Annotated in this window: 145 protein-coding genes, 2 tRNA genes and 2 pseudogenes (2 of these 149 cut by a window edge); 71 read left to right on the top strand and 78 right to left on the bottom strand. The window is 41.9% G+C overall.

Annotation, left to right across the window (positions count from 1 at the left end; translation table 11 throughout):
* On the top strand, window positions 1-430 hold the 3' portion of the coding sequence (locus tag RB604_RS09145; RefSeq protein WP_005925219.1) for a porin family protein. The gene continues 218 nt to the left of window position 1, outside the view; 430 of the gene's 648 nt are visible here — the last part of the coding sequence; its start codon lies beyond the left edge, outside the window; its stop codon occupies window positions 428-430.
* 215 nt (window positions 431-645) lie between these two features.
* Here RB604_RS09145 and RB604_RS09140 read toward each other — a convergent pair whose 3' ends face one another.
* Window positions 646-1,446: a hypothetical protein gene (locus RB604_RS09140; protein WP_129648636.1), complete on the bottom strand. Its 801-nt coding sequence runs from the start codon at window positions 1,444-1,446 to the stop codon at window positions 646-648.
* A gap of 432 nt (window positions 1,447-1,878) precedes the next feature.
* Window positions 1,879-2,211, bottom strand: a complete 333-nt coding sequence (locus RB604_RS09135; protein WP_007478564.1) for an NUMOD3 domain-containing DNA-binding protein — start codon at window positions 2,209-2,211, stop codon at window positions 1,879-1,881.
* 201 nt (window positions 2,212-2,412) lie between these two features.
* Here RB604_RS09135 and RB604_RS09130 point away from each other — a divergent pair, with 201 nt between their 5' ends.
* Window positions 2,413-3,888, top strand: coding sequence for a hypothetical protein (locus RB604_RS09130; protein WP_007478566.1), 1,476 nt, complete (start codon window positions 2,413-2,415; stop codon window positions 3,886-3,888).
* Between the two features lie 102 nt (window positions 3,889-3,990).
* On the opposite strand, the gene RB604_RS09125 is transcribed toward RB604_RS09130, so the two are convergent.
* Window positions 3,991-5,355: a tyrosine-type recombinase/integrase gene (locus RB604_RS09125; protein WP_007478567.1), complete on the bottom strand. Its 1,365-nt coding sequence runs from the start codon at window positions 5,353-5,355 to the stop codon at window positions 3,991-3,993.
* Window positions 5,356-5,578: 223 nt separating this feature from the next.
* Window positions 5,579-7,102 (bottom strand): glutamine-hydrolyzing GMP synthase, encoded by a 1,524-nt coding sequence (guaA, locus tag RB604_RS09120; RefSeq protein WP_005925221.1) that lies wholly within the window; start codon window positions 7,100-7,102, stop codon window positions 5,579-5,581.
* Between the two features lie 122 nt (window positions 7,103-7,224).
* Between guaA and RB604_RS09115 the strand changes: the two genes are divergently transcribed.
* Window positions 7,225-7,974 (top strand): DUF5039 family protein, encoded by a 750-nt coding sequence (locus tag RB604_RS09115; protein ID WP_224203889.1) that lies wholly within the window; start codon window positions 7,225-7,227, stop codon window positions 7,972-7,974.
* Between the two features lie 16 nt (window positions 7,975-7,990).
* Here the strand turns inward: RB604_RS09115 and mscL are convergent, their stop codons facing one another.
* Window positions 7,991-8,434, bottom strand: coding sequence for a large-conductance mechanosensitive channel protein MscL (mscL, locus tag RB604_RS09110; protein WP_007478569.1), 444 nt, complete (start codon window positions 8,432-8,434; stop codon window positions 7,991-7,993).
* Window positions 8,435-8,575: 141 nt separating this feature from the next.
* Between mscL and gap the strand changes: the two genes are divergently transcribed.
* The 15 genes from gap to RB604_RS09035 all read left to right on the top strand — a co-directional run bounded on the left by gap (window position 8,576) and on the right by RB604_RS09035 (window position 37,318).
* Entirely contained in the window at window positions 8,576-9,577 is a 1,002-nt protein-coding gene (gene gap / locus RB604_RS09105; protein WP_005925227.1) for a type I glyceraldehyde-3-phosphate dehydrogenase, read from the top strand.
* 220 nt (window positions 9,578-9,797) lie between these two features.
* A complete protein-coding gene (locus RB604_RS09100; protein WP_122282002.1) occupies window positions 9,798-11,858 on the top strand; it encodes a M3 family metallopeptidase in 2,061 nt (686 codons plus the stop codon).
* 16 nt (window positions 11,859-11,874) lie between these two features.
* Window positions 11,875-12,393 carry a DUF4847 family protein gene (locus RB604_RS09095; RefSeq protein WP_005925231.1) on the top strand — a complete coding sequence of 173 codons (519 nt, stop codon included), beginning with the start codon at window positions 11,875-11,877 and terminating at the stop codon, window positions 12,391-12,393.
* A 12-nt stretch (window positions 12,394-12,405) separates the two neighbouring features.
* Window positions 12,406-12,825, top strand: coding sequence for a dCMP deaminase family protein (locus RB604_RS09090; RefSeq protein ID WP_055295084.1), 420 nt, complete (start codon window positions 12,406-12,408; stop codon window positions 12,823-12,825).
* A gap of 61 nt (window positions 12,826-12,886) precedes the next feature.
* Window positions 12,887-14,632, top strand: coding sequence for a S41 family peptidase (locus RB604_RS09085; protein WP_005925235.1), 1,746 nt, complete (start codon window positions 12,887-12,889; stop codon window positions 14,630-14,632).
* Complete coding sequence (locus RB604_RS09080; protein WP_025819104.1) at window positions 14,544-15,077, top strand: 5-formyltetrahydrofolate cyclo-ligase; 534 nt, start codon at window positions 14,544-14,546, stop codon at window positions 15,075-15,077. Before RB604_RS09085 ends, RB604_RS09080 begins: the two co-directional genes overlap by 89 nt.
* Window positions 15,074-15,862, top strand: a complete 789-nt coding sequence (locus RB604_RS09075) for a histidinol-phosphatase (protein WP_007478571.1) — start codon at window positions 15,074-15,076, stop codon at window positions 15,860-15,862. Before RB604_RS09080 ends, RB604_RS09075 begins: the two co-directional genes overlap by 4 nt.
* A 274-nt stretch (window positions 15,863-16,136) precedes the next feature.
* Window positions 16,137-16,700, top strand: a complete 564-nt coding sequence (locus RB604_RS09070; protein ID WP_005925241.1) for an RNA polymerase sigma-70 factor — start codon at window positions 16,137-16,139, stop codon at window positions 16,698-16,700.
* Between the two features lie 90 nt (window positions 16,701-16,790).
* A complete protein-coding gene (locus RB604_RS09065; RefSeq protein ID WP_309009516.1) occupies window positions 16,791-17,726 on the top strand; it encodes a FecR family protein in 936 nt (311 codons plus the stop codon).
* A gap of 201 nt (window positions 17,727-17,927) precedes the next feature.
* Complete coding sequence (locus tag RB604_RS09060) at window positions 17,928-21,443, top strand: SusC/RagA family TonB-linked outer membrane protein (RefSeq protein WP_229103561.1); 3,516 nt, start codon at window positions 17,928-17,930, stop codon at window positions 21,441-21,443.
* A gap of 12 nt (window positions 21,444-21,455) precedes the next feature.
* A complete protein-coding gene (locus RB604_RS09055; RefSeq protein ID WP_005925248.1) occupies window positions 21,456-23,309 on the top strand; it encodes a SusD/RagB family nutrient-binding outer membrane lipoprotein in 1,854 nt (617 codons plus the stop codon).
* 21 nt (window positions 23,310-23,330) lie between these two features.
* Window positions 23,331-27,170, top strand: a complete 3,840-nt coding sequence (locus tag RB604_RS09050) for an endo-beta-N-acetylglucosaminidase (RefSeq protein WP_007478573.1) — start codon at window positions 23,331-23,333, stop codon at window positions 27,168-27,170.
* Window positions 27,171-27,245: 75 nt separating this feature from the next.
* Window positions 27,246-28,283 carry a hypothetical protein gene (locus RB604_RS09045; RefSeq protein ID WP_005925253.1) on the top strand — a complete coding sequence of 346 codons (1,038 nt, stop codon included), beginning with the start codon at window positions 27,246-27,248 and terminating at the stop codon, window positions 28,281-28,283.
* A gap of 329 nt (window positions 28,284-28,612) precedes the next feature.
* A complete protein-coding gene (locus RB604_RS09040) occupies window positions 28,613-32,632 on the top strand; it encodes a LamG-like jellyroll fold domain-containing protein (RefSeq protein WP_122281993.1) in 4,020 nt (1,339 codons plus the stop codon).
* A gap of 99 nt (window positions 32,633-32,731) precedes the next feature.
* Complete coding sequence (locus tag RB604_RS09035; RefSeq protein WP_055293611.1) at window positions 32,732-37,318, top strand: beta-N-acetylglucosaminidase domain-containing protein; 4,587 nt, start codon at window positions 32,732-32,734, stop codon at window positions 37,316-37,318.
* A 117-nt stretch (window positions 37,319-37,435) separates the two neighbouring features.
* On the opposite strand, the gene RB604_RS09030 is transcribed toward RB604_RS09035, so the two are convergent.
* Window positions 37,436-37,726, bottom strand: coding sequence for a DciA family protein (locus RB604_RS09030; RefSeq protein WP_005925266.1), 291 nt, complete (start codon window positions 37,724-37,726; stop codon window positions 37,436-37,438).
* Window positions 37,723-38,835, bottom strand: coding sequence for a DNA replication/repair protein RecF (gene recF, locus RB604_RS09025; RefSeq protein WP_055293609.1), 1,113 nt, complete (start codon window positions 38,833-38,835; stop codon window positions 37,723-37,725). The genes RB604_RS09030 and recF overlap by 4 nt, the downstream gene beginning before the upstream one ends.
* A gap of 162 nt (window positions 38,836-38,997) precedes the next feature.
* Between recF and RB604_RS09020 the strand changes: the two genes are divergently transcribed.
* The 6 genes from RB604_RS09020 to RB604_RS08995 all read left to right on the top strand — a co-directional run bounded on the left by RB604_RS09020 (window position 38,998) and on the right by RB604_RS08995 (window position 45,489).
* Window positions 38,998-39,681 carry a tetratricopeptide repeat protein gene (locus tag RB604_RS09020; protein WP_005925272.1) on the top strand — a complete coding sequence of 228 codons (684 nt, stop codon included), beginning with the start codon at window positions 38,998-39,000 and terminating at the stop codon, window positions 39,679-39,681.
* 138 nt (window positions 39,682-39,819) lie between these two features.
* Window positions 39,820-40,314 carry a 6,7-dimethyl-8-ribityllumazine synthase gene (gene ribH, locus RB604_RS09015; protein WP_005925274.1) on the top strand — a complete coding sequence of 165 codons (495 nt, stop codon included), beginning with the start codon at window positions 39,820-39,822 and terminating at the stop codon, window positions 40,312-40,314.
* A 72-nt stretch (window positions 40,315-40,386) separates the two neighbouring features.
* A tRNA-Tyr gene (locus RB604_RS09010) sits at window positions 40,387-40,469 on the top strand.
* Window positions 40,470-40,477: 8 nt separating this feature from the next.
* Window positions 40,478-40,550: transfer RNA gene (locus tag RB604_RS09005), tRNA-Gly, on the top strand.
* Window positions 40,551-40,834: 284 nt separating this feature from the next.
* Window positions 40,835-44,173, top strand: a complete 3,339-nt coding sequence (locus tag RB604_RS09000) for a glycoside hydrolase family 2 TIM barrel-domain containing protein (RefSeq protein WP_055293607.1) — start codon at window positions 40,835-40,837, stop codon at window positions 44,171-44,173.
* Between the two features lie 230 nt (window positions 44,174-44,403).
* Window positions 44,404-45,489, top strand: coding sequence for a phosphotransferase enzyme family protein (locus RB604_RS08995; RefSeq protein ID WP_005925280.1), 1,086 nt, complete (start codon window positions 44,404-44,406; stop codon window positions 45,487-45,489).
* A 111-nt stretch (window positions 45,490-45,600) separates the two neighbouring features.
* Here the strand turns inward: RB604_RS08995 and RB604_RS08990 are convergent, their stop codons facing one another.
* From RB604_RS08990 to RB604_RS08975, 4 genes are all read right to left on the bottom strand, one after another.
* On the bottom strand, window positions 45,601-46,302 hold the full coding sequence (locus tag RB604_RS08990) for a DUF3256 family protein (protein ID WP_373133286.1): 702 nt from the start codon (window positions 46,300-46,302) through the stop codon (window positions 45,601-45,603).
* A 609-nt stretch (window positions 46,303-46,911) separates the two neighbouring features.
* A complete protein-coding gene (locus RB604_RS08985; RefSeq protein WP_005925285.1) occupies window positions 46,912-47,811 on the bottom strand; it encodes a DMT family transporter in 900 nt (299 codons plus the stop codon).
* A gap of 116 nt (window positions 47,812-47,927) precedes the next feature.
* Entirely contained in the window at window positions 47,928-48,683 is a 756-nt protein-coding gene (truA, locus tag RB604_RS08980; RefSeq protein ID WP_055293605.1) for a tRNA pseudouridine(38-40) synthase TruA, read from the bottom strand.
* A gap of 55 nt (window positions 48,684-48,738) precedes the next feature.
* Window positions 48,739-48,987 carry a helix-turn-helix domain-containing protein gene (locus RB604_RS08975; protein WP_262482971.1) on the bottom strand — a complete coding sequence of 83 codons (249 nt, stop codon included), beginning with the start codon at window positions 48,985-48,987 and terminating at the stop codon, window positions 48,739-48,741.
* A gap of 183 nt (window positions 48,988-49,170) precedes the next feature.
* Here RB604_RS08975 and RB604_RS08970 point away from each other — a divergent pair, with 183 nt between their 5' ends.
* The 20 genes from RB604_RS08970 to miaA all read left to right on the top strand — a co-directional run bounded on the left by RB604_RS08970 (window position 49,171) and on the right by miaA (window position 69,062).
* Window positions 49,171-49,371: a hypothetical protein gene (locus tag RB604_RS08970; protein ID WP_005925294.1), complete on the top strand. Its 201-nt coding sequence runs from the start codon at window positions 49,171-49,173 to the stop codon at window positions 49,369-49,371.
* Window positions 49,372-49,660: 289 nt separating this feature from the next.
* Window positions 49,661-50,158: a hypothetical protein gene (locus RB604_RS08965; RefSeq protein ID WP_044093771.1), complete on the top strand. Its 498-nt coding sequence runs from the start codon at window positions 49,661-49,663 to the stop codon at window positions 50,156-50,158.
* A 140-nt stretch (window positions 50,159-50,298) separates the two neighbouring features.
* The gene (locus tag RB604_RS08960) at window positions 50,299-51,942 is read left to right on the top strand and encodes a flotillin family protein (protein ID WP_007478583.1); all 1,644 of its coding nucleotides are present in this window, start codon (window positions 50,299-50,301) and stop codon (window positions 51,940-51,942) included.
* A 155-nt stretch (window positions 51,943-52,097) separates the two neighbouring features.
* On the top strand, window positions 52,098-52,769 hold the full coding sequence (locus tag RB604_RS08955; protein WP_007478584.1) for a DUF5715 family protein: 672 nt from the start codon (window positions 52,098-52,100) through the stop codon (window positions 52,767-52,769).
* A 108-nt stretch (window positions 52,770-52,877) separates the two neighbouring features.
* A complete protein-coding gene (locus tag RB604_RS08950) occupies window positions 52,878-53,885 on the top strand; it encodes a PhoH family protein (RefSeq protein ID WP_005925306.1) in 1,008 nt (335 codons plus the stop codon).
* Between the two features lie 84 nt (window positions 53,886-53,969).
* A complete protein-coding gene (locus RB604_RS08945; protein WP_044093773.1) occupies window positions 53,970-54,914 on the top strand; it encodes a phosphoribosylaminoimidazolesuccinocarboxamide synthase in 945 nt (314 codons plus the stop codon).
* Window positions 54,914-55,651 (top strand): bifunctional demethylmenaquinone methyltransferase/2-methoxy-6-polyprenyl-1,4-benzoquinol methylase UbiE, encoded by a 738-nt coding sequence (ubiE, locus tag RB604_RS08940; protein WP_007478586.1) that lies wholly within the window; start codon window positions 54,914-54,916, stop codon window positions 55,649-55,651. The genes RB604_RS08945 and ubiE overlap by 1 nt, the downstream gene beginning before the upstream one ends.
* A gap of 120 nt (window positions 55,652-55,771) precedes the next feature.
* Entirely contained in the window at window positions 55,772-56,515 is a 744-nt protein-coding gene (locus RB604_RS08935) for a shikimate dehydrogenase family protein (RefSeq protein ID WP_005925314.1), read from the top strand.
* Window positions 56,516-56,523: 8 nt separating this feature from the next.
* On the top strand, window positions 56,524-57,486 hold the full coding sequence (locus tag RB604_RS08930; protein WP_007478587.1) for an alpha/beta hydrolase: 963 nt from the start codon (window positions 56,524-56,526) through the stop codon (window positions 57,484-57,486).
* A gap of 43 nt (window positions 57,487-57,529) precedes the next feature.
* Window positions 57,530-58,450, top strand: a complete 921-nt coding sequence (locus RB604_RS08925; protein ID WP_044093540.1) for a TPM domain-containing protein — start codon at window positions 57,530-57,532, stop codon at window positions 58,448-58,450.
* 91 nt (window positions 58,451-58,541) lie between these two features.
* A complete protein-coding gene (locus tag RB604_RS08920) occupies window positions 58,542-59,123 on the top strand; it encodes a LemA family protein (RefSeq protein WP_005925330.1) in 582 nt (193 codons plus the stop codon).
* A gap of 91 nt (window positions 59,124-59,214) precedes the next feature.
* Window positions 59,215-60,381, top strand: coding sequence for an AIR synthase-related protein (locus RB604_RS08915; RefSeq protein WP_007478589.1), 1,167 nt, complete (start codon window positions 59,215-59,217; stop codon window positions 60,379-60,381).
* 200 nt (window positions 60,382-60,581) lie between these two features.
* On the top strand, window positions 60,582-61,694 hold the full coding sequence (gene prfA / locus RB604_RS08910; RefSeq protein WP_005925335.1) for a peptide chain release factor 1: 1,113 nt from the start codon (window positions 60,582-60,584) through the stop codon (window positions 61,692-61,694).
* A 116-nt stretch (window positions 61,695-61,810) separates the two neighbouring features.
* Window positions 61,811-62,641, top strand: coding sequence for an orotidine-5'-phosphate decarboxylase (gene pyrF, locus RB604_RS08905; RefSeq protein WP_007478590.1), 831 nt, complete (start codon window positions 61,811-61,813; stop codon window positions 62,639-62,641).
* A gap of 96 nt (window positions 62,642-62,737) precedes the next feature.
* Window positions 62,738-63,973, top strand: coding sequence for an HD domain-containing protein (locus RB604_RS08900; RefSeq protein ID WP_007478591.1), 1,236 nt, complete (start codon window positions 62,738-62,740; stop codon window positions 63,971-63,973).
* 134 nt (window positions 63,974-64,107) lie between these two features.
* Window positions 64,108-65,151: a UDP-3-O-(3-hydroxymyristoyl)glucosamine N-acyltransferase gene (gene lpxD / locus RB604_RS08895; RefSeq protein WP_007478592.1), complete on the top strand. Its 1,044-nt coding sequence runs from the start codon at window positions 64,108-64,110 to the stop codon at window positions 65,149-65,151.
* A gap of 3 nt (window positions 65,152-65,154) precedes the next feature.
* Entirely contained in the window at window positions 65,155-66,540 is a 1,386-nt protein-coding gene (locus tag RB604_RS08890; RefSeq protein ID WP_005925347.1) for a bifunctional UDP-3-O-[3-hydroxymyristoyl] N-acetylglucosamine deacetylase/3-hydroxyacyl-ACP dehydratase, read from the top strand.
* Between the two features lie 3 nt (window positions 66,541-66,543).
* Window positions 66,544-67,311 (top strand): acyl-ACP--UDP-N-acetylglucosamine O-acyltransferase, encoded by a 768-nt coding sequence (lpxA, locus tag RB604_RS08885; RefSeq protein WP_005925350.1) that lies wholly within the window; start codon window positions 66,544-66,546, stop codon window positions 67,309-67,311.
* Between the two features lie 53 nt (window positions 67,312-67,364).
* Window positions 67,365-67,925, top strand: coding sequence for an IS1096 element passenger TnpR family protein (locus tag RB604_RS08880; RefSeq protein ID WP_005925353.1), 561 nt, complete (start codon window positions 67,365-67,367; stop codon window positions 67,923-67,925).
* Between the two features lie 228 nt (window positions 67,926-68,153).
* The gene (gene miaA, locus RB604_RS08875; protein WP_055293603.1) at window positions 68,154-69,062 is read left to right on the top strand and encodes a tRNA (adenosine(37)-N6)-dimethylallyltransferase MiaA; all 909 of its coding nucleotides are present in this window, start codon (window positions 68,154-68,156) and stop codon (window positions 69,060-69,062) included.
* 24 nt (window positions 69,063-69,086) lie between these two features.
* On the opposite strand, the gene RB604_RS08870 is transcribed toward miaA, so the two are convergent.
* The 9 genes and pseudogenes from RB604_RS08870 to RB604_RS08835 all read right to left on the bottom strand — a co-directional run bounded on the left by RB604_RS08870 (window position 69,087) and on the right by RB604_RS08835 (window position 80,884).
* On the bottom strand, window positions 69,087-71,123 hold the full coding sequence (locus RB604_RS08870; protein WP_055293601.1) for a tetratricopeptide repeat-containing sensor histidine kinase: 2,037 nt from the start codon (window positions 71,121-71,123) through the stop codon (window positions 69,087-69,089).
* A 247-nt stretch (window positions 71,124-71,370) separates the two neighbouring features.
* A complete protein-coding gene (locus tag RB604_RS08865) occupies window positions 71,371-73,518 on the bottom strand; it encodes a M56 family metallopeptidase (protein ID WP_055293599.1) in 2,148 nt (715 codons plus the stop codon).
* Between the two features lie 24 nt (window positions 73,519-73,542).
* Complete coding sequence (locus RB604_RS08860; protein ID WP_005925365.1) at window positions 73,543-73,911, bottom strand: BlaI/MecI/CopY family transcriptional regulator; 369 nt, start codon at window positions 73,909-73,911, stop codon at window positions 73,543-73,545.
* A 198-nt stretch (window positions 73,912-74,109) separates the two neighbouring features.
* Window positions 74,110-74,307: a type II toxin-antitoxin system antitoxin gene (locus tag RB604_RS08855; RefSeq protein ID WP_025819216.1), complete on the bottom strand. Its 198-nt coding sequence runs from the start codon at window positions 74,305-74,307 to the stop codon at window positions 74,110-74,112.
* Between the two features lie 80 nt (window positions 74,308-74,387).
* Window positions 74,388-75,665, bottom strand: a complete 1,278-nt coding sequence (locus RB604_RS08850) for an alpha/beta hydrolase (protein WP_373133290.1) — start codon at window positions 75,663-75,665, stop codon at window positions 74,388-74,390.
* A gap of 21 nt (window positions 75,666-75,686) precedes the next feature.
* Window positions 75,687-75,818 (bottom strand): annotated as a pseudogene (locus RB604_RS21435) (SPFH domain-containing protein); the annotation flags it as partial.
* Window positions 75,819-76,275: 457 nt separating this feature from the next.
* Window positions 76,276-77,877 carry a sensor histidine kinase gene (locus RB604_RS08845; protein ID WP_007478596.1) on the bottom strand — a complete coding sequence of 534 codons (1,602 nt, stop codon included), beginning with the start codon at window positions 77,875-77,877 and terminating at the stop codon, window positions 76,276-76,278.
* Window positions 77,878-78,441: 564 nt separating this feature from the next.
* On the bottom strand, window positions 78,442-79,680 hold the full coding sequence (locus tag RB604_RS08840; RefSeq protein WP_055293597.1) for a PLP-dependent transferase: 1,239 nt from the start codon (window positions 79,678-79,680) through the stop codon (window positions 78,442-78,444).
* 37 nt (window positions 79,681-79,717) lie between these two features.
* The gene (locus RB604_RS08835; RefSeq protein ID WP_055293669.1) at window positions 79,718-80,884 is read right to left on the bottom strand and encodes a MalY/PatB family protein; all 1,167 of its coding nucleotides are present in this window, start codon (window positions 80,882-80,884) and stop codon (window positions 79,718-79,720) included.
* A 185-nt stretch (window positions 80,885-81,069) separates the two neighbouring features.
* On the opposite strand from RB604_RS08835, the gene RB604_RS08830 reads away from it, so the two are divergent.
* From RB604_RS08830 to RB604_RS08815, 4 genes are all read left to right on the top strand, one after another.
* The gene (locus RB604_RS08830; RefSeq protein WP_005925382.1) at window positions 81,070-81,855 is read left to right on the top strand and encodes a Cof-type HAD-IIB family hydrolase; all 786 of its coding nucleotides are present in this window, start codon (window positions 81,070-81,072) and stop codon (window positions 81,853-81,855) included.
* Window positions 81,856-81,876: 21 nt separating this feature from the next.
* Window positions 81,877-83,919, top strand: coding sequence for an AAA family ATPase (locus tag RB604_RS08825; protein ID WP_007478599.1), 2,043 nt, complete (start codon window positions 81,877-81,879; stop codon window positions 83,917-83,919).
* A 149-nt stretch (window positions 83,920-84,068) separates the two neighbouring features.
* Window positions 84,069-86,582, top strand: coding sequence for an AsmA family protein (locus tag RB604_RS08820; protein WP_055293596.1), 2,514 nt, complete (start codon window positions 84,069-84,071; stop codon window positions 86,580-86,582).
* Between the two features lie 28 nt (window positions 86,583-86,610).
* Complete coding sequence (locus tag RB604_RS08815) at window positions 86,611-87,225, top strand: L-threonylcarbamoyladenylate synthase (RefSeq protein WP_044093541.1); 615 nt, start codon at window positions 86,611-86,613, stop codon at window positions 87,223-87,225.
* A gap of 134 nt (window positions 87,226-87,359) precedes the next feature.
* Here the strand turns inward: RB604_RS08815 and nagB are convergent, their stop codons facing one another.
* The 5 genes from nagB to RB604_RS08790 all read right to left on the bottom strand — a co-directional run bounded on the left by nagB (window position 87,360) and on the right by RB604_RS08790 (window position 92,172).
* The gene (nagB, locus tag RB604_RS08810) at window positions 87,360-88,169 is read right to left on the bottom strand and encodes a glucosamine-6-phosphate deaminase (protein ID WP_005925393.1); all 810 of its coding nucleotides are present in this window, start codon (window positions 88,167-88,169) and stop codon (window positions 87,360-87,362) included.
* Between the two features lie 65 nt (window positions 88,170-88,234).
* Entirely contained in the window at window positions 88,235-89,440 is a 1,206-nt protein-coding gene (locus RB604_RS08805; RefSeq protein ID WP_005925397.1) for an FprA family A-type flavoprotein, read from the bottom strand.
* A gap of 119 nt (window positions 89,441-89,559) precedes the next feature.
* Window positions 89,560-90,519 carry a tRNA modification radical SAM protein MnmL/YtqA gene (gene mnmL / locus RB604_RS08800; RefSeq protein ID WP_007478602.1) on the bottom strand — a complete coding sequence of 320 codons (960 nt, stop codon included), beginning with the start codon at window positions 90,517-90,519 and terminating at the stop codon, window positions 89,560-89,562.
* Between the two features lie 75 nt (window positions 90,520-90,594).
* Window positions 90,595-91,422 carry a LytTR family DNA-binding domain-containing protein gene (locus tag RB604_RS08795; protein WP_007478604.1) on the bottom strand — a complete coding sequence of 276 codons (828 nt, stop codon included), beginning with the start codon at window positions 91,420-91,422 and terminating at the stop codon, window positions 90,595-90,597.
* A gap of 9 nt (window positions 91,423-91,431) precedes the next feature.
* Complete coding sequence (locus RB604_RS08790) at window positions 91,432-92,172, bottom strand: LiaF transmembrane domain-containing protein (protein WP_007478605.1); 741 nt, start codon at window positions 92,170-92,172, stop codon at window positions 91,432-91,434.
* A gap of 508 nt (window positions 92,173-92,680) precedes the next feature.
* Between RB604_RS08790 and RB604_RS08785 the strand changes: the two genes are divergently transcribed.
* The 3 genes from RB604_RS08785 to RB604_RS08775 all read left to right on the top strand — a co-directional run bounded on the left by RB604_RS08785 (window position 92,681) and on the right by RB604_RS08775 (window position 97,003).
* Window positions 92,681-94,891, top strand: coding sequence for a S9 family peptidase (locus tag RB604_RS08785; protein ID WP_007478606.1), 2,211 nt, complete (start codon window positions 92,681-92,683; stop codon window positions 94,889-94,891).
* 95 nt (window positions 94,892-94,986) lie between these two features.
* A complete protein-coding gene (gene lipA / locus RB604_RS08780; RefSeq protein WP_007478607.1) occupies window positions 94,987-95,826 on the top strand; it encodes a lipoyl synthase in 840 nt (279 codons plus the stop codon).
* 58 nt (window positions 95,827-95,884) lie between these two features.
* Window positions 95,885-97,003, top strand: coding sequence for a hypothetical protein (locus tag RB604_RS08775; protein ID WP_005925415.1), 1,119 nt, complete (start codon window positions 95,885-95,887; stop codon window positions 97,001-97,003).
* Here the strand turns inward: RB604_RS08775 and RB604_RS08770 are convergent.
* The 3 genes from RB604_RS08770 to RB604_RS08760 form a co-directional block, all read right to left on the bottom strand.
* Window positions 96,969-97,673, bottom strand: coding sequence for an SAM-dependent methyltransferase (locus RB604_RS08770; protein ID WP_005925418.1), 705 nt, complete (start codon window positions 97,671-97,673; stop codon window positions 96,969-96,971). The genes RB604_RS08775 and RB604_RS08770 overlap by 35 nt on opposite strands.
* A gap of 207 nt (window positions 97,674-97,880) precedes the next feature.
* Entirely contained in the window at window positions 97,881-98,888 is a 1,008-nt protein-coding gene (gldB, locus tag RB604_RS08765) for a gliding motility lipoprotein GldB (protein WP_007478611.1), read from the bottom strand.
* Window positions 98,889-98,893: 5 nt separating this feature from the next.
* Window positions 98,894-99,751, bottom strand: coding sequence for an enoyl-ACP reductase FabI (locus RB604_RS08760; protein ID WP_005925424.1), 858 nt, complete (start codon window positions 99,749-99,751; stop codon window positions 98,894-98,896).
* Between the two features lie 332 nt (window positions 99,752-100,083).
* On the opposite strand from RB604_RS08760, the gene RB604_RS08755 reads away from it, so the two are divergent.
* From RB604_RS08755 to RB604_RS08735, 5 genes are all read left to right on the top strand, one after another.
* The gene (locus RB604_RS08755; RefSeq protein WP_005925427.1) at window positions 100,084-101,697 is read left to right on the top strand and encodes a glycoside hydrolase family 28 protein; all 1,614 of its coding nucleotides are present in this window, start codon (window positions 100,084-100,086) and stop codon (window positions 101,695-101,697) included.
* A 139-nt stretch (window positions 101,698-101,836) separates the two neighbouring features.
* A complete protein-coding gene (locus RB604_RS08750; RefSeq protein WP_055293594.1) occupies window positions 101,837-103,057 on the top strand; it encodes a DUF4861 domain-containing protein in 1,221 nt (406 codons plus the stop codon).
* A 113-nt stretch (window positions 103,058-103,170) separates the two neighbouring features.
* Complete coding sequence (locus RB604_RS08745; protein ID WP_055293592.1) at window positions 103,171-103,848, top strand: hypothetical protein; 678 nt, start codon at window positions 103,171-103,173, stop codon at window positions 103,846-103,848.
* 194 nt (window positions 103,849-104,042) lie between these two features.
* Window positions 104,043-105,719 (top strand): glycoside hydrolase family 43 protein, encoded by a 1,677-nt coding sequence (locus RB604_RS08740; RefSeq protein WP_007478618.1) that lies wholly within the window; start codon window positions 104,043-104,045, stop codon window positions 105,717-105,719.
* A gap of 131 nt (window positions 105,720-105,850) precedes the next feature.
* Entirely contained in the window at window positions 105,851-106,501 is a 651-nt protein-coding gene (locus RB604_RS08735) for an HAD family hydrolase (protein ID WP_005925439.1), read from the top strand.
* Window positions 106,502-106,629: 128 nt separating this feature from the next.
* Here RB604_RS08735 and RB604_RS08730 read toward each other — a convergent pair whose 3' ends face one another.
* Complete coding sequence (locus RB604_RS08730) at window positions 106,630-107,544, bottom strand: alpha/beta hydrolase (RefSeq protein ID WP_021937350.1); 915 nt, start codon at window positions 107,542-107,544, stop codon at window positions 106,630-106,632.
* A 167-nt stretch (window positions 107,545-107,711) separates the two neighbouring features.
* On the opposite strand from RB604_RS08730, the gene RB604_RS08725 reads away from it, so the two are divergent.
* From RB604_RS08725 to RB604_RS08695, 7 genes are all read left to right on the top strand, one after another.
* Window positions 107,712-109,019, top strand: a complete 1,308-nt coding sequence (locus RB604_RS08725; RefSeq protein ID WP_007478622.1) for an acetylxylan esterase — start codon at window positions 107,712-107,714, stop codon at window positions 109,017-109,019.
* A gap of 150 nt (window positions 109,020-109,169) precedes the next feature.
* On the top strand, window positions 109,170-112,430 hold the full coding sequence (locus RB604_RS08720; RefSeq protein WP_005925448.1) for a SusC/RagA family TonB-linked outer membrane protein: 3,261 nt from the start codon (window positions 109,170-109,172) through the stop codon (window positions 112,428-112,430).
* Between the two features lie 20 nt (window positions 112,431-112,450).
* Window positions 112,451-114,373 carry a RagB/SusD family nutrient uptake outer membrane protein gene (locus tag RB604_RS08715; protein WP_005925451.1) on the top strand — a complete coding sequence of 641 codons (1,923 nt, stop codon included), beginning with the start codon at window positions 112,451-112,453 and terminating at the stop codon, window positions 114,371-114,373.
* Window positions 114,374-114,396: 23 nt separating this feature from the next.
* Entirely contained in the window at window positions 114,397-116,070 is a 1,674-nt protein-coding gene (locus RB604_RS08710; RefSeq protein ID WP_055293590.1) for a DUF5123 domain-containing protein, read from the top strand.
* Between the two features lie 136 nt (window positions 116,071-116,206).
* Window positions 116,207-118,693, top strand: coding sequence for a tetratricopeptide repeat protein (locus RB604_RS08705; RefSeq protein ID WP_055293588.1), 2,487 nt, complete (start codon window positions 116,207-116,209; stop codon window positions 118,691-118,693).
* A 17-nt stretch (window positions 118,694-118,710) separates the two neighbouring features.
* Entirely contained in the window at window positions 118,711-120,474 is a 1,764-nt protein-coding gene (locus RB604_RS08700; protein WP_021937346.1) for an HSP90 family protein, read from the top strand.
* Window positions 120,475-120,483: 9 nt separating this feature from the next.
* The gene (locus RB604_RS08695) at window positions 120,484-121,566 is read left to right on the top strand and encodes a hypothetical protein (RefSeq protein WP_007478631.1); all 1,083 of its coding nucleotides are present in this window, start codon (window positions 120,484-120,486) and stop codon (window positions 121,564-121,566) included.
* A gap of 83 nt (window positions 121,567-121,649) precedes the next feature.
* Here the strand turns inward: RB604_RS08695 and RB604_RS08690 are convergent, their stop codons facing one another.
* A complete protein-coding gene (locus RB604_RS08690; protein ID WP_172680655.1) occupies window positions 121,650-123,149 on the bottom strand; it encodes a glycoside hydrolase family 28 protein in 1,500 nt (499 codons plus the stop codon).
* Window positions 123,150-123,351: 202 nt separating this feature from the next.
* Here RB604_RS08690 and RB604_RS08685 point away from each other — a divergent pair, with 202 nt between their 5' ends.
* From RB604_RS08685 to RB604_RS08665, 5 genes and pseudogenes are all read left to right on the top strand, one after another.
* Window positions 123,352-127,707: a hybrid sensor histidine kinase/response regulator transcription factor gene (locus tag RB604_RS08685; RefSeq protein ID WP_122281991.1), complete on the top strand. Its 4,356-nt coding sequence runs from the start codon at window positions 123,352-123,354 to the stop codon at window positions 127,705-127,707.
* Window positions 127,708-127,858: 151 nt separating this feature from the next.
* Entirely contained in the window at window positions 127,859-130,411 is a 2,553-nt protein-coding gene (xyl3A, locus tag RB604_RS08680; protein ID WP_122281990.1) for a xylan 1,4-beta-xylosidase, read from the top strand.
* A 4-nt stretch (window positions 130,412-130,415) separates the two neighbouring features.
* The gene (locus RB604_RS08675; RefSeq protein WP_007478638.1) at window positions 130,416-132,881 is read left to right on the top strand and encodes a glycoside hydrolase family 95 protein; all 2,466 of its coding nucleotides are present in this window, start codon (window positions 130,416-130,418) and stop codon (window positions 132,879-132,881) included.
* 789 nt (window positions 132,882-133,670) lie between these two features.
* Entirely contained in the window at window positions 133,671-133,943 is a 273-nt protein-coding gene (locus RB604_RS08670) for a DUF4372 domain-containing protein (RefSeq protein ID WP_005925476.1), read from the top strand.
* Between the two features lie 177 nt (window positions 133,944-134,120).
* Window positions 134,121-134,600: pseudogene (locus RB604_RS08665) on the top strand (IS4 family transposase).
* A gap of 258 nt (window positions 134,601-134,858) precedes the next feature.
* On the opposite strand, the gene RB604_RS08660 reads toward RB604_RS08665, so the two are convergent.
* From RB604_RS08660 to RB604_RS08565, 20 genes are all read right to left on the bottom strand, one after another.
* The gene (locus RB604_RS08660) at window positions 134,859-135,539 is read right to left on the bottom strand and encodes a ubiquitin family protein (protein WP_005925479.1); all 681 of its coding nucleotides are present in this window, start codon (window positions 135,537-135,539) and stop codon (window positions 134,859-134,861) included.
* A gap of 1 nt (window position 135,540) precedes the next feature.
* Window positions 135,541-136,272, bottom strand: coding sequence for an RHS repeat-associated core domain-containing protein (locus RB604_RS08655; protein ID WP_229103558.1), 732 nt, complete (start codon window positions 136,270-136,272; stop codon window positions 135,541-135,543).
* A gap of 9 nt (window positions 136,273-136,281) precedes the next feature.
* Window positions 136,282-138,879 carry a DUF6443 domain-containing protein gene (locus RB604_RS08650; protein ID WP_229103557.1) on the bottom strand — a complete coding sequence of 866 codons (2,598 nt, stop codon included), beginning with the start codon at window positions 138,877-138,879 and terminating at the stop codon, window positions 136,282-136,284.
* Entirely contained in the window at window positions 138,863-142,243 is a 3,381-nt protein-coding gene (locus tag RB604_RS08645) for an RHS repeat domain-containing protein (RefSeq protein WP_007478642.1), read from the bottom strand. The genes RB604_RS08650 and RB604_RS08645 overlap by 17 nt, the downstream gene beginning before the upstream one ends.
* 14 nt (window positions 142,244-142,257) lie before the next feature.
* On the bottom strand, window positions 142,258-143,421 hold the full coding sequence (locus tag RB604_RS08640) for a hypothetical protein (protein WP_055293667.1): 1,164 nt from the start codon (window positions 143,419-143,421) through the stop codon (window positions 142,258-142,260).
* Between the two features lie 582 nt (window positions 143,422-144,003).
* Window positions 144,004-147,792: a pectinesterase family protein gene (locus RB604_RS08635; RefSeq protein WP_055293580.1), complete on the bottom strand. Its 3,789-nt coding sequence runs from the start codon at window positions 147,790-147,792 to the stop codon at window positions 144,004-144,006.
* 264 nt (window positions 147,793-148,056) lie between these two features.
* A complete protein-coding gene (locus tag RB604_RS08630) occupies window positions 148,057-149,637 on the bottom strand; it encodes a pectate lyase (protein ID WP_082430597.1) in 1,581 nt (526 codons plus the stop codon).
* Between the two features lie 28 nt (window positions 149,638-149,665).
* Window positions 149,666-151,276, bottom strand: a complete 1,611-nt coding sequence (locus RB604_RS08625) for a DUF5123 domain-containing protein (protein ID WP_005925496.1) — start codon at window positions 151,274-151,276, stop codon at window positions 149,666-149,668.
* 21 nt (window positions 151,277-151,297) lie between these two features.
* Entirely contained in the window at window positions 151,298-153,313 is a 2,016-nt protein-coding gene (locus RB604_RS08620; protein ID WP_055293578.1) for a RagB/SusD family nutrient uptake outer membrane protein, read from the bottom strand.
* A gap of 12 nt (window positions 153,314-153,325) precedes the next feature.
* On the bottom strand, window positions 153,326-156,535 hold the full coding sequence (locus RB604_RS08615) for a SusC/RagA family TonB-linked outer membrane protein (protein WP_007478646.1): 3,210 nt from the start codon (window positions 156,533-156,535) through the stop codon (window positions 153,326-153,328).
* A gap of 250 nt (window positions 156,536-156,785) precedes the next feature.
* Window positions 156,786-157,802, bottom strand: a complete 1,017-nt coding sequence (locus RB604_RS08610) for a zinc-binding alcohol dehydrogenase family protein (protein ID WP_055293576.1) — start codon at window positions 157,800-157,802, stop codon at window positions 156,786-156,788.
* Window positions 157,803-157,849: 47 nt separating this feature from the next.
* Window positions 157,850-158,776 carry an amidohydrolase family protein gene (locus tag RB604_RS08605; protein WP_055293574.1) on the bottom strand — a complete coding sequence of 309 codons (927 nt, stop codon included), beginning with the start codon at window positions 158,774-158,776 and terminating at the stop codon, window positions 157,850-157,852.
* Between the two features lie 36 nt (window positions 158,777-158,812).
* Window positions 158,813-159,745: an aldo/keto reductase gene (locus RB604_RS08600; protein ID WP_021935378.1), complete on the bottom strand. Its 933-nt coding sequence runs from the start codon at window positions 159,743-159,745 to the stop codon at window positions 158,813-158,815.
* Window positions 159,746-159,771: 26 nt separating this feature from the next.
* Window positions 159,772-161,955, bottom strand: a complete 2,184-nt coding sequence (locus RB604_RS08595; RefSeq protein WP_007478649.1) for an alpha-L-rhamnosidase-related protein — start codon at window positions 161,953-161,955, stop codon at window positions 159,772-159,774.
* Entirely contained in the window at window positions 161,952-163,814 is a 1,863-nt protein-coding gene (locus tag RB604_RS08590; RefSeq protein ID WP_055293663.1) for a right-handed parallel beta-helix repeat-containing protein, read from the bottom strand. The genes RB604_RS08595 and RB604_RS08590 overlap by 4 nt, the downstream gene beginning before the upstream one ends.
* A 341-nt stretch (window positions 163,815-164,155) precedes the next feature.
* Window positions 164,156-166,246 (bottom strand): aceric acid hydrolase, encoded by a 2,091-nt coding sequence (locus RB604_RS08585; protein WP_055293572.1) that lies wholly within the window; start codon window positions 166,244-166,246, stop codon window positions 164,156-164,158.
* A gap of 136 nt (window positions 166,247-166,382) precedes the next feature.
* Window positions 166,383-170,186, bottom strand: a complete 3,804-nt coding sequence (locus tag RB604_RS08580; RefSeq protein WP_055293570.1) for a family 78 glycoside hydrolase catalytic domain — start codon at window positions 170,184-170,186, stop codon at window positions 166,383-166,385.
* Window positions 170,187-170,466: 280 nt separating this feature from the next.
* On the bottom strand, window positions 170,467-171,924 hold the full coding sequence (locus tag RB604_RS08575) for a glycoside hydrolase family 140 protein (RefSeq protein WP_007478653.1): 1,458 nt from the start codon (window positions 171,922-171,924) through the stop codon (window positions 170,467-170,469).
* Window positions 171,925-171,943: 19 nt separating this feature from the next.
* Window positions 171,944-173,146 (bottom strand): glycoside hydrolase family 88/105 protein, encoded by a 1,203-nt coding sequence (locus RB604_RS08570; RefSeq protein ID WP_021936489.1) that lies wholly within the window; start codon window positions 173,144-173,146, stop codon window positions 171,944-171,946.
* A gap of 14 nt (window positions 173,147-173,160) precedes the next feature.
* Window positions 173,161-175,605, bottom strand: a complete 2,445-nt coding sequence (locus tag RB604_RS08565) for a glycoside hydrolase family 95 protein (protein WP_055293568.1) — start codon at window positions 175,603-175,605, stop codon at window positions 173,161-173,163.
* 138 nt (window positions 175,606-175,743) lie between these two features.
* Between RB604_RS08565 and RB604_RS08560 the strand changes: the two genes are divergently transcribed.
* Together RB604_RS08560 and RB604_RS08555 are read left to right on the top strand one after the other, a co-directional pair.
* Window positions 175,744-176,757 carry a uroporphyrinogen decarboxylase family protein gene (locus RB604_RS08560; RefSeq protein WP_055293661.1) on the top strand — a complete coding sequence of 338 codons (1,014 nt, stop codon included), beginning with the start codon at window positions 175,744-175,746 and terminating at the stop codon, window positions 176,755-176,757.
* A gap of 8 nt (window positions 176,758-176,765) precedes the next feature.
* Window positions 176,766-177,452 (top strand): vitamin B12 dependent-methionine synthase activation domain-containing protein, encoded by a 687-nt coding sequence (locus tag RB604_RS08555; protein ID WP_007478660.1) that lies wholly within the window; start codon window positions 176,766-176,768, stop codon window positions 177,450-177,452.
* Window positions 177,453-177,461: 9 nt separating this feature from the next.
* On the opposite strand, the gene RB604_RS08550 is transcribed toward RB604_RS08555, so the two are convergent.
* From RB604_RS08550 to RB604_RS08505, 10 genes are all read right to left on the bottom strand, one after another.
* Entirely contained in the window at window positions 177,462-179,036 is a 1,575-nt protein-coding gene (locus tag RB604_RS08550; protein WP_044093783.1) for a sodium:solute symporter, read from the bottom strand.
* Window positions 179,037-179,077: 41 nt separating this feature from the next.
* On the bottom strand, window positions 179,078-180,889 hold the full coding sequence (locus RB604_RS08545; protein WP_055293659.1) for a cobalamin B12-binding domain-containing protein: 1,812 nt from the start codon (window positions 180,887-180,889) through the stop codon (window positions 179,078-179,080).
* Between the two features lie 25 nt (window positions 180,890-180,914).
* Entirely contained in the window at window positions 180,915-183,164 is a 2,250-nt protein-coding gene (locus RB604_RS08540; RefSeq protein WP_055293566.1) for a glycoside hydrolase family 31 protein, read from the bottom strand.
* On the bottom strand, window positions 183,151-185,034 hold the full coding sequence (locus RB604_RS08535) for a right-handed parallel beta-helix repeat-containing protein (RefSeq protein WP_007478671.1): 1,884 nt from the start codon (window positions 185,032-185,034) through the stop codon (window positions 183,151-183,153). Before RB604_RS08535 ends, RB604_RS08540 begins: the two co-directional genes overlap by 14 nt.
* 35 nt (window positions 185,035-185,069) lie before the next feature.
* Window positions 185,070-187,844: a T9SS type A sorting domain-containing protein gene (locus tag RB604_RS08530; protein ID WP_007478672.1), complete on the bottom strand. Its 2,775-nt coding sequence runs from the start codon at window positions 187,842-187,844 to the stop codon at window positions 185,070-185,072.
* 564 nt (window positions 187,845-188,408) lie between these two features.
* Window positions 188,409-188,963 (bottom strand): toxin-antitoxin system YwqK family antitoxin, encoded by a 555-nt coding sequence (locus RB604_RS08525; RefSeq protein ID WP_055293564.1) that lies wholly within the window; start codon window positions 188,961-188,963, stop codon window positions 188,409-188,411.
* 180 nt (window positions 188,964-189,143) lie between these two features.
* A complete protein-coding gene (locus RB604_RS08520; RefSeq protein ID WP_122281989.1) occupies window positions 189,144-189,698 on the bottom strand; it encodes a toxin-antitoxin system YwqK family antitoxin in 555 nt (184 codons plus the stop codon).
* Window positions 189,699-189,702: 4 nt separating this feature from the next.
* Entirely contained in the window at window positions 189,703-192,975 is a 3,273-nt protein-coding gene (locus RB604_RS08515; protein ID WP_147398871.1) for a DUF6443 domain-containing protein, read from the bottom strand.
* A gap of 100 nt (window positions 192,976-193,075) precedes the next feature.
* The gene (locus tag RB604_RS08510; protein WP_055293558.1) at window positions 193,076-196,159 is read right to left on the bottom strand and encodes a hypothetical protein; all 3,084 of its coding nucleotides are present in this window, start codon (window positions 196,157-196,159) and stop codon (window positions 193,076-193,078) included.
* Between the two features lie 7 nt (window positions 196,160-196,166).
* Window positions 196,167-197,318 (bottom strand): T9SS type A sorting domain-containing protein, encoded by a 1,152-nt coding sequence (locus RB604_RS08505; protein ID WP_055293555.1) that lies wholly within the window; start codon window positions 197,316-197,318, stop codon window positions 196,167-196,169.
* A 186-nt stretch (window positions 197,319-197,504) separates the two neighbouring features.
* Here RB604_RS08505 and RB604_RS08500 point away from each other — a divergent pair, with 186 nt between their 5' ends.
* Entirely contained in the window at window positions 197,505-198,329 is an 825-nt protein-coding gene (locus RB604_RS08500) for a tetratricopeptide repeat protein (RefSeq protein ID WP_055293553.1), read from the top strand.
* Between the two features lie 152 nt (window positions 198,330-198,481).
* On the opposite strand, the gene RB604_RS08495 is transcribed toward RB604_RS08500, so the two are convergent.
* The 18 genes from RB604_RS08495 to RB604_RS08410 form a co-directional block, all read right to left on the bottom strand.
* The gene (locus RB604_RS08495; protein ID WP_044093787.1) at window positions 198,482-200,446 is read right to left on the bottom strand and encodes a 6-O-methylesterase; all 1,965 of its coding nucleotides are present in this window, start codon (window positions 200,444-200,446) and stop codon (window positions 198,482-198,484) included.
* A gap of 7 nt (window positions 200,447-200,453) precedes the next feature.
* Window positions 200,454-201,797 (bottom strand): glycoside hydrolase family 28 protein, encoded by a 1,344-nt coding sequence (locus RB604_RS08490; RefSeq protein WP_055293551.1) that lies wholly within the window; start codon window positions 201,795-201,797, stop codon window positions 200,454-200,456.
* 67 nt (window positions 201,798-201,864) lie between these two features.
* Window positions 201,865-204,762, bottom strand: a complete 2,898-nt coding sequence (locus RB604_RS08485; protein ID WP_373133292.1) for a glycoside hydrolase family 78 protein — start codon at window positions 204,760-204,762, stop codon at window positions 201,865-201,867.
* 20 nt (window positions 204,763-204,782) lie between these two features.
* Complete coding sequence (locus RB604_RS08480; protein ID WP_055293547.1) at window positions 204,783-208,106, bottom strand: MGH1-like glycoside hydrolase domain-containing protein; 3,324 nt, start codon at window positions 208,104-208,106, stop codon at window positions 204,783-204,785.
* A 136-nt stretch (window positions 208,107-208,242) separates the two neighbouring features.
* A complete protein-coding gene (locus RB604_RS08475) occupies window positions 208,243-209,202 on the bottom strand; it encodes a glycoside hydrolase family 43 protein (protein WP_005925560.1) in 960 nt (319 codons plus the stop codon).
* A 736-nt stretch (window positions 209,203-209,938) separates the two neighbouring features.
* On the bottom strand, window positions 209,939-210,595 hold the full coding sequence (locus RB604_RS08470; RefSeq protein WP_005925562.1) for a DUF3826 domain-containing protein: 657 nt from the start codon (window positions 210,593-210,595) through the stop codon (window positions 209,939-209,941).
* 39 nt (window positions 210,596-210,634) lie between these two features.
* A complete protein-coding gene (locus RB604_RS08465) occupies window positions 210,635-212,362 on the bottom strand; it encodes a thrombospondin type 3 repeat-containing protein (RefSeq protein WP_007478686.1) in 1,728 nt (575 codons plus the stop codon).
* 193 nt (window positions 212,363-212,555) lie between these two features.
* Window positions 212,556-214,187 carry a hypothetical protein gene (locus RB604_RS08460; protein WP_007478687.1) on the bottom strand — a complete coding sequence of 544 codons (1,632 nt, stop codon included), beginning with the start codon at window positions 214,185-214,187 and terminating at the stop codon, window positions 212,556-212,558.
* A gap of 47 nt (window positions 214,188-214,234) precedes the next feature.
* Complete coding sequence (locus RB604_RS08455) at window positions 214,235-215,734, bottom strand: hypothetical protein (protein ID WP_224203843.1); 1,500 nt, start codon at window positions 215,732-215,734, stop codon at window positions 214,235-214,237.
* 10 nt (window positions 215,735-215,744) lie between these two features.
* Window positions 215,745-218,555: a T9SS type A sorting domain-containing protein gene (locus tag RB604_RS08450; protein WP_005925574.1), complete on the bottom strand. Its 2,811-nt coding sequence runs from the start codon at window positions 218,553-218,555 to the stop codon at window positions 215,745-215,747.
* 143 nt (window positions 218,556-218,698) lie between these two features.
* Window positions 218,699-219,898 carry a T9SS type A sorting domain-containing protein gene (locus tag RB604_RS08445; RefSeq protein ID WP_005925577.1) on the bottom strand — a complete coding sequence of 400 codons (1,200 nt, stop codon included), beginning with the start codon at window positions 219,896-219,898 and terminating at the stop codon, window positions 218,699-218,701.
* Window positions 219,899-219,998: 100 nt separating this feature from the next.
* Complete coding sequence (locus RB604_RS08440; RefSeq protein WP_224206892.1) at window positions 219,999-222,881, bottom strand: pectinesterase family protein; 2,883 nt, start codon at window positions 222,879-222,881, stop codon at window positions 219,999-220,001.
* Between the two features lie 232 nt (window positions 222,882-223,113).
* The gene (locus RB604_RS08435; protein ID WP_005925583.1) at window positions 223,114-224,970 is read right to left on the bottom strand and encodes a RagB/SusD family nutrient uptake outer membrane protein; all 1,857 of its coding nucleotides are present in this window, start codon (window positions 224,968-224,970) and stop codon (window positions 223,114-223,116) included.
* A gap of 14 nt (window positions 224,971-224,984) precedes the next feature.
* The gene (locus RB604_RS08430) at window positions 224,985-228,323 is read right to left on the bottom strand and encodes a SusC/RagA family TonB-linked outer membrane protein (RefSeq protein ID WP_005925586.1); all 3,339 of its coding nucleotides are present in this window, start codon (window positions 228,321-228,323) and stop codon (window positions 224,985-224,987) included.
* Window positions 228,324-228,345: 22 nt separating this feature from the next.
* A complete protein-coding gene (locus RB604_RS08425; protein ID WP_224204013.1) occupies window positions 228,346-229,197 on the bottom strand; it encodes a sugar phosphate isomerase/epimerase family protein in 852 nt (283 codons plus the stop codon).
* A gap of 64 nt (window positions 229,198-229,261) precedes the next feature.
* Window positions 229,262-229,510, bottom strand: coding sequence for a hypothetical protein (locus RB604_RS08420; RefSeq protein ID WP_055293545.1), 249 nt, complete (start codon window positions 229,508-229,510; stop codon window positions 229,262-229,264).
* A gap of 121 nt (window positions 229,511-229,631) precedes the next feature.
* Window positions 229,632-230,183 carry an RNA polymerase sigma factor gene (locus RB604_RS08415; protein ID WP_025818949.1) on the bottom strand — a complete coding sequence of 184 codons (552 nt, stop codon included), beginning with the start codon at window positions 230,181-230,183 and terminating at the stop codon, window positions 229,632-229,634.
* A gap of 214 nt (window positions 230,184-230,397) precedes the next feature.
* Window positions 230,398-230,686, bottom strand: the final stretch of a protein-coding gene (locus tag RB604_RS08410; RefSeq protein WP_055293542.1) for a DUF6298 domain-containing protein. 2,825 nt of this gene lie beyond the right edge of the window; only the last 289 of its 3,114 coding nucleotides appear in the window; its start codon lies beyond the right edge, outside the window — the gene reads right to left on this strand; it ends in the stop codon at window positions 230,398-230,400.

Raw genomic sequence — 230,686 nt, 5'->3', positions numbered from 1 at the left:
ACAAAAAGGCTATAAATGGAGCATCGACTACACAACCTTCCCTAATGATATTTCCAAAAAGATAAGAATAAATTTCAAATACAATTTCATTGAAATTCCTGCATTATTCAAATTCTTCATCGGTCAGAATTTTAATATCAGTATAGGCCCCCAGTTAGACTTGTGTTTAAATAGAAAGATTGCAGTAAAAGAAGGAGAAGAAGTTGTCAATGAAGGTCAGAATGGCAAAGGGTATTATCCTGGCTATCATCGTATCAGTCTTTCATTAACCGGAGGTATAGGATATGATTTCAAAAATGGAATCATGTTATCTGCCAGATACAGCAACGGGCTTACTTCAATAGACAAAGATAACATGTCGTCCAGAACAAGCAGAAACTTTCTGTTCGCCATAGGATATAAAATATTTAAGTTACCATCCAAAAAATAAAATCAGTTATACAAAAAAATCAGCTATTCACTTTTGCAAACAGCTGATTTTTCATGCTCTGAAGAGAGATTATATTGATAATCAAAAGTTTTCTTATTCCCACTCAATTATTTAGAGTATATCATTCATCCTTTATATGAGACAAATATACACATTTAAAATAAATTGGTGTCAAAAATTGGTGTCAAAAGTTCAAATTTAACAGAAAACACTCATTAATCTGGAAATATAGAAAAATAGAAATCTCCATTTATGTATAATCTAATCCGTTCGTTACGAGTTTCCAACAAGTAAGGTGTTTTAATCGGTTCAGAAGGCTTATGGTCAAAAGTTATTATTATTTCATTTTCATTTATCACCCACGAAAAAGGATAATCTTTATACATCCACATATCAGAACCACCAACATATCCCCCAAATCCACAACAAAACTCAATACCTCGACCATCCTTTGAAAAATAAAAAACTCCCCCTTCGTAATCTTTACGTGGTTTAGGGTTAGTATTATCTACACGACTTATTGACAATTCATTTTTATAATCTGTTTTAGTACTAGTAGACAAATTCCAATAACCCACAGTTAAGAATCTTTTTGCATCAGTAACATCTAAATTTCCACTTTTCCTAAAAGTGCATATAACATCTCCCATATTCATTTTTAAAGTACTATCACTTAGAAGCAATATATTAAAAACGGTATCAAAAGAAGTCAAAGTAACAGCACTACCTACAATATTCCATTGACAGTCCCCACCTGATGGCCCCCCAATGCCAGAATATGAACATTTATCTGAACCAAAAGTTATAAACCCTCCTATCATATCATATTCATTAACTATCTTTGCTGTATTACTCTCCCAATCTACAAGAACCCATTCCCCCATTATTTTTTGAGGATAATCATTCTCTGAATAAGGCCCTTCATTTTTCTCACCCTCGTCATCTTTGGAACAAGATACAACAACAAATCCCAATAATACTAACAACAGATAAACTGGAAACTTTATTTTTTTCATAAATAACATAAAGTTGTGCCTTCCAAGTTCTATAAAGGCGGTTAGAAAAAAAGAAGCGTGAACTTGCTAGATTATTTGTCAATGAGGTCTTCGACTACCTGTGGCGCAAACAAAATAGCAGTCCACGCCTTTTTATGTATATAATAGAGATATACACAAAAGGAGGACGTTCTATTTTATCCCTGCGCCATTGAAAGTGTCGAAGTTTCATTGACAGAAATAAGCTAAACGCTCTTATTTATATAACATTGCAAAAGCAATGGCGCAAAAATAAGAAAAATTTAGCAAAAACCTCCATTCGTGGACTGTTTATCGCAACAAAAATAGTTTCAAAAATAATTAGCACAATAGAAAAGTTTCAAAAATAATAATCATAAATACAACACACAGTTATTATTTCAATTATCTCATTGATAATTAAAAGAATAATATTTATGACACATTTACGGAACGTGTTTCTTCCTCTATCATACACTTTAATAACTTCTCAAAACCTCTTTCACAAACTATTATCGTTTTTATGCCTTTATCTGATAATAGCTTTATAGCAGAAGATATATCATTATCAACGTCTAAATATATCCACTCCTCTATTCCTTCTAAATTTGGTATAGTTTTTAACTTAGCCCACCTCTTTTTCATACTTTGAGCTATCTTTGCTTTCGTTTCTTCCGTATGCCTTTTATTAAACATACCGTTTCTTCCTCCTTGGTGACTAAGGCTCTGACGATATTTAGTAGCCTCTGCAGAATTATACTGTTCCATTTCTTAAAAAATTGCAATATTATTATTAAACTAATTGAACTTAGTCCATAATTATAATTATCTTATTCTTTGGTTTTCTTACTTATTTTGTATACATTTGTTAAAAAGCTGATTTCTTACCATTTCCTTACAGCTTCAATTAAGGTAAAACCGTATTAACGTGGAAATGGCTAAATAATCCTGTTACAAAAAACTATTAACATGATTTCAGATGAAGAAAAAGAAGTATATGACTTCCGTATTAATCTAAGTGTCTCTAAAGAGAATTATATGGAAAAACCAAATTTTAAAGCTGTTCGATACCAAAAGAAAACAAATTTGTCTATCCATGACTATGCTTCACTTATTCTAAAAGGATATTGCTTTTGCCATCTCTATAACACCTCACTTGCAGAATTTGGACAAAGAGAAAAAACTATAAGCAACTTCCAACAGACAAACTTTCTCTGGTTAGATGTGGATAATGCAACTTTAAAAATGGATGAGGCATTAAGCCTTTTAACTTACAAGCCTAATCTTGCATATACAACTATGAGTAATAATATTGAGGGCAAAGGTTATCGTTTTAGATTCATATATTTGACCAATTTCACAATACAATCAAATGATGAATATATATTTTTTCTAAATTTGTTAATAAATAGTATTACAAATGATATTGGACAATCTATTTTATCAAATTTAGATAATAAATGCTGGAATACGAGTCAGCAAATGTTAGGAGGCAAATCAAATTCTCTGATTCGCTTAAACAAAGCCTATTTGTTTTCTAGAAATATATTTGATAATATTCAATCTAATATAGAAGTAAAAGATTATATCTCTAATAAGTGTACTCATTCCTCTAAATTGAAGAATAAAAGAAGAGAGAAGGCAGTTACCCAAAATATAGAAATGAGCACACTACGTAAAAATGTTCTTGAACTTTACAAAAGCAACTTTCATATTGACTTATCTAATGTAAATACAGCAACATTAGACCCTCAAATGATATACAGTGATATTAGTGAACAAGATATATATGAGTTAAAATTTTTATTAGACAAAAACAAACAAGAAAAGAAAATAACAAAAGGACATCGCAATAAAACATTGTTCTACCATGCTATCGTATTGAGAAATATAAAGCCAGATATTAGCGTTGAAGAACTTGCGTGTACGTTATATTGGATATACCAACATAAATACGAAGTATCAACTGATTTATCAATAACTAATATCTGTAAAACAGCTCTAAATGTCATGAAGCTTGATAGCTCTACAGAATCATTCAAAAAAGCTGGAAAGCGTAAATATCTTATAAATCCCATATATAAAGCTTTACCAATTGAACTAAAGCGAAAGGAATTAGGAAAAGCTAGACGTAAAAAAAGAAACGAATATATATTATCAAATTTTGATTGTAACAAAACAATAGAAGAAAATGCTAAAGAGCTTAATATTGCAGCATCTACCATTTATGCCGCCTTTAAAGAGAATAAGATAGAAAAAAGAAACGATACAAAATTTCAAAATTTCCTAGAAGCCTACTGGAATAATCATGGCGCAAGTATACGAGAACTAGCTAAATTAACTAAATTAGCCACATCCACAATTCAAAGATACTTGCAACGTATTCACTCCTCAACAACAGAGAAACATTCCAAATCACACAATAATATGAAAATGAGGGCCTAAAATTGCCCTCATTTTTTTACTGGAAAATTTTTCTATAGAAGATTCACACAGCAAACCGATAGCTCATATATTGAAGTAGTCTCAATTTAAAAGAAAAGTAGTTCAATCCGACGTTTTAGTCCAGTTTTTTGCCATAATTTTAGCATGTTCCTCTCTACTAACCTTAATATACTTCATGAAATTATCTTCGGTTCTATGACCTGTAATCGCCATAATCGTAAGAGTAGGTATTCCTCTCAAAAATTGATTAGTCGCAAAACTACGACGCCCCGTATGATTCATGATAAATCGATATTTTGGTTCTCTATAAATAACACTTTTTCCCCTCTTAATTCTTCTAATAACTGTAGGAGTATCTATTTTTGCAAGTTCCCCACATTTACGAATATGAGAAAGACTGTGTGATTTATCTATAGAATGAGGTAATACTCCTTTATACTTCTCTATGATTTTTTTAACTATAGGATGCATAGGAATCGCAACAAGGCTATCGGTTTTAGATGTTGGAACTTTTAAAATGCCCTCATCTATTAGAATAGCAGCTTTATGCAAATTAGTTAGGTCACCAAAACGTAACCCTGTCCAACATGCAATTACAAATAAATCTCGAGATATTTCTATTTTACTTTTAGAGTCTATTTGAGCCTTGATTTCTTCACTATTAAAATCTAAATTATAAATTCGTTCTATCTCTTCCTCATTTAAATAGATATTATCAACATCATAAGTTTTGGTTGGCCAATGGTTAACGGACGTATTTTCTATCAATTTATCTTCTTTTGCAACTTTCAGCCAAACTTTCATGATTGAAAATTGAGAAGCAAGCGTATTAGCTGCATATCCTTTTTCAATCACAAACCATTCTTCAAAATCATCTTCAAAGAATTTATCAAATAGCTCCCATTTCAAATTTTTCTTCCTATCAGTACAATATTGTAAAAGCCGTTTTAGAGCATTATTATGATTATAAACAGTCCCCTTATCTATTTGTAACCCTGTAGTACGATTTATAGAAGTCTTTTTCTTCTCTATATAATGCCTAATAAATTCTTCTGGTTTTTTTTCAAAAGTAGACTCAATACCATGAATCTTATTTTTCATAAACTCTTCAAAAGTCTGTTTTGTAAATTCAATAGGTTTACTATTAAAATTCTCAACCGTTATCAACTTTGCATACTCCCGACAATAATCAAGTATAGCATCCAACCGCTTATTTATTCTTCTATTTTCATCTAGTACAACCCTTCCCCATTGACTATTCTCAATGGCTCGTTCACCTAATTCAGTACGATTAGATTTTTGCCAATATTGCTCTTCTATCCGTTCACCTGTAAATACACGGCATCGGTCACCCTTAATAGTAGCTGTCAGCCATATTTGTCTCTTTTCACTACCATGTTTTTTTACTAAATTAAAATTCACCTTCATTTTGAAGTGTTTTCCAACCATAATTTCATTCGTAATCATGCTTTATTGCTTTTAGTGGTTAAACTTTGGATGAGCAATACAACTCAAAGATAATAATTTGGTGTCAAAAGTTGGTGTCAAAAATTGGTGCTACTTTAAATTACATAACTTTTTAACTTTTCTCAAATCTTCTTTCATAGCACATATACGCCACATATTACTAATAAAATAGCCTCATCGAAAGGATGAGGCTACTTATGTTTTAGTGACGAAAACCACTTTTTTATTCCCACTCAATAGTTGCAGGCGGTTTGGAACTGATATCATAGGTTACACGATTCACCCCTTTTACCTTATTTATTATATCGTTGGAAACTTTACCCAAAAAGTCGTAAGGTAAATGTGCCCAATCGGCAGTCATCGCATCGGTAGATGTCACGGCACGCAAAGCAACAGCTCTTTCATAAGTACGCTCATCTCCCATCACACCCACAGACTGAACCGGCAGCAAGATTACACCTGCCTGCCATACCTGGTCATACAATCCCCAATCTCTCAATCCCTGAATAAAAATATCATCGGCATCTTGCAGGATACGTACTTTTTCCGGAGTAATATCCCCCAAAATACGTACTGCCAATCCTGGACCCGGGAACGGATGACGCGTAATCAAATGTTCGGGCATCCCCAACTCACGACCTACACGGCGAACTTCATCCTTAAACAACAAGCGAAGCGGTTCGCACAGTTTAAGATGCATCTTTTCGGGCAATCCGCCTACATTGTGATGACTCTTGATCACCGTACCCGTGATAGACAACGACTCGATGCAATCGGGATAAATAGTTCCTTGTGCCAACCATTTCACATCTTTCAATTTATGAGCTTCCGCATCAAATACATCGATAAAACCTTTACCTATTATCTTGCGTTTACGTTCCGGCTCGGTAATACCTTCCAATTCCGCAAAAAACTTAGCACTGGCATCCACACCGATTACATTCAAACCGAGACACTCATAATCGTGCATCACATTCTTGAACTCGTTTTTACGAAGCATACCGTGATCCACAAAGATACAAGTCAGATTCTTACCGATCGCCTTATTCAGCAAAACAGCAGCTACCGAAGAATCCACTCCGCCGCTCAAACCCAACACAACCTTGTCATCACCCAACTGTGCCTTCAGCTCGGCAACCGTACTTTCGATGAACGAAGCCGGAGACCAGTCCTGTTTGCAACCGCAAACATCCACTACGAAATTTTTCAGAATCTGCGTACCGTCTTCACTGTGGTATACCTCCGGATGGAACTGCACGCCCCACACCTGTTCACCCTCAATCTGATAAGCAGCAATTTCCACTTTGTCGGTAGAAGCGATCTTCTTGAAGTTTGAAGGAATAGCCGTAATCGTATCTCCATGGCTCATCCACACCTGAGTATTTTCTTTCACCCCTTTGAACAAAACATTGTCCTTACAGAAAGAAGTCAGATGTGCACGACCATACTCACGCGTACCAGCCGGTTCTACTTTCCCGCCATTGGTATAGGCCATAAACTGCGCACCGTAGCAAATACCCAAAATAGGATATTTACCCCGTATCTCGCTCAAATCTACCTTGAACGCGCTTTCATCATATACCGAGAAAGGACTTCCGGAAAGAATCACACCTTTTACACTTTCATCTCCTTTGGGAAATTTGTTGTAGGGAACAATTTCACAATACGTATCCAGCTCGCGTACACGACGACCGATAAGCTGCGTAGTCTGCGACCCGAAATCAAGGATTATTATTTTTTCCTGCATATAAATGGTTGGATTTTGAATAAATTATCTGCAAAAGTATAAAAAACTATGCAATCTACTTGAACAAATAGTAAGAATTTCTATTCTTGCAGATAAAACAAGCCACAAAAAGTACTAATACCATGAAGAACTCCACCATTATACTATTGTTTACAGCCTGTATCGGATGCTCCGAACTCTTCCCGCTTTCTGCTCAGGAAACCAAGAAAGGAACAATACCTGCAAAATGTATCACTTCTGAAAAGCAAATGCAACAATTAGAAGAATCGTTGAACAACATCAGTGCCGATTTACAAAAAAAAGAATTGGAGTTCAGTTGGTTACTTACTGAAAGATACCTGAATTATTGTGATAAAACCAACAAACACATTAATATTACCAAAGATGACTATCTGAAGATTCTGACTTTTGAAAGAAAGCCGGAAGATTTGAAAGTGTTAGAAGACACTTACGAAAATGCTAAAAAGGAACTGCAAGAACTCCTGAATTCAGATAAAGAATATACCAGATTATATACCTCACTCAAAGAGAGCGTCAACGAAGAAGCACGCAAACAAGCCAGTGCCGCTCTAAGCAATTATTACTCACGCCGTTGGAGTGACAATGAGACATACAAAAACTTACGGAACAAAGAACAAAAAACTCTCAGACAATATCGTATTGAAACAGTGCGTTATGCACTCAATGAATGCAAAGCCCAACAACAAGTCATGTCTACCCGATTCATTGATTACGGCGACCGGGAAAATATTCTGTCATCAGACTCTGCACTTAGACAACTGTCTGTAGAAATCAGATTACTAAAAGACCTGCAACAAGAAACCATCCGGAAATACCAACAACTGAAATATAAAGTCAGCATTCCGGAGTAACCGTTTCGGTTTATACTCATTTCTTATTTTGTTCTTTCAGCAGGTCACGTATCTCGGTCAACAGCACTTCTTCTTTCGTCGGAGCCGGTGGTGCGGGAGGGGTTACAGGCGCAGCAGCTTCTTTCTTTGTGGTCAGTTTTGTCAGCAAACGTATAAATAAGAATATGGAAAAGGCAATGATCAAGAAATCAAAAGTAGCCTGCAAGAAGTTACCATAATTCAAGGTTACGGCAGCGATTTCTTTTCCATCCACCACTTCGGCCGGCTTCATCACCCATTTCAAATCCGTAAAGTTCACTCCGCCCACCAATAGACCGAGAGGAGGCATTATCACATCGGCAACCACCGATGATACTATTTTACCAAACGCGCCGCCAATGATAACACCGACAGCCATATCGATTACATTTCCCTTCATGGCAAAAGCCTTAAAGTCCTGTAAAAAAGTACTCTTTCCCATCTTTTTTTATATTTAATATTAATTTAATGTGCGAATATAAAAACATTTTCTTACTTTTGCACCGCATTTAAAAGATAAAACAAATGCAAGTTCGAAATATATTTGGACAATATAATAAAAACCCTTAAAAGTTTAAACAAAATGATTAAAGTAGGTATTAACGGTTTCGGCCGTATCGGACGTATGGTGTTCCGTGCTGCAGTAAAAAACTTTGGTAACGATATTCAGATCGTAGGTATCAATGACTTGTTGGATGCTGACTACTTGGCATATATGCTGAAGTATGACTCAGTACACGGTCGTTTTGATGGTGAAGTTGCTGTAGAAGACGGCGCTTTGATTGTAAACGGTAATAAAATCCGTCTGACTGCAGAGATGGATCCTGCTAATTTGAAATGGAACGAAGTTGACGCTGACGTTGTTGTTGAATCAACTGGTTTCTTCCTGACAGACGAAACAGCTCGCAAACATATCCAGGCTGGTGCAAAGAAAGTAATCATGTCTGCTCCTTCTAAGGATGCTACTCCTATGTTCGTATATGGCGTTAACAGCGACACTTACGCAGGTCAGGACATCATCTCTAACGCTTCTTGTACTACTAACTGCTTGGCTCCTATCGCTAAAGTATTGAACGACAAGTTCGGTATCGTTAAAGGTTTGATGACTACAGTTCACGCTGCTACTGCAACTCAGAAAACAGTAGACGGTCCTTCTAAGAAAGACTGGAGAGGTGGTCGTGGTATCCTTGAAAACATCATCCCTTCTTCAACAGGTGCTGCTAAAGCCGTAGGTAAAGTATTGCCGGTATTGAACGGTAAACTGACTGGTATGGCATTCCGTGTTCCGACTTCTGACGTTTCTGTAGTTGACTTGACAGTAGTTCTGGAAAAACCGGCTACAATGGCAGAAATCAACGCTGCTATGAAAGAAGCTTCTGAAGGCGAATTGAAAGGTATTTTGGGTTACACTGAAGATGCAGTTGTTTCAACTGACTTCCGTGGTTGCGCTAATACTTCAATCTACGATGCTAAAGCCGGTATTTCTTTGGATTCTAACTTCGCTAAAGTTGTTTCTTGGTATGACAACGAATGGGGTTATTCAAACAAAGTTTGTGAAATGGCTCGCGTTATCGCTAAAAAATAATCATTTACAATATGATTTTTCAAGAAGCTGCTTCGGGAGACCGGAGCAGCTTTTTTTTATCCGGAAGCGAAATAAAATCAATACTTTGTTAAAAAGGGAACCATTCCTATCCTAAGTATCTACTATTTTAGTAATTTTGTAGTTCATAAGCCATTAGTCGGCTTATTCTTATCAGATTCACATGAGAAGATTAAATGTCACATTCGTTTTAATTTGCATAATTACTAATATGATAGACGCTCAAAATCCTTTTTTCGAAAAGTATAACACCCCGCATGGAACTGTCCCATTCGATAAAATAAAAACAGAACATTATGAACCCGCCATCCGTGAAGGTATACGCCAACACATCGCGGAAATAAATGCCATCACCGATAACCCGGAAGTACCTACTTTCGACAACACTCTATTGGCTTATGAAAAATCAGGAGACTTATTAAACCGTGTCGTCACCGTATTCAGCAACTTGCGCAGCGCAGAGACCAATGATGATCTGCAAATATTGGCTCAGAAAATGATGCCGCTTTTAAGCGAACACGATAATGATATCAGTCTGAACGAAAAGCTGTTTGAGCGCATAAAAACGGTCTATGACCGGAAAGAACAATTAAACCTCACGGCGGAGCAGATGAAACTGCTCGAAAACGTTTATGATGGCTTCATTCGCCAAGGAGCCAATCTGAAAGGGGAAGCAAAAGAGGAATATCGCCGTCTAACCAAAGAACTGAGCAGCCTGACACTGGAATTTAGCGAAAACAACCTAAAAGAGACCAACAATTATCAGTTGATACTGACTGACAAGGCACAACTTGCCGGACTGCCGGAAAGCGCCGTAGAAGCAGCTGCCGAAACTGCCAAAGAGAAAGGACTGACAGGCTGGGTATTTACACTGCAAGCTCCCAGCTATATCCCTTTCATGACATATGCCGGCAACCGCGACTTACGCAAAGAGCTCTACTTGGCTTACAACACAAAGTGTACGCATGACAATGAATACAACAACATAGATATTGTCAGAAAAATAGCCAACACCCGAATGAGCATTGCACAATTATTAGGATATGACAACTTTGCGCAATATACATTAGAAAAACGAATGGCACAAAACAGCGAAGCTGTCTACAACCTGCTGAACCAATTATTGGAAGCATACACTCCTACTGCGCAAAACGAATATAAAGAGGTACAGGAACTTGCACACCGGGAACAAGGAGCCGATTTCACGGTTATGCCATGGGATTGGAGTTACTACTCCAATAAACTGAAAGATCAAAAGTTCAATATCAATGAAGAAATGCTTCGCCCCTACTTTGAACTGGAAAAGGTGAAAGAAGGAGTATTCGGGCTGGCAACACGCTTATACGGCATCACTTTCAATAAGAATACCGATATTCCGGTATACCATAAAGAGGTGGATGCTTACGAAGTATTTGATAAAGACGGTCAGTTTTTAGCAGTACTTTACACCGATTTTCATCCGCGCGAGGGAAAACGTGCAGGAGCATGGATGACGGAATACAAAGGCCAGTGGATCGATAGTGAAACAGGTGAAAACAGCCGTCCGCACGTTTCTGTGGTAATGAACTTTACGAAACCGACTGAGAATAAACCCGCACTGCTGACTTTCAACGAAGTAGAAACATTTCTACATGAATTTGGCCATAGCCTGCACGGCATGTTTGCCAACTCCACTTATGAAAGCCTGAGCGGTACCAACGTATACTGGGACTTCGTGGAGTTACCCTCACAAATCATGGAAAACTTTGCCATTGAAAAGGATTTTCTGAATACATTTGCCAGACATTACCAGACAGGCGAAAACCTACCGGAAGAATTAATGAAACGCATGGTGGATGCAGCAAATTTCAATGCAGCCTATGCCTGTTTGCGACAGGTAAGCTTCGGTTTACTGGATATGGCTTGGTACACCCGTCATACCCCATTTGAAGGAGATGTTAAAGAATACGAACAGAAAGCATGGGCAAAGGCACAAATACTGCCGGTTGTAAAAGATGCTTGCATGAGCACTCAGTTTTCACATATTTTCTCCGGAGGATACTCTGCGGGATATTATAGTTATAAGTGGGCGGAAGTATTGGATGCCGATGCATTTTCATTATTCAAACAAAAAGGAATATTCAATCGTGACGTAGCCGGCTCTTTCCGCCAGAACATTCTTTCCAAAGGAGGTACCGAACATCCGATGACACTTTATAAACGTTTCCGTGGACAGGAGCCGACCATTGATGCATTGCTGATCAGAAACGGTATTAAAAACTAAAGATGAAATAAGTCAAATGAGAAGAGATACAGTGAAATATATCGCATTATTATTCTGCCTAACACTTGTCATCCCCTTTCTGAGCGGATGCAATGATACGGACGATGTACAAAAAATATTCACGGGAAAAACGTGGAAAATGACATATATCACCAAAAAGAATGAACATAGCTGGTATAAATTTACAGATGTCAGTGAAGCCATATACAAATCTTACGACCCGATAAACGGTACAAAAGCATTCAAAATAGCTTTTACCGGAAGTACGGAAGACAACATTATTCGCGGAGAATTCAGTGGAAGCGGTTCTGTGACTTTCACTGGCACTTGGCAAGCGGACGGCAAAAGCAACGAGTTCAGGATAACAGGTATCAAAAACCAACCTTCTTACGGTGACTCTAAAGATACACTGGCCAAACACATTGTTGAAGGACTCGAAAATGCGACCTCTTATGAAGGGGATGAAAGAAATCTATACCTCTATTTCGAATATGAAAAAGAGACACTCTGCATTGCATTCACACCCGAAAGATAAAACAATACGACAATGAATAAACAATCAGAATTAGACAAGCGTTATATACGCATGGCCAGCATTTGGGCAGAAAATTCATATTGTCAGCGACGTAAAGTCGGTGCCCTTATCGTGAAGGACAAAATGATTATTTCTGACGGTTACAATGGAACCCCTTCCGGTTTCGAGAACATTTGTGAAGACGAAAACAATGTCACAAAGCCATACGTGCTCCATGCAGAAGCAAACGCCATAACCAAAATAGCACGCTCTAACAACAGCAGCGACGGTGCTACCATGTATGTCACCGCTTCTCCCTGCATAGAATGTGCCAAATTAATCATTCAGTCCGGTATCAAGCGAGTGGTTTATTCCGAAAAGTATCGCCTGGAAGACGGTATCGAACTACTGAGACGAGCCGGTATCGATGTAGTATATGTCGGTGAAGAATAATCAGTAATCCTCCGGCACAGCTAAATTATAAATTGTAAATGATTAAATCGTAAATAAACTCATGAGTACAAAAAACTCTTCCCGTTTTACCCCTGTCATCATTGCTATCAGCGTAGTAATAGGAATCCTTATCGGTACATTCTATGCCAAGCATTTTGCGGGCAACCGCCTGGGTATTATCAATGGCTCATCCAACAAACTAAACGCCTTATTACGTATTGTCGATGATCAGTATGTAGATACGGTAAACATGACAGATCTCGTAGAGAAAGCAATGCCCCAGATTCTGGCAGAACTCGATCCGCACTCTACCTATATCCCGGCGCAGAACCTGGAAGAGGTTAATTCCGAACTGGAAGGCAGTTTCAGTGGTATCGGCATTCAGTTCACGATACAAAACGACACCATCCATGTTAACGCAATCGTTTCCGGTGGTCCTTCCGAGAAAGTGGGCTTAATGCCGGGCGACCGTATCGTCACTGTAGACGACAGCCTGTTTGTCGGAAAACAGGTTACGAACGAACGTGCCATGAAAAAATTAAAAGGTCCGAAAGGAAGTCAGGTAAAATTAGGCATCAAACGTGCTACGGAAAAGGAATTGCTGAACTTCACCATCACCCGTGGCGATATTCCTCAAAATACGATAGACGCCGCATACATGCTGAATGACGATTTCGGATATATCCAGATCAGTAAATTCGGACGTACTACCCATGTAGAACTCTTGAATGCCCTCGCACAACTGAATCATCAAAAATGCAAAGGACTCATCATTGACCTGCGTGGAAATACCGGTGGCTATATGGATGCCGCAACCCGTATGGTAAACGAGTTCCTGCCACAAGGAAAATTAATCGTTTACGCCCAGGGACGTAAATACAAACGTTTAGACGAAGTTGCCAACGGGACAGGAAGCTGTCAAGACATTCCGCTAATCGTCCTTGTAGATGAAGGGTCGGCTTCCGCCAGCGAAATTTTCTCGGGTGCCATACAAGACAACGATCGGGGTACCATCGTAGGTCGCCGGTCATTCGGTAAAGGATTAGTGCAGCAGCCGATCGATTTCAGTGACGGTTCTGCCATCCGTCTGACGATTGCCCGCTACTACACCCCCTCCGGACGCTGCATACAACGCCCCTATGAGAACGGAAAAGACCGTAATTATGAAATGGATCTGTACAATCGTTATACGCATGGAGAGTTCTTCTCTAAAGACAGTATCAAGCTCGATGAATCACAACGTTACTCTACAGGCCTTGGTCGCCCGGTATACGGTGGCGGCGGCATTATGCCCGACGTATTTGTTCCGCAAGATACTACCGGAGTAACCTCCTACCTGTCGACAGTATTAAACAAAGGGCTGACCATTCAATTCACTTTCCAATATACGGATAATAACCGCGAAAAGATGAGTCAATACGATACGGAAGAGGCATTGGTAAATTATCTTCGTCAGCAAGGATTAGTCGAAAAATTCATCCGCTACGCAGAAACCAAAGGGGTAAAGAGAAGAAATATCCTGATCCAGAAATCATACAAATTGCTGGAGAAAAACATTCTCGGAAATATCGTCTATAACATGTTAGGGAAAGAGGCTTACATCAAATACTCCAACCAGACAGACCCTACCGTAAAGAAAGGGCTGGAATTACTTGAAAAAGGAGAAGCTTTCCCCAAAGCACCGGTTATTACCGAAGAACCGGAAACCCAAAATAAAAATGAAAGAAAGGAAAAGAAAACTGCGAAAGTGGATAGCACAGGAGAAAACCCGGTATTGCGACTCTACGCTGAAAGATCTTTCTGCTGATATACTTGCCAACCTCGAAAAGCATCCGGCTTTCGAGGCGGCAACTACGCTATTACTTTATCACTCATTGAAGGACGAGGTGCAAACCCACTCCTTCATTGAGAAATGGAGTAAAAAAAAGACCATTATTTTACCTGTCGTCGTCGGAGAGGAACTGGAACTGCGGCTCTATACCGGTCCTCAGGATTTAGCTATCGGCGCCTATGGAATTGCCGAACCTACCGGAAAGGTATTTACCGATTATAAAGCCATCGATCTGGCCGTTATTCCGGGAATGGCTTTTGACAAGGATGGCCATCGCTTAGGAAGAGGCAAAGGTTATTATGATAAACTCCTCCCCTACATTCCGGCAGTCAAGATCGGAATATGTTTCCCGTTTCAGTTGATCGAAGAGGTGCCTGCCGAACCGTTCGACATCTGCATGAATACAATTATAACAAAATGAAAACTAATTATCACACCCACACCACCCGCTGCCACCATGCGACAGGGAGTGACGAAGATTATGTTTTAAGCGCCATCAAAGGCGGCTATCAAGAACTCGGTTTTTCCGATCATACTCCATGGAAATATCGAACCGGCTATCTATCCGGTATCCGCATGACTCCCGAAGAATTTCCCGAATACGTACAAAGTATCCGCACATTACAAGAAAAGTACAAAAACCGTATCAGCATAAAATTAGGATTGGAGTGTGAATATTTCCCCGAATATATTCATTGGTTGAAGGAGTTGGTTCGTGAGTACAAACTGGACTATATCATTTTCGGCAATCATCATTTTCACACAGATGAGAAGTTTCCCTATTTCGGACATGGCACTACCACACAAGACATGCTCGACCTTTATGAAGAAAGTTCCATTGAAGGAATGGAAAGTGGATTATTTGCCTATTTTGCCCATCCGGATCTCTTTATGCGCTCTTACCCGGAATTCGACCGGCATTGTAAACTGGTGAGCCGCCATATCTGCCGCACGGCAGCACGATTAAACATCCCGTTAGAATATAATATAGGTATGATGGATTATAATCAGGCTTTTGGCGAGTTGACCTACCCCCATCCCGAATTCTGGCATATTGCAGCCAACGAGGGATGTACTGCCATTATTGGAGTAGACGCCCACGACACTAAAGCATTAGAATATTCCGGATATTATGACCAAGCATATGAAACACTAAAAGAACTCAAAATAAAGACAATCGACCGGATAGAATTCTTAAAATACTGATATCATAAAACGGGATATTTATTTTTTCCTATTTCACTGAAAATCAAGGCATATAAAAGTATATACTATTACACAGCAAAAGTATATATCTTTATAGCGTAAAAGTATACACTTTTACACTGTAAATATATATATTCTTACATTAAGTTATATCAGCCTCACAGTAAAACCCACCATTAAAAGGATTTATAAAACACATAGCTGAAAAAAAACTTAAGATTATTTATCTTACATTGGCAATTTTGCTATCTTTGTATTAAATAATAGCAGCATAATGAGCAATACTCCTGAACCAATAACTTTTAATCAACTGTTTACCGACTACAAAGGGCGATTTACCCGTTTCGCGCAGACCTATGTACGGAATACGGCAGTTGCAGAAGATATTGTCATAGATTCATTGGTTTATTATTGGGAAAATCGACAGCGGTTAGATGAAAACACCAATATACCTGCCTATGTGCTCACTGTTATAAAGCATAAATGCCTAAACCACCTCCAACAGCAACAAATACATAAAGATATTGAAGAAAACATTCAGTCTCATGCCGAATGGGAGCTCAGTACCCGTATTGCAACTCTTGAAGCATGTAACCCCAACGAACTTTTCAATGCAGAAGCGATGGAGATCGTTAACCGTACCTTAGCCAAACTGCCAGCACGTACCCGAGAAATCTTCATAATGAGCCGTATGAAAAATATGTCTCATAAAGAAATTGCAGCAAAACTGGACATTACGACTAAAGGTGTTGAATTTCATATTAGTAAAGCACTTAAAGAACTGAGAATAAGCTTAAAAGACTATCTCCCTGTATTTCTATACTTATTTTTTTATTAAAAAAATCAATTTTCCACTAGGGATATATCTTTTTTATCTGCTTAACAAATAAGAAGATAAAAAAGGCGTATGCATTTTTAATTATTGATTATGAATAAAGAACTATTATATAACTTTTTTCAAGGAAAAACTTCCATGCAGGAAGAAATCCAAATAAGAAACTGGATGGAAGCATCACCGGAAAACCGGAAACTCTTTCTGGAAGAACGGCAATTATTTGATGCGATGATCTTATTAGCTGATGAGGATAAGATCCGCTCTTATCAAAAGAAGAATATCTTTATCGGTAACTATTGGATAAAAGAAGTAATGAAAATTGCTGCTGTAATTGCAATGACTCTGATAGGAGCATATGCATACGACAGATATACCCCCAAAGAAGAACTATTAGCTATGCAAAAAATAACGGTTCCCGCCGGACAAAGAATTAATCTTGAGCTTTCAGACGGAACAGTAATTTGGCTTAATTCACGTTCAACGATCCAATATCCGGCCTCATTCTCAGGAAAAAACCGTACCGTCCAATTGAATGGAGAAGCTTATTTTGAAGTAGCTCATAACGCACAAAAACCTTTTATAGTAGAAACAGCAAAAGGAAATGTGGAAGTCTTAGGCACAAAATTCAATTTGGAAGCCTATGCTGACAATAATTCTTTTGTGACTTCTCTAATGGAAGGTTCCGTAAAGGTAACATCCGGAACCAAAGAACGCCTTATAAAACCGGATGAAATGGTCGTATTAGACCATGGCGACTTAAAGGTTACTCCTATAGAAGATTATAATGTATATCGATGGAAAGAAGGTCTTATCTGTTTTAAAGATGAAACTTTCGTAAACATCATGAGCAAATTTGAAACTTGTTATGGAGTAACTATAAAAATTGAAAACCAAAAAGTTATAAATTCCCGTTACACTGGAAAATTCCGTCAATCAGACAGCATCTCTTATGCTTTAAGGGTATTGCAAAAAGACGTCAAGTTTACATTTGAAAGAAATGAAGAAAATCAAATAATTTATATTAAATAAGATATGGCCTATGGAATAGAATGAAAAAAAAATCTCCAAACAGAATTAAAAAAAGAGTGCCAATACCTTGACCCGCATCGACACTCTGAATAATATCAATTATCTAATAACTATATTAAACATAGCAAAGATATGAATAAAAAATCTTTGTGTGGTAGATTATACCCGCAAAAATTACGAACCAATCATCTTTTTAAGATCATGAGAATTACATTCTTGTTAGCCTTTATTTCTGTTTTCAGTTTGAATGCAAAAGACGTACACTCTCAAAATGCACGTGTCACTTTGTCTCAAACGAACAGTCCGTTAGAAGTTATTATCAATGAAATCGAAACTCAGACCGATTATCTTTTCATTGTTAATTCCAGTATCGATACCAATAAAAGAGTATCGATAAAAGTAAAAAACGCTCCAGTGCACAATGTATTAAACCAACTGCTTAAAGGAACTAATATAAGCTATTCCACTGAGGGTTCTTACATCATCCTTTCCCAAAATAAGTCTCAAACAGACAAAGACGAACCCATGCAGGAGGTTAAAGAAGTCATCATCACAGGTAAAATCATTGATGCACTCGGAGAACCTCTAATAGGAGTCAACGTTGTATTAAAAGGAAGCACAGCAGGAACAATTTCTGATATTGACGGAAATTACTCTTTAAAAGTACCCGAAGGAAAAGGAGAAATCCAATTCTCATACATAGGATACCGAAATGTCGTTTTACCCATTGGAAACAAAACTGTTATTAATGTAACGATGGAAGAAGATTCTAAAGTATTGGGAGAAGTGGTTGTTACTGCCTTAGGTATCGAGAAAAAAGCCGAATCTTTAACGTATGCTACTCAAAAAGTAGGAGGAGATGAATTGACAAGAGCCAAAGACGCCAACTTTATCAATGCATTGCAAGGTAAAACAGCCGGATTAGTCATTACTCCTAACTCGACAGGTGCCGGTGGTTCTTCTAAGTTACTACTTCGCGGAAACGCATCTGTCTTAGGAGAAAACTCTCCGTTAATAGTTATGGACGGTGTTCCGATGGCCAGTCCTGCTTCTACACAAATCACGGACGCTCTATTATCTGGTGGTAATACAACTGACGGCGGAGATATTTTATCGAATATCAACCCGGATGATATTGAAAACATAACCGTTTTGAAAGGTGCCAACGCCGCCGCGCTGTATGGTAGTGCTGCTGCTAATGGAGTACTTATGATCACTACTAAAAAAGGAAAAGAAGGAAAAGCAAGTATCAGCGTATCGAGCAGTACTCTTTTTGAAACTCCTTTGGTTACGCCCAAATTCCAAAATATTTTCGGTGCAGATGTTGAAAGCTACAATGATACTTCTTTAAATCCGAATCAGGTAATTGCCAAAAGACGATTAGGAAACTACTCATGGGGAAGCCGGATTGGACGCTTGTCAGGAACGACATTAGCAGAAATTCCTTATGCGAGAAATTCCGCTGTGGATAATGTTAGCAGTTTCCTTGAAACAGGTACAAACTTTAATAACTCAATATCAGCCTCTTTCGGATCGGAAAAAGTCAACAATTATATTTCTTACGGAAATACGACTTCTAAAGGTATGATTCCTAATAATAAATTTAATCGCCACAACCTGACTTTCAGACAGGGAATGAAACTTTTCAAGGATCGTGTGGAGATTAATTTGTCTGTCAGCTATGTTTATCAGGAATCTAAAAACAGACCGGGATCAGGTATTTACGGTAATCCACTGTACGACCTATACTTATTGCCCCGTAATGCCGATATCTCTTATTTTAAAGATAATTCTGAAGTATATGGACAATTGTACTATATACAAGGTATTTATGACGAAAATAACAAAATCGTATATCCTAAAGCGAGTACCAGCGGCCCTATTCAACAGTGGCCATGGATCAACGAAGAAAATCGTAACTCACCTTATTGGTACATGAACCGATTGCAAAAGAACTCAATACGCGAACGTATTTATGGTACTTTGGGATTAAAGGTCAATATCCTTGAAGGTTTGAGTGCACAAGCACGTTTCAGAGCGGATCGTATCAGAGATACAAACGAAACAAAAACCTACCAAGGTACAAAAGCGAAAACGCTCTATAATTCGATTTACGAATACTCCAGAAATAATGTTGATATGATGTATGCCGACTTTTTGATTTCATACAATAAGCGAGTGAATAATTTAGATCTATCAGCCAATTTCGGAGGTTCTACTGAAAAAGAAGATTTAAATGATGTAGGATGGAATTATTGGATGAGAGACTCTACAAGTATCCCAAACGTATTCGACCCATCCAACATAATAACCAATAAAAAAGATGGTACCAGTCTGCCCGTAACCAAATCAAAAGATCAGAACTGGACCAACTCAATATACGGTACATTCTCCTTAGGTTATAAGGAAATGATCTATCTTGATGCGTCTTTCCGCACAGACTGGTCGCGTGTGTATACTCAGTTTGAAATGTTTGATGCCCCCAGTCATTACACTTATTACAGTGTAGGTGGTAATGCGATATTAAACAGATTATTCAAGCTTGAAAGTGATGTATTAAACCACTCCAAATTACGTATCTCTTATAGTGAAGTAGGTAACTCTATTCCAAACTATGTATATGGAGCTGTAAAGCAGAACATTAGTTCGGGAACGATAGAAGCATCCCAATACCGTACATTCCGCAACCCAAAACCGGAAACGGTACGTTCGACAGAAGCGGGAATCGACCTCCGTTTATTTAGAAATATGATCGATTTCGATTTCACTTTCTATAACTCCAAGATGTTGAATCAATGGTTACCTAAACCGGCGGCAACAGGTGGAACTTTACCATTAAATTCCGGATTGATCAGAAATCGTGGTATTGAAACAACATTAGCCTACAACTTCACAACCCCGGACAACAAGTTCACCTGGCGCACTGCATTCAACTACTCTTTCAATCAAAACAAGATTTTAGAAACATATGGAGACAACAAGAATGAAATGATAGAACAAGATCCTGTGTATAACGGTGGTCTGAAATTACGCTACGAAGTAGGAAAACCTTATGGTGAATTATATGGTAAGACATTCCAATACGGTGCTGACGGTAAAATTAAAACAGACAGCCAGGGTATCCCAATGTTAACCAAAGACTATAACTGTTATTTAGGAAATGCAAACTCCCCCCACCATCTTGGATGGAGCAATACGTTTACTTATAAAAATTTCTCTCTCTTTTTCCTGATTGACGGTAAAATAGGAGGTAATGTTATATCGTATACGGAAGCATTGCTTGATGCATACGGGGTATCGGAACGAAGCGGAGAAGCACGTCTGACAGGGATAACCTATCAGCAAAGATCGGCAGTAGGCGGTGTAGAAGTTATGCTACCTGTACCGGGAATTGTTATGCCGGACGGCGAAATCACTTCTGTTCAAGGATATTACCAAAGGATAGGATTGGGACAACCGGCATTAAGTGAATATACATATTCGGCAACCAATTTCCGCTTACGTGAAGCATCCGTGGGATACACTTTCCGTAATCTTTTCGGAAGTGGAAACCATTTAAATGTTTCATTCGTTGCCCGCAACTTATTCTTCCTGCTTAAAAAGTCTCCTGTAGATCCGGATGTGTCTGTCTCTACAGCCAATAGCTATGGAGGTATTGAAGCATTCTCTTTACCGACAACCCGCAGTTTTGGTTTGAATCTTAAAGCAACATTTTAATTGTATATAGATATGAAATTTAATAATATTTTTTTAGTAAGCGCTATCGTATCTTTGTCCGTTGCCCTGAGTTCATGTTATGAATCGGCATTGGAGTATGAAGGCGATGTGAACAGTATCAATTCTGATGACGGAACAGGATCTGATGAAGGGTTCCTGGCCAGCCCTGATCTTGCAGTGGGTTTTTTACGGACGGCACAGCTTCGCGTTATTGATGCCAAAGAACATCCATACCAATACCAATATACATTTATCGGAGATGATCCGGTCGGATATATGTCTTCTCCCCACAATTTTGATGGACGTATGACATCGAGTCTGGCATTTTACAGTGATTTTGCAAGTGGTCCTGCTGCCAATCTTCAATGGGTGGCTCAACAAGCGGTCCCCGTTATGCGTTCGGCCGACACATTGAAAATAGCTCCTTTAGGTGCCTTTGCCTCCATCCTGTTCTCAGACGTTTCTCTACAATACACCAATGTACATGGTCCGATGCCCTTATCTGATTATAAGGTATTAAAAGAAGAACGCCCGTTAACATATGAAAAACAGAGCGTAGTGTATACCCAATTGTTTCAAGATCTGGTCAGAGCTGATTCCATATTGGCAGAATATGAAAAGCAACCGGTTGAAAGTATTGACGATCTTATTAAAGAGACCGATATGCTGACAGAACAAAGTACAGCCGCCAATATTGTAACAATGTGGAGAAAATATGCAAACTCATTAATTTTACGTATGGCAATGACGGCAGTTGATGTAGAAGGATATACATGTAACATCAACGGTGAAGAGAAAACGGTACGGCAATTAGGAGAAGAGGCTGTTCGTCGCGGAGTTTTACAGGCCGGTGACAAAACAATCGGATTACTCTGTGGAAACGGAACAGAGGTTGGTAATCATCCTCTCTATAAAATTGCAAATACTTGGGTGGATTCTCGTTTGAATGCTTCCTATCACAACTATTTAATCCGTACCCAACATCCTATTTTAGAATTCTGGTTTGCAAAAAATGAAGGAGCTATAACCAACCGGAATCAGTCTACAATAAAAAAAGAAGAAAAATTCTTAAGTATCCGTTCCGGTATGGAGCTATCTACTCAAGCTCTTACAACGCAGACTTATCAATACTATTCAAAGTTTAACTTAAACTTTTCCGGTGAGAAATTGGCATTTTTTAAAGTAGAGGAAGTTTTATTCTTATTGGCGGAAGCTGACTTACGCGGATGGAATGTAGGCGGAACGGCAGAAGATTTTTACAATGCCGGTATAAAAGAATTCTTCACTAAACACGCCTTTTCTGACGCTTCTTATAATGAATACATGTCTTGGAAAGGTATGGGAAATTTAGGTGTATCCCCACAAATAAAAGAAGAAGCCATCTACAAGGATTTCTTGGACAGTGATAATAATCTTCCATTATGGGGCGGATATTATATGCTTAACAATAGCTATGATAAACCTGAAAACGCAGATACCAATCCTTATATCAATGATTCAAAAGAGCAAAAACTTCAGAAAATCATTACTCAAAAATGGATTACTTTATTCCCGCTTTCCACAGTTGCCTGGACAGACTATCGCCGTACTGGTTATCCAATACTTCTGCCATACTGTCCATTTGCCTATGGAAATTCAGATGGTTCATTGGAAGAGCCGCGTTTTAACTGGGAAACCGGTGAAATGCTTACCACAGGAGTAACGATACGTCGTATACCTTATAATACCGGTAGCCTTGAAATAGCTAATGAAGTTGCTTTAACCGCTACTTCTGCCTTGAATGAAGAGACAACCGGAACGGCCAAGGGGGATACGCAAGGAACCCGTTTATGGTGGGATATCGCAGAAAAAAAGACACTTGATTAATATTTACTTAAAATTAGTATTATGAAGCTAAAACAATTTTTATTTTCAGCAGCCTTATTAGCATCCATGAATGCAATAGGGCAGAGTGTACCGACACACGAGATGTACGTGGACTTTGGTATAACGGAGAGGACAGATATTGTATCTGCATTGGATAAATGGCAACCGGGAGATAATTTCAGTAATGATCCTGATTATCAAGATGAAAATTTCTTCATCTCTCGCGTACCACTAAAATCACGTTTCATCAATCAAAATACGCAGGCCAATAAGAATCTGAATGAAGAAAATAATAAGAATCTCTGCTGGTGTTCTCCTATTGGTGAAATGACAAAGAAATGGGGACCAATGCCACGTTACAATTTCGATGGTGACAATTTTAATATGTGGCAATACATTAACATCCATGCAAACTGGTCTAACACGTGGTTCCGTGTACCTGGAACATTTAACGATGTAGCTCATAAAAATGGTGTCCGTACCGGATGTCTTTATTTTATCGATTGGGCAGAACAGGTTAGTGCAACCAGTAGTGCTGGAAAAATGTTAGCTGAGCTATGCGCAAAAGACGGTTCTGGAAATTTCAAATATGCCCGTAAATTAATTCAGTTCTTGAAATATTATGGCATTGATGGTTTAGGACTAAATCCTGAAGGTTACTGGTCGACACAACTGAATGAGGACTTTTCTTCTTTCCTGGCTGAATGCCATAAGGTAGCCAAGGAAATGAATCATCCGTTCCATGTAGAATGGTATGCATTTGTTTCTAATACAGGTGGCTTAAATGATAATGGATGTAAACTGGAAATAGGTGCCAACGACAAATGGTTCCATAAAAACGGCAATCCTGTTACCGACGTATTTTTCTTAAACTATAACTGGAGTGAAAGCGGTTTACAAACATCTGCTGAAGCTGCCAAATCTTTAGGACGCAGCACATACGATGTATATGCAGGCTTCGACCAGCAAGGACGCGGATATGGTAAATATGGAAATGCAGGATGGACAGCATTAATGAGACAACCGGTATCTATCGTTGTATGGGGAGCTCATGACCGTAGCCAACTGTATGCAGGTTCAACAGAAGGTGGAAACTCCGATCTCAGCGTTCAAAATGAATACCAAAAGAAACAAGAACTCTTATTCACCGGTGGTTCAAGAAATGTCCTTCGTACCCCAGATATTACAGACGATGCAATTACCAGTTCTTATTCTGACTTGGCTAAATGGCATGGTTATTCAAAAGCTGTAATTGAAGAAAGTGCTTTGACGGAACTTCCTTTTGTCACTCGTTTTAATTTGGGTAACGGCCTTTCATTTAGCAAGGACGGAGTAGTTACATTCGAACACAAATGGTATAACCTTGGCTTACAGGATTTATTACCGACATGGCGTTGGTGGATTGACAACGGAGACGGAACTACAATACCGGCAGATCCTATCAACTGCGACTTTACATTTGATGATGCTTGGTTCGGCGGCTCATGCTTAAAATTACACGGAGCTACTTCTAAATCTAATATCCGTTTATTCAGTACTAAATTTAATGTAGCAAGTGCATCCGATGAATTCACCATTGTACTCAAAACACTCAACGGAACGGATCCGAAAATGAAACTGAACGTTTCAAAAGTTGGAACAGAGAATACTTTCACATCTTATACCTTATCTGCCGATGGTATTGTGCAAGGAAAGTGGAGTACAGTAAAAATCAAGGCATCCGAATTGGGATTAAAAGCCGGAGATGTTATCGGCTGTATCGGTTTGTCTGTTGAAGGTACGGATAAAGACTACGCTGTCCTATTGGGTGAAATGTCATTCATACCAAAACTGTATAAGAAAACTCCGGTTACTCCGGTCATTACCCACACCAATGTAATGAAGCGCGTATACAACCGTGCCGACTTTAAGGTTATTTTTGACGTTCCATTCAGTGGTACAAGAAAAGACGAATATCAGGATTGTCCGATTTATAACGAAGAAGTTAATTCTTGGTATTACGAAGTATACGTAAAACAGGGTGAAAAGGAAACACTGGTTACAGCTACTACTTCATGGGCTGCTTATGTAGTAGATGCTCCGCTAAATGGTGTAGATCAGACATTCCAAATCGGAGTCCGTTCTGTGGGATTAGATGGAAAAACTGTTTCTCCGATCGTTTGGTCTGAAGAAATCGAAAGTGAACTTTCAACAATCGAAACACTTACGATCGATAAAGAAATCATTAAACCGAAGGAAGAAGTAACCATCGGATTTGAAGATCCTAATCATGCAACAGCTACGATCGAAGTTTTGGATGCTTTAACCGGAAACGTAATTGACAGCAAAAAAGATATCTTGAAATTCACAACTTCATTACCTTCTGTTGGGACTTATGATGTGAGGGTTTCTACAAAAATGAATGTAAACGGAACATTAAAAGATACCGTAATCATAAACAGAGCCTTACTTTTAGTTACTCCCGAATCAACCGGACGTTTGCCGATAATTACTAACATCGCAGCAGATAAAACAGAAGTGACTACCGAAGAACAAGTAAATCTTACTGCAGATATTACCAAAGGTGATACTTATCTGTTAAACGGTAGAGAACGTGACTGCTCCGTATCCCAATCTTTGTATATGAAAGAACCTTATCAATTGACCATTGATGGTAAAATCATGTCAGAATATACAAACACCTCATTTGCTTTGTGGTTTAAAGTAGAAAAATTCGAGCATGCTTCTTTGGGAACATTGTTGATGACTAAGGTCAACCGCAATTATGGAGGTAGTTGGACAGAGTCTGTCTGGGGTGAAATGTGGACCGCTATCCGTCCTAAAAATTATAGTGAAAACAAATATAAGAACGGAGAAGATGAATTGTCTGTATCCGTAGATGCCCCTCCTGCAGGAACTGGTGGGTATGAACATAATGCTGATGTAGACGGTATGTCAAACGGTTATACACTATCGCCCAACACATGGTATCATGTCTGTGTTGTGAAATCCGGTAGAAATGTAAAACTTTACTTGAACGGAAAGAAAATTATCGATGCACAATCAAGAGGTGCAGGTCCTAAAGATTGGAGAGGTGCCAATTTCTATGTAGGTGGTAGTATGACTAATCTGGCAAGTTTCACTGGCTGGGTAGATGAAGTACAAATTTGGAGCAAGGCTTTGACCGAAGAAGAGGTACAAGAATCTATGGGTGGTTACCTAATTCCTCCTACCGGGCTGGAAGGCTACTTTACTTTCGAAAATACCGTAACAGATACAGACAACAACATTTATTTCCCTAATGAAGGAAATAACAGCACAGCTGTACCTGGAGCATACATGACAATCGGTACAAGCGAAAATGATAAAAATGTTGATGTGAAACAAAATCAATTAACCCCTGCTTTAGGAGTACCTTATATTACAGGTGTTCGTCCTATCAAGTTTGAATCAGCTAAATGGATACTCGACGGAGCTAACTTCTCACAAGAAGGAGATGACAAAGCTACTGCAACTTATGCACAAGACGGTCAATATCCGGTTACATTGACATTAACCAATTCTTGGGGTAGTACAACAAAAACAATCGCAGATTATATTGTTGTGAAAAAAGGTGTCGGTATGGAAGAAAACAGAGCAGATAATTTCTTAATCTATCCGAATCCGTTCAAAGAACAAGCTAATATATTATTTGCAGATGCAGGCGCATATAATGTACTTGTATTCGATATGCAAGGAAAGCAAATCTCCGCATACAATTATAACGCTGCCGCCGGAGAAGTTTGCCAATTGTCATTCGATGCTCCGCAAGGCATGTATTATGTAGTTGTAATGCAAAATGATAAATGCGTTCAATCTTTCAAGGTAATAAAAGAACGCTAATTTACAAAAAGGGGTGCGCAAGCCGACTGCGCTTTGCGCACTCTCCTTTTCTATTTACATTATTAAATGATATATATGAATTATCTAAGATTATTTATTCTGTTAAGCCCCATCGCTCTGTTCCTCACCGGCTGTGAGAATGATGATGACAATAACGGAACCTTGAATCAAGTCGAAAACATTATCAATTATAATCCGGCTGAAAATTACAAGGGCACTTATGACATCACCCTTCAAAAAAATATAGCACTCGAATTTTGCAAGGTCGAGGGAGTCATGGGAACAGATGAATTTATCGTCAGAAGTCAAGATTCAGGCGAATATACATATGTAAATTGGGGCTATAAATATGCCGGTGTCCAAGGAGACGAATATGGGTATTACGATCGTGTTTCGTATAACGATACGATTTTGATCGGACTGGGTTTCTCTGATACATGGCAAGTAGGTAAGTATGATCTTCTGTTAGTCAGAGATAACAACTATCAGGTGATAGATCAATTCAACTTTATGGTACTTAAAGATATCGAAGTTGATATAACACAAGCGAAAGGAGGAGTTCTGAAAGTAAAAGCAAACGGTTGGGACGTAGCAACTGACGCTGTTATCGATTCACTTGAATTCATAGATAAATCGACACAAACAGTCGTAGAAAAAATTGCTTCTGCATACAAAGGCGGAAATGACTATGAAAGTATTGTTTTTACAAAAGATAAGTATCAATCGGGAGATTATGAATTATGGATAGCAAGATGGAACTATGGATTCCGACAAAAAATCTGTGATTTCAGCTACTTCAGATATGAATTTGTTAATTCCGATCCGATGCAGAAAGATGCAAATGGCAACTATTATCTCCAATTCTATTTGGACGAAATCAATGAAGGAGACAGCTATATCGTAACAACCGAATCTCCATATATCGGTGCTTACATTGATAGGAATAAAAAACTCGATCCGGCCAATTGGGATCCTGAAACTAAAATTTATACTTATACATTGGACGAAGATTGCTGGATGGCAGACATGGAAGACGGAATGACTTTCGCTGTTCGTTTAACATTATCCAAGATCAGTATAAATGTAGCTGGGTCTAACAAATTGAAATTATAGAATCAATAGGTATCAAAATAAAATAGTCGCCATAGATAATCAATAAAACTGACACAGAACCAAGAAGATGTGTCAAGAGCTTAATTTCTAAAAAAAGTACTATAACAGCTTGTTGTAGACAACGGTTTAATAGAAAAATAGGCTTTTGATATGTCTTCTTTATCTATTTTGCTATTCGTATTATGAGAACAAACAGTTCTATATAAAAGCTTGGCACTATATCTTAATTATAATTATACTATAAAAAATGTATTTCTTACTAGGGATGTCTATTTCTTATCTGCTTTATAAAAACAAGCGATAATTTGTTTAATTAAAATTCAATTATTATGAAAAAACATTTTCTATTACTAGTTATTCTAACTCTATTTCCGTTTATTGCAAGCAATGCAGTAGGAAATAGGGCACTCAAACTGCAAACAAACAGTCTATTGAGTGAAGACGAACTCTCTTATTGTATCCCTGATGCAAACTCACGCACCAGTTCAACAGAACGACGGTTAGAAACAATCACGATTTCAGGTGCTACATCAAAAGGGGTATCCAGTCCTTTTTCAAACACTTTAAACAACAATCCACAACCGGAAGTATATCTGGATGTGACAGATGCAACCATCACTGCGACAAAAGGAGACGAATTAACTATATCATGGACTTTCCGCAATCAAATTTCATGGATGCATTATTATGTATACATCGATTACGATCAAGATGGTATCTTCAATGAAGAAAATGAATTAGTGTCGTATACATACTATAATGCAACCGGAGAAGGTCCGTCTACCAATAGTATCGGAGAAACAGTAGAGGCAGGTGAAGGTAAAACCGGGGCACCTGTATTTACAATTCCGGAAGATGTTCTAACCGGTAAAACCCGATTGAGACTAAAAATAGACTGGAATAGTAAAAATCCTTGTGGAAATCCGAGTCCTACAAACCCAATAGGAGGAAACAATGGAACAATAATTGACTATAGTATTGATATTCAAGCTAAATCTACAGCTACCACTTCTACTATCAACTTTCCCGAATCAATAGTAAACGGAGCTTTGACAGTTAAAGCCGGTGATAAAGATATTACCAACGGAGAAGAAGTAGCTAACGGAACAGAACTGACAATCATAGCTACTCCGGCAGAAGGATACATACTGGATTACTTGGAAGTAAATAATGTAACATTAACCGGAAACACTTATACCGTGACAGAAGATGCAGTTATTACAGTTGGTTTTGCAAAGAAAGCTGTAGGAGAAGAAAACAAGGCGGTAACGATTCCCAAATCACAAATAGGTAACTACTCTGGAACAGCTTATCGCTTGGAATTTCCTGAAATACTTTTAGGAGATCGTGATGGCGGAGATACTGATCGTAAAGGTAAATCATTTACTATTTCAACATGGGTGAATTTTGCAGAATTAACCGGTAGTAAAAATGAAGGAACAGGAGATGGTACTGTAATCATGGGACACGGTGCCCAAGCACATATGAACCACAATGGAAGCGTATTTTTGTGTGCCAAGCCAAACGGAAAATTATATCTGGGAGGTGGAGAAAACAACATAACCGGCAGAGATTTGAATGCAGACATTACAATTGATACCTGGATGTATCTGACAATCGTATATGACAACGATGCTCAATCTGTAAGCGTTTACAAAGATGGTATGATATTGGAAACAGTGGAAATGGGCCATCAGCTAAATCTTTTTAATGATGATCCTGCTATTTTCTACGTTGGTGGAGTAATGTTCTCCGGAATGTGCGATGAATTCCAGTATTTCAATAAGGCTTTAACATCTGACGACGTATTAACGGCATACAATGATCCTAAAGGAATAGACGGATTAACAGCCTTATATGATTTCAATTCTATTGCCGAAGGAACGACAGGACAGTTTGAAAACAAAATAAAATCAAGTGATAAAGCTGATATTAAAGCAACTTTCAATAAATATACTACAAGTACTGTTTGGACTGGCAATGAATTAGTTTCCGGTAAAGTTACTGAATTCGCTCCAACCTTCGCCGACGGACGTAATATGACGGTTCTTCCAACATACTATACAGTCACACTACCTATGGAAGTTGCTAATGGTATATTAACAGTTATGAATGGAAATACTTCACTTACAGCCGGAGACAACCAAGTCGAAAAAGATGCAGAATTAACGATTACAGCCACTCCAGCAGAAGGATACATTTTAGATTATCTGAAAATAAATGATACACCACTGACAGAAAGTACTTATACCGTAACAGAAGATGTTGCCATCACAGTTGCATTTTCAAAAGAACCTGCAAAGGCTACAGCCAAAGCAATACATATTCCAACAAATAGTGGTAACACACAATATCAATTCCGGTTTGATGATCTCGTTTTAGGAGAACATAAGAATGGAACAAATAATAACTGGAGTAATGGTATCGTAGATAAAGGCGATTATCGTGCCCGTAATTTCACGATGTCAGCATGGGTTAGACCTCTGAATAGTACAGGCGACCTCTTTGGTCATGCACAAAAATCATTCTATGGTGCCGAAGGAACATTCGCAGTCCGCATCAACGCTAACAACCAATTAGTACTAAAAGCCAGAGCTTGGGTTAACGGATCTCAATGTGACGGAATACAAGAAATTGTATCTGACGTAACTTTGGATATTAATGAATGGGCTTTCTTAACAGTAGCTGTAGATGATGATGCACGTTCAATCAAATTGTACAAAAATGGTGTGTTATTATCCACAGGAGATTTAAGTGCAACTAAAAATGGAACAGAAGCTCATGGTATCGGTTTATTAGCAGACGAATGTATTTTCTTTGCAGGTAACGGTTCATCATCTTGTGACGTGGATGAAATACAAGTATGGAGTAAAACACTGAACACAGAAGAAATCGCAACCTCTATGAACGGTTATATCAATGCACCGGAAAATTTGGTTGCGTTCTATAAGTTTGATGAAAACTCTATCGAAAATATACCGAATCAAGGTACCGGAGGTACGTGTGATGCCAATTTGGTTTCCGGAACAAGTGCATATGACCCTTCTGTATGGGGAGATGTATATACTTGCTCTCCTATCCAAGCAACTTTGGTTGATGGCCATATTCTTCCCAAATTCGCAATAAATTATGTATCAGAAACAGAACACGGTTCATTTGTTATCAAGAACGGTAATAATGTAATCACTCCGGGTAGTGAAGTTGCACAATACACCATGTTAACTGTTGAAGCAACTCCTGCTGAAGGTTATCAAGTGAAAAGTATTAAAGTAAATGATACAGAAATTGAAGGTAATACATTCATTGTAAATGGAGAATCAACTGTTAGCGTTGAATTTACTGACAAACTGACCATTAACTATACCGTTTCAGGAGTAGGAACGTTCACAGTCATAGATGAGAATGATCCGGAAAATCCATTCAACAGCGGAGATGAATTTGAAAAAAATACATCTATCACAATGGTGTTAGCTGCTGGCGAAGGTTACGAAATATCCAGTTTTATCGTTAATGGAGAAGAACAAAAAGAGTCTATAAATGCTGCCGGAGTATATACAATAGCCAATTGTCAAACAGACCTGAACATTGATGTAGTATTTGCTAAAAAACTGTTCAATGTAACATTCAGTTCTAACGATTTCGGTACATTAACAGTAAAACAGAACAATGTAAATATTGAAAGTAACACTCCTGTAGAATATGGTACAGAATTAACAGTTATCGCAACTCCTAATGCCAATGCAACTTTAAGTGTATTTACGATCAACGGAGCTGACAAACTTGCAGAAATCCAAAATACATTAAAAATGAATATTACTGTTTCGGAAGAACTGGATATTCAAGCAGAATTCACTACTATCAGCCGGACTGTAACTTGTAACATCATTGGTAATGGTTCTGTAAAAATTGCAGATGCTAAAGACAATGTATATGAAAACGGTGTAGCTTCTATCCCTGATGGTTCTAATATCACTTTGACTTTCATTCCTGAAGATGGTTACCAATTGAATGATTTCAAATATGACGGTGATTCCATGTTCGAAGATATAATTGATGATCAATTCAACTTTATTGCTGATGAAGATTATACTTTCGACGTAGTTTTCACTAAGATCACTTCACTCCAAAACACTTCAGAAGATGCTGTAAGCGTTCGTTATGAATCGGGAATGCTATACGTTGAAGGAATGAATGCCGGTGACAAACTTGATATCTATGACATTACCGGAAAGTATATCGAGACATCAACTCTCGCAGCAACAAATGTTACAGATCTTGCAAACGGTTGTTACTTGGTAAGAATATCTCTCGGAAATACAATCAAAACCGTGAAGTTTATTAAAAGATAAGCTTGAACGCACTTTGAGAGATTAACATAAATTGAAAAGGCTGTGTCAAAGCTATAAATACTTTGCCACAGCCTTTTCTTCAAAAAAACAGTTCCCATAATGAAAAACATCCTTTTATTTACTCTGTTGTTATGTAGCATGACCCTACATGCGCAAACATATCGTGTGTATCCCGTTCCTCAAAAAATAACAATGAACGGAAATACCATAAAAATGACTCCAAATGTAAATATCGTCAAAGAAACCGGTATTAATGAGATTACCATAAACCGCGTCCAAGAGGTATTAACCAATGCCGGATTTAGTTTCACTGTCAGTAACACGCTTACCGATGATCAAACGAATATCCTTATCGGCATTAATGGTTCTAAAGAGATAGCCGATAATTATGCAACAAGCCACTCCCTGCCAAGAGATGTCTTTGCCGCAGCAAGCAATAAATACGATCCTCACCTATTACAAATAAACAACCACCATGCCCAAGGAGATATAATCATCTTAGGTGATCATACCGGATCGGCTTATTATGGCATGGCCACTCTGGAACAAATATTAGACCAAGCTGACGGAAACAACCTGCAAACCGTCACTTTCGAGGATTATTCCCATACTCAATATCGCGGAATTGTAGAAGGATTCTATGGACATCCGTACAGCACGGAAAGCCGGCTTAACTTGTTGGACTATTGCAAACGATACAAAATGAATATGTTTGTATATGGTCCGAAAGCCGATCCTTACCATGCAGGTAAATGGCGTGAAGATTACCCGACAACCATAACCGACCAAGAACGCCACATGGGGCTGATCACCCAAGACGACCTGCGCGAACTGGCAAGCAAAGCGAAAGCCTGCAATGTTGCTTTTATATGGTCGATCCATCCGGCACTCGAAGGAGGAGGTATAAACTTCAGCAATCTGGATCCGGGAGTGGAAGCTATCATGGAGAAATTCGATCACCTGCACAAATTGGGTATACGGCATTTCGGTGTATCCATCGACGATATGAGCGGTCACCCGTACAACCAGTCTGATCTTGCAGATAAAGCTCAAGTCAAATTATATGAAAAATTCAACAAGACCGGAGTGTCAGAGGAAGACAAAGTAGGACCGCTTCTATTCGTCCCGACACAATATGCATTAAATTATGGAACCTCTACCCTCTCCTCTTTCAAAAACATTCATAAAGATGTGCTGGTAGCCTTTACCGGATATGACTGCTTTTCTAATATCCGGGGGAGTGCCTGTGACCGTATGGCCGACTTGATAGGACGCAATCCCATCATGTGGTGGAATAATCCGGTAAACGATGATTATGACGAATTTCTCTATATGCATGGGCTCACCGCACGTTGGATTATCGAAGATAAAACTCCGATCTCTTCACTACAAGGGTTGGTTTTAAATCCGATGAATCAAGGGCAGGTTTCAAAGATAGCGCTATTCAGTTCGGCAGACTATGCATGGAATCCGGCTAAATTCGATGAGTCAGCCAGTTGGGAAGCATCTCTTTCTTCTATCGTAGCCGAACCTGAGTTAACCGAAGCCCTCAAAACATTTATCGGTGTGATGAGTGCATACACTACCCATGATACAAGAACTCCGGAAGGGGAAAAATTCTCGCCGCTCTACACAGCTTTTCAATCGGCATATTCCAAAGAGAATATCCCCGATGCAACGCAACTTTTGAGTGAAATGAAAAAAGCGAATGAGGCTTGTAAGGTACTACAAACACTAAAAGACAGTGAAAATAAAGAATATAATTTATTCTACGAAGACATTAATTGCTGGCTGGCAAAAGTAGAATCGATGACGGACATCGTAGTCAAATCGATCTCTTTGATGAAAAATCAATCCGACCTTTCTTCATGGACCGATTTTGCCATAGCCCAAGCCAATGCACAAAAGATACATACAGATCCGAAATTCCAGTTGAGTGTACTCGAGGGTAAAGGAACAAGTTCTTACGAAGAATTTAAAGAGGTGCAACCCACCCCCAAATATCTGGATCCGTTCATTGATTTCCTTGCCGGTAAATTAAGTGACCATGCTCCACAGCTTCCGGAAAGATCACGGGAGATGGAAGTGATCACTAACATAAAAAATCTATCTGAAGTCAATATTCAGGCGGAAGAGAATGTAACCAAACTATCCGGACTCAATGCCGTCACACTGAAACCGGGAGAATATATCGGCATCTTCTTCAATGCAATCAAGGAAGTTACTACCGGAATTCTACCGGCATCTCTCACCGATAATCTTTCAACAGAATACTCCATCAACGGAAAAGAATGGACCGGCTTTATACCGACAGAGGAATCAACAGAGCAAATGGCTTATTTCCGTATTGTGAACAACAGTAATTCCGACCAGCTCATTCCGATAAATGAAATTTCATTCAGAATGCCGGCTTCCGAGAGTTCAGTCCCTTTAGAAGCCACCACCAACATGGGTACTTACCAAACTTATAACATAAAAAATGTAATAGACGGCAATTACTCCACCAAATTTTGGAGCAGCAGTGCACAAAAAATTGGAGATTACATTCAATTGGATTTTGGCGCGTCCGCTGCCCGTTTTGACATAACCCTGCATTTTGCCGATGGAGACATGCCTACCGGGGAAGCTCTTATCCAGTTATCCGACAATGCTCAAGATTGGACTACGGTAAAATCGTTCACCGCTTCGGCCATATCCAATAGCATATATACTTGCAATGCCGGTGGAAAATCTGCAAGATACGTGCGTTTATATCTTAAATCGATAAGCGGTAATAATTGGTTCCAATTGACGGAATTTGAAGTAACGAGTTCACGTATCACTCCTGTTGCAGAAGACAATGAAGGAAACCCGATCACTCTGCTGGATGACCGCAGCTTGGCGGCTGGCTATCAGGCTCAAGATGCCGGATATGTAATCTATCGCTTCATTGAGAACATCTCTATCGATGAAATTCAGATTTTCCATAACAGTACATTTGTACCTACAGCAGACAAACCGACAATAACGGTGTGTGCCAATGGGAAATGGATCAACAAAGGCGAACTGGACGCTGCATGCACTTCTGTCCAAGTGGCTAATCTGAAAAATATTTCTCAACTAAAGATTACTTGGAATAAGGATAATATCCCTGTTCTTTACGAAATAATGCCGATCGAAAATCCTTTCATCGAAGAAAATAAAGCGATTACGATTCCGCAAGCAAGTGGAACAAGTGGTTATCGCCTGCAAGTACCGGAAACCATTCTTGGCGATCGTTCCGGAAGTGATACGGACCGTACGGGAAAATCATTCACTCTTGCATCGTGGGTAAACATGGATAAATTTACAAATGAAGGTAAGAATAAAGGTAACGTTATCATGGGGCACGGACCGCAAGTGCATATGAACTACAACGGAAGCCTCATCCTGAGTACTACAGAAAACGGAGAACTGAAAGTGATAGCAGGCGCATCCAACAAGATCGATCAAACGCTTTCTACCCGTATCAGTCTGAACACATGGACCTATCTGACTCTTATTTATGATAATGACACCCACAAAGTCAGCGTATATAAAGATGGTATATCAACCGGCGAAGAGATACAATTGAACAATAAATTGGAACTTTTCCCAGATGATCCGTGTATATTCTTCGTCGGTGGTATGGGATTCTCCGGACTTTGCGATGAGCTTCAATTTTTCAATAAAGCCTTGTCGGCTGCGGAAGTTCAACAAGCCTATCAAACCCCTCAAGATATGCCTAACCTAACAGCGTGGTACACTTTCAACAGCATTGACGGTGGTAGTGAAGGGGCATTCCTTAATAAAGCGACAGTTACCGACAAAACAGATGAAGAAGCCGTTTTCTTTGAATACACAGGAACAAAATCTTCGGACGGCGGTTTAATCAGTGGCACCGTTACAGAAGCTGTGCCGACATTAGCCGATGGCCGCGTTCCGGCAGCAGTGTTCTATACCGTCACGGTGCCGGCAGAAGTTGCCAACGGGACACTGACCGTCATGAACGGAGACATTCCGCTCGTTGCCGGAGAGAATCAAATTGAAGAAGGTACTGCACTGACCATTACAGCGATTCCCGATAAAGGATATCAATTAAAAAGCGTTAAAGTAAACGGAACCGAAATTAAAGGCAACACATTTATTCTTGAAAAAGAATCTATCATTACGGTTGAGTTTATGCAAGACGCCACTGCCAGGCGGAGTATCACCTGTAACATCACCGGCAACGGTACTGTACAAATCACGGATGACGAAAACAATGCATATGAAAACGGTGTCGCTTCCATCTTGGATGAGACAAAAATCACCTTAACTTTCATCCCGGAAACAGGCTATGAACTCAACGATTTTATATTCGACGGAGATTCAATGTTCGACGATTTAGTTGATAATCAATTCATTTTCACTATTGATGATGATTATACTTTCGATGTTATTTTCAGTAAGATCACTTCCGTACGAAACACTTCCGAAGAAGCTGTAAGTATTCGTTATGAATCAGGAGAACTATACGTGCAGGGAATGAATGCCGGTGATAAACTCGACATTTATGACATTACCGGAAAATACATCAGAACATCAACTATTTCAAAAACAGACGTTGCAGATCTGGCAGACGGTTGCTATCTGGTAAGAGTATCTCTCGGAAATGCAGTTAAAACCGCCAAGTTTATCAAAAGATAAATTTAAACGGACTGAGAGAGATTAATATAAATTGAAAAGGCTGTGGTGAAGCGATAAATACTTTGCCACAGCCTTTTCTATTAAAAGGATTCCAGTACAGAATAATATTTCAATCCTCTATCTGAATATAATATTAACGATCACCGTCGCCCCCACTTTCTGGTTCAGGCTACGGACTAACTTTTCACGCGCCATCATCAATTCCTGACGAAGGGCGGCTGAGGTCAGATGTACATACAATGTTTGATTCTTTATATATAAGTTCTGAGTGTATGAGGCAATGGTCGGTCCCAGTATTTGCGGCCAGGCATCCAGCAAACGCTGCTCATTCAAAGGCGACTCCAAACTTTCCTGACGAAGAAATTGCTGAATCAGTTTTCCTATTTGTTCTGCATTGTTCCGTTTCATACTTCAGTCTCCTTCATTTCCGCTATTTCACCTTGTTCTACCCGAAACATTTTATAATCGCTGCCTATCTTATGCAAAATCCGGTCCAGATGTTCACGATTCGTATCGGTAATAAAAATCTGTCCGAAACTATCCCCAGCCACCAATTTCACAATCTGCTCTACACGCGAAGCATCCAGTTTGTCAAAAATATCATCCAGCAACAACAGTGGAACCGTGCTGCCCGTACGTTTCAGAAAATCGAACTGTGCCAATTTAAGTGCTACAAGATACGTTTTATTCTGCCCTTGCGAACCTTCTCTTTTTATCGGAAACTCGCCCAACAGCATGTTCAACTCGTCTTTATGAATACCCCGCAAAGAATATCCCATTATTTTATCACGCACACGGCTCTCTTTCAATACTTCAAGCAAAGAAGCGTCACGCGCATGAGAATCATATGATAATCCGACTTGCTCCTTATCCTGTGATATAAAAGAATAAAAAGATTGAAAGATAGGAATAAATTCCCGGATGAACTCCTCACGTTTACGATATACCACTTCACCCGCCTGCGCCATCATCTCTTCCCATACAAGAAACAATTCTTCTTCTACCGGAAGTTCGCTTTTCAATAATGTATTGCGCTGGGTCAACGCTTTATTATAACGGATCAATGCATCCAGATACTCTTTATCATACTGAGAAATCACCACATCCATAAATCGGCGGCGCTCATCGCTCCCTCCGGCTATCAATTCAGAATCGGCAGGCGAAACCATCACCAAAGGAAGAAAACCAATATGATCGGACAAACGGCTGTATTCTTTCTTATTACGTTTAAATTGTTTTTTGGAACGGCGCTTCATGCCGCAATATATCTCTTCGGGCGTGCCGTCTGCCGCCTCATAAAATCCTTGAATCACAAAAAAATCCTGTTCGTGCCGTATATTCTGCGAATCGATCGGATTTCCGGCACTCTTACAGAAAGAGAGAAAATAAACTGCATCGAGCAAGTTCGTCTTTCCCATGCCATTCTGTCCGAAAAAACAGTTCAACTTAGCAGAAAAGTTCAGTTCAACCTGCTCCAGATTTTTATAATTTAATATGGATATACGTTTCAGTATCATGTTTACACATTAAGTTTGGTTACAAAAGTAGAAAGATTTTCGTGGTTTTAGGGTGTAAAACAAAAAAAGATGCCGCTAAATTTCGTTTGTAGATATAAAAAAACTACTTTTGCGAGTCGAAATACAAAAGTTGGAATAATAACAAAAAAGAATCATATAAAAATGGCAGGACAAAAGCACCACAATGAACAAATGAATGTGGAAGATGCACTGACACAGTCGGAAGCATTTCTTATTAAAAACAAAAAAGCAATTATCGGCGGAGTTGTTGCTGTGATCATTATCGTAGCGGGCGTTATCATGTACAAACACCTTTATGCCGAACCTCGTGAAGAAAAAGCACAGGCTGCTCTCTTCAAAGGACAGGAGCTATTTGAACAAGACAACTTTACCCAAGCATTAAACGGTGACAGTATCGGTTACACCGGTTTTCTGAAAGTGGCGGAACAATTCAGCGGCACAAAAGCAGCTAACTTAGCTAAAGCATACGCAGGCCTTTGCTACGCACAATTAGGACAATATGACGAAGCCATCAAATATCTGACTGAATTTGACGGAAAAGACCAAATGGTAGGACCGGCCGTTCTTGCTGCTGCCGGTAACTGCTATGCACAAAAGAATGAATTGGATAAAGCTGTTGCTGCATTGCTGAAAGCTGCCGATAAGGCAGACAGCAATACGTTAAGTCCTATTTATCTGTTGCAAGCCGGTGAAATCCTGATTAAGCAGGGTAAAGCAGAAGAAGCGATCAAAGCATATACCCAAATTAAAGATAAATACTTCCAGTCATATCAGGCAATGGACATCGATAAATACATCGAGCAGGCTAAATTGCTGAAGAAGTAAACATAACCCAAAACAGAGTGAAGAGTGAGAAGTGCCCTGTAGCCTTAAGCGCAGTAACTTTTCACTCTTTGTTTTTGCCCCTCCCCTCCACCTTATTTTTTATTCTTAATACATCATTTTTTTAATTCTATAATTATTATGGCAACAGCTTATCACAATTTATCAGATTACGATTTTAATTCTGTTCCGAATGCAGAAGAAATGAAATTTGGTATTGTTGTTTCTGAGTGGAACGATAAAATCACCGGCGCATTATTGGACGGTGCAATAAATACATTAAAAAAACATGGCGCCAAATCCGAAAACATTTTGGTAAAGACAGTACCCGGAAGCTTTGAACTTACTTTTGGTGCCAACCAAATGATGGAAAATAGCGATGTCGATGCAATTATTATCATTGGCTGCGTAATTAAAGGAGATACTCCACATTTTGATTATGTTTGCATGGGAGTGACTCAAGGAATAGCCCAATTAAATGCAACTGGCGATATACCAGTTATTTACGGACTTATTACCACCAATACAATGGAACAGGCAGAGGACAGAGCCGGTGGCAAGTTAGGTAACAAAGGAGACGAATGTGCAATTACTGCAATAAAAATGATCGATTTTGTTTGGAGTTTAAATAAATAGTTGTATCTTTGCACCGCAATTGAGAAACAAACCTCCTTAAGTGTAAGACAAGGATCTCAAAAGCGAACAAAAGGGCAAATACCAGAGTGGCCAAATGGGGCAGACTGTAAATCTGCTGTCTTTCGACTTCGGTGGTTCGAATCCATCTTTGCCCACAAAAATTGCGGAAGTAGCTCAGTTGATAGAGCATTAGCCTTCCAAGCTGAGGGTCGCGGGTTTGAGCCCCGTCTTCCGCTCTTAAGAAAATCCTGATAGTCATTTAAACTATCAGGATTTTTTCTTTTAAAATATTAAGTTCCAACAGGGTGTATTCGGGATCAACGTAAAAACCTGAGGGATTCTTCGATCCGACAGAGAGAATAACAAAAATAAAATTAGCCAAATCAACCACTGCTCACGCCATACCAGTTATTTTGTCTTAAAAGAGTAGAGAAAAGAGAGTATATAGATTTACAACTTCCTATATTTGTAACATCAAATTTATTAATTTAATTCTTCAACCAAAAATACATTGGGAAACATGAAAAAGAGACTGCATTACCCCCTTGCGGGCTTTCTTTTTAGCATCTTCGGTATGCTATCTTCCGGTCTGCAAGCAGACAATAGTTCCAAACCATATTGGCAAGACGTACAAGTGGTAGCCGTAAACAAAGAATACCCCCGTTCTTCTTTTATGAGCTACGATAACCTCACGGATGCACTTAGCGGTAAATTTGAAAACAGCCGATACTACCGGCTACTCAACGGAACATGGAAATTTTACTATGTGGATTCCTATAAAGATTTACCGGACAACATCACGTCTCCGGAAGCAAATACCGCTTCGTGGCATGATATACAAGTTCCCGGAAACTGGGAAGTACAAGGACATGGCGTAGCCATCTATACCAATCACGGATACGAATTCAAAGCACGCAATCCACAACCTCCTCTCCTACCGGAAGCTACTCCTGTAGGTGTCTATCGCCGGGACATCGATATTCCGGCCGATTGGGACGGGCGAGACATCTTCCTGCATATAGCCGGAGCAAAATCCGGGGTCTATGTTTACATAAACGGACAAGAGGTGGGTTATAGCGAGGATTCCAAAAACCCGGCAGAGTTTCTGATCAACCCATATGTAAAACCGGGCAAGAACGTACTTACACTGAAAATATTCCGTTGGAGTACAGGATCCTATCTGGAATGCCAGGATTTTTGGCGTATCAGTGGCATAGAGAGAGACGTATTTCTCTATTCACAGCCTCAAGCAGCCTTGAAGGACTTCCGCATCAAGTCGACCTTGGATGATACTTACAAAGACGGTATCTTTGCATTGAGCGCTGACTTACGTAACCATCGGCCGGCCGGAACAAATCTATCAGTCGTATACGAACTTCTGGACAAGAACGGACAAGTAGTGGCAACAGAAGAAAAAACCACTTATGTGCCTGAAGGAGAATTCCGCACTGTAAGTTTTTCTCAGAAGATTCCCGCCGTACTTACCTGGACTTCGGAACATCCCAACCTGTACAAGCTCTTGATGACAGTAAAAGAAAACGGAAAAGTGAACGAAATCGTTCCTTTCAACGTCGGTTTCCGTAGAATAGAGATCAAAGAAAGTAAACAGCTGGCAGCAAACGGAAAGCCTTACACACTGCTGTTCATCAACGGACAACCCTTGAAACTAAAAGGAGTAAACATACACGAGCATAATCCCGAAACAGGACATTACGTCACTGAAGAACTCATGCGCCGCGATTTCGAGTTGATGAAACAAAACAACTTGAATACAGTCCGTTTATGCCACTATCCGCAAAGCCGCCGTTTTTATGAACTTTGCGATGAATACGGACTCTATGTCTATGATGAAGCAAATATCGAGAGCCACGGCATGTATTATGACCTGCGTAAAGGCGGTTCGTTGGGCAACAATCCGGAATGGCTAAAACCACACATGGAGCGGACTATCAACATGTTCGAGCGTAACAAAAACTATCCGAGTCTCACTTTCTGGTCGCTTGGCAACGAAGCCGGAAACGGATATAATTTCTACCAAACCTACTTATGGCTGAAGAATGCTGACAAGGAACTGATGGATCGCCCTGTAAACTACGAACGCGCCCAATGGGAATGGAACTCTGATATGTACGTACCGCAATATCCCAGTGCAGAATGGCTTGCCCAGATAGGGAAACAAGGCAGTGACCGTCCGGTGGTGCCGTCAGAATACGCTCACGCTATGGGAAATTCCACCGGAAACTTATGGGATCAATGGAAAGAAATCTATAAATATCCCAACTTGCAAGGTGGATACATATGGGACTGGGTAGATCAAGGAATTCTGGAGACAGACAAGAACGGTCGTGAATATTGGACTTATGGTGGCGACTATGGCGTAAATGCCCCGAGTGACGGCAATTTCAACTGCAACGGACTTGTCAATCCCGACCGTACACCACATCCTGCTATGGCAGAAGTGAAATATGCTCATCAAAATATCGCTTTTGAACCGGTTGATTTAACAAACGGCAGAATATTGGTAAAGAACCGTTTTTATTTTACAAATATAAAGAAATATAAGATTTCGTATAATATAGCAGCAAATGGAAAGATCATAAAAAGCGGAAAAACCTCTTTGGATATCGATCCACAAGGTTCCAAGGAATTCACAGTTCCCGTAAACGGACTGAAAGCAAAACCGGGAATTGAATACTTCATAAATTTCTCAGTAACCACTGTCGAACCGGAACCTCTGATTCCGGCAGGTCACGAAATAGCCTATGAGCAATTCCGTCTTCCTATCGAACCGTTAGCACGACCGGCTTTTGCAACCAACGGACCGGCATTGAAAGTACAAACCGAAGGTAAAAATCTGACAGCGACCTCTTCTAAAGTTAATTTTGTATTCAACAAGGAGACAGGACTTGTCACCTCGTATCAAGTGAACGGTACGGAATATTTTAACGACGGATTCGGAATCCAGCCCAATTTCTGGCGTGCCCCAAATGACAATGATTATGGCAATGGAGAACCTAAGCGTCTCCAAATATGGAAACAATCAAGTAAGAATTTCAACGTAGCAGATGCCGACATCGTTATGGATGATAATACCGCCATACTGACAGTCAATTATCTGTTAGCAGCCGGTAATCTCTATATCGTAACTTACAAGATTTATCCATCGGGAGTTGTCAAAGTCAATGCACGATTTACTTCGACTGATATGCAAGCCACAGAAACAGAAGTATCCGAAGCAACCCGTATGGCAACATTCACTCCCGGTAATGACGAAGCACGCAAAGCTGCTGCAAAATTGAATGTTCCCCGTATCGGTGTCCGTTTCCGGCTTCCGGCAGAAATGAACAAAGTGGAATACTTCGGACGCGGACCGGAAGAGAATTACATAGACCGGAATGCAGGTACTCTTATCGGGTTATATAAAACCACAGCCGATAAGATGTATTATAATTATGTCCGTCCACAGGAAAACGGTCATCATACTGATACACGCTGGTTAAGCCTCAGCAAAAAAAATGGCAAAGGCCTGACCATCATGGCCGACAGCATCATCGGATTCAATGCTTTACGCAATTCGATTGAAGACTTCGACTCGGAAGAGGCACTTCCACATCCACGTCAATGGAATAACTTTTCACCGGAAGAGATAGCCAATCACGACGAAGAAGCCGCCCGGAATGTATTGAGAAGAATGCACCATGTCAACGATATCACTCCACGTGACTTCGTGGAAGTATGCATCGATATGAAGCAACAAGGACTGGCAGGATACAATAGCTGGGGAGCTCGTCCCGAACCGGCATACACCATTCCTGCCAACCAGGAATATAATTGGGGATTCACTTTGATACCCAATTAAGGAATAAAAGAATGAAGGAATGAAAAGAACTAATTAACCTCAGTTCGATATAATAAGAATCATACCGCATAGCTTCTCCTCTTCTGGAAGGAAAGGGAAAACATGTAGGATAAAAGTTATGTCGAACTTAGGTTAATCAAATAATTAATAAATTATTCTGTGCAGCCAATTGGCATATTGGCACATGAATCATTAGCATATTATTTTCATCAACTTTAAAAATAAAAATCATGAAAAATCTATTCGACATTGTGTCTCATTTCGAAATCCAAGGCACCATCAGCGATATAAAACCGTTGGGTGCGGGATTAATCAACGACACTTACAAAGTAACTACGGCCGAAACCGATGCCCCTGATTACGTACTGCAACGCATCAATCACGCTATCTTTCAAAATGTAGAGATGCTGCAAAACAATATAGCTTCAGTAACCAACCACATCCGTCGTAAACTGACTGAACAAGGAGAAACCGATATAGACCGTAAGGTACTGACTTTCGTAAAAGCTGATGGAGGTAAAACGTATTGGCATGATGGAGAAAATTACTGGCGTATCATGGTATTCATCCCACGCGCGAAAACATATGAAACGGTTAATCCGGAATATTCCTATTATGCCGGTGTTGCTTTCGGTGATTTCCAGGCAAAACTTGCTGACATTCCCGAAACATTGGGTGAGACTATCCCCGACTTCCATAACATGGAATTCCGCTTAAAACAATTGCGTGATGCCGTAGCAGCCAATGCTGCGGGAAGATTGGCCGAGGTACAATACTATATCGATGAGATCGAGAAGCGTGCCGATGAAATGTGTAAAGCCGAACGTATGTATCGCGAAGGAAAATTACCCAAACGTGTATGCCACTGTGATACGAAAGTAAACAACATGATGTTTGATGAAGACGGCAAGGTACTCTGCGTTATCGACCTGGATACCGTAATGCCAAGTTTTATTTTCTCTGACTACGGTGATTTTCTCCGTACAGGAGCCAATACCGGTGATGAAGACGACAAAGATTTGAATCGCGTTAACTTCAACATGGAAATATTCAAAGCATTCACCAAAGGATATCTGGAAGGTGCACGCTCGTTCCTTACTCCGATAGAAATAGAAAATTTGCCTTATGCGGCAGCTTTATTCCCGTATATGCAATGTGTACGTTTTTTGGCTGATTACATTAACGGAGACACTTACTATAAAATCAAATATCCCGAACACAACCTTGTACGCACCAAAGCACAATTCAAACTATTGCAAAGTGTAGAAGAGCACACTCCGGAGATGACAGCATTTATCAGGGAATGTTTAGGCTGACCTCTCCCCAGTCCTCTCCGTGGGAGAGAGCAAAATTAGTTTTGTAACTGATAAATAAACAAGAGTATCTCCTTACTCCCTCTCCCACGGAGAGGGTTGGGGAGAGGCTTCTTAGAATTTCTCCCCTTTCCAAGTATAAACAATAGGGCGGCGGATAAACGGTTTCAGTTTGTCTGCCGTTTCTTTTTCCATATACTCAGGAGTAGTCAACGTAAATGTAAGCGTATTATCAGAAGCGGAAAGATCAATTTTCATCAACAGCATATCCGCTTGTAAGCGGGCATGATTATACTCATAGGCAACAGCAGAATCGGGAGTTTCAAAGAAATCATCCATTGCCGGCATAGCGGTAATGAAATCGGATATCGGAAGTTCCTTCCAGTCAGTAGTATAAAACTGAATATTGCTGTCACACACCGGAGCACATGCGGTAGAGACGGTGCAGATAACCTGTGTAGTGTCACTGGTTGCCAATAGCTTCATCTGCCAAGTGCTTTGCGAAGTCATCTGAACACGAATGTAATCCTTGCTCAATTCCGTCATCTCCGACTCCCGTCCGAAACGATTCTCAACCTTTGCCTTCATCTTACTTTCCAAAAAGTCGATACAATCTGCACGATTTACCGCCGTAAGCAATGGAGACAAAGAATCGGGCATATTGACAAATATCTTCTTGGCTTCTTGATGAACCTGAGTTTTGGTACCTTGTTCAGCCAGAACCTTATCCTGTTCAGTCTGAGCCTGCAACGGCGCTACCGCAAACAACCACAAAGCCGAAAATAACATCCCCCACACCATTGCATACCTACTCATTCTCAATTTATCTATCTTTTTCATCATACCGCATTTTTAATCCATCTGTTATTATTTGAAATACTCGATCCGTCCGTTATCCGGCTGTTTTTCCATCGCCAGGCGTAACCCGATGATTTTCTATGCAAATATAAAGAATAGAATTATATAATGAAAGAAAGGCAGATTATAATAAACAAGACATCTTATTTTGCCACTTTTTTATATCATCTAAGGGACTATTTGCCCATCAGGGTACATTACCCACATAGAATTTACCCCTTCACCGGCTTCACCTTTTTCAATCAAACTCCCCATTCATCGATGATACAGGGTGAAGGCAGGTCCGGTTTTCTGAATACGGTGTTTACCGTCCGTATGCTCGGTGCTCACCACCCGTATGCCTGAGGTTTACGAAACGTATGCACGGTACTTGGGAGACATTTGCACCGAAACCAAAGAGACGGAACGACCCTTCACCCTGTATTGCCGATGAATAAAGCGGCTAAGCAAAAAAGTGAAACCGATGAAGGGGGTAAAAAAGATACTACATCTTTTCACGTAAGAAGAAAATTCACGAAAGTGCTGCTGATTTTGGCTAACACTGTCACTACTTATTTTGTACAACTACTACCTGGTTCCCAGATACAAAAAGAACATTCCGATCAATACTAAAATAAGGTCAATAGCTTTACTTTTTAAATTCTTCTCACGGAAGAGCAAGGCTCCGAAAAGGAAAGAAACCACTACACTGCCACGACGCACCATTGATACGATGGAAATCATAGAATCTTCATAACTCAAAGCATAGAAATATACAAAATCCGCAGCACAAAGAAATATGGAAATCAGAATAATCGTCCAATCCCAACGGAAAGGAGTAGTCGTTTTACGCTTCGGCCACCAAAGCAGTGCCAAGATCGGACACATGATAAGCACCTGATATACATTATACCATGACTGCACCAACATCGGATTGAGATGCTTCATCAAATACTTATCATACAGCCCACTCACGGCCCCCATCACCGCAGCCAACACAATAAAGAAAATCCATTTATCATGTTTGAAATCGATCCCTTCCTTTTTTCCCGACCGACTCAGCATAAAGAAGGAGAGAACCGCCAGCATCACCCCGATCCATTGATAGAGATTCAGACGTTCTCCGAATATCAACATTGCACCTACCAGCACCATTACAGGACGGGTAGCATTGATGGGTCCCACGATGGTAAGCGGCAGATGCTTCATTCCGAAATATCCGAATATCCAGGAAGAGAGCACGATAAACGATTTTATTATAATGAATTTGTGTTCTTCCCAACCGGCAACAGGAACTTCAAACATCGTCCCTCCCAACAAATCCGGAGCATATACAGACAGGAGAATGAAAGGCAGAAAAATCAGACTGGAAAAGATCGTGTTCAAAAACAAAACCGGAAGCACGGCATTGTCTCTCAGAGACTGCTTCTTGAACACATCATAAAAACCCAGCAAAGCTGCTGAAAGGAAGGCGAGTAATAACCACATGAAGTAAAATTATTTACAATTAGACGATTAAGAAATTGACGATTAGACAATTGACGGTTTACGATTGGAGACGCCACGTTACAGATACCATGTTGGATGATTGTCAATGGTGAGAGCTATGTTTTGACAAAAAGGGTGTCGGGATACTCGACATCAACCAAAAAAAGGGCATGGCCGGGTACCGAAGTGCCGGCTTTGCAACGATCCTGCTGTTCTATGACATTCCGAAAACCCTCTATGGACAACTTTCCACGCCCCACTTCAAGAAGCGTACCGACTATTGCACGCACCATGTTCCGCAAAAAACGATCTGCTTGAATGGTAAAGACCCAAGTCGTATCCTCCACCTGAGTCCATTCGGCATGCATTATTTTGCATAGATTGGTTTTCGCATCCGTATGCAATTTACTGAAACTTGTAAAATCCGAGTAATCAAACAAAGTAGCGGCTGCCCGGTTCATCCGGTCAAAATCGAGCACGCTATGCACACGATAACGATACTGACGGTTAAAAGGGTACTTGGCAGTCGTCACATAATACTTATAGGTACGTGCCGTCGCATCAAAGCGCGCATGCGCATCTTCTCTCACCGGACAGACTTTAAAAACGGAGATATCCGGAGGCAACAAACGGTTCAGTTTTTCCGTCACAGCCATTACATCCAGTTCTTCCTCATTATCAAAATGGGCCACCATCAGCGAAGCATGTACTCCGGCATCGGTTCTTCCGGCTCCCACCATCTCTACTTCTCTTCGCAAAAAGGTAGACAATGCTTTCATCAGGCACTCCTGTACGCTGCATCCATTGGGTTGAATCTGCCAACCGTGATAGTTGGTTCCGTCATAAGCCAAATAAATAAAGTATCTTTGCACGCTTTCTATCCGATTATAAGTTTTCGCGTGCAAAGGTAATTATTTTAATCGAAAATCAGGAATTATCCGTTGAATTCGCATAGGTGGAAGGGGTTGTACCAAATGCATCTACAAAATGTTTCCGGAAAGTCGGTATATCATTATAGCCGACCATTTCGGTCACTTCCTGCACGGCATATACCTTCTGCTTCAGCAACACGGCCGCCTTACGCAACGACACAGAGTGGGTTGGCTCAAATACAACACATTTTCGGATAACTCGAAAAGTGTAAGTAACGGTTCTCCCTTGGCTCTCTACTACTATACCGGAAAAAATATTGCTCCGGAAACGACCAGAAGGACTACAATAAAAATAACAGCGACTTCAGGACGGAATAGCAAAACGTATACAATAGAATTAGGTGCCGATTCACCTAATGTTGAAAACAGAAATTATTCGATCTATCGAAATAACAACTATACTTTTAATATTAATCTGAAATAAAATATGACACTATATACTATGGAAATACTTGAAATTCTATCCAGAGAATCGGAAAATACACAACATGTGTATGTGTACGAAGAAAATGGCCGTTGGTATGCCTATGAACGTTCAGCACAATTAGTCAAGTATTTACTTGCAGAACTTGTGAAAATCAAGCAATTTGTCAATACCACATACGACATTATACTCGACCGTGTGTAAGTTGACCTGACAGCACTCATCGAGAGGTGTCCTATCACATTGTGTTCCGACTCGAAAATGGTGATAGAATGTCCCGGATTATAACCGGTCGACAGAAAAAAGAGAAATAGAAATTCCCTTTTTATAGAATATATTGTTTGTTTTGTTTGTGTTCCTCACCCCACTTACAATGTTGTCTGTGAAGATAGCGGTAAGCGGGTGGGGATTTTTTCGCAAAATGTATTGTTTCGTATCTTCCAAACACGTATATTTGGAGGAAATAAAATACAAAACAATTAATCAATTCGCCATGAGTAGTAATATTTTTCTAATCATCGCACTTGTCACGACAGGCATTTTCGCTGTACAATTTGTCTTATCCATCTTTTTCGGTGATATAAATGCCGATGCAGATATTGACACAGACATCAGCAGTGTAGTGTCTTTCAAAGGTTTGACACACTTCGGTATCGGTTTCGGATGGTACATGTATCTACAACAAGACACAGACGTGATTTCGTATATAGTCGGCATACTCGTAGGGCTATTGTTTGTTTTTGCTGTGTGGTATCTTTACAAAAAGGCATATCAATTGCAACAGGTAAACCGTTCGGAGAATACAGAACAACTGGTAGGACGCGAATGTACGATTTACTTTAACCAAGGCGAGGGGAAATATACCGTGCAGGTGAGCCGGGACGGTGCCATGAGAGAAGTAGACGTCATCTCCGAAACTTCCAAAGTCTATCGGACAGGAGACAAAGCAATTATCGCTGCTTACAGAGAGGGAACGCTGTATATTAATTAAGGGAGATGGGAGAAGGGAGAATGGAGAAGTACTATGCAGTGTAATAGCGCAGCAACTTTCAACTAAACAAGAGCTTTCAACTGAAGAGAGGGAAAATTAAAAGATTAAAATAAGTTGAACATTAAACATTGACAATTGACATGACGCAGGAAATGATGATTATGGCTGCTATTCTGGTGGCGGTGATTTTATTTACATTCATCGGGATTCTATCCCGCTACAGAAAATGTAAGAGTGACGAAGTATTGGTAGTTTACGGTAAGACAGGAGGAGACAAGAAGTCGGCGAAACTTTATCACGGTGGAGCGGCTTTTGTATGGCCTATCATCCAAGGATACGAATTCTTGTCGATGAAACCATTGCAGATCGACTGTAAACTCACAGGAGCACTGTCTGCGCAGAATATTCGCGTGGATGTACCGACCACTATTACTGTGGCCATCAGCACAGATCCGGAAGTGATGCAAAACGCAGCGGAACGTATGCTGGGACTGACAATGGACGACAAACAAAACTTGATTACGGATGTAGTATACGGCCAGATGCGTCTGGTGATTGCCGATATGACGATTGAAGAGCTGAACTCTGACCGTGACAAGTTTTTGTCGAAGGTGAAAGACAACATCGATACGGAATTGCGCAAATTCGGTCTGTACCTGATGAATATCAATATCAGTGACATCCGGGATGCCGCCAACTATATCGTCAATTTAGGTAAAGAAGCGGAAAGCAAGGCATTGAACGAAGCACAAGCCAACATCGAAGAACAGGAAAAACTCGGTGCGATCAAGATTGCCAACCAGATAAAAGAACGTGAGACAAAGGTTGCAGAAACCCGTAAAGACCAAGATATTGCCATCGCCGAAACGAAAAAGCTGCAAGAAATTTCCGTAGCCAATGCCGACAAAGACCGTATCTCGCAAGTGGCAATAGCCAACGCAGAAAAAGAATCACAGGTGGCCAAAGCAGAAGCTGATAAGAACATACGCATCGAACAGGCAAATACGGAAAAAGAAAGCCGTATTGCGGAACTGAACTCCGACATGGAGATAAAACAGGCAGAGGCTGGCAAGAAAGCGGCTATCGGACGAAATGAAGCACAAAAAGAAGTGGCCAAATCAAATGCAGAATTGGCCGTAACACAGGCAAACGCCGACAAAGAGGCCGGAGAAGCAGCTGCAAAATCGGAAGCCGCCGTACAAACAGCAAGAGAAATCGCTCAGAAAGAGGTGGAAGAAGCCAAAGCCCGGAAAGTAGAATCATCGCTGAAAGCAGAAAAAATAGTACCGGCAGAAGTAGCCCGTCAAGAAGCTATCTTGCAAGCGGAAGCCGTGGCAGAAAAGATTACCCGTGAAGCGGAAGCCCGTGCTAAAGCTACGTTAGCGCAAGCGGAAGCAGAGGCCAAAGCGATCCAGATGAAACTGGAAGCCGAAGCCGAAGGTAAGAAACGTTCGTTATTGGCCGAAGCCGAAGGATTCGAAGCCATGGTGCGTGCAGCAGAATCCAACCCTGCCATTGCCATCCAATACAAGATGGTGGACCAGTGGAAAGAAATTGCCGGTGAACAGGTAAAAGCGTTCGAACACATGAATTTGGGAAATATCACCGTATTCGACGGTGGAAACGGTGGAACCAGCAATTTCCTCAATACACTGGTGAAGACGGTAGCACCCAGTTTGGGAGTACTCGACAAACTGCCGATTGGTGAAACAATGAAAGGAATCATAAACCCGGACAGCAAAGAAGAAAAGAAAGAGGAAAAACCGGAAGAAAAAAAGAAATAAACGGATTCTGAATTCCTTTTTCACATAATTCATACATCATAAACCCTTTCAAAAGAAGAACGTAAAAGCCGTTCTTCTTTTTTTGTTATTCGCCGAATCTTTTCACGCAAAAAGTTTATCTTTGTGCCCACAAAATAAAAATGGAGTTTATATCTATGCGCTTTCATCATCATTATCCTATCTGTCTATTTCTGTCTATCGTACTTATCAGTTTCACCGGATGCAAAAAGAAAGATATGTCGCTCAAAATGAACGAGCCACGCAACATCAAAGGAGTCATCAGCTACAAACGCTCTTTCGGGGACTTGAACGATATGCATCTCAAAGCAGCTCAAAGTCTGGGAATCCGCCCGCTTGCTTCACGGGAAGAGGCAGAACGGATGAAAGAAAAATTAGTGCAGATCAGAAACAACGAACATTACAGCGTCGACTCACTGACACACTCCATTCCATTTCTCATTCCGCGCGCCGGTGCTCTATTAGACACGATAGGTGTTAACTTCCTCGACTCGCTCACTTCGAAAGGATTGAATCCTAACCAGATAGTAGTGACTTCCGTGCTCCGCACAGAAGATGATGTGAAACGTTTACGACGCAGAAATGTAAATGCATCGAAAAACTCCGCCCACTTTTATGGAACGACTTTCGATGTAAGCTGGAAACGTTTCAGAAAAATAGAGGACGAAGACGGGCGTCCGTTACAAGATGTATCTGCTGACACTCTAAAACTCGTACTTGCCGAAGTTCTGAGAGATTTGCGCAAAGCAGACAAATGTTTTATAAAATATGAATTGAAACAGGGATGTTTCCACATTACAACCAGATAAGAAAGAAGTTACAGATATACAACTTGTAATTAAAATATTTCCGTCCTAACATTCAAAGTATCCAAACCTTTCATTAAATTTGCGGATATTTTTCTTTAATACAATTCAATGATAGAGAAACTGATTGTTCTGGAGGATATCGATCCGGTAATCTTTTATGGCGTTAACAACGCTAATATACAGTTAATTAAAGCTTTATATCCGAAGCTACGTATTGTTGCCCGTGGTAATGTCATTAAAGTGATGGGTGACGAAGAAGAAATGTGTGCTTTCGAAGAAAACATCATCAAACTGGAAAAATACTGCGCAGAATACAACTCACTGAAAGAAGAAGTAATTATTGACATCATCAAAGGAAACGCTCCGCAAGCCGAGCAGACCGGAAATGTGATCGTATTCAGTGTAACCGGCAAACCGATTATTCCCCGTAGCGAGAATCAACTGAAATTAGTGGAAGGTTTCGCCAAAAACGATATGGTATTTGCAATCGGCCCTGCCGGCTCGGGAAAGACATATACTGCTATTGCTCTGGCCGTTCGTGCGCTGAAAAATAAGGAAATAAAAAAAATCATTCTCAGCCGCCCTGCTGTGGAAGCCGGAGAAAAGTTAGGTTTCCTGCCCGGTGACATGAAAGATAAAATAGATCCGTACCTGCAACCGCTCTATGATGCTTTGCAAGACATGATTCCGGCTGCCAAGCTGAAAGAATATATGGAACTGAATATCATCCAGATTGCTCCGCTCGCTTTCATGCGCGGACGTACGCTGAATGATGCTGTCGTCATTCTGGATGAAGCGCAGAATACCACCACCCAGCAAATCAAAATGTTTCTGACCCGTATGGGCATGAACACCAAGATGATCGTAACCGGAGACATGACACAGATCGACTTGCCGACTTCACAAACATCGGGATTGATACAGGCACTCCGTATCTTGAAAGGAGTAAAAGGAATCAGCTTTGTAGAGTTGAATAAAAAAGACATTGTCCGTCATAAACTGGTAGAACGCATCGTAGACGCTTACGAAAAATTCGACAAGGAGGCGAAAGCCGAGCGGGAGAAAGCTAAAAGCGAAAAATTACAGGCTACCGACCATGAGAAAACCAAAAAGTAATTTCTGATTGTAAACCATCGGCATACTTACGTGTAAAATTTAAATAATGGTCATGACCATAGGAAATAAATTGTAAACAAAATGATGAAAGCATTAACAAAAACTGAGTTCAACTTTCCGGGACAAAAAAGTGTGTACCACGGGAAAGTACGCGATGTGTACAACATCAATGGTGAAAAATTAGTCATGGTAGCTACCGACCGTATTTCGGCCTTTGATGTAGTACTGCCTGAAGGTATTCCGTATAAAGGACAAATGCTGAACCAGATTGCAGCCAAATTCCTCGACGCAACAACAGACATTTGTCCGAATTGGAAACTTGCTACCCCGGACCCAATGGTTACGGTAGGTGTGCTTTGCGAAGGTTTCCCGGTGGAAATGATTGTACGCGGTTACCTTTGTGGAAGTGCATGGCGCGCTTACAAAAGTGGCGTACGCGAAATATGCGGTGTGAAACTTCCGGACGGAATGCGTGAAAACGAGAAATTCCCGGAACCGATCGTGACTCCTACCACGAAAGCCGAAATGGGATTGCATGACGAAGATATCTCCAAAAAAGAGATTCTGAAACAAGGATTGGCTACTCCGGAAGAATATGCGATCCTTGAAAAATATACACTGGCCCTCTTCAAGCGCGGTACAGAAATCGCTGCTGAACGTGGATTGATTCTTGTAGATACAAAATATGAATTCGGCAAGCACAACGGTACTATTTACCTGATGGATGAAATCCATACACCGGATTCAAGCCGTTATTTCTATTCGGAAGGTTATCAGGAACGTTTCGAAAAAGGAGAAGCACAGAAACAACTCTCCAAAGAATTCGTACGCGAATGGTTGATGGATAACGGATTCCAGGGAAAAGACGGACAGAAAGTACCCGAAATGACACCGGAAATCGTACAAGGTATCAGCGACCGTTATATCGAACTTTTTGAAAACATCACCGGAGAAAAATTTGTGAAGGAAGATACGAGCAACATTGCCGCACGTATTGAAAAGAACGTAATGGATTTCCTGAAAAAATAATGAACTACCCACAAGAACATATCAAGCCTTACGGCACGGAGGGAAAAAAGAGCGAACAGGTGGAACAAATGTTCGACAACATCGCCCCGGCATATGACATGCTGAACCATACCCTGTCATTGGGTATTGACAAAAGCTGGCGACGCAAAGCGATCAAATGGTTGCGCCCTTTCCAACCGCAACGCGTGATGGATGTAGCCACCGGCACAGGCGATTTTGCCATACTGGCCTACGACATGCTCCGTCCCGAACGACTGATAGGAACGGATATCTCTGAAGGCATGATGAATGTGGGACGTGAAAAAGTAAAAAGAGTGGGTCTCTCGGACAAAATCACCTTTGTCCGGGAAGACTGTACTTCTCTCTCGTTTGCCGACAATAGTTTTGACGCTGTCACCGTTGCCTTTGGCATCCGCAACTTTGAAGATCTGGACAAAGGGCTCTCAGAGATGTGCCGCGTGCTCATTCCCGGTGGTCATTTAGTGATATTGGAATTAACCACACCCGACCGTTTCCCGATAAAACAGTTGTTTGCCCTTTATTCCAAAATCGTCATTCCCGTTTTAGGCAAGCTATTTTCAAAAGACAACAATGCCTACCGCTATCTGCCGCAAACAATCAAAGTCTTCCCGCAGGGAGAGGTCATGGCGAAAAGTATTGCGCAAGCAGGATTCAGCCGGGTAGAGTTCCGCCGGCTGACGTTTGGCATCTGTACACTTTATACGGCTACGAAATAATGAATAATGCACCAATATGCTAATATGCCAATATGCCAATTGGGCTGCGGCCTGTTTTTTCGGTCTGCGCAGCCCAATTGGCATATTGACATATTGACACATTAAATAATTATTATCAATATGCAGAAATATGGTTTAATCGGTTATCCGCTAAAACATTCGTTCTCTATCGGTTATTTCAACGAAAAATTCCATTCGGAAGGAATAGATGCGGAATACGTCAATTTCGAAATTCCAAGCATCAATGACTTTATGGAAGTTATTGAAGAAAATCCGAACTTATGCGGACTAAACGTTACGATACCCTACAAAGAACAGGTAATTCCATTTCTGGATTCATTAGATCCGGATACTGCCAAAATAGGTGCGGTAAACGTTATTAAGATTATTCGCCAGCCCAAAGGAAAGGTAAAATTAGTCGGCTACAATTCGGATATTATCGGTTTTACCCAATCGATACAACCATTATTATTGCCGTCACACAAAAAAGCTCTGATTTTAGGTACGGGCGGGGCTTCCAAAGCTGTTTTTCATGGGCTCAAAAATTTAGGAATCGAAGGGGTATTTGTTTCCCGTACACACAAGCCGGGAATGTTGACCTATGAAGAACTAACCCCGGAAATAATGACTGAATACACGGTGATTGTCAACTGTACGCCGGTAGGAATGTATCCGAAAGTCGATTTCTGCCCCGACATACCTTACGAACAACTTACACCAAACCATTTACTTTATGATTTGTTGTATAACCCAAACGTCACTCTTTTCATGAAAAAAGGGGAAGAGCGTGGCGCCATCACCAAAAACGGATTGGAAATGCTTCTCCTACAAGCATTCGCCGCATGGGAAATATGGAATAAATAACACAGAAGATGGAGAAAGGATTTAAAAGAGGCTGGATATTGGGAGGCATCATCTTACTGGTGATACTGACCGGTTGCATGATCGGAGGAAGTTATTATATGCTCAACTTCTCACTGACTCCGAATGCCAGGATACGTGCCAAAGATGCAGATTCCTATAGGTATCTATATGCCAATTATCCTTTTCTGCGCCCTTGGGTAGACAGTCTCAATCAAGTAAATGCCTTGAAAGACACTTTTATTTTGAACCCGGAAGGCATACGACTGCATGCCTACTATATTGCAGCTCCAAAACCTACCCCAAAAACAGCAGTCATTGTGCACGGTTATACTGACAATGCGATAAGCATGTTTATGATCGGATATCTGTATAGTCACGATTTACAGTTCAACATCCTTTTACCTGATTTACAGCATCATGGAGAAAGCGAAGGTCCTGCTATACAAATGGGATGGAAAGATCGTCTCGATGTAATGCAATGGATGCACGTAGCCAATCAGATTTACGGTGACAGTACCCGAATGGTAGTTCATGGCATCTCTATGGGAGGTGCTACCACCATGATGGTGGCCGGAGAAGAACAACCGGAATTCGTTAAATGCTTTGTGGAAGACTGCGGATATACCAGTGTATGGGACGAATTTTCACACGAACTGAAATTGGCTTTTCACTTGCCTAAATTCCCGCTGATGTACACAACAAGTTGGCTGTGCGAACAAAAGTACGGATGGAATTTCAAAGAAGCCTCTTCGCTAAAACAAGTTGAAAAGGCAGACCTTCCCATGTTCTTCATACATGGTGATAAAGACACCTACGTGCCAACCTGGATGGTTTACCCCCTCTACGAAGCTAAACCGAATCCCAAAGAATTATGGATCGTTCCGGGAGCAAAGCATGCCGTATCTTATAAAGAAAATAAAACAGAATATACCAACCGTGTAAAGAACTTCGTCGACAAGTATATCGAATAAAAGATAAAAGTAGCTATATTTGTGGACGATAACGAAAACGATTATGAAACAAATACTCACTTTTATACTGCTCACATTTCTCTGCCTGCCTTCGCAAGCGCAGGAAAAGATATATACCGTAGACAATATTCCGAAAGTACATCTGCAAAACAAACTCCGGTATGTGTGCAATCCAGCCGATATTTTGTCGCAGGCAGCCTGTGACAGCATCGACCGTATGCTCTATAATCTGGAAGAAAAAACCGGGATAGAAACAGTCGTTGCCGTAGTTCCTTCCATCGGACAAGAGGATTGCTTTGATTTCGCCCATCAACTGCTCAATCAATGGGGTGTAGGCAAAAAAGGGAAAAATAACGGTCTGGTAATTCTCTTGGTAACCGATCAACGTTGTATTCAGTTCTATACCGGATATGGGCTTGAAGGTGATTTACCCGATGCCATCTGTAAACGGATACAAACAAAGAACATGATTCCATTCTTGAAAACAGGTAATTGGGATGCAGGAATGGTAAGCGGTATACGTGCTGTATGCCAGCGTCTGGACGGATCGATGGTAAATGACGCTGCCAACGACGAAGAAGATATTTCATGGTCGATGATCTTGTTGGCTGTCATCGGTTTTATGGGAGTAGCATCTGTTATCAGTATTATAGCAGTGAGAGCAGCCACTCGCTGTCCTCAATGCGGCAAGCACAAGTTGCAGCGCACCGGTAGCAGAGTCGTTTCCAAACGTAATGGAGTAAAAACAGAAGACATCACGTATACTTGCCGGAACTGCGGACATACTATAGTGCGCCGGCAGCAAACGTATGATGACGACTATCATGGACGTGGCGGCAGAGGTGGTGGAGGACCGTTCATCGGCGGTTTCGGTGGTGGAAGCTTCGGAGGCGGCGGTGGCTTCAGCGGTGGCAGTTTCGGAGGCGGTATGGGCGGAGGCGGTGGAGCCGGTTCACGTTTCTAAGTGTCTCCGATACGGAATGAAACGTCTCTGAAAACAAAAAGAAATGTCAGAAAAAACAAGACTATAAATAATAATTTAAAATAAAAAGAAAATGAAGAAATCGATTATTATCATTATTGCCGTAGTGGCGGTTATCGTTATATGGGCTGTGAGCATGTACAATGGCCTGGTTACTATGGACGAAAGTGTAAACAGCCAGTGGGCAAATGTGGAAACACAATATCAACGCCGTGCCGACCTTATCCCTAATCTGGTAAATACAGTAAAAGGATATGCGTCTCATGAGAAAGAAACGCTGGAAGGAGTAGTGGAAGCTCGTAGCAAGGCAACTCAAATGCAGGTAAACGCCAATGACCTGACTCCGGAGAAACTGGCAGAGTATCAGAAAGCACAAGGTGCAGTCACTTCCGCTTTAGGTAAGTTACTCGCTATCACCGAAAATTACCCGGATTTAAAAGCCAACCAGAATTTCCTCGAGCTTCAAGCACAATTGGAAGGAACGGAAAACCGTATCAACGTAGCCCGCACCAACTTTAACAATGCCGCACAGGCCTACAATACAGCAATTCGCCGTTTTCCAAAAAGTCTCTTTGCATCTATGTTCGGTTTTGACAAACATGCCTATTTTGAAGCAGCCGAAGGTACCGAAACCGCTCCAACGGTAAGTTTTTAAATAAAACTCTTTCAGTCGAACTCATGCTAAAATGTTGGCTATACGGAAAAAAAACAGTACTTTTGCCGCCGTATACAAAACCTAATAACTCATGAGTAATCAACGATACATGATGCGAGGTGTCAGCGCATCAAAAGAGGATGTGCACAATGCCATCAAAAACATAGACAAAGGTATTTTTCCGCAAGCTTTTTGTAAAATCATTCCCGATATTTTGGGTGGAGATCCGGAGTATTGTAATATTATGCATGCCGATGGTGCCGGAACAAAATCATCTCTGGCCTACATGTATTGGAAAGAGACAGGTGACCTGTCCGTATGGAAAGGTATCGCACAGGATGCATTGATTATGAATATCGACGACCTGTTGTGTGTAGGTGCCGTAGACAATATTCTCGTATCATCTACTATCGGCCGTAATAAACTTCTTATTCCAGGTGAGGTTATCTCTGCCATTATCAACGGGACAGATGAATTATTGGCCGAACTTCGCGACATGGGAGTCGGTGTATACGCCACCGGAGGTGAAACAGCCGATGTAGGCGATCTTGTACGTACAATTATCGTAGACAGTACTGTGACCTGCCGTATGAAACGTGCAGATGTCATCGACAATGCCAATATCCGTCCGGGCGATGTGATTGTTGGTCTTGCTTCTTACGGACAAGCCACTTATGAAAAAGAATATAATGGCGGTATGGGAAGTAACGGACTGACCAGCGCCCGTCATGATGTATTTGCCAAATACCTGGCGGAAAAATATCCCGAAAGCTATGATGCAGCCGTTCCGGAAGAACTCGTTTACTCCGGCGGATTAAAATTGACGGATGAAGTAGAAGGTTCACCGATCAATGCGGGTAAGCTGGTACTCTCTCCCACCCGCACATATGCTCCGGTAGTAAAGAAACTGCTGGATGTGCTACGTCCCGATATCCACGGTATGGTACACTGTTCGGGCGGCGCCCAAACCAAAGTGCTGCATTTCGTAGACAAAGTACGCGTAGTGAAAGATAATCTTTTCCCCGTTCCTCCGTTGTTTAAGACCATCCAGGAACAGAGCGGCACAGACTGGGCGGAAATGTACAAGGTATTCAATATGGGACACCGTCTCGAAGTATACCTCTCACCCGAACATGCCGAAAAAGTGATTGCCATCAGCGAATCTTTCGGTATCCCCGCACAAATTGTAGGACGTATTGAAGAAAGCGATCAAAAAGAATTGATTATCAAAAGCGAATTCGGAGAATTTAAATATTAAATAATGTGCCAATAGGATAATGTGCCAATGTGCCAATTAGAGAATGAAAGAATGAAGAAATTAAAGAATTAAAAAATTCAGCAAATTATTCAGTTAACACATTCCACATTATTTTAGCGCAGCCAATTGGCATATCGGCACATTAGTACATTGGCACATTATTTTATGGCACATTGTCCTTAATCAAATTAATAATTTTCATGGCAGATAGTAACAATATATTAGAAAAATTAGATGGTCTTGTGGCTCGTTTTGAGGAAGTTTCTACCCTCATTACCGACCCGGCAGTGATTGCCGACCAAAAACGTTACGTCAAACTAACCAAAGAATATAAAGAACTTGACGACCTGATGAAGGCCCGCAAGGAATACATACAAACATTGGCCAACATTGAAGAAGCCAAAGACATACTTGCCAACGAATCGGATGCCGACATGCGTGAAATGGCAAAAGAAGAATTGGACAATAGTCAAGAGCGCCTCCCCGAACTGGAAGAAGAGATAAAAATCTTGCTTGTACCGGCAGATCCACAGGACAGCAAAAATGCCATTCTTGAAATACGTGGTGGTACGGGTGGCGATGAAGCTGCTATCTTCGCCGGTGATCTTTTCCGCATGTATGTTAAGTTCTGTGAGTCTAAAGGCTGGAAACTGGAAGTATCCAGTGCAAATGAGGGAGCAGCCGGCGGGTACAAAGAAATTATTTGTAGTATCACAGGAGATAACGTATATGGAACAATGAAATATGAATCGGGAGTACATCGTGTACAACGTGTACCTGCCACTGAAACACAGGGACGTGTGCATACTTCCGCCGCTTCCGTAGCCGTACTTCCCGAAGCGGAAGAGTTCGATGTTGTGATCAATGAGGGAGAAATAAAATGGGATACGTTTCGTTCCGGTGGTGCCGGTGGTCAGAATGTGAATAAAGTAGAATCGGGGGTTCGCCTACGCTACATCTGGAAAAACCCGAATACGGGTATTTCCGAAGAAATCCTTATTGAATGTACGGAAACCCGTGACCAACCGAAAAATAAAGAACGTGCTCTCGCGCGTCTGCGTACCTTTATCTATGACAAAGAGCACCAAAAGTACATTGACGACATTGCTTCCAAACGCAAAACAATGGTTTCTACCGGCGACCGTTCTGCTAAAATCCGTACTTACAACTATCCACAAGGACGCATTACCGATCACCGAATCAATTACACAATCTATAACCTTGCCGCATTCATGGACGGAGATATCCAAGAATGTATAGACAAGCTGACAGTAGCCGAAAATACGGAACGCCTCAAAGAGAGCGAACTATAAAAAAGGGAGAACTCAAAAGAGAGAAGGGAGAATTGAGAGAAGGGAGAATTGAGAGGGGAGAAGGAAAGAAGAGAGAGAATTTTCAACCGTAAAATTGTAAATCGTAAATATAAAAGATGAATAAACAAGAATTATTCGAGAATATCAAACGCAAAAAATCATTCCTTTGCGTTGGGCTTGATACAGACATCAAAAAAATACCGGATCATCTCTTGGATGAAGCCGATCCGATCTTCGCTTTCAACAAAGCAATTATTGACGCAACTGCCGATCTTTGTATCGCCTACAAGCCGAATTTGGCATTCTACGAAAGTATGGGTGTAAAAGGCTGGATCGCTTTTGAAAAAACAGTGAAGTATATCAAAGAAAATTATCCCGACCAGTTTATCATTGCCGATGCAAAACGCGGTGACATTGGAAACACATCTGCAATGTATGCCCGTACCTTCTTTGAGGAACTGAACATAGACTCGGTTACCGTTGCTCCATACATGGGTGAGGACAGCGTTACACCATTTCTGACCTATGAGGGTAAATGGGTAATTCTTCTTGCTCTCACCAGCAACAAAGGTTCACACGATTTCCAATTGACAAAAGATATTAATGGAGAGCGTCTTTTCGAAAAAGTATTGCGGAAATCACAAGAATGGGCCGGTGATGAACAAATGATGTATGTAGTAGGTGCTACCCAGGGACGTGCCTTTGAAGATATCCGTAAAATTGTTCCTAACCATTTCCTTCTTGTACCCGGTGTAGGTGCGCAAGGCGGCTCACTTGAAGAAGTGTGCAAATATGGTATGAACGATACTTGCGGATTAATCGTAAACTCTTCCCGTGGAATTATTTATGCAGACAAAACCGAAAACTTTGCACAAGCAGCCAGAAAAGCCGCACAAGAAGTACAGGAGCAAATGGCAGAAGAGCTGAAAAAAGTGATTAACGATTAGTGATAAGTGATAAGTTGCTGCGCTATAATCCGTATGGCACTAATCACTTATCACTAATCGCTTATCACTCATCACTAATCACTTACCACTAATTACATGGCTTACGAAAGAAAGATAATAAACGATCCGGTATTCGGATTCATCAACATACCGAAGGGATTGTTGTATGACATCGTACGACACCCCCTTTTACAACGATTAACCCGTATCAAACAAGTAGGATTGTCATCGGTAGTATATCCCGGAGCACAGCATACCCGTTTTCAACATTCATTGGGAGCTTTCCACCTGATGAGCGAAGCCATTATGCAACTTGCTTCTAAAGGAAACTTCATTTTCGACAGTGAAGCAGAAGCTGTACAGGCGGCAATCCTGTTACATGATATCGGACACGGTCCTTTCTCACATGTACTTGAGGACACGATTGTAAAAGGCATATCGCACGAGGAAATTTCCCTTATGCTGATGGAACGTATGAATAAGGAGATGAACGGACAACTCAGCCTTGCGATACAAATATTCAAGGATGAATATCCCAAACGCTTCCTTCATCAACTCGTAAGTGGACAGTTAGACATGGACCGTCTCGACTATTTACGCCGGGACAGCTTTTATACAGGAGTCACAGAAGGTAATATCGGATCTGCCCGTATCATAAAAATGCTCGATGTAGCGGATGATCATCTGGTGGTAGAGTCCAAAGGTATCTATTCTATCGAAAACTTTCTTACGGCCCGTCGGTTGATGTATTGGCAAGTATATCTGCACAAAACATCGGTAGCCTATGAGCGGATGCTCATCAGCACTTTGCTACGGGCAAAAGAACTTGCCCGTAAAGGAGTGGAGCTATTCGCTTCACCGGCGCTTCATTTCTTCCTGTACAATGATATCGATCCGGAGAAGTTTCATAGTAATCCCGAATGTCTGGAGAATTTCATCCAGTTGGACGATAACGATATATGGACTTCGCTTAAGGTATGGAGTACCCATCCGGACAAAGTGCTCTCTACGCTCAGCCTCGGAATGATCAATCGCAATATCTTTAAAGTGGAAATATCTTCCGAACCCATTAGTGAAGAAAGGAAAAAAGAATTAACTTTGCAAATAAGCCGGCAATTAGGCGTCACACTTTCCGAAGCGAACTATTTTGTTTCTACCCCCAGCATCGAAAAGAATATGTACGAACCGGCAGATGATAGTATTGACATTATCTATAAGGACGGCACAATCAAAAATATTGCCGAAGCATCGGATATGTTAAACATCTCGTTGCTCTCCAAAAAGGTAAAGAAATACTATATCTGCTACCAACGTTTGCATATACAAGTATAAAATATTCATTAAAGAGTAAGGATATATAAAAAAAAAGTCCGTTATTTGTGCTCTGATAGAGGTGCGCATACAAAAGCCGCCCTTATCGGACATATAAAAAACGGAAAAAAATCATATAATAATAGAGTAAAAACATGGAGTTTTCGGCTAAGCAAATTGCAGCATTTATCCAAGGAGAAGTTATAGGAGATGAAAACGCAACTGTACATACGTTCGCTAAAATAGAAGAAGGAATACCAGGAGCAATTTCATTCCTTTCCAATCCGAAGTATACACCTTATATATATGAAAGCCAATCCAGTATCATACTGGTAAATAAGGATTTTGAGCCGGAACATGAAATAAAGGCTACTTTAATAAAGGTAGACAATGCCTATGAAAGCCTCGCCAAATTAATGAATCTCTACGAAATGAGTAAACCTAAAAAACAAGGTATCGACTCATTGGCATTCGTCTCTCCCACTGCACATATCGGTGAAAATGTATACGTCGGTGCTTTTGCCTACATCGGAGAAAACACCGTTATCGGAGATAATACCCTCGTCTATCCGCACACTTATGTAGGAGATAATGTGAAGATCGGCAGTAACTGCCTTCTTTATTCTAACGTAACCATCTACCACGACTGTCATATAGGTAATGAATGTGTCTTACATTCAGGTGCAGTAATCGGAGCAGACGGTTTTGGCTTCGCACCGACTCCGCAAGGTTACGAAAAGATTCCCCAAATCGGCATCGTTATCCTTGAAGACAGAGTAGACATTGGTGCCAACACTTGTGTTGACCGTGCAACGATGGGAGCTACAATCGTTCACAGTGGTGTTAAGCTGGATAATCTTGTTCAAGTAGCACACAATGATGAAATAGGTTCACATACGGTCATGGCAGCCCAGGTAGGAATTGCCGGTTCTACTAAAATAGGAGAATGGTGTATGTTCGGTGGGCAAGTAGGTATCGCCGGCCATATCAAAATCGGTGATAAAGTGAATCTCGGAGCACAATCCGGTGTACCGGGCAGTATTAAATCCGAAAGCCAGTTAATTGGTACTCCTCCGATGGAACCGAAGCAGTATTTCAAAGCAGCCGTCGTACATAAAAACTTACCTGAACTACAACAAGAACTGCGTAATCTACGCAAAGAACTTGAAGAATTAAAACAACAACTAATAAATAAGTAACCAATGCTGAAACAAAAAACTCTGAAGGATAGCTTTTCACTGAGAGGAAAAGGTCTTCACACTGGTCTTGATCTGACAGTAACGTTTAACCCTGCGCCCGAAAACCACGGATATAAAATTCAGCGTATCGATGTGGAAGGACATCCGGTCATCGATGCTGTGGCAGACAACGTGACAGAGACGACACGTGGTACTGTGTTAGCCAAAAATGGAGTAAAAGTAAGCACCGTTGAACATGGAATGGCAGCTCTTTATGCCTTAGGCATAGATAATTGTCTTATTCAAGTAAACGGTCCGGAGTTTCCTATTCTGGACGGTAGTGCACAATATTACGTACAAGAGATAGAAAAGGTCGGCATAGAAGAGCAAAATGCTGTCAAGGACTTTTATATAATCAAATCAAAAATCGAATTCCGCGACGAGGAGACTGGTTCGTCTATCATTGTATTGCCGGACGAAAATTTCAGTCTGAACGTATTGGTATCCTACGATTCTACTATCATCCCTAACCAGTTCGCAACACTGGAAGATATGAATAATTTTAAAGAGGAAGTAGCTGCCAGCCGTACATTCGTATTTGTCCGTGAAATTGAACCGTTACTATCAGCCGGACTGATCAAAGGAGGTGACTTAGACAATGCCATCGTTATCTATGAACGTAAAATGTCTCAAGAGAGTTACGATCAGTTGGCAGATGTCATGGGAGTTCCCCACATGGATGCCAACCAATTGGGGTATATTAATCACAAACCATTGGTATGGCCTAATGAATGCGCCCGTCACAAATTACTCGATGTCATCGGTGACCTTGCCCTTATCGGTAAACCCATCAAAGGCCGCATCATTGCAACTCGTCCGGGACATACGATCAACAACAAGTTTGCCCGTCAGATGCGCAAAGAAATCCGTTTGCACGAAATACAGGCTCCCATATACAACTGCAATGAAGCGCCTATCATGGATGTAAACCGCATCCGCGAACTGCTTCCTCACCGGTATCCATTCCAGTTGGTAGATAAAGTGATTGAAATTGGTGCCAACTATATTGTAGGAATCAAGAATGTCACTTCCAATGAACCCTTCTTTCAAGGTCACTTCCCCGAGGAACCGGTAATGCCGGGTGTACTTCAGATAGAAGCAATGGCACAGATCGGAGGACTGCTCGTGCTCAATTCAGTAGACGAACCTAACCGCTATTCTACTTATTTCATGAAAATAGACGGTGTGAAATTCCGCCAAAAAGTAGTACCGGGAGATACCCTTATCTTTCGGGTAGAACTGTTAGCTCCTATTCGGCGAGGCATATCCACTATGAAAGGTTACGCTTTCGTAGGTGAAAAGGTAGTATGTGAAGCGGAATTTATGGCTCAAATAGTAAAAAACAAATAAATTATGATAAGTCCCTTAGCGTATATTCACCCTGAAGCAAAAATCGGGGAAAACGTAGAGATCGGTCCTTTCGTTTACATCGATAAAAATGTGGTGATCGGCGATAATAACAAAATTATGCCCAATGCCAATATTTTATACGGTTCGCGTATCGGTAACGGAAATACTATTTTCCCAGGTGCCGTTATCGGTGCTATTCCACAAGATCTCAAATTTCGTGGAGAAGAAAGTACTGCCGAAATCGGAGACAATAACCTCATTCGCGAGAATGTAACCATCAACCGTGGTACGGCAGCCAAAGGAAAAACCATCGTTGGCAATAATAATCTTCTGATGGAAGGAGTGCATGTAGCCCACGACGCTATCATTGGCAACGGCTGTATTATCGGAAACTCTACTAAAATGGCGGGAGAAATTATCATCGACGATAATGCCATCATCAGTGGCGCCGTATTAATGCACCAATTTTGCCACGTAGGCGGATATGTTATGATTCAAGGCGGATCACGTTTTAGTAAAGACATTCCCCCTTATATTATTGCCGGACGCGAACCCATTACTTACAGTGGTATCAACATCATCGGTCTCCGTCGCCGTGGATTCTCCAATGAAGTAATTGAAAACATTCATAATGCTTACCGCATTATCTACCAAAGCGGATTAAATATTTCCGATGCCCTTACAAAAGTGGAAGCAGAAGTAGAGACGAGCCCGGAAATAGAATATATTATCAGTTTTATACGCAACTCGGAGCGAGGAATTATTAAATAACAAATCTGTCTATTGGCATATTATATATATTGAAAATTTAAAACATTATCATTATGATATACAGATTTACCATCATATCTGATGAGGTGGATAATTTCGTCAGAGAAATACAAATTGATCCGGAAGCCACTTTTTATGACTTCCATGAAGCGATATTGAAATCGACAGGGTATACCAACGATCAGATGACCTCATTTTTCCTTTGTGACGATGACTGGGAAAAGGAGAAAGAGATTACATTGGAAGAGATGGATAATAGTCCGGAAATAGACAGTTGGGTAATGAAAGATACGACCCTCAGCGAACTGATTGAGGATGAAAAGCAGAAACTGCTCTATGTATTTGATTACATGACAGAACGTTGTTTCTTCATAGAACTGTCTGAAATCATCACAGGAAAAGAGATGAAAGGCTCTAAATGCACAAAGAAAACCGGAGATGCCCCCAAACAGACCATGGATTTTGAAGAAATGGCTGCTGCCAGTGGTTCATTGGATTTGGATGAAAATTTCTACGGAGACCAGGATTTCGACCTTGAGGACTTTGATGCCGAAGGTTTTGATATAGGTGGCGGTACACCTGATGCAGGATCCTTTGAAGAAGAGAAATTATAAGCCCCAATAATATCGGATTTACGATTAGACGATTTACTATTTACGATTGGAAGTACTACTCTTCCAAGTGGCCAATCCTCTAATCGTAAACCGAATTATATGCCCAAACCCTAATGGGGTTTTCTCTCCCCGATCTTGTAATCATCCATCACCTCCCCTTACGGAGACATCAATAAAGCAAGGTTCTTCAATCGTCTAATTGTAAATTATCTAATCGTAAATCCTTTTATGCCCTCTCCTATCCTTATCGTCCTTATTGGCCCTACCGGAGTTGGAAAGACAGAGCTAAGTCTCCGGTTAGCGGAACATTTTCATACAAGCATTGTTTCTGCCGATTCCAGACAGATCTATGCAGACCTTAAAATAGGTACTGCCGCCCCTACCCCGGAACAATTGAAACGGGTACCTCATTATTTGGTAGGTACACTAAAACTCACTGATTATTATAGTGCTGCGCGTTACGAGGAGGAAGCAATGACCATCCTCGAAAGGCTATTTCAAGAACAAGAAGTAGTCATTCTCACAGGAGGGTCGATGATGTATGTGGATGCCATATGCAAAGGTATTGACGATATTCCTACCGTAGATACAGAGACACGGGAGATGATGTTGCAAAGATATGAAGCGGAGGGACTTGAGAATCTCTGCTCCGAACTGAAACTGCTCGATCCGGAATATTACAAAATTGTCGATTTAAAGAATCCCAAACGAGTCATCCATGCCCTCGAAATTTGTTATATGACAGGGAAGACCTATACTTCTTTCCGGACACAAAAAAGAAAAGAACGCCCTTTCCGCATTATAAAAATAGGATTGACACGTGACCGGGCCGAACTTTACAATCGCATCAACCACCGGGTAGATGTAATGATGGAAGAAGGGTTGCTTGAGGAGGTCCGGAATGTATATCCCTATCGCCCGCTTAACTCACTCAATACAGTAGGCTACAAAGAAATCTTCAATTATCTGGACGGAACTTGGGAACTCCCTTTTGCCATTGAGAAGATAAAACAGAACTCACGTATCTATTCGCGTAAACAGATGACCTGGTTCAAACGGGACGAAGAGATACAGTGGTTTCACCCTGATCAGGAAAAAGAGATCATGCAAGTACTACAAAATATGGGATATCATTGAAGAAACGACAACTCACCGATCAAGTCACAAATCACCGGTAGAAAGTTCTACCTGTATTTTTGTACCTTTTCCCGGAGCAGTATCTATTCTTAATTGTCCTTTCAGATTGCGGACTCGCTCTCTAATGATATTCATGCCAATACCTGTGCCTTTGCGTTCTTTATCAAAACCCTTCCCGTTATCAGCAACCATAATCTCTATTCTGTTCTCATTCCATAATAAGCTTATGTCTATCCGGCTGGCTTCCGCATGTTTCAACGCATTTCCGGTGACCTCCTGTATGATGCGATAAATCTCCAATCCTGTATTTTGCGGTATGTTTTCCCATCCTTCTTCCGGTTGAATCGATAATGTGATTTCTGCCTTGCCCGATTTATCGCGTTGCGATACATAATCCTCCAATATTTCCGGTAGGGTGGCATACTTAAACACAGGCGGCATCAGATCATGTGAAATAGCCCGTACTTCCGTATGCAATGTTTTAAGAGTATTCATTATTTCTTGAGGCGTACTTTTACCTCCCTCTATCTCCATACGGATAGCCACCAATTCATTCGATACATTATCATGGAGTTCACGGGCAAGACGATTACGTTCTACCTCCAATCCTTCCAGATAAGACTGCACCCTACGTTGCCGCGCCTCGTTCACCATAACTTGAAATTCATTTTCTTTTTCTTCCAATTTGGCTTTCTGAAGTTCTATAGTCAGATCAGCCTCCTGTTGTTTCAAATCGGCAATCTGTAACAGATGAGCATTCAACCTCTGACGCGAACGGTAACGAACGGCTAACAGGAAAATAACAACCAATGCCAGTACCATCATCCCTATCACAAGTTGGTTGATACGTGCACGCTGTTCACTAAGTACGGTAAGCTGCTTTACGTTACGTTCGGCCTGATCCAGATTGTACTTCACGCGAAGTGTGTTTATCTCTCTTCGCGTATTTTGTTCATACAGCCGTCTGGAAAACAGCATGGATTGGCGTTCGGCTTCCAACGCTTTATCATAAAGTTTCTGTTCCTCATATACTTTGGCAAGTATCAAATAGCTGGAAACAATGGATTCATCATAATTTATCTGTTTTTCTTCACTTAACGATTCCAGTTGTTCCAACGCAGTCCGAAGACTGTTTTCTGCCTGTGAATAATCTCCTAAATAATAAGAGATCATTCCCGAAATATATAAGATACGCGCATCCGAATCGAACTGTTTCGGATTCATCAATTTCCGCCCTGTCTCAAAGCAGTTTCTCGCTTCCTGAATCTTTCCCTGAAAGCAATAAATGAGTGCCTGACTAAGATAATTATCCGATATCTGATGACCTACATCATATGGATTATCCGTCGTATTGTATACATCAAACGCTAAATTATTGTACATGGCAGCCGAATCGAGGTAAGCAACATCTTTCGTATTCGCATAATGTACATAATAATATTGAGCCTGCACGGATAATTTCAAAATCTGCTGAACCGGAAAGTCAACCGGAGTCTGCTCCAAGTCTTTCATCAGTTCGGCTAATCCCTTTTCATCCTGCCACAAAACATAAATGACAGACAAATTATAGAACACATCCGTCAAGATGCCCGGTTTATGTTCGTTCCTATTAAAGTATTCTGCAGCTTTATAATAATTCTTTTGAGCTTCTACAAAATCAGTCAGTGTCACGTGATAAACCCCTGCCGCATAATACATCATTCCGGCAATATTATTGTTAGAAAAAGTCCCTTCATAAACAAAGGCGCTATCCAGATAGTTCTTAGCAGCTTCCATATGACTTAGCTGAGTCTCCGACAAAGAAATAATGGAATACAAACGAGTAATAACCGCTTTATCCTCCCATTCTTTCGCTTCGGGTACTAGCTGTTTCAAAACTCCGATCTGATGTTCCCGTGAAAGATTCTCTATATTCCCGGTCATGTAATAACGCTCCATCAAGGGGATAGATTTATTTTTCATTACCGACAAGATTGAATCATACTGCTGTGTTTCATCATTTTGTGCAGCAACTGCAAAAGAGGAAAGCAGAAATAGAAAAAGGAATATAAATTTTTGCATAATATTAAAATTCGTTTGCCTTGCAAAGAAATGTATTTTCTATAAATATTCCTAAAAACTCATTCAATTTTTATATACGAAGATACAATTTTCGGAAACTCAAGGTAAGGAATAAGAATACAATACAAAAAGAGCAAGGAGCATCTTGCCTTCAATGACCGACACCCCTTGCTAAAACAATTAAGAGAGAGAGTTAGAAACTGTTTTGATTTTTATAGGATTTCTTTTTGTGTTTCTTAGAGTTTTTTCAATCTGCTTTCAAAGTAATAATCAGCGGACCGGCATCTTCTACCTTAACTTTTGCCGTTTGCATATCGATATAGCTGACAGAAAGAACAGAACCTTTCAGGGTTTCCAACTTAAAAGTTCCATTAAGATCGGTAACTGTTCCTATAGTTGTTCCTTCAACTAACACACAAGCTCCGATAACCGGATTACCATCCGTATCACAAACTTTTCCTGCCACCCTATTTTCATTATCGGATGTATCCGGGAATACAGGTGTACCATTGACGCTTTTAACTGTACCTTTAAGACCACGTATCGTAATATTGGATACAGGTTTTGTTTTTATTTTCACCGCTGGTTTACCGTCTGTCTCTACAGTCACTACATCATATTCACTTGCCTTATTTTGTCTCAATGTCTGGAGTTCGGTATCAGATACTTCTTTATCATCCAAAAAGTAAGAGACTTTTTTTACATCATTGGAATTAAGCTTATTTTGAAGAGCATCTATCTTATCACCTAACGTCTTTTCATTTTGTTTGGCCTGATATTCTTCCTTGGTCATCAAAGTTATGATAATAGCCCCCTCTTTTGCACGAGAACCATAGATTGCCGTTGCCGATGCATCTTTCAAGACACTGATTGATTTTATCCAGTTCGGATCGATCGCATTGATTGTATTTGGAGCCGCTTCTTTACCGTCGATTATGAAAAGTGGTCCGCCCGTTTTCTCTTCCGAAGAAGCGGTATTGGCATTTGCCGAACTGTCGCCATCAAGCCGGAAAGATACCGGAAGTGTATATTTCACATCTACTGCTTTACCTCCCTGCGTTCCAGGTATCCAATCCGGCATGCTCTTTATGAGCCGGATAGCTTCTTTATCCAAATCAGGATCAACGCTCCGGGCTACCTTTGGAGAAACAATCTTACCTTTCTTGTTGACAACAAACTGTACGATAACACGACCTTGTGTACCCTTCTCTTTCGCTATCGCAGGATATTTCATATTCTCCCGTACATATTCCGCCACAGCTCCATTGCCACTCGGAAATTCAGGCATTTTCTCTGCAACCCAAAAGACACCGTCTTCAGACGATTTTCCAGCAGTCTCCTTTTTCTTCACATCTGCCGTGTCCTTCACTACGGGAATCTCCGGAACATCAGTAAGATTCACCACTGCATTTACCCCGGAAGCAACATTTTCCACCGTTTTTGTTTCTACAATTGCCGCTAAATCATTAACTTTGACAGCAGAAATCTCTTTTGCTTTTTGAGAGATTTCGGGACGGGCAAAAGCAGTTACTGCAATAGCTGCTAACGGAAGTACATACAAATACTTCAAACGTGCCCAAGGATTTGATTTTTCTTTTAACATCATAGTGATACGTTTTTTAAGTGTACTGTGATTAAAGCTGTTGGCCATAGAGTAGAGCCTTGTGCCGACAGCTTTTTTTATTAATAATAATTGATATTGCTTTGCATCAACACCTTCTTTGATCACTGTCTCATCCGCTTCGTATTCATGAATGTTTTGCAGTTCTTGTTTCAGTAACCACGATGCGGGATTGAACCATTGAAAAAAGATACATAGATCTGCAACCAACAGATCGACAGAATGATGATTGCTGATATGGGCAGTTTCATGAATGAGTATTTCACGTCCATTCTCCTCAAGATCGGCCTCAGAGATAACGATATATTTCATCCAACTGAAAGGAGCGATTTCTTTATTATGTATAATGAGCCTAATACCGGAATGAAATATCTCCTTTCTGCCCGAACGGAGTAACAAAAACAAACGGATAAGCGAATAAATATTACGGCAAGCGAAAAACACGATACCGGCAAGGTAAATGACCAGGGTGATCTGAATGCCGGATAAAGTAATCTCTTTTACCTCAACCGGAGCGACAGCCACAGTATCCTGAGAGTAGAAATCAACCATTGCAAGAAGCTGTTCCAAAGTCAGCATGGTATGCGCCATCTCTGTGGGTTGCGCAGTAGTCACCTCAAGCAATGGGATAAGCAACGACAAAAAAAGTATTCCCAATAAAGCGACCCGATTAAAGCGATGAAAAGTTTCTTTGCTCAGCAACAACCTATAAAAAAGATAGAATAGTGCGAGGCAAACAGATGATTTCAGTATGTAGACAAAAAAGGTTCCCATAAGTTTTTTCTTTTATGGCACATTCTATTTTTTATTATGTGCATTTTCCACTTCACGTATAAGCTGCTTAAGATCATCAAGCGAAATGTCTTCCTCACTGACTAATGAAGAGACGGCACTGAGATAAGAATTATTGAAATACTTACGGATAACATTTTTCAGTGTTCCTTTATGAAAATCTTCTGCACTGACCGTTGCATAATATTGATAGGTATTTCCATAAGTTTTATGGGCAAGGAATCCTTTATCCTCCAATCCCCGGACAATAGTAGATAATGTATTGAAATGCGGTTTCGGTTCATCATAAAAAGCCAGCATTTCTTTCACAAACAGAGGGCCTTTCTTCCAGAAAAAGCCCATGATTTCTTCTTCTTTAGCAGTTAATCCTTTCATATCTGTATCAATATTTAAGGCAAATAACGAGATTTTTTAGTTCATAAACTAACTTTTATAGTTAACAATATCTAAAGCGCTATGGAGAGAAGGAAAGAAGGAAGGAAAGAAGAAAAGGCCGAAGGAATGAAGGAATGAAGGAAAAAATGAATGAAAGGCTGCGCAATGATCGTGATTACATTTACATAGCGTAGCCTTTCATTCTTTCATTATTTCATTATTTACTTCTTTCATTCCTCTCATCCGCCCACTCTTTTTCAAGGCTTCGGCAATAATCCATTGAAGCTGACCATTTGTGCTGCGAAACTCATCGGCTGCCCACTTTTCGATGGCATCCATTGTTTCAGCATCTACCCGCAGGACAAAACTCTTGGTTGAAGATTCTTTTTTAGCCACAATATTAATTCCTCTCATTCATTCCCAATTACCAACCATTTCATTCTGAAAAACGAGACCAATGGGAATTCACTATTTATTTACTGTTTAAATACTCCGTTTATAAAATCAGCAATATCCTTTATGACATATTCCGGTACAGGACTGAGATGTGTATATTCAAAAGGGGTAGATTTCCCACTCCCCTCCTGTAAGGCATGGTTCAATTTAGGATACGACTTAAAAAGCACATTCGGATTACGATACAATCCAAAGCGCCACATTCCGAAATCCTGCATCGTCACCTGATAGTCACGTTCACCCTGTAACACAAGGAAAGGAAGTTTCAACATCCGGGCTACCTCGACCGGTTGGTATTCTGTTTCCATTTTCCGGTATGACTCCGGAAGCGAATTCATCACCTGCTCTACCGCCGCTTTCACATCCGGCTGCGTACCCGAAAGAGAAGAGATATATGTCATTTGCTCGGTCAATAGCTGTTCCATCTTCCGCACCGGTCCGGCCAAACTGATAATACCGCCCAAACATCCCTCACCGGCCCGTTGTGCGATACGCGGGACTAACATCCCGCCTAAACTATGCCCCAACACATAGACTCTTGCAGAGTCAATCTCCGGCAATGATTTCACTAAACGAACGGCCGAAATCACATCATCTACCACTTCATTATCGAAAGTCGCTTCCACTCCTTGAGGATATGCTGCCGTACCATACACCTTGGTACGCTTATCGTAACGCAAAACAGCTATGCCTTGTTCAGCCAATCCCCAAGCTATATCGCGAAAAAGTTTATTAGGGCCCAATGTTTCATCGCGATCATTCGGGCCGGAACCATGTACAAGGATCAGTACGGGAAGACGGGAACCTCCTTTAGGAAGAGTCAATGTGCCGGGTAGCCGGAAAGTATCGGTAGAAATCTCCACACTTTTTTCCTCCAACCTCTTTTTATTGAACTTCATAGGCTTAGCATCAACAACAGAAGTAGCCGGGGTAAAGGTAAGCGTGCTTGCCCTGCCGTCCTCGTCGAATACGACGGTGAATCGCATAGAGTTCTTTTCAAAACGTACATCGCAATGATACATCGTGATCCCTTCCGCCATTTCCGTTTTCCACTTTCCCCGGGATTTAAATTTCCCCATCTGTTTCTCCAACTGCCGGAAACTGTCACTAAACACCACCGGGGCCACCTTCTTACGAATGGTATCACTCATACGCACATGTACGCTATCCCCTTGCCCTGCAACAATAAACTTATATAAACGTTCGGCACTTTTTAAATTTGCTTTATGATTTTGGGCATCCGCAGGTTGCAGAATTCCTAAAAGAACAATTAACAATATTACAATCCGTTGTAACATGATTCCTTCCAATATTTTAATTAATGATTCGTTAATCTCTTCACCGCCGGAACGAAGAGTAAGTTCTTCCGTATTAGTTTCGCTATCATCATAAGCATATTGTCCGGCTACCTGCCAAAGTGCCGCATCACTCTGGATCATCACAAAGTTTTCAATGATATCATTTTGATATCACAAATATATTATTCTTATATTCAAACGAGCAATAGAAAACAGGAAAAAGAGCATGCTATTAACGTTTATTACAGAAAAACGATGTAGCAATCTACTAATGTACCCATATACCAACTGGCTGCGTTACATACCGTATATCATTGGTACGTTGGTACATCGATATATTAGCATATTGGCATATTGGTACATGGATCCATTACCATATAATGTGAAGAAAAGTCGTATGATCAGTTTTTCCGGATAAACATTTCAAGAAGGAAAAGACAGACACCCGGTAACCGACCTCTTGCCATCCCCGACTCAGACCTTTGTAACAAAATAGGGAGTATGCCCTAACGACTATCACAGTTAATTTTGTCAAAAGCCGTTCCCGAAAAAGATTTAAAAAAGCGATGGAATGCCCACAAATTAAAAAAGATAAAAATAAAATGTTTTTTTATTCGACTTCATAAGGATGTGTAAACCAAAAACGGCTGCCAACCCCCAATTCTGATTCAACACCGATACTCCCCTTCAAATGATCAACAATACTCCGGCAGATAGAAAGCCCTAACCCGGTACCTTTTGAAAATGTATTGAGCTTTACGAAACGGTCGAAAACTTTACCGGCTTTTTCCGGAGCAATTCCTATGCCCGTATCTGTAACCGAAAATTCGATTTGATTATCGTTTTCCTCAAAATGATAGTCAAGAAGAACCTGCCCCTCATGCGTAAATTTCAAGGCATTGTTGATAAAGTTTATAATAACCTGCATCAAGCGTTTTTTATCACTATAGATGCGATAATCGGGCAAACCGGGAGCAAGTACAACAGGAACTTCCTTATCCTCTTTAATATCATAGTAACGAACAATATCCTCACATAAATCCTTGACGTTCAAATAACCCATATTAAAGTCAAGCGTACCTGCCTCTATCTTCGATAAATCCAGAATATCGGATATCAATTGCAAAAGCAACTCCGAATTTTCTTGCATGATGGCAAGATACTCCTCGCGTTCTTCTTTGTCCTCCGACTCGGCCAGAAGGCTGGCAAAGCCTACAATCGAATTTAACGGAGTACGAATTTCATGACTCATATTGGCCAGAAAAGCCGACTTCAAGCGATCCAGATTTTCTGCTTTCTCTTTCGCAATTCTTAATTCTTCCTCTATTTTCTTTTGATGGTCGATGTCGACACTGGTAATGACATGTGCCATTTGTCCGTCTATCCAAGCAAAGGCAGCACTGAATACGCGAAACCAGCACTTATCAAACGGGCGCTGATAATCCCAGGAATAGACTTTGGTAGGCAAACCGTTCTCATCGATCAAATGTCTCTTCGGACAAAACTCGCACTCTCCCGTTTTATCGGTATAAAGCGCCTGCCAGCACTTCTTCCCCTCGAAATGCTCTATACCGCCGTAGGGAGCCGCCATAGATTCATTGGCATACAGCATATCATGAGAATCAAACGAGTTGACGTATATATCGACTCCCATATTATTCATGATACTGCCCAATGTCTTACTCGCACGTACTTCTCTTTCTTTATACTCTCTGATCGATATTTCTTTAGAAAGCGCACCCAACGCAAGATAAATGGCCTGCGACTCCTCTTTGGTAAAAGAAGAAGCGCCCTCTTCCCTGTCGGCAAATCCGATAAAGCCGATTATTTTCCCTTCGGTATCTTCAAAGTGCCGGATCAATAGGGATTTTACCTTATAAAAATCCATGATATCGATATCAGCCAACGAGCTACCCTCATGACCATCGACACAGAAAGGTTCCTTCTTATCTTTTGCACGTGCCAAATGTTGCTTGGTCATCTCGCCCATTTCAAAACGGGATCTCAGAGTATTATCCTCATTCCCAACCGTCTCTTTCAAATAAAAATAACGGAATCCGTCTGTCTGATAAACAAATCCTCTCTTGAATCCACAATAATCACAAATATCCGTTAATGATCCCATCACCTTTTTCTCGATCGATTCATAGTCGTTCAATCTCTCTAAAAAATGAAGTAGAAATGTACTCAAACTCTCTGCGCTCTTGCTCATATAACTTTTAAACCTTAGGGTTAGAGACGTTCAAAACAAGCATAAAAACGCCTCCTTTGCATAGTCTTCAAGCTGCTAATATACAAACTTTTAGAGAAAAACGGTCGCATTCCATCCTGCCTCGGTCCGGGTATCCTTCCCTTTTTAAGACAAGAACAAAATTCGACAAAGCTAATTTACTTTACAAGACAAAGAGAAGAAGGATTTCAAGAAAGAATATTCTTTTTCAGAAAGTTATTGAAATAAATTACATTAGGCTTTCCCGCCGCATCCTGTCAATGCAACCTATCGTATTTTATTAATCAACAAGGATTTTCAGATGCTCCATCCGGTAGTACTGTCATGATATCGGATAGCAGTACCGGTATATGAAACCAGTCAGCCCGGTAGGATGAATTCAGTTTCACACCGAGAAACGATCGGTTCCACACCGGGAAACCATTGGTTTCATACGGATGAAACGGACAGTTTCATACAGTTGGAACAAATGGTTTCATACGGTTGGAACGATGAGTTTCATACAGTTGAAACATTTAATAAGAAGGATACATACCGATCTGCACATCAGTCCGCCGTGAATGCCCGGCCCATATCAGCCAATAAGTCTTCTATATTTTCAAGACCGACGGAAAGGCGGATTGTTTTCTGGCTGATATCCATACTTTGCCTTTGTTCTTCGGTGAAGGTGCCATAAATAGTGCTGGCAGGATGAATGGCAAGCGTTTTATTATCAAACAGGTTAGTTGCCCTGCGGATAAGTTGCAGACGATTCATAAAACGGAAACAGGCCTCACGCGAAGCGAGATCAAATGTCAGCATCGCTCCGGGATAAGGGCCAAACTGCTCCGTACTCAACCGATAAAACGGATTGGATGCAAGTCCGGTATAATTAACCGCCTCTATCTGAGGAAAATTCTGCAAGCGTTCTGCCAATTCCAGACATGTGGACGCCTGCCGTGCATAACGAACTTCCATTGTTTCCAAGCCAAGACTTTGCATATAAGCCACCTGCGGAGTCATATAAGCTCCTAAATTGCGATGAATCTCTTTACGAAGTTTGGCTGTAAAAGCAGCATTACCGAATTGCGCCCCCACCGGGCCCAGTTTCTTCGAACGGCTCCAATCCAGCGTACCGTAATCAAGAATAAGCCCACCCAAACTGGTCGCGCCACCGGAAATATATTTGGTACTGGAAACAACCTCAATATCTATCCCGAATTCACGGGCATGGAATGTATGAAAAGGAATAACAGTCGTATCTGCTACCAAAGGGGCTCCCACCTGATGGGCAATGCCGGCAAGCGCTTTCAAATCGGCAACCTCGAGTTGAGGATTCGTGATAACTTCAAGAAAAACCGCACAAGTATTTTCATCTGCCCGCTCACGGACTTCGTCCGGATTTGTAAGGTCGCAAAAACGCACTTCGACTCCAAATGCCGCTAAAGTACTTTTGAAAAAAGAATAAGTATTGCCAAACAGATGGGGAGAGGTGACAATGTTCGCACCGGATCGGGCCAACGTAATGAAAACATTACTGACAGCCGCCATACCGGAATTCAGAGCCGTCACACTCAGCGCACCTGTAATGGTCCGGATGCGTTTCTCGAAATACTGAACAGTAGGATTGGTTATCCGCGAATAGGCATGATCGGCCGTGCGTCCGCAAAAAGCCTCTTCCATGGCTTCCGCCGTGTCGAATTCATAAGCAGCCGTATTGTATACCGGCATGGAAAGAGAATGATAAGCATCTTCTTTATCAAAAGGAGTATGCAGAAGTTGTGCTTCAAAACTGTTCTTATCCATCAGATTTTCAATTTTGTTGTATGTTGTATAAAGTGGACTATCTGTTACAGGCTTCCCGCAGTTGCCCCAATGCCTTTTCGAGTACACTGCGCGGGCAAGCTACATTCAGCCGCATAAATCCTTCGCCTTCTTTCCCGAAAGTGGTGCCGTCATTAAGCGCCAGATGTGCACCGTCCACAAAAAGACCGACCAATTCTTTCTGAGCCAGTCCCAAGTCCCGGCAATCGAGAAATATGAGATAAGAAGCCTGCGGACGAATCATGCGGATGGCCGGAATATACGCCCGCAGATATTCATCGGTAAAATCGATGTTGGCCTGAATATAGGCAATCGCCTGATCGAGCCATTCGGTTCCGTTGCTATATGCAGCAGCCACGCTGAGATAAGCAAACAAGTGTCCCTCGCTTAATTCACCGGCCTCCATATACTCCTGAAAACGATGTCGTATTCTGCTATCTTCAATGATACAATACGAACTTGCCAGTCCCGGCATATTGAACGCTTTGCTGGGAGACATAAACACAAGGGAGTTCCGGCGCGCCTTGTCCGATACCAACGCAAAAGTAGAATGCTTGTATGGCGGTAATGTCAAGTCGGCATGAATCTCATCAGAAATGACCAGTGTACCGCTTTCATAACAAATTTCCGCTATCTGTTCCAACTCTTCGAGCGTCCATACACGCCCGCCCGGATTGTGAGGATTACTTAAAATAAGCATTTTACACCCTTGCACATCTTTACGGAAACGCTCGAAATCAATCTGGTATTGACCGTCCCGAAGCACCAACGGGCTGTAAACCACCTCACGCTGATTCTTCTCCGTCACCAAAAAGAAAGGATGATACACCGGCGGCATTACCATTACCTTATCCCCTTTTTCCGTAAAACACTGTATGGCAAACGCCAATCCGCGAACAATACCGGGCATAAAAGTAAGCATCTCGCGGGTCACTTCCCAATGATAGCGCTGCTGCAACCAATTTATAATGGAAGTATACCATTCTTCGCAGGCAAAAGTATATCCCAGTATCTCGTGCTCCAAACGTTTTTTCAGTGCATCCATCACAAACGGAGGAGTACGGAAGTCCATATCCGCCACCCACATGGGAAGCAAATCATTTCGTCCCCAACGCTCGCTGACGGCATCCCATTTTACGGAATCCGTTCCATGACGATCTATTATTTCATCGAAATTGTATTTCATCTTACATTTCATTTTTGCGGTTATCTGCTTGCAAATGTACAACTCATCTGTTGCAAAATGAAAGCAGGAGAGAGAAATTTACTTTAAGAAGAACAAAAATACCACAATTGTGGTAGAGGATATGACATAAATCAAGCTCGCCTTGATTTCTTTTTTGTATTTTTGTGCACTCTAAAAAACATAATATGACGAAAGCCCTGTTTTTTGATATTGACGGAACATTGGTGAGTTTCGAAACTCATGCCATTCCTGCATCTACCATCGAGGCACTGACCATTGCCCACGAAAAAGGCATTAAAATCTTTATTGCCACAGGACGCCCCAAAGCGATTATCAACAATCTGGCGGATATACAGGACCGGGGATTGATAGACGGTTACATCACGATGAACGGTGCCTACTGTTTCGTAGGTGATGAAGTGATTTACAAAAGCGCCATTCCTGCCGGAGAGGTACGGGCACTGGCACAGGTTTGTGAACAGAAAGGATACCCCTGCATATTTGTAGGAGAACATACGATATCCGTATGCCAGCCCAATAAATTGGTTCACGATATCTTTTATGATTTCCTGCATGTAGACGAAATTCCCGTAAAGACTTTTGAAGAAGCCGTGCAGGAAGAGATTTTCCAGATGACTCCGTTTGTCACCGTAGAAGAGGAAACAGAAATACAACCTCAAATTCCCAATTGCGAGTCCGGCCGTTGGTTCCCGGCTTTTGCAGATATCACGGCAAAAGGAAATACGAAGCAGAAAGGTATCGATGAAATAATAGCCCGTTTCGGCTTCAAGCTGGAAGAGACGATGTCGTTCGGTGACGGCGGTAACGATATCAGTATGTTGCGCCATGCCGCTATCGGTGTAGCCATGGGCAATGCCAAGGAGGAAGTGAAACAGGCGGCAGACTATGTGACTGCTTCCATTGATGACGACGGAATTGCCAAAGCATTGAAACACTTCGGAATAATTTAGCCACCGGAAAGGTACTTCCATATGACCGTAGATACTGACAACAAAGAGTTTCAGGATGCGCTGAACCTCATCCAATATACCCGGCAGTCCGTCTTTCTGACAGGAAAAGCCGGTACGGGTAAATCCACATTCCTACGGCATATCTGTGCCAATACGAAAAAGAAATATGTCGTTCTTGCTCCTACCGGCATTGCCGCAATCAATGCCGGAGGAAGCACGATGCACAGCTTCTTCAAACTTCCTTTTTATCCCATCCTGCCGGACGATCCGAACTTGAGCCTTCAACGCGGACGCATCCATGAGTTTTTCAAGTATGCCAAACCACACCGCAAGCTGCTCGAACAGATCGAACTGGTCATCATCGATGAGATCTCGATGGTACGTGCGGATATCATAGATGCCGTAGACCGCATCCTGCGCGTTTACTCCCGTAATCTGCGCGAGCCGTTCGGCGGGAAACAAATCCTGCTCGTCGGCGATGTATTCCAACTGGAACCGGTCGTAAAAAATGACGAACGGGAAATTCTGAACCGTTTCTATCCCACCCCCTATTTCTTCTCCGCCCGCGTATTCAGCGAGATAGACCTCGTATCCATCGAATTACAGAAAGTATACCGGCAGACCGATCCGGTATTTGTCAGCGTGCTCGACCATATCCGCAATAACACTGCCGGTGCAGCCGATCTGCAACTGCTGAACACACGCTATGGCACGCAGATAGAACAGAACGAGGAAGATATGTACATCACCCTTGCCACCCGGAGAGACAATGTAGACTACATTAATGATAAAAAACTGGCGGAACTTCCCGGTGAACCGGTCACCTTTGAGGGAGAAATCGAAGGAGATTTTCCGGAAAGCAGTTTGCCTACCTCCAAAGATTTGATATTAAAACCGGGTGCACAGATCATTTTCATCAAAAACGATTACGACCGCCGTTGGGTAAACGGAACGATCGGTACCATATCCGGCATCGACGACGAGGACGGCACCATCTATGTAATAACCGATGACGGAAAAGAATGTGATGTAAAACCCGATTCCTGGCGAAACATCCGATACCGGTACAACGAAGAGAAAAAAGAGATTGAAGAAGAAGTGTTGGGCACTTTCACCCAATACCCTATCCGGTTGGCATGGGCCATCACAGTGCACAAAAGTCAGGGACTGACTTTCAGCCGGGTGGTCATCGACTTCACGGGCGGTGTCTTTGCCGGCGGACAAGCCTATGTGGCACTCAGCCGTTGCACCTCACTGGAAGGTATCCAATTGAAGAAACCGATCAACCGCGCCGATATTTTTGTACGGCAGGAAATCGTAAACTTCGCCCAACGTTTCAACAACCGGCAGGCAATAGACAAAGCTTTGAAACAAGCGCAAGCCGATGTACAATATGTAGCGGCTGTCCGTGCATTCGACCGTGGAGATATGGAAGAGTGTCTGGAACAATTTTTCCGTGCCATCCATTCGCGGTATGACATAGAGAAACCCGTGCCCCGGAGATTTATCCGCCGGAAACTGGAAGTAATCAACACACTGCGCGAGCAAAACCGGCAATTGAAAGAACAAATGCGAAGCCAACAGGAGTATCTGAAAAAATACGCCCGCGAATACCTGTTGATGGGAAACGAATGTATCACGCAGGCACACGATGCGCGCGCCGCACTGGCAAACTACGATAAAGCGCTGGAACTTTATCCGGATTATACGGATGCTTGGATCCGGAAAGGAATCACTTTGTTCAACAACAAAGAATGGTTCGATGCCGAAAATTGCTTCAATACCGCCATACGCATCAGCCCGGCTAATTTCAAAGCTTTTTACAACCGGGGGAAACTCCGTCTGAAAACAGAAGAAACAGAAGGAGCAATCGCCGATCTCGACAAAGCAACTTCACTGAAGCCGGAGCATGCCAAAGCACATGAACTTTTCGGTGACGCCCTGCTGAAAGCCGGTAAGGAGGTAGAAGCCGCTATCCAATGGCGTATCGCCGAAGAACTCAAGAAAGCACTTTCGGAGCGGGGAGGTACGGCAAGCGATGGGAATAAGGATGATAAAAAGTAATATATAAATACCTCCGGGACTCCATACCGGATTCCTTTCGGTAAATAATATGAATTTAGAACTTAAATTCATAAGCCACAGACTAATAAATAGAAAACTTTTCATTAGTTTTGCTATCTCAATAACATATTAATCATAAAACCTACAAAATGAAAAAGGGTCTGAAAATTACAGCTATTGCATTGGGAGTACTCCTACTGCTGATGCTTATTCTTCCTTTTGCTTTCCGTGGAAAAATAGAAAGCATTGTAAAAACCGAAGGAAACAAAATGCTCAATGCACAGTTTGATTTCCGTAGTCTCGACATTAGCCTGTTCCGCAACTTCCCCAAAGCATCTATTACACTCAGCGATTTCTGGTTGCGGGGAGTAGGCGAATTTGAAAACGATACACTTGTTCAAGCAGGCGAAGTGGTTGCTGCGATCGATCTTCTGTCACTTTTCGGAGACAGTGGATATGATATCTCCAAAATACAAATCGAAAATACACGCCTGCATGCCATCGTTCTTGCAGACGGACGTCCCAACTGGGATGTGATGAAACCGGACAGCACTTCTACCGATACAGAAGAAGAAGAAACTACGGATGATTCACCTTTTAAAATACAACTCCAACGGTTCGTGATCAAAAACATGAATCTGATTTACGATGACCGACAGGGTAATATGTACGCTGATATCCGTAACCTCAACGCGCTCTGTTCGGGCGATTTAGGCAGTGACCGTACAACCTTGAAACTGGAAGCCGAAACGGAAGCGCTTACTTATAAGATGAGCGGAATTCCTTTCCTCTCTAATGCCAACATCTACACCAAAATGGACGTGGACGCCGATCTGGCAAATAACAAATTTACCCTGAAAGACAATGAGTTCCGGCTGAATGCCATCCAAGCCGGTATCGACGGTTGGGTAGAATTAAAAGATCCCGCCATCGACATGGATCTCAAACTGAACACAAACGAAGTAGGATTCAAAGAAATTCTCTCGCTGATCCCTGCAATCTATGCAAAAGATTTCGATGGACTGAAAACAGACGGTACCGCTACCCTTACTGCCAGTGTGAAAGGCAGCATGGTGGGCGACAGCATCGTTCCGCAGTTTGACATAGCCATGGCTGTGAAAAATGCCATGTTCCGCTATCCCTCCCTTCCGGCAGGGGTAGACCAAATAAACATCCATGCCGAAGTTAAGAATCCGGGTGGCGCCATCGATCTGACTACCGTCAACATCCAGCCGTTTAGTTTCCGGCTTGCCGGTAATCCTTTCAGTCTGACTGCTGATGTAAAAACACCTGTCAGCGATCCGGATTTCCGTGCAGAAGCAAAAGGAGTGCTCAATTTGGGTATGATAAAACAAGTATATCCATTGGATGATATGGAACTGAACGGTACCATCAATGCCGACATGCAGATTGCCGGACGATTGTCATACATCGAAAAAGAGCAGTACGACCGTGTACAGGCTTCAGGCACGATCGGGCTTACCGGTATGAAGTTAAAAATGAAAGACATGCCGGACGTAGATATCCACAAGTCGCTCTTCACCTTTACACCGAAATACCTGCAACTGAGCGAAACAACCGTCAATATCGGTAAAAACGATCTCACTGCCGACAGCCGTTTCGAGAACTACTTAGGTTATGTACTGAAAGGTACCACGCTAAAAGGCACACTCAATATCCGGTCCAATCATCTCAACCTAAATGATTTCATGACAACGACAGCCGACAGCGCCGCACAGGCGGAAACAACACCGGAAGCAACAGCAAGTATCATCGAAGTACCTCGTAACATCGATTTCCAAATGGATGCCAACTTGAAAGAGGTATTGTTCGATAAGATGGCTTTCACAGATATGAATGGAAAACTAATCGTGAAAGACAGTAAAGTAGATATGAAAAATCTGTCCATGAACACGATGGGAGGAAACGTGGTCATGAACGGATACTACTCTACCACCGACGTGGAAAAACCGGAAATGAATGCAGGTTTCAAACTAAATGCCCTGAGTTTTGCACAAGTATACAAAGAATTGGATATGGTACAACAACTTGCACCGATCTTCGAAAATCTGAAAGGAAACTTCTCCGGCAGCATGAAAGTACAAACGGTGCTGGATACCTCCATGAGTCCCGTATTGGAAACCATGCAGGGTAATGGCAGCCTTTCCACAAAAGATCTCAGCTTGAGCGGCGTTAAAGTGATAGACCAGATTGCCGAAGCAGTGAAGAAACCCGATCTGAAGGATATGAAAGTGAAAGACATGACATTGGACTTCACCATTGAAAACGGAAGAGTGGCTACACAACCGTTTGATATCAAACTCGGAGATTATGTCATGAATCTATCCGGCAGTACGGGGTTGGATCAGACAATAGACTATTCCGGTAAAATCAAACTTCCGGCTTCTGCAGGCGACCTTGCCAAGCTGACCACTCTTGACCTGAAAATCGGTGGCTCGTTTACTTCACCTAAAGTATCCATCGATACCAAAAGTATGGCAAATCAGGCAGTAGAAGCCGTAGCAGACAAAGCTGTCAGCGAATTAGGAAAGAAACTGGGACTGGACTCTGCGGCCACAGGCAATAAAGAAGAGCTGAAAGAGGCAGTCAAAGAAAAGGCCGCTGAAAAGGCACTGGATTTCTTAAAGAAGAAACTGAAATAACAATAAGTGATTAGTGATTATCAACATCATGCTGCTGAAACTTTACGAAAAGAACAATAATCCACAAGACTTGCAACAGGTAGTGGATATTTTAAATGACGGAGGACTTATTATTTATCCTACCGATACGATGTATGCCATTGGTTGTCACGGACTGAAAGAACGTGCAATCGAACGCATTTGCCGTATCAAGAACATTGATCCGCGAAAAAATAATCTCTCTATCATTTGTTATGATTTGAGCAGTATCAGTGAATATGCGAAAGTAGACAACAACACTTTTAAGCTGATGAAAAGGAACCTCCCCGGACCTTTCACTTTTATTCTGAACGGAACCAACAAACTGCCTAAGATTTTCCGGAATAGAAAAGAGGTAGGTATCCGTATGCCGGACAATCATATCATCCGTGAAATAGCGCGGCTGCTCGATGCGCCTATCATGACAACGACGCTCCCTCACGAGGCAGATGAAGATTTGGAATACATGACCGATCCGGAACTGATCGACGAAAAATTCGGGGAGACGGTAGATCTCGTAATCGATGGAGGAATAGGAGGAATAGAACCGTCAACAATAGTAAGCTGTACGGAAGATACTCCGGAGATTGTCCGTCAGGGAAAGGGGATGCTTGAGGAGAATTAGGGAATGAAAGATTTAAGAAATTAAGGAATTAAAGAATGAAAGGCTGCGCTATGTGAATGTACTCACCGCGCAGCCTTTCATTCTTTAATTATTAATTATCCATTATTAGGCCCTGCCTTTCATTATTCATTTTCTTAAATCAATGATTCCGGATCCAGATGGTCAGCTTCAATATCCTTGAAGTAACGATACGTTCCTACCTTCAGTTCTACCGTAGCCGCATCGTCACAAACAATAATACCCTTTTCATGCATCTGCAATGCACTGATTGTCCACATCTGAGTGATGGCACCTTCCACTGCATGATACAAGGCACGGGCTTTGTTATGACCATTTACAATAATCATCACTTCTTTGGCAGAAAGCACTGTTCCCACACCCACTGTCAAAGCCGTCTTCGGCACTTTGTTAATATCATTATCAAAGAAGCGCGAGTTAGCGATAATTGTATCCGTAGTCAGCGTTTTCTGACGGGTACGTGAAGACAAGGAAGACCCCGGTTCATTGAAAGCAATATGTCCGTCCGGACCGATTCCTCCCATGAAAAGATCGATACCGCCATAAGACTTGATTTTTTCTTCATAGCGTGCACATTCAGCATCCAGATCAGCGGCATTACCATTCAAGATATTGGTATTTTCCGGTTTGATATCGATATGGCTGAAGAAATTATTCCACATAAAAGAATAATAACTTTCGGGATGTTCTTTCGGCAAACCTACATATTCGTCCATATTGAAAGTAACGACGTTCTCGAAAGAAACGATGCCTTTTTTGTTCAGGTCGATTAAGCCTTTGTACATACCCAAAGGAGAAGAACCGGTAGGACATCCCAAAACGAACGGTTTTTCTGCTGTAGGATTAGCAGCTTTGATTTTAGCAGCAACATAGTGTGCCGCCCACTGAGATACGGACTGATAGTCCGGCTGAATGATTAATCTCATTGTTCTTAATTTTATTAGATTAATAAATAGGTTGATTCAATTATTAATTTCTTGATTATTAATTATCAATTGCCTCCCCTGTCTTTTTTTAAACGTTCGGCCATCGCACGAGCCAGATTTTCACACTGCTCATAGGTAATGTCTTTCATCGCCTGTTTCATCTCTACCGGGTCGCCTACTACCTCAAACTTACTCTTCTCGGCGAATTCCGCCATACGCTTCACTGCGGCACCTGCCCAAGTGAAAGAGCCGAAAAGCCCCAAATAGCGTCCTTTCAACTCGCGGACAAGTATTTTAGAAAGCAAAGACTCGATTTCCGGATAAATCTGATTGCTATAAGTCGGCGAACCGATAATAAGCCCCTTATACTTGAATATATCGGCCAAAATATAAGAAGGATTGCTCTTGCTGACATTATGCATGACAATATTCCGGATACCCTGTGCCGACAGTTCGGCAGCAATGGCTTCTGCCATCTGTTCGGTATTGCCATACATACTTCCATAAGCGATTACCACTCCCTCATCGGCTGCATAGCGGCTTAACTTATCGTAAATACCCACTACCTTCGGGATATTTTCTGTCCATACCGGACCGTGAGTAGAACAGATAACAGAGATAGGCAGCCCGCCTAATTTCTGCAATGCCTTCTGTACAGGGCTTCCATATTTTCCTACAATATTGGAGTAATAACGCACCATTTCATCCCAATAACGATCAGTGTTGATACGAGTATCAAGAAAACCACCGTCTACCGTACCAAAACAACCGAAACCGTCTCCGGAGAAAAGAATTCCGTCCGTTTCATCAAATGTCATCATGGTTTCGGGCCAATGCACCATCGGAGTAAGATAAAAACGAAGTTTATGTTTCCCCAAAGCAAGGAAATCACCGTCTTTCACCAGATACTGCTCACCTGTCACGCCATAGAAACCCTCGATCATTCCAAAAGTCTGTTTATTACCGACAATGACAATATCGGGATAATGCTGTTTTATCAAACGGATAGATCCGGAATGATCCGGCTCCATATGATTTATTATTAAGTAGTTTATAGGACGATCACCTATTACTTTCTTTATTTTATGAAGAAATACTTCAAAATAACAGATGTCTACCGTATCAACCAAAGCCACCATTTCATCATCAATCAGATAAGAGTTATACGAAACCCCATATGGTAACGGCCACATCCCCTCAAAAAGATGTTTGTTACGATCATTCACTCCCACATAGTGGACATTTCCTTTTATTCTTGTCTTCTGTTCCATCTTATTATTATTAAATTAGTGATTAGCGGTTAGCGACAGGTAATTAGCAAGCCGGTCAAATATCTTTCGGCGTCGGTCACTTATCACTAACCGCTAATCATTCATTGCCAAACATCAATTTATTGTCCGGCAAATATACCTTTTTTTTCTGAAAATTTATACATCCTCCCTTGATATGCCCCCCTTTCTTTCATTCTTTTTTGAACACGGGCGGTAAATTCATAATTTTTTAATCCCCAGTCGGGAGCTATCAGTAATTCACGGGGAGATTGGGATACAAAGCGCTCCGGCACAATATCCGGTCGTAAGTGTTCGATATAATCTATTACGAGCTCGATATATTCATTCACATCATTAAAAAGATGAAAACCAGCGGGATTCTGCTCATATTCATAAGCCATACGGGTGCCACGAATCAATTGAAGCTGATGCATTTTCAAGGTGGTAAGCGGCAATTCGGAAAGTACTCCGGCTTGCGATACCATGTCGTCGTGAGACTCTCCCGGAAGCCCGAGAATAACATGTCCGCCAGTCAGAATGCCTCTGGCAGCCGTGCGTTGCACTGTTTCCACCGTATCCGCATAGGTATGCCCCCGGTTGATACGTTTCAGTGTTTCATCACAAGTTGTCTCGATTCCATATTCCACTAAAAGAAATGTCTGCCGGTTAAGGTTTTCAAGATACTGGAGAAGTTCATCCGGCATACAATCCGGCCGGGTACCGATCACAAGTCCGACAACGTCGTCAACGCTCAACGCTTCTTCATATTTTCGTTTCAGGCTCTCCAGCCCGGCATAAGTATTAGTATAAGCCTGGAAATAAGCGAGGTATTTCATCTCAGGATATTTATGGGCAAAGAAACGCTTTCCCTCTTCCAACTGTACCTTAATCGTTTTCTCTGTCCGGCAATATTCCGGATTAAAAGTCTGGTTATTGCAATAAGTACATCCCCCCTGCCCTTTAGTACCGTCACGATTAGGACAGGTAAAACCTGCATTCAGAGATATCTTCTGTACCTTATAAGGGAAATAACGCTTCAGAAATAGCGGAAATTCATTATATAAAAATTGTTGAGCCATGCTGTTCCTTCTTTATGAGGAACAAACATAAGAAAATCCGGGGAGACGAAAAAGAAAAAAACGAAACTTTACTGTTTATAGTGCCAATCTTGTCTTCAACAATTTATAACCGGAAAGACTCACTCTCAACTTATCACCATTCTTCAGCAACAGCCTGTAACTCTCCTTGCCGAAAAGCTCTACCCGAGAGATCTGCGTTACATTTACAATAGTCGAACGGTGTATGCGCACAAACCCGGCCGCCGACAAATGAGTTTCCAGATATTTCATAGTAAGCTCTTTTACGTACTGCCCTTCAGGAGTAACCAAAGTAACATAATCTCCACACGCCTGCACATAAAGCAAATCTTCCGTATTTATTAAATGAATGCGTGTTCCATCTTTTACCGTAATACGGTTCAGAAACTCTTCCACCGGTTGTTCTGTCTCTTCGACATTATTTTCTTTGACCGGCTCCTCTTCTTCCGGCATCACCCCCTCTTTAGAAAGGGATTGTCCTGCCTGCAAAGCCAACAATCTATACCACATCATTATCACTATCCAGCACAAAATGCCGGATAAACCCCTGAAAGGAGCGGTTACCGCAAAGGGAGCATAGGCAGTTGTTCCTATAAGCTCAATCCACTCCTGCATAGCAAACCCGCCGGCCAGCCAAAACAGTATGGCCAATACCGATACGACAATCTCCGTCTGTACCGACGATACAATGCCGATAGCAAACCATGACAAATATGCCAAACCGCAAAACAGTACGACAGAAACCGTACCATCTGTCAATGCCGGCCATAAACCGGCACCTGCATAAGTCATCAACAAACCGGTATATATCCCTATCGCGGCCGCTACCAATAATAAAACAGATATCCACCGCCGGGAAGAATCCATAATCGGATGTGCTTGCATTTTATTTAATTAACCTTTAATTTCTACTCCTCCAAAAGAAACATTCCCAATAACTACCAGTCTACGACTCTGATCGATATTCACCCCCGGCACACGTTTATCCTCACAACCGCCCAAGAAAGCATTGGCCTGCAAATCTACCCGCCAATCCAACGGAACATATATCTCCACACCTCCGAAATTACACTCTACATCAATATACGTCTCACCCTGTTCGATGTTCGTGCGCCGTAAATCAAGCACGGTTCCCCCAAAACTGTTACGGATTTCCGCGCCTTTAAAGACCTCATCGAGCACAACTTGCTTCACACCGCCAAACACATTGTCCGAACGCACAAAGCCATCACCGGAATGATGTTGCCGGGTAGTAAAATCTGTTTCACTCTGTATCTTCCTTTCTCTTTTTCTGCACTGCGGACGATAAAAAAAGGCGATTCCCACACATACCAACAACACAGGCCAAAGCACAGCGCTCACATTCGCCGGCCCCCACGGCAACCATCCGAGTCGCGGCAAAATGAAACAAAGTCCGATAGCGAACAAAACCACGCCCGTAAATGCCTGTCTGCGCAGGAAAGAATAAGCTCCCAAAACGACCAAAAGCATCGGCCAGGATACAATAATATGAAATATCCTATTGGGGAAAATTCCCAAATTACGTCCCAACAATAAAACACCACATGCTATAAGAATAGTAGCCATTAATTGCCTTCCCGTGAAACCCGAAGGCGTAGCAGATTTCTTTTCCATAATTCTCTTAATTTATAAATTCGATGATACGTTCGATTTGATTACAGGACAAAGATACGCTGTTCAACCTCCAAAAGAAAGGTTTTTCCGACCAAATACGATACAAAATCGATGAATACCGGACTGAGCCCCGTTAAAAAGAGAGACAATAATTATTTAATCAGCAAGTACCAATTTTTTCCTTAATAAAAAAGAGATCGGATCCGAAGAGCAGATCACGGTATAACTACCTAATAATCAACAAGCAAACCAAATATATAGTTCCCTATATAAAATTATACACTTTACATTGCGTTAAATACATACTTTTACTTCATAAAAATATAAACTCCTGCATACACAAAGTATATACTTCTACAAATAGAGGTATAAGTGCGTTAAATATCCCGTTAACAATGTTAATTCAAGAAGGATGATCATAAGAACTCTATAAAAGAGTTTCCTTTTTTTGAGGTATTTCAGTTTATTACTAACTTTGCAGACATAAGAAGTTCAAAAACAAGAAAGAATGAAAAAGATAACCCTGTCTCTCCTACTCTGTCTCATTTGTCTGAGTGGTATGGCGCAAAGTAGTAAAAAGTTAGACCTGAAAGATATAACTTCCGGAAAATACCGTGCGGAAAATATTCGTAACGTAGTGCCGATGCCCGACGGAGAGCATTATACACAAATGAATGAAGAAGGTACGCAAATCACCAAATACTCTTTCAAAACAGGAGAACCGGTAGAAGTCATCTTCGATGTAACCAAAGCCCGGGAATGTGATTTCAAGAATTTCGATGGTTACCAGTTTTCACCGGACGGGGAAAAGCTGCTTATCGCAACCGAAACAACGCCCATTTACCGGCGTTCATATACAGCCGTGCATTATTTATACCCCTTGAAACGTAATGAGAAAGGGGTGACGACAAACAACATTATTGAACGGCTTTCTGACGGGGGACCTCAACAAGCCCCCGTCTTCTCACCGGACGGTACCATGATCGCTTTCGTACGCGACAACAATATCTTCCTGGTAAAAACCCTTTATGGCAACAGCGAGAGCCAAGTGACGGAGGACGGCAAACCCAATGCAGTGCTCAACGGTATTCCCGACTGGGTATACGAAGAGGAGTTCGGCTTTAATAAAGCCTTAGAATTCAGTGCAGACAATTCTATGCTTGCTTTCATCCGCTTCGATGAAACGGAAGTGCCTCAGTATCAATTTCCCCTATTTGCCGGTGAAGCACCACGTATCGATGTATTAGAAGACTATCCGGGAGAATATGCATATAAATATCCGAAAGCCGGATACTCTAACTCCAAAGTAGAAGTGCGCACGTTCGATATCAAATCGAAAGTTACCCGTACAGTGAAGTTACCATTGGATGCCGATGGATATATCCCGCGTATCCGTTTTACAAAAGATGCCAACAAACTGGCCATAATGACATTGAATCGCCACCAGAACCGCTTTGATATGTATTTTGCCGATCCGCGTTCAACGGTCTGCAAATTGGTATTACGCGACGAATCGCCTTATTACATTAATGAGAATGTATTCGACAATATTCAATTTTATCCCGAAAACTTCAGTTTTCTGAGTGATAAAGACGGATATACCCACCTTTACTGGTATAGCATGGGAGGCAATCTGATAAAACAAGTTACCAAAGGCAATTATGAAGTAAAATCATTCTTAGGATATGATGAGGCGGACGGCAGTCTCTACTTTATAAGTAATGAAGAGAGCCCAATGCAACAGGCCGTGTATAAAATAGACCGCAAAGGAAAAAAAACAAAACTATCCCAAAAAGCCGGTATGAACAGTGCATTGTTCAGCCCGACTATGAAATATTACATCAATACATATACCAATCTCGATACACCGGCAGTCATCACCCTCAATGACAACGAAGGGAAACCTTTGAAAACATTGGTTACCAACGATGCATTGAAACAAAAATTAGCACAGATCGCTCTACCGAAAAAAGAATTCTTCAAATTTAAAACAACGGAAGGAGTAGAATTGAACGGCTGGATGATGAAACCGGCAGACTTTTCGGCATCTAAGAAATATCCGGTGTTGATGTATCAGTACAGTGGACCGGGCTCACAACAGGTTTTGGATAACTTCAATGTAAGTTGGGAAACCTATATGGCCAGTTTGGGTTACATCGTCGCTTGTGTTGACGGACGCGGAACAGGCGGTCGCGGGGCAGAGTTCCAAAAAAACACTTACCTGAACCTCGGAGTAAAAGAAGCCAAAGACCAAGTGGAAACCGCTAAATATTTAGGAACATTGCCCTATGTAGATAAAGGACGTATCGGAATCTGGGGATGGAGTTATGGCGGATACATGACAATTATGAGTATGAGTGAAGGTACGCCGGTTTTCAAAGCAGGTGTAGCAGTAGCCGCCCCTACGGACTGGAGATTTTATGATACGATCTACACGGAACGCTTTATGCGTACTCCCAAAGAAAATGCCGAAGGATATAAAGCCGCATCCGCCTTTACACGGGCAAACAAACTCCATGGCAACCTTTTGCTTGTACATGGAATGGCTGATGATAATGTACACTTCCAGAACTGTGCCGAATATGCCGAACATCTTGTTCAACTGGACAAACAATTCGATATGCAAGTTTATACCAACCGTAATCATGGAATTTATGGTGGTAATACCCGTCAGCATCTATACACGAGATTAACCAATTTCTTTTTAAAGAACCTTTAAAGAGTTATGATTTATGAATGATGATTTATGGATTATACAGAAGTGCTATCCATAAATCATCATTCATAGCCCATAATTCATAAATCATAATTCAAATGAGAAAGCCTGAGTGGCTGAAGATCAGCATTGGCGCCAATGAACGCTACACGGAGACTAAACGTATCGTAGAGAACCATTGCCTGCATACGATTTGTAGCAGTGGACGCTGTCCTAATATGGGAGAGTGCTGGGGAAAAGGAACCGCAACTTTTATGATAGGAGGCGATATCTGTACCCGTAGTTGCAAATTTTGCAATACGCAAACCGGTCGCCCCCTTCCATTGGATGCTGACGAACCGACTCATGTAGCAGAATCCATAGCCTTGATGAAACTTTCTCATGCAGTAGTCACTTCAGTAGACCGGGACGACCTTCCGGATTTAGGAGCAGGACACTGGGCGCGTACCATCACTGAAATAAAAAGGATAAACCCGGATACTACCATTGAGGTGTTGATACCCGATTTTCAAGGACGAATGGAATTGGTAGACAAGATTATCGCCGCAAATCCGGAAATCATATCACACAACATGGAGACCGTACGCCGCATCAGCCCATTGGTGCGAAGCGCAGCCGACTATGAAACCAGTCTCCAAGTAATTCGTCGAATAGCCGAAAGCGGTATTACCGCCAAAAGCGGCATCATGGTCGGACTGGGAGAAACCCCATCGGAAGTGGAAGAACTGATGGATGATCTTCTGGCAACAGGATGCAGCATACTCACTATCGGACAATACCTGCAACCTACTCGCCGACACTATCCGGTAGAGGAATACGTTACTCCTGAACAATTTGCCCAATACCAACAGACCGGACTCGAGAAAGGTTTCGAACAAGTAGAGAGCGCCCCGCTCGTACGCTCATCTTATCACGCAGAAAAACATATTAAGAAATGATCTAAACATAAATACCCCCTTGTTTGTTTTATAGGAAACAGGCAAAATGTACACTAAAATGAATCATAAAGGAATATTATCTTCCGCATTTAATATGTCATTGGGATACCTCCCCGTTATTATCTCCATTATATTATGTGAATTTATAACGCAAGACACAGCAATCTATATCGGAACCGGTATCGGAATGCTATACTCATACTATTCAATGCACCGTAAAGGTGTACGGATTCCTAATTTTATTCTTTACATTTCGACATTTATGCTGATGTTACTCACATTGGCCGCCCTTATCCCGGGAGATTATGTCCCCCCCGGAGCACTTCCGCTTACATTAGAGGTCAGCATACTCATCCCTATGTTAAGTCTTTACCTGCATAAAAAAAGATTCATCAACTATTTCCTGAAAAAGAAAGATATCTGCAGCAAACGAATGTTTGCTCAAGGTGCGGAATCAGCTATCGTATCGGCACACATCATACTGATATTGGGATTTTTGCATTTTATCATCATCAGTCTGGCCATATTTTTCTCTCATCCGATGGGAAAGACGACAGGATGGGTCATATTCAACCTCATGCCTCCCGCTATTTTCATTTTATGTATCATCTTCAATCAGATAGGCATCCATTATTTTAATAAATTAATGGCTCACACGGAATATGTACCTATTGTCAACACTCAGGGAGATGTCATCGGAAAGACGATGGCGATGGAAGCCCTTAATTACAAAAACACCTATATCAACCCGGTAATCCGTATCGCTGTAGCCTCACACGGCATGCTTTTCTTATGTAACCGTCCGCAAACAGCCATTCTGGATAAAGGAAAAACAGATATACCGATGGAATGTTATCTTAGCTACGGAGAATCACTTGCGGAAGGATGTCGAAGAATATTACGCAATACTTTCCCAAAAGCTGATGGACTGAAACCTACTTTCAGCATCATGTATCACTTTGAAAACTCAGTAACCAACCGCCTTGTCTATCTTTTTGTTCTGGACGTAGAAGATGATTCCATCCTTTGTGACCCACGTTTCAAAGGGGGAAAACTCTGGCAATTTCAACAGGTAGAACAAAACTTGGGACACAAGTTCTTCAGCGAATGTTTTGAAGAAGAATACGAACACCTGAAAAACGTTATTGGTATAAGAGAAAAATACAGGGAATTTTAGAAAGCTCGGGAAGATGCCCTTTCCACTCTTTCACCGTCCGGGTTCGGATATACTCTCCTTCACAGGTGATATTGGCAGCAATACAGAGCCGTGTCTGCGGACGGCAATTGTTCAAAATATCCTCTACCATCTTATTATTACGATAAGGTGTCTCAATGAAAAGCTGCGTCTGATGCTCGGAATATACACGCTGTTCCAATAACTTAATTTTCTTTGCACGTTCTCCCGGCTCAATAGGCAAGTAACCGTGAAAGGCAAAACTCTGTCCGTTAAATCCGGAAGCCATTACAGAAAGTATAATAGAGGAAGGCCCCACCAGCGGAACTACACGCAGCCCCTTACGCTGGGCAATCGCTACGACATCTGCTCCGGGATCGGCAACGGCCGGACAACCGGCTTCCGAAATCACTCCCATAGAAGCTCCTCCCGCCAATGGTTTTAAATATCCGGAAATATCTTCAGGAGAAGTATGCTTGTTTAATGTATAAAAAGCCAGGGCATCGATATCGATCTCACGGTCTACCTTCTTTAAAAAACGACGGGCCGAACGGACATCCTCAACAATAAAATGGCGGATATTCAAAATAACTTCTTTATTATAGGACGGCAATACGGATTCGATAGCGGTATCTCCCAAAGTCACGGGAATAAGATAAAGAGCTGTTTCCATAAAAATAATTGATTAATGTGCTAATGTGCCAATTTAATAATATGCCAATATACTAATGCGCCAATGTGCCAATTGGCTGCGCTATAAAACAAGACGGAATGTGTCAATTGAATAATAATTTGCTGATGTTTCCAATTGGTGAATTTCTTTATTCTTTCATTTTTTCATTCTCCAATTGGCACATTGGCACATTATTAAATTGGCACATTATTTATAACCGGATTCTTGTAACATATGATGATAATCGGTCATCTGCAACAAATCCTGCAAGCTGACATCTTTATGGTGTTTCATATAAGAAGATACAATGCGTGTCCCCATCCAGGTTCCAATCAATGCCGGTGCATTCTCACCGAAGAAGGCGGTAAACGGTGCCGGCTTCATATACTTGCGCACAATCATCGGATCGCGGACGTAGAGATGTTTATTCTTCAACATATACTCCCACACATTCTTTTCATTCTCGCTGCACCATGCTTCTTCTTTCTCTGCATATCCCATCGCTTCGCCCGGAGAGCGATACCCTAATAGCATCTGGACAGCATAATTTATCTTTCCCGAATGCAACATCATATCGAGCAGGCAAGTCCCTTCCTGAAACGGAAAAACATACTTACTCATCAGATAAAACACCAAACAATCGGGTACAATACGATCGGGACGCATAGAACGGCACTGATAGTCGTAATAAAAACGCTTGTACAAAGCATAATCTTCTCCCATGTACTTATCCAAGCTAATGCCCAACAACGTATCGGACAAGACTATCGACTCATTAAATGCGGATACTTGCGAATAAACAAGAGGTATTTTTATCTCAGGAACCTCTTTTTTCAATTTCTTGAAACCTTTCGTCAAGCCTTTTTCCACTTCGTCCAGATTAGGGAAACGTGTCTCCACATCGGCCATCAGACGAAGCAAGGTAGTATCCGAATAAAATGTCTTAAGTTTCTGAGAAATGGTATCGTCACTCACTTGTCCTAACCCAAGCACCTCTTCAATCAGAATCTTGGTAGGTTGACGATATTCCATGTTCATCTTTTGCAGAGCAGAAAAGCTATTGGAACGAACATATTCGTTCAACAACTGATCATACCGAACAACGGAAATCCCCTTCTCTTCATTATGCAACAACCTGTTCTCTCCCGTACCCATCCGACAGGCAACGGCGAGCATGCATAATATAATAAGGAGAAGAGGATTCCGCAGTTTCATAATTATTATCCGTAAATGATGTTTCCGTCTTCATCTTTGTACTCGTCGAGGCCTTTCTCATAAGTAGCCATAGCACGAAGACTCATACCGACACTCGAAAAACCGCCATCGTGGTAGAGGTTCTGCATCGTTACCTTGCGGGTAAGATCAGAGAACATCACAATACAATAATCGGCACACTCGTCAGCAGTAGCATTTCCCAGCGGAGACATACGGTTTGCAAAATCGAAAAGCTTATCCATCCCCTTCACACCCGACCCGGCAGTAGTGAATGTGGGCGATTGAGAAATCGTATTCACACGTACACTATGCTCGCGTCCGTAAATATATCCAAAACTACGGGCAATAGACTCCAACAGAGCTTTGGCATCTGCCATATCGTTATAACCGTAGAATGTACGTTGTGCGGCTACATAACTCAGAGCAACAATCGATCCGTAATCTGCAATCGCATTCAGTTTTTTGGCAGCCTGAATCATTTTATGGAAAGAAACAGCAGAGATATCCAATGTTTTCTCCAACATTCCGTAATCAAGGTCGTCATACGTACGTTTCTTACGCACATTAGGAGACATCCCGATCGAATGAAGAACAAAATCGATCTGACCATGCAATACATCCATAGATGTCTTGAACACATTCTCCAGATCTTCCACATTGGTAGCATCGGCAGGGATTATTTCGCAATTCAGTTTCTCGGCCAGAGCATTTACTTCACCCATACGTATGGCCATGGGCGTATTTGATAATGTAATAGTTGCACCTTCTTCTACGGCTTTCTCCGCTACTTTCCAGGCAATAGACTGGTCGTTCAGGGCACCGAAGATAATACCTCTTTTTCCTTTCAACAAATTGTAACTCATACCTTTTAAAATAGTTAAATTAGGTTGCAAAGATAGGAACTTTCTGCATAAAAACACGAGAAGTGTGCAAAGAAAAGACTAAAATGACAAAAAATCCACCTAAACCAACAGTTTATACACATCTAAGGGAATTTTCACGTCTATATTTGCATCAGATAATTAAGAGTTTTTTTTCATAATATTTATTTAAGGTTAGAATTAGGTTAACATGAATCATTATTATCCCTTCCGGTAGATGGCTCGGGAGAGTAATCTGCCAAAGGATAATAAATCTCTTTATTTATCGGAAATAAATAACCCTTTAGTATTAATCCATAGAAACATAATTTTAAATGAACACATTAACGAAAAAACTCCTGTTGCTAACGGCGATATGCCTGCCTTTCCTTTCCGGGAATCGAATATGCGCTCAGGAAGAAAATTTAATAGACAACAGTATTTATAACGATCTTCCATTCGAAATGCCCGTTGTAGAGCAACCTACTTTCCCCGACTATGAGGTGAACATTGTTGCATACGGTGCCAAAAATGATGGAAAGTTTCTCAACACGGAAGCAATCAACAATGCCATAAAAGCAGTAAATGCCAAAGGCGGAGGAAAAGTAATTATTCCAGAAGGATTGTGGCTGACCGGCCCTATCGTACTCTTGAGCAATGTAAACTTATATACAGAGCGTAATGCACTGATTCTTTTCACCGATGATTTCGAAGCCTATCCTATTATAAATACTTCATTTGAAGGCTTGGAAACCCGTCGTTGCCAATCGCCGATCTCGGCACGCAATGCGGAGAATATCGCAATCACAGGTTATGGCACATTCGATGGCGCGGGGGATAGCTGGAGACCGGTAAAAAAGGACAAACTGACTGCTTCCCAATGGGGCAAACTTGTAAAATCGGGGGGGGTAACCGATTCAGCAGGGAAAATATGGTATCCCACAGCCGGCGCCCTGAAAGGTGCATTGGCATGTAAAGACTTTAATGTCCCCGAAGGCATCAATACCGATGAAGAATGGAATGAAATCCGTCCATGGCTCCGTCCCGTACTGCTCAATATCGTAAAAAGTAAAAAGGTGCTGTTGGAAGGAGTGACATTCAAGAACTCCCCCAGTTGGTGTCTGCACCCGCTTTCATGCGAACATATTACCGTAAACAATGTAAAGGTATTCAACCCTTGGTATTCTCAAAACGGAGATGCGCTGGATTTGGAATCATGTAAAAACGCACTGATTATCAACAGCCTGTTTGATGCCGGAGACGATGCGATTTGTATCAAGTCGGGAAAAGACGCTGACGGCCGCCGCCGTGGAGAACCTTGCCAGAACGTATTGGTCAAAAACAACATAGTATTGCACGGACACGGTGGCTTCGTTGTAGGAAGTGAAATGTCCGGTGGTGTAAAAAACATCTATGTGACCGATTGTACCTTTATGGGAACCGATGTCGGCTTACGCTTTAAAAGCACTCGCGGACGTGGTGGCGTGGTAGAAGGTATTTATATCAACAACATCAACATGATCAATATCCCGAACGAACCGTTATTGTTCGACCTGTTCTACGGCGGTAAAGGTCCGGGTGAAGAGACTGAAGAAGAGCGTGCTGCCAATACCAAAACCGATGTTCCTCCTGTGACAGAAGAGACTCCGGCATTCAGAGACATTCACATCTCGAATGTTTATTGCAAAGGTTCCGGACGCGCCATGTTCTTCAATGGATTGCCGGAAATGCCTATCCGGAATGTAACTGTAAAGAATGTAGTCATTACCGAGGCTGCTGAAGGTGCCGTCATCAGCCAGGCCGAAGATGTGCAATTGGAAAACATCCGTATCGAAACGAAGAAGAAAGGCGGACATACACTCCAAATGAAGAACGCTAAAAAGATCAAAGTTGACGGTAAGACCTATAAAGAGGCAGATGCCAAAGGGACGAATCTGAACTTCAAATAAACCACATTTTCATATTATAACAGCAAAGCAGGCAGTCCTTTGATCATTATTGACAGGACTGTCTGCTTTTTTTAGATTACATTTGCGGAGAAATAAACAAGAAAGAATATTTACTCATCATAAAACAATAGAGAAAGATATGAAAAGAAACCTTTTTATCCCCCTGTTTTTCCTTTGCTCATGCCCGTTAGCGACACTGGCACAGGCAAATGAAAAGACGCTTACTGTAGAAGTCAGCAATCCTTGGAACCGGGCAAAAAGCGATGAACCCGTAGTTATCAAGTTGAATGAACTCAATGCCGGATTCCGTATCAAATCCGCTACCGTTATGGACGGCAATACGGAAATCCCTTCACAACTCGACGACCTGAACGGAGATCGCCGCGCAGACGAACTGGCATTTGTCATCAACCTGCCCGCTCAAGGAAAGAAAACGCTAAAAATCAATCTGTCATCGGAGAAAAGCGATAAAAAATACGAGCCCCGAGTATATGCAGAGATGTTAGTAAGCGACAAAAAGGGGAAACATGTACCGGTACATTCGGTCACCATCCCCGGCAATGTCAACATCTACAACCAAATGCATCATCACGGCCCGGCTTTCGAATCGGAACTGGTGGCCTACCGTCTCTATTTCGATCATAAGCAGACAGTAGATATCTACGGAAAATTCAATAAGGGTTTTGAAATCAAAGAGTCACAGTTCTATCCTACCGACGAACAATTGGCACGCGGTTTCGGTGACGATGTATTGCGTGTAAGCGGCAGTTGTGGTGTGGGTGCGCTAAAAGGCTGGAACGGCAAGAAAGCTATGCACATAGAACCGGTAAGCACATTGACAGAGAGTATCATTGCTTATGGACCTGTCCGCACTATCGCAGAAATCAAAGTAACCGATTGGGAGTATCAAGGTTCGGAACTGAATATGACCACCCGCTATACACTTTATGCCGGACATCGCGACTTACAAATAGAAGCATTCTTCGAGGAACCGCTCAAAAATGAAATCTTCTGTACCGGTGTACAGGACATTAAAGGATCGGTTTCTTATTCTGATCATAAAGGACTTATCGGCTGCTGGGGGACAGACTGGCCAGTGAACGATACAGTAAAATATGCTAAAGAAACCGTAGGGCTCGCAACCTGTATTCCTCAAAAATATGTAGTAGCAGAAGTGAAAGACAAACCCAATTATCTCTATACGCTGACAGCCAAAGGAGACAACTATTTTTCTTATCATACTACATTTACTTCGATGAAAGAAACTTTCGGCTATAAAACACCGGAAGCATGGTTTGCCTATATACGTGAGTGGAAAGAAGGGCTGGAACATCCTATTGTCGTTACAATCAAGCAATAAAACAATTTATCCACCCTATTAGACAATTATTACCCATCGCGGGAGGATATGCTTCGTAATTTTGTGCAGTAAAATAGAATAAAAACATATTGTACAACTTAAAAATTATTATTATGAAGAAACAATTACTTCTCGTGATGGCTTTCGTAGCCGGTGTATTTACAGCCAATGCGCAAGAATGGAATTTTAGTGATTTTACTGCTGGCGATATAGCAGAAACTACAGTCATTGATGGTCTGACAATTCACGCATCTTCCGGAAAAAAAGTCTCAATTGACGGCAGCAAAAAAACATTTGAAGATTATTCATTCACCCAACGTCTGAAATTTGGTGGTACAGGTGGTTTTGATGCAGAAACCGGTGAACCTATCGACAGAATATTATCATTTCCGGTAAGTGGCAATGCAACGATCACAGTGATCGGTACACATGCTTCCAGTTCGGGAGATCCAAGAAGTCTTATGGTAACAGCCGGTAGCAAAGACAATGAGGTAGGTTCAATGGAAGTTACTCCAGGGGAGATCACTAAAAAAGAAATCATTTATACAGGAGAGGCAACTACTATTTATGTATACTCAGCAAGTAGTGGAATTAATTTATACCTTCTTTCTGTAAAAGAGAACGGAACGCCCAGCGGCATTGTATCTGCAGAAGCCGGCAAAGAAGTGGTAGCTACCGAATACTACAACGTAGTAGGTATGAGATTGAATGAACCCGCTAAAGGTTTGAACATCATAAAAAGAATAATGAGTGACGGTTCAGTAGAAACAACCAAAGCTTGTATCGAATAATATTCGTTGAAGCAATACAGTTAGTTATACGAAGGCCCTACTCTATCATGAGCAGGGCCTTTTTTATCATAATTATTACACAACAATGTACAATAAATACACCAAAGCAATCGATTATTCACCTCCGGTTTCACCCGGAACATCTATATTTGCAATCAGGAATTCGATAACATACTAATAATAAAAAACAATCCATGAAAAAATTAGCACAGACCTTAGGCCTTTGCCTATTTATGACCCTCTCCGCTACGGCGCAAAAGAACTATGTGTCCGAAGTTTGGGTTGCAGATCAAGGAAACGGAACCTACAAGAACCCGATTCTTTATGCAGATTATTCCGATCCAGATGCTTGTCGCGTAGGAGACGACTTCTACATGACTTCATCCAGTTTCAACTGCTTGCCCGGTTTGCAGATCCTTCATTCCAAAGACTTAGTCAACTGGACGATCATCGGTGCTGCCGTTCCCTACGCCCTCTCTCCTATCGAAACTCCCGAACGCCCAGAACATGGCAATCGCGTGTGGGCACCGGCCATCCGTCATCATAACGGAGAGTTCTACATCTTCTGGGGAGATCCCGATCAAGGCGCATTCATGGTGAAAGCACGTGATCCGAAAGGTCCCTGGTCAGAGCCTGTACTCGTAAAACCGGGAAAAGGTATTATCGACACATGCCCTTTATGGGATGAAGACGGTAAAGTATACCTCGTGCATGCCTATGCAGGCAGCCGTGCCGGACTCAAAAGCGTTATCTCTATCTGCGAACTGAATTCAGACGCAACAAAAGCCATCACACAATCCAGAATCATATTCGACGGACACGAAGCCCACGAAACCTGTGAAGGCCCCAAATTCTACAAACGCGGTGAATATTATTATATTTTTCACCCGGCAGGCGGAGTGCCTACAGGTTGGCAAGTAGTGCTGCGGTCAAAGAATGTTTACGGTCCTTATGAGTGGAAAACCGTTTTAGCTCAAGGAAATACCCCGGTCAACGGACCTCACCAGGGAGCATGGGTTGATACTCCGACCGGTGAAGATTGGTTTATGCACTTCCAGGATGTAGGAGCATACGGCCGCATCGTACACTTGCAACCGATGAAATGGGTGAATGACTGGCCCGTTATCGGCATCGATAAAGACGGAGACGGCTGTGGCGAACCGGTATTAACATATAAAAAGCCCAATGTAGGAAAAACTTATCCTATCTGTACTCCGCAAGAAAGTGACGAATTCGATGGATATACCCTCTCTCCGCAGTGGCAATGGCATGCCAATATCAATGAGAAATGGGCTTATTACGCAGGCGATCACAGCTATGTACGCCTTTACTCTTACCCGGTAGTAAAAGAATATAAGAATCTTTGGGATGTAGCCAACGTTTTACTCCAAAAGACTCCATCCGATAACTTTACGGCCACTATGAAGTTAACTTTCAAACCGACCACCAAATACAAAGGCGAACGTACCGGGCTTGTAGTAATGGGCATGGATTATGCCGGCCTGATCCTTGAAAATACAGACAAAGGATTAGTACTTTCACAAGTAAGCTGCAAAAAGGCAGATAAAGGAACGCCGGAAACAGTAAACGAAGCAATCGACCTGAAAGACAGTACGGTGTACCTGAAAGTAAAATTCAGCAGTGACGGCAAAAAGCTCGGTAAGAGTGAAGGCGGACACGATCTGCTGGTAATGTGCGATTTCAGTTATAGCCTTGATGGCAAAAAGTTCCAAAAGTTAGGTAAACCGTTCCAAGCCAAAGAAGGAAAATGGATCGGAACCAAAGTAGGAATGTTCTGTACTCGTCCTGCCTTAGTTACCAATGATGGTGGATGGGCTGATGTCGACTGGTTCCGTATAACAAAGAAATAATCTAAAAGAGAGTTTACAGTACTCTTTCTAATAAGTTTCAGCCAACAAATTCGTGCCCCTGCAAAAGAAAACTATTGCAGGGGCATATTTGTTTTTCTACATTTGCAGAACATTTATAAAAACAGAAAACAATGAAAAAGCTCGTTATCTTCGATTTGGACGGAACATTGCTAAATACAATTGCCGATTTGGCCAATAGTACGAACTACGCCCTGAAAGTATTGGGATACCCCATCCATGAACCTGATAAATATAATTTCATGGTGGGCAACGGCATCAACAAGCTTTTTGAACGTGCGCTCCCCGACGGAGAGAAAACAGAAGAGAATGTACTCCGTGTCCGCCAAGAGTTTGTGCCTTATTACGACCAGCATAATGCGGATAAAAGCCGCCCGTATCCCGGAGTTACGGAATTATTGGAAACATTGCAAACAGCCGGTATGCAATTGGCAGTTGCCTCTAATAAATATCAGGCAGCTACGGAAAAACTGATCGCCCACTACTTTCCGAATATCAAGTTCACTGCCGTATTCGGTCAACGCGAAGGCATACCGGTGAAACCGGATCCGATCATAGTGAAAGAGATATTACAAATAGCTAAAGTACAAGAAGAAGAGACCCTCTACGTAGGAGACTCAGGAGTAGATATGCAGACTGCAATCAATGCAGGCGTGACATCCTGCGGTGTTACTTGGGGATTTCGCCCACGTACCGAATTGGAAAGTTTCCATCCGGATCATATCGTAGATAATGCAGAAGAGATAAAGCTGCTCTGTCGCTAAAACTCTTATCCATTGTCATTAAAACACTTATTCATTTTAATCGTTTCACAATCATGAGACACTCGTCTCACGGTTGAGCGACGAGCGTCACACAGTTGTGAAACGAGCGTCTCATGATTGTGAAACGATTAAAACTTCTCCAGCATTCCTATTTCTTGCAACCATTCTTCCGCCAATACAGGCCATCGAGCGGTCGTTCCCGGATTATTGCGCAAAGCAATACTATGCCCTCCCTCCGGAAAGATATGTAAAGTAGATTTCTTCACATCAGCACGTTTCAACGCCGTATAATAAAGAATACTATTAAGCGAAGAAACGGAACCGTCATTGGTAGCATGAACAATAAAAGCAGGAGGCGTATGCTTCGTCACCCGTTCATCACAAGAAAATTGATGCAATAGCTTCACCGGCGGATTCTTACCCAACAGGTTATCCCGACTTCCTCTATGCGCCACTTCTCCCATTGAAATCACCGGAGAAATAAGTATCGTAAAATCCGGACGGAAAGATTCCCTGTCCAGCGTATCGCCTCCACATCCCCAGTCTTCAGTAAAAGTAGACAGACAAGCAGAGAGATGCCCACCTGCCGAACATCCCATTACCCCTACCTTGTGCACATCAATACCATAATCCGCAGCGTGCGATCTGATATATCTCATTGCCCGTTGTGCATCCTCTAACGGTGCCTGATAACTCACTTTTACGTCGGGCGACTGAGGCATACGATGATTAAGAACAAAGGCTGTCACTCCAAAAGTATTGAACCACTTCGCCAACTGCCATCCGCTAATCTGATAAGCCAAGCGGGCATATCCCCCACCGGGAATAATCAGTACAGCGGTTCCTTTGTTTTCGGCTATCGACGGTTCAAACACATATACACCCGGTGTACCTACCTGATATACCCGTTCGTTGGCAATGCTATCTTTTACTGTAATGCCTTTACTATTCGGCATATTATCTTTCCATAACGAATGAAAACTCTGCGCGGAAGCACATTGAATGACCCCCGCAATCAACCATAAACAGATTCCTTTCTTCATCTCATTTATTTCTTATCAAATTATCGGATAGGACAAAGATAGTGCTCCTTTTTCATTTTAAGGTAGAATAATTGGTACATATACACGCTAAAAGAAACATTATTTCCACAATAGACTCAAGAAACTCCTCTACATTTGTTCCGTCATTTAAAACAAATCCACATGCCATGAAAAAGAGTCGTATCCTCCTCCTTTTTTCTCTAATCCTCCTGTGTTATCATACGGAATCTGCTGCTCAGAGAAGCAACATCAAAGACTATGTCCGTATCGAAATCACTCCCGATCATGACGATTGGACTTACCGCACTAACGAACAAGCATCGTTTACCATCCGGGTAATACGTGGAAACGTAGCCTTGAAAAACATTCCTCTGACCTATGAAATAGGTCCTGAAAAAATGCCGCCCGTACAGACCGGAAAGAGCCGGATGGAAAAAGGTTTTCTGACCGTAAAGGCAGGAACGATGAAAACACCCGGTTTCACCACCTGTCTATGCCGCACGGAAGTAGACGGCATTGTGTATTCCAATTATGTAAATATCGGTTTTAGTCCTGACAAACTGGAACCGACAACAACACTCCCCAAAGATTTTACAGAATTTTGGGAACGTGCCAAAGCAGAAACGGCCCTTATACCGATAGCACCTCTTATCACTCTCCTACCGGAACAATGTACTCCGGAAACCAATGTATACCATGTGCGCCTGCAACACTACAAAAAAGGAACTTACCTCTACGGCATCCTTTGTATCCCTAAAAAAAGTGGCAAGTATCCCGCAGTTTTGCGTGTACCCGGAGCCGGTGTAAAAAAGCAACCGGCAGAAATGGCATTGGCGGAAAAAGGAATGATTACTTTTGCGATCGGTATTCATGGAATCCCGCAAACTTTACCGGACGATTTGTATCCCAATCTAAGCAAAGGTGTACTGGATAACTATGCTTTTTACCATCTCGATGACAAGGACTGTTATTACTACCGCCGCGTCTATACAGGTTGTGTCCGTGCACTCGATTTTCTGTGCAGCCTGCCCGAATATGACGGAGAAAATTTAGGTGTCATCGGTGGTAGCCAGGGAGGAGCGTTAGCGATAGTAACCGCCGGACTCGATACACGTGTAAAAGCACTCGTAGCTTTCTACCCGGCTCTATGCGATCTGACCGGTTATCTTCATGGCCGTGCCGGAGGTTGGCCTGCCATGTTCGCCCCTCAAAATCAGAATTTGAACAATAAACCGGAAAAGGTAGCCACTTCCCGTTATTATGATGTGGTTAATTTTGCCCGTTTCATCAAAGCTCCCGGTTATTACTCATGGGGGTATAATGACCCTACTTGCCCTCCCACGTCAACCTATTCGGCCTACAATGTCATCACTGCTCCCAAACAGTTATTCATAGCCCACGACACGGGACATTGGCGTACCAAAGAGCAGGATATCATAACCAACAATTGGTTCTGTAAACAGTTGATTAAGTAATACTTTTCGTCTTAAAACAAAAAATACTACCGTAAAAACAAATATTGCACATCCACTTGTTTACATCCGTATACTTTTGTAGCGATGAATTAACACTCAACGTGGGTGTGGTTAAGAAAAACAATCTATATTAATAAACTAAAAGTAAACATGCAAAGAATGTCTAACCAAGTGAAAAACATGCGCGCCCTGCTGCTTATGTTATTTGCAGCCTTATCGCTCAGCGTTTCAGCGCAGACGGTTTCAATAACCGGTAATGTGAAAGACGCGACAGGAGAACCCATCATCGGTGCATCTGTCGTAGAGAAAGGTAATGCCACAAACGGTACAATTACCGACCTTGATGGTAATTTCACTCTAAAAACTTCTGCCAAAGCAACTCTTGTCATATCTTATATCGGTATGAAAACACAAGATGTAGCCTTAAAAGGACAAACCAAAATCGATGTAACTTTACACGATGATACCCAAGCGTTGGACGAAGTGGTTGTTATCGGTTATGGTACAGTACAGAAAAAAGACTTGACCGGTTCGGTAGCCTCTGTCAGTGCAAAACAGTTAGAATCGATTCCTGTTTCCAGTGCTTCTGAAGCGTTAACCGGAAAATTGGCAGGTGTTAGTATCACCACAACAGAAGGTTCTCCTGATGCCGATATTAAAATCCGTGTACGTGGTGGAGGTTCTCTTTCTCAAGATAACTCTCCGTTGTATATCGTCGACGGTTTTCCCGTAAACAGTATCAGTGATATCGCTCCCAGCGACATTCAATCCATTGACGTACTAAAAGATGCTTCCTCAACTGCCATTTACGGTTCACAAGGAGCCAACGGTGTTATTATAATCACTACCAAATCGGGTAAAGAGGGTAAAACTCAAGTAAACTTCGGAGCGTCTTACGGTTGGAAACAAGTAACCAAAATGACCAAAACGATGGATCCGTATAATTACGCATATTATCAATATGAAATGGGATCTACTTCTTATGGTAATTATGATGACCTTGAAATATGGAAATCCGTAGAAGGAAATGATTTTCAAGACCAGATATTTGGTAATACCGGAAACCAATTACAATATAATGTAAGTGTCAGCGGTGGTACGAAAGACACCAAATACTCCATCTCCTACGCCCGTAATGAAGAAAACAGTATCATGCGTAGCTCCGGATTTGCCAAAGATAATATTAATGCCAAAATTAATACCAAACTGAACAAATGGATTAAACTGGACTTTAATGCTCGTCTGACAAATACGAAAATCAACGGTCTGAGTGGTGGAGCCGACACGAATGAGTCGAATGCCGCCAATTCTATCGTTGCCAATTCCGTACGTTTCCGCCCCATCAACCCCATAGATTCATCAAACGACGATGATGATGAGAGTAATACAACCAGACAATACAATCCGCTTGAACGTCTGGATGCAACCTATAAAAAGAAATACGATTTCAAGCAAAATTATAATGCCGGATTGGACTGGACTCCTATTAAAGGACTGACTTTCCGTTCTGAATTCGGTTACGGATGGAGAAGAGTAGATACCGACCAGGTATGGGAATCGCCAGCCGTACAAAACTCATCATTGGGTGACAATGGTATGCCTCAGGTAGTATTGACCCGCGTAGTCAACAAAAACTGGAGAAATGCCAATACCGTGACTTATGACGGCAAATTATTCGAAGGACGCGACCGTATCAATGTCTTGTTAGGTCATGAAGTTCAAAGCAGCAGACAAGACCAGCACATCAATACAGCAACCGCATTTCCATCTACAATGACACGCGATGAAGTGCTTGCCAATATGGGAGCGGCAGGCACAACTCATCCTGTTCAAAGTACATTAGGAGCTGAAGATAACATGCTTTCATTCTTCGGACGTCTTAACTATACAATGATGGATAAATACTTACTGACCGTAACAATGCGTGCCGATGGTTCTGCAAAATTTGCCAAAGGTAACCGTTGGGGATATTTTCCATCCGCAGCAGTCGCATGGCGTATTATGGACGAAGACTTCATGGAAGGCAGCAGAGACTGGTTGTCCAACTTAAAACTCCGTCTTTCGTATGGTACAGCCGGTAATAACCGAATTGGATCAGGGTTGATGTATACAACATATTCCATGGCAGCAGCCACTTCAAAGGGGCCGTATTTCGATGAAAAGTTCAACTCAATGCTGGAACATGGTTCAACACTTTCTAACCCGGGCCTAAAATGGGAAACAACCATCACACGTAACCTCGGTTTTGATTTCGGCTTCTTAAACAATCGTATATCCGGTAGCATTGATGCTTATTGGAATTCGACAAAAGATCTATTGATGAAAACCGAAATACCTTCGAATACCGGTTACTCTTACCAATACCAGAACTTTGGTAAAACATCCAATAAGGGAGTCGAATTGCAAATGAATGCCATATTGGTACAAAACAAGAACTTCAATCTCGATTTCAACTTCAATATCGCATGGAATAAAAACCGTATTGACGAACTACCCATCGACAACCCATGGCAAAGCTCTAACTGGTCCGGATCAACTATATCCAAATATGAAGATTACCGCGTTGAAAAAGGAGGTAGCCTCGGTGAAATATGGGGATTTAAAACCAATGGTTATTACACGGCATACGATGCGGTTAACAACCCTAACGGAGAATTAGTTTGGGGTAGTGGCGGTTGGCAGCTACGAGATGGAATCAAAGACAATTCAACAACAATAACCGGAGGTAAATATTATCCGGGCGGTTTGAAAGTAGAATGTGACGAGAACGGTGATCCTATTAAGCAAAAATTAGGTAATACCATCGCCCCGATCAATGGAGGTTTCGGCATCTCCGGTAACTGGAAGAACTTCGACTTTACAGCATTCTTCAACTATTCCATCGGAAATAAAATCATCAATGGTACTAAACTCGCAACTGCTTTCCGCGCAGGTTCGGCACTTGGTTATAACTTGAATTCAGATTTCGATCTGAGCAATCGTTACACATGGATCGACCCGGCAAACGGCTTGAATATAGGAAATCCATCTAATAGCACCATCAATACTTATGGCGGCATAGACAATGTCATCACCCGCCTAAATGAACTAAACCAAGGTGCCAATATGTATCATCCTGCTGCTGTTACAACCATGCAACTGATTGATTATGCAGTAGAAAATGCTTCATTCCTGCGTGTAAACAATATCTCTATCGGATATACGCTACCTAAACAAATCGTTAAAAAAGCATGGATAGAAAACGTACGTATTTACCTGACCGGATATAACCTTTTCTGCTTTACCAAATATAGCGGTGCAGACCCGGAAGTAGATACTTCAAGTAAAAAGAATGCAATGTGCCCGGGAGTTGATTACGCAGCTTATCCGAAAAGCCGTTCTTTCGTAGGTGGTATCAATGTTACATTCTAACCCATTAACAGAAAACTAAAATGAAAAAGATATTTAAAACCTTATTAATTGGTGGTGTAGCCTTAAATATGATGACCTCATGTTCCGATTTTTTAGATCAACGTTCACCATCTGAATTAACAGAAGAAACTGTTTTCAACTCTATATATTATGCCAATAATGTATTGAACAAAGTATATGGTAGCCTAACCAACGACCAGACTTATTCACAGTATTTCGCCTTTGTATGGTGTTTGAATTCTGATTACGAATTAGTAGACGGTTTCGGTGCCGATGCAAGCAACACTTCCAGTGAGCGTGGTAATATGAACTATAATCAAAATCCAGGATGGGCCAACTTATCCAAGGCTTGGGATGCCATGTTCAGTGCAATCGAATACGCTAATATCGTAGTGGACGGCATAAACAATAGTGAACTGATCACTGCCGGTGGTTCTACACAGACAGAAGCAGAACGTATTAAAGCTGAAGCCCAAGTTCTTCGCGCCATGCTTTATCTTGATTTAATCCGCAACTTCGGTGATTTGCCTATGAAAATGGAATCATCAAAGCCTGATTTAAGTAATGCTTACTTGGCTAAGACAGACCGGGATGTTATTTTGGATTACCTGATAAACGATTTGGAAGATGCAGCCGAACATTTGTCATGGGCAGGCTCAGTGTCTACAGAACACGTCACTAAAGGATATGCACACTCTTTGTTAGCAAATATCGCTTTGACACGTGCGGGATGGGCCATTCGCGAGAGTGCTAAGGCTGGTTATGAAACAGCCCCTAACAGCGATGCGGCTTATCCGACACAACGTCCGGGAACTGAAGAACGCCAGAAATTATATGAATTAGCACTCAAACATTTGAATATAGTTATCGGTTCTGGTAAACATCAACTGAATCCATCTATTGAAAACCATTGGGATATGGTCAATAAACTCAAATTAGACGAAACATATCGTGAGAATATTTTTGAAATACCAATGGGACTGGGTAGATCGGGCGAATTAGGCTATACTGTCGGAGTACGTATCAATGGCGCTTCTTCTAAATACGGCGAAAAAGGTAATTCATCCGGCAAGATGAAAGTATGTGCCCCGTATTTCTGGTCATTTGACCACAATGACTTACGTCGTGACTTGACATGCGCACCTTATACACTAAAAGAAACCGATGGAAAAATGGTAGAAAGCTTCGACGGAAACAAACCTTTCGAAATCTATCTTGCAAAATGGGATATCCGTAAAATGAGTGAAGAATGGCGTACCGTGGCAATCAATACCGGTAATGCAAAATGGATGTCGGGAATTAACGTCACCAAAATGCGTTATCCTTATGTACTGTTGATGTATGCCGAAGTAATGAATGAACTCCATGGAGCAGATGTAACGGGAGAATGCGGTCTTACGGCACGCGAAGCTTTGAAAATGGTACACAGACGTGCATTCAGCGATGCCGACAAAGCTGCCGCCGAAACATACATAAATAACATCTCGGCCGATAAAGATGTATTCTTTGATGCTATCGTTCAAGAAAATGCATGGGAATTAGTAGGGGAAGGCTATCGTAAATACGACTTGATCCGTTGGAATCTCTTGAACGACAGAACAGAGAAAATGAAAGCTGATTATGAAAGACAATTATCGGAATATCCGGCTAAATTATATTTCAAATATAAAGAAGACGGTGGTACCATAGACATGTCTACAGTGCAGTGGTATGCGACAGCCGAAGAACAGGAAGAATTAAAGAACGATGAAACATATTCAAATAAAGCTTTCTGGGGAGCAGAATTAACAGATGCCACTCAAAAGAATCTATTGGATTATCTTCCTAAAATAAATGGCGGCTTAAATGCTTCAGTGAAGAATCGATATTTAATGCCTATCGCTTCTACAACAATTTCCGCATCAAACGGAACTCTGCACAATTCTTACGGATTTACGGATTAATCATTTAAAATCTAATGAATAAGATGAAACATATAATAAATAAAATCGTGGCAGGAGCTTTTATGCTCCTGACCACTGCAGGAATAATATCTTGTACGGATATCAACGAATGGGAGACGGACAGCCAGTACGATCGACTGTTCAGTCCCGGTAGTTTTAGTGTTAGCGCCACTACCACTACTGCTGAAGTTACCTGGAAAGCTACTCCCGGAACCAACTATTATATCATTGAAGTAAGTACGGATTCATTATACGGTAAAACAGAAGAATGTCGTGAAAATTCAATCGTATACGGAACAAATAAAGACATTAAGAAATCTCCTTATACCCTTGAAGACCTGAATAGTAACACCAAATACTATATCCGTATCATGGGATGTTCCGAAACAAAAGGAAACTCTCATTGGAATTATCTTGAGAAATTCTCTTTTCAAACAAAGAGTGAGAATATTTTCGAAACCGTAGGAAGCAAAGACAAAGGTGAAGACTTCATTACCTTACGATGGGATGCCACATTGGCTGTGACTCACCTTGAATATGCACAGGTGACCGGTATAGATGAAAATGGAAACTCTATTTTAGGTGAAATAAAAACAATTGATCTCAGTAATGCAGAAGGTTTTGTTAAAATCACAGAACTACAAGCATCTACCAGCTATCAGTTCACTATTTATAACGGTACCCACCCTCGTGGCACCCGCATAGTTTCTACAACTAATCCCACTCCAAGCGCCAATGTGAAGAAGTATCTCTACCAAGGTGACGCACTTACTCAAGAAGATATAAATGCATTAGCATCTGCAGGTAGTGTAACCTACATTATGGAAGCCGGAATGGAGCTCGTTTGGGAAACACTTGATGAAACCACCGGTGAAATGGCAGCGATAGTAATTCCTGATGGATTATCTGTTACATTCTTTGGTGCATCCGGTGGAGAAAAGCCAACTATTAAATCGAATAAAACGATTGAAATAGACGGAAATCATAATTATATATCATTCGAAAACGTTGCTTTCATAAATACAGGAAGCACTTATTTGATTAACGAAGGAAACACATCCAGCTTGGAAACACTTTCTTTCACCGATTGTACATTCGATGATTATAGCCGTTCTATCATACGTTTAAAAGATAATGCTTCTATTAGCATTGATAATCTGATCATAGACAATTGTGTTATAACCAATCAGGGATCTGATAATTATGCCTGTTTCTATTGGAATAATGCTGCATACTCGATAGCTAATTTTATTATGAGTAATACAACTGTCAATACTGCGTTACATAACGTTATGGACTTCCGTAGTTCTAACACAACGAATATTGAAATTGAAAATTGTACTTTCTATAATGTAATAGGTGCTTCACGTTATTTCTTGGATTGCCAGAATATAGCTCCAACAATAAAGCTCACTAACTTGATTTTTGCAAAAGCCAATACGGCTGTCTTAGCTGAAGGTGTATGGACTTCTACATCAAGAGGAGTCAGAGCCAATTCTACCCCGACCATTTCGGGAGTATATTTCACAGCAGACTTTGTATTCGGCAGCAATGCTTTCAAACCCACGTATGAGTATAACAACACTTCCGAAAACTTATTTACGGATCCGGAAAACGGTAACTTTACTATTAAAGATTCATCCTTTGATGGCAAGAATAGTGCCGGTGACCCACGTTGGTATATGAGTGCAGAATAATATTAGAAAAGCGTAAGTAAAAATCCTCTGATTAGTTATAGTCAGGGGATTTTTTTATTTATTTTCTTCATAGTCTTTTTTGTTACAATCCGGCAATATTCGTACATTGCGACAAAATCATAAAAAATCAGTTTATATGGAAGCCATTAAAGAACGATTTGAAAAAATACTCGACAGAATTGAAACATCCGGAAAATCTGCAACCGAATGGTTTGGCAAATATACCCATGAGCTATTAATGAACCCAGACAATTGGTGGGAAGCTTTAGCCGTGTGCAAATATGCATTAGATCGCAAAGAGAGCCAAAAGGAAACAGCCGATTTCTTCCGCCTGATATTTGAAGCCTACGATTGCAATGTAGAGGTAGACCTTAATGAAGAAGAATATGCTTTCTGGTGGGAAAAAGTACAGGAAACCTGTGACCGGGTAGGAGAATTTGACGGTGCGGGATGGACACAAAAAGGTTCCCAATACGCTGAAGCACGTTATGGACTACGTGATACCGGAAAATTATTGCCATACTATGAAAAAGCAGCCGGGATGGGAGACGAACATGCCCAAGCCACTGTTGCTTTCTGGAAATACATGGGGTATTATTGTCAGCCGGATCGGGAAGAAGGTAAACGTATCTTTGCCAAACTTACAACTCCGGAAGGTTTGCGCTGGAAAAAATTCTATCAGGCATGTATCGAGAATTACGCCGGTAATGAAGGGCAGGCACGACAACTTCGTCAGGAATTATTGGAAGTACTCTCCGAAAAAGACAGAATGCGTGCCCACATATACGCTGTCATAGGCGATGAACTCGACAACGATGAAACAAAAACTGCAGAGCAGGCGGAATATTACAAAAAAGCACTGGCTATTGTTCCGAACTTCTACGTCCAGAAAAGCTTAGGCACTCTGTATATGCGGAATCCGGAATTAGGAAAAAAGCCGGAAGAAGCATTCAAACTATGGGAAAGCGCCTGGAAATCCGGAGTATGGTCGGCTGCCAACTTCTTGGGATATTATTATCAAGACGCCCCCTGGACCAATATCCCCAAAGCAATTGAATGGCTGGAAAAAGGAATGCTTTATTGTGAATCATACAGTGCTTACGAACTTGCTTTAATCTATCTGTACAATGATGAATATCAAAATGTGGAACGTGGTTTATACTGTCTTGAACGTTGTGTAGAAGATAATTACGTACAAGGAGTCGAAAGCCTGGCAATGGTCTACTTCAATGGAGAGTTGGTAGAAGAAAATATCGGACGCGCCCATGAGTTGTTACAGAAAGCTGCCGAACTGGGTTCCGGAAGCGCTATATACCGCATCGGATGGATGTATGAACGCGGTTGCTTATCTGAAAATCCGGATTATGTAAAGGCATTGGAATACTATGAGAAAGCAGCCGCATTAGGAAATAATGACGGTTATTGCCGTGCAGCCCTCTATCTGGCTAATGGATATGCCGGAGTGACAGACGAAGCCAAGTCTAAAGAATATTACGAGAAAGCTGCTGCACAGGGTTCTGCCTATGCAATGGTGGAGTTGGGCTTTCTTCAAGAAAACGAACGGAATTACGAACAGGCCTTCGAACTGTTCAGCAAAGCCGCAGAACAGGAATATCCTTATGGCATGTATCGCACAGGCTTTTATTTAAGTGAAGGTATCTTGGGTGAAGCCAAACCCGAAGAGGGATTTGCATGGTATCTAAAAGCTGCCGAGGCGGGAGATACAGATGCGATGTTTGCAGTTGGCCGTTGCTACAAAAACGCTGTCGGAGTAGAGGAAGACCCCGACAAAGCACTCGAATGGTATCACAAAGGAGAAGAGAATAATGAACCCCGTTGTATTACAGAATTGGGATTGGCTTATGAAAACGGATACGGAGTAGAAGAAAATCCACACAAGGCCGTAGAATATATGACCCGAGCAGCCGAAACAAACTATGCATATGCCCAATTCAAAATGGGAGACTATTATTTCTACGGATATGGCCCATGCATGGAAGACAACAAGCAAGCAGTGGAATGGTATGAAAAGGCAGTTGCCAATAACAGTCCTATGGCTATGCTCCGGTTGGGAGAATACTATCTGTACGATTACGACAAACTCAACGAATCCGAAAAAGCATTCGTCTATTTCAGACAAGCAGCAGAACAAGAATTCTACAGTGAAGGAATAGGCATTTGTTACGAAATGGGTATCGGAGTGGAAGAAAATGAAACGGAAGCATTCAAATATTATACCCTCGCCGCAAATAATGGCAACACAATGAGTATGTATCGCACGGGGCTCTGCTACTATAACGGTGTAGGTGTCAAACAAAACCTACAAGAAGCATTTCGTTGGTTCAACGATGCGGCCGGTCAGGAAAGTGTTCACGCTTACTACTACTTAGGAAAAATGTTAATGTACGGAGAGGGTTGCACACCCGATGCGGAAACCGGATTGCAATGGCTGTTGAAAGCCGCAGAAATGAATAGTGACAAAGCGCAATTCGAACTCGGTAATGCCTACCTAAGCGGTAACGGTGTAGAAGAAAACGATGAAATAGCCATGGAATGGTTCGAGAAAGCAGCAGAAAACGGCAACGAGAAAGCGTTGAAAATTACAGGAAGACGAAAACGATAAGATTCACACATCTCACAATGGAGAACGAAAATAACAATCTGTTCCAGGTCAATCTAAAGGGGATGATTGCCCTGCTATCGGAACACATTTACAGCAACCCCAACACGTTTGTACGCGAACTACTTCAAAATTGTGTGGACGCCATCACCGCACTACGAAATATCGACGAAAATTATGCCGGACGAATCGACGTATACCTCAATGAAGATGGTTCGCTGGTTTTTCAAGATAACGGCATCGGTCTGAAAGAAGAGGAAGTATACCGTTTTCTTACGGTCATCGGTGAAAGTTCCAAACGTGACACTCCCGATGCGGACGACTACATCGGCCGTTTCGGTATCGGTTTACTATCATGTTTTGTAGTAACCAATGAAATCACAGTAGAAAGTCGCTCGGCAATGGATAAGCAAGCGGTTCGCTGGTGTGGTAAAGTGGATGGTACTTATCAGACAACTCTTCCCAATGAAGAATGGCCGATAGGTTCACGTGTCATTCTGGTTCCGAAAAAAGAATGGGCCCACCTTTTTGAATACGAAACATTCAAAAAGATACTGCGCAACTATGGAGAAATACTGCCCTATCCCATCTATCTGCATCGGCAAGAAGAAGAATTGGTTAATACCCCCTCTCCCGTTTGGCTGAATCCGAAAGCATCCCGTAAAGAGTTACTCGAACACGGAGCCAAAGTATTTCAATCTTCCGCTTTAGACGCCTTTCATATCCATACAGAAAACGGTAAGGTAAACGGAGTACTTTACATACTTCCGTTCCGCACTCAATTCTCAACACGTAATTCTCATAAAATTTATTTGAAACGTATGTTGCTGAGTGAAGATGACTGTAATCTTCTACCTTCCTGGGCCTTTTTTATCAGATGCCTGGTCAATGCCGACGGTTTGCAGTCCACTGCTTCCCGCGAATCTTTCGTAAGCAATGATCTGTTGAAAGATGCCCGAAAAGAGATCGGAACTGCCATAAAAGAGTATTTAAAAGGACTGGTCGGTAACAATCGGGAAATATTCAATAAAATTCTCGATGTACACTATTTCCATATCAAAGCCATTGCTGCGGAAGACAATGAGTTACTCCGGCTTTTCATGGATTATCTGCCATTTGAAACCAGCAAAGGGATGAGAAACTTCGGAAATATCCGCGCAACTGATCATGTAATCCGTTACACCCGTAATCTTGAAGATTTCCGACAAGTACGCCGTATTGCCGGAGCACAAGGTTGGCTGGTCGTCAATGCCGCATATACATTTGATGAAACACTATTAAAGAAGTCTGCCCGCCTCTTTCCCGGACTGACACTGGAAGAAGTTTCTCCGGCCCGCTTGCTCGAACAATTTGCAGAAGTAGAAGCCAACGAAGAACATAAGGATTTCGAAAAGAAAGCCGGCGAATTATTGAAACGTTTCGGATGTATCTGCAAACTTAAACATTTCACTCCGGCAGATACTCCGGTAATCTTCGTCGCTGAAGAGAAAGAAACCAATACCAAAGCTGCCAATAACCCGTTGGCAGCCGTACTGGGAACAATCAACCCTCAAAAGCAGACACCACCTACACTGACATTCAATGCCGACAATGAAATGGTACAGACGCTACTGAAAATAAAAGCAGATAACAAACTTTTCCAGCATATCGTATATATACTATATGTACAAGCCTTGTTGCAAGGACGTTATCCGGTCAACAGTGAGGAAATGACTCTCTTCAACCATTCACTCAGCGAGCTGATGACTACCAAAATGAACGAATTTATCAACTTCTTAAATTAATGTAATCCCATGAAGTACACACTTGAAATACAAAAAAGACTGTTGCAAGTAGAGAATGGCAACCTTTCACCACGTGAAAAGTCTTCTTTACTCAGAGAAGCCATACGCATAGCGGATGAAAATGATGACGTACAATGGGCGGTAGAAATGCGTTTAGATCTCATTTACGAACTAAATCAACTCTCCGAAGATCAAGAAGAAATCACCGTATTCTCACGTATACTGGATGATTATGAAAACAATAAAGACCTTATTCAGGAAGATGACATTCTTTGGAAATACAAATGGATATGGGGTTGTGCTTTCGATCTTCCGGAAATCCCTAAAGTACAGGTAGATGCCATTGCCGAAGACTTCAAAACCCGTATTCTACGCAACGGATATTCCGCACGTTCTTATTATCACTTATTGTCTGTACAAAATACGAGAATGCGACAATACGATAAAGCCAAAGAATATGCCGACAAGATGCAAAATGAAAAGTTGGATGACATGATGTGCGAAGCCTGCGAACTGAACTTCCTGTTAGACATCTATTTGGAAACCGGAAAATTTGATGAAGCCTATCACCGTGCCCAACCACTTATCAGCAGACAAGTAACCTGCTACGAAGCTAACTTAAGAGCTTTCCTCAAACTATCCTACTATGCGCAAAAAGCGGGAAAAGCAGAAATAGCAGCCGATATGTGCGCACGTGCCGAAGAAGCCTTGGCAGGCCGTGAAAAGGATGAATACCTATTACCCTATCTGGGCAATTTCATCACATACTACTTCATGACAAACCCACAACGAGGCTGGGAATATGTAGAATGCTGTGTTCCCTGGAGCTTAAGAACGAGTAAGTATAAAAAATACCGCTTTGGATGTGATATGGCGGAAGCACTGAAATATGAATCACGTCCGGAGGTGAAACTCGGGTTACCCGAAGAATTTCCTCTTTATAATGCAGAAGGTACCTATCAGGTTGCAGAACTGCGCGATTATTTCTATAAACAGGCCGAAGGACTGGCACATCAATACGATACACGCAACGGAAATAACGGATATATGGAGAGGATACTGTGTCAATGCGGCAATATGCCAATACAATAACTTAGAAATGAAAAAAGAATGTGCCAATGGTATACGTTTATCCCTACGCAGCCAATTGGCACATTTACACATTACGATATTACTTATTTCCCCGTCACCCTGAAGAAATCTTTCACCGATTGTATCTGAAAACAATTATTTATCTGAACATTCTCCGCTTTATCCACTTCAATCACAGCCTGTCCGGGAATAGGTTTCTTCGAACGGACTCCCTCCAATGTAATTCCGCTACTTTCTCTGAAAGTGAGCGACGGCCCTTCGGATACGGCAAAGTCCACATTGAAGAAACGGATATTCGTTGCTGTTTCAACATTAAACCCTTTTTCCGCCTCCATATTTATATTTGAGAATGAAAGCTCGTTTATCGGCATCTCCTCAATACCTTTTATATAACCGATCTGCTTCACATCCGAACCTGTAATATTACTCAAATGAATATTACGGAATACGGGAGTGCGTTCGCTCACCGGTTCCGGTTTGGAAAGCTTATCATAAAACAAATCAAAGATAAATGCATTCCGGCCGATATTTTTCATCACGATATTATCCACCCGGATATCTTCTACTACTCCACCACGACCACGGGAGGCTTTCAAACGAATACCGGCATCTGTCCCATCAAAAACGCAATTGGATATAGCCACTCTCTTCACCCCGCCGGACATCTCACTACCAATCACAACTCCACCGTGCCCGGAAAGCATGATACAATTAGTGATTGTCAGATTCTGACAAGGTTTCCCATATTTACGTCCATCAGCATCACGTCCCGATTTTATGGTAATACAATCGTCTCCTACGCTGATAAAGCAATCAGAGATACGCACATTGCTACAAGAAGTCGGGTTAATACCGTCTGTGTTGGGACCTTTGGGGTTCTTTGAAGGGTTATTGATCGTTACGCCATGAACCGTTATGTTATCACAGAATGCAGGATTAATGGTCCAAAAAGGAGAATTGATAATCTTCACATTTTCTATTACGATGTTACTGCATTCAAAGAACTGAATGAAAGGCGGACGGAACATACGGCGCTCCAAAGAAGGTTTGTAGTAATCAGAGATTTCCAAATCCTTATTAGCGTCCACCCACATTTGCTGAAGCTTGTTCAGAGAAGGCAGTTTTCCTCCGTTCTCCTTTATCAACCGACGGGTATCGACTTCCCAAGCCCACCATTTGAACCCGTTTCCATCCAGAGTACCTCTTCCGGTTATCGTTAGGTTATCGGCATTGTCGGCATAAATTAATGGCGACAATGTATTCATTACCGTTCCCTCCCAGCGAATCTTCACAAAAGGAAGATAATCTTCAAAGCGATCCGAAAAACGAAGGGTGGCACCGGACTCTATATCCAAAGTAATATTACTTTTCATACGTATGGTAGCAGTCAGATAAGTACCCGCCGGAAAATAAATCGTCCCTCCCCCTTCGGCGGCAGCCTCATCAATCGCTCTGTTTATTAAATCGGTACAAGGTTTTATGCCTGTAAGATCGGCTCCCAACCGTTTCATATCAAAAGTACGGGCATGGGTCACGGCAGTACTCAAACACCACAATGCCATGCAAAGAAATAAATGTTTCATCGACATACAAATATTTATTGATTACAAGGGCAAAAGTACGTTCTTTTATTACTCCACATGAGGAATTTCCGTGCTTCATAGAGGAAGATTCAGTGGAAAAACTGGGCAAAAGAGGGTATTTTTAAGTTATTAAGAGGATACTGTTATTTTATATAGGGTGTTTTCCTTATTTTTGTGATACGAAATCACAAAACAAGATACTATGAAAAAAATCTTTCTCGTCATCGTTCTGCTTATAGCCGTTTTTACAACTATCGCGCAGCCGCTTTGCCAGATAGAACATTTTACGGTGAACAATGGGCTGGCTCAGGGAGTAGTCACTACTATATTACAAGATAAAAAAGGATTTATCTGGTTCAGCACCTGGAATGGTCTGGACAAATTTGACGGATATACATTCAAAAACTACAAGGCTTTTCCTGGAGACGGTTGCATGTTGAGCAACAATCGGATCACCTTCATTGCAGAAAGCCGATCCGGAGATATCTGGTGCCAGACCTACGACGGCCATATCTTCTTATTCGACACGAAAGAAGAAAAGTTTATCGATATTCTGAACCCCATTGAAGAAGAAACCCGGCATATCAATATTGTAGACCAAACTTATGTGCTGCCCAAAGGAGTCGTGTGGGTGGCCTGCGACAAAGGATACAATTTCAGGATAGACGAAAAACTTTGTAAAGAAAGAAAAGGAATCACTCTCTACAATTCTTTCAACCAGACTTTAAAAGGAGATCAGATCTTCAGTGTTTATCAGGATTCTGAAGGAGATGAATGGATATTGACTGATAAGGGAGTAACGGTAATCGGCCAAAAGAAAGCTGACAGCGACTTTCCTTTCTATCATATTAAAGAGATGAAAGGGAAGATATTCCTTGCTTCGACTTCCGGCAAACTGGCGATTTATGACATGCAAACAGAAAAGATAAGATTTGCAGAAATTCCTTACGATATACAGGTAATCAACGGAATACATAATATTGGAAATAACGATTTAGCTCTTGCCACAGACAAAGGAATTGTTATCTTCAATGTCGAACAAAAAAGTTTCAAACAGATCGATATACGAACAGTTACTCAGACCTCAAACACCGCATATTCTATCTATAAAGACAAGCAAGGTGAATTATGGATATTCTCCAACACCCCGGGAATCGTACGTCTCAACTTAAATACCGGTGAAAAGCAACATCTTGCGACTCCTTCAAAAGAAATTATAAACTATGGACGCCCCAACCGTAATATTATCTTTGAGGATAAAGCAGGTGTACTCTGGATGATTCCTCATAAAGGAAATTTCTGTTATTATGATCGTGCTGAAAAACACTTAAAACCATTTTATACAGATCCTACTAATCCTAACTCCATGTTTACCCCAAATGTTCGTTTCTACTATACGGACAGACAAAAAAATCTATGGTTTACTGGTATACGAGGAGTAGAAAAGGTGTCTTTCTTTCCTTACTCTTACAAGCATACTCCTATAGACTACGGTTTGGAAGTACGTGGATTATGGCGAGATAAGCAAAAACGCCTTTGGGTAGCCTCTAAAAAAGGAACAATCCGTATATATGCCCCCGATGGACAATTACAGGGATACTTGAACCAACAAGGAACCATAAGCAAAGATATGGTGATATTCCCGGATAACATTTACTGCTTTATGGAAGACAAAGATGGAATTATCTGGATGGGAGGTAAAGAGAAAGGCTTATTCCGACTGGAAAAAAAAGACGAAACTCATTTCTCCATACAGCAATTTACCAACCAACCGGAAAATAAATACAGTTTAAGCAATAACAGTGTCTATTCCATCTGCCAGGATAGCCATAACCGGATTTGGATCGGATGTTTTGGCGGAGGAATTAATCTGTTGACTAAATCTGCAGATGGTAAAATCCGGTTCATACACAGCAACAATGAATTAAAAAACTTTCCGACCAGCCATTTCATGAAAGTCAGATGCATTACCGAAGTATCCGGAGGAGTGATCATTGCAGGCACAACAGAAGGACTGTTGACATTCTCCAACAACTTTGAACAACCGGAAGAAATCAAATTCCATCAAAATATACGCAACCCGGGTATAGCATCCAGTCTGGGCAGCAATGATGTCATCAACATCTATACAGACAGCCGAAAAACGATATATATATCGACATTCACCGGAGGAGTCAGCAAGGTACTCTCCCGGAATCTTCTCAATAGCGACATAGAATTCAAGACTTACACCATCAGAGACGGATTGGCCTCGGATCTTGTACTGTCCACTATCGAAGACACGGAAAAGAACCTATGGATCGTGTCGGAAAACACGTTATCCCGCTTCAACCCGCAACTGGAAACGTTTGAGAATTATGGAAGTAATTTCCTACAACAAGAATTCAACTTCTCCGAAGCAGCTCCCTCCTTAAATGCAAAACAGCAATTAGTATTCGGGACAGACAAAGGATTCATTGAAATCAGTCCCTCCGATATGAAAAAAAGCGACTATGTCCCCCCTATCGTCTTCACCGGTTTAAAGATACAGGGTAGCCCGTCTCCTACGGGGATTGACGATCTGCAAGAACTGGTGTTAAATCCTTCCCAAAGAAATATCACCTTCCAATTTGCAGCCCTCGACTATGTAGCACCGGAAGAAATACAATACGCTTATCGTTTGGAGGGCTTGGAACATGAATGGAACGATGCAGACAATAACCGTTCTGCCAGCTACATTAACCTACCGGCCGGAGAATACCGGCTTCAAGTTCGCTCAACCAACAGTGACGGAGTATGGGTAGACAACACACGTACTTTAATAGTAAAAGTATCGCCTACTTTTTGGGAAACGGCTTGGGCATGGGGACTTTATGTCGTCCTATTTATCCTGTTTACCTGTACCATCGTATATATCCTATTCTATATCTACCGCTTAAGACATCAGGTAGACCTTGAGCAACAATTATCAAATATCAAGCTTCGTTTCTTTACCGATATTTCTCATGAACTGCGAACACCACTTACACTGATAGCCAGTCCGGTAACAGAAATACTGGAAAATGAACCTCTTTCGTCCAAAGCGCGCGAACATCTGACTTTAGTACATAAAAACACAGAACGCATGCTACGGTTGGTAAACCAGATATTGGACTTCCGGAAGATACAGAATAAAAAAATGAAATTATTGGTAGAAGAGAGCGATATTATCGCCCTGCTGCGTAAAATAACAGACAGCTTCCAATTGGTTGCCGAAGAAAAACAGATTGATTGCAAAGTAGATACCGATTGCAAAGAGCTATATATATGGATAGATCGTGATAAATTTGAGAAAATATTTTTCAATCTGCTCTCCAATGCATTCAAGTACACCCCTTCGGGGAAAGCAGTTACCGTACGCATCACTACCGATACGGAAAACGTAACCATATCCGTGATAGACGAAGGTATAGGAATCGATCCCGGTAAGCAGAAATCTCTTTTCCAAAGATTCGAGACACTGGCCAGGTACAACATGTTGCAACCATCGTCAGGAATCGGTTTATCATTAGTCAGGGAGTTGGTAGAACTACACCACGGAATAATAGAAGTATCCAGCCAGCCCGGTAATGGCAGCTGTTTCAGCGTACAATTTCCCACCAGACGTGATATTTTAGAACAAGACCCGCAAGTGGAATTTATCCTGGCCGACAGTTATCAGGCTGCAATTGCAACAGATCAGAATACATTCGACATGAAACCGGTAGCAAGCTCCCCAACCAGCAACCAACAATCGGACAATAAGGACGCCCTCACCATTCTTATTGTGGAAGATAATCCTGAATTACGTACATTCCTACATAATATACTGACTGATAAATACATCGTAATCGAAGCCGGCAACGGACAGGACGGATTGGAACAAGCCTTGCAGGAAGTACCCGATTTAATAATCAGTGACGTTATGATGCCTGTCATGGATGGGCTCGACATGGTGAAAAACATTAAAGAGAACCGTAATATCTGTCATATACCCATTATTCTGTTATCGGCAAAGTCATCGTTGGACGATCGCATTGCCGGACTGGAACAAGGTATCGACGACTACATTACCAAACCATTCAGTGCCACTTACCTGAAAACCCGGATCACCTCACTACTTCAACAACGCCAAATGTTGCAGGAGATTTATTTGGCCAATCTGGCAAAAGGAAAGCAACTCCCCGACCGGCAACAGGAGCTGACACCGTCACAACCGCAAATCACACCCTTTGACGAAGAGTTTATGCAACAAGTCATGGAATATATGGAGGAACAAATGGACAATTCGGAACTTACCATAGACGACTTTGCCAATAAACTGCTACTGAGCCGTACGGTATTCTATCGGAAACTAAAATCAATAGTAGGCCTGACCCCTGTAGATTTCATACGCGATATCCGTATCAAACGTGCAGTGCAATTGATCGACAGTGGCAGGTTCAACATATCCCAAGTAGCCTATATGACCGGCTTCAATGACCCGAAGTATTTCAGCAAATGCTTCAAGAAACAAATGGGAGTGACACCAACAGAATATAAAGACAAACAGAAGCAATAGTAACGCATTTCCCCTTTTTCTACCGGATATTCCCCCGATATCCGGCAAAAAGTACGTACTATTGCAAACTGAATTCATAACGTACATAATTAAAGAATCAATCATGAAACACACGTTTGTGCATATTTTATGTAAAAAGGTAACCGTATTAATGTTAGGTGTCGGACTGGGAACTACCCTTTCGGCCCAATTACCCTATCAAAATCCGGATCTGACCCCGGAACAAAGAGCAACTGATCTTCTGCAACGTCTGACTGTGGAAGAAAAGATATCGCTCATGCAAAACAATTCACCGGGTATCCCCCGATTGGGTATCCGGCCTTATGAATGGTGGAACGAGGCTCTGCACGGAGTAGCACGTGCCGGACTGGCCACGGTCTTCCCTCAAACGATCGGTATGGCCGCCTCCTTCAACGATTCTCTTGTTCAGAAAGTATTTACCGCCGTATCTGACGAAGCCAGAGCAAAAAACCGTGCATTCAATGATCAAGGACAATACAAGCGTTATCAGGGACTGACCATGTGGACCCCCAATGTCAACATTTTCCGTGATCCACGATGGGGACGCGGACAGGAGACATATGGTGAAGATCCTTATCTGACCAGCCGCATGGGAGTGGCAGTAGTCAAAGGATTGCAAGGACCGGACAGCGCACGTTACGATAAATTACATGCTTGCGCCAAACATTTTGCCGTCCATTCCGGTCCGGAATGGAACCGTCACAGCTTCAATGCCGAGAACATTGCTCCGAGAGATTTATGGGAAACCTATCTACCGGCATTCAAAACCTTAGTACAAGAAGCGGATGTGAAGGAGGTGATGTGTGCCTATAATCGTTTTGAAGGTGATCCCTGCTGTGGAAGTAACCGCCTGTTGACACAAATTCTACGGGACGAATGGGGATTCAACGGAATTGTGGTTTCTGATTGTGGCGCTATCTCCGACTTTTGGGGAGCCAAAAAGCACAATACCCATCCGGATGCCGCCCACGCATCGGCTGATGCCGTCTTAAGTGGAACAGACTTGGAATGCGGCAGCAATTACCGGAAATTGACAGATGCCGTCAAAGCCGGAATCATCAGTGAAGAACAGATAGACATTTCCGTAAAACGATTGCTAAAAGCACGTTTTGAACTGGGAGAAATGGAAGAATCCCATCCATGGGCTCTTCCATACAGTATTGTAGACTGCCCGGAACACCGTCACCTGGCTCTGCAAATAGCACACGAAACCATGACGCTCCTGCAAAACAAAGAAAATATACTGCCGCTCGACAAACATGCCAAAGTAGCCGTAATAGGCCCCAATGCAAACGATTCTGTAATGCAATGGGGAAATTACAATGGAACTCCGTCACATACAAGTACACTTCTATCTGCCCTCCGATCCAAATTACCGGCTGCGCAGCTCATCTACGAACCTGTGTGTGGACTGACTGATGATATTACTTTCAATAGCCTGTTCAACCAGTGCAGTTACCATGCAAAACCAGGTTTTACCGCTACTTATTGGAACAATCCGGACTTTAAAGGAGAAGCGGATGCAACCGTTCAGCTTTCTACTCCTTTTCGTTTCACGACCTTAGGTGCTACTGCATTTGCCCCGGGGATAGAATTAACCGGATTTACCGGCCGTTATCAGACTGTATTTCGTCCGAAAAAGTCGGGCAATGCCATTTTCCGTTTCCAGACAAACGGTGATATCCGGGTAAATATCAATGGAGAAGAAGTAATCAAGACCGGTAATATCAAAAACCCGGAAAATTTATATACTTTACAGGCCCAAGCCGGAAAAAGCTATGAAATCGTCATTGAATTCAAACAGATAAAGGACGGTGCTTATTTCAATTTCGACTTGGTGGAAGATATTCCTCTGAATATGAATGCAACACTTGAAAAGTTGAAAGATACGGAAATCGTAATCTTTGCAGGAGGAATCTCTCCATTGCTCGAAGGAGAAGAGATGAAAGTTTCCGCCGCCGGATTCAAAGGAGGCGACCGGACCGATATCGAACTTCCCGCCGTTCAGCGCAATGTATTGGCAGCACTGAAAAAAGCAGGAAAGAAAGTCATATTCGTCAACTTCTCCGGTTCGGCCATGGCACTGACTCCCGAAACGGAAAACTGTGATGCCATTCTGCAAGCCTGGTATCCCGGACAGGAAGGAGGAACGGCCGTTGCCGACGTACTTTTCGGAGATTATAACCCTGCGGGACGGCTTCCCGTCACTTTCTATAAGAATATGGAGCAACTCCCGGATTTTGAAGATTACTCCATGCAGGGCCGCACCTATCGCTATATGAAAGAAGCACCTCTTTTCCCATTCGGTTACGGACTCAGTTACACCACCTTTACTTATGGTAAAGCCCGTGCGGATAAAAAACGTATTTCAACAGGAGAAAAAATGACGCTTACCATTCCTGTCAGCAACATCGGCAGCAGAGACGGTGAAGAAGTAGTACAGGTATATCTCCGCCGGGAAGATGACCCAGAAGGACCGACAAAAACGTTGCGTGCTTTTAAAAGAGTGGAAATTACCAAAGGAAAGAGCCTGAATGTAAAGATAGAACTACCCTATACAGCTTTTGAATGGTTTGATAACAGCACCCATACCATGCATTCCATGAAGGGAGAATACGAAGTACTATATGGTGGCAGTTCCAGAACCGAGGATTTACAATCGATAAAAATACAAATACAATAAAAACATGAAAAAACTGATTATTGCCTGTTTCACTGTCTTATCAGCTAACAGTGCACAAGCCCAGGAAACCGGAATGAAACTATGGTATGACCGGCCTGCAACCCAATGGGTGGAATCCCTTCCATTAGGAAACGGACGTTTAGGAGCTATGGTTTACGGTGATCCGATACATGAAGAATTTCAATTAAACGAAGAAACCATATGGGGAGGTTCGCCATACAACAATACCAACCCGAAAGCTAAAGAAGCCTTACCACAAATTCGGCAATTGATCTTCGAAGGCCGAAACAAAGAGGCACAAGCACTTTGCGGTCCCAATATCTGCTCGCAGACAGCCAACGGTATGCCGTATCAAACGGTAGGTTCCCTCCATCTCGACTTCGAAGGAATCAGCAGTTATTCCAATTATTATCGTGAGTTAGATATTGAAAAAGCTGTCACCACCACCCGGTTCACCGCCGGAGGAGTGACCTATACCCGGGAAGCATTTACCTCTTTCCCCGATCAGTTACTGATCATCCGGCTGACGGCCTCGGAAAAAGGGAAGCTCTCTTTCACAGCCCGTTACAGTACGCCTTACCAAGAGAATATCACTAAAAGCATCTCCTCCCGGAAAGAGCTTCAAATGGATGGAAAAGCCAATGACCACGAAGGCATCGAAGGTAAAGTGCAGTTCACCGCACTGACACGTATCGAACGGAACGGCGGACACATGGAATCCGTTTCAGACACGTTACTCCGGGTCCGTAATGCCAATAGTGTAACCATCTATGTATCGATAGGTACCAACTTCATAAACTACAAAGATATATCAGGCAATGCCCGGAAAACCGCTCAAACTTATCTGAAAAATGCCGGAAAGAATTATCTGAAAGCCAAAGAAGCCCATTGCGCTACTTACGGAAAGTGGTTCAATCGTGTCTCTCTCGATCTGGGCAGCAATGCACAAGCTGCCAAACCGACCGATGTACGGGTGCATGAATTCGCTTCGGCTTTTGATCCGCAACTGGCCGCTCTGTATTTCCAATTCGGACGGTATCTGCTAATATGCAGTTCCCAACCCGGTGGACAAGCCGCCAATCTTCAAGGTATTTGGAACTATCAGCTACGTGCCCCTTGGGATGGAAAATACACCACCGATATCAACGTGGAAATGAACTATTGGCCTGCCGAACCGACCAACCTGACAGAAATGCACGAACCTTTTCTGCAACTGGTAAAGGAGGTAGCCGAACAAGGCCGGCAAAGTGCCGCTATGTATGGCTGCCGGGGATGGACACTTCATCACAATACGGACATCTGGCGTTCCACCGGTTCTGTAGACGGTCCGGGATATGGTATTTGGCCTACTTGTAATGCCTGGTTCTGCCAGCATTTATGGGATCGTTACCTGTTCTCCGGCAATCGCGATTACCTTGCCGAAGTATATCCACTGATGCGTAGTGCCTGCGAATTCTATCTGGACTTCCTGATACGTGAGCCACAAAACAACTGGTTGGTAGTATCGCCCTCCTACTCTCCCGAAAACCGTCCGTCGGTAAACGGGAAACGCGATTTTGTCGTCGTGGCAGGTGCTACTATGGATAACCAAATGGTAAGCGACCTTTTTCATAACACATTGGAAGCCGCATCCTTGATGGGCGAATCATCCACTTTCATGGATAGTCTGCAAACAGTCGTTCAAAACTTAGCTCCTATGCAAGTGGGACGCTGGGGACAGCTACAAGAGTGGATGGAAGACTGGGATAATCCGAAAGACCGTCATCGCCACACATCTCATTTATGGGGATTGTATCCGGGACGCCAGATCACCCAAAACACCCCCATCCTTTTTGAAGCAGCCAAACGCACACTCGAAGGTCGCGGAGACCATTCCACCGGTTGGTCTATGGGATGGAAAGTCTGTTTTTGGGCACGGCTTCTCGATGGAAACCATGCTTATAAGCTAATTACCGAACAACTCCACCCTACTACCGACGAAAAAGGACAGAACGGAGGAACTTATCCCAACTTGTTCGATGCCCATCCTCCTTTCCAGATAGACGGTAACTTTGGCTGTACGGCAGGAATCTCCGAGATGCTGGTACAGAGTCATGCCGGTAGTGTACATTTGCTACCCGCACTACCCGATGTGTGGAAGAAAGGAAGCGTAAAAGGGCTTCGCTGCCGTGGCGGATTTACAGTAGAAGAACTGAATTGGGAAGACAACCAACTCCAAACAGCCCGTATCACCTCATCCATAGGAGGAACTCTACGTATTTGCACTGCCACCCCGTTATCACTTAACGGAATTGCATTAAAACCGGTAAAGCGTTCCGAATGTGACAATTCACTATTGAAAAGTCAACCGATACGTCGTCCTCTGATTGCCGCCGATGCTCCAATCAATACGACCGTGCAGCCCAAAACTTATCTATATGATATAAAAACGGTAGCTGGAGAAAGTTATCTGATAACGAAAGAAAAATGAATGAATAAATAATTTAAAATCCCCAAAAGAAAGGAGTTAGAAAACCATTAGTCTGCCATCAAAGACTCGTTTTCTAACTCCTTTTATTTTAAATCAGAGATACTTCCAAACTACAAAACATCCATAAGATATAACTTTTTCAGTTCTTTATAATTCTCGATAAAATCAAACTCCAAGAATCCCTTATTATATATAGTATGTTATCCGGATGAACTTCATTTATTATCCATAATCCAACATTTCCTGCAACTATACTATTTTTTCGATTATAATCGTATCAAATGACAGTTCTCAATTAAAACAATCTATATTTCTCTTTATTTCCCCCCTCATTTCCAATAAAAAGCACCAACTTTACAAGTAGCTAAGACAAAGATTCTTTTACCTTATAAAGCCTTGAAATATGAACTATCGCCTATTTTTCTTTTCTATATTTTGGCTTTACTTGAATAACATTCCACTATTTGCCCAATCCCCTCATGTATCAGCCCGATTTGTGGATACAGAGAGAAATCATCCGCATGCCCCAATTCATGAGCAAGCCCAATAACAGGAGGTCTGAGGCCTGATCTTGTTGATTTGGAATTCAAATCAAAATAGATGGTAGAGCCCTGTTTTACTGCCGCATTTCGATAATTCTTTACCGTTACATTTTTTGATATTTCCTTTCATTGCTATCCCATTAAAATCTAAAATTGTTCTTTGAAATATTTGAAATTTAGTTAGTTACAGAGGTTTTCAAAGCGCGATGATTTCAATTTATACCTTTGCATCCCAATAAAAACTGCAATGAATAAAGAGAAATATGTGTTTTCCCAATTTATCTCATTCTTGAACGAAGATAAGTTTCGACGCATTGTCGACAAGTATCACGGGAATCGTTATGTGAAACACTTCACTTGCTGGAATCAACTACTTACTTTGATGTTCGGTCAACTTTCTAATCGTGAAAGTCTGCGAGATTTGATAGTTGCTCTTGAAGCTCATCATTCCAAATGTTATCATTTAGGAATGGGTAAAAAACATATCAAAGTCATCGTTAGCAAGAGCAAATCAAGATAGAGACTATCATACTTTGAAGAATACGCATACTACCTGGTTAGTGAAACACGACAAAAGCGTGTTAATCATATTTTCAAACTTGGTGGCAACGTTTATGCTTTCGATTCGACAACTATTAACTTGTGTCTTTCAGTCTTTTAGTGGGCTAAATTCCGCAAGAAGAAAGGGGATATCAAAGTGCATACATTATATGATGTAGAAACACAGATTCCTGCCTTCTTTCATATCACGGAAGCATCCGTACACGATTCTAAAACTATGATTGACAATCCTTATGAATCAGGTTCTTATTACATCTTTGATCACGGTTATAACAACTTCAAGATGCTATGTAAGATTCATCAGATTGAAGCCTACTTTGTTGCCAAAGCAAAAAAGAACCTCCAATACAAATCCATCAAATGGAAGCGTAGGCTACCCAAGAATGTGCTTTCAAGCGCAAGTGTACTTCTGGTTGGATTCTATCCTAAATAATATTATTCAGAGCCACTTAGACTGATTAAATATTGGGATGAAAAACAAAAAAGGGAATTCGTTTTCATAACCAATGCCACGCATATATCTGCTCTTCAAGTTGCCGAACTTTATAAAAATCGCTGGCAGGTAGAGCAGTTTTCAAAATGGCTCAAGCAGCACCTTGAAGTCAAAATATTTTAGGATATTACAGAGAACGCTGTTCGAATACAGATATATGCTGCAATACCCACTTACTGCTTGGTGGCAATCGTTCAACACGATATACAACTGGATAGAAGTACATACGAAACACTGCAAATATTGAGCATCTCATTGACTGATAAAACTCATCCGAGAGCCCTCTTTGATAAAACTAAATTTCAAAATGACAAAGAACGATTCGGACCAAATGGGCCAAGTTTTTTTTAATTTTTAATTTGTCCCAATTTTAATGGGGCACTAATGATTTTTGAATATAAAAACTTCCCCTTTCCAAGTAATGGTGTCTTTCGATATTTTAGCGTAATCGCCTTTAACATAATATTTTTCAAAAAAAGAATCATCTATTGCAGGGATTTCTATCGAAATATGGTTAATGTTCTTTTCAATTTGATACTCTTGAAATGGATCAAATCCAACTATACCATAAAATAGACCATCAGAAGTATGAGGTATTATATGCTCAGGTACAATATAAAATGTTATTGATTTAACATTATTAGGTAGCATTAACTCTCTACTACTCTTGGAGTAAATTAAATCAAATGTTTTAAAAGTATTAGTATGCACATTTATTTTAAGATTCCCCCTTTGATAAGGTATTAAAAAAGAAACTTTGATACTGTCATTTATAGTAGAATCCAAAAATTGAACTACTTTTAATCCTTTAAATCCAAAAACATTCGGTGGAGTTGAGTTTAATTCAATAAAATTAGCATCAACCCACATAAAAGTACATTTTGCCAATGTATCATTATACCAAACAGGAGTATAAATATGAGGTTCAATGTAATTAAAATTATTTCCTATTATTTCTATTTTTGTTCCAGATTTGCTAAAATAAGTTCCTGATATATCTTTTTGTCCAAACACATAAAGGCTAAAACAAATACAAAGAAACAATAAAGCTCGTACTTTCATATTACTTCCCTCCTCCTATTAATTTTTTTTGCTGTTTAAAGAATTTATTCAAGTCAATAGAATATTGATAAATAACCGGATAAACATGTTTTCCGTCATTTGTTATACCACCCACAGAATGTACATCTATACCTTGTAATCCCCTTCCTCTTAAACTACCAGGGAAAGACCTATCATAGGAGTATTGCATTTTATAGGCTTCAATTTCCATATTTGATACACTTCTTATACCGACTCCTGCATTAAGCAATTCTCCATTAGTGGAAAACCTTAACCCTCCTGCATCCAATGATTGTCGAACATGCGTGACTTCATGTATGGATAGAGCATCCGAAGAAGTTTCAATATAAACCTTTCCATCGCTACCTTGACGCACTTTATGTTTTCCACCACTAATTGAGCTTAAAGCATACACATTGCTTTGATCTGCTCCCAATAGATCAATGTCTGCCTTACTTGTATTCAAGTTTGATATACGGTTATTGGCTTCTGATATTCTGCTTTCAAGTTTACCGATTTGTTTTTCGCTCAAACCTCCTTTGTCAAGTTTATCTTGATTTCTAACTATGTCTTTATTAAGAGAAGTAATTCTATTATCTATATTCCTTTTTAGCCGTTCCGCTTCTTGTGGGTCTTCCCATATCATGCCTGTCGGATCAATAAACCTTACCGGATTATTCGCACAATAAACATATGGACTTATATCATAATACTTTTCCAGCAAAGGATCCATCGTTGAGAATCATGGAACGAGTGTGTATTGCAGGCGAGCACCGGAATCATACATGTTGAAACCATGCATTGACAATTCTTCTTTTCCACAAAACCGGCGATTCTGAATATCATAACCTGTTCTACGGAAAATAGCTCCCGAAGGGAGATATTCCATGCTCTGAAGCACCTCTCCTGTCTCATAATCACAAGTCAAGCGAACGCTGCCCAAATAATCCTTGATATAATAATACCCTCGAATTCGCTTCTCACCTGTAGTATCATTGCGCAAAGAAACATATCCTCCGGGAGTTTCAAGTCTGGAAAGGCGGCCGTCACGAAATAAGAAATCGCCATCCCGCACCTCCTCCGTCTCGGAAGAAGGATCGGATAGAAGTTGCAAATCATCCCAAGGGACAATAAGGGCTGTACGGTAAGTTTTGGTATTCGTACGAACACGACGACCATCCGAAAGATAATCCAGCAGTAATGTATTACCTCCGGGAAAGCAGACGCTGTCCGGTAAATTATGGTTATTATAATGTGCATACTCCACATTTTGTGCAAGATTCCGAGTCTCATTACCATTATCATCATAGCCAAAAGCCCCCTCCGGTTCCCAGGAATGATAAAGAAAAGAATAAGCATCCGGCCAACGGGAGGAACTATGGTCATAAGAAGACTTAAAATGATTGCCGGTATATTCGAAAGAGAGCACATTGACATCTCCCAATGGCGTTTGCCGGGTCAAAGTACGAATATTTCCCATAATGTCATAGCCCATACTCTCTTTGAAACGTAAATAACCGGTACCGTCATAAGTATACATAGCCATATCGCACAGGGATTGCCGGTCTCCATAAGACAAAAACATGCGGTAACTATTGTCCAGCTGCCGAATAGAAACCGCAGAGATGCGCCCGTTAAAATACTCGTTCCAAAAACAAGAAGGCACATCCGAATAATGCAATGTCTGCGAAAAACGGGCGCTTTCCAAACCGCCCAATTTACCGTCGGTACGATAGACCGTGGAGATCCGTTCGCCAGAAGTGATCTGCTCGAAAACCGGACGGCAGAATTCGTCATAGGTAAGCTCACGGGAAGGGAAAGTCCGGCTTTGATTAGTCCGACCGTCAGAAAGAGATACTGTAAGAGCAGAAGCCGTCTCACGACCACCGTTATCATAATGATAAGACATATCCGAAAGGCAGGTTCCGTCAGGACTCACAAAACGCCGGTTAATGAGGACAGGAGCGTTGAGTTCATTATATTCGGTAAAAGTATAAGTAGTAGCACGGCTGACAGCATTGTAGATACTACTCCCTATAAGACGCTTACGCTTATCGTAACTGAAAGACTGGAGTTCGCCGGTACCCTCTCCATCATTCAATGACAAATAACAACCAGTTAATAATGATTGACAAGAGGAATAAGCGCCTTGAGGGCGAACCACATTCAAAGAATGGAAAAGAGGTAAGGAAAGAAAAGATTCCGTATCATAGTAAGAAACCTTCGTGATACGAGGAGATTCCCCGAGAGGAAAGCGGTTTGTATAACCGAAAGTACCTGTACCATCATAGGATTCACATACCAGTGTATCCATATAGCTACGCACCAACTCATGATGTGAGTTGGAATTCCGAACAGTGCCTTCCAAAATGATCCGGTCCAAAAGATCGTACTTGCAGAAACTCCACTCGCTGCGGAAACGCTGGTTGGGGCTTTGACTGAGAATCATACGATGGTCGCCGTCGTAAACTTTATAATACCAACCGGCACCGGGCAGCTTTGAAGAAATACAATTATTAAAATAGTCATATTCATAAAAGTACGCATAGTGATCAAGCAGATTACCGGAAGCCAACACATAACTTCCGGCAGATGACTCCCAATTCTCAGATACTGCGGGAGGAAGAACACAAACCAACTGGTCGAAACGATCATAAAGGAAATAAGTGTCATATGTATAATCCAAACCGACATGCCGTTCCAAGACCACTTTTTCGTGAGCATTTGTAAAAACATAATCACTTTCACCATCCTCGTTTGTACGTTTCACGCAAGTAAGACTACCGTCAGGATAATTTCCGTTTCTCGTCACCATAAAACCAGAAAGGGTATAATGAGTCACACAAAGGAAACCGGTTGAACCTGCATTCAATAAATACTCCGTTGTAACAGATCGCCCGGGAGTATTACGCCCTATTTCGGCTGTAACACGATTCCAAACAGAAGGCTCGTATTCATAGTCCACATGGTAATGGTCTTTATACGGAGAAGAATCGAATGCAGATGCCTGTTTATAAGAACCGTCCGAACTGTCAAAAGGCAATAATTGCCACTCCCGTTGGCAACGCCCGACATGATCATACACAATAAGATCAGCCATATCTTTTCCAGAGGGCGTAATGCCATGGTGCACCGTTTGAACCAAGCGTCCACCCGAATCGTAATAGGCTGTACTAACCAACGCATTGCTTTCATTCAAGGAAATACCCGGAGAGACCGGCTCTTTAGGGACATAGGTACGGACATAATTCGACTGTCCACAAAGATCGGAAAGAAAAGAAATGAAGATGCAAGACAAAATGCACCTGAGAAAAAGGGAATGATTAATACTCCGTCGCATATTTGTACTCTGTTTTACGTAATACATGTTCCTGTTCTCCTGTCTCTATCACTTCGCACAGCCGGTTGAATTCATCATACGTATAACGGTAAGTCACTCCACGGGCGTCAGTCTGGGAAACAATCCCTACCAATGGTTCATACCGGGTTGTCACAACCTGTGCATTAGGCAACCGGCTCCGCAACTGATTCAACAAACGCCAGTCTTCCTCCGTCGGCTCCTCACGAGAAGCAATCAAGTCGGGAACAATTCCCTGAGACTTCACCTCTTCTAATGAAGACCCGTCAATTTGGGCTATGATGTGTTGTCCCTGATATCCCCATATCAATACAACAGAGCGCCCTTGACGGGTTTGCATCGAAACCGCTTGCCCATTAGCACTGTAAGAAGAGTAAATAAGTTCCGGCACTCCCAAGTTCTGGTCCACATTTCCAGTAAACTCAGGTGGAAACGAATATCCCTCTTTATTATAATGCACATATTCCTTCCACGGTTTTATATAAGAATCCTTATAATGCAAGTGATGCAACCGCTTGACCAGAACTCCATCCGTATAGAAAGATTCCTCAATGGGAACAGTTACCAGATTATTCTGCTGAAAAATGCCGTCATTGTAGTTAGGATAATCAATAGAATAACGAATCGTATGCTCTTCCTTCGGATGTCCGGTTTGCGTAACCGTCGACTTGTTCACTAAAAAATTAGAAGAATTATACTCATAAGTCGTATATTTGTTGAAAGAAAGGCTGTTCTCTTTGCCAGGAATATGACTATAATAAGATTCATTACAATTCAGCAAAGGAATGTGATAACCTTCTACATTATATCCATATCCATGTCCATTCTCATCAACCTGCAAACCTTTCAACCGAAAAATCATCCGTTTGTCATATTTATAAGATTTGGCAGATAAACTTTTCCCATCTGCCAAGACTCCTTGCCAAGACAATTTTCCATTTAACGGCATCGGAATACTGGGGTCTTTCCAGTAAACCAAAGCAGGTTCCGCCAAATTATAAAAATTACTCGTCTCACAAATACTCTTGCCCTTATCCTCTTTCGTCACACTCACCTCCGTGTATCCCATAAAATAACTATTGTATGGATTCTCTAAAGGACGAACCGCCGACGAATTATATTCAATAAACTGATAACGGCCAACAATATTATTAGTCCCTATAGAGGATACGACATCAAGTATACCGGTCGTAGAATATTCAGCATTCCTGTGAAGAAGTCCCGAACAAAGTCCTCTTGCCCGATCCCGATATACAAACTTACGTGTAGATAAGGGAGATTTTATTTCCGCAACACGTACCCCTCCGACAAAAGGTTCACGATTTACCCAACGGGCTTTATATCGTTTCACCTGAATAGTAAGACGCCCCCACTCCGCCGTTCTCGCTGTGATAGTGGCGCTTTTCATCTTCTCAAGGCACTTCAAACGGGTTGTAAATGTATATTGCTCATGTATCTTGCTGCCTGTATTCTGAAGTCCTTCCGGAAGGCCATATTGATGAAAAGAAGGCATATCCAATTCAAACAAGCAAGTATTTTTTTCCACTTCATAGCCATATCCCTCTCCTTTACCGTCATATGTACAAACTACATCTATGTACCCATCGAAAGGAAAATCAAAACTAATTGTTTTTTCAGTCTCATTATAATCTTTTACAAGAGTAACCACTTGGGCAGAATCTTCCACTTGCCATTCATATTCATATTGAGACCACACTTGATTAGGTTCATATTGAAACTCCGTCCTTCCCTCCAAAGGAGAAACCAATCCGGTCAACATCCAAGTTCGAGACAGTGAATTTGATTCACGCATATCCTTAGGGCCTGCAAGGTGTTCTTCTCCTTCCTTAATACAAACCTGAGATTTTATTGGATAAATATAACAATATTGTTTCCCATTCTCTGTTCTCCATTCTCTTTCGTAATGATAGTAATCCTTGCGAGCCACAAAAGGGACAAAGGGAAATACCTCTTTAGAACTATCATACCCGTTATAATACCCCCATTTATCACAACAAAAACTATTTTTCATGGGCAATGCATCGGACATCTCATATTCCATGCGATATTTTTGTTTTGTTTCTCCTGTTCCTTGTATTGAAACGGAATCTAATTTTAAACGGTGAGTCAGATACTTTGCCGTATTATCTCCAACTTTTCCACTTGATCCTCTTCCCTCAAAATAGGAATGGTGAAATGTGTAAGACAAGTTGGGAACCGATTTATTCTTTGCATAAAGAAGAATCTTTTCCAGTCTTTTAGGGCGTTTAGCAGAAGTATTTCCACGCGGGACACGAATATCCAGACGTACATCGTCCGAGGGTACCAAATCTAAAGAACCGTCTTTCCACACAATCCTTCTCAACACAGGTTCACAATCCGTCAACTCCATAGAAACAGAAGTCGTGGATTCAGGTCTCATTGTTCGAAATTCATTCCAAGTAATACCCGGATTCGAAAAAAGATCCTCTGATATCATCCTGAGTTCCTTCAGCGAATGATTTATAGGACTTAAATAAGAATCGAAATATATGTCATACTCAAAGGTTATGACATCACCGGTCGGATACTCGATACGAGTGAGCAGCCACGAAGATATTGTCCGTGTCTCCGAATCAAAATGATCCGGCTCAAAAGCGGAAGCCTTACCCGGATATGATCCTACATGCTCATCAATTGCCTCCCCATACACCATTCCATAACTTTCCTTTGTTTCCCGGATACCGAAAACGTATTTCACATTTTCAGGAGTAACCACCACAAAGCTCCCATCCATTTCATCTCCTTGATACTCTATACGAAGATTTCCCTCCGGGTCTGCCAGAAGAAATTTGGGTACTATACTTGAACTTCCCGCGCCCTTATTCGCATAAAACTTACCGGAAAATCCATCAAAATTATAATGAAAAATATCCGGTTCGTAATCTTTCCGATCATGATATACCGAATACCAAATATATTCGGAATCTTCGTTCGGAATCGTATCCGTTTGCGTCCAATACCCCTTAAGATCATCCCAACCACGAACAGAGCGGGAAATAGCTCCACCAGCATGAATACTCCACCCCAAACCGATCCGACTGGCTTCCTGCCCCACTTTAATCCCTGAGGCATGATAACGTAACGATATGGGCAAACTATAATTACCTACACGAATAGTATAAATAGGAATACTTATATCCGGGACTCCGGTATATAAAGATACGGGAATTTCCGAATACTCCATCAATGAATACGCTTCCGGAGAAGGTGTATAGTTTTTCAAAACAATCTCCTGCGTCTGTCCTTGAATATCATTACCCCAATATAAGAAAACAAATAAGAGGAAAAGCATGCATGTCTTCATAATACATTTACAGGTTATCTATTCTTCAATATCTTTTCACTGTTAACTTCACCGTTAATAATAACAGATAATAAATAATCTGCTGATGGTAAAGAGGTTAAATCAAATGTTTCCTGATACATACCGGCATCACATTCCGACAAGGTTTTCTGAAACAAACAAATGCCCGATAAGGAACAAAGTAACAAATCCACACTGCTTGGACCATCAAGAAGAATATCTATCTTTAGCAGTCCTCCATCTGGAGAGAAATAACTGTTATATGCGTAATTTCCCGATTTTTTTCCAAAGCTTTTTTTCTTTGTATAAAGTTCCTCTTCGTCTCTTTCTGCTTGCGTGGCAAGTGTCTCACGAACGGCCATGTTTACCCGATCCTCCGACAAATATTTCTGTTCCTCCACAGGATAATAATAAGAACGTTGAAAATGCCGGACAGGAATACCGGAAGCACAAACAAAAGTCTGTACAGTTTCAAAAACCGGATATCTGTAACCGGGAGCATACCACCGATAAGCATCTACCCGCCAGGTAATACTATCATGAGTAAGATGATAAATAAGTGAATCTTTCGAATAGGAAGACGTTTCTCCAAAACTCAATATAGCCGGAGAAGAAGCTATGCGCTGTCCTGTCCGGACAGATTCATGGACACGCAAGACATCAGACAATACTTCACCGTCAGGCAAAAACAGTATCCCTTCCGCATCCGCTTTACGGACTGTTTCACCATAGACAGCCAAATTCAATGTATGACTATATTTTCCTTCTCCGTAATAAAAAGAACAAATAGAATCCGAATAAGTCAAAGGATAATGCATAATTAATTCGGGAAGCAAATGACGCATCTGTAATAATTGATTGAAATAACCGACACATAGCAATGAATCGCCGGAAAAACGATACTGATAAGTAGCATTCATTCCAGAACAGGTAAACAAACTGTCCATTCGGTCATAAGATTCCCGATATTCATTTTCCAACGGAGTTAACTCACTGAAATCCCAAACAACATTTTTTCCGCTTCGCCCCGGAGACTTATACTGTACCTCCTGTTTAAGAATGACATCGCCCTCCCTAAACATATGAGTATCTTGCTGTAAAACGGTTTGTGCCTGCGCAGCTGCCATTCCTCCGGAAAAGAGTAATGGCAATAGCTGACTTTTCACTTTAAAATCCATGACATGGCATTTAAGGTTAAAACTGTCACCCATCTGTAAAGATAAAAAGCCGGGTAACTTTTATATATAATACAGCCGAGAAAAGAATTATACTAAACAAAACTACTTTAGAATACAAAATCTTTAATTTTTATATTCACATTTATATTCCTCCTTAACTGCCAAGTCAAAAATTGTGCTTTCCTAATTATGGATAACCTACCTATCCGCATTGATAAAGCACACATATATATAAAAGTTGTTTCTTCCTAAAATTAATCTATCTTTATAGGAAGTAAATTCTTTCTCAGTCAAAGAAAAACTATAATTGAAACTTTTGATTATAAAAGAAAAAGAAGAAGAAGTTTTCTACCTACAGAAAGGTAGTTTATATCGAATCAAAAGGCAACTTTTTATTCATATTACAAAAGTATATATTCCTATACCACAGAAGTATACATTCTTATATAGAAAGAGTGTACACTTTTGTATAGTAATAGTGTACACTCTTATTTGCCTCATCATAAGGCTTATAAACATCTGATTATCAAAGGAGAAACAATATTCATTCAAGTACGTTCCACCTGCTGTATCTCAGACAGTTCAAAACATAATTTTAACGGAACGGTCACCTGCTTTCAATACAAATACTCCTTTCAATGAGGGAAGTATCAAAGTTACCTTATCGCTCGTGCTCGTCATGCTTCTCACTACACAACCGTCTACACTTGCTAAAATAACAGGAACACCGGCAGAAACACCCAGAACAGACAGTTCATTTCCATTAATCAGAACTTGAAGCCGATTATCGACCGTCTCATTCCGGACTCCCGTACCTTTTGATGCAGTGGCCGGTTCACTCAAGCTACCGTATTCATTGGCAGCTTTCACTTGATAAGCGGAAGCATCTTTGCCGGATGCAGGAACATTAAAGAAGGTATCCTTAGTCATTCCTATCATTTCATCATCGCAGAACACCAGATAGCAAATAGCATATCGGGATGCCTTCCAAGAAAGCTGCTCACCATCTAAAACAAGATCATCCGGTTTATCCACTTTCTCCATAAACATTCTCGGGTTCCAGTTGTCATTCTCACAAATCACATTTTCGTAGGTGTATTTCACTACCTCTTCGGCTGTCAGCACGGCCTTGCAACTACCGGTCTGTCCGTCTCCATGTGTATAAGTAGTCTTACGATTATTCAAATCAATCGGATTACCGTCTTTGTCCATACTATTGTATTCGGCAAACAGAGCAGGAACTGCTCCCATATCAGTCCATCCTTCGGGAGCAATCGGAATATTCATGGTCGTATTCAGATATACGGTAATAGGAGAATTGTGCCAGGGACGACCTAACTTTTGCTTACCATCAGCAGCCGAAGCATTACCATCTACCGTACAATGATCGAAAATATACCCCCATCGTGTACCCGCTCCATGGCTGGGAGCTACAATAACAGCACCACTACGCAAATTATAGAAGGTTGTCTTCTCGACATAGGCATTACCGCCACCATAGAAATAGTCGACAGCACCCTCCAGCCAACAATCGGTGACATACGTACGGTGATTATTGTCATTTGCAGAAGAGGTCATCCAAGTATCCTGATAAGAGCGGAATTTACAGTTAAAGAAAGCCGAACGGTCATTCTGCGTACTCATTGCAAGTGCTTGCGGGCCGGCCTGGCTATCAATACCCCAGTCGTTCACATAAGAAATATTCTCCGAGTAGAAATCCGTTGAATTTATTTTCACGACTGTACCTTCAAACTGATAAACTTCGGATGCCGGATTATGAACGGAATATTTCCAGAACTCATCATTGTCACCCTCTGCAGGCTTACCACCTACATTCAGTTTATGATGAATAATTGTCTTCTCTTTATCTTGCCCGATTAAATGAATGAATGATTTTTCTTTCGGCACAATCACCTGTTCTCTATAAGAACCGTTTTTCACAAAGATGAGCCATGGCATCGAACGTCCGGCCGGTGCTGCATCGATGGCAGCCTGTACGGTTGTATAATCTCCTGTTCCATCTGCAGCAACAATGGCGTCGAACACACGTGCAATAGGATCGGGACGCGGCACCGTAGAGAAATGAAGTGTCACTCCGGGGAAAGAATTACCTACAAGATTGGTAACGGCTCCTTCCGGTAATACAAATTCATACTGAGTACCATAAGACAGATTCTTATAAGTATAAGAAGCGGTCTTACTACCGAAAACCGGAGTTATCGTCTCTCCATTGAATACAACCGGAACAGTACCGGCTTTCACTTTTTTATCAAATGTAAAAGTGATAGTTCCGTTGGCAGAGGCAGTAGACGAACCTTCGACCGGGGTAGTACTCAATAATACAGGAGGTTCCGGATCAGCGTCATTCGGATCAGCATATACAAAGAGATTGGCCAGATAAAAACCCTCGGTAGCATTATCGGCAGGCTGCCCCAACAATTCACTGCTCAAATCGGGTATCCAACGAATATAGATTGTAGATTTCTCTTCCTCTGTCAACGTTACAGGCAACACGGCATCACAAGCGATCCATTCCGTACTGATTTTTCCGGTCATGTCAATCGTTGCAAGATCAAAGAACGTCGTACCATCCGTAGAATACTGCATCTTTTGTAATTTGTGTACGCATTCATTATCTGCAGCGATCATAGACTTCACATGGATATTATTATATTCACGGGCCGAAAATTTAGCCTGGAAATAACGGGGAGCTGTCTTGATATCGGCTGCAGCTGTATAGCGGCGGGCACAATCATAAGTTACACCACCGAAAGTACGGTTACTACCTCCCCAATTGGTAGAGCTTCCGTCGTAATTGTATAAACTCAGGTTTCCGGTATTATCCGTCTGATAGTAATAGTCTCCCGGACGATTGCCACGAGGTTCGGATACGGCGAAATCCCATCCGACAATAAACGGAATCACATCGAAAGCAGCAGTCAATTCCCGATCGGCATCCATAATCACCTGGCGCGATACCTCGCTGGACTGATCCTCCCAATACATAAAAGAAGTAACCGGATTATTCACTATAGTAACTGTTACAATAGTTCCTTTCTCATAACGGTTTCCTTCTGCCTCCGGACTCAATGTCACTTTTCCCCATTTTGCACCATCTCCGGTTAAGTTAACGGTCAAAGTCTGCATATCCATGGCATCAAATACAGCTACCACCTTCATATCTTTATCTATTTGGAGGGTCGCCGGATTTTCCGTTGAAAGAGTTTCACCCGATTCATCCTGCCAAAGTTTGAAACGGAAACCATAATTGGACGTAGCGGTGAATGTTGCATTGTCTCCTTTTTCGACAGCAATACTAACCGGTGAAACACTACCGGCCTCTTCGGGTAAAGCAGCAGTCTCTACATGTACAGCATTTCCCAATGACTTTATCCAGCGAGGATCACCTACACACTGGCCATCCACACCGGCAGTAGCCAGTGGAGAACCGGACAGGATCGTAAAATCACCGTTGTCCGGATCAGGGAAACTTAAAGCAGACAGCCCCAGACCTTCCAAGGTAAGATCATTCACCTGTTGCGAGACGGCATTACTAACTTTATAACCTCCATAATTGACTATCAGGTTATTTTCCCCTATCACATTACCCCCGGTAGCTTCCAGTAAACTCGGAGTTTGTCCTGCTACACCCGGTTCGGCTATGATATTGTTACGAAAAACATAATTGGAATTAACACTGTAATTTTTGGACGTTTTACAAAGTGCACGATCGGAGCTCTTTGCCCATTTATATACCGTATTGTTTTCGAACAAAAACTCCATTACATTATCCGTATCCGAAGCATTGGCTAAGAAAAAACTCTCCCCACCCGGATAATTATACAAGGTAGAGTTACGTACGGATACTTTACGGACAATGTGCTTTGGATATAGGAAGTTCCAACCTTTATCACCACAATTGCGGATGACACAGTTGGCAAACTCTATCTCACCAATGCTATATCCATTATTATTAGTGCGAATAAAACAACGGTTCACAGATTCAATCGTACAATTAAGAACCCGGATGGCAGCAATATCGCCTACCTTATCTACGCTGATAAAATAATCACCGGACGGAACGATTTTCAAACCGTCAAAAATCAATCCGCCATTCATAATTGCCTCATCATTACCGGATACACCGAACCGGATCTCCGGAAGCTCTGTTGCAGAAGCAGACTTCAAAGTAATTGTTTTTCCGGAAGGAAAGGTCACGGATGAAGCATATATACCCGGTTCGAGCAATAAAACATCTCCATCACCTGCATTGGTATACGCATCATTAAAAGTTATCGGATCCACAGATATCTCTGTCGCTCCCAAATAAGAAAACAGAAATAGAAAACAAAGAAGAAAATGTGTTCTCATGATTCAATTTTTTAGTTTAACAATATAGATATAGAAACCTACCAGATTGCAATATTAACGCAACCCTAATCGTTTAAAGGGGAATAATTAGCAGAATAGGAGGATTTTTAAAGTAAGTAGTTAAGGGAAATACATAAGATAAGCTATTTCTATTTAGCCGACTCATCACTTAATCACTTAACCACTTACTATTTACTATTTAAACACTTAATCACTCAGTTACTTACTACTTAACTACTTAACTACTTGACTACTTAACTACTATTACATAGCCTTATTCTGATTTTCCGTAATATCGCTGACAAGACTGTTCAGATAAACTTCCAAATTAGTATATCCATCTTCACTCAATGTAGTCGTAATACCATCGGAAGCATCATTCGGATTCAATCCGTTGGCAGTCTCCCATACATCGGGCATACCGTCTCCGTCCGTATCTTTCAAAGCATCAGCCGCCACACCGCCGTCACTCAACTCGGGCCATGGACTTGCCTGCCCTGCGGGCATCACATCCGAAGGCAAATCAATTAATCCGGGAGCATTAGCCGCACCTTCGGTAACACTACCTATATAAGTAGCCGTACCGTCTTTAGTCTCTTTAGCAATACGCTCGTCAATAATATCCCGTTGTTTTGAACATCCTGCATAAGCCACTACCAGATTGAAAGCCTGCTCTGCGGTATGAGTAGTAATGACATCGGTTTCCAAAGGAGCATCCAGACGAATCGTATCACGTGTAACAGTAGTAAACAAACCGTCACATTTACTATTGTCAATCTGTTCGTAGATACCTTTTGTCCAATTATCATTCGTTACTTCATCACTTCCTTCCACCACATTTCCATCTACGAAGAACTTTCCCCAGACATGCAGCATGGGAGCAAATGACGGGAAAGTCTCGATATATTCCGTAGTACGGATGCCAATGCCGGCAATACGATAGCGAACTGCTTTATTCTTAGGAGTGGCAGGTCCCGGTTTATAATAATTGTTGACGATATTCACTTTCATGCCTTCACCACCGTAACATCCGTTTCCGGCCCAATTATAGAATACATTGTTCCGTAAATCCATATGTTCGCGTTCCTGTGTAAACGGACGTGGGCCAAGGCGCGGGACACGACTTTCATGATGAGCCATCAAATTGTGATGATAAGAAGCGCCGGCACCTCCCCAGTTGCCACCATATCCATGTTTGCCTTTTCCATGTCCGGCAGTACGAAGGCTTTCGGAAATAATGCACCACTGGATCGTCAGATTCTCGCCACCATATACCGAACAACATTCATCCACCGACCAACTGATGGAACAATGGTCCACAATCACGTTTTTATTCTCCATTCCTCCCAATCCGTCAGGTTCTCCGCCGGATTCATTACCTACACGGAAACGAAGATAACGAAGAATGACGTTGTCCGCTTTAATCGTGACCAGATATTTGGCAATACAGATACCTTGTCCTGGCGCTGTCTGTCCTGCAATCGTCAAATCACCGTTGGAAATGGAAAGATCCCTATCCAGAAAGATGGTACCGGCCACATCAAAAACAATCGTACGTGCTCCGCTTTGCGAAACAGCATGCCGCAAAGTTCCGGATTGTGTTCCATCTGCAAGAGTAGTCACATGATATACTTTTCCACCACGGCCACCGGTGGTATTCCTTCCGAAACCTTCGGCACCGGGGAAAGCACAAAGTTCTCCCGATGGCTCGGGTTCTGGTTCCGGCTCTTCCACAGAAGTACCCGGTTTTACGGGACTGTCAAAAAATTGATTGGTCTCGGTGCATCCCCCACATACTAATGTGAGGAATGCTGCGCTAATACTAAATATCAATGTCTTATTCATTTTCGTTCGTTTAAACTGATTATTACTATTACCACCATCTCGGGTCACCGGCAGTTTCCTTACCGGGGAACTTAGCCGTCGACTTCAAATGGAAATCACCATTTGCAGGATCGACAAACAAATCTTCCGACGTTCCGCTATACGGAGTGATATCGGTAAATCCATAACGGTCTATAATGATATCCGAAGTCATATAAGAAGACGTGAAAAGGAAATAAGTGGAATAATTGCTATAGGTAGCATTAAACTTCTGCCCGTTGTTCGAACCGGCAAAGATCGTATTGGTAACAGATATTGCACCGGGTTGCTTGTCAATGCGATAATAGTTTTTAGTAGCAAACGTATTATTATAAACAATACACTGATCCATCACCACCTTTTCAATTCCATCGTTGAGCTGCATCAGACTTCCCATCTCGGTCAGAGTAGATTTTGTGACCGAAACCAAGCCCACACGGGTCTGTGCCTTTCCAAAGACAATCATGCCATACCCATCGTGTGCAATATCGGTAATCATACAATCATCGAACAGAATCTCATCTATTTCAAGTTTATCGGTATTGAAACGCAATATACTACGATTATAATGAGCAATCGTACAACCCGTAAAACTGATAGACCGGAAACAGCTTGAATTACCGATACCGAACAAATAATTCTTTCCGTCGTTCAGACCGTCCAAATGAACGTTTTCAAAAGTGATGCCATTCATAACTTCTTTCAAGGAAATAGTCGGAATTTCCAATACCGGCAGTTCACCGGCATCAGAGGCAACCCCTACAAAGACCAGATTCTCAATGCCACCCGGTATGGTCACCGAACCGGAATTATACGTCACTCCACCTTCAAACACCAATGAAACATCCGTCACTTTACGGGCGGCACAGTCATCCAACAAATAGGTAATCGTATCTGCTTCGGTAACATGAATTACTTCACCGCTCTGCATACCCGATGTACGGAATTTAATTTCTCCCCGTTTCACTTCTCCGTCAAAAGCCTGAGCCATATAGCCCGTACCACCGACCAGACCGGATACCACTATACTACATGCATCTACCATCTCCTGTGTCAACGGAATCTCTCTCGGATTAGAAAGTCCATCGTTTTCATCTCTTTCCGAGATAACCAGATGAGTGAGCGATTTCACCGGTGTCCAGGTCAGAGTCACATTATCTATTTCCGGGGTAGCTTTCGTAAAGATCTGTTCTTCCGGAGTCTGAAAGAAGAAACTGACATATCCGGACTGACGTCCGCTGATACTGCTGATAGCTTTCATACGTACGGAATACTTTGTGACTCCTTTCAGATCTTCAAAAATCGTACGATATTCGGTTTTCATCTGAGTAGTCGATTCGGCAAACGGTGTCAGAGTATCCGCCTTGATAGTAACCGTCCGGGTTATGTTCTGAAACAACATACTGTCTTCACTGAACTCAAAAATGTAATCTGTGGCGTTCACCACTTTCGTGTAACCAATCTCGATGGAGGTAGGCATTACTTTTTTCTCTTCGAAAGTCAACGAACGGAACAAACCGTCCTGGCTCCCGTCCACCGGCCAATTGTTTACTTCATCTTCGCAGGCAGCTGCCAGAAGCAACATACAGGAAAGAAAAGCATATATAATTTTTGTCTTCATATCTTCTGTAGAATAGTAAGATTAATAACCATAAGAATTTGACAGATATCCTTTCGACTCATAGATATCTTCATAATAGATTGCATATACATGACGATAATTACAGGTCTTGTTTCCTACTTCATATTGCACAAAACGACTTGATATTTCAGAGCCATGCTGTAACTCGCCGAACAAAGAGGAATAATCATAATCAGCCATCAGACCGGTAGCCGCTAACAGTACCTTCACCGGGCCGTCCACATGTGGTGTCTTGTCTCCCTTTTCGGGTTTCTCAAAATTCTTGGAACACCACTTTGCTTCCTGATATACAGTTTCATCCGGGTTAGCCGGCAATTCTTCATAGAAATTAATCGAGTTTATGTCGATAAATTCGTTGTCATCTTTAAACTTATAATAGACCATTGTAGGAATATCAGCAGGCTGATAAGTTTTATCGAAAATGGTCACAGGCTTCGAGCCATCCATCATGTAGCAAAGAGCGCGCTTCATATCTTCAATCTTCTTGTCGAGCAATCCCCAACGCACCAAGTCCTGTTTACGAATGGCTTCTCCACCGAATTCCCAGGCACGTTCATTAACAATCGCCTCAAAGAAATCGGGATCATACTCTTTAACCTTAGGAGAACCGGCACCAAAAGCTCTTTCGCGTACCTGCTCCAAAGCCTGACGGGCAGAGATCTTTGCTACCGTGCTTACTTCATCCGCACCTACCAATGCATTACGAGCCTCGGCAAACATCAGCAACACATCGGAATAACGCATCACAATCCAATTGATACCGGTAGAGATACGTGAATTTGCCGTTTTATGCATGGATTTATAAGTATCATTCGTCCAGAAGAAGTTCCATTTGCCCAGCATTACTGTCAGAATATCATTTCCCATCTTCTCTTTATTCTCTGAGGTATAGCTGAACCACGTAGCACCATAATCACGGCGCAGGTCCTCTCTGTCGAACGAATAAAAATAGTAACCGGTAGTAGCTACATAAGAGCCACCGAACCCACGGCTTCCGTATTGGGTATTCGCCCCTAACGAATATCCCATCAAAGAACCGATATCCCCGTTCTGTCCTAAGCCAAAACCTACTTCAAACAGATTCTCATTAAACTTATTATAATCCAGATGGCAAACAGTTTTCCAGATATTGCCAAAGTCAGGATCCAAAGCATGAGGATTTTCCGGATCACCGATCATTTCGGCACATTGTTGTTCGGCGATCTCATAAAAGTCTCTCCAGTTCTTAGGACGGCCTACGTAATACCCATTTATCTCTTCTATATCCGGATGATGTTCCACATTGGCATCCGAGAACTGATTACCGTCACGAACAGACCAACCACCGGCAAAAAGAGCAATACGTGCCAATAAACCTTTGGCAAACCCTTTCGTTATCCGTTCACAATTGTATTCGGATTCTTCGCCCAGCCATGGCAAATACTCAATGGCTTCCTGCATATCTTTTACAATGGCCGCATAGGCGATGTCTTTGTCCGTCTTATTCATGTACACATTAGACAGGTCGGATTTGGACGGTTCGTCTTTGAAAGGGATATCTCCCCACCAACGCAACAATTCGAAATATCCCATAGAGCGTAATACTAATGCCTCCCCCAAATACCGTTTCATCACATCCGAGCTACCCAATAATGAAGATTTACGGATACCATCCACCGCGGTACTGGCCAGTTCGGTCAGTTTAAACAATTCCCCCCATTGAGTAGTTTTGTTATACCAGTTACACCAGAAGTTTCCGGCTCCGGAGTCACCGGTTTTATCAATATATCCGGTGTCGGAGAATCCACGATTGGTTTCGATGTCCGAAACTCCCTGCCAGTTTACCGACAGTTTCTGTCCATAAGCATACGTACCGCACAAAGAAGAGTATATACCCATCAAAGCCGCTTTCGCCATAGACTCCGTTTCAAAAACCACCTCACTGCTTTGCTTGGAAGGAGAATCCGTATCGAGAAAATCGCTGCACGAAGTAAAGGTCAATGCTCCGCACAATAATATAGATATAAGTTTTTTCATCGTTAATAGTTTTTAGAATGTTACATTTAAACCAAACACATAAGAACGGGCTTTCGGATAAGCAGAATTATCGATACCCGGACTCAGGTTACTTTTCGAAGTACTGACTTCGGGATCCTGTCCGCTATAAGCAGTCCAGCAGAACAGGTTGTTTCCGGTAGCATAGACACGCAGATTCTGTACACCGAACTTACGGGTAAATATCTTCGGCAATGTATAACCGATAGTCAGGTTACTGAAACGGAGGAAAGAACCATCTTCAACAGCCCAATCCGTCAGGATGGTTTGTCCCATAATAGGACTCCAGATTCTGGCATTACGGTTCAGTTCCATCAATAAATCGGGGTTAGCGTTGTCTCCATAAAAAATATTGTTTCCGGTGGCGGGATCAATCGTTGTAAAACGGTTCTCAAGACTCATAAGAGAGCTTACGTTCTGATAACGTTTGGAACCGGCATAAGTCGTAAAGTCTATCTTATTCGCATTTAGAATATCGTTACCATATGACCAGTTGAACATAGCCGCCAGATCGAAATCCTTCCATTGCACATTCAATCCAAAACCACCGGTATGCTTCGGAAGTGCATTTCCGATAACTGTACGATCCACATCTGGGTCAATTTGCGTTCCTTCACCTCCGAGTTTTCTCAATTTGATGTGTCCGGGGCCAAAATAACTGCCACTGGTGGTAATGACACTCGAACAATCGGGCACTCCTTCATTAATCACCCATTTCTTGGTTTCCGGATTGTATGTGAAATCATCGAACGAATACATACCGTCTGTCACATAACCGTAAATCAGTCCTAATTCCTGTCCGACAAAAACACGATAATCGTCTTTTCCGATATCAGCACTACTACCCGAAGAGTGAATCATTACAGAATTGCCATCCAAAGCATCGACACGGTTTCTGTTGAAAGCAATATTGAAGTTGGCAGCTATATACAAATCCTTCGTATCGACAATAGTTCCGTTCAACGACAATTCGATACCCCGGTTCGTGGTCTGCCCTAAGTTCTGGTACTGATTATCGTATCCGGAATTGGAAGGAAGATTAATCTGAAGAATCAAGTCCTTCGTGATATCCTTATACATATCGACCGTCACATTCAACCGGTTATTAAACAAACCGATATCCAAACCGGCATTAGCCGAGTATTTAGTTTCCCATGTCAGATTTTCATTACGTAATGTCTTCGAGGGTTTCAATGCACTCTCCACTGATTCATTCGGATAATATAAGTTCTTGGAAGCACTTTCAAAGCTATAATCCTGACGCCAATAAGAACTTACGCGGGCATTACCTACGGTACCGTAGCTCAGACGCAGCTTCAAATTAGAGAGCCAATCCTGCGTGTTCTCCATAAACTTCTCCTGCGAAATTCGCCATGCAGCAGAACCACCGGGGAATACACCCCATTTTTTACCCGGAGCAAAGACGTTCGTTCCATCAGCACGCATATTGAACGTGAACAGGTAGCGGTCATCGAACGAATAGTTTACACGTCCCAGGAAAGAATTCGTACGGCTCGGCTCGCCAATTGTCGTATACGTAGGTTGTGCCGATCCATAATTCCACATCGCCAAGATGTTCTCTGCAGTAAAATCTATCGGATAGAATTTTGAGTACATCTTCGTTTCATTCTTCTGACGGTGGTTGTACTCCAAACCGACCATTGCATCGAATTTATTCTTACCAAAAGTAATCCCATAGTTCAGGCGGCTTTGCACAGCCCATCGGTTTCCCTTCCAGTTCTGACGTTGCGCCACCGGTTGTCCGGCATTGCTGGCAGCCTCACCGGTATTGTTCAGCCAGATATTATCGGTATCTTCAAATTCAAATCCATACATCCCTTCGGCACGTAAAGACAGTCCTTTGACAATATCCCACGTAAACCCTCCATTATAGATATTGGAGAATTTATTCTGTTGCTTATACTCGTTTACAATATTATAATAAGGATCATTCAGACTGCTGATGTTCTCCACTTCATAACCATTATTACCCAAATCATCTTCAGTCAAACCATCGAGCGTACTGATAGGAGGGTATTTCACCGTATCTCTCAACTTCTTTCCTCCCGATACACTCGGACCATCGATTACGGTTTTACTCAGTTTCATGTTGAAATCGAACTTCAACGCCTTGTTTATGTTCTTCTTTATCTTCAGGTTCAAATTATCGCGTTTGAAGCGAGAAGTATTCATAATATAAGTTTCATCATCGTGCGTATAGCTCAAGCTATATTGCAAATCCTGCGTACCGCCGGAAATAGATAAGTTATATTTTTGCTGTACACCGGTGTTACCGAACATTTTTTCCTGCCAATCGGTCCCCTCGGACGCTTTATAAATTCCTATATCCTCCCACACTCCATAACGTCCAAAGAAAGCACCGCTCTTATTGCTCGGATCGAGCTCGCGTTGGTAATACACATATTCATAAGGAGAAAGTACATCATACAGATTATATACACTGCTCAAACCGACTGAAGCTCCGAATTTAATTTCCGTTTTCCCCGCCTTTCCGCTTTTGGTAGTGACAAGAATAACACCGTTGGCACCCTTCGCACCATAGATGGCAGTAGAAGAAGCATCTTTCAATACATCGATCGATTCAATGTCACCGGGAGGTATATCATCGATATTGTCGACTTGGAAGCCATCCACGATAAACAACGGAGAGTTATCCTGCGTAATAGAACCACCACCGCGTACACGGATATTAATGGTAGCATCCGGCGAACCTTCGGTAGTAACTACATTTACACCGGCAAGGCGTCCGGTAATCGCACTTGCGGCAGATGTAACGGGAATATCTTTCAGCGTTTTTGCACCTACCGAAGCAACGGAACCGGTCAGGTCTCCCCGTTTGCTCGTACCATAACCGATCACTACGACTTCATCCAAAGCCTGGGCATCATCATGAAGCACTACCTTGATTACTTTTCCGGTAGCGGCATCTACCTCTTGAGTTGTCATACCGATATACGATATCACCAACTTCTTGTTTTTACCGGAAACATTCAGAGTGAAATTACCATCCAGATTTGTAATAGTGCCGTTCCCGCTTTTCCCTTTTTCTATTACGGAAGCACCGATAATCGGTTCACCTTCGGAGTCAGTCACAACTCCCTTCACCGTGATATTCTGCGCAAACAACCCCAGTGGAATTGTCAGAAGCATGAGTAATAACCACGCAATACGCCTGTTCTTCATTTTACAAGATTTTCGTTTCATGTTAACAATACTAAATTGATTATGTCGCAAAGGTCTGTAATTTACGAGAAGCGATGGAGGAATATTTAGTAGAAAGAGGGCATTTTTTTGACCTATAGGCATAAAAAAGAGGATATAACAAATGTTACACCCTCTCGTATTATACCGATCAATAATTCCTATATAATGGCAAACAGTCTAATCAAGGCTTTGTTTATGAGCAATTTATCCATATACATTTTGTCCCTGTTCAAAATTCTACCAGAATGCGGAATATTTTACCCGGTGCTTCTATCCACTCTTGCATGGCTTGCAAAGCAAGTTCGGGTTTCACTACTTTGGAGATCAATCGGTCGGTCGGGAAATTTCCTTTCTTCAACAAGTTGATTACTCCACGGAAGTCGGCCGGTAAAGCATTGCGCGATCCGCAAATATTCAATTCCTTCTGAACAAAATATTTGGTTTGAAACGCCACCTCGTTTTTAGCATAACCGATACAGACAACCCTTCCCGTAAAAGCAACTTCATCGACTGCCATCACATAGGTGACCGGACTACCTACCGCTTCGATTACCACATCCGGACCGGAACCTCCGGTCAGTTCCATCAAGCGGGCATGCACATCTTCTGTCTTCGAATTGATGCCGTGAGTCGCTCCAAGCCTGGCGGCCAAAGCCAGTTTCTCGTCATCTACATCCACAGCTATCACATCAGCACCCCGCAAAGCCGCTCTTACCACAGCCCCCAAACCAATCATACCGCATCCGATCACCATTACCGTGTCGTTATCGGTTACCTGTGCACGCGATACCGCATGGAAACCGACACTCATCGGTTCGATCAACGCACAATCACGGGGTGAAAGGCCGATAGCAGGAATCACTTTAGTCCAAGGCACAGCAACATATTCGCACATCGTTCCGTCACGTTGTACACCAAAAGTTTCGTTATACCGGCAAGCATTCACCTTTCCATTCCGGCAAGATGCACATTTACCGCAATTGGTATAAGGATTTACCGTCACACTCATACCCGGCTCCAAACCGGCCGGGACACTTTTGCCTACCGCTTCGATCACCGCCCCGACTTCGTGTCCGGGAATGATCGGTAACCGTACCATCGGGTTTTTCCCTAAAAAGGTATTGAGGTCGGAGCCACAGAAACCGACATACTTTATTTTAAGAAGAACTTCATCCTCCCCCGGCACCGGTGTATTTATGTCCACCACTCCAAGTTCTCCGGGCGCACTGATTTGTATTGCTTTCATTCTATTTTTCTATTTTATGCTTACTATGTTAACTTATCCGAAGCTTCTCATTCCGACATGTTCTTTATATAAGGCAGTTTTTTCAGATTCTTGAAACCATAAAAAGCCTCAGCATTCCGCCCCAAGAAAAGAACTTTCTCCTCCTCTGTAAACAAATCCGATTTCAAGATAAAATCGTATGACATGCGATACGTTATCGCAGTAATCGTACGGGGATAATCCGATCCCCACATCAACTTTTCCATCCCCACCAGACCGGCAGCTTCTTTTATGGCTCTCACGGCACCGGTGAACGGATAGAACTCATCATTGAACAGCCAAGTGATTCCTCCCGATTCAATCCGGACATTCGGGGCAGAAGCCAGCCGGATCTGCTCTTTCCAATCTTTACGGGTCACCATGCCAAAATGTCCGATCGCTATTTTCAGATCGGGACATTCGGCAATGACCTCCCGAAGTTCCTCCGTCTGTAAAGCTCCATCCGCCAGATCAATCGAAAGAAGGATGTTTTTCCTCTCCATCAGATGAAACATTTTCATCATCTCGTCCGTATTCAGATAAACACGCCCTTTCGGAGTCAATAAGCGTTGGGCAGGAATCTTAATTGCTCTAAAACCGGAATCGATCAGTTGCCGGGCTTCTTCATAGAAACCGGGACGACGGAACTCACACATCCCGCAAACGAAAAAACGATCGGGATACAAAGCGGAAACTTCACGCAGATACTCATTTTGAAACCCGTCAATAAATTCCTGTGTCACTACGGCAGCCGATACCTGTGCATAATCCATATTCGACAAAAAGACTTCTGCCGTATTTTTCCCGTCGATCATGAAAGGAGGAAGCATCTGCCGCAATTCTCCCATAAACTCCGAACGGCCATTAGCCAATGCACGTATACGCATCCCGTCCACTACCGTGTCTTGTTTCAGCCACAAATGAGAGTGGGCATCTATAATTCTCAGATCATTCATATTGCAGGTTTATCTTATTCCTGTTTCAGTTTCCGATTACGAATTGGCCCAACTCACATAACGCTGATTGCCAATAATTTCCTGAACCTCCCTTACTAAATCCCAATCAATGGGCTCTTCGGCAAAAGCGATATTCCTTAAAACATTATCCGGGTTGGCCGAACTGAATAAAGTGGTCGCAATACGCGGATTACTAACAGCAAACTGTATAGCCAGTTTCTCAATGGGATACCCTTTGCTTTCACAATGCGCCACCGCTTTCTGACAAGCCTTGACCAGACGTTTTGGGGCCGGATGCCAATCCGGTACTCCCCGTTTGGAAAGCAACCCCATCGAAAGAGGGGAAGCATTAATGACACCAACCTGTTTAGACTCAAAATAATCCAGGAATTCGGTCAGCCGGTCATCGTTCAGACAATGATGGCAAAAACTGAGCACACTTTCTACCGTGCCCTCGGGCACACAATCAACCACCCACTTGAGATTCTCCAACTGCAAATCCGTAATACCGACATGACCGACAACACCTTTCTCACGAAGCCCCACCAAAGCCGGAAGAGTAATATTGACCACCTGTCTCATATCCGCAAACTCCACATCGTGCACATTTATCAAATCGATGTAATCGACATGAAGACGTTCCATACTTTCGTATACGCTCTCTATCGCACGTTTCGCCGAATAATCCCACAGATTTACTCCATCCTTCCCGTAACGTCCCACTTTAGTAGACAAGTAATATTTATCACGCGGAATATCTTTCAGCGCCTTTCCTAATACAATTTCCGCCTTATAATGTCCGTAATAGGGCGATACGTCAATAAAATTCATCCCATTATCGACCGCCGTGTGTACAGCTTTTATCCCCTCTGCTTCACGGACATTGTGAAATACCCCGCCCAGGGATGAGGCTCCGAAGCTGAGGTTTGATACCTTCATTCCGGTTTTTCCGATTTCATATTGTTTCATCACTATTCAGTTTGTAAAATTTGGTTTCAACGGTAACTTACCCGTACTTCATCCTTCGTATCGATCCGAAGACGGTATTGATTACCGCCCAACTTCTCGACTTTTCCGATATTCGATTTAGGAGTCTTTCGCGATGTAAAGTATAAATATCCCTTCCCTTCTCCGGCTTTCACTTTGATGTGACTGGTATCCATATAGACCGAGATATCACCGTTCGGAGTAGGTACACTTCCTTCCATCCATTTCAGACCTCCCAAGTTGGGAGCGATACGAAACTCACGGTATCCTGCTTCCTCGGGAGTAACTCCTAAGTAATACTTTCCCAACAGATAAATGGGACTGGCTCCCCATGCATGACAAAGGCTTTTTCCGTAAGGACGTCCATACATGGCAAGATGCTGTGTACCGGTCTCCTCCGGATTGTACTTCTCCCAAAAAGAGGTGGCTCCCTCGCGTAACATTCCACCCCAATAATCCTTGATCTCCTGCATTACAAGTTCCTGTTCGCCCAAAGCGCACAAGGCTTCCAACTCATAAAACCGCATGTAAGGGGTAGTTATCTTCAATATAGAGTCATTGAGCAATACATTCTGTTTAATGTCTTCCTGCTTCCCGGCATCCGAATACCCGAAAATAACAGAAAACATATTGGAATACCGGGTTACGGATTTGCTTTGAATGCCATCGATACGATTGTGTACCATTGCTTTCCGAGTGTCATCCCAAAAGAACGGTTCCAGTTTTGCACGGAGGGAAGTTGCCATGCCGGAATATCTGTCCCGGTCGTCCTGCTGATCGAGTAAACGTGCGCAAAGTGCCATCGTTTCCAGACTTTTGCATAAAAGTATCTGTTCAAACGAAAGTTCCCCCTTCTTATCCAAATACCCGTCTGCCCAGTCTACAAAAACCCAGTCGCCAGCCAATCCTTCCACCATACCATTCTCATTGGTACGCCCCAACACATACTCCATCATCGTCTGCATACGCGGATAGATTTGAGCCACAAAAGCTTTGTCTCCGGTATACATATAATAATGATAAATACTCAGAAACCAATAAAAAGTATAATCCATGATGGTATTGGAATGGCTGGTCACCGGATCTTTTCCGCGCAGTAACCAAATAGTACGTTTCACTGCATCGCTGTCGAAAAACAGGTAATAATTCATCAAATAGCTCTGAATCGCATCCCCGCTCCATACCCAGCGATCACGCTTAATGCCGTCGATAAAGAATTCACGGGTAGTGAGATGCATTGTGTACGCACCTACCTCCCAGATACGGTTGACTTCTTCATCGTTGCAACGGAAAGCCCCGCGATATTCAACGGGAAGATATTCGTATTCCATTCCCACATTATCGAATTGTACGTCCGGTTCTTTCTCTATATATACATAGCGGAACGCTTTGGAATTACCCAAACAGAAATCTCCTGCGGCGGAAATTTCGTTAGTAGCCAAATCAATTACTTTGCCTGCCCGGAGTTGGATTCTGTCAAGCGTTTCGCAATACGCCGTATCCAGCGCCTCCTCTTTACTTTCACCATAATAAAGGCTTAAACTCCCCTTTCCGGAAAGATTCTTAAACGTTATATAGCCAAAGGTTTCTTTCCCGAAATCGAGCAGTTCCCCTTTTGAACTCTTTTCACGGGAAACGGCCTGCAACGGTTCCCGACACAGCATAAACTGAGAAGGACGCTGATCGGCCCGGTCAAAGTTCCAGTATCCGGCATTCATGTAAACAGTGGCCGAAGTATCACTGGCTTTTCCACTCTCGTCAATCCACTCTTTATCCTCATAAGTAACTTTCCAGGAAGAATCGGAATGGATAGTCTTTCCTTCGACATAAATGGCGGGAGGAGTTGCCTGATTCCAGACTTTGATATTCAAATTGTGTTTTCCGGCCGGAAGTGTCAAAGTGGACGGCATACCGAACTGTAGTTTGCCATCCAGTTTCACATTGTATTTTCCTTCAGCCGTAATGAATATGTTTTCAGCACGTTCCAAATCCACCTGCTTGCTAAACTCGATCACCACATAATGACTGTCTGTCTTCCAGAAAGGCGGGAAAAAAGCTCCTCTCTCCGTCCGGCGGTTGTTCATCCGGTTACCCAGCCATATTTCATAATCGCCGGGGTACCATATCCAAGTCTGTGCCTGCAATACAGCAACATAGAACGCAATCCCCACAAAACTTATTATCTTTTTCATCGGTCGGCTTTTTTTATTAAGTATTTATATTTTTCAGTCAGGCCGGCATTTCTCCGGATGCTGTCAGACACCATCGGACCGTTATTCTCCCACACATTACCGGGACCGTTGGCGTTCTGCAGAAACTTTTCGCTCTCTGTCCAGTTGTCTTTTACTGTAATAAAAGAAGAACCTTCGTCTGTATACAGATAAAACCAATGATTCGGATCGTGTGCATAACCGGGTGAATAAATACTGTGAACACAGTTTTCCGTCAGGTAACTTTTGGGCTGTGCCCCCAACGTATAGATACCGGCAACATCATACATATGTTTGGCATAATGATGAATCAAGTTGGCATGTACCCGATTGTTACGCATACAATTCACAGTTTGCGTCCATCCCCATCCCAGACTGATGCCCGAATAAGAAACTTCACAAATTTCATTGTGCTCGATATTAATATCGGCCACATAGCCGGCACAGATAGCCAGACATCCCCAATCTTCGTTAGTGACATCGGTAAAATAGTTGTTCATGACCTGCAAATGGGTACAAAGTTCACGACGGTCGGCAGGATCATAAGGATAGTGCGTCTCATGTCCGGCGGGAGAGAAGCTACCGGCTACTAATCCGTTTCCTGCAATATCGCGAAAAAGACATCCTTCTACTTTTCCGCCGTACGTTCCCATCTTATAATCCAAAGCTGTTGAGCCGAGATGTTCAAAAGAGCAATCCAAGAAATCGATGAAGTGCCCTGCATGGATCTGTACTGCGGCAGCAGGACGTCCCAACCACCCTTGATTATCCAATTTATGGTTCCGGTAATCGCGGATCATCTGAGGCCGGAGTTTATAAGCATCCGTCAGATACATGCCGGCCTGCAAAGGGACGTGTCCCTTAAGGGAAGGACGCATCCAAGTGGTATATCCGAAAGTAAGATTATCAAAGCGGATATTCTCCACCGGCCGGTCGAGTGTACCTTCTACCCGGACCAGAGTCTCCAATGCAGGAACAATTACTTCCGCCCGGCTCATATCTTCACCGGAACGTGGATAATAATATACCTTACGGGAATAAATATCATGAAACCATTCTCCCGGTTCGTCTAAAAGTTCTTTTGCATTGGTCAGATAAAATGCCGAGTTGTGTCCGTCCGTAGTGACCATAGGACGCGGCCACGGGTGAGCAAACTGGATACGGCTCTCCGGTTGGTGAAAACGAACCGCAGCCGAATCTCCGTGTACTTCAATCGACTTTATACGCAGATAGGCTACACACCACATCTCATGCAATACCATCTCCGGACGGGGAGCCTTCAGTATCTTTTTCACCGCAGCCGTAGGAACCCAAAGAATTTCATTGACAGGATCATTACTTAAGATACGATACATCTTTTCAAAATCAGAAACATCACGTGCCCGGATTGCTTTCTTACCGTTTATCCAAAGCTGCCGAAAATCCAAAGGATACCCATTAAACTCAGGAACATCGGCTACCCATAGTTTACCTTGCTTTTTCCAACGGGTGATAGACATGCCACCATGTAACACGGAAGCCTCCTCTCCCATTCCTCGAATAATAGTAGGCGAATCGGCCGTACCGCTGTCTTCCGGACGAAGAAAAATCGGCTCTGACAAAGGATATGCTCCATTTTCCAGACAGATATGGATACCATCGGCTATAGCCGGATCGGACAAGCGGCGCCATTCACGCGCCTGTTTCAGTGCTTGAGTCAGGGTCAATACCGGAGCTTGCCGAGTTCCCGTATTAAGATCGTTTCCATGAGGAGACACCCATATCTCTCCGGCAAATGCGGAGGATAAGGAAGAAAAAAGCCCCAAAAGAATTCCAATGCAAATAGACAATTGATATTTCATATTTTTAGAGTTCATTGTTATAAAAAGAAGACGAAAAAAGACCGATTTTGTAATCACTTTTACGAAACGATTCGATAAGTTAGCCAATGAACCAAACCCGATACAATGCATACAGCAGGTAAACACCGTGTTTACGACAAGTATGAACCGTGCTTACGACAAGTATGCACCGTTCCTACAGCAAGTATACACCGTCCTTGCAACAGGTATGCACCGTGCTTACGGCAACGCTATGCCGTACTTGCAATAGTTTTGCAGTATAATATGTGGTAATTTCATAGTATATACAGCCGGAATACCAAGTACTCCGGCTTAAATATCATCCATATAGAAGGAGGGGTTTATCGTTCTAAAAGCATCCAGACAGTCATTTCACTTTCTCCCCGATTGCCCCAGGCATAATAGGGAATCAAGCGGATAGGAATCCGATCACCGTTCTCCGCCACCTTGCGATATAGTTTACCTTCCCATGAATCACTGTCTACAGAATGAGCGATACCGTCGAGCACAGTAACCCGGCTTCCCGCAATTTCCGTTTTGACAGGAGAAAACTTTATATCGGCAGGAATCAGAATATCATCGATCCTTTTTCCGGCTTCGACATCCATACTTTCAAGACAATATACCACAGGGCCACGTTTGACAGCCACTTGATTGCGCGTTTCCTCCACCAATGGATGCGATTCCAATAAAACCGGTTCCATACCCATCACAAACGCTACCCGGTCTCCCTTCTTCCAAATACGTTTTATTTCGGCATACGTACCGGCTTTCAAATCGGTCGTAACGGGAACATCATTCACTGCTAACGTAGCTTTCGTACACCATTCCGGCACACGTAAAAAGAGAGACAACGGTTTCTTCTCCGGCACCTCTTTCAGCGTAATACTAACTGCACCATCCCAAGGATAATCTGTCTCTTGTAATAATTGAATATGATTTCCCATCCATTCGGTATCGAGTTCGCTGCCACCATACAGATTGCACCAAACGCCCTCATCGCTCAGCGTATAAACATAATTCTGAACTTCACACAAGGTACGGAGCGTATTGGGAGGACAGCAAAAACAACTGATATATTCCGTCCGTTGCTTCGGCCAGCGAAGAGTATAAGGCAGATCGGCACTGATCCGTAACGGATTGGTATAGAAATAACGTTTTCCATCCAAGCTGATACCACTCAATATGCTGTTGTAAAGGCAGTTTTCTACAATATCGACATATCGGGCATTACCACTGGTCTGAAACATACGCCAATTGAAAAGCAGATTACCTATATTTGCACAAGTTTCATTGTGTGCCGTACTATTGGGCAGTTGGTAGGGACGGCCATAGCTTTGATGTACTTTCTGTATGCTATCCGGCTCATAACAAGTGCCATCCGGTGAGGTCCCGTCATAAAGGGCCCCACATGCACCGGTGATATACATTTTACGGGAAGTAATATCCTTCCAGATACTTTCGAGATTCTCCATCAAGAGCTTCTCGCCTGTCTCCGCATATACATCGGCAACACCCGCATACAGATAATTGGCACGGACGGCATGCCCCATTGCCTGCTTCTGGGCACGAAAAGGAATACGGTCCTGATTGTCATCCGTCCCGTTTTCAACCATGCCGCGAATATTTATCAAATTCCGGGAAAGCTCCAGATACCGGGGATTTTTCGTTGCACGATACATTTCCACTACACCCATATAATGAGAAGGGCAAATAGCATTACGTGCCAATTCAGCCGAAGCCGTTTCATAAAAATGGCAAAGGAAATCGGTCGCTTTAACGGCAGCATCAAACAATGTACGTTTTCCGGTAGCACGGTAGTGAACGATTCCCGCCATCATCAGATGTCCCAAATTATATGTCTCGAAATTCAGACGGTTGGCAAAAGCCCCTTTCTCATCTTCATCTCCTACTTTCGTACCGATCACCGCCTGCCGATGCGCCTCCGAATGCGAATCGATTCCCTTGTTCCGTTCTTCGATAATCACCGGAGTATGGATATACCCATCAGCACGTTGTGCTTTCACAATGGTTCCGATCACATGATCCATCAGCTTGTCCAATTCCGGATCTTTATTGACGGCATATATGGCAGCTACCCCTTCCAGCCATTTATACAAATCGCCATCGTGAAAAGGTGGTCCCCAATGCTCACCTTCGCATGTTCCGGCAGCTATCTCAAAATTACGAAAGCCATGACTTACATCCGGATTATTCCATGTATTCCACATACTTTGCAGACTCGTATGGCTAAACACCCCGAAACGTTCTTTCCAAAAACCGTCTGTCCATTTCGTCGCATCGAGAGGGACATTGGTAATACCTGCATATTTACTTTCACTCATGTCTATCAAACCGGAGCTTTGAGCGAAAGCACCGGTTGTCAGTACGCAAGCACAAAGCAATGTTCCCTTTAAAATCTTCGTATTCATATCTATAAAGTTTAGAAGCCTCTCCCCAAGCCTCTCCGTCGGAGAGGGAGTACAGATACTCTTGTTTATTAATTAGTTACAAAACCAACTTAGCTCCCTCTCCCACGGAGAGGGTTGGGGAGAGGCTTTATTTTTATTATAATTGATCGACGTCTAATTCTACATATTTAATTCGCTGGCGTCGCCAGGTATATACAATATGGACCTTACCATCCTTACCTTGAATCACGGACGGATAAGAATACTGGCTTATCGGGCTATCTTCCAATACAACCGCAGCATCCCAAGTCATTCCATCTTCGGAAATAGCAACGCTCAAAGGAGTACGTACTCCTTTACGGGTTCCCGGCAGTGCTCCGAAATCGTTATATACTAACAGGTGACGACCGTCTTTCAACGTGACAGCATCCGTACCGGAGTTATTGTTAACCACCTCCGTCAACCGCAGCTTCGTCCATGAGTCCCCATTGTCTGCGCTCCAGGCTTCCGCTAATTTTCCGTTCCGGGTACGGCAAAGGATTTGTAGACGACCGTCTTTATGCTTCAACAAACTCGGCTGAATAGCATAAATAGGTTTCAGATTCTTGTCACGAACCACCTCTCCGCCTTCCGGATCATCTTCCTCTTCTGCTTTACCGGCATTACTCCCTCCCTGATGCTGGGTCAATAAAGCCAGATCAGCTTCCAATGGTCCTACTTTACGCCAAGTCTTCCCCCGGTCGTCCGAAATTTCAAAATGAATTCTCCACCCGTTCTCACCTTCTGTACTCGAAGGACAGATAATGCGTCCATTGATATATTCGGGCTTGTTCTTCACTGGTCCCAAGAAACCGTCCGGCAACTTCTCGGGAGAACTCCAAGTTTTGCCACCGTTTTTAGAACGTATCAGCCATCCCGTCCAGTTGGCTACCTTATCTCCCCTTTTATAAAAAAGCATCAACTCGCCTTTCGGTAGTTGAAACAACACAGGATTCCAGCAGGCTTCACGCAAAGTCGGTGTAATTACCCCATCAGCCACCTTTACCGGAGGCGTCCACACATCACTTCCCTTTACTTTTCGGCAAACCCAGATACAGCAATCAGGATTCCTTTCCTTCGTTCCGCCAAAAAAGGCAGCTACCAGATCTCCTTTCGGAGTCTCGGCAACAGTTGCTCCATGACATTCGGGAAAGGCGGCTTGTTCATACAAGAACTGATCCTTCAAAATAGCCTTGTGCCGGGTAGGTATCTCCACATCGTAATGATAAGTCCCTGACCCCAATGTCTCCACTTTTCCATCGGGAAAGTAGACTTCAGCCGTGGTATTGACAGGAATAGTGATGTCCCATTGCAGATGAGTCAGCGTCTTGTTCCAATGGCTCTCCACCACCCCGTAAGGAGTTTTATAAGAAGCATTCACCCGGCTCACACCCTGTATCTCAAAACCGGGCTTCATCACAATCTGCTTGAAACCGACCTGCTGACGGCTACTCCGGATTCCTCCCAAACTTTCGTAACACCAAGAAAGTAAATCGCCCAACAACATAACATGATTGCCACTGTTCATCTCCGGACGAGCCGTATTTCCATTCCATAACTCCCAGATAGTGGTAGCTCCTTGTTCCGCCATATATCCCCAACTGGGATAAGTCCGGTTTGAAGCAAGCAAATAAGCGACATCGGCATAACCTTTCCGAGTCAACTCACGCAATAACCACTGTACTCCGATCACTCCGCAACAGATATGCCCCCCATTTTTGGTAATGATAGCAGTCACCACATTCTTTACTACTTCCGGTATATATGGTTTCGGTACCAGCCCGAAAGCCAAAGGCAAGATATTGGCAGTAGCTGTATTATTGCCATAATAAATGCTATCCGGATAAAGCGGATGACCTGGCACGGGTGAAGTTCCCGTTTTTACTGTCAAGAAACGGGCATTGAAAGCATCTTTCATCTTCCGTTCCAATGCTCCCCATTGGCGGGCTTCTTCTTCCAAGCCCTGCACTGAAGCAAAACGATGCATCAGTTGTAACATCTTCAGATAATAGGCCGTTGCAATCAATGAGCCGTCCGTCTTACGCTCTGGATCCCGACTATGGATCAATTCTAATGATTCCGGTGGAAGGCACCAGTCGCCATATTTATCTTTTGTCAGAATAAAATCCTCCGTCATATACTCCTCACGCATATGTTTCAACCAACGTTTCATGGCATCATAATGCCTTTCTATCGGCTGTTTATTGCCATACTGCGTATACATCATATCACAAGAAAGTAAAAGAGCTGCGGGCCACGTCATATTATCCGAATAATAATTCCAGTAAGCCGGAGCCACATCAGGGATACAACCGTCTTCACGTTGGGCATCACAAATATCTTTTGCCCATTTGGCATATAACGGACCATTCCCGAACAGATAGCTTTCTCCCCAACATCCCATTACCCGATCGCCCAGCCAAGGCTGACGTTCATTACGTTGCGGACAGTCGACCGGCATTCCTTTATAATTGGATAGAATCCCCCAATAAGCATTCCTGTAAATCCGATTCAACATACTGTCAGAACAAGAGAAAGTTCCCAAATGCTCCATCTCGTCACTTACTACTTCACCTGTAAAATCAGTTAACTCGGGAGAGGGATACCCCGTCACCTCCACATAACGAAAACCATGATAAACAAAGCGAGGTGCCCATGTCGTTTCTTTTTCAATCCCCCGGCATATATACGTATCAGTCACCCGGGCATCCCGCAGATTGTCCATATACAATTCACCGTCGGGTTGTAATAACTCGGCAAAACGAAGCCGGATGCTGTCTCCTGCCGCCCCTTTTATTTTCATTCGTATCCAGCCGGCCATATTTTGTCCCATATCCAAGATATACTTTTCACCGATTTTATGAATGGCCACAGGGGTGATACGATCTACCACTTTCATATTAGGCGTCATGGACGCCCGCAATGTACCTGTGGGAACACTCACCCGTTGAACAGGCAACCACGACGCATCATCATATCCTATCTTATTCCAGCCATCCATTTCTTTACGGGCGTCATATTCTTCGCCATCATATTCATTATTACTGCGGATAGGACCGTCAGCCGTCAGTTTCCAACTTAAATCACTGGCAATGGTTTCCGAACTGCCATCCTCATACTCCACGATCAGATTAAGACGCATTTTAGGGTATCCGAAATTAGCGATCTTATAAGGTTTGTAATTCTGACGCATCGTATAGAAACGACCGTTACCCAATGTCACGCCAATCGCATTTTTATTTTGTGTAAGCAATGAAGTGACATCAAAACTATTATAAAGAATCGTTTTACGGTAATCTGTAGGAACCGGTGCCAATACTTGCTCTCCTACTCTTTGCCCGTTTATAAACAGTTCGTACAATCCCAGTCCGGCAATGTGGATAGTGGCCTGCTTTACCGGTTTGCCCACCATAAACTCTTTACGAAGATAACGCGCACTCAATCTGCTCCATTGTGTCTCGCTATCCCACTCGAAAGCTTTATCCATACCGATCCAAACACCTTTCCAACGGTTTTCCGAAAGCAACCCCATAGTCCACATGGAAGAGGTGCTCCACGGGGTTTCACCGGCAGTAGTATAACTCTTTACTTTCCAATAACAACGCATGTTGCTTTTCAATTGCTTTCCGGCATAAGGTACCCATTGAGAATCCTCACTCTGCACTTTGCCGGAATCCCAAAGATCTCCTTCGTTCTTATTTAATTTTTCCGGTGAAGAAGACACCAGAATATGATAACCCGTTTGCATTACATTTCTCTCCGTCGACGTAATTTGCCAACTCAAACGGGGAGCCGGAGCATCGATACCCACCGGTGCCACTAACTGCTCTGTTCTGATTTCTGTAATAACCGTATCCGCCCGTAACTCTTCACATAGAAAAAAAAACAATAGCAAAGAGAGGGAATAAAAAAATTTGTTCATAATTCGATGTTTTATAAAAAGTCAAGAAAGTAGTTAAGTAGTTAAGTAGTCAAGTAGTCAAGTAGTCAAGTAGTTAAGTAGTAAGTAGGAGATAGACCGGTGAGTTATTAAGTAATCAAGTAAATGAGTGGCTAAGCAAAAGTAGGAGATAAGAGATAAACAAATAATTGATAATCTGTTATTAAACAACGATCCACAGAATAAATCCATCCTACTTGACTACTTAACTGCTTGACTACTTGACTACTTTCTTGACTACTTTCTTGACTACTAATTACAATCACTGTCCAAGTGTCCTCCAATCCTTTCCAATATAATTTTTATCGGTATCGATCGCAATAAGTACCTGATCATTACCACTCATATAGCCGGCATCATATTGGAAAGTAGTTATCTTATTATCATATTCGCCGATGTAAGTCAACTTTCCATTTTTGGTGTTATACCACCATACATTTTTCTTTGCACCACTGATCTTGGTCAGGTCGATCTGCATCGGACGGCCGGTATAGTTGTAGACCATCAGATAATCATTTCCCCGAGTGGCTATGGCACGGTCATAACGTTCACCGTTTACTCCGGCAATCACACTCTGATCGGGAATACGCTCGAAATAGGGAACACTCAACATCAGACTCTTCAAATATTTCATCTGATTGTATCCGGGATCTTTCAATGCATCCACCCATGTCTTTTTAGAACCGTCTGCTCCAAAAGCACCGATCACTCCGGGTTTAATGAACTGCATAATATCGTTATGACCATAAGTATGCCCGAATGAACCTGCAAAAACCGACCAATAAGCATAACGCCGCACATCACCATCATGCCAGCGAGTCTCATTCGGATCATGAAGTCCCTGGGGAATATCTTCATAGACCGGCTCACCGTCGATCACCGGTTTCATAGGTTTCATAGCCATACTGCGTTCTACAAAACGCCAGTTATCCTCTTCCGTATTTTCCTCAATCGGATAATCACCATCTCCCTTACGTTGTCCATAACGCCTGTGCCCACTCTGAAACATATTGAAATCCAACCAGTCCGCATTATTAAACCATGCAGCCGAAGTGGTTCTTCCCCGTGGATGGAAAGTCATCAGATGATGAGTATCAATGTCCCGGATAGTACGAGCCAACGCTTCCCAAACATCCGTCTTCACATCTCCGCGTATATCTCCACCGATCATCCAGACGATATTGGGTGCATCTTTATAGCGTTCTGCAAGAAATTTCCCATAGGCCTGTGCTTCTTTCACATTCATTAATCCGTCATCGACAGGTGTCCCCCAAATGCACACCATACCAATATAAATTCCTTTCTTCTCGGCTGTTTTGATAATATAATCCATATGATCCCAATAGCCGTAAACTCCTTTCTTGTCGATGTTTTTGAAATTAAATCCATCAGGCAATGAATATTGGCCGTATATATTGATGGAAGGAACCTGATTCATGGTCTGTATCTGCACCACATTATATCCGGCCTGTTTACAGTTCTCCAGATAATAAGCGGCTTCCTCCCGGTTCAGACATTCCGGCAGCAACCATCCTGTTTCTCCCAGCCAGAAGAACGGTGTTCCGTTTTCATGTTTCAGATAACGCCCCTCTTCCGAAACGACCAACCTCCCATTTTCCCATGGCAACCGTTCTCCCTTCTTTTGCGCAGCAACGTTCTCACCGAATAAAGACAAAGCCAATAAAACCAGCCAGCTAAAAAAAAACTCTTTTTTATCCATTAGTTGTTATATTACGTAATTATTTATGGTTTAACTTTTCATATTCGATAGCCGCAAGAATAAAACTTCCTACGGATTTAGGATCGTTCTCGATAACCGGTTCAGATATATAATATTCATAACTTCCGTCCCGATATACCGGTTCGCCACCCAACCCGGCTACCGCACAGCAATTCGTTATCGTATAAGAGCCATCCTGCTCCTCTTTGATGAACTCCTTCAACATACCGTTGAAAGCCCTGTCTGTCATCGTTTTATAATCCGTAGAGATATATCCTTCACGAATAGCCTTACTAAAGAAATAGACAAATAAAGCAGTAGCCGAAGACTCTAAATAATTTCCTTCGCTGCCACCTTTGTCGATTACCTGATACCACACGCCCGTCACCGGATCCTGATATTTTACTAATGAAGCCGCCAGACCGTTGATCAATGTCAATATCGTATCTCTTCCGGCCGTTTTTCCGGGCAGATAATCGAGTACATCTACCAAAGCAGCAGCATACCAACCGATACTACGGCTCCAGAAGTTCGGTGAGCACCCCGTCTCCTTATCAGCCCAAGCCTGCTCACGGCTTTCGTCCCAGCCATGATAATACAATCCGGTGGCAGGATCATACGTTTTACGGGCTATCAAAGTGATCTGATTCACGACATCGGCAAATACTGTCGTATCACCAAACACCGTCCCATATTGTGACAGATAAGGAGAAGCCATAAAAATGCCGTCCAGCCACATTTGGTGAGGATACCTCTGTTTGTGCCAAAAACCGCCTTCCCGGGTACGGGGTTGTTCCGCCATCTGCTTGCGCAACGTGTCCATCGCTATTTTATACCGACTATCGCGTGTGCGTTCATAAAAATCAAACAATATCTTTCCCGGATTCACATTATCAATATTAAATGAAAGATAATTCATCGTCCGTATCCTTCCGCTTTCATCAATCAGACTATCGGCATAGATCTTTGCATATTCGTAATAAGTACTGTCTCCTGTATGTTTCCACAGCTCAAGCATAGACTTTACCACCAGTCCGTGTGTATATCCCCACCGGGGTTTCTTTGCTTTCTCGATCATCCAGGGCTCCGGGAAACGTTGTATCTCCGAACGCGCCATTTTTACACTCCAAGTCTCTTTTTCCTCTTTTCCACCATTCGTACAGGATATGAAACCTCCGATCAGCAAGAGAGGAATTATCCATTTAATCATCTTTTTATCCATATTTGTCATCTGATTTATTTACCAATAATCCTATATTCTTTTCCCGGCTCTGTATGCAAATCGTACAAATAGGTTTCAGGTAAGTTCACTTCATGAAGTTTAGCTTGTACATTAATCAATGGAGCCGCTATTTCAGGAGTACGATACAGGGGATTCGGATTATTCCCTTCCGCCGGTTGCAACCCCTCTCCGGTCAATCGATTCAAGGAACGCAACCGACAGTTTCCACCGTGTCGTGAACGGATAACTACCTGCTCTACTTTTCCTTTTTTCCACCGGATATCCATTTCAAAGCCACCGCGCGCCACGATACCCTTTATTTCTCCCTCTTCCCATACATCCGGAAGAGCAGGAAGCAGATAAATAAAACCATCATGACTCTGCATCAACATCTCCACAATACCGGCAGTACATCCGAAATTCCCATCGATCTGAAAAGGCGGATGAGCATCAAACAGATTAGGGTACGTACCTCCTTTTTTCTTTTCATTCCGTACAAGAGTCAGTTGTTCTGTAATCAGTTTATAAGCATGATTCCCATCGAGCAAACGTGCCCACAAGCAAACTTTCCAGCCCATACTCCATCCTGTAGACGGATCTCCGCGATGAATCAACGAAGTACGTGCCGCGTCAAACAATTCAGGAGTGCGATACGGTGATATTTGGTTACTGGGAAATAAACCATACAGATGAGAAACATGCCGGTGAATATCATCCGGATCATCCCAATCGAACATCCATTCCTGCAACTGCCCCCAACGGCCGATTTGCATAGGTGGCATCTCCTTCAGGCGTTCTTCCAAATGACCGGCATATTCAGTATCGACTCCCAACAACCGGGCAGTAGCAATGATTGATGTCCATAAATCAAATACCAACTGATTATCCATGGTACACCCGGCAGCAGTCGTGGCTTTACCACCGCTTCCGGCATGCGTGTTCTCCGGAGAATTGCTCGGACACACCACTAACCAGTTATGCAACGGCTCTTTCACCATAGTTTCATCAAAAAAACGCCCCGCCTCTTTCATAATAGGATAAGCCGAACGTAAAAACTCTACATCGCCCGTATACAGATATCGCTCCCACAAGTGCCGGCAAAGCCAAGCTCCACCCGAAGGCCACATTCCCGAAGGTGCTTTATCCAAAGGACCGGTAATCCGCCATATATCCGTATTGTGGTGAAGTACCCATCCTTTCGCACCATACATGATTTCGGCCGTCTCCTTTCCAGTCTCGCTAACTTCACGCGTCATCCGAAACAACGGTTCATGGAGTTCACTCAAATTGGTCACCTCGGCAGGCCAATAATTCATCTCCACATTAATATTACAAGTGTATTTGCTATCCCACGAAGGGAAAAGTTTATCATTCCATATTCCTTGCAAATTGGCCGGTTGTCCGCCCGGTTGGGAAGAACAGATCAGCAAATAGCGGCCAAACTGAAAATAGGTGGCCACCAAACCGGCATCATGGGTTGTTTTAAATTTTTCTACCCGCTTATCGGTAGGAAACTGCTCCGTACTCCCCGTTCCCAGATTTAAACTGACACGATCCATATACGCTTTGAAAAAATCGATATGAGACTGCTTTGCTTCCGTATAGTTCTTTTGCATAGCCTTCTCCAAATACTGTCTGGCACGTTCCACTTGATCAGCGCTGATATCCTTGTAATTGATGAAGTTGGTGGCAAGCGAAACATATACAACTGCTTCATCGGCCCCTTCCACCGTGAGAACGCCATCTCTACATGAAACGGCGCCACCCTGTACCCTTGTGGCCAAACGTCCCTGAAATTCGACTTTCCCTTTCAACCCTTCATGCCACGAAGACACTCCGGAGAGCGTGACACATTCTCCATCCGTATCAACCAATGCATCCTGATGGGGCGTAGTCAACACGGCATTAAACGTTATCTTTCCGGGTCTATCGGCTGTCAACCGTACCATGATCACCTGATCGGTAAACGAAGTAAACATTTCACGCAGGTAATTAACATCGTCTACCCGATAGCCTACCTTCACACAGGCCGAATCCAAGTTTAGCTCCCGATAATAATCCCGATACCGTGTATGCCCGGGAAACGAAATACGCAGATCTCCGAAACTTTGATAAGGCATACCGGAATTTGTTTTAGACATTACTTTTTCTGTGGCAAGTGTTTGCGCTTCCAAGTATTTACCGGCAAAAACCAATTCCCTTACTTTCGGAATATACTTCAACCCTTCCGGATTTGCATTATTATTAGGACGACCGGCCCAAAGAGTTTCTTCATTCAACTGTAACTGTTCCACAGCCGGATTTCCAAATACCATAGCACCCAAACGCCCGTTTCCCAAAGGCAAAGCCTCTGTCCATACCTGAGCCGGACGGTCGTACCATAATTTATGTTCCTGTGCGGAAAGCCACTCAAAAGAGATCGCCAGTAAAAGGCAAAAGCTTATCGATATTCTTTTCATGTATATGTGGTAGTATAATTCTATATCGAATAGACGCAAATACCGGTATTTTGTACTTATTCCGCATAAAAAAAGTAAATAGAGACAGTACAAGAGATGCTTATAATACGTCCTTTAGCAAAAGTAAAATCAAACGATATGGGAAAGATAAACATGCATTCCTGGATACAGGAAAAGATCGATACCCCTCAACGATGTGCCATTCCCATCATGACACACCCGGGTATCGAGTACATTCATAAAACTGTACGCGATGCCGTCACTAACGGACAAATACACTATGAAGCCATACAGGCACTGTGCGACCGATACCCGTCTGCCGCAGTCACGGTAATCATGGATCTCACGGTAGAAGCAGAGGCTTTCGGTGCGGAAATTGTTTTTCCGGAAGACGAAGTTCCCAGTGTAAGCGGACGTCTGCTTCGTGATGAAGCAGCCATTGAATTATTGGAAGTCCCCGCTCTAAACAAAGGACGGATTCCCCAATATTTGAAAGCCAATATGCTGGCGGCGGGACACATTACCGACCGGCCTGTATTTGCCGGTTGCATAGGTCCCTATTCATTAGCAGGACGACTTTACGACATGTCCGAAATCATGATGCTCATTTATATCAATCCCCAAGCCGCCATCACATTATTGCACAAATGTACAGACTTCATACTCCGCTATTGCATGGCTCTGAAAGCTACCGGAGCCAATGGTGTCATCATGGCCGAACCGGCTGCCGGATTATTGTCCAATGAGGATTGTATGCAATACTCGTCCATATTCATTAAAGAGATAGTCGACAAAGTGCAGGATGAATATTTCTCTGTGATACTACACAATTGCGGAAATACCGGAAACTGTACGGCAGCCATGGTTTATACCGGATCGGCAGGCTACCATTTCGGGAATAAAATCGACATGGCAGATGCATTGAAAGAAGTTCCTTCCCGGACATTAGCCATGGGAAATCTTGATCCGGTAAGTTTATTCAAGGCCGCTACGCCTGAAAAGATGAAAGCGGAAACCTTGCACTTGTTGAAAGAAACCGAAAAGTACCCTAATTTCGTCCTTTCTTCCGGTTGCGATATTCCTCCTTGTACACCATCTGAAAACATCGATGCTTTTTATGAGGCACTAAAAGAGTTCAATCAAAACAGATAACCCAGAAAATGATTGAACAACAACTCACTCTTTCCGATTTGCCTGTCTCATCATCCGAAATCTACGAGATGATGGGATATGGCAATCAAACGGTTCCTGAGCCGGAAATAGAAGCAGAGACACAAAAGTTGCTAAAACAAATTTCCGCCATTGCCCGTCCGTCTTTTCTTTTTTTTAGTATAAACGGACAATTAGACACAATGAAAGAGACATTAACCGTGGAGCATATCACCTTTCATTTAGGAAAGATCATAACCCGGCAATTAAGAAAATCGGAAAGTTTTGTTTTTTTTGTTGCCACAGCAGGCTACGATTTCGAGCGGTTTCAACAAACATTGCGGCAGGAGAACGATCCCTTAAAAAACTATATTGCCGATACAATAGGTAGCGTCATTGCCGAAAAGACAGCAGACTGTATGGAGCTTGCATTAGAAAAGTACATTGCCTCCCAAGAGTGGAAACATACCAACCGGTTCAGTCCCGGCTATTGCGGATGGCACGTTTCCGAGCAGCATCTTCTTTTCTCCTTATTTCCATCCCCTCATCCTTGTGGTATCCACCTCTCGGATTCCAGCCTGATGATTCCTATCAAATCGGTAAGCGGAATCATCGGAACTGGTTCCGCCGTACATAAAGTTGACTATACCTGCGGTCTGTGTACTTACGATGCATGCTATCGCCGGAAAAAGAAATAACAAAACAGGCTATGAATGCCCATTGAAAAAAAGATAAAGCCCCAACATGACAACAGCAAGCAATACCCATGCCACAACCACCCCTTTCGATGTTTTCTCCATCACCTGTTTTATATCAAACACCTGTTTTGAAGAACGTTTATCAAACAGACTGATTAATACCATACCCATACTGATAATTACAAACAGATAGAATGATAACATCATGAAATGAGGCCAAAACGAATATTGTCCGACAGGAAATACCCATAAATAAAGGACACCGACTCCGATGCTGAAAACTGTTCCCAAGGTCAAAGCCAGATTCGCCGCCAACGTAGTAGTACGTTTCCAAAATACACCAAGCAAAAATACTGCTGCCATCGGAGGAGCGATAAATCCTAATACAGACTGGAATATATTGAATAAATTCAATCCCTTGATGCTATCGATGGCAACTGTAATAACCACAGACAACAAAGCACCAACCAACGTCACAACATGCCCTGTACGGATAATCTCCTTCTGACTGGCCTCCGGGTTGAAGTTTTTCACATATATATCCATTGTGAACACCGTGCTCAATGCATTCAGAGCCGACCCGATAGTGCTTACCAGCGCCGCCGTCAACACCGCCAGAACCAAGCCCACCATACCGGTCGGAAACAAATTCGTCACCATAGTCATATACGCCTCATCCGGATTGGCTAACTCCGGATAAAGTGCCAGACACAAAATACCGGGCAAAATATACAAAGGAACATCCAATATCTTCAACCATCCTGTAAAATTAGCTCCTTTCTGACCCTCTTTCAGATTCTTTGCAGCCAGAACCGGTTGTACCATCGACTGATCCGTACACCAGAACCAGACCCCCATAATGGGATACCCCAATATAATGGGAAGCCAAGGGAAAGCCGGATCATCCTTCGACAAAAACAGATTCCAGTAATTTGCCGGTACGGCATCCACCAGCGCGTCAATCCCCCCGACCTTGTATATTCCTGCAACTGTAAGTGTTGCCGACACAAAGATCAACAACAGCATTTGATATACATTGGTATAAGCCACCGCCTTTAATCCGCCCGCCATCGTGAAAAATGCAGATATAACCAATAGAATCAATGCTGATTGCCACATCGGTATATCAAAGACCTGCCGGATCAAAACTCCGCCGGCAAACAAAGTCAACGCCAGCCAAGAAATCAAAATAGTAACAATGGTGTACCAAGCCAGAATATTACGGGTAGACTGCCCGAAGCGGTATCCCATAAACTCCGGCAAAGTGGATACATGCATTCCTAAATATCGTGGAGCAAAAACAAAAGCCAATAAAGCAATAAATACAAAAGCATACCAAGCATAATTGCCTGATACAATGCCGGTAGTGAAACCGGCACTGGCCGAGGCAATCAGCATGGAAGGCCCCACATTGGTTCCCCACATGGAAAAACCGATGTGATGCCATTTCAATGAGTTCTCTGCAAGAAAAAGACTGCTCCCTTTCTTCCTTTTCAGGCTGGCCCATATTCCAATCGCTACTAATATTAAAAAATAAGTGATCAGGATACCCCAATCCAGCGTATCTAAAAATTTAACATGCATCATTCCGGTCGGTATTAAATAAAAAGTTCTACATCATTTATCTATTGACGATGAAGGCTCATCAATTCCTTTGCCACGGAAACAGCCGTGTTGGCATTGTCACTATATCCGTCGGCCCCTATTTCGTCGGCAAATCCCTGGCTGACAGGTGCCCCGCCAATCATCACTTTAACCTGCCTGCGAATACCGGCAGCCTCCAACGCATGTATTACCTCTTTCATATACGTCATGGTAGTGGTCAGCAACGCACTCATACACAAAATATCCGCATGATTATCTTTCACAGCCTCAACAAACTTATCACACGATACATCTATACCGATATTAATCACTTCAAATCCACAGCCTTCCAACATAGAAGCTACCAAATTCTTGCCGATGTCATGCAAATCTCCTTTCACCGTACCGATCACAACTTTACCAATTGTAGTAGAAGCCGTTCCTTGCAACAATGGTTTCAATAATTCCAAAGCACCTTTCATCGCACGACCGGCCATCAACAATTGGGGAACAAAAGCCTTACCGTCCTGAAAACGCTGTCCTACTTCTCCCATCGCCTTTATCATATATTTATTTATGATTTCCTGGGGAGCAACCCCATCGGCAATAGCCTGTTTCGTCACTTCCACGGCAGATTCCAGCCTTCCGCCTACAATAGCGTCGAACAACGGTTGCAGAGCCTCGTCAGATTTCTCCGAAACCCGGTCGATCTTTATTTTCTCAAGCTCGGTGTCATTGACGGAGTTTTGCTTCTCTCCGGTTTCGCCAACAGCTTCCGAATTTACTTTCGACGTATACTCTTCCACTATCTTCATGGCTTGTTCCACCTCTTTTTCATTATGAAAATCCATCTCGATATGCACCCCGTCACCACCGATGGCATCGAGTAAGGGTTTCAACTCGTCAAGTGTAACCCAACAAGCCATCACACTCTTACCGGCAGCCAATATTTTTCTATACAGATCGTACCACTTCGGCGAGCCTCCCTGCGGTTCGCCTACCCCCGGCGTCCATTGAATAGCATTCAGTTCGTCTATCTCAAGCAAAGCAGGCAGATGGTGCATCGCTCCTACTCCATCCAAATGATACAACGTATACTCGATTTTTCGACATTGCTCCCGGATAAATGGTTGCACGAAACGACGATAATCATCTTCACTGATCATAGTCGAAATATCGCTTTGCAGTTTAGTCATCTTACCCGGTGCCCACGATGAGAAATAACAGAAAGCCATTTCATCTCCTTCACGGATAATATCGTATAATTCATCGAATACCTTAAAATAGATATCATTGATTTGCTGCATCTGATGTTCCAATACCTCCGGCTGCATGACGGTATCCAGCAAAACTTTGTCTGTACCTTTTAAAGCGGCCAGCACATCGAGCCCTTCCATCAAATCGGGCATACCTACATAGTAATGTCCGGCAGCTTTCTTTTTACAAGCCTTTAAAAGCTCTTTATGCAATATCCAGTTGGGATGCTCCGAATTAAAAACAATATCCTCTTTGAAGTCCGGATCGGGATGTATCCAAATCGTATCCTCCCCCCCTTCGAACACACCTCCCAAAATAGCGGCTAACGAACCAGGTCCCAACTGCGTATTGGCTACGGGAAGCATATCCGCCATCAAACTGCTGTGAGCCACATACCAATCCAGATATCCGGCTCTCCATTCCGGATCAAACCACTTTTGATTCAGATCCACGGGGGGGAGAGGAGTTGCCACCCCGGCATGCGGTTCCACTCCTTCCTGAAAGTGTTCCCACATATTTAATACGATTCCTTTATGATTCCACCAATCCAAATAATGCTGTTTGGTCTCTTCTAAATTGCTTTTCCAAGTTTTCATACACTCTGCCAATGTTTTATGAATGTTAACGATCTGCCCAAAATCCCCTATAGGCATCGTCTATTTTTACCAATATACTTTTACTCAAATCCATCTCATCCGTACAATCCACCTCTTCAGGATACATCGGAATAGTAGCGCCTTTACGTACATATACAGGCATTTCTTCAAGAGGAACGTCTACCTTCTTCAGCCAACACTCCCCTTCAAAACATTCACCAGTAAAGAAGTTTACCCATTCTCCTTTAGGAAGATAAACATCCCGGCATCCCTCACCATTCATAACCGGAGCTACCAGAAAATCATCACCAAAGTAATACTCATCATCTATATGCCAACAAAGCTTATCCTCCGGATGATGGAAAATCAATGCACGCAATACCGGATAGCCGGTACGGGTTGCCTTTTCACTTTGCTCCATAATATAAGGAATCAATGCATATCGCAGTTTCCACCATTTCTTTACAATCGAAGCAATCGCCGGATAACTCCAAGGTTCCCGTTTGCTGGTCCCATGATAACGAATGTGCGATGAGAAAACTCCGAACTGCGTCCACCGCACATATATATCATCAGAAACGGGAGAATTCATAAAATCGGGCAAGCTGTGAAAGCCCGGCACATCGTGACTCCAAAAAGCAAACCCCGAAAGTCCGAAATGCAACCCTCCTTTTAGAGAACCTGCCATTCCGTCCCATGTACTGGCCGAATCTCCACCCCAATGAAGCGGATAGCGTTGGCAACCGGCCCAGGCAGCTCTCGCCCACACAATACCGTCACCAGTCACTTCCTTGGTAATTTCATAAGCTGCCTTTTGATAAAGTAATGCATATAAATTATTCAGCAATTCGGGTGTCATGCCGTAATAGGCCGCATCCATATGAATATTCTCTCCAAAATCGGTTTTAATGCATACCACTCCCATATCGAGCAGTTTTTTCAACAATCCTTTATACCATCCGACTGCCTTCGGATACGTAAAATCAATAGTACCGGCATAATCGAGCGCTGAAAAGTTCGACCCCTCCGTATCCTGTTTCTTCGTCAACGGACCGATAAAACGATTGGCTTTCGCTTCCTCTATCTGTTCGGCATCATCTGCCACATAAGGCAATTGCCAAAGAGACACCCGGTATCCTCTTTCTTTCAATCGCCGGATAAAGTTCTCCGGTTGCGGAAAACGTTCTTCATTAAATTTCCATTCACATAACCAGTCGGTTTTAAACCACCCCGTATCCAGATGAATAACATCACAAGGATAATGTTCGGCACGCATACGGTCACAAATAGTATTTACTTCGTCCGCACTAAAATAAGTCATACGACTCATCCATACTCCATAACTCCAAAGCGGCAACATTGGCGGAAAACCGGTCAAGCAACGATACCCGTAAAGAATTTCCTCCGGCATATCTCCACCGATCAGAAACACATCCAATTGTGCCTGATCATTCAGAAATTGTACCGAGCGTGTAGAGTGATCGGCTAATGAAAGTTTACAATGTGAACTGGTATGATAAAATACTCCATACATCCGGCTCGACAGATAGAAAGGTATATTTTTATAAGCACGGCGGTTATTTACACCTTGTCCGTCCTGATTCTTCAACTGAAACGTATGCCCGCTCAAATCCATCTTATAAAAACGTTCGCCTGTACCGGCAAATGCTTCATCGGGCAAACATTCGAATGAAACGGTAGCCCGTTCCTTACGCCCGTTCTTTGTGCAATATGCCAAAGGAAGAGCATCATGTCTCGGAGGAGAAAAATGATCATAGGCACTGAGCCGGACCGACTTCTTGGTATCCGGGTAAAAAGTAATATCCAACGTTTCCTGCGGGGGCGGAAGCAGATTGCTCCAATGCTCAAGTACAGGTTCGCGCAAATTGATAAGGGCACGCAACTGACCATCTTCATCACATACACTCCACAAACCGTGATCCTCACTCACTGTCAGCGGTACCTTACGAACGTCGGAAGCCATTTTCAACATTTCTGTCTCCTCCTCCCAATCGGCCTCTCCCAACCCAGTATATAAACGAAGGATATGGGGCGAATAATAACGGATTTTCAGCGTATATTCTTTCCGTGAAACATTCACGTCCGCAGCCATATCGTTTGAAAGCATTTGTTTCTGAAAAGGAACAGTCAAATATATATCCCCCCCCTTTTCATAGATAGAAGTAGGTTTACAAGCTTTCCAAAGGGATTCGTCGGTCTTCAGTTCGGTATCGAAATCCAGAAAATCGAACAAATGATAATTAGTTTGTTTCATGGATACTATCTTTTAAATAATTATATTCGGGTTGCAGTCCGGCTGCCGATTTTATTGAATCCGATACAGTCGGGCCGTTGTTTATCCACACATTAGCAGGACCGGGACGGTTGGCATCAAACAAGGGTTCCGGACACCAGTTGTCTTTCACCCGGTATCCATCGGTAGCTTCATCAAAATAAATATAAAAAGCCCGGTCGTTGGTAGCATAAGGGGCATTTCCCAACTGTTCGATCCGATTGGCGGTCATCTCCGAAGACGGCTGATTGGATAAAGTATACAAACCGCCGGCATCATACAATTGCAAGGCAAAATGATGTACATAATTCGCATGAATCCGGTTATTTTTCATTCCGCTATCCAACGGTGTCCATCCCCAACCGACACAGATACCGGAATAGTTCACATAACTCACTTCATTATGTTCGATCGTCATATTACGCACGTATCCCGCACCGATACCCACACATCCCCAATCTTCATTGGTCACTTCCGTAATCAGATTATTGGCGATACGAATGTCAGAGCAATATTCTCTTTCATCTTCCGGCATATAAGGGACATGCGTCTCAAAACCGCCGGCAGGGAACGCTCCCAATGCCAAAGCAGTTCCTCCGATATCGGTGAACAAACATCCTTCTACACGACAATTATTTACCGCCCATTCATAATCCAGCCCTGTGGCTCCCAAATGTTTAAAAGTACATCCTGAAAAGTTAATTTGCCGGGCTCCTCTAATTTGCAAAGCTGCTCCCGGACGTTCGATCCAGGCTTGGTTTTCCAATTCCGCCTTTTCCGGTAGTCCGGGAACAGCAAGCTTATAGGCATCCTTCAAATACATCCCCCCCTGTAAAGTAACATGCCCATACAAAGAAGGGCGGTTCCAGGATGCATATTCAAAACTAACCCCTTTAAATGAAATATAAGAAACGGTTCTTTCTAAAGAACCATCCACTTCCAACAGTGTTTCCAATACAGGTGCTACTACTTCTGCCGTTGAAAGATCCACATTTTCTTTCGGCCAATAATAGATTTTTCCGGAAGGATACTCCTGATACCACTCCCCCGGCCGGTCCAGCAAACGAATCGCATTACCCAACGTAAAGGAAGAATTTCCCTTCTCACCTCCGATAACCGGCTGTGGCCAAGGATGCTGAAACTCAAGGCGGCTTTCTGGCTGATGAAACGTGACACGGGTACGTTCCCCCTGCACCTCCCAATCTTTCACGCGCAAGATAGCAATCGCCCAGCGCTGATGCACCGTCATTTCCAACCGGGATTCATTTTCCAACCCTTTTATAGCCGGAGTAGGCACCCATATCTCTCTTTTTTCCGTATCGAAATCAAGTATCCGTTTCATCTCACCCGGCGCAAGCCAAGTCGTACGAATAGCTTTCTCTCCGTTTACCCATAATTGGCGGAACTCCAATATCCGGTTACCTATCTCGGGAGCATCCGCCACCCACACTTTTCCGCGTGCAACTTCCGGAAGCCCGGCAGGAAAATCTGTAACCGGTTTCCATCCGGTTACGCGGATTCCCCCACTAAGCACCGCCTTTCCCGGTTCCACAGCCTCTATGACTGTAGGCGAGTCCTCCGTTCCACTATCCTCCGGACGTAGAAACAGTATCTCGTCCTGCGGGTATATACCTCGTTCCAATCGAATATTAATTCCTCTTTCGACCGCCGGATCGGATAAGCGACGCCATTCCCTTGCCTGCTTCAGTGCTTGTGCTACTGTACGTAAAGGCATCTCCCGAGTCCCCGCATGCTTGTCATTTCCTGTTACGGAAACCCATATTTCACCTGCAAAAGCGAAATTTACAGTACACAATAAAGCTATAATAGAAATAGACAAACGATATTCCATATGCAATCGAATCTTTGAATAATTCAGACAATCTGCTACTTCTTAATAAACTTAATGGTTTCACTTAAGCCTTCCTGCTGAATCTTCAAGAAATAAATGCCCATCGGCAAAAACGAAACATCCAATTTACATGCTACATTCGGAGATACATTACAGGTTTCCGTCAACACGCTGTTTCCGTAAGCATTCATGACCTGAATCTTCGCATCACCGGTACTCTCGGTAGAGACGTATAAATAATCAGTCACAGGATTGGGATATGCATTAACCGCAAATTGCCTGGTATCGGATACCGGTTCAACGCCTACCGCCCGGTCTCCTACTTTCACCCCAATATTTCTTGTACAGGCAGAGCCTTCGGCATCCGTAACTGTAAAATCAACGTAAAAAATTCCGCCAAAGCTCTCTTCCGGAGTTATCTTCAGGATGTTGCCATCCACAGTCGCTGTCCCGTTATCTATCTTCGTTACTGTATAAACCGGATTCTTTTCAAATCCACGGGTATATTTCGTCAAATCGATTTCAACGGTTTCTCCGGTTTTTACTTCGTAATGCGGTGTAGCCATCCAATGCAAATATTCTTCCAGATTAGTATACCCATCCCTGTCATCATCAGCATTTGAATCGGAGAAATCACCTTCCGGTGAATTCGGATTCAATCCGAACATCTCTTCCCACCAATTAGGCAATCCATCCCGATCCGTATCAAATTCATCCAGATCAATTGTTATTTCCGGATAATTCTCATAACCACCGGCATCCGCTTCATTATCTATCAAGCCTTTTTTCCCTGTTTCGCTTCCGACATATGTATAAGACCCTTCCAATGTTTCACGCACGATTCGTTGATCGTGTTCATCCAAAAGGGGAAGATTGCAACCAACATCAGACAAGACTGATTTATAAGCATCTTTGGCGGTATGTATAGTGGCATAAGAGGGGAAAAACGGTTCATCGGGAAATACCTCATAAGTCGGTTCGGAAGAACCGCTATCCAAAGTATATATACGTCCAAACTGATTGTCCGTACCGTCATTCAGCAGATCTCCATTTTTATCTTCAATGATATTTCCAGAATAATAAGCCTGCTCCGTTCCCGCTCCAAATCCTTTAATTTCCAGTTTCAAGATGTGGCCGACAGTCGTTGCCGCTCCTTTTTTATAATAGTTGTTCACAAAGTTCAATTTATGCACTTCACCATCGGTAGCACGACTTCCATAATTATAAACCACATTATTAAATACGTCGAGTTTGCTTACCCACGTTCCGCTTCCGTCAATCGCATCTCCCACACTCCAATTACGCCCATTGCAATGAGCCAATAAATTATGATGAAAAGATCCGGTTTGTCCGCTAATGGTTCCGGCATATCCGTGTTCCGTTCCCGCAGGATAATTCTGATGTCCTGCACAATTCAACGCTTCGGATATCAATGTTCTCTGCAATGTAAGATTTTTCGCTCCACGAGAGCTGAATGCTTCATCGATTGTCCAACTAACCGAACAATGGTCTACAATACTATGATTTGTACCGGCCATTCCCAGCCCGTCATAAGTAGTTCCTCCTCCCAAGCGGATCCTCAGAAAACGACATACTGATTCACTGTTAATCCCTATCGGAGCCGCCCGAAAACAAACTCCTTTGCCCGGAGCGGTTTGCCCGGCTATGGTTATTTGTTCATTCGACATTATTCTGGATTCCAAACGAACGATGCCGGAAACAGCAAACAATACGGTACGAGGCCCGCTCCCATTCGTTACCGCCTCACGAAAGCTACCGGGACCGGCATCATTCAGATTAGTAACATAGACCACCTTACCGCCACGGCCACCACGCGCATAACGGCCATACCCTTCTGCACCGGGGAAGGCCAATTGACACGGCATAAAACTCCATACTTCTCCTTTCGTCACAGTTCCGTCTTCTTCCACTTCATCTACACGCCAATAGTAAGTATTCATACTATAAAGATTCGTGCAGTCAAAAGTAGTATTCGTCTGAGAAGCTTTGTAGCAAGACGAAGTCTTATCCGCATTCGTAACCAGATTCAAATCCGTCCCCAAATACACATCATGTAACACCGCACTCTGAGCTGCTGTCCACTTCAATGTACAGTTACCATTTTCTACTTCAGCATGCAAATCCCGATCTGCGGGAAAAGGAGACTTTGCTTGTTTACCGGCATCGGGAACATCGAGACAGAAACCGTTTATCACTATATTCCATGATGCATCGCTCGGACTATCCTCGTTCGACCGGAAAGTAACCACAACCGGTTCATTCTCTTTCACATCGAATGTGACATAGGCAGTAGCAGCGTCATACGTACTCAACGCCCGGTTCGACTGCATCAACCCTTCTACTTTCAACTCACCATTTACAAAGACATCAATCATACCGAACGTCTTGTCATCCGGACTATCCAGCGTATTGTGATAAGTCAATAAAGAGTGGGAGCCGGGCGCAAGACCTTCTATCGTCATATCTATTTCCGCATACATATCTCCTCCATTCACCGTCAATCCATCGCTAACCAATCGTGCATAATAAGGAGCCTGAATACCTACTTTATGCCAATGAGATTTTAAACTGGCCCCGTCAGATTCTTTTCCATTAGCCATTGTAATTTTTATGCCATTAATTACTTTAGTAGTATCTACACAGTTTGTGATAACCCAAGATTCATAACCCGGTTCGTGAACTTCATCCAAAGCCCGTTCGTCTTTATCAAAATCAACTTTAACAGGTGATTGTGCCAAAATACCAGTTGAGATCAGCAACATGGCAAAAAGAGTAAATCTGTTTTTCATAATAACCATTTATTGTAGTATATACACTTATAAACGAACAAAGCAATTCGGTGTACTCATTTTATTATTAGAAAATGCCTACGGTAGTTATTCTTCCTTATTATAAATTTACCACTTTCAATGCTTTGACTCTAATCAGATTCATAGCTATAAAATAAGCATCAAGATTTGAAATTGGAATACAAGTATGGCGTGTTTTCCAGATAGAACGTTCATGAAGCTGTCATATTGACAAGTATAAGCAAAGTTGCTTTTTTCAAATCAGTAGGACAAGAAGATTTTACGGGAAGCAATGCTCCAATATAAAACATTGTATATCAAACAAACCACCATATCCCAAAGAGAAAGAAGACAGATTCACTGGTACAGGAAATTAATATTAAGGCTATGTTAAACAGCTTTCTTTGTTAGGTAAGAATACGCTTTCTTACACTTAAGATATTAATGTTTTGCGAAGAGGAAACAATACTTATAAAAAAGCAATTAACTATGTTAAATGCATAACACAGCCACTTTTCAAAAGCAATACATAAAATCTACTAAGATTCGATTTTTTTATAATATTCAATGGGATCTTCCCAACTCATCAATAAACTTCGTCTTTATCAAATTTCCATTTTCATCATAGTATTTCCATTCACCATACTCAACACTATCATCCATGTTAGGATCCTCGGTCCATAATACTGTTCCTTCCTCTTTTATATTCCCATTAGGATAATAAACTATCATATAGCATTTATATTTATGTAACCACCACGTTTGACCGCCGTTATAAGATATACGAATAGCATTATCTGCAAAATCTTTACAAATCGACAATAAATGACCGTAATCTCCAAAATCATACCAAATGTCAGACATCTCCCCCTTTTTATAATAACCCATATATTGCAACTTCCCTTTTATATTATAAATACGGCACAAACCATCCTCTATTCCATTTTGATAATATAATTCAGTTATCCTATAATTATTTTGCTCTCGCCAAAAACCATTCTTCTCACCTTTGTCATTATACAAGTTAATCTGGCCTGCACATTCTTTTTGGGAATATGCAGATAAAGAAAATATGAGCAACAAAAAGGAAAATACAATTTTTAAATATTTATCATTCATAATATTACCTCCTATTATTTTTTAATTATCAACCAAAAGATATTATAAAATCGTTCTATACTTTATGTCTATCCTCTTATTTTCAAATAGATCAAAAAGAATGACCAATAGAAAATCCGACAACTTTTCTTTCTAAAAGCAATACATAAAATCTGCTAAGATTCGACTTTTTTATAATATTCAATGGGATCTTCCCAGCTCATCAATAAACTTCGTCTTTATCAAATTTCCATTTTCATCATAGTATTTCCATTCACCATACTCAACACTATCATCCATCAAAGGGCTCTCAGTCCAAAGTAGCATACCTTCTTTTTCAATATTCCCATTAGGATAATATGATCTATAATAACACTTATATTTATGCAACCACCACGTTTGACCACCGTTATAAGATATACGAATAGTATTATCTGCAAAATCTTTACAAATCGACAATAAATGACCGTAATCTCCAAAATCATACCAAATGTCAGACATCTCCCCCTTTTTATAATAACCCATATATTGCAACTTCCCTTTTATATTATAAATACGGCACAAACCATCCTCTATTCCATTTTGATAATATAATTCAGTTATCCTATAATTATTTTGCTCTCGCCAAAAACCATTCTTCTCACCTTTGTCATTATACAAGTTAATCTGGCCTGCATATTCTTTTTGGGAATATGCAGATAAAGAAAACATGATCAACAAAAAAGAAAATACAATTTTCAAATATTTATCATTCATAATATTACCTCCTATTATTAAAGAAATTAAATCTTGAACCATTTAAGATAAAATTAAAGGCCGGGCGAATCATCGCATTCGAAGGAGAAGATAACGTACGTGATACTGTAACAGATACTACGTTAGTCTTTTGAGACGCATTATCAAAATTCCCTATAAAGCCGTCCCAATTATTCCTATCAATTAATAAACATCCGGCAGAAACCGGACTATTATTATCCGTCATTCCTGTTAAATTTTTCTCACCCGCTTTATGAATATTTATTCCCTCAGCATATGTTCTCCCATCCGAGTAGTTCGGATTCGGATTAGGTTCTCCAAGCTCTATTTTCCCACTTCCATCCGTATCACTCATCCTCAATGCAGTATATTTGCCTTTATGGCTACCTACTTTTGCTTGATAAACTCCCTCCGGAACCGTTGCATAATCACTACTGGATGGATTTGTACAGGCATCATAGGTTTCAGTAGCTCCGTCCGCCAAATATACGGTTGCGGTAGAAGAACCAACATTACTTTTTTCTTCAGCATTAAAAGTTCCATTATCAGAAAAAAAGATAGCTTGATGGAATAATCCCCTCAATAAGTTTCCAGATTCATCATACGACTCTTCCTCGGGCACCCATTCATAACCATTAACAATAATGTTTCCATCAGCGTCCTCACTATATGTAGGCCGCCAAGCTTCTCCATTTGGGTCAATCCGATTCATTGGATTCCCACCACAATAGCCATAAGGAGTATATGAATAATATTCCTCACACCTCGGATCCATCGTTGTCCAACCAAAAATCATATCATAATGCCGTTTACCAAAATCATACCAATTTACCCCATGACTACTTTGATACTCTTTATTACCAAATGCATAATCAAGGTTCAATTTATGTCCGTCATGCTCTATACCTGATGGATAATAGTTAGTAGTATATTGCACTCCACCCTGATCAACTTCTGCACGAACATTTCCTAAATGATCTGTTATTTGATAATACCAATCATTGCTATAAATGTAACCGTTAGGAATAAAGGACAAGTAATATCGCATTTTTGACAAACCTATATAGATCGTGTTAGCACAATAATAATATCTCTTATCTGTTTTGATTTCATCAGAACCGGTTGAGTGAAGTTCTCCCATTGGAACATCAACCGAAGCCTTTAAAGTAATAATACGACGCCCATGTTTACGTCCAAGAGCATCATAAGTATAGTGGATGGAATTACCATTGCGCATTTGAACCGTTTCCGGCAAATTTAAATAATTATAGGTGATTAAAGAAATACCCCTATTATAATCTTGAATTAAATTACCATTTTTATCATAAATATATTGATACCCCTGTCCGTTATCGTCACCACTGACAGAAAGAAACTGATTATTATAATGAATGGGAGAAGAAATATTATCTGTCACACTCTTCAAACGGTTACCGTCATAAACAGCATACACATCTTGAACAGTACCATAAGTTCCATCTCGGGAACCAGTGTTTAAGTGATGAATAATATTACCGTTAGCACCATAAGATATCATCTCCGAATAACGTCCCCCATTATCTGCCAAACCACTACCTTCACCATATACGGCACGGATTAATCGATTTTGATAATCATAACTAAATCCATAGCCACTTACAACATCATTAACAGTAGGATATTGTACCAATTGGCCAGCAATATTTCCATTGTAAAATTTAGGAAAAGGGGTTGGACCATCTTCATAATAAAGCGTTTCACAAAATGAACCACTCGTTATACCAGAAAGCCATCCACGGATATTATAACGATAGTTGATTGTTTCAACAATTCCCAACCTATCATAAAGTTCTTTCTTACATAGACGTCCGACATCATCATAACTAAGCTTGGATATAGGATAACAGATTTCAGGATCCTTATAATAATTATAATAGGTACATACAAGACGGTCGGCATGATCATAAGTATAAGTATAAAGTTCTGTCGGAGCAACAACATAAGCATTAGCACTATGTTCTAAACGGCGTTCTATGGGCTGTCCTGTAAAACTATATTTCACATACTCCTTTTCAAGACCACCAAGCGCATTCATAGAAATTGTTTGAACAGGAAGGCCAGTAGTGCCATAACGAATAGTAGTCCAAAGATATTGATCAAAATCATCAAGCAAAGCTATTTTCCTGCCTGTTTTCATTCCTTTCGGCACGTTATACTCCGGATCAGAAACTCCAGAAACATAAACCTTACAATTATCAAATAAAGCAGGAAGTTCGCTTTGATAGTCATAATTATCATAGTAATCTGCAATCAAAGTAATCATTTTGGCAGGTTCGGTAGGATAGCTATTGCAAGTATATAAATCACGTTTAGATGCATCAAACGACTCAGTCAGAATCACATTCTGATTGACACGACCCTGTATTGTATCATAGCTACTACTATCTTTGAATATACCGGTAAGTATCATACGCCCAAGCATATCATATTTATAATAGGTCCATTCACCACGATCTGCCTGATTACTGTCCTGTGACATTCGAAGACGATCGGCCTTATCATAAATATAAGTAACGACTACACCTCCGGGAAGCTGTTTGCGTATACAACGCCGCTTACTATCATATTCATAAATAAAGGCATATTTTTCAATCGAATCATCCGTTAAACCTGCTAAAGATAAAGCAGGCGGAATGACATAACGAAGATTACCTACCTGATCGTAAACGTAATAGGTATCAAGAAAACCTTGATGAGAACGTAATTGGTTGCGATTTAATAAGAGACGATCTTGCTCGTCACGAAACTCATAAGAGACATGCCTATCTTCATCCTCGTAAATTGTAACATCCAGAGTATAACTCTCATAATTACCATTACAAATTAAACGACCGTTCGTATCAATTGCATAATGAGCGCACAGAAAAGCTTCTTCCGTTGAAGAGTTGTAACTGTAATCCGCCTTAAAGCTCCGACCTGCCTTATACCAGTTTTCTCCCGCGCCATATTGTTCACTTGGTAAGTTTAAAGGACCACCGGCATAGAGATTCGTTGAATAAGGATAAGAGTCCTCCGAATGATTGAATAAAGAAAGATCTTCGACCCAGTTACCATCATTGGCTATAGCTGTCGGGATCCACTCTTTACTCTTACGGTTATAAGAATCATATTGTAACAGAGTTACAATATCCTTATCACCATCACCACTTTGCCGCTTAAGATTTGTCTGAGCCAGACGTCCAAGTCCATCTACATATTGTAAACTTTCCATATAGCTGTTCTCGGACGAATTTAACATCGTACGTGTACGAACATAACAACTTCCAGAACTTTGTCCGGATAAATGCACCGATAAAAATAAGCTCAAGATTAAAATAGATATGATTGATCTCATAGTATTAGTTTTCTGGATAATGATATTCATAATTTTCAATTATTTTCTTTAATCCGTTTTCCATCCGATACATTTCTTTTAATTGACCAAAATCATCATAATTAAAATAAATAGAACGTTCGTCGGGACCACAAATACAAGACACCCCAATAGAAGGTTTATAAGCAAAGATCGTGACGTGTGCTTGAAGTAATGAAGTTCTCAGTTCGTTAATTTGACTCCAATCAGTAGAAGTAGGTTCAAGCCGGGCGGCAATTGCTTCAATAGTACTCTTAGGAATTTTTGATGTAACTTCATCATAAGTAGCATTCCGGATTTCCGCAATCGGATATTGGTTATTATATCCCCAAAGATACACTACGTTTATTCGGTCCCTGCCGCACATTGCTGCAATTTTACCACAAGAAGTATACGATGTAACAGTGCCGACCGGATCCCCGTATATAGAAGATGGAATACCACTAAAAGAATTAAATGATGCCAAAGGAATAGATGGTTTCAATTCATATATTTTCTCTCGTAAAAAATACCCATTTTCATTGACGTAAGTCAACAAATCACCTTCAACAACCTTACCGTTCACTTTTTTAATAACTTCTACCGGATAATCAATTCTCCGTTTAGCAGCCATTTCCCTATATGGATTGGCTGAAATATCAGAAGCATAACGTATTTCTTTTACTACAGTATCTCCACGGCAAATGGCAGTAACACTTTGAAGTAAGCCATACTCATTATACGTATACGATTCTTCTGTTCGTTTTTGAGTTATTAGAGGATCAACAAGGTCATCTAAATTTCTATAAGAATAGGTGGTTTTCGTCTTTAAATATGCTTTACCTGTAATGTAATCTGACACCAACAAATCATAATATGTATAATTATCCCTCCACTCTTTAGCTCCATATGAAATCTGCATAATAGGTATTGTATCACACTTTTGATATCCGTATTCATAAATTTCATCAATTACAAAACCGTCATTAGTGGTAATTATCTTTCTTATTAGTTGTCCATGTTTATAATCCGGACAAATATAATTATAGCAAAAATCCGGATGCCATTCATTATAATAATCAGAATAATCAGTATGATAAGGTGCCCAAAGATTAGTCGGATCATATCCTATTAAAACTCTATAACCAGAATATTGCGGATCATTATTATCTCCATTATAATAATATTCCACTATAGCATCCTCACTAACTTCTTTTACCCAAGAATAATTGACACCTCCACCGGTAATAGCGGCTAAATTAGAAAAGGGAACGGAAGATATATCATAAATATATTCCCACTGTAAATTTGAATTGTCTGGATTCGCAGCTTTATCTCGTTCGCGACGTCTGGAAAAAGTCGGAGGTTCCGTAGCATAAGAGCCAGAATATTGATACTCACAAACAGTACTATCATTCTGTGACGAATAACTAACAACTTTATGAATACGAAGTCCACCATACGGAACAAATTGCATTTCACCTTGCATTTGATATCGAAACACTCTTGTTCCTCCAGTAGGATATCGGATAGACTTCAAAGAATAAGCTTTACAAAAATTCTCATTAGCCATTAAATTTCCACCTTTACTGACTAAGGCCACAGGATTAAACATATCCTGCGTACCAGGAAAAGATTCATAAAAAGAAATTGCCTTCGCATCAGTTGTCATACCATTACAATATCCCCAATAATCATGTCCGCTGAACGAACCTCTGAATGGCATTTGAGGTTCTCCCATTTCCTCACCATAATAAGAAAATAAATAAACACAAGGCCCAGTAGATTGACTACTTCCATATTCTTTCATAGACTTTAGCTTCAAACGTAAATTAGAAAAAGTATCTGTCGGATGCTCTATATATGATTTAAAATAATCATATTCAAATACCCAACGTCTTAATAAATTTCCCGAAGGAGCATATATCTTTATTTCTGACAAAGCTTTTGCCTCGCTTCCTTTCTCGTCCGTTCGTAAATCCCTTCTTTCCTCATTAGCACTAAAAACAACACGGACACCATTGGAAGCTACAATTTCACTTACAGTAGGTTCAGTAGTATACGTCTGATTTTCAGAAGCAGAAAAAGTGGTATGCCCCCTTTTTATTATAAGATCTCCCCAAGGTCCATCTTTTGAAAATGCACTCATAACACCTGTTGCTACACTTTTATATGTAGCATCCTGTAAATTATACAATAGACATATACTATCATTGCCTGATGGACTTACAACTTTTGTTAAACTATAAGTACGAACTCCTTTTTTAGAGGAATTAGCAATATTAAGAGAAGTGAGACTTTTATATTCCCAACAATGTTGAAGAATATTTTCGCAAGAATGCTGTATTGTGTAAGTAGTAGACTGTGTCCCTTCACCAAACTCATATCTATTCCCCCTCAAATCTTTAGCAGACAAAATATGCGCAAAATTTGGATAAATATTTGTAAAAATCAGTTGTTTACTTCCATACAACTCATGTGCTTTACCGTTAAAAAGAAAAAAGCGTCCAGAATACCCCAAAAAGTTATAAGAACAAATATCTGGAATAGTCTGATTATCAATCCAACTTTCCAATAACATTCCTTGATTTGGATTGGAAAAGCCAAAGTTTTCCATATATTCCTCTATCTCTTTCTCGGTCATTGTATCAATAAGCCTACTCTCGAAATTTCCATGTTTATCATCTATACAATTAACAGTACAGGCACCACCTGCATTCAAACTCCAACCAAGTCCCACCCAAGTCGCAATTTGATCCACTTTTATTCCACCAGCGTGATAACTCAATGTAATAGGAAGAGAAAGTTCCCCGCATTCGATTGTATAAATAGGAATTTCGATAGTTGGCAGACCATGAAATAAATCTACCGGTTGATCGACATATTTCATCAGTTCACTAACAGTAGGAGAATTGGGAACAATATTATTCATATATTGATTATAAAATCCATCATTATCACTCGCAGATAAAGTAACCTGATTCATAAGACTATCTGGTTGATTACCTTTTGGTTGAATTTCTTGTGCTTGTACAAATAGAGTAAATACAAACAAACACATACTCCCTACTAATTTCACACTTCGTATCATAGCATTATCATTTTATTATTTTTTCCGTATATCTTTTCCCATTGACAACCATCAATAGCAAGTATTGCCCTGAGTCCATTTCTAAAAAATCAAATTCTTGGGAATAGAAGCCGTCAGGATAGTTTTTTACGGGACAGACCACTAATGTTCGCCCCTGCATATCATACAAATAAACAGCTACTTCTGCATCACCACTTAACCGATAATCCAAACGAACAGTTTCATCTGATGTCTCCCAATAAACATTGTAATTCAAAATATCCCTACCTAATGAGTTTTCGTTACCGTCATAAGATACTGACTTTTTTTCTACCCTCGAACGTACTTCTTCTACCGACAGCAGGGCAAGGTTTACCATATCATCACTTAAATAAGCATGTTCCTGCGGAGAATAAAAGAAGGAAAAAGCAAAGAACTCTTTCGATTCCTTGTTTTTAACTGTAACACCACGCACCGTCTCGAAAACCGGATAACGATAGCCTAAAGCATACCAACGAAATGTTTCAATTTCCAATATAGCGGTATCATTCGAGAGACGACAGTCAATACTGTCAATCGGCAATAAAGGAGATAGTAAAGATCGCTCAAAACGACGCAAATCGAGTATATCCGACCCTTCTGCCATGCGCTTAAAAGAACGGACGCGCAATACATGCCGTAATGTGTCTCCACTGGGAAGTACCATAAAACCATAAGCGTCCGCCTTTACATCCGTAGTTCCCATCACATCCAGAGACAGATCCGTACAATATTTACCAAGCCCCTGATAATAAGATTGAAGGGAATCACCATAGTGTACCGGGTACTTCAAAAGTAACTCTGGACGAACATACTTCATCCAAGTAGTATTCTTTTCATAGCCATGAAAGAAAAGAGAATCACCAGACACACCATAATAGTAGGTTGTCCGATGCTCCGTACCCGTCAACGAGTCGCCAATCTGCCCATAAGATATGGTATAGGCATCGTCCAACAGTTCCAACTCACTGAAATCCCATAAAACATTGGCACCCGAACGGCCCGGGTCACGATATTCTACGCATTGCTTTACAATAGTATCATTGGCACGTGGCAATGTCGAAGAACTTTCCAAAGAAAATTGAGAAAAAACAGACAAAGGAAATAATATCCCTATCAATGGCAGAGCAAGTTTTTTCATAGTAATTGATTATTGATTCAGTACATTTTTTTACTTCACACGTCAAAAATATAAGAACATGTGAAAATAGAAAGAATAAGTCTGTTCGGTTTTTGTTCGGTTTTCGTTTCAATTCGGCAGAAATACTATCAAAAACATTTCCTCCTATCAGAAAAAGTTTTTCGATACAACAAAGCTAAATAAAGTATGAAAAAATACATATCATTATCTATCATAATTGCATTCATCCATATCGTATATTGTGAAAGCACGTCATCAAAAATATCCGAAGAATATTTATATAGAGGATATACACACCAAAAGTTAAACCATCCGGATTCCGCCCGATACTTTTATCAAAGAATAATCGATGCCGACGAAAACATGTATACCACTGCAGACGCTTACCTACACTTATCAGAGATAGAAGAAGCCTGCGGAAACTATAAAGAGGCATTACGACTGTTACATATAAATCAGAATTGGCAAGATTCGATCCATAAAACCACACAAGCAGAAATGATGCAGCAAATCAATGCGCTACATGTCAAACATAATACCGAAAAAGAAAGTATGAAAAAGAGTATCTACTTGTATCGATCGGAATTAACAGCTATCGGAATACTCCTGTTGGTAGTAGTATATATTTTATACAAAAGAAAAAGAAAACGCAAACAACCGGAAACGAAAGAGATACTTTTGCGCAAATCGGATATTTATGCCCGATTCCATTCAATAAATCATGAATCCAATTCAAGTATAACAGAAAAAGAATGGGCGGAATTGCAAAAAGCAATAGATGACACCTACGAAAATTTCACAGGAACCTTATATGCCTTATGCAAAAAACTCAGTCCGATGGAACTGCATATTTGTTATCTGATGAAAATATCAATAAGCGTCACTAATATGGCATATATTGTAGGACGCTCTAAATCGGCAGTTTCCACTACCAGAAACAAACTTTACGAGAAACTACAAGGACAGAAAGGAACACCGGAAATGCTGGACCAGTTCATTGCAAAATTATAAACCCGGGAATATCGTTATTTCACTGAAAATCAATGCATATAAAAGTATATATTTTCACCTTATAAAAGAGTATATTATTACCATATAAGAGTATATACCTTTATGTGGCAAAAGTATATACTCTCACAAAAGTCAAGATAACTACCGGATTTTTATTCTGTTTTCTTCTCTTTGGATGCTTTACGCTGATTCACATAGCTACTAAACAATTGACGCCAATTACGACCGTTATTGTTCAAATACTGTTCACATTGAGTTTTATAAATCTCAAAAATGGCAGAAATCTGCTTCATACTTTTGTAATCAATGGCTTGTTCCCGCGCCTGTTTCAATAAAGAGAGAATATGCATTTCTTCTTCACGGGTCAGATCGGGGACAATGGCATGGTAACCTTTCAAGGTAAAGGCAACTTTCCCGACGGTGTACCTATCGAGCACCGCTTCCACCTGTTCATCCGTCAATGCTTTGTGCAATCCTTTCATCAGACGGTCGTGTACCTCTGCAGGCATGGCCGAATCGGCTATCATCTGACGATCCAGTTCAGATAACTTCTTTCCTGTTTGCGGATTAATACCCTCGGGAATAATGGTATAAGGATGAGTATCGTGCCAGTCACGCACCTGGCGAAGATGGTTGTAAATAAGGGTAGTCACGTATCCGGCCTTTTTCTCGTCTTCCAGATTCAAAGAAGCGACCCAATCGGCTGCTTTCTTCTCCAAAGCCAGATCGGAACGAAGACGTTCGAACAATGGCTTATCAAAATAGACTGCTACCTGGTCGAACGAACGGACAGCCGTCTCCGGCAACAATTCTCCTTTAGCGCCAAAGCTATACAGGGCTTGCTCCGGTTCAATGGTTATCTTACTTTCATCAAGCCGAGTTTTATCCAAATTGAATACCCTTGCAAAAAAATCATATACGGCATTCCGTTTATTCAGGCCGAAATCATGACGCTCTTTAGGGAGATGAACGTTTTCAATCTTCCCAACGGCATCATAAAAGCCATAGACACGTTGCAGATAGGGATATTCCAAACGAGGCACACTACTTGTCCAATCACCACCGTCCGAAACTATGAGTTGAGGCATCGGAGCAAACATAGCGGCCATTTCGGCATTACAAGTCCCACCACAAGCCAATTGAATGGGTGTTCCGCTCTCACAAGGACAACCACCATCAAAGTGAGATGCCAAACTGACAACAGGAGCAGCGGCCGTAAAACGCTCATCGAGGACGGTGAGAAGAACAGTCTGAGTTCCGCCACCCGAACCTCCGTTCACTCCGATACGGGATGTATCGATATCCTTGCGGACAGAAAGCAGATAATCTAAAATTGACAACCCGTTCATGGCCTGAATGACATGAGCGGCACTGGACCAATGGGCGGCTGCCCCTACCTGCAAAGTGGATTCTCCCCATCCGAATAAATCATAATCCACACATATCGCTCCCATACGGGCCAGCGTACCCATACGCTGCTGCTGGTCTTCACGGTAACGTCCCCCGCCGAAGTGCCCGTTCGGACAAATAATCAAGGCATGCTTTCCTTTCGTCCGAGGCGCATAGACAGATCCACAGACATACAATCCCGGTAAAGTTTCCAAAGCAAAATTCTGTACGGTATATCCTTCGAACTTACGAATCTTAGAGAAGATGGTTTTCGGGTCCCGTACTCTTTTGTTCAGAATAGAATCGATTCCCATTTTTTCCCGAATCTCTTTACGTAAGCAGGCTTTACGCTGTTCCCATGCAGTCCGGTCGGTATAGAGGGTATCGAGATACCCAAGTAATTTCTTCCCGTCGGCTTCTGTACGACGGGGATACTCGTATTTTTTCAATTTGTACAAATTGCCGCCTTGCGCTACAAACTTAAAATCGAAAGGAGCCAGCACATTGGTCAACGACTCTTCCACCGAATAAGGCCGAATCCGGAAATCGGCATAGGACAATACCTTGCCCACCGTATCGATATCGTACTTCAGACGAACCTGAAAACGGCTTTGGATATCATTCAACACATCCCCCAATGGACGGGAGAATTGATTTTCATAAGTCTGCGCCTGCACCGATAAAGATAATCCAAGCATAGAAAATGCCATTAAACACGATCTTTTCATCTCTTTTTTACTCTTCAAGTCTTACTTCTTTTCCATTCACAATAACATCGGTCAAACGAATGCGTTCGCAATTCTCAAAGATGCACTTCTCACGGGCATTCTTCACGTTGATGTCGCGCAGAATAATGTCAGTGACAGGAGCCTCTTCCAAACCCACAATTTTGACCGGCGTCTTCACGCCGACAGCAGTCAAACCGGAAATGGAAATATCGCGGAACAAGGGAGTCCGTTCGCTCATAGGTTCAACAGGCATCTCACTGTATTTCAAATTCAATACGACGGCTTCCCGTTTGATGTTACTCATTATAATATTACTGACACGGATGTCTTCTACCACTCCACCGCGTCCGCGAGTCGATTTGATACGTATCCCGCGATCAGTGCCATCGAACACACAATTGCTGATCGTCACCTTTCGAACACTACCGCTCATCTCACTACCGATGACCACGCCGCCATGACCGGAAAGCATGGTACAATTGGTTATGGTGATATTTTCACAAGGCACTCCCAGACGACGGGCTTGGGCATCGCGTCCTGATTTGAGGGTGATACAATCGTCCCCCACCGAGATGTGGCAGTCACTGATATGTACGTTCCGGCAAGATTCCGGATTGATGCCGTCCGTATTGGGCGAAGGCACATTATGAATCGTCACTCCTGTAACCACCACATTATCACAAAACTCCGGATTAACTGTCCAGAAAGGAGAATTGATAATCTTCACTCCTTCAATACGTACTCTTCGGCAACGCACAGGCTGAATAAACGGGGGACGAAAAAAACGACGTTTCAAGGTGCCGTGCCAATCCTCATTCGTTTCGGCGTAAAGTGCTTCCACATCATTTTCCCTTTCCCAAAGCGGCTGATATTTATTCAACTCACGCATACCGTTTTTCTCCAGATCGACATAAATACGGAAAAATTCCGTCCACCATGCCTTTCCCTGACCGTCGAGTGTCCCTTCCCCTTTGATTGTGATGTTCTCGGCATCCATAGCGGATATCAACGGAGAAAAACTTTTCATCATCACACCTTCATGCCGCACTTCCATAAAGGGCAGATAATCATCGAAATTGTCGGAAAAGAGTAAAGTGGCTCCGGCTTCCAACTCTAAAGTGATATTACTTTTCAAGCGGATCGCTCCCGTCAGGTAAGTGCCTGCCGGAAAAAAAAGAGTACCACCGCCTGCTTGGCTCAAGCGGTCGACGGTATGATTGATTAACATTGTATTCAAGGTCTTTCCGTCCGCTTTCGCACCGGACTTTAACATGTCGACACGTTCGGCTTTCAGCGTAATCGCCATACCGAAACAGAAAACAGAGAAAAGAATTATACGTAGTGATTCCATAATCCGATGATGTATTGGTAGTTTTATACTGATAAATAGGATTCTATATTAATGTATGTATTTTATATTAATGGGATATATCCCCGTTTATACCGACGAAAGCTTCTTCGTCTACAATAAATCGATAACTACCGCTTTGTACTTCCTGCGGTGCTTTTCCATCCGGCAGATACACTTTCGCAACGGTATTGACCGGTACGGACAAATTTAGTATAAATTTACCGCCTTTTCGGGTCCAGTCTACCGTTATCTTGCCATACAAGGTTTCGTATGTCGCTTTCACAAAACTCAAATCGCCTACGGGCTTCGGAGCGATCACAAAATGCCGGTATCCGGGACGAGCGCCTGTCAGATAATCATGTCCGTCGAGCCCGGCAGCATCCGGACGAATACCTGCTAAAGAATGAAAAAACCATTCGTCAATCTGCCCCATCATAAAATGATTCCACGAGGAACCTTGCCGGGGATCCCATTGTTCGGTCAGCGTCGTAGCACCGAACTTAAGCTGAAATCCGTATCCCGGCGCCTCTTCGTGATTGAACATACGATATACTACTTCATCCCTGCCGGAACGTGCCAAAGCCTGGATAAGATAGCGGTTACCGACATCACCGGTAGTCAACCGATTGCCATGAGCGGCAATATCCTCTAATAAATGACCGAGCACACGCATCCTCGACGGTACACCGGTTTCAGACTCTCTATTCCCATCGTCCCCTCTCGCCATACCCAGAAAAAGCGGTAAAGCATTGCTGCATTGACTGCCGGAACCGTATTGCCCGGTTTCCGGATCGACAAAACGACGGTTAAAAGAACGCAGGATATCATCAGCCAAACGGGTATAATAACATTCGTCATATTGATTTCCCACCATTGAAGCGGCAAGAACCAGATAACGGACAGTCATATAATAATGAGCCGTCGCTACCAATGGTATCGGTGTGTTCCGGGAAAAACCGGCACGAAAATCCCCATAATCGTACCAATCGCCCAAACCGAAAGAAAGGATGTTTCCGTCGGCCCGGGTAGCCAGATAGTCGACATAACGTCTCATATTGGGATAATATTCTTTAATCAGAGTATCATCTCCATAGGTTTCGTAATACATAAACGGGAAAATGACCAATGCTCCCCCCCATTCGGGAGACTGGGCAAAGGGTTCAAGCCCCGGTCCTTCAAAAAATACGTATTCGGGGGCAGTAGTCGGCATAGCTCCGTCGGGATGCTGGGCATCCGCCATATTCTGCATTATCTGAGGACCATAAGCTGCCAAGTCGTAATTGTATAACAATCCCGGCCCGTTCAAATGAACCTGCTCCAGCCAACCTAACTTCTCGCGGTGCGGACAATCGGTAAACACGGATTGCATATTGCTGCGTACCGCTTTCTCTATCAATCGGTGAGCTGCATTGAAAATGGGATTGGAACATTCGAATGACGATATCCTAACTGCGGAATTGTAAACAAAACAAGATTGTATACTCTTGATCACCGGCAATTTCCGAGGATTCTTCTGCCCTTTCAATACAGCCCCCTCCACCTGGATATAACGGAAGCCATAGTACGAAAAACGAGGATGCCACCTCTCCTCACCTTCTCCTTTCAAGGTATACTCATAGTAATGTTGCCGCCCCGTCTGGCGTTGGTTGCAAGCCCCTTCTTCCGTCAATGCTTCGGCTACAACAAGAGTCACTTTCTGTCCTTTTTTCCCACGTACCACTATTTCCGGAAAACCGGCCAGATTCTGCCCCATATCCAATACAATGGCAGAAGGATCGACCGTCCTTTTGGTGGAAATACAGGCAGTGGCTACCTGTTCCGGAGTCAGCTTATTCACCGTCTTTACGTCATAACGTTCCATAATTTTGACCGGTGCTGCCTTTTGCGGACGAAGCACCCCTTTGGGTGCCTCCTGTATCACTACCGGCCGCCATTTGTCATCATTGAATCCTGGGCAGTTCCATCCTTGCTGTTCCAAACGGGCGTCATAGTCTTCCCCCCCATAAATACAATTGAATACAACAGGACTCAGATCATATTTCCATGTCGGATCGGAAGATATCGTTTGTTGCGAACCGTCAGTATAACGGATAAGCAGTTTAAACAAAAGGGTCGGCGCACCGAAACTAATCTGTAATTTACGATAGCGACCGCCCTGCACATTATAAAAACCATTCCCCAACAAGACGCCTATTGCATTTTCACCGGAACGCATCCGGTGTGTCACATCGTAAGTATTGTAATAAACGCTTTTATCATAATCACTCCAAAGCGGGGCAAATTCGCTATCACCTACTTTCTCCCCATTCAAAGAGAACTCATAAAAACCGAGTCCGCATACATAGGCGATGGCTTCGGCCACTTCTTTATCGGACCGGTCCGTACGAAACGACTTTCGCAGGCAGATGCTTCTCTTTGCCAAGGTATCTACTGCTTCCCAAGCGGATTTGACTTCCGGATTCTTCAATTCGCTCCCATGAAAATTTCTGCCTTGGGGCAAACGGGCTTCCTGCCGGGTAATAGCACCGATCCATTGCCCGGCAGCCAAATCATCGGGAACGATGTGAAAAACTGCTTCCCGGCTCCATTGCGAAGGGGTATCCGTCTCGTCCCAAACACGAACACGCCACAGATAGGTATATGTAGGTTCGACAGAGAAACCGGTTTCGGGCACAGAAACTAACTGGCTTTGGGTGGAAATAATCTTTCCACTATTCCATACCGAATGCCCTGTACAAGAGTTTTTGATTTCGATTTCATAAGCCGTCTGCCTACTACCGTTATCGGAAGAGTTCAATTGCCAGCCCAAACGGGGAAGCCGCCCTACAGCAACAAATCCTTCCTGCATTTCACTGGTCAGCTTACCTACCGAAAGAGCGGCCGGTTCACTCGTCGCAAGGTTTTCGGCTGTTAACAGAAGCGGCCAGCAAAACAGCATAAGCCATAGATATCCTTTTAATTTTATCATCTGCCTGATTACTTATTTTATTCTAACACATCTTTACATACTATTCTTTCGAGCGTATCAGACTGTCCGACTATCTTTCCATCCACCAACACCAGCAACCCTTTACCGCGATGATACCGATCACCATACTTATCCCAAAGAATCGTCAGATAATGACCGTGATAGAGAAGATTATCCAAACAGAACCAATCCCACCGGCCATCGGGAAGCAACGGATTCACTTCAACCGTATGATCCGCACGGGGACGCAAACCTACCAGACCGGTAATTATCAAATCATTGAAAGTGGAATGATTGTAATAACGGCTCCGTTCCTGATCGCCTTTCAACCAATATCCGGTCACTTCATCCAAATACTCGCCGATGTAGGGACGCCCCCGGTGATATTGCGATTCTACATACCGTTCCATCTGATGAAAATAGATACTGTCGGTCAGGACAGACTGTGCAGAACGGTTCATAAAATTGGCCATCGCCGTTAAAGTTTGTGCTGAAGCAAACGGCCAGATAGCCCCGTCCCACTCACATTTTCCCACTCCATGCGTACGGAACTCCGGATGGCGGCGCTCGGCGGTAGTAAGACCGTAAGGAGCAGAAAAGCCGCCTTCATCCATTACCTCTTTCCACGCCACATCGTATTTGCCGGTATCGGGCAGATTAAAATACCAGGGAATATACCCGATAGCCTCACGGACATTGGCAGAAGAATCCTTACGCAAGGTTTCGAAAAACGAGTGACGCTCATTCCAAAGTTTCTCCTGTACCAACTGCTTCAAGGTGTCGGCTTTAAGACGATAGCAAGTTGCACGGTCGTCATTACCGGCCAGCTTATTTAAAGCTGAAAGTGCTTTAGCATTGCCATACATATAGCTATTGATGGTGGGACGCGCATATTGTTTCCTACGCCCTCCACTGATGGATTCTTCCATTCCATCCTGCACATCACCCTGCCAGTAAAGGCCTCCGGGCAGACGGTGAGTACTCTCCCAACGCCGGTATTCCGCTTCCAGATCGGGTAACAGATCCATCGTAAACGCACGGTCGCCACTGACAAGATAGCGATTGAACACTGCATCTGCATTCCAGGAACTGAAGTTCATCATCTTCTTCATGGGATTCCCCCCGTTGCCACGATACCAGGTACGGATGATCTGGTCGAGATATTCCGGACGGCGCAACCAGCGACTTTCATAAATATGATGTCCCACGGCACAAGCTATCAGGTTATATTGGTCGGCATAAGAGCGGTTGACCAGAAATTCCGTCATACCATATCCCACCGGAGTATCCTTAATATGTTTTCTTAAATTCCACCAACGGAAATAATACATCTCTTCAAAATTCTTTTGGGGGCATTCGAACAAAGGAATGTTCTCTTCCATCCACTCCGAAGCTTTGGCATTCGGTATGGCCTGCACGATATTCTCGTCTTCCATTGCATTGAAAGCATCGGCATAATGACGGAAACCGGCGTACTTCAAAACCGCCGCAGTGGCATCGGCATCAGTCGAAGCTGTGGAAAAATTGGCAATCCGGAATTCGGACAATGCTTCCTGTTTTCCGGCGCCGGGCAAGTCATATTCCTGATCGGCAGGCGTTTCGGGAGTGGGAAACATACGGACATTTCCCGTACGAAACAAGATACGTTCGACAGAAGCTACCGGAGCATAGAACATACGTTGCCCCACCGGCCGGCCGTCTACCGATATCCGGATATTCCGGTCCTTGACAGAGAGTTCAGCCTGTATATGATAAGTCTTTCTGGGCTCATACTTCATCATATTAGAGAAACGTGAACCGCCTTTTGCCCGTAAGATTCCTTCCGAAGTGAGTTCGATACGCGAACAGGCAATACCATCGGCATCCAGAAATTCGATCTGCAATGTACCATGATCGTTCTGGCCTGCCATGAGATCAAAAGAGACAGTCAGTTGCCGGGAAGCCGGAATCTTGCGTTCCACTTTGGCGTAATCGAACGGATCTTTATCCCGCAAGGTCAACCAAGTATTTCCCGCTTCAGTCTCTAAAGAGACAGGTGCCCACAAGGGTGAATAGATGTTCCATTCCGTCAGATCGGCCAACCGGGCGTAGCGTGAAAAATCTTCTTTAGCATGGCTGCCTGCTTCTGTACGTACCGGAACGGGAATACGGGAAATCCATATATCTTCTTTATTCATGCTATACGTCACCCACAGGTTTCCGTCCTCCGGTTTTCCATTGCCTTCTTGAATGCCGCGTGCATATTGAGGACCATACGATTTATAATTGCCTCCATAACGCATGGGAGGAATTTCTCCGTTTACCAGATTCAATGTTGTATACTCGAGCCCGTCCTTGCTCAAGGAGATGGCCAGTGGCCAACGGAATTCGGAAGGATTGTATACAGTGGCATACATGCCGTCGCTCAATCGCTGTCCCCAGATTTTGGCATTACTGTTCACAAAACCCTCGGCACGTAACACGGGTTCGGCCCAACTGTGGCCTCCGTCTTCACTGACGGATGTCAAAGCATGCTTCCACAGACAAGCCAGACGGCCGTCGGGCAGTGTATAGGCATTGAAAGCCTTATAGCGTTTTTTCAACGGAAGATTCGGATCTTCCCTGTCGGCTTCTTCCACCCACTGCATCCAATAGAGAGGGTTATCCAATATCTCCCGGCAAGCGGCTACAAATGCCTTATCCTTACTCTTCCGGAAGGGAGGATAAGCAGTGTTCTTTTCATTAAAACCATGATTGTAATAAATGAAGTATATCGGCCCGTAACTGCCGTCTTTTTTTATTTCACGCACGACGCGTCCTATGCCGTTTCCGTCATTCGGATCATCTTTTTTGTCGAAAGCAACTCCATAATTGGCCATCGCTATCAAGCGCCCCGACTTAGAGACATAAAAACCTACCCGTTGGTGCATAATGGCAAAAAGGTCTTTGGCAACCATGCCCGGACGGGATTCCTTCGTATATCCGTCCGGAACGCGGTATGGAGGAAAAAGTACATCCGGATCCGTCCAGTGATACCCGTCCTCGGAAGTCATCAGAAAGGTTTGTGAAGGAGGTACATGTTCATCGGAAGGATCGGAAAGATAGTGCATATAGAACCGCCCGTTCCAATAAGCTAACATCGGTTGGTGGTTGTATGTCCATCCGTTTCCGTTGGAAACATCGGGGTGTTCACGATTGGCGCGCATCACTTGCAGGTTGTGCACACCTACCACCGGAGAGAGTTGCCCGTCATGAGCAGCCGGATTGGAAAGTTCCTTTCCCGTATAGTGTATCCTGTCCTGCCCGTCAATGGCAGTGACAGGGAGAAACAGGGCTAAAAGTAAAATCGACAGTTTGTTCATATTAAAAAAGCCTCTCCCCCGGCCCCTCCCCGAAGGGAGGGGGGAAGGGGGATGTATTGTTAAATATTTATTAATTCGTAAGACAATCTATCTTCCTTTTCATTAAGGAGAGGATATATATATTGTCAATAATTTATTAATTTGCAAGACGTTCTCTTTTCCCTCCCTTCGGGGAGGAGCCGGAGAAGAGGCCCCTCACTACCGAAGCCGGGGCTCTGAAGATCGTTCCATGCTTGTGTCCCTCGGGCATAGATACATTTGCAGTCTCATCCGTAAAATGAATGAAATCTTTGGTTTTCACAGCACCGAATATTTTCCGGTTGTAATCGTCGAAATAGATATAATACCAATCACCCACCCTGACCACCGTAGGCCCTTCACAAAACCCGGGGGTAATCGGCGCGGAAGTAGCTCCGAAAGGACCGGTGGGTGACGGCCCGAAAGCCACTTTTATATTCCGGTTATTCCGGGTGTTATCTTTGACAACCAGTACATAATCTTTCGAAGTACGTTTCACCAAAGTAGCGTCGATGGCACTGTATCCCGGATCGTAATAAAGCCGGGTGTCAGAAATCCGGTCGAAATCTTTCGTGGTAATGTAATACAGGCGATGGTTATTGAATTCATCCTCTATCCCTTTTTCAAATTTATAAGGAATGCAGGAGGCCCAGACCACCATAAATTCATCTTTCTCATCATCGTAAAACAATTCCGGCGCCCATACATTCACCGTAGTCGAATCATGGGCCATCACCGGGATGAATTTCTCTTCCGACCAATGGATCAAGTCTTTTGAATGTGCATATCCGAAACCGAGATCTCCCTTCCAACTCGAAGTCCATACCAAATGGAAAGTACCGTCGCCCGAACGTACAATAGAAGGATCGCGCATGATCTTTTGCTTGCCGACTTCCGGCTTGAGCCACACACCTGCTATGCTGTCCCAATGGATACCGTCTTCACTATAAATAAACCGAAGGCCCTCTGTGGCCGGCTCATGAAAAGAGGTAGAGAGATACACCTCTTTTTCTGTACGACAGGAGAGTAAAAGCACTACCATACAAACTCCCATCCATAGACTTTTCAACTTTATCATTTCTTTAATTCGACTGCCTGATATAATATATTACCTATCAAATACTATAAAGATAGACGAAAAGAAAATCGTTTTGTACCCATCTTTACGCAAAAGAGTACCTCCTTATGCAAGGAAGTACTCTTCTATTTTGACCATTTGCAAAATGATATTCTTAATCCTACAGAATCACTTCATCAGGAGAGGGAGAAACGTCACCTCCAAAAACTCTCTCCATTTCCCGGTTCGTTTATTCAGATAGTCCGTATAAAAATCAATTACGCAACAAATATCTGTCACTTTCTGATTTTACCATACGATCTGTTTCCTGAGTTCAAACTAACCGTTCTTTTTAACATTAAAGATCAATCCGTATATTATTATCAGTTAGCTTCAAAAATCATTCTTTAAAGAGGATTTTATTTTTCCCGTAGAGCTTCTTGGAGTTTCCCGTAGAGTTTCGGACCGTTTCTCGTAGAGAAACCAAACCTAACATACCGGGATAATCAAGTTTACATGCCGGGATAAATCACATATGCATCCATCTAAAGCAGGAATATACAGAGAAAAGTGCATATTATCCACTTTATTATGCAATTTATCTTTTAGTTGCCGTTATATTTTCAAAGCACATGTTACAGAAAACAACCATAATGAATCAAAAAGACAGACATTTATCGTTTTCACAAACATTTATCCAACTCTATTATTCCGCACGGAAATTGGCACATTGGCATATTGGCACATTAAATCATTATTAAAGCGTTCCTCCCCGTGCCTTTACACGTTTGGCCCACTCTTCCCGTTCTTTAGTCAGATTATAACCACGCTTCGAGAGATAATTATTGATACGGCCTTTGTACTTGCCAAAGGCCTCGTGCTTTTTCTTAGAACTTTCGGCATCCATAGCATATTCGCGGGCTTCGACCAACCAGGCATATATCTGTGCTTTCTCTTCTTCCTTCAATGTCGGAATCATATCCAGTTGTGCACTGTACGTGACGTGCAATACATTATAAGTCATCCCGTCTTTCACACCTTCAATCTGCCGGTCATTCAAAAACAATGACAAGGCAGCCGGAAAAGCAAAATGAGAACGATAAAGTGCTGCATCCGCTTTGTCACGGGCAGCCTGTATGGCAGCTTCCTTCGCTTCACCGGTCAGCTTGCTTTTAGCAGCATCGATGGCCGTATCTCTCGCGGTGTAAATATCATTCAGTTCAAAGTAACGATTGGCAATAATCCGGGTCACTTCACTACGGACATTCCGGTCGGACAAATTCAATCCGTCTACAATTTTTTCCGAACGCATCTTGATAGATGCCACATATTCAGGATCCCGATTCAACGAATCCAACTCCACCGCGGCAACGGAAGAGATGGACAGTATGAACAAAAATACTGTCCAAACCATCCGGTTTCTCTTTATTTTATCCATTGATTCCAATCTCTATCACATTAATTTGCCTTTCCCGGCCAATGTATCATAATTATTTTTCAAGTCTGTCCAGTCTACTTTATTTTTCGTACTGATTCCGTTGATATATTTTTCGATATTGGTATATCCGTCTCCGGTACAGTCTTCATTGGCATCGTTAGGGTCATTCGGATTCAAGCCGTTTGCTACCTCCCATTCGTCCGGCATACCGTCACCGTCAGTGTCCACATAAGGAGTTCCTTTATATTCGGGATAACCGCCCACCTGACGAATATCGGTAATAATGCCTTGCTTATAAGAGTCTTTCGGCAAGCGGCGGTATTTGAAAAAGCCTTCCGGATCCTGTGATTTCGGAGCCAGCCCCCAACGGTCGCCATAAGCGTCTTTAGGCAATTTCTTTTCATAATAAGGAATACCGGTCTTCACTTCCTCGATCACACGTTCGTCAACAATGTCCCGACGGGGAATATTGGCTCCTGCATTGGCCAATACATAGTCATATGCCTCGGTTGCAGACATGATATTGATATACGGCATCACAAAAGGCACATTGGTACGCATCTGCTCGGTATACCCTTTAGTGTCAGCCTGATCTTCTACCTGAATACCACCGTTCCAGTTATCCTTGGTTATTTCGGGATAGCCCTCCATGATATTACCGTCCGCATATACGCGGCCATATACTTTATAATCCAGTTTACTGCGACCTGCCTCAGGTTTCAGGATACGATGCCCCACCGGAGTATCCCGGGGAGTCAACGGTCCCGGCTTATAATAATTGTTCACCATGTTGAACATGGCACGATAATCGCCTCCGTCTACCGAACGGTGTACCCAGTTGTAAACCACATTGTTCACAAAATTAAAGATCCCGAACCATCCTACAGAAGGATTACGCCCAGCATTACTTGCCCAAAGATTACGCACGAAAGCACAGTTTTCTCCCCCTAATGTGCTACCGAAAGCATGGTTGTAAGTATCCAATGCCTGAGAAGAAATCGTATTCTGAATCGTCACATTTACCGTAGGCAGTTTCTCTTTATTATATCCCTCTCCCGGGTCATACATATGCCGGTAAAAAGAGATGTTCTCATCCAATCCCCAGCTACACGAACAATGGTCTATCATGATATTACCGATCGGGTTACCGCCAAATGAATCATCGCGATGATGTACCTTGGTTTCTCCCCTGCGAAAACGCATGTGACGTACTACAACATCATGCGTGTCCACCCAGAAAGATTCGCCTGCAATGCAAACTCCGTCTCCCGGTGCAGTCTGGCCCGCAATCGTCACATAAGGAGCACGCACGATAATCGGCGATTCCAAACGAATGATACCGGATACATTGAACACAATGATGCGGGCACCTCCCGTTTCACAAGCTTCGCGGAAAGATCCGGGACCACGGTCATTCAAATTCGTCACCGTAATCACCTTTCCGCCACGGCCGCCGAAACTATACATACCACCCCCTTCGGCACCTGGAAATGCCGGAATCTTTGCCTGTGGCAAATCATCGGGACGCGAAGCCCAAGGTATATACGGGCGACCTTGTTCGGCTTCTTTTTCAATAATAGGAAGGGCTTTTGCCCAAGCCTCGTCCGAACGGCGACGCGCTTCCGTTATCATCTTATCATACTTGGCCTTTGCCTCTTCTGTCAGTTGCGGGTATTGTGCCATCACCGCAACGGGTGTGGCCAATAAAGCAACATAAGCCACTAAAACAGCTTTCTTTTTCATATTTACAGTATTTTTCCGTTTGATCTTCTAACTATATCAGTAAGACGTGGAAGATGTGTTTTTGTAATCAACAGAAACAACATTCGTTTTGCAAAAAAATAAAGAGCCTGCAACCGGAATTCATGTGAAGTATACGTGCTGGTATGCCAAATTCCGATTACAGGCTTCTTATTTCCTGACTCTAAAAAAACACCTATTGAATCATTACCTTCTGAGTCAGATCATTTGCTTTTACAATATAAAGACCTTGCGACATAGTGATTCCCTGAGCCGCTTCCATTGCATTCACGGTCTTTAATACACGTCCGGAGATATCAGTTACCGTAATATTATCCGTTGCATTTTTAACAACAATCTTATTATCATCGACACTAATGGCTACCGTATTTTCTTGCATTGACTGAACAGAAACAGCCTCAGCAAATGTAGCAATGATATCTTTCCAGATACGGACTCCATTGTTAATTTCCAAACGATAAGAAGCTGTTGCTGCCCGACGGCTCGTTGCAAGCACCGTAACTTCAATATTATCATTTACGGATGTTCCGTCTGCACTTGCCGGTATCTTAACTTCATACGGAGTCGATCCGGTAGCCGGCGTAAAGGTATAATCTACAGGGATATCATATTTCTGAGTTGATTCATTATAAGCCATAATACAGCATCTCTCGTCCTTTGGAGTCATCTTGAAAGAAGTCAGCATCTTGTTATCACCATCCGGAACAATGGTCAAGTCGGCCAGACGATTCTGGGTCTTAAGCACAAACTTAATCTCATTTTCCACACCACCCGATACACAATCGACATTCAGCGTATCTTTTACATCAGCGGCTACTGCCGGTTCGATCCATTTCACCTCGCTATATTCGGCAGACAGATTGTCGACACCCAAAAGCGGTTCGTACATGCCCGGCTGCACAGGAGTTTCGGAAGTAGTAGAATATAGAATGATTGTCAGTTTTTTACCGCGAAGTTCTTTTATAGTAGTACCTACGGTTTCAGCCACTTTCAATGTCTGTTTGTTAAGAGAACCGTCTTCTGAAGTCGTGTAAACATTATCTTTAGCAAACCAAGTATAATCTTCACCAAAATATTCATTTACGGCAGCTACATTGTTTTCATTAATAGAATCCAACAAAGCAACATCATTACCTTCCTTACCGCAAGCTTTTCCCAACTCACCCAAATTGATACTGTTCTGTCCGGTAATGACGATCATCTTATAAGAAGACGTTTTACCGGTTGTCCCTTTATCCAAAGTCATCAAGTCTAATTCGATGTCTTTGCATAAGTTAGCTATTCCGTCACTTCCATTGAACGAAATCATCATCACGGTTCTTTTATTAATACCCGGCCAAACCGCCCATGCCTGGTCTTTTCCATTTGTTTCGGGAATATCCATCAAGATATTACCGCATTTCCAATAACGGTGATCAGTACTGACAAGTGTTTCGCCTACCGTATGGGCAGCAATGAGTGAAGCGACATCTTTATAACGTTTGAATTTAGCTCCCTGATTGGTACCTTTCATCCAATGGTAATTATCCAAATAGGCAGCTACATTATTAGTAAGACCTTCCGTCGTTAAAGCAGCACCGGCCAATCCTTTCAAACTATTACAATTAATCTTATTACTTCCTTCGGAACCATCCGTATATCCTTTAGTTGTATTGAATGTAAGAATCAGACGCTTGTTACCATTCTCTAAAGCTTCCGCCCCGTTAAATCCTACGACCGATTCACTTCTATTCGTCTGAAGTTGTGCATTGACTGTACCTAATGTAAAACTACACAAGGCTGCTGTAAGTAAAACTTGTTTTTTCATCTTTTAAATTTTAAATTTAACAAAAATCATTCTATACATATTTTCTTTTATGGCATTACCACTTTGCTGGCAGTTCCATTGAACATAAGCAAATAAAATCCCTGTTCTAAAGTTACCCCTTCCAATATCGTTTCCGGAGATACCGTCATTATTTTAATACCGGACAAAGAGTATATTTCTACCGGCGTCACTGCACCTTCGACTTTAAGAACTCCATTTTCTGTATAAACCGAAGACTGCTGTCTCTCCGTCTCCTGAATTCCTGTTACGGTTTCCACTGTTTTTGCCAGTACAGTCATGAAATACCGGATACCATTATCGATTTCAACTTTATCTACGCCAGGACGGGCAACCACCCGCTTAGGAGCATTGAAAAGCAAAGTCACTTCCAAGTCATCATCCACCAACTGACCGGCTTCCGGTTCCGGAACAGTCATTGTTACCTGACTGCCACTACCTTCCGAAGGTGAATAATTATATGCCACATCTACCGTATAGTTACCATTTCCGTCATTTGCCTTAATAGCACCTGTTTCCGGGAAATTCCATCTGATAGATTGCGCAGGAAGCTTATCAGCATTGCAACGAAAGATCAAAGTTCCCCCTCTATTCTGACTCTTGACACGGAATTTAAACTCTTTCGTGGTATTAATCTGTACCTCCACCGGTACGGAATCATTGTAGTTCACATTCTGATCGACGGCAGTTATCTCGGGAGAAAGCCAGGTAGGTTGCCCGTATGTAAACGATAAATTGTCGAAGCAGACAACCGGATCATATTTACCCTCCTCTACGGCAGCAGAAGATCCCGTAGTATAAAGAAACAGATAAACTGTTTTATAACTCAAATCCGTAACATTCTTACCGATCAGCTTTGTCAAGTCAATCGTTTTTCTATCCCCTTTTGCACCGGATGTATAAATATTGTCGATCACAAACCATTTATCAGTATTATCGGCAGATGAAGCCTTTTCCAACGCTTCATAATCATTCACACCCAGTCCGTTACTGGTATCGATTCCTACCAACAATTTATAATTATTTGTTCCACCGCTTGTTCCGGCATCCGCTGTCACTAAATCGAATGTCACATCACTTTCCATATTACATCCTCTCAATGAGAAGACAACTGCCAACTCCACATTCTTATTGGCACTACCGGGAAGCATACCGAATGCCCTGTCCGTTCCGTCTATTCCGATTAATCCTACTATGGGTCTTTCTGTTCCATAAGCAGTAGCAATAGCCGGAACATCATTCAGAATCAATGGATTGCCGAAGCCATTCAAACTCTCGCATTTTCCCCTGCTCAAATCGACAGAGACAGACTCGCCGGTTTCCGTATAGGCTCTTGCATACAATCCTTTCACTTGTATACTTTCACCGGCATTGGCATCAGAACCGAAATCCAGTAAAAAGCGTTTAGTAGTTTCCGATACATTTTCCACCTTTGCTCCCAACTTCGAATTGTTTTCAATGGCAAACTGGGCATTGGCAGTATTTAAGAGGGCTGCCAAGACAACCCCCGTTATAATCATTCTTTTCATCTTTTAAATCTTATTTTTTGATAAACTTAACGGCAGACTGTTCATCGGCAGTTTGTACTTTCAGGATATATATCCCTGCAGGCAGATCGGATACATTTACCCTGCAAGGTACATTCACCGAAGTGGCAACCGTTTCTGTGCTTAATACTTGTCCGTAGAGTGTTGTAATCTCCATCCGGACGCTTTCCTGAACATCACTCTGAACACTCACATAGATATAATCGACAGCCGGATTCGGATAAACCGAGATTTCCTGATCATTCTTTGCAGAATGAATACCGGTAGAAACGGCTTTTTCACCCACTCTGACAGCAAATGAACGTACCATAGAAGCACCATCCTGGTCTGTCACTTTTACATCTACATTCACAATACCCTCAAAATCTTTTTCCGGAGTAACTTTCAATATGCCTTCGTCAACCGTTGCCGTAGCATTCTGAATGGCAGCTACCGTATAAACCGGAGTGGTCTTGGAATATCCCACAAAATAGGGAGCCAAATCAAACTCTGCCTCTTTATTCACTTCGACTGCAGTATGAGGTACAGCCATGTAGTTCAAATACTCTTCCAGGTTTGTATATCCATCTTCGTCGTCATCCGCATTTGCATCAGAGAAATCACCTACTGCCGATTCCGGGTTTGTTCCGAACATAATTTCCCACCAGTTAGGCAAACCATCCATATCTGTATCAAATTCACTCAGATCTACAATTTCCTCGGGATAGTCTTCCCAACCACCGGCATCATCCTGATGATCGATCAATCCCGGCTCTCCGGTTTTACTACCTTTATAAGTAGCTGTTCCATCCAAAGTTTCTTTTACAATACGTACATCATGATCATCAAACATAGGCAATGTACATCCGACGTCCGAAAGTACCGCTTTGTAGGCATCTTTTGCTGTATGAACAGTGGCAAACGATTCAAAGAAAGGTTCTGTCACAAAAGGATCATATTTCTTATCACCATTTGGCCATGAACCATCCACACAGCCATTCTGAGGATTACTCAAATCTTCATACCATCCCTCTACGATATTTCCATTTGTATAGTATTTCTGTGTACCCGGATAATCATCATGCTGCAAATTCAAGGCAGTTTTTTTACCCCCATTCAATGTAGCCGGTCCCGGCTTATAATAGTTATTCACAAAATTCACTTCATGCGCACCGCCATCAGTCGTACGGCCATCCCAGTTGTAAACCACATTATTGAAAATATCCATGCGACCGGCAAAATTACCGTCACCATCCAATCCACCACCTAAACTCCAGTTACGTCCTTCATTATGAGCTAACAAATTATGATGGAAACTACCAATATCCCCACTAATCGTCGCCGCATAACCATGACGGGTTCCGGAAGGATAATTCTGGTGATCCGCTGCGTTCAATGCTTCGGCCAGCATGGTTTTTTGCAATGTCAAGTTTTGTCCGCTACGTGAAGAGAATGCCTCATCAATAGACCAACTTACCGACAGATGATCGAAAATACAATGATTAGCACCGTTCAATCCGGTTCCGTCATAAGTTTGACCGGCTCCGATACGTATACGCATAAACCGCATCACAGCATCACTGGTACCACTAAAGCCAAACGGCGCTCCCTTCAAACAAATACCTTTATTCGGAGAAGTTTGTCCCGCAACTGTAACAAAAGAGTCCGACAAGGTCAAGCGTGTCTTTAATGTAATAATACCGGAAACTCCGAAGACAATCGTACGGGCTCCCTTCTCTACGGTAACAGCATAACGCAGACTTCCCGGAATCGGGGTTTCGCCGATGGTAGGATCATAATCCTGCAAATTAGTCACATATACCACTTTACCGCCACGACCGCCACGTGCAAAACGTCCATATCCCTCAGCACCGGGGAAAGCCAATAAACGCGGGGAGAACTTCCAGATATCCCCTTTGGTTATCTCACCATTCGCTTCGACTTCATCTATACGCCAATAATAATAAAAACGGGAAGTTAAATCATTTAATGCAAAAGTAGTATGTGCCTGTTCCCCTTTATAACAAGAAGATGTCTTATCTGCCTGAGCTACAGTCAGTGAATCTGTTCCTATATAAACCTGATGCGCAACAGCATCCGGTGCCGATGTCCAACTCAAAGTATAATTACCATCTTCTGCATTCACATGGATATCCAAGTTTTCCGGAGAAGGAGATTTTGCTTGTTTAGCCAGATTAGGAACATCCAAAGCCAATCCGTTTATAATAACATTTATTGAAGGTGCCGATGACGAATAATTCGGATAGAAACGGAATTTGACCGGTTCTCCCTCCACCGCCTCAAACTCGATATAGGCTGTCGCCGCATCATAATTACTAAGTACACGCTGTGTTGGCGGTAAATTTTTGACTACTTGCTTCCCATTTACATCAATGCAAATCTCACCGAACGTCTTGTCAGTAGGTGCATCTACTTGATTATGATATGTCAATAAAGTATGCTTGCCTGCTGAAAGCCCCTCTAATGTCAATTCTATTTCTCCACCATCAAAATCACCTCCGTTGACAATCACTCCATCACTTACCAAACGAGCAAAATAAGGTGTTTGAAGACCTGCTTTATACCAATGAGATTTTAAAGACGGGCCGCTTGAATTTTCTCCATTAGCAAGTGTAAAAGTAATTCCATTGATAACCCTTGTTGTATCCACACAATCCTGAATAACCCATGAGACATATCCTGGTTCATGTACCTCTTTTTCCTGACGATCGCTTTTATTAAAGTCGATCTTAATAGGAGCCTGTTGGGCAAATACCGACAACACTCCAAAAAACAAAGTGAATAACGTAATTTTCTTTTTCATAATAACAGATTTCAATCAATTGATAGTAAAAACATAAATCATATTTATCAGTTATATTGTCTATATTCAAGACACAAATAACTAACCTTATTATAGAGGCTGTGCCAGCATTTTGACACAACCTCACTTAATACACTATTTTTTTATAAAGAAAATTTAGTGTTTTTGACTATTCCATCAGAATTAATAGCCTTCAAAATGTAAATTCCTTTATCCAAGTCGGAAACACCCATCTTTTTCCCTTGTACTCTACGAATCTGTTTTCCTTCAACTGTGTAAAGTTCCATCGAACATTCTTCCGATGCACAAAGTTCCAAACCTTCTTTTCTGACATAAAAACATTCATCAGTAGTTCCATGTACACCTGTTGCTTCTTGAATCTTCTGTGCCATTTCAGCCCCTGTAAAAGCCGAATAAACCTTAATCTGATGAATACGCACCGGTTGAAGAACACCAGGTCTTGCATAATAATATTCTGGAGATCTGTCTTTCGGATCGAGATTATATTCACTTGCCCATGTAAGAGTATCACAATCAAATACACGGAAACGAACAGAAACAGGTGTTTCCGCATCTTCACCATCTACCGCATTTATTAATTCTTCAAATTCATATCCCTGTTCAGAAAATGTTGCATAAGCATTTGTTTCACTTGGTATAATACGTTGCGGCAACCACTCGGCACCTTCTCCGCCAAGCCTGATTTCACAAATAACTCCGCGTTTCCAACTTGTAGAAGAATAAGACCATTGAATTCGCTCTACACCATATAAATTGTCGAGCTGTATGTATCCGCATTTGCTATTAGCAGGTTCACCCGCAGAAGCCGCTTGTCTACTTAGTTCTATAAATCCTTGTTTGCCATAAACATTACCAACCAAACAAGTGTTATCATTTATAGTACATGCATTAGTATTACCGGAAGGGAGCATACCATTATCGTCTTTTGTAAGAGCACTGGTATAATGATCCGGAGCAAACACACAACGAACAAACTTAATATCATAATTATATCCGGAAGGTACATATTGTCCCTGTTCTTCAGCAGGATTATATAAAGGAACAGTTATATTTCCATCTCCGGTAGGAGACTTTAAAATATTCTGCTCATAATCTACATTATCGTCTTGCCCGTCTATAGCCCCTGTCCGCGGATATTTAGCTGCATCCGTTAAAGTTGCTGCATCCAAATCAATCACCTTATAATACTCAGACGAATTCCATCCAATAGCTTGATTTATAGGATAGTAAGTAAAATTGGGACACTGAGCCTTCGTAATTGCAGAAAATCCAATAATAGCTATTGCACTGCAAACCATTGATTTTGTAATAATATTTTCCATCTTATTTTTTATTAAATACATATTCTAATAGATAGACGAAACACCCATCCCGTACGTACTCACCTTTAGAGAATTACAATAACAGGATAGGTATTTATTTTTATTTTTTTAAGAATTTAGCTATTTTCGCATCACCAGCCTTTGTATAAACAGCAATAATATAGTAACCAGATTCAAGACCAGAAACAGATAATGTCTTGCCACCCTCTATTTTAACCCCCATTATCCGGGTTCCATTTATTGTATATATATAAGCACCGTCCAAATCTTCGTCACAAAGAATTTCCAGTTCCTCCGTAACAATCGTACTCGCCAACTCAAGCCGCTGATCGGCATGTTCACTTTGGATACCTACTGTAGAAAAATCATGTTTTATATTCTCGCCGACTAAGCTATTCAAATAGACTTCAAGAGCTGTGTATCCCAACTCCGTCAAACTATTACCGTCAGCAGGATCAGCCGGACTCAATCCATTCGCCAATTCCCAAGCATCATCCATACCATCTCCATCACTATCCACCACTCTATCAAAAGTATCATAAGCAAGGGGACCTTCAGCCTGCGAGGGCAAATCAATGATCCCATGATTGCCATAAGGTGCCAAACCTTCACGTACACTTTTCACTATACGTGTATCAATGAGATCACGTGGCCATGCACCGACAGCAGCAAGAACAGATTCATAAGCCTCTGCAGCCGTCTCATAATTCTTATATGTATAAGTATCCCAATCATAATGATATTTTTGATGATCATGATCACCAGAAGTCTGTATGATCGTATCTACTTTGATATCATCTATAGAATAAGAAGTACTATTTTTAAAACCTTTCCAATTATCAGCTGTCACAGCATCGTCACCTTCCATAATGTTACCACTGAAATGCCATTTGGAAGGACCTAAAGAAGTAGCACCATCGCGTTGCAAAGATTGATTAAAGAAATAATGAGTACCAGAAGGAGTAGCCGGTCCCGGCTTATAATAATTGTTAATAAAGTTTCCTTCATGTCCAAAAAATTTCCTATTCTCCGAGGTGTTTTCTCCTCCATAACAAGCCCCGCTACTACCCCAATTGTAATTTACATTATTTATATATTCCAAATAGACACTTAAGTCCTGTCCGATTGTTCCACCTCTGGAACCATTAAAGCGAGGAGAGCGCGATTGATTATTAGCTAACAAATTATGATGATAAGTAGCGGAAGAGCCTCCCCATTGACATCCATACCCACGAACACCTTTCGGATGGCCGGCATTGTATAACCCTTCATGGACGATACACCACTGAACTGTATGAAAATGATCATCAAACGTATTTATATTCTCTTCTACCGACCACCCAAATGTACAATGATCAATTATAAAATTCTCGCAATTCTCAGCTCCAAGTGAATTTTCAGCCAAAATATTTCCATTCACATCTGTCTGTCCGATACGAAAACGTATATGCCGTAAAATGAAATTGGATGAACCACCTAAATTTACCTTATTACTTGTAATACATATTCCATCTCCAGGTGCTGTCTGCCCCGCCACCGTAAAGTTGCTCTTCTTTACTTTCAATGGGGCAACCAACTCTATACGTCCGGATACAGCAAAAACAATCGTAAAATCACTTTTATACTGATTGAATGCCCAACGGAGAGACCCTTCGATAGAACCTTCGGCATCGTCTTCAAGATTAGTTACCGTCACAACTTTACCTCCACGCCCCCCTGTAGCCAATTTACCAAATCCTTCAGCTGTGGGAAATGCTTTTAATATTTGCTTATCCGTATTTTCAACTCTTACTGCTTGACTCAAAGCACCATGTTCTGCAATACTCTTTATACTATAACGACCGGTCAGGTCATCCACAGAATAAGTTGTTGCAGTAGTAGCAGCCATAAACTTCCCATTTTTCAAAATAACATAACCTATCGCCCCTTTCACCGACATCCATGTCAATTGCTTCCCAGATTGCTCAGCATACTGGGGGGACTGAACTTTTTCACATAAGGCAACAGGATCATAAGGTACCCTACTATTTGCTTTGTCAAAAACATATGCAGGCGTAAACATCTCTGCGTCTTCCTGCGCTAACTGAAAGCTCCAATCGATCCGCCCACTTACATCCAGCATATTACCCGACAAATCGCAACTTCCATATTCTGCAAAACATGCACTTTTTTCATTACCGTTCCATTCTGTCCAACCTTGCGGTTTTATATGTTTCCCCATCTTACAATTAAGATAATATACACCGGAATATTCTTTCCAAGGACGTCCCAAATAATATGTATCGGCAGCTACATCAGGATCAGCCGTAATATCACAATCACGGAATATATAAGTTACCCGTAAAACTCGTCCGGTAGCATTCTCCGTTTTTCTCAAAAAGAAAGCACACTCCGCAGGAGCTGTAACATAACCTCCTCCTTTCACACAGTTGACCGTACAATTATCGTAGTACATGAGACCATCACCAAAAATAAAATCAGTAGCCCCCTGTATGAAACAATCTTTAAAGTAAGCACGTGCCCCGCTATTCGTCCTTTGTGTATCTTGGTAACCCAGGAAACGGCAATTTTTATAAGTCTGACGATCAGAAGCGACATAATGTGCTTCGGCCTGCCCCACATTTCCCGAAGAATTTTCAATAGTAAGTCCTTCTACATACATATCTTCGCCATAAAACTGGCAAGTAGTAATATCCCTAAAATCCGTGAAATCGCTACCAGCCCCACGGTCACGGTCAAAAGTAATCAGAACACCTTCTGCACTCTCTCCAATCAAGCTGATTATTTTTCCTTTAGGAACGTTAACCATTTCTTTATAGGTACCGTTTTTAATAAAAATAATACTACGTTGTTCTCCCTCTTTACAAGCATCGACTGCCGCTTGAACAGTAGTAAAATCACCGGAATTGTCAGTTGCAACTACGTAAGTAAACGGTTGCTCCTGTGCAGCAAGATTAGTCCAACAAAAGACAAATGCTACCATAAATGATAAAAAGTAATTTTTTGTGTGCATCGTAACAAAGATTAATCTATTTTCTTTTTTTAATATATAAAGAAAGACGCTCGTTAAGGAAAGATGTACTCAATCATGTACCAAAAGAATTCTAAAAAGAAAAAGGAGAGTTATCCTTTATTGCCAGATACTCTCCTATTTCCTAATTAATCTATAAAAAAACTATGACATGCTCAAAGTATACTCATTCATTATCACCTATTTATTCAAACGGATTAAAACAACCTTTTTCCACATCATATGACCACCCCATTGTCTGTAGGACAGCCGGACTACGAGTTAAAATACCATCGGGAATATCAAAGAAATTATAGTTTCCAGTAGTCGTATTCTTCAACTCTTCTTCGGTGGATACACATTTATATTCTATGGGAGAGGCCATCGGTCCGGCTGATGTCTGCGAAGCCCTCATATTTTCACTAACTTCATCCATGGTCATACCATCACGCTTGCTGGCAAATACAGCAGCATTGACTCCAAGCTTAAGTTGATAATTAACTCCCCATGAACCTTTCTTTTCTCCATTCAATTTAGTGGTTACCATCCCCAAATCCTCCGTAAACATATTGCGGCGACGTAAATCATAAAAACGACGTCCTTCAAAAGCCTGCTCTATAAACCGTTCATTCATCACAAGCTCAATCAGACTCAAGCTGGAAGCAGTTTTCAAACCATAATAATTATCACCTTCCGGAATTCCTGCACGTTTACGAAGTGCTCCCAAACACTCATACATTTTATCATTATCGCCAACTTCCAATGCTGCCTCGGCTAAATTCAGCAAGACTTCTGCGTAACGGATTTCAATCCAGTTTGTAGAGGTTTTAGAAAGATATTTTGTGGAAGGATCTAACATTTTACGACAATAATATCCGGTATTAGTCGCTGCCGAAGTTCCGGATTGATCCCCATTTTTATAAGTCCATTGCCGGAAAGAAGTATTTCCTTGATAAGGAAAATAACAACCGTTATAAACAATCGTAGAATAAAAACGAGGATCGCGATCTTTCCAAAAATAAACATCACCGACTGCTTTTTCGTAAGGGGTACCATCAGAATTAGGAAATGCCATTACTAATTTTACGGAAGGCAAATTAGAAGGACGGGATTTAGTATTACCTGTCTGTGAACCCGGACGTATACTATTCTCATATCCGTGACTATTGTTTTCGCTATCATATATACGTACAAATAAAGCCTCGGTATTTTTTATGCCTCTTTCCAAGAATATTTTGTTTATATCTGTCACAGCAGGCCATTGTTCAGTAACTTCCGTTTTGCAATCCATCAACCCATATCCATCTTCCGTACAAATATCAACAGCTCTCAGATTTACATCATAGGCCGTCTTCCAACGGGCTCTCGCTTCTGCACTTTCCTGATCGGGAGTAAATTGAGGACTTGCATAATAAACCATTATACGTCCCAACAAAGCAGCAGCCGTAGCTCGTGTTACACGTCCCCATTCTGCTTCACTCCAAGAAGAAGGAAGCATGTCAATAGCATGATTCAAATCTTCTTGTAAATACTTTATACAATCAGACGTTTTATCACGTTTCGCATTTTTAAGATCATCTTCGCTGGTATATCCCACTACTTTTTTCATATAAGGCACTCCACCATGCATCAGCATCATTTTCCAATGCTGCCAAGCACGAAAAAAATACAATTGACCTGCTACACGATTGAATTCAGCTTCCGACATAGTAGAACTTTCCAACTCTTCAAAAGCAATATTAATATAACGAACAGCTGCATAAGTACTGGCAGAAAAAGCTCCTACTTGTCCAAAATCCATTGACCCCTCCATTAAAGAATTGAGGTCACCGCCTATTTCATCAGAACAAGCAGATGGACTAATACTACCATATACGTTATCTCCACCAAAAGATGGAAGGCACATTGTATATATATTGTTTACGTATAACATTGCAGATTGTTCGCTATCCCAAATAGCTGAATTAATAGCTGACTCGTCTTTTACATCCAGAAAATCACTACAGCCACTTATTAATGACATCAAGCAAAGTACTCCGATTATTTTTTTATTCAATTTCATAGTTCTTCTCTTAATTAGATTCCAATATTTATACCAAAGTTAAATGTCCGTATTTGAGGATAATCACTCCAGAAACCTACATAAGCGTCTTTGTATGGGTATGGATTAATGATAGTCCACAAATTATTGGCTGTAAAGAAGATACGACATGAAGCAATCCCCATATGGGAAAGCCACTTTCCCGGAACTGAATAAGATGCATTTAAAGTACGCAAACGCAATACATGTCCATTTCGCATCCAAAAGTCTGAACGTTCTCCCCTTAATGAATTACTATCCAAACGAGGATATCTCGCATTAGGATTTACAAGCGATCCGTCTTCATTGGAAATCGCATAATTCCCATACCATTCAGATAACTGATTGGAACTTTCAGACAGAAAAGCACCTGTACGTTTACCCCCCGAAGCTGTTGTATAAAAACCTTTATCGAATATCACATCATTTCCAAATTGTCCGTTGAACAAGGCAGAAACCGTTAAATTCTTCCAACTAAATCCCAAATTTAAACTATAACTATAAGGAGGATTATCATATTTACTTATAATACAATTATCTCCAGCCGAATTGATTATTCCGTCAGGCACTTGGTTTCCTGCTGTAGTTCCACGATCTTCATACATTAACATACCTGGTCTCAGTTGTTCCCAAGTTAAACCTAACACCCTAATACTCTCTTTACTTCCATCAGCTGTATGCGATGCCAAATATGAAATATAATCTTCAATATCTTGCCAAGAACGAGCCATTCCGTCACCTTTACCATCATTACCACGCCATACTTTATAACCAACCTCGCCACCACGTACACGTCCTTCTTCATCCTGCCAAGTTCCTACAATACCCGGATTTTGGTATTTCTTAATCACTTTACTCATAGCATATGAAAAATTAGCTTTTCCATTTATCGACCAGTCACTATTTATTTTTTTATGATATCCTAAACCAAATTCAAATCCCCAAGCATTCTGAATTCCATAATTCAATTTTGGAGTTGACTCAGTTACGCCCGCCGATTGAGGAAAAGTACTTTTTGCATCATCTAAAATATCGAATGTGTGTTTATAAAAGCCATCAACGTCAAATGAAAGTCCATTAGTCAGATTTAGATCAATGCCGACGTTATAATTATCTGTCTTTTCCCACGAAGAATTTAAAGCGACTAATCCACTCAGATTAGGTTTCAGTGCAGTCATCTGAGTAGCGCTGCTACCCAATAAAAGTATATTTGAACTAAACGCATAAGACTGTCTCCATTGCCCAAGAACAGCTTTATCATTTCCTAAACGACCATAACTCGCACGAAGTTTCAAATTATCAACTCCGCGTACATTATCTCTGAACCATTTCTCTTCTGAAATCCTCCAGCTACCAGACAATGAATAAAACAACCCCCAACGATAATCGGGTGCAAAATTATTGGAAGCTTCGTAACGGATAGTACCTTCAAACAAATAGCGATCTGCCCAAGAATAATTTAAACGAGCAATATGAGACATACGCCGACTGATATTACCTTTACCAGATGATCCTGTTATGGCATCTTTACTGAATCCTTGAATATTTTCTACATTATCCACCAACATCTGTTTCGCTGTTAGACTTAGTGCATTACTGCCGCTTTCTGCCACCTCATACACGTACATCGCCGAAATATCATGTTCATTCAATTTTATATGATAATTCAATTGAGGATTAATTTGATAAGAATATCCGAAATCCGCCCCATCATAATAAGAATTCCCATTTAACAATTGCTGGCTTCCCGTTAATGTATTCGACATTAATCGTCCATCATAAGTCGTATCTCCATCCGAATAGCTCACAGGAGCAAAAGTGTATACAGTATAAGGCTTATACAAACTTTTTCCATTGGATGAAGTACGGCTATAATTCATAGCCAAACTGGCCGAAAGTCCTTTTATCCATTTGATATTATAATCCAACTTAGCACTCAATGCCATATCATCACTCCGGTTTTTACGGTAAGAGCCACTGTCAAATATGGCTAAAGGATGCGTATCACTTTCTGTCATTCCATAATCAACCGGCATTCCGTCAATATAAGCCGGAATCCAACGAGACGTACGGTTAAGATCGTTGAATGTACCATACATAAGAGCAGGTTCTGAGTCCTTATTATTCAACGGCATATTAGTTGACTTAGTTGCATAGCTCATATTAAATGAAGCTTTCAAATCCTTTGTAAAACTTACATCCAACCCCATGCGCGTACTAAAACGGTCCACATCCAAATTTGAAAAATTACCGTCGCTATACATATAAGCCCCACCAATAAAATAACGAACTTTCTCGGTTCCGCCACTGACATTCAAAACATGCCGAGTATTAATCGCTGTTTTCCAAGCCTCATCCAACCAATTATAATCTACATTCTTCATGTCATTTAACTCTTGCTCAGAGAAAAATGTATATGTACTTTCACTCCCGCTACGTTGTTCTTCACGCCACATATCATTCAAAGCCGTAGCCTGTTGGTAAGCTGTCATCATATCGGGCATATGAACTCCCTGTGAAAATCCAACCGAACCGGAATAATTAACCGATACTTTCCCTTCTTTTCCTTTTTTCGTTGTAACCAATATAACACCACCAGCACCACGCACTCCATATACGGCAGCAGCCGCGTCCTTTAACACAGAAATATTATCAATTTCTGATGGATCAAGCATATTAAAATAGGTATCATCACGAATAAATCCATCAATTACATATAAAGGAGGTTCGGAATTCCATGAACCACTGGTACGAATCTTAATAGAAGCATTTGCCAACGGATTACCAGTAGACTCACTTACCGATACACCGGGCATTGTACCCATTAATACGGCTGATAAATTAGTGGCAGGAATATCTTTCAAATCATCCATCTTCACACTCGACACCGCTCCCGTCAAATTAGCACGTTTCACAGTTCCATAACCTACAACTACAACTTCATCCAACAACTCGGCATCCTCTTTCAACACAACCTTCAATGGAGTACCGGGTTTTACTGTTATAACCTGCGTCTGATATCCCACAAAAGAGATTACAAGTTTTGCACCGGCAGGCACCAATAATGAAAAATTTCCGTCTAAATCAGTTATGGTACCAGTTGTTCCTCCATCTACTTTCACACTGGCACCAATTACCGGTTCTCCATTTATATCTACAACTGTACCTTTTACAGTACTCTGCTGATCCACTGCTTGAGTTATCGCAACATCATCCGCAGCCTTAGCAGTTGTCGGAGACAGGATTAACCACGAGCACAAAATCATAGCAGCACAAAGTGGTTTACACAAACCAATATCCTGCATAAACCTGTTTTTGCTTCTTTTCTGACTCATAGAATAAAAATTTAAAGCATATTTATTTTTGAAATATTTTTTTTAGATACTCTATATTCTCACTAAAGTTCTTTTTCACATTGCGGATATCCTCTTTATTGCGGGAACGTTCTACTACCAACCAACCGCTCCATCCCATCTTATCCAATACCTTTCTGACCTTTTGCATATCCAAACGATCATTATACGGTAAGGTCACACCATCTGTGTCGGTACAATGAATCTGGCAAATTCTCTCTTTTCCCAGAATACGTAACTCTTTACAGAGATCTCTTCCATTCTCAAGAGAGTTCTGAAATTTAAAATAGATTTTTATTCCCGGTGAGTCTATCTCATTCAATAATCGAACCTCTTCTCTGGCATTCAAAGAGGTTTCTATTCCGATAACTTTTCCCATTTCTACTGCCATATCACCCACAACCTTTAATCTTTGAACCAATTCCGGACGAATTTCCGGATTTTTCTGTAAATCACATCCTGTGCCCAAGGGTAAAAAAGCAATCGGAACATTCATCACTTTCATCGTATTCAAACAGTCTTGCACCAATGCTTTATAATCGGAGCGTAAAAGAAAAGACTGCCCGTAAAATCCTGACATAGCAATAGAAGATATTTGAATATCAAATTCTCTGGCTTTCGCTTTAAACAGTTTCTGAAAATACTCCTCACGCAATTTATTGTCAAAAGAATCCCGTTTTCCTAAACTTCCCATATCCAGCTCCAATCCGTCACTACCCAGCTCTTTCGCCAACTGAAATGCCCCGATTTTCTGCCGTTTCAGAATCATCCAATCGCAAACCGCTATTCTATAACGTTGATCGATATCACCTACTTGCATCCGTACACTACTGGTTGCCGATGCACTTATTACCATATATAGTAACCAAATACAGAGTATCCATTTACGATTGTTTTTCATTTTTATCAAGTTAGAAAATTTAAGTATTAGACTCTGTTTTTATCGTTTCATTGATTTTCCTCTTTATTTCGTCAACCTCCAAAACCGAAAGTTGCGGTTCAATATCCGAAGAAGGTAATAATATGCCCTTTACCTTATCCGAAACATCTTGTAAAGTCATGTCTTCACATCCCGATACATCGCTTCCGATCAGCACATCCGTAACTACCTCTACGAAATAACCTACAAATTCTTCGTCTTTGAAATAATCTTCCGACTTGTCCAGCATCCTAACATTTTATTGATTATATACACAAGACGAAATCCACTCTTCTATGTACTCAGTTTTATAAAAAAATAGAATCTCTATTTTTAAAACTTACAAACCGCCTATATAAGAAAGTATCTGCTTAACCTGCAATTGTTTTTAATTTGGATAACCCACGATGCATCAAATTACGAACAGACTGATAATTCATATTCATGATTTGACATATATCCTCGTATTTTCTTTCTTCAATATAATACAAAATAAGAGCTTCACGCTGACGGGGAGATAACTGAGCCAACAAATGCTTTACTAATTTATTATTCACATGTTCACGTTCACGTTCCAAATAGTTGTTTTCTACATCTTCACAAGACACTGGATTCAATTCTTCTACCTTTGCATCAGAAACATACAAACGTTTACGCACTTCATCACATAGTCTATTCCGTAAAGAAATAAACAGGTAAGACTTGAAATTCTCCACATGCTTCAACTCCTCCTTCTTAGTGTACATCTTGACAAATACATCATGAATACAATCTTTCAGTAATTCTCTGTCTGTGGTTAGTTTACAACCATAACTAAAAAGAAGATTAACGTTAAGATCATACAACTTAGAGAAAGCAGTTGCATCCCCTTCCTCAAAAGCCAACAACAAAGTAATCATTTCCTGATCATCTCTCTTTTGCATTACTGTAATATTATCATTCTGTCTCATCATAGTATTACTATTTTGTTTTTGATTCATTCTTCAGACTCCGCAAAACTACCGTATAGGGAACAAATCGACTGGGAATATTTGATTATTGAACTGAAAATGCAGATACCATGCCCTACAACATATTTACCGATTAATACCTGTATAAAAAAAATCCTGCTACTCATAAAAGCAGCAGGAATATCAATTATTTCAATTTATGAATCCAGTAAACACCCTCTTTCCCTTCAGGTATCTTCAAAACATACAACCCACTGATTTTAAAAGATTTATTCAAAACTTCCACCGTACCAGAAGAGGGATCTATGTATTTCAAACTGTATTTTCCATCATCAACAAAGACAGAAATCTCTCCTGGAGATTGAGAATAAACGATAGCACCCGTATCAGATTTTACCAGTTTTTTATAAGTATCCGTATCAGTTTTTTCCACTTTCATCTTAGCAACATCGGATAAAAAGGTCTCATCATGTACA

Origin of the sequence: Bacteroides salyersiae (genome assembly GCF_031172035.1) — a bacterium.
Lineage (GTDB): Bacteria > Bacteroidota > Bacteroidia > Bacteroidales > Bacteroidaceae > Bacteroides > Bacteroides salyersiae.
This window is presented reverse-complemented; position numbering and strand designations above follow the sequence as displayed.

Bases quoted from the DNA above. Each gene is read 5' to 3' on its own strand.
- RB604_RS09140 (WP_129648636.1), bottom strand. From the start codon at position 1,446: ATGAAAAAAATAAAGTTTCCAGTTTATCTGTTGTTAGTATTATTGGGA.
- RB604_RS09135 (WP_007478564.1), bottom strand. From the start codon at position 2,211: ATGGAACAGTATAATTCTGCAGAGGCTACTAAATATCGTCAGAGCCTT.
- RB604_RS09130 (WP_007478566.1), top strand. From the start codon at position 2,413: ATGATTTCAGATGAAGAAAAAGAAGTATATGACTTCCGTATTAATCTA.
- RB604_RS09125 (WP_007478567.1), bottom strand. From the start codon at position 5,355: ATGATTACGAATGAAATTATGGTTGGAAAACACTTCAAAATGAAGGTG.
- guaA (WP_005925221.1), bottom strand. From the start codon at position 7,102: ATGCAGGAAAAAATAATAATCCTTGATTTCGGGTCGCAGACTACGCAG.
- RB604_RS09115 (WP_224203889.1), top strand. From the start codon at position 7,225: ATGAAGAACTCCACCATTATACTATTGTTTACAGCCTGTATCGGATGC.
- mscL (WP_007478569.1), bottom strand. From the start codon at position 8,434: ATGGGAAAGAGTACTTTTTTACAGGACTTTAAGGCTTTTGCCATGAAG.
- gap (WP_005925227.1), top strand. From the start codon at position 8,576: ATGATTAAAGTAGGTATTAACGGTTTCGGCCGTATCGGACGTATGGTG.
- RB604_RS09095 (WP_005925231.1), top strand. From the start codon at position 11,875: ATGAGAAGAGATACAGTGAAATATATCGCATTATTATTCTGCCTAACA.
- RB604_RS09090 (WP_055295084.1), top strand. From the start codon at position 12,406: ATGAATAAACAATCAGAATTAGACAAGCGTTATATACGCATGGCCAGC.
- RB604_RS09085 (WP_005925235.1), top strand. From the start codon at position 12,887: ATGAGTACAAAAAACTCTTCCCGTTTTACCCCTGTCATCATTGCTATC.
- RB604_RS09080 (WP_025819104.1), top strand. From the start codon at position 14,544: ATGAAAGAAAGGAAAAGAAAACTGCGAAAGTGGATAGCACAGGAGAAA.
- RB604_RS09075 (WP_007478571.1), top strand. From the start codon at position 15,074: ATGAAAACTAATTATCACACCCACACCACCCGCTGCCACCATGCGACA.
- RB604_RS09070 (WP_005925241.1), top strand. From the start codon at position 16,137: ATGAGCAATACTCCTGAACCAATAACTTTTAATCAACTGTTTACCGAC.
- RB604_RS09065 (WP_309009516.1), top strand. From the start codon at position 16,791: ATGAATAAAGAACTATTATATAACTTTTTTCAAGGAAAAACTTCCATG.
- RB604_RS09060 (WP_229103561.1), top strand. From the start codon at position 17,928: ATGAGAATTACATTCTTGTTAGCCTTTATTTCTGTTTTCAGTTTGAAT.
- RB604_RS09055 (WP_005925248.1), top strand. From the start codon at position 21,456: ATGAAATTTAATAATATTTTTTTAGTAAGCGCTATCGTATCTTTGTCC.
- RB604_RS09050 (WP_007478573.1), top strand. From the start codon at position 23,331: ATGAAGCTAAAACAATTTTTATTTTCAGCAGCCTTATTAGCATCCATG.
- RB604_RS09045 (WP_005925253.1), top strand. From the start codon at position 27,246: ATGAATTATCTAAGATTATTTATTCTGTTAAGCCCCATCGCTCTGTTC.
- RB604_RS09040 (WP_122281993.1), top strand. From the start codon at position 28,613: ATGAAAAAACATTTTCTATTACTAGTTATTCTAACTCTATTTCCGTTT.
- RB604_RS09035 (WP_055293611.1), top strand. From the start codon at position 32,732: ATGAAAAACATCCTTTTATTTACTCTGTTGTTATGTAGCATGACCCTA.
- RB604_RS09030 (WP_005925266.1), bottom strand. From the start codon at position 37,726: ATGAAACGGAACAATGCAGAACAAATAGGAAAACTGATTCAGCAATTT.
- recF (WP_055293609.1), bottom strand. From the start codon at position 38,835: ATGATACTGAAACGTATATCCATATTAAATTATAAAAATCTGGAGCAG.
- RB604_RS09020 (WP_005925272.1), top strand. From the start codon at position 38,998: ATGGCAGGACAAAAGCACCACAATGAACAAATGAATGTGGAAGATGCA.
- ribH (WP_005925274.1), top strand. From the start codon at position 39,820: ATGGCAACAGCTTATCACAATTTATCAGATTACGATTTTAATTCTGTT.
- RB604_RS09000 (WP_055293607.1), top strand. From the start codon at position 40,835: ATGAAAAAGAGACTGCATTACCCCCTTGCGGGCTTTCTTTTTAGCATC.
- RB604_RS08995 (WP_005925280.1), top strand. From the start codon at position 44,404: ATGAAAAATCTATTCGACATTGTGTCTCATTTCGAAATCCAAGGCACC.
- RB604_RS08990 (WP_373133286.1), bottom strand. From the start codon at position 46,302: ATGAGTAGGTATGCAATGGTGTGGGGGATGTTATTTTCGGCTTTGTGG.
- RB604_RS08985 (WP_005925285.1), bottom strand. From the start codon at position 47,811: ATGTGGTTATTACTCGCCTTCCTTTCAGCAGCTTTGCTGGGTTTTTAT.
- RB604_RS08970 (WP_005925294.1), top strand. From the start codon at position 49,171: ATGACACTATATACTATGGAAATACTTGAAATTCTATCCAGAGAATCG.
- RB604_RS08965 (WP_044093771.1), top strand. From the start codon at position 49,661: ATGAGTAGTAATATTTTTCTAATCATCGCACTTGTCACGACAGGCATT.
- RB604_RS08960 (WP_007478583.1), top strand. From the start codon at position 50,299: ATGACGCAGGAAATGATGATTATGGCTGCTATTCTGGTGGCGGTGATT.
- RB604_RS08955 (WP_007478584.1), top strand. From the start codon at position 52,098: ATGCGCTTTCATCATCATTATCCTATCTGTCTATTTCTGTCTATCGTA.
- RB604_RS08950 (WP_005925306.1), top strand. From the start codon at position 52,878: ATGATAGAGAAACTGATTGTTCTGGAGGATATCGATCCGGTAATCTTT.
- RB604_RS08945 (WP_044093773.1), top strand. From the start codon at position 53,970: ATGAAAGCATTAACAAAAACTGAGTTCAACTTTCCGGGACAAAAAAGT.
- ubiE (WP_007478586.1), top strand. From the start codon at position 54,914: ATGAACTACCCACAAGAACATATCAAGCCTTACGGCACGGAGGGAAAA.
- RB604_RS08935 (WP_005925314.1), top strand. From the start codon at position 55,772: ATGCAGAAATATGGTTTAATCGGTTATCCGCTAAAACATTCGTTCTCT.
- RB604_RS08930 (WP_007478587.1), top strand. From the start codon at position 56,524: ATGGAGAAAGGATTTAAAAGAGGCTGGATATTGGGAGGCATCATCTTA.
- RB604_RS08925 (WP_044093540.1), top strand. From the start codon at position 57,530: ATGAAACAAATACTCACTTTTATACTGCTCACATTTCTCTGCCTGCCT.
- RB604_RS08920 (WP_005925330.1), top strand. From the start codon at position 58,542: ATGAAGAAATCGATTATTATCATTATTGCCGTAGTGGCGGTTATCGTT.
- RB604_RS08915 (WP_007478589.1), top strand. From the start codon at position 59,215: ATGAGTAATCAACGATACATGATGCGAGGTGTCAGCGCATCAAAAGAG.
- prfA (WP_005925335.1), top strand. From the start codon at position 60,582: ATGGCAGATAGTAACAATATATTAGAAAAATTAGATGGTCTTGTGGCT.
- pyrF (WP_007478590.1), top strand. From the start codon at position 61,811: ATGAATAAACAAGAATTATTCGAGAATATCAAACGCAAAAAATCATTC.
- RB604_RS08900 (WP_007478591.1), top strand. From the start codon at position 62,738: ATGGCTTACGAAAGAAAGATAATAAACGATCCGGTATTCGGATTCATC.
- lpxD (WP_007478592.1), top strand. From the start codon at position 64,108: ATGGAGTTTTCGGCTAAGCAAATTGCAGCATTTATCCAAGGAGAAGTT.
- RB604_RS08890 (WP_005925347.1), top strand. From the start codon at position 65,155: ATGCTGAAACAAAAAACTCTGAAGGATAGCTTTTCACTGAGAGGAAAA.
- lpxA (WP_005925350.1), top strand. From the start codon at position 66,544: ATGATAAGTCCCTTAGCGTATATTCACCCTGAAGCAAAAATCGGGGAA.
- RB604_RS08880 (WP_005925353.1), top strand. From the start codon at position 67,365: ATGATATACAGATTTACCATCATATCTGATGAGGTGGATAATTTCGTC.
- miaA (WP_055293603.1), top strand. From the start codon at position 68,154: ATGCCCTCTCCTATCCTTATCGTCCTTATTGGCCCTACCGGAGTTGGA.
- RB604_RS08870 (WP_055293601.1), bottom strand. From the start codon at position 71,123: ATGCAAAAATTTATATTCCTTTTTCTATTTCTGCTTTCCTCTTTTGCA.
- RB604_RS08865 (WP_055293599.1), bottom strand. From the start codon at position 73,518: ATGGGAACCTTTTTTGTCTACATACTGAAATCATCTGTTTGCCTCGCA.
- RB604_RS08860 (WP_005925365.1), bottom strand. From the start codon at position 73,911: ATGAAAGGATTAACTGCTAAAGAAGAAGAAATCATGGGCTTTTTCTGG.
- RB604_RS08850 (WP_373133290.1), bottom strand. From the start codon at position 75,665: ATGTTACAACGGATTGTAATATTGTTAATTGTTCTTTTAGGAATTCTG.
- RB604_RS08845 (WP_007478596.1), bottom strand. From the start codon at position 77,877: ATGAGCAAGAGCGCAGAGAGTTTGAGTACATTTCTACTTCATTTTTTA.
- RB604_RS08840 (WP_055293597.1), bottom strand. From the start codon at position 79,680: ATGGATAAGAACAGTTTTGAAGCACAACTTCTGCATACTCCTTTTGAT.
- RB604_RS08835 (WP_055293669.1), bottom strand. From the start codon at position 80,884: ATGAAATACAATTTCGATGAAATAATAGATCGTCATGGAACGGATTCC.
- RB604_RS08830 (WP_005925382.1), top strand. From the start codon at position 81,070: ATGACGAAAGCCCTGTTTTTTGATATTGACGGAACATTGGTGAGTTTC.
- RB604_RS08825 (WP_007478599.1), top strand. From the start codon at position 81,877: ATGACCGTAGATACTGACAACAAAGAGTTTCAGGATGCGCTGAACCTC.
- RB604_RS08820 (WP_055293596.1), top strand. From the start codon at position 84,069: ATGAAAAAGGGTCTGAAAATTACAGCTATTGCATTGGGAGTACTCCTA.
- RB604_RS08815 (WP_044093541.1), top strand. From the start codon at position 86,611: ATGCTGCTGAAACTTTACGAAAAGAACAATAATCCACAAGACTTGCAA.
- nagB (WP_005925393.1), bottom strand. From the start codon at position 88,169: ATGAGATTAATCATTCAGCCGGACTATCAGTCCGTATCTCAGTGGGCG.
- RB604_RS08805 (WP_005925397.1), bottom strand. From the start codon at position 89,440: ATGGAACAGAAGACAAGAATAAAAGGAAATGTCCACTATGTGGGAGTG.
- mnmL (WP_007478602.1), bottom strand. From the start codon at position 90,519: ATGGCTCAACAATTTTTATATAATGAATTTCCGCTATTTCTGAAGCGT.
- RB604_RS08795 (WP_007478604.1), bottom strand. From the start codon at position 91,422: ATGCAAGCACATCCGATTATGGATTCTTCCCGGCGGTGGATATCTGTT.
- RB604_RS08790 (WP_007478605.1), bottom strand. From the start codon at position 92,172: ATGGAAAAGAAATCTGCTACGCCTTCGGGTTTCACGGGAAGGCAATTA.
- RB604_RS08785 (WP_007478606.1), top strand. From the start codon at position 92,681: ATGAAAAAGATAACCCTGTCTCTCCTACTCTGTCTCATTTGTCTGAGT.
- lipA (WP_007478607.1), top strand. From the start codon at position 94,987: ATGAGAAAGCCTGAGTGGCTGAAGATCAGCATTGGCGCCAATGAACGC.
- RB604_RS08775 (WP_005925415.1), top strand. From the start codon at position 95,885: ATGAATCATAAAGGAATATTATCTTCCGCATTTAATATGTCATTGGGA.
- RB604_RS08770 (WP_005925418.1), bottom strand. From the start codon at position 97,673: ATGGAAACAGCTCTTTATCTTATTCCCGTGACTTTGGGAGATACCGCT.
- gldB (WP_007478611.1), bottom strand. From the start codon at position 98,888: ATGAAACTGCGGAATCCTCTTCTCCTTATTATATTATGCATGCTCGCC.
- RB604_RS08760 (WP_005925424.1), bottom strand. From the start codon at position 99,751: ATGAGTTACAATTTGTTGAAAGGAAAAAGAGGTATTATCTTCGGTGCC.
- RB604_RS08755 (WP_005925427.1), top strand. From the start codon at position 100,084: ATGAACACATTAACGAAAAAACTCCTGTTGCTAACGGCGATATGCCTG.
- RB604_RS08750 (WP_055293594.1), top strand. From the start codon at position 101,837: ATGAAAAGAAACCTTTTTATCCCCCTGTTTTTCCTTTGCTCATGCCCG.
- RB604_RS08745 (WP_055293592.1), top strand. From the start codon at position 103,171: ATGAAGAAACAATTACTTCTCGTGATGGCTTTCGTAGCCGGTGTATTT.
- RB604_RS08740 (WP_007478618.1), top strand. From the start codon at position 104,043: ATGAAAAAATTAGCACAGACCTTAGGCCTTTGCCTATTTATGACCCTC.
- RB604_RS08735 (WP_005925439.1), top strand. From the start codon at position 105,851: ATGAAAAAGCTCGTTATCTTCGATTTGGACGGAACATTGCTAAATACA.
- RB604_RS08730 (WP_021937350.1), bottom strand. From the start codon at position 107,544: ATGAAGAAAGGAATCTGTTTATGGTTGATTGCGGGGGTCATTCAATGT.
- RB604_RS08725 (WP_007478622.1), top strand. From the start codon at position 107,712: ATGAAAAAGAGTCGTATCCTCCTCCTTTTTTCTCTAATCCTCCTGTGT.
- RB604_RS08720 (WP_005925448.1), top strand. From the start codon at position 109,170: ATGCAAAGAATGTCTAACCAAGTGAAAAACATGCGCGCCCTGCTGCTT.
- RB604_RS08715 (WP_005925451.1), top strand. From the start codon at position 112,451: ATGAAAAAGATATTTAAAACCTTATTAATTGGTGGTGTAGCCTTAAAT.
- RB604_RS08710 (WP_055293590.1), top strand. From the start codon at position 114,397: ATGAAACATATAATAAATAAAATCGTGGCAGGAGCTTTTATGCTCCTG.
- RB604_RS08705 (WP_055293588.1), top strand. From the start codon at position 116,207: ATGGAAGCCATTAAAGAACGATTTGAAAAAATACTCGACAGAATTGAA.
- RB604_RS08700 (WP_021937346.1), top strand. From the start codon at position 118,711: ATGGAGAACGAAAATAACAATCTGTTCCAGGTCAATCTAAAGGGGATG.
- RB604_RS08695 (WP_007478631.1), top strand. From the start codon at position 120,484: ATGAAGTACACACTTGAAATACAAAAAAGACTGTTGCAAGTAGAGAAT.
- RB604_RS08690 (WP_172680655.1), bottom strand. From the start codon at position 123,149: ATGAAACATTTATTTCTTTGCATGGCATTGTGGTGTTTGAGTACTGCC.
- RB604_RS08685 (WP_122281991.1), top strand. From the start codon at position 123,352: ATGAAAAAAATCTTTCTCGTCATCGTTCTGCTTATAGCCGTTTTTACA.
- xyl3A (WP_122281990.1), top strand. From the start codon at position 127,859: ATGTTAGGTGTCGGACTGGGAACTACCCTTTCGGCCCAATTACCCTAT.
- RB604_RS08675 (WP_007478638.1), top strand. From the start codon at position 130,416: ATGAAAAAACTGATTATTGCCTGTTTCACTGTCTTATCAGCTAACAGT.
- RB604_RS08670 (WP_005925476.1), top strand. From the start codon at position 133,671: ATGAATAAAGAGAAATATGTGTTTTCCCAATTTATCTCATTCTTGAAC.
- RB604_RS08660 (WP_005925479.1), bottom strand. From the start codon at position 135,539: ATGAAAGTACGAGCTTTATTGTTTCTTTGTATTTGTTTTAGCCTTTAT.
- RB604_RS08655 (WP_229103558.1), bottom strand. From the start codon at position 136,272: ATGGATCCTTTGCTGGAAAAGTATTATGATATAAGTCCATATGTTTAT.
- RB604_RS08650 (WP_229103557.1), bottom strand. From the start codon at position 138,879: ATGCGACGGAGTATTAATCATTCCCTTTTTCTCAGGTGCATTTTGTCT.
- RB604_RS08645 (WP_007478642.1), bottom strand. From the start codon at position 142,243: ATGAAGACATGCATGCTTTTCCTCTTATTTGTTTTCTTATATTGGGGT.
- RB604_RS08640 (WP_055293667.1), bottom strand. From the start codon at position 143,421: ATGGATTTTAAAGTGAAAAGTCAGCTATTGCCATTACTCTTTTCCGGA.
- RB604_RS08635 (WP_055293580.1), bottom strand. From the start codon at position 147,792: ATGAGAACACATTTTCTTCTTTGTTTTCTATTTCTGTTTTCTTATTTG.
- RB604_RS08630 (WP_082430597.1), bottom strand. From the start codon at position 149,637: ATGAATAAGACATTGATATTTAGTATTAGCGCAGCATTCCTCACATTA.
- RB604_RS08625 (WP_005925496.1), bottom strand. From the start codon at position 151,276: ATGAAGACAAAAATTATATATGCTTTTCTTTCCTGTATGTTGCTTCTG.
- RB604_RS08620 (WP_055293578.1), bottom strand. From the start codon at position 153,313: ATGAAAAAACTTATATCTATATTATTGTGCGGAGCATTGACCTTTACT.
- RB604_RS08615 (WP_007478646.1), bottom strand. From the start codon at position 156,535: ATGAAGAACAGGCGTATTGCGTGGTTATTACTCATGCTTCTGACAATT.
- RB604_RS08610 (WP_055293576.1), bottom strand. From the start codon at position 157,802: ATGAAAGCAATACAAATCAGTGCGCCCGGAGAACTTGGAGTGGTGGAC.
- RB604_RS08605 (WP_055293574.1), bottom strand. From the start codon at position 158,776: ATGAATGATCTGAGAATTATAGATGCCCACTCTCATTTGTGGCTGAAA.
- RB604_RS08600 (WP_021935378.1), bottom strand. From the start codon at position 159,745: ATGAAACAATATGAAATCGGAAAAACCGGAATGAAGGTATCAAACCTC.
- RB604_RS08595 (WP_007478649.1), bottom strand. From the start codon at position 161,955: ATGAAAAAGATAATAAGTTTTGTGGGGATTGCGTTCTATGTTGCTGTA.
- RB604_RS08590 (WP_055293663.1), bottom strand. From the start codon at position 163,814: ATGAAATATCAATTGTCTATTTGCATTGGAATTCTTTTGGGGCTTTTT.
- RB604_RS08585 (WP_055293572.1), bottom strand. From the start codon at position 166,246: ATGAATACGAAGATTTTAAAGGGAACATTGCTTTGTGCTTGCGTACTG.
- RB604_RS08580 (WP_055293570.1), bottom strand. From the start codon at position 170,186: ATGAACAAATTTTTTTATTCCCTCTCTTTGCTATTGTTTTTTTTTCTA.
- RB604_RS08575 (WP_007478653.1), bottom strand. From the start codon at position 171,924: ATGGATAAAAAAGAGTTTTTTTTTAGCTGGCTGGTTTTATTGGCTTTG.
- RB604_RS08570 (WP_021936489.1), bottom strand. From the start codon at position 173,146: ATGGATAAAAAGATGATTAAATGGATAATTCCTCTCTTGCTGATCGGA.
- RB604_RS08565 (WP_055293568.1), bottom strand. From the start codon at position 175,605: ATGAAAAGAATATCGATAAGCTTTTGCCTTTTACTGGCGATCTCTTTT.
- RB604_RS08560 (WP_055293661.1), top strand. From the start codon at position 175,744: ATGGGAAAGATAAACATGCATTCCTGGATACAGGAAAAGATCGATACC.
- RB604_RS08555 (WP_007478660.1), top strand. From the start codon at position 176,766: ATGATTGAACAACAACTCACTCTTTCCGATTTGCCTGTCTCATCATCC.
- RB604_RS08550 (WP_044093783.1), bottom strand. From the start codon at position 179,036: ATGCATGTTAAATTTTTAGATACGCTGGATTGGGGTATCCTGATCACT.
- RB604_RS08545 (WP_055293659.1), bottom strand. From the start codon at position 180,889: ATGAAAACTTGGAAAAGCAATTTAGAAGAGACCAAACAGCATTATTTG.
- RB604_RS08540 (WP_055293566.1), bottom strand. From the start codon at position 183,164: ATGAAACAAACTAATTATCATTTGTTCGATTTTCTGGATTTCGATACC.
- RB604_RS08535 (WP_007478671.1), bottom strand. From the start codon at position 185,034: ATGGAATATCGTTTGTCTATTTCTATTATAGCTTTATTGTGTACTGTA.
- RB604_RS08530 (WP_007478672.1), bottom strand. From the start codon at position 187,844: ATGAAAAACAGATTTACTCTTTTTGCCATGTTGCTGATCTCAACTGGT.
- RB604_RS08525 (WP_055293564.1), bottom strand. From the start codon at position 188,963: ATGAATGATAAATATTTAAAAATTGTATTTTCCTTTTTGTTGCTCATA.
- RB604_RS08520 (WP_122281989.1), bottom strand. From the start codon at position 189,698: ATGAATGATAAATATTTGAAAATTGTATTTTCTTTTTTGTTGATCATG.
- RB604_RS08515 (WP_147398871.1), bottom strand. From the start codon at position 192,975: ATGTTAAATTCGTCCGAGAACAGCTATATGGAAAGTTTACAATATGTA.
- RB604_RS08510 (WP_055293558.1), bottom strand. From the start codon at position 196,159: ATGATACGAAGTGTGAAATTAGTAGGGAGTATGTGTTTGTTTGTATTT.
- RB604_RS08505 (WP_055293555.1), bottom strand. From the start codon at position 197,318: ATGAAAAAACTTGCTCTGCCATTGATAGGGATATTATTTCCTTTGTCT.
- RB604_RS08500 (WP_055293553.1), top strand. From the start codon at position 197,505: ATGAAAAAATACATATCATTATCTATCATAATTGCATTCATCCATATC.
- RB604_RS08495 (WP_044093787.1), bottom strand. From the start codon at position 200,446: ATGAAAAGATCGTGTTTAATGGCATTTTCTATGCTTGGATTATCTTTA.
- RB604_RS08490 (WP_055293551.1), bottom strand. From the start codon at position 201,797: ATGGAATCACTACGTATAATTCTTTTCTCTGTTTTCTGTTTCGGTATG.
- RB604_RS08480 (WP_055293547.1), bottom strand. From the start codon at position 208,106: ATGAACAAACTGTCGATTTTACTTTTAGCCCTGTTTCTCCCTGTCACT.
- RB604_RS08475 (WP_005925560.1), bottom strand. From the start codon at position 209,202: ATGATAAAGTTGAAAAGTCTATGGATGGGAGTTTGTATGGTAGTGCTT.
- RB604_RS08470 (WP_005925562.1), bottom strand. From the start codon at position 210,595: ATGGTTTGGACAGTATTTTTGTTCATACTGTCCATCTCTTCCGTTGCC.
- RB604_RS08465 (WP_007478686.1), bottom strand. From the start codon at position 212,362: ATGAAAAAGAAAGCTGTTTTAGTGGCTTATGTTGCTTTATTGGCCACA.
- RB604_RS08460 (WP_007478687.1), bottom strand. From the start codon at position 214,187: ATGAAAAAACAAGTTTTACTTACAGCAGCCTTGTGTAGTTTTACATTA.
- RB604_RS08455 (WP_224203843.1), bottom strand. From the start codon at position 215,734: ATGAAAAGAATGATTATAACGGGGGTTGTCTTGGCAGCCCTCTTAAAT.
- RB604_RS08450 (WP_005925574.1), bottom strand. From the start codon at position 218,555: ATGAAAAAGAAAATTACGTTATTCACTTTGTTTTTTGGAGTGTTGTCG.
- RB604_RS08445 (WP_005925577.1), bottom strand. From the start codon at position 219,898: ATGGAAAATATTATTACAAAATCAATGGTTTGCAGTGCAATAGCTATT.
- RB604_RS08440 (WP_224206892.1), bottom strand. From the start codon at position 222,881: ATGGTAGCATTTGTCTTTTGTTGGACTAATCTTGCTGCACAGGAGCAA.
- RB604_RS08435 (WP_005925583.1), bottom strand. From the start codon at position 224,970: ATGAAATTGAATAAAAAAATAATCGGAGTACTTTGCTTGATGTCATTA.
- RB604_RS08430 (WP_005925586.1), bottom strand. From the start codon at position 228,323: ATGAGTCAGAAAAGAAGCAAAAACAGGTTTATGCAGGATATTGGTTTG.
- RB604_RS08425 (WP_224204013.1), bottom strand. From the start codon at position 229,197: ATGGTAATAAGTGCATCGGCAACCAGTAGTGTACGGATGCAAGTAGGT.
- RB604_RS08420 (WP_055293545.1), bottom strand. From the start codon at position 229,510: ATGCTGGACAAGTCGGAAGATTATTTCAAAGACGAAGAATTTGTAGGT.
- RB604_RS08415 (WP_025818949.1), bottom strand. From the start codon at position 230,183: ATGCAAAAGAGAGATGATCAGGAAATGATTACTTTGTTGTTGGCTTTT.